The 223,881-nt window shown below is 68.4% G+C and carries 215 protein-coding genes and 2 tRNA genes (2 of these 217 running past the window's edge); 105 read left to right on the forward strand and 112 right to left on the reverse strand.

From position 1 onward, the window contains the following. The 3 genes from ACK8OR_RS01980 to ACK8OR_RS01990 form a co-directional block, all read left to right on the forward strand. Positions 1–994 carry the 3' portion of a bifunctional metallophosphatase/5'-nucleotidase gene (locus ACK8OR_RS01980; protein WP_410187795.1) on the forward strand. The gene continues 584 nt to the left of window position 1, outside the view, so 994 of the gene's 1,578 nt are visible here — the last part of the coding sequence; its start codon lies beyond the left edge, outside the window; the stop codon is at positions 992–994. A 162-nt stretch (positions 995–1,156) separates the two neighbouring features. Next, a complete protein-coding gene (locus tag ACK8OR_RS01985) occupies positions 1,157–2,260 on the forward strand; it encodes a sensor histidine kinase (RefSeq protein WP_410187796.1) in 1,104 nt (367 codons plus the stop codon). A gap of 4 nt (positions 2,261–2,264) precedes the next feature. Next, complete coding sequence (locus ACK8OR_RS01990) at positions 2,265–2,918, forward strand: SOS response-associated peptidase (RefSeq protein ID WP_410187797.1); 654 nt, start codon at positions 2,265–2,267, stop codon at positions 2,916–2,918. Here ACK8OR_RS01990 and ACK8OR_RS01995 read toward each other — a convergent pair. Both ACK8OR_RS01995 and thrS read right to left on the reverse strand, forming a co-directional pair. After that, the gene (locus ACK8OR_RS01995; protein ID WP_410187798.1) at positions 2,915–3,529 is read right to left on the reverse strand and encodes an SOUL family heme-binding protein; all 615 of its coding nucleotides are present in this window, start codon (positions 3,527–3,529) and stop codon (positions 2,915–2,917) included. The genes ACK8OR_RS01990 and ACK8OR_RS01995 overlap by 4 nt on opposite strands. Positions 3,530–3,836: 307 nt before the next feature. Next, positions 3,837–5,783 (reverse strand): threonine--tRNA ligase, encoded by a 1,947-nt coding sequence (thrS, locus tag ACK8OR_RS02000; protein ID WP_410187799.1) that lies wholly within the window; start codon positions 5,781–5,783, stop codon positions 3,837–3,839. A gap of 150 nt (positions 5,784–5,933) precedes the next feature. Here thrS and ACK8OR_RS02005 point away from each other — a divergent pair, with 150 nt between their 5' ends. From ACK8OR_RS02005 to ACK8OR_RS02020, 4 genes are all read left to right on the forward strand, one after another. Further along, positions 5,934–6,767: a universal stress protein gene (locus ACK8OR_RS02005; RefSeq protein ID WP_410187800.1), complete on the forward strand. Its 834-nt coding sequence runs from the start codon at positions 5,934–5,936 to the stop codon at positions 6,765–6,767. An 81-nt stretch (positions 6,768–6,848) separates the two neighbouring features. Next, the gene (gene guaB, locus ACK8OR_RS02010; protein ID WP_410187801.1) at positions 6,849–8,297 is read left to right on the forward strand and encodes an IMP dehydrogenase; all 1,449 of its coding nucleotides are present in this window, start codon (positions 6,849–6,851) and stop codon (positions 8,295–8,297) included. A 3-nt stretch (positions 8,298–8,300) separates the two neighbouring features. Beyond that, a complete protein-coding gene (locus ACK8OR_RS02015) occupies positions 8,301–9,470 on the forward strand; it encodes an RsmB/NOP family class I SAM-dependent RNA methyltransferase (RefSeq protein ID WP_410187802.1) in 1,170 nt (389 codons plus the stop codon). Positions 9,471–9,647: 177 nt separating this feature from the next. Beyond that, on the forward strand, positions 9,648–12,392 hold the full coding sequence (locus ACK8OR_RS02020) for an ATP-binding protein (protein WP_410187803.1): 2,745 nt from the start codon (positions 9,648–9,650) through the stop codon (positions 12,390–12,392). Between the two features lie 80 nt (positions 12,393–12,472). On the opposite strand, the gene ACK8OR_RS02025 is transcribed toward ACK8OR_RS02020, so the two are convergent. Beyond that, the gene (locus ACK8OR_RS02025; protein WP_410187804.1) at positions 12,473–13,054 is read right to left on the reverse strand and encodes a gamma-glutamyl kinase; all 582 of its coding nucleotides are present in this window, start codon (positions 13,052–13,054) and stop codon (positions 12,473–12,475) included. On the opposite strand from ACK8OR_RS02025, the gene ACK8OR_RS02030 reads away from it, so the two are divergent. The 3 genes from ACK8OR_RS02030 (at position 13,053) to alaS (ending at position 17,116) form a co-directional block, all read left to right on the forward strand. Further along, positions 13,053–13,265: a hypothetical protein gene (locus ACK8OR_RS02030; RefSeq protein ID WP_410189908.1), complete on the forward strand. Its 213-nt coding sequence runs from the start codon at positions 13,053–13,055 to the stop codon at positions 13,263–13,265. The genes ACK8OR_RS02025 and ACK8OR_RS02030 overlap by 2 nt on opposite strands. Further along, positions 13,238–14,311 (forward strand): recombinase RecA, encoded by a 1,074-nt coding sequence (gene recA, locus ACK8OR_RS02035; RefSeq protein WP_410187805.1) that lies wholly within the window; start codon positions 13,238–13,240, stop codon positions 14,309–14,311. Before ACK8OR_RS02030 ends, recA begins: the two co-directional genes overlap by 28 nt. A gap of 159 nt (positions 14,312–14,470) precedes the next feature. Continuing rightward, on the forward strand, positions 14,471–17,116 hold the full coding sequence (alaS, locus tag ACK8OR_RS02040) for an alanine--tRNA ligase (protein ID WP_410187806.1): 2,646 nt from the start codon (positions 14,471–14,473) through the stop codon (positions 17,114–17,116). On the opposite strand, the gene ACK8OR_RS02045 is transcribed toward alaS, so the two are convergent. From ACK8OR_RS02045 to ACK8OR_RS02055, 3 genes are all read right to left on the reverse strand, one after another. After that, positions 17,113–17,442 (reverse strand): DMT family transporter, encoded by a 330-nt coding sequence (locus ACK8OR_RS02045; protein WP_298431476.1) that lies wholly within the window; start codon positions 17,440–17,442, stop codon positions 17,113–17,115. The two genes, alaS and ACK8OR_RS02045, sit on opposite strands and share 4 nt — an antisense overlap. A gap of 4 nt (positions 17,443–17,446) precedes the next feature. Further along, positions 17,447–18,088: a YitT family protein gene (locus ACK8OR_RS02050; protein ID WP_410187807.1), complete on the reverse strand. Its 642-nt coding sequence runs from the start codon at positions 18,086–18,088 to the stop codon at positions 17,447–17,449. A 160-nt stretch (positions 18,089–18,248) separates the two neighbouring features. Then, positions 18,249–19,457 (reverse strand): NADP-dependent isocitrate dehydrogenase, encoded by a 1,209-nt coding sequence (locus ACK8OR_RS02055; RefSeq protein ID WP_410187808.1) that lies wholly within the window; start codon positions 19,455–19,457, stop codon positions 18,249–18,251. 164 nt (positions 19,458–19,621) lie between these two features. Between ACK8OR_RS02055 and ACK8OR_RS02060 the strand changes: the two genes are divergently transcribed. Further along, a complete protein-coding gene (locus ACK8OR_RS02060) occupies positions 19,622–20,104 on the forward strand; it encodes a VOC family protein (protein WP_410187809.1) in 483 nt (160 codons plus the stop codon). A 6-nt stretch (positions 20,105–20,110) separates the two neighbouring features. On the opposite strand, the gene ACK8OR_RS02065 is transcribed toward ACK8OR_RS02060, so the two are convergent. Genes ACK8OR_RS02065 through ACK8OR_RS02075 form a run of 3 tightly spaced genes read right to left on the reverse strand, consistent with a single transcriptional unit; the run spans position 20,111 to position 21,597 of the window. Further along, positions 20,111–20,692, reverse strand: a complete 582-nt coding sequence (locus tag ACK8OR_RS02065; protein WP_410187810.1) for an HD domain-containing protein — start codon at positions 20,690–20,692, stop codon at positions 20,111–20,113. Then, positions 20,685–20,921, reverse strand: a complete 237-nt coding sequence (locus ACK8OR_RS02070) for a hypothetical protein (RefSeq protein WP_410187811.1) — start codon at positions 20,919–20,921, stop codon at positions 20,685–20,687. Before ACK8OR_RS02070 ends, ACK8OR_RS02065 begins: the two co-directional genes overlap by 8 nt. Before the next feature lie 22 nt (positions 20,922–20,943). Continuing rightward, positions 20,944–21,597 (reverse strand): alpha/beta hydrolase, encoded by a 654-nt coding sequence (locus ACK8OR_RS02075; RefSeq protein WP_298431490.1) that lies wholly within the window; start codon positions 21,595–21,597, stop codon positions 20,944–20,946. A gap of 121 nt (positions 21,598–21,718) precedes the next feature. On the opposite strand from ACK8OR_RS02075, the gene iscR reads away from it, so the two are divergent. The 9 genes from iscR (at position 21,719) to ACK8OR_RS02120 (ending at position 30,069) form a co-directional block, all read left to right on the forward strand. After that, complete coding sequence (gene iscR / locus ACK8OR_RS02080) at positions 21,719–22,177, forward strand: Fe-S cluster assembly transcriptional regulator IscR (RefSeq protein ID WP_410187812.1); 459 nt, start codon at positions 21,719–21,721, stop codon at positions 22,175–22,177. 97 nt (positions 22,178–22,274) lie between these two features. Next, a complete protein-coding gene (locus tag ACK8OR_RS02085; protein WP_410187813.1) occupies positions 22,275–23,312 on the forward strand; it encodes a cysteine desulfurase family protein in 1,038 nt (345 codons plus the stop codon). Continuing rightward, a complete protein-coding gene (sufB, locus tag ACK8OR_RS02090; RefSeq protein WP_410187814.1) occupies positions 23,309–24,820 on the forward strand; it encodes a Fe-S cluster assembly protein SufB in 1,512 nt (503 codons plus the stop codon). The genes ACK8OR_RS02085 and sufB overlap by 4 nt, the downstream gene beginning before the upstream one ends. After that, complete coding sequence (locus ACK8OR_RS02095; protein ID WP_410187815.1) at positions 24,817–25,734, forward strand: FkbM family methyltransferase; 918 nt, start codon at positions 24,817–24,819, stop codon at positions 25,732–25,734. Before sufB ends, ACK8OR_RS02095 begins: the two co-directional genes overlap by 4 nt. Before the next feature lie 37 nt (positions 25,735–25,771). Then, positions 25,772–26,527: a Fe-S cluster assembly ATPase SufC gene (sufC, locus tag ACK8OR_RS02100; protein WP_410187816.1), complete on the forward strand. Its 756-nt coding sequence runs from the start codon at positions 25,772–25,774 to the stop codon at positions 26,525–26,527. Further along, positions 26,527–27,771, forward strand: coding sequence for a SufB/SufD family protein (locus ACK8OR_RS02105; protein ID WP_410187817.1), 1,245 nt, complete (start codon positions 26,527–26,529; stop codon positions 27,769–27,771). Before sufC ends, ACK8OR_RS02105 begins: the two co-directional genes overlap by 1 nt. Next, positions 27,753–28,253, forward strand: a complete 501-nt coding sequence (locus ACK8OR_RS02110) for a YIP1 family protein (protein ID WP_410187818.1) — start codon at positions 27,753–27,755, stop codon at positions 28,251–28,253. The genes ACK8OR_RS02105 and ACK8OR_RS02110 overlap by 19 nt, the downstream gene beginning before the upstream one ends. Beyond that, positions 28,250–28,852, forward strand: coding sequence for a hypothetical protein (locus tag ACK8OR_RS02115; protein ID WP_410187819.1), 603 nt, complete (start codon positions 28,250–28,252; stop codon positions 28,850–28,852). Before ACK8OR_RS02110 ends, ACK8OR_RS02115 begins: the two co-directional genes overlap by 4 nt. After that, complete coding sequence (locus tag ACK8OR_RS02120; RefSeq protein ID WP_410187820.1) at positions 28,849–30,069, forward strand: cysteine desulfurase; 1,221 nt, start codon at positions 28,849–28,851, stop codon at positions 30,067–30,069. Before ACK8OR_RS02115 ends, ACK8OR_RS02120 begins: the two co-directional genes overlap by 4 nt. On the opposite strand, the gene ACK8OR_RS02125 is transcribed toward ACK8OR_RS02120, so the two are convergent. Then, the gene (locus tag ACK8OR_RS02125; RefSeq protein ID WP_410187821.1) at positions 30,058–30,531 is read right to left on the reverse strand and encodes a YbaK/EbsC family protein; all 474 of its coding nucleotides are present in this window, start codon (positions 30,529–30,531) and stop codon (positions 30,058–30,060) included. The two genes, ACK8OR_RS02120 and ACK8OR_RS02125, sit on opposite strands and share 12 nt — an antisense overlap. 53 nt (positions 30,532–30,584) lie before the next feature. On the opposite strand from ACK8OR_RS02125, the gene ACK8OR_RS02130 reads away from it, so the two are divergent. Beyond that, positions 30,585–33,311, forward strand: coding sequence for a [protein-PII] uridylyltransferase family protein (locus ACK8OR_RS02130; protein WP_410187822.1), 2,727 nt, complete (start codon positions 30,585–30,587; stop codon positions 33,309–33,311). A gap of 29 nt (positions 33,312–33,340) precedes the next feature. After that, complete coding sequence (locus ACK8OR_RS02135) at positions 33,341–33,601, forward strand: hypothetical protein (protein WP_410187823.1); 261 nt, start codon at positions 33,341–33,343, stop codon at positions 33,599–33,601. Here the strand turns inward: ACK8OR_RS02135 and ACK8OR_RS02140 are convergent. Continuing rightward, complete coding sequence (locus ACK8OR_RS02140; RefSeq protein ID WP_410187824.1) at positions 33,598–34,629, reverse strand: GlxA family transcriptional regulator; 1,032 nt, start codon at positions 34,627–34,629, stop codon at positions 33,598–33,600. The two genes, ACK8OR_RS02135 and ACK8OR_RS02140, sit on opposite strands and share 4 nt — an antisense overlap. 163 nt (positions 34,630–34,792) lie before the next feature. Between ACK8OR_RS02140 and ACK8OR_RS02145 the strand changes: the two genes are divergently transcribed. Beyond that, positions 34,793–36,154 (forward strand): class II 3-deoxy-7-phosphoheptulonate synthase, encoded by a 1,362-nt coding sequence (locus ACK8OR_RS02145; RefSeq protein ID WP_410187825.1) that lies wholly within the window; start codon positions 34,793–34,795, stop codon positions 36,152–36,154. A gap of 19 nt (positions 36,155–36,173) precedes the next feature. Here the strand turns inward: ACK8OR_RS02145 and ACK8OR_RS02150 are convergent, their stop codons facing one another. Further along, a complete protein-coding gene (locus ACK8OR_RS02150) occupies positions 36,174–36,560 on the reverse strand; it encodes a SpoIIAA family protein (protein WP_410187826.1) in 387 nt (128 codons plus the stop codon). 56 nt (positions 36,561–36,616) lie between these two features. Next, positions 36,617–37,309 (reverse strand): PAS domain-containing protein, encoded by a 693-nt coding sequence (locus ACK8OR_RS02155; RefSeq protein WP_410187827.1) that lies wholly within the window; start codon positions 37,307–37,309, stop codon positions 36,617–36,619. A gap of 180 nt (positions 37,310–37,489) precedes the next feature. On the opposite strand from ACK8OR_RS02155, the gene ACK8OR_RS02160 reads away from it, so the two are divergent. The 3 genes from ACK8OR_RS02160 to ACK8OR_RS02170 are packed head-to-tail and all read left to right on the forward strand — an operon-like array spanning position 37,490 to position 39,532. Then, complete coding sequence (locus ACK8OR_RS02160; RefSeq protein WP_410187828.1) at positions 37,490–38,335, forward strand: YicC/YloC family endoribonuclease; 846 nt, start codon at positions 37,490–37,492, stop codon at positions 38,333–38,335. Positions 38,336–38,339: 4 nt separating this feature from the next. Beyond that, the gene (gene gmk / locus ACK8OR_RS02165; RefSeq protein WP_410187829.1) at positions 38,340–39,014 is read left to right on the forward strand and encodes a guanylate kinase; all 675 of its coding nucleotides are present in this window, start codon (positions 38,340–38,342) and stop codon (positions 39,012–39,014) included. Next, positions 39,011–39,532, forward strand: coding sequence for a gamma carbonic anhydrase family protein (locus ACK8OR_RS02170; protein WP_410187830.1), 522 nt, complete (start codon positions 39,011–39,013; stop codon positions 39,530–39,532). Before gmk ends, ACK8OR_RS02170 begins: the two co-directional genes overlap by 4 nt. Positions 39,533–39,535: 3 nt before the next feature. On the opposite strand, the gene ACK8OR_RS02175 is transcribed toward ACK8OR_RS02170, so the two are convergent. Continuing rightward, a complete protein-coding gene (locus tag ACK8OR_RS02175; RefSeq protein WP_410187831.1) occupies positions 39,536–40,168 on the reverse strand; it encodes a histidine phosphotransferase family protein in 633 nt (210 codons plus the stop codon). 48 nt (positions 40,169–40,216) lie between these two features. Between ACK8OR_RS02175 and ACK8OR_RS02180 the strand changes: the two genes are divergently transcribed. Genes ACK8OR_RS02180 through olsA form a run of 3 tightly spaced genes read left to right on the forward strand, consistent with a single transcriptional unit; the run spans position 40,217 to position 41,982 of the window. Beyond that, positions 40,217–40,363, forward strand: coding sequence for a DUF3553 domain-containing protein (locus tag ACK8OR_RS02180; RefSeq protein WP_410189853.1), 147 nt, complete (start codon positions 40,217–40,219; stop codon positions 40,361–40,363). A 39-nt stretch (positions 40,364–40,402) separates the two neighbouring features. Further along, positions 40,403–41,161, forward strand: coding sequence for a GNAT family N-acetyltransferase (locus ACK8OR_RS02185; RefSeq protein WP_410187832.1), 759 nt, complete (start codon positions 40,403–40,405; stop codon positions 41,159–41,161). Next, positions 41,158–41,982 carry a lyso-ornithine lipid O-acyltransferase gene (gene olsA, locus ACK8OR_RS02190; RefSeq protein ID WP_410187833.1) on the forward strand — a complete coding sequence of 275 codons (825 nt, stop codon included), beginning with the start codon at positions 41,158–41,160 and terminating at the stop codon, positions 41,980–41,982. Before ACK8OR_RS02185 ends, olsA begins: the two co-directional genes overlap by 4 nt. 3 nt (positions 41,983–41,985) lie before the next feature. Here olsA and ACK8OR_RS02195 read toward each other — a convergent pair whose 3' ends face one another. Together ACK8OR_RS02195 and ACK8OR_RS02200 are read right to left on the reverse strand one after the other, a co-directional pair. Beyond that, positions 41,986–42,594 carry a thiamine phosphate synthase gene (locus tag ACK8OR_RS02195; protein ID WP_410187834.1) on the reverse strand — a complete coding sequence of 203 codons (609 nt, stop codon included), beginning with the start codon at positions 42,592–42,594 and terminating at the stop codon, positions 41,986–41,988. A gap of 45 nt (positions 42,595–42,639) precedes the next feature. Further along, positions 42,640–43,023 carry a DUF1761 domain-containing protein gene (locus tag ACK8OR_RS02200; protein ID WP_410187835.1) on the reverse strand — a complete coding sequence of 128 codons (384 nt, stop codon included), beginning with the start codon at positions 43,021–43,023 and terminating at the stop codon, positions 42,640–42,642. A gap of 103 nt (positions 43,024–43,126) precedes the next feature. Between ACK8OR_RS02200 and ACK8OR_RS02205 the strand changes: the two genes are divergently transcribed. The 3 genes from ACK8OR_RS02205 to ACK8OR_RS02215 all read left to right on the forward strand — a co-directional run bounded on the left by ACK8OR_RS02205 (position 43,127) and on the right by ACK8OR_RS02215 (position 46,544). After that, positions 43,127–43,864 (forward strand): RNA methyltransferase, encoded by a 738-nt coding sequence (locus ACK8OR_RS02205; RefSeq protein ID WP_410187836.1) that lies wholly within the window; start codon positions 43,127–43,129, stop codon positions 43,862–43,864. An 81-nt stretch (positions 43,865–43,945) separates the two neighbouring features. Beyond that, the gene (gene ctaA / locus ACK8OR_RS02210) at positions 43,946–45,076 is read left to right on the forward strand and encodes a heme A synthase (protein WP_410187837.1); all 1,131 of its coding nucleotides are present in this window, start codon (positions 43,946–43,948) and stop codon (positions 45,074–45,076) included. Between the two features lies 1 nt (position 45,077). Further along, positions 45,078–46,544 (forward strand): carboxypeptidase M32, encoded by a 1,467-nt coding sequence (locus tag ACK8OR_RS02215; RefSeq protein WP_410187838.1) that lies wholly within the window; start codon positions 45,078–45,080, stop codon positions 46,542–46,544. Here the strand turns inward: ACK8OR_RS02215 and ACK8OR_RS02220 are convergent. The 8 genes from ACK8OR_RS02220 to ACK8OR_RS02255 all read right to left on the reverse strand — a co-directional run bounded on the left by ACK8OR_RS02220 (position 46,541) and on the right by ACK8OR_RS02255 (position 58,044). Then, a complete protein-coding gene (locus ACK8OR_RS02220; RefSeq protein WP_410187839.1) occupies positions 46,541–47,437 on the reverse strand; it encodes a dimethyl sulfoxide reductase anchor subunit family protein in 897 nt (298 codons plus the stop codon). The genes ACK8OR_RS02215 and ACK8OR_RS02220 overlap by 4 nt on opposite strands. After that, entirely contained in the window at positions 47,437–48,222 is a 786-nt protein-coding gene (locus ACK8OR_RS02225) for a 4Fe-4S dicluster domain-containing protein (RefSeq protein WP_410187840.1), read from the reverse strand. Before ACK8OR_RS02225 ends, ACK8OR_RS02220 begins: the two co-directional genes overlap by 1 nt. Before the next feature lie 97 nt (positions 48,223–48,319). Further along, positions 48,320–51,142: a molybdopterin oxidoreductase family protein gene (locus ACK8OR_RS02230; protein WP_410187841.1), complete on the reverse strand. Its 2,823-nt coding sequence runs from the start codon at positions 51,140–51,142 to the stop codon at positions 48,320–48,322. Further along, positions 51,139–52,212, reverse strand: coding sequence for an acetate/propionate family kinase (locus ACK8OR_RS02235; protein ID WP_410187842.1), 1,074 nt, complete (start codon positions 52,210–52,212; stop codon positions 51,139–51,141). Before ACK8OR_RS02235 ends, ACK8OR_RS02230 begins: the two co-directional genes overlap by 4 nt. Then, positions 52,209–53,141, reverse strand: a complete 933-nt coding sequence (locus ACK8OR_RS02240; protein ID WP_410187843.1) for a phosphate acyltransferase — start codon at positions 53,139–53,141, stop codon at positions 52,209–52,211. Before ACK8OR_RS02240 ends, ACK8OR_RS02235 begins: the two co-directional genes overlap by 4 nt. A gap of 79 nt (positions 53,142–53,220) precedes the next feature. Continuing rightward, complete coding sequence (gene xsc, locus ACK8OR_RS02245; protein ID WP_410187844.1) at positions 53,221–54,993, reverse strand: sulfoacetaldehyde acetyltransferase; 1,773 nt, start codon at positions 54,991–54,993, stop codon at positions 53,221–53,223. 109 nt (positions 54,994–55,102) lie between these two features. Further along, a complete protein-coding gene (pdxR, locus tag ACK8OR_RS02250) occupies positions 55,103–56,569 on the reverse strand; it encodes a MocR-like pyridoxine biosynthesis transcription factor PdxR (RefSeq protein WP_410187845.1) in 1,467 nt (488 codons plus the stop codon). Between the two features lie 80 nt (positions 56,570–56,649). Continuing rightward, on the reverse strand, positions 56,650–58,044 hold the full coding sequence (locus tag ACK8OR_RS02255) for an aminotransferase family protein (protein WP_410187846.1): 1,395 nt from the start codon (positions 58,042–58,044) through the stop codon (positions 56,650–56,652). A gap of 260 nt (positions 58,045–58,304) precedes the next feature. Between ACK8OR_RS02255 and ACK8OR_RS02260 the strand changes: the two genes are divergently transcribed. The 3 genes from ACK8OR_RS02260 (at position 58,305) to ACK8OR_RS02270 (ending at position 61,490) form a co-directional block, all read left to right on the forward strand. Beyond that, entirely contained in the window at positions 58,305–59,318 is a 1,014-nt protein-coding gene (locus tag ACK8OR_RS02260) for a taurine ABC transporter substrate-binding protein (RefSeq protein ID WP_410187847.1), read from the forward strand. A gap of 107 nt (positions 59,319–59,425) precedes the next feature. Continuing rightward, positions 59,426–60,229, forward strand: coding sequence for a taurine ABC transporter ATP-binding protein (locus tag ACK8OR_RS02265; protein ID WP_410187848.1), 804 nt, complete (start codon positions 59,426–59,428; stop codon positions 60,227–60,229). A gap of 1 nt (position 60,230) precedes the next feature. Then, the gene (locus ACK8OR_RS02270) at positions 60,231–61,490 is read left to right on the forward strand and encodes an ABC transporter permease (protein WP_410187849.1); all 1,260 of its coding nucleotides are present in this window, start codon (positions 60,231–60,233) and stop codon (positions 61,488–61,490) included. A 7-nt stretch (positions 61,491–61,497) separates the two neighbouring features. Here ACK8OR_RS02270 and ACK8OR_RS02275 read toward each other — a convergent pair whose 3' ends face one another. Genes ACK8OR_RS02275 through cobA form a run of 4 tightly spaced genes read right to left on the reverse strand, consistent with a single transcriptional unit; the run spans position 61,498 to position 65,592 of the window. Continuing rightward, positions 61,498–62,193 carry a hypothetical protein gene (locus tag ACK8OR_RS02275; protein ID WP_410187850.1) on the reverse strand — a complete coding sequence of 232 codons (696 nt, stop codon included), beginning with the start codon at positions 62,191–62,193 and terminating at the stop codon, positions 61,498–61,500. Positions 62,194–62,228: 35 nt separating this feature from the next. Continuing rightward, on the reverse strand, positions 62,229–63,443 hold the full coding sequence (locus ACK8OR_RS02280) for an MFS transporter (RefSeq protein WP_410187851.1): 1,215 nt from the start codon (positions 63,441–63,443) through the stop codon (positions 62,229–62,231). 51 nt (positions 63,444–63,494) lie between these two features. Further along, a complete protein-coding gene (locus ACK8OR_RS02285; RefSeq protein ID WP_410187852.1) occupies positions 63,495–64,739 on the reverse strand; it encodes a cobyrinate a,c-diamide synthase in 1,245 nt (414 codons plus the stop codon). A 7-nt stretch (positions 64,740–64,746) separates the two neighbouring features. Further along, the gene (gene cobA, locus ACK8OR_RS02290) at positions 64,747–65,592 is read right to left on the reverse strand and encodes a uroporphyrinogen-III C-methyltransferase (protein ID WP_410187853.1); all 846 of its coding nucleotides are present in this window, start codon (positions 65,590–65,592) and stop codon (positions 64,747–64,749) included. Positions 65,593–65,678: 86 nt separating this feature from the next. On the opposite strand from cobA, the gene ACK8OR_RS02295 reads away from it, so the two are divergent. From ACK8OR_RS02295 to ACK8OR_RS02315, 5 genes are all read left to right on the forward strand, one after another. Continuing rightward, positions 65,679–66,704, forward strand: a complete 1,026-nt coding sequence (locus ACK8OR_RS02295; protein ID WP_410187854.1) for a cobalt-precorrin-5B (C(1))-methyltransferase — start codon at positions 65,679–65,681, stop codon at positions 66,702–66,704. Further along, positions 66,694–67,413, forward strand: a complete 720-nt coding sequence (locus ACK8OR_RS02300; RefSeq protein WP_410187855.1) for a precorrin-6A/cobalt-precorrin-6A reductase — start codon at positions 66,694–66,696, stop codon at positions 67,411–67,413. The genes ACK8OR_RS02295 and ACK8OR_RS02300 overlap by 11 nt, the downstream gene beginning before the upstream one ends. Beyond that, complete coding sequence (locus ACK8OR_RS02305) at positions 67,388–68,011, forward strand: DNA-3-methyladenine glycosylase family protein (protein ID WP_410187856.1); 624 nt, start codon at positions 67,388–67,390, stop codon at positions 68,009–68,011. The genes ACK8OR_RS02300 and ACK8OR_RS02305 overlap by 26 nt, the downstream gene beginning before the upstream one ends. Then, complete coding sequence (locus ACK8OR_RS02310) at positions 68,008–68,670, forward strand: alpha/beta hydrolase (RefSeq protein WP_410187857.1); 663 nt, start codon at positions 68,008–68,010, stop codon at positions 68,668–68,670. Before ACK8OR_RS02305 ends, ACK8OR_RS02310 begins: the two co-directional genes overlap by 4 nt. A gap of 162 nt (positions 68,671–68,832) precedes the next feature. After that, positions 68,833–69,417 carry an HNH endonuclease gene (locus ACK8OR_RS02315; protein ID WP_410189854.1) on the forward strand — a complete coding sequence of 195 codons (585 nt, stop codon included), beginning with the start codon at positions 68,833–68,835 and terminating at the stop codon, positions 69,415–69,417. Between the two features lie 18 nt (positions 69,418–69,435). Here ACK8OR_RS02315 and ACK8OR_RS02320 read toward each other — a convergent pair whose 3' ends face one another. The 11 genes from ACK8OR_RS02320 to mazG all read right to left on the reverse strand — a co-directional run bounded on the left by ACK8OR_RS02320 (position 69,436) and on the right by mazG (position 79,661). Next, positions 69,436–69,846 carry a VOC family protein gene (locus ACK8OR_RS02320; protein WP_410189855.1) on the reverse strand — a complete coding sequence of 137 codons (411 nt, stop codon included), beginning with the start codon at positions 69,844–69,846 and terminating at the stop codon, positions 69,436–69,438. A gap of 107 nt (positions 69,847–69,953) precedes the next feature. After that, complete coding sequence (locus tag ACK8OR_RS02325) at positions 69,954–71,204, reverse strand: cation:proton antiporter (protein ID WP_410187858.1); 1,251 nt, start codon at positions 71,202–71,204, stop codon at positions 69,954–69,956. Positions 71,205–71,207: 3 nt separating this feature from the next. Further along, entirely contained in the window at positions 71,208–71,642 is a 435-nt protein-coding gene (locus ACK8OR_RS02330) for a cupin domain-containing protein (protein ID WP_410187859.1), read from the reverse strand. Further along, the gene (locus tag ACK8OR_RS02335; RefSeq protein WP_410187860.1) at positions 71,639–72,532 is read right to left on the reverse strand and encodes a DMT family transporter; all 894 of its coding nucleotides are present in this window, start codon (positions 72,530–72,532) and stop codon (positions 71,639–71,641) included. Before ACK8OR_RS02335 ends, ACK8OR_RS02330 begins: the two co-directional genes overlap by 4 nt. Positions 72,533–72,585: 53 nt before the next feature. Beyond that, on the reverse strand, positions 72,586–73,863 hold the full coding sequence (gene eno / locus ACK8OR_RS02340; protein WP_410187861.1) for a phosphopyruvate hydratase: 1,278 nt from the start codon (positions 73,861–73,863) through the stop codon (positions 72,586–72,588). Positions 73,864–73,909: 46 nt separating this feature from the next. Next, a complete protein-coding gene (locus ACK8OR_RS02345) occupies positions 73,910–74,791 on the reverse strand; it encodes a DMT family transporter (RefSeq protein ID WP_410187862.1) in 882 nt (293 codons plus the stop codon). A gap of 99 nt (positions 74,792–74,890) precedes the next feature. Continuing rightward, on the reverse strand, positions 74,891–75,301 hold the full coding sequence (locus ACK8OR_RS02350) for a Fur family transcriptional regulator (RefSeq protein ID WP_410187863.1): 411 nt from the start codon (positions 75,299–75,301) through the stop codon (positions 74,891–74,893). 33 nt (positions 75,302–75,334) lie between these two features. Beyond that, on the reverse strand, positions 75,335–76,723 hold the full coding sequence (locus ACK8OR_RS02355; RefSeq protein ID WP_410187864.1) for a protein adenylyltransferase SelO: 1,389 nt from the start codon (positions 76,721–76,723) through the stop codon (positions 75,335–75,337). Between the two features lie 58 nt (positions 76,724–76,781). After that, the gene (locus ACK8OR_RS02360) at positions 76,782–77,717 is read right to left on the reverse strand and encodes a nucleoside hydrolase (RefSeq protein ID WP_410187865.1); all 936 of its coding nucleotides are present in this window, start codon (positions 77,715–77,717) and stop codon (positions 76,782–76,784) included. 59 nt (positions 77,718–77,776) lie between these two features. Beyond that, positions 77,777–78,784: an extracellular solute-binding protein gene (locus ACK8OR_RS02365; RefSeq protein ID WP_410187866.1), complete on the reverse strand. Its 1,008-nt coding sequence runs from the start codon at positions 78,782–78,784 to the stop codon at positions 77,777–77,779. 52 nt (positions 78,785–78,836) lie between these two features. Beyond that, complete coding sequence (mazG, locus tag ACK8OR_RS02370) at positions 78,837–79,661, reverse strand: nucleoside triphosphate pyrophosphohydrolase (RefSeq protein ID WP_410187867.1); 825 nt, start codon at positions 79,659–79,661, stop codon at positions 78,837–78,839. A gap of 57 nt (positions 79,662–79,718) precedes the next feature. On the opposite strand from mazG, the gene ACK8OR_RS02375 reads away from it, so the two are divergent. After that, positions 79,719–80,882, forward strand: coding sequence for a M20 aminoacylase family protein (locus tag ACK8OR_RS02375; RefSeq protein ID WP_410187868.1), 1,164 nt, complete (start codon positions 79,719–79,721; stop codon positions 80,880–80,882). A 62-nt stretch (positions 80,883–80,944) separates the two neighbouring features. Beyond that, the gene (locus ACK8OR_RS02380; RefSeq protein WP_410187869.1) at positions 80,945–81,277 is read left to right on the forward strand and encodes an SH3 domain-containing protein; all 333 of its coding nucleotides are present in this window, start codon (positions 80,945–80,947) and stop codon (positions 81,275–81,277) included. Positions 81,278–81,281: 4 nt separating this feature from the next. On the opposite strand, the gene gluQRS is transcribed toward ACK8OR_RS02380, so the two are convergent. The 5 genes from gluQRS to gyrA form a co-directional block, all read right to left on the reverse strand. Further along, complete coding sequence (gene gluQRS, locus ACK8OR_RS02385; protein WP_410187870.1) at positions 81,282–82,106, reverse strand: tRNA glutamyl-Q(34) synthetase GluQRS; 825 nt, start codon at positions 82,104–82,106, stop codon at positions 81,282–81,284. Further along, a complete protein-coding gene (locus ACK8OR_RS02390) occupies positions 82,103–82,723 on the reverse strand; it encodes a class I SAM-dependent DNA methyltransferase (RefSeq protein WP_410187871.1) in 621 nt (206 codons plus the stop codon). The genes gluQRS and ACK8OR_RS02390 overlap by 4 nt, the downstream gene beginning before the upstream one ends. 49 nt (positions 82,724–82,772) lie before the next feature. Further along, positions 82,773–84,122, reverse strand: coding sequence for a methylenetetrahydrofolate--tRNA-(uracil(54)-C(5))-methyltransferase (FADH(2)-oxidizing) TrmFO (gene trmFO, locus ACK8OR_RS02395; RefSeq protein ID WP_410187872.1), 1,350 nt, complete (start codon positions 84,120–84,122; stop codon positions 82,773–82,775). A 40-nt stretch (positions 84,123–84,162) separates the two neighbouring features. Beyond that, positions 84,163–84,984, reverse strand: coding sequence for a LysR family transcriptional regulator (locus ACK8OR_RS02400; protein ID WP_410187873.1), 822 nt, complete (start codon positions 84,982–84,984; stop codon positions 84,163–84,165). 84 nt (positions 84,985–85,068) lie between these two features. Then, entirely contained in the window at positions 85,069–87,855 is a 2,787-nt protein-coding gene (gyrA, locus tag ACK8OR_RS02405; RefSeq protein ID WP_410187874.1) for a DNA gyrase subunit A, read from the reverse strand. A gap of 184 nt (positions 87,856–88,039) precedes the next feature. On the opposite strand from gyrA, the gene ACK8OR_RS02410 reads away from it, so the two are divergent. After that, positions 88,040–88,330: an usg protein gene (locus ACK8OR_RS02410; protein WP_410187875.1), complete on the forward strand. Its 291-nt coding sequence runs from the start codon at positions 88,040–88,042 to the stop codon at positions 88,328–88,330. A gap of 21 nt (positions 88,331–88,351) precedes the next feature. On the opposite strand, the gene ACK8OR_RS02415 is transcribed toward ACK8OR_RS02410, so the two are convergent. Together ACK8OR_RS02415 and ACK8OR_RS02420 are read right to left on the reverse strand one after the other, a co-directional pair. Next, complete coding sequence (locus ACK8OR_RS02415; protein ID WP_410187876.1) at positions 88,352–88,816, reverse strand: disulfide bond formation protein B; 465 nt, start codon at positions 88,814–88,816, stop codon at positions 88,352–88,354. Next, entirely contained in the window at positions 88,813–89,391 is a 579-nt protein-coding gene (locus ACK8OR_RS02420) for a YqaA family protein (protein WP_410187877.1), read from the reverse strand. The genes ACK8OR_RS02415 and ACK8OR_RS02420 overlap by 4 nt, the downstream gene beginning before the upstream one ends. 76 nt (positions 89,392–89,467) lie before the next feature. On the opposite strand from ACK8OR_RS02420, the gene ypfJ reads away from it, so the two are divergent. The 5 genes from ypfJ to ACK8OR_RS02445 all read left to right on the forward strand — a co-directional run bounded on the left by ypfJ (position 89,468) and on the right by ACK8OR_RS02445 (position 96,964). Then, a complete protein-coding gene (gene ypfJ / locus ACK8OR_RS02425) occupies positions 89,468–90,337 on the forward strand; it encodes a KPN_02809 family neutral zinc metallopeptidase (protein ID WP_410187878.1) in 870 nt (289 codons plus the stop codon). Between the two features lie 39 nt (positions 90,338–90,376). After that, a tRNA-Leu gene (locus ACK8OR_RS02430) sits at positions 90,377–90,461 on the forward strand. Between the two features lie 798 nt (positions 90,462–91,259). After that, a complete protein-coding gene (locus tag ACK8OR_RS02435) occupies positions 91,260–95,261 on the forward strand; it encodes a Hint domain-containing protein (protein ID WP_410187879.1) in 4,002 nt (1,333 codons plus the stop codon). Positions 95,262–95,393: 132 nt separating this feature from the next. Further along, the gene (locus ACK8OR_RS02440; protein WP_410187880.1) at positions 95,394–95,825 is read left to right on the forward strand and encodes a hypothetical protein; all 432 of its coding nucleotides are present in this window, start codon (positions 95,394–95,396) and stop codon (positions 95,823–95,825) included. A 62-nt stretch (positions 95,826–95,887) separates the two neighbouring features. Beyond that, positions 95,888–96,964, forward strand: a complete 1,077-nt coding sequence (locus ACK8OR_RS02445) for an ABC transporter ATP-binding protein (RefSeq protein WP_410187881.1) — start codon at positions 95,888–95,890, stop codon at positions 96,962–96,964. Positions 96,965–97,036: 72 nt separating this feature from the next. Here ACK8OR_RS02445 and ACK8OR_RS02450 read toward each other — a convergent pair whose 3' ends face one another. After that, entirely contained in the window at positions 97,037–97,612 is a 576-nt protein-coding gene (locus ACK8OR_RS02450) for a YcbK family protein (RefSeq protein WP_410187882.1), read from the reverse strand. A gap of 272 nt (positions 97,613–97,884) precedes the next feature. On the opposite strand from ACK8OR_RS02450, the gene ACK8OR_RS02455 reads away from it, so the two are divergent. The 4 genes from ACK8OR_RS02455 to ACK8OR_RS02470 are packed head-to-tail and all read left to right on the forward strand — an operon-like array spanning position 97,885 to position 102,044. After that, a complete protein-coding gene (locus ACK8OR_RS02455; protein ID WP_410187883.1) occupies positions 97,885–99,456 on the forward strand; it encodes a L,D-transpeptidase family protein in 1,572 nt (523 codons plus the stop codon). A 35-nt stretch (positions 99,457–99,491) separates the two neighbouring features. Further along, positions 99,492–100,589 carry a UDP-3-O-(3-hydroxymyristoyl)glucosamine N-acyltransferase gene (gene lpxD / locus ACK8OR_RS02460; protein WP_410187884.1) on the forward strand — a complete coding sequence of 366 codons (1,098 nt, stop codon included), beginning with the start codon at positions 99,492–99,494 and terminating at the stop codon, positions 100,587–100,589. Then, positions 100,582–100,845 (forward strand): acyl carrier protein, encoded by a 264-nt coding sequence (locus ACK8OR_RS02465; RefSeq protein ID WP_410187885.1) that lies wholly within the window; start codon positions 100,582–100,584, stop codon positions 100,843–100,845. Before lpxD ends, ACK8OR_RS02465 begins: the two co-directional genes overlap by 8 nt. Beyond that, on the forward strand, positions 100,842–102,044 hold the full coding sequence (locus ACK8OR_RS02470; RefSeq protein WP_410187886.1) for a beta-ketoacyl-[acyl-carrier-protein] synthase family protein: 1,203 nt from the start codon (positions 100,842–100,844) through the stop codon (positions 102,042–102,044). The genes ACK8OR_RS02465 and ACK8OR_RS02470 overlap by 4 nt, the downstream gene beginning before the upstream one ends. Before the next feature lie 56 nt (positions 102,045–102,100). Here the strand turns inward: ACK8OR_RS02470 and ACK8OR_RS02475 are convergent, their stop codons facing one another. Next, positions 102,101–102,799, reverse strand: a complete 699-nt coding sequence (locus ACK8OR_RS02475; protein WP_410187887.1) for an invasion associated locus B family protein — start codon at positions 102,797–102,799, stop codon at positions 102,101–102,103. A gap of 396 nt (positions 102,800–103,195) precedes the next feature. Here ACK8OR_RS02475 and ACK8OR_RS02480 point away from each other — a divergent pair, with 396 nt between their 5' ends. After that, complete coding sequence (locus tag ACK8OR_RS02480) at positions 103,196–104,740, forward strand: helicase HerA-like domain-containing protein (RefSeq protein ID WP_410187888.1); 1,545 nt, start codon at positions 103,196–103,198, stop codon at positions 104,738–104,740. A 1-nt stretch (position 104,741) separates the two neighbouring features. Further along, positions 104,742–105,239, forward strand: coding sequence for a GNAT family N-acetyltransferase (locus ACK8OR_RS02485; protein WP_410187889.1), 498 nt, complete (start codon positions 104,742–104,744; stop codon positions 105,237–105,239). Between the two features lie 106 nt (positions 105,240–105,345). Here the strand turns inward: ACK8OR_RS02485 and guaA are convergent, their stop codons facing one another. Beyond that, on the reverse strand, positions 105,346–106,920 hold the full coding sequence (gene guaA, locus ACK8OR_RS02490) for a glutamine-hydrolyzing GMP synthase (protein WP_410187890.1): 1,575 nt from the start codon (positions 106,918–106,920) through the stop codon (positions 105,346–105,348). A gap of 144 nt (positions 106,921–107,064) precedes the next feature. Here guaA and ACK8OR_RS02495 point away from each other — a divergent pair, with 144 nt between their 5' ends. Then, positions 107,065–108,609 carry a trimethylamine methyltransferase family protein gene (locus ACK8OR_RS02495; RefSeq protein ID WP_410187891.1) on the forward strand — a complete coding sequence of 515 codons (1,545 nt, stop codon included), beginning with the start codon at positions 107,065–107,067 and terminating at the stop codon, positions 108,607–108,609. 4 nt (positions 108,610–108,613) lie between these two features. Here the strand turns inward: ACK8OR_RS02495 and ACK8OR_RS02500 are convergent, their stop codons facing one another. After that, entirely contained in the window at positions 108,614–108,901 is a 288-nt protein-coding gene (locus tag ACK8OR_RS02500) for a DUF6477 family protein (protein ID WP_410187892.1), read from the reverse strand. A gap of 207 nt (positions 108,902–109,108) precedes the next feature. Between ACK8OR_RS02500 and ACK8OR_RS02505 the strand changes: the two genes are divergently transcribed. Continuing rightward, a complete protein-coding gene (locus ACK8OR_RS02505; protein ID WP_410187893.1) occupies positions 109,109–110,218 on the forward strand; it encodes a DUF6456 domain-containing protein in 1,110 nt (369 codons plus the stop codon). Between the two features lie 73 nt (positions 110,219–110,291). Here ACK8OR_RS02505 and gltA read toward each other — a convergent pair whose 3' ends face one another. Both gltA and gltX read right to left on the reverse strand, forming a co-directional pair. Beyond that, positions 110,292–111,587, reverse strand: coding sequence for a citrate synthase (gene gltA, locus ACK8OR_RS02510; protein WP_410187894.1), 1,296 nt, complete (start codon positions 111,585–111,587; stop codon positions 110,292–110,294). An 84-nt stretch (positions 111,588–111,671) separates the two neighbouring features. Beyond that, positions 111,672–113,075 (reverse strand): glutamate--tRNA ligase, encoded by a 1,404-nt coding sequence (gene gltX / locus ACK8OR_RS02515; protein ID WP_410187895.1) that lies wholly within the window; start codon positions 113,073–113,075, stop codon positions 111,672–111,674. A gap of 110 nt (positions 113,076–113,185) precedes the next feature. Between gltX and ACK8OR_RS02520 the strand changes: the two genes are divergently transcribed. Next, on the forward strand, positions 113,186–115,249 hold the full coding sequence (locus ACK8OR_RS02520; RefSeq protein ID WP_410187896.1) for a ComEC/Rec2 family competence protein: 2,064 nt from the start codon (positions 113,186–113,188) through the stop codon (positions 115,247–115,249). Between the two features lie 37 nt (positions 115,250–115,286). Here the strand turns inward: ACK8OR_RS02520 and lexA are convergent, their stop codons facing one another. The 6 genes from lexA to ACK8OR_RS02550 all read right to left on the reverse strand — a co-directional run bounded on the left by lexA (position 115,287) and on the right by ACK8OR_RS02550 (position 120,133). After that, positions 115,287–115,976 (reverse strand): transcriptional repressor LexA, encoded by a 690-nt coding sequence (lexA, locus tag ACK8OR_RS02525; protein WP_410187897.1) that lies wholly within the window; start codon positions 115,974–115,976, stop codon positions 115,287–115,289. A 99-nt stretch (positions 115,977–116,075) separates the two neighbouring features. Next, a complete protein-coding gene (locus ACK8OR_RS02530; protein ID WP_410187898.1) occupies positions 116,076–117,251 on the reverse strand; it encodes a molybdopterin molybdotransferase MoeA in 1,176 nt (391 codons plus the stop codon). Beyond that, positions 117,248–117,730: a cyclic pyranopterin monophosphate synthase MoaC gene (gene moaC / locus ACK8OR_RS02535; protein WP_410187899.1), complete on the reverse strand. Its 483-nt coding sequence runs from the start codon at positions 117,728–117,730 to the stop codon at positions 117,248–117,250. Before moaC ends, ACK8OR_RS02530 begins: the two co-directional genes overlap by 4 nt. Next, positions 117,727–118,539, reverse strand: a complete 813-nt coding sequence (gene trpC / locus ACK8OR_RS02540) for an indole-3-glycerol phosphate synthase TrpC (RefSeq protein WP_410187900.1) — start codon at positions 118,537–118,539, stop codon at positions 117,727–117,729. The genes moaC and trpC overlap by 4 nt, the downstream gene beginning before the upstream one ends. Next, the gene (gene trpD / locus ACK8OR_RS02545) at positions 118,536–119,555 is read right to left on the reverse strand and encodes an anthranilate phosphoribosyltransferase (RefSeq protein WP_410187901.1); all 1,020 of its coding nucleotides are present in this window, start codon (positions 119,553–119,555) and stop codon (positions 118,536–118,538) included. The genes trpC and trpD overlap by 4 nt, the downstream gene beginning before the upstream one ends. Further along, positions 119,552–120,133: an anthranilate synthase component II gene (locus tag ACK8OR_RS02550; RefSeq protein WP_410187902.1), complete on the reverse strand. Its 582-nt coding sequence runs from the start codon at positions 120,131–120,133 to the stop codon at positions 119,552–119,554. The genes trpD and ACK8OR_RS02550 overlap by 4 nt, the downstream gene beginning before the upstream one ends. 60 nt (positions 120,134–120,193) lie before the next feature. Between ACK8OR_RS02550 and ACK8OR_RS02555 the strand changes: the two genes are divergently transcribed. After that, positions 120,194–121,750 carry a divergent polysaccharide deacetylase family protein gene (locus tag ACK8OR_RS02555; RefSeq protein ID WP_410187903.1) on the forward strand — a complete coding sequence of 519 codons (1,557 nt, stop codon included), beginning with the start codon at positions 120,194–120,196 and terminating at the stop codon, positions 121,748–121,750. 3 nt (positions 121,751–121,753) lie between these two features. On the opposite strand, the gene ACK8OR_RS02560 is transcribed toward ACK8OR_RS02555, so the two are convergent. The 4 genes from ACK8OR_RS02560 to mnmA form a co-directional block, all read right to left on the reverse strand. Beyond that, positions 121,754–122,584, reverse strand: coding sequence for an arginyltransferase (locus ACK8OR_RS02560; protein ID WP_410187904.1), 831 nt, complete (start codon positions 122,582–122,584; stop codon positions 121,754–121,756). Between the two features lie 118 nt (positions 122,585–122,702). Next, entirely contained in the window at positions 122,703–123,152 is a 450-nt protein-coding gene (locus ACK8OR_RS02565) for an RDD family protein (RefSeq protein WP_298431740.1), read from the reverse strand. A gap of 73 nt (positions 123,153–123,225) precedes the next feature. Next, positions 123,226–123,654, reverse strand: coding sequence for a DUF2852 domain-containing protein (locus tag ACK8OR_RS02570; RefSeq protein ID WP_410187905.1), 429 nt, complete (start codon positions 123,652–123,654; stop codon positions 123,226–123,228). 203 nt (positions 123,655–123,857) lie between these two features. Further along, complete coding sequence (gene mnmA, locus ACK8OR_RS02575) at positions 123,858–124,997, reverse strand: tRNA 2-thiouridine(34) synthase MnmA (protein WP_410187906.1); 1,140 nt, start codon at positions 124,995–124,997, stop codon at positions 123,858–123,860. A gap of 126 nt (positions 124,998–125,123) precedes the next feature. Here mnmA and sciP point away from each other — a divergent pair, with 126 nt between their 5' ends. The 5 genes from sciP (at position 125,124) to ACK8OR_RS02600 (ending at position 131,040) form a co-directional block, all read left to right on the forward strand. Further along, positions 125,124–125,402 carry a CtrA inhibitor SciP gene (sciP, locus tag ACK8OR_RS02580; RefSeq protein ID WP_410187907.1) on the forward strand — a complete coding sequence of 93 codons (279 nt, stop codon included), beginning with the start codon at positions 125,124–125,126 and terminating at the stop codon, positions 125,400–125,402. A 93-nt stretch (positions 125,403–125,495) separates the two neighbouring features. Continuing rightward, positions 125,496–126,203 (forward strand): response regulator transcription factor CtrA, encoded by a 708-nt coding sequence (gene ctrA, locus ACK8OR_RS02585; RefSeq protein ID WP_298431750.1) that lies wholly within the window; start codon positions 125,496–125,498, stop codon positions 126,201–126,203. 301 nt (positions 126,204–126,504) lie between these two features. After that, a complete protein-coding gene (ligA, locus tag ACK8OR_RS02590) occupies positions 126,505–128,718 on the forward strand; it encodes an NAD-dependent DNA ligase LigA (RefSeq protein WP_410189856.1) in 2,214 nt (737 codons plus the stop codon). Next, positions 128,715–130,799 (forward strand): ATP-dependent DNA helicase RecG, encoded by a 2,085-nt coding sequence (gene recG, locus ACK8OR_RS02595; protein ID WP_410187908.1) that lies wholly within the window; start codon positions 128,715–128,717, stop codon positions 130,797–130,799. Before ligA ends, recG begins: the two co-directional genes overlap by 4 nt. 115 nt (positions 130,800–130,914) lie before the next feature. Beyond that, positions 130,915–131,040, forward strand: a complete 126-nt coding sequence (locus ACK8OR_RS02600; RefSeq protein ID WP_410187909.1) for a hypothetical protein — start codon at positions 130,915–130,917, stop codon at positions 131,038–131,040. Positions 131,041–131,253: 213 nt separating this feature from the next. Here ACK8OR_RS02600 and ACK8OR_RS02605 read toward each other — a convergent pair whose 3' ends face one another. Next, on the reverse strand, positions 131,254–131,709 hold the full coding sequence (locus tag ACK8OR_RS02605; RefSeq protein WP_410187910.1) for an iron-sulfur cluster assembly scaffold protein: 456 nt from the start codon (positions 131,707–131,709) through the stop codon (positions 131,254–131,256). 65 nt (positions 131,710–131,774) lie between these two features. Between ACK8OR_RS02605 and hisI the strand changes: the two genes are divergently transcribed. From hisI to eda, 3 genes are read left to right on the forward strand one after another with little or no spacing between them, the layout of a single operon-like run. Further along, on the forward strand, positions 131,775–132,143 hold the full coding sequence (hisI, locus tag ACK8OR_RS02610) for a phosphoribosyl-AMP cyclohydrolase (protein WP_410187911.1): 369 nt from the start codon (positions 131,775–131,777) through the stop codon (positions 132,141–132,143). 47 nt (positions 132,144–132,190) lie between these two features. Continuing rightward, positions 132,191–133,996 carry a phosphogluconate dehydratase gene (gene edd / locus ACK8OR_RS02615; RefSeq protein WP_410187912.1) on the forward strand — a complete coding sequence of 602 codons (1,806 nt, stop codon included), beginning with the start codon at positions 132,191–132,193 and terminating at the stop codon, positions 133,994–133,996. Between the two features lie 19 nt (positions 133,997–134,015). Next, entirely contained in the window at positions 134,016–134,648 is a 633-nt protein-coding gene (eda, locus tag ACK8OR_RS02620) for a bifunctional 4-hydroxy-2-oxoglutarate aldolase/2-dehydro-3-deoxy-phosphogluconate aldolase (RefSeq protein WP_410187913.1), read from the forward strand. On the opposite strand, the gene ACK8OR_RS02625 is transcribed toward eda, so the two are convergent. Next, positions 134,645–135,466 carry an isocitrate lyase/PEP mutase family protein gene (locus ACK8OR_RS02625; protein ID WP_410187914.1) on the reverse strand — a complete coding sequence of 274 codons (822 nt, stop codon included), beginning with the start codon at positions 135,464–135,466 and terminating at the stop codon, positions 134,645–134,647. The two genes, eda and ACK8OR_RS02625, sit on opposite strands and share 4 nt — an antisense overlap. Before the next feature lie 208 nt (positions 135,467–135,674). Here ACK8OR_RS02625 and cysS point away from each other — a divergent pair, with 208 nt between their 5' ends. The 3 genes from cysS to ACK8OR_RS02640 are packed head-to-tail and all read left to right on the forward strand — an operon-like array spanning position 135,675 to position 139,374. Then, positions 135,675–137,036 (forward strand): cysteine--tRNA ligase, encoded by a 1,362-nt coding sequence (gene cysS / locus ACK8OR_RS02630; protein WP_410187915.1) that lies wholly within the window; start codon positions 135,675–135,677, stop codon positions 137,034–137,036. Next, the gene (cimA, locus tag ACK8OR_RS02635) at positions 137,033–138,628 is read left to right on the forward strand and encodes a citramalate synthase (RefSeq protein ID WP_410187916.1); all 1,596 of its coding nucleotides are present in this window, start codon (positions 137,033–137,035) and stop codon (positions 138,626–138,628) included. The genes cysS and cimA overlap by 4 nt, the downstream gene beginning before the upstream one ends. Continuing rightward, positions 138,625–139,374: a squalene/phytoene synthase family protein gene (locus ACK8OR_RS02640; RefSeq protein WP_410187917.1), complete on the forward strand. Its 750-nt coding sequence runs from the start codon at positions 138,625–138,627 to the stop codon at positions 139,372–139,374. The genes cimA and ACK8OR_RS02640 overlap by 4 nt, the downstream gene beginning before the upstream one ends. 6 nt (positions 139,375–139,380) lie before the next feature. Here the strand turns inward: ACK8OR_RS02640 and ACK8OR_RS02645 are convergent, their stop codons facing one another. Continuing rightward, on the reverse strand, positions 139,381–139,881 hold the full coding sequence (locus ACK8OR_RS02645; RefSeq protein ID WP_410187918.1) for a flavin reductase family protein: 501 nt from the start codon (positions 139,879–139,881) through the stop codon (positions 139,381–139,383). A gap of 88 nt (positions 139,882–139,969) precedes the next feature. Between ACK8OR_RS02645 and speB the strand changes: the two genes are divergently transcribed. Further along, positions 139,970–140,929, forward strand: a complete 960-nt coding sequence (speB, locus tag ACK8OR_RS02650; protein ID WP_410187919.1) for an agmatinase — start codon at positions 139,970–139,972, stop codon at positions 140,927–140,929. A gap of 7 nt (positions 140,930–140,936) precedes the next feature. Here speB and ACK8OR_RS02655 read toward each other — a convergent pair whose 3' ends face one another. After that, entirely contained in the window at positions 140,937–141,668 is a 732-nt protein-coding gene (locus tag ACK8OR_RS02655; protein ID WP_410187920.1) for a VIT1/CCC1 transporter family protein, read from the reverse strand. A gap of 99 nt (positions 141,669–141,767) precedes the next feature. On the opposite strand from ACK8OR_RS02655, the gene lipA reads away from it, so the two are divergent. Beyond that, positions 141,768–142,724, forward strand: coding sequence for a lipoyl synthase (gene lipA, locus ACK8OR_RS02660; protein ID WP_410187921.1), 957 nt, complete (start codon positions 141,768–141,770; stop codon positions 142,722–142,724). A gap of 46 nt (positions 142,725–142,770) precedes the next feature. Next, the gene (locus ACK8OR_RS02665; protein WP_410187922.1) at positions 142,771–143,004 is read left to right on the forward strand and encodes a hypothetical protein; all 234 of its coding nucleotides are present in this window, start codon (positions 142,771–142,773) and stop codon (positions 143,002–143,004) included. A gap of 7 nt (positions 143,005–143,011) precedes the next feature. On the opposite strand, the gene ACK8OR_RS02670 is transcribed toward ACK8OR_RS02665, so the two are convergent. From ACK8OR_RS02670 to ACK8OR_RS02705, 8 genes are all read right to left on the reverse strand, one after another. After that, entirely contained in the window at positions 143,012–143,899 is an 888-nt protein-coding gene (locus ACK8OR_RS02670) for a c-type cytochrome (RefSeq protein WP_410187923.1), read from the reverse strand. Between the two features lie 6 nt (positions 143,900–143,905). After that, positions 143,906–144,361 carry a c-type cytochrome gene (locus ACK8OR_RS02675; RefSeq protein WP_410187924.1) on the reverse strand — a complete coding sequence of 152 codons (456 nt, stop codon included), beginning with the start codon at positions 144,359–144,361 and terminating at the stop codon, positions 143,906–143,908. Positions 144,362–144,446: 85 nt separating this feature from the next. Beyond that, positions 144,447–145,622, reverse strand: coding sequence for an ammonium transporter (locus ACK8OR_RS02680; protein WP_410187925.1), 1,176 nt, complete (start codon positions 145,620–145,622; stop codon positions 144,447–144,449). A 161-nt stretch (positions 145,623–145,783) separates the two neighbouring features. After that, complete coding sequence (locus tag ACK8OR_RS02685; RefSeq protein WP_410187926.1) at positions 145,784–146,362, reverse strand: nucleotidyltransferase family protein; 579 nt, start codon at positions 146,360–146,362, stop codon at positions 145,784–145,786. Between the two features lie 97 nt (positions 146,363–146,459). Next, positions 146,460–148,880, reverse strand: a complete 2,421-nt coding sequence (locus ACK8OR_RS02690) for a GcvT family protein (protein ID WP_410187927.1) — start codon at positions 148,878–148,880, stop codon at positions 146,460–146,462. 362 nt (positions 148,881–149,242) lie between these two features. Further along, positions 149,243–150,238, reverse strand: a complete 996-nt coding sequence (locus tag ACK8OR_RS02695; protein WP_410187928.1) for an Ldh family oxidoreductase — start codon at positions 150,236–150,238, stop codon at positions 149,243–149,245. 100 nt (positions 150,239–150,338) lie between these two features. Next, the gene (locus ACK8OR_RS02700; RefSeq protein WP_410187929.1) at positions 150,339–151,520 is read right to left on the reverse strand and encodes a UxaA family hydrolase; all 1,182 of its coding nucleotides are present in this window, start codon (positions 151,518–151,520) and stop codon (positions 150,339–150,341) included. 1 nt (position 151,521) lies between these two features. Continuing rightward, positions 151,522–151,809: a UxaA family hydrolase gene (locus ACK8OR_RS02705; RefSeq protein WP_410187930.1), complete on the reverse strand. Its 288-nt coding sequence runs from the start codon at positions 151,807–151,809 to the stop codon at positions 151,522–151,524. Positions 151,810–151,924: 115 nt separating this feature from the next. On the opposite strand from ACK8OR_RS02705, the gene ACK8OR_RS02710 reads away from it, so the two are divergent. Further along, a complete protein-coding gene (locus ACK8OR_RS02710; protein ID WP_410187931.1) occupies positions 151,925–152,617 on the forward strand; it encodes a GntR family transcriptional regulator in 693 nt (230 codons plus the stop codon). Between the two features lie 7 nt (positions 152,618–152,624). Here the strand turns inward: ACK8OR_RS02710 and ACK8OR_RS02715 are convergent, their stop codons facing one another. From ACK8OR_RS02715 to ACK8OR_RS02755, 9 genes are read right to left on the reverse strand one after another with little or no spacing between them, the layout of a single operon-like run. Next, positions 152,625–153,227, reverse strand: a complete 603-nt coding sequence (locus ACK8OR_RS02715; protein WP_410187932.1) for a hypothetical protein — start codon at positions 153,225–153,227, stop codon at positions 152,625–152,627. Beyond that, entirely contained in the window at positions 153,224–153,589 is a 366-nt protein-coding gene (locus ACK8OR_RS02720) for a hypothetical protein (RefSeq protein WP_410187933.1), read from the reverse strand. The genes ACK8OR_RS02715 and ACK8OR_RS02720 overlap by 4 nt, the downstream gene beginning before the upstream one ends. Continuing rightward, positions 153,586–154,056 carry a prepilin-type N-terminal cleavage/methylation domain-containing protein gene (locus ACK8OR_RS02725; protein ID WP_410187934.1) on the reverse strand — a complete coding sequence of 157 codons (471 nt, stop codon included), beginning with the start codon at positions 154,054–154,056 and terminating at the stop codon, positions 153,586–153,588. The genes ACK8OR_RS02720 and ACK8OR_RS02725 overlap by 4 nt, the downstream gene beginning before the upstream one ends. Beyond that, positions 154,053–155,264 carry a type II secretion system F family protein gene (locus ACK8OR_RS02730; RefSeq protein WP_410187935.1) on the reverse strand — a complete coding sequence of 404 codons (1,212 nt, stop codon included), beginning with the start codon at positions 155,262–155,264 and terminating at the stop codon, positions 154,053–154,055. The genes ACK8OR_RS02725 and ACK8OR_RS02730 overlap by 4 nt, the downstream gene beginning before the upstream one ends. Before the next feature lie 4 nt (positions 155,265–155,268). Continuing rightward, a complete protein-coding gene (locus ACK8OR_RS02735) occupies positions 155,269–156,921 on the reverse strand; it encodes a GspE/PulE family protein (RefSeq protein WP_410187936.1) in 1,653 nt (550 codons plus the stop codon). Beyond that, positions 156,918–157,814, reverse strand: coding sequence for a hypothetical protein (locus ACK8OR_RS02740; RefSeq protein WP_410187937.1), 897 nt, complete (start codon positions 157,812–157,814; stop codon positions 156,918–156,920). Before ACK8OR_RS02740 ends, ACK8OR_RS02735 begins: the two co-directional genes overlap by 4 nt. After that, the gene (locus ACK8OR_RS02745; protein ID WP_410187938.1) at positions 157,815–158,339 is read right to left on the reverse strand and encodes a hypothetical protein; all 525 of its coding nucleotides are present in this window, start codon (positions 158,337–158,339) and stop codon (positions 157,815–157,817) included. Further along, on the reverse strand, positions 158,336–158,917 hold the full coding sequence (gene gspM / locus ACK8OR_RS02750; RefSeq protein ID WP_410187939.1) for a type II secretion system protein GspM: 582 nt from the start codon (positions 158,915–158,917) through the stop codon (positions 158,336–158,338). Before gspM ends, ACK8OR_RS02745 begins: the two co-directional genes overlap by 4 nt. Beyond that, the gene (locus ACK8OR_RS02755; protein WP_410187940.1) at positions 158,910–159,950 is read right to left on the reverse strand and encodes a PilN domain-containing protein; all 1,041 of its coding nucleotides are present in this window, start codon (positions 159,948–159,950) and stop codon (positions 158,910–158,912) included. The genes gspM and ACK8OR_RS02755 overlap by 8 nt, the downstream gene beginning before the upstream one ends. A gap of 384 nt (positions 159,951–160,334) precedes the next feature. Between ACK8OR_RS02755 and ACK8OR_RS02760 the strand changes: the two genes are divergently transcribed. The 6 genes from ACK8OR_RS02760 to ACK8OR_RS02785 all read left to right on the forward strand — a co-directional run bounded on the left by ACK8OR_RS02760 (position 160,335) and on the right by ACK8OR_RS02785 (position 167,925). Then, entirely contained in the window at positions 160,335–162,410 is a 2,076-nt protein-coding gene (locus ACK8OR_RS02760; RefSeq protein ID WP_410187941.1) for a secretin N-terminal domain-containing protein, read from the forward strand. Between the two features lie 15 nt (positions 162,411–162,425). Beyond that, a complete protein-coding gene (locus ACK8OR_RS02765; RefSeq protein WP_410187942.1) occupies positions 162,426–162,920 on the forward strand; it encodes a prepilin peptidase in 495 nt (164 codons plus the stop codon). A 1-nt stretch (position 162,921) separates the two neighbouring features. Beyond that, a complete protein-coding gene (gspG, locus tag ACK8OR_RS02770) occupies positions 162,922–163,377 on the forward strand; it encodes a type II secretion system major pseudopilin GspG (RefSeq protein WP_410187943.1) in 456 nt (151 codons plus the stop codon). A gap of 301 nt (positions 163,378–163,678) precedes the next feature. Next, entirely contained in the window at positions 163,679–165,913 is a 2,235-nt protein-coding gene (locus ACK8OR_RS02775) for a multicopper oxidase family protein (RefSeq protein WP_410187944.1), read from the forward strand. Then, positions 165,910–167,073, forward strand: a complete 1,164-nt coding sequence (locus ACK8OR_RS02780) for an SCO family protein (RefSeq protein WP_410187945.1) — start codon at positions 165,910–165,912, stop codon at positions 167,071–167,073. Before ACK8OR_RS02775 ends, ACK8OR_RS02780 begins: the two co-directional genes overlap by 4 nt. A gap of 282 nt (positions 167,074–167,355) precedes the next feature. Next, positions 167,356–167,925, forward strand: a complete 570-nt coding sequence (locus ACK8OR_RS02785) for a response regulator transcription factor (RefSeq protein WP_410187946.1) — start codon at positions 167,356–167,358, stop codon at positions 167,923–167,925. Between the two features lie 281 nt (positions 167,926–168,206). Here the strand turns inward: ACK8OR_RS02785 and ACK8OR_RS02790 are convergent. After that, a tRNA-Ser gene (locus ACK8OR_RS02790) sits at positions 168,207–168,296 on the reverse strand. Positions 168,297–168,450: 154 nt separating this feature from the next. Between ACK8OR_RS02790 and ACK8OR_RS02795 the strand changes: the two genes are divergently transcribed. The 15 genes from ACK8OR_RS02795 to phoB all read left to right on the forward strand — a co-directional run bounded on the left by ACK8OR_RS02795 (position 168,451) and on the right by phoB (position 182,656). Then, entirely contained in the window at positions 168,451–169,320 is an 870-nt protein-coding gene (locus ACK8OR_RS02795) for a hypothetical protein (RefSeq protein WP_410187947.1), read from the forward strand. A 186-nt stretch (positions 169,321–169,506) separates the two neighbouring features. Continuing rightward, positions 169,507–170,280, forward strand: coding sequence for a 50S ribosomal protein L21 (locus tag ACK8OR_RS02800; protein WP_410187948.1), 774 nt, complete (start codon positions 169,507–169,509; stop codon positions 170,278–170,280). Positions 170,281–170,286: 6 nt separating this feature from the next. Next, the gene (rpmA, locus tag ACK8OR_RS02805) at positions 170,287–170,556 is read left to right on the forward strand and encodes a 50S ribosomal protein L27 (protein ID WP_410187949.1); all 270 of its coding nucleotides are present in this window, start codon (positions 170,287–170,289) and stop codon (positions 170,554–170,556) included. A gap of 200 nt (positions 170,557–170,756) precedes the next feature. Beyond that, positions 170,757–171,359 carry a LysE family translocator gene (locus ACK8OR_RS02810; RefSeq protein WP_410187950.1) on the forward strand — a complete coding sequence of 201 codons (603 nt, stop codon included), beginning with the start codon at positions 170,757–170,759 and terminating at the stop codon, positions 171,357–171,359. Beyond that, positions 171,356–171,922 carry a GNAT family N-acetyltransferase gene (locus ACK8OR_RS02815; protein WP_410187951.1) on the forward strand — a complete coding sequence of 189 codons (567 nt, stop codon included), beginning with the start codon at positions 171,356–171,358 and terminating at the stop codon, positions 171,920–171,922. Before ACK8OR_RS02810 ends, ACK8OR_RS02815 begins: the two co-directional genes overlap by 4 nt. A gap of 32 nt (positions 171,923–171,954) precedes the next feature. Next, positions 171,955–172,995, forward strand: a complete 1,041-nt coding sequence (gene obgE / locus ACK8OR_RS02820) for a GTPase ObgE (RefSeq protein WP_410187952.1) — start codon at positions 171,955–171,957, stop codon at positions 172,993–172,995. 11 nt (positions 172,996–173,006) lie between these two features. After that, positions 173,007–174,101: a glutamate 5-kinase gene (gene proB / locus ACK8OR_RS02825; RefSeq protein ID WP_410189857.1), complete on the forward strand. Its 1,095-nt coding sequence runs from the start codon at positions 173,007–173,009 to the stop codon at positions 174,099–174,101. Between the two features lie 11 nt (positions 174,102–174,112). Further along, positions 174,113–175,369, forward strand: a complete 1,257-nt coding sequence (locus tag ACK8OR_RS02830) for a glutamate-5-semialdehyde dehydrogenase (protein WP_410187953.1) — start codon at positions 174,113–174,115, stop codon at positions 175,367–175,369. Positions 175,370–175,379: 10 nt separating this feature from the next. Beyond that, positions 175,380–176,438, forward strand: a complete 1,059-nt coding sequence (locus ACK8OR_RS02835; RefSeq protein ID WP_410187954.1) for an ATP-binding protein — start codon at positions 175,380–175,382, stop codon at positions 176,436–176,438. A 103-nt stretch (positions 176,439–176,541) separates the two neighbouring features. Continuing rightward, positions 176,542–177,576, forward strand: coding sequence for a substrate-binding domain-containing protein (locus ACK8OR_RS02840; protein WP_410187955.1), 1,035 nt, complete (start codon positions 176,542–176,544; stop codon positions 177,574–177,576). 60 nt (positions 177,577–177,636) lie between these two features. Then, complete coding sequence (gene pstC, locus ACK8OR_RS02845) at positions 177,637–179,085, forward strand: phosphate ABC transporter permease subunit PstC (protein ID WP_410187956.1); 1,449 nt, start codon at positions 177,637–177,639, stop codon at positions 179,083–179,085. Continuing rightward, the gene (gene pstA, locus ACK8OR_RS02850) at positions 179,082–180,425 is read left to right on the forward strand and encodes a phosphate ABC transporter permease PstA (RefSeq protein ID WP_410187957.1); all 1,344 of its coding nucleotides are present in this window, start codon (positions 179,082–179,084) and stop codon (positions 180,423–180,425) included. Before pstC ends, pstA begins: the two co-directional genes overlap by 4 nt. A gap of 14 nt (positions 180,426–180,439) precedes the next feature. After that, positions 180,440–181,237: a phosphate ABC transporter ATP-binding protein PstB gene (gene pstB / locus ACK8OR_RS02855; RefSeq protein ID WP_410187958.1), complete on the forward strand. Its 798-nt coding sequence runs from the start codon at positions 180,440–180,442 to the stop codon at positions 181,235–181,237. Positions 181,238–181,247: 10 nt separating this feature from the next. Next, entirely contained in the window at positions 181,248–181,967 is a 720-nt protein-coding gene (phoU, locus tag ACK8OR_RS02860) for a phosphate signaling complex protein PhoU (RefSeq protein ID WP_410187959.1), read from the forward strand. Beyond that, positions 181,967–182,656: a phosphate regulon transcriptional regulator PhoB gene (phoB, locus tag ACK8OR_RS02865; protein ID WP_410187960.1), complete on the forward strand. Its 690-nt coding sequence runs from the start codon at positions 181,967–181,969 to the stop codon at positions 182,654–182,656. The genes phoU and phoB overlap by 1 nt, the downstream gene beginning before the upstream one ends. Here phoB and choV read toward each other — a convergent pair. Genes choV through ACK8OR_RS02880 form a run of 3 tightly spaced genes read right to left on the reverse strand, consistent with a single transcriptional unit; the run spans position 182,641 to position 185,434 of the window. Beyond that, positions 182,641–183,675, reverse strand: coding sequence for a choline ABC transporter ATP-binding protein (gene choV, locus ACK8OR_RS02870; RefSeq protein ID WP_410187961.1), 1,035 nt, complete (start codon positions 183,673–183,675; stop codon positions 182,641–182,643). The two genes, phoB and choV, sit on opposite strands and share 16 nt — an antisense overlap. Further along, a complete protein-coding gene (gene choW, locus ACK8OR_RS02875) occupies positions 183,672–184,508 on the reverse strand; it encodes a choline ABC transporter permease subunit (protein ID WP_410187962.1) in 837 nt (278 codons plus the stop codon). Before choW ends, choV begins: the two co-directional genes overlap by 4 nt. A 5-nt stretch (positions 184,509–184,513) precedes the next feature. Next, the gene (locus ACK8OR_RS02880; RefSeq protein ID WP_410187963.1) at positions 184,514–185,434 is read right to left on the reverse strand and encodes a choline ABC transporter substrate-binding protein; all 921 of its coding nucleotides are present in this window, start codon (positions 185,432–185,434) and stop codon (positions 184,514–184,516) included. A gap of 167 nt (positions 185,435–185,601) precedes the next feature. Between ACK8OR_RS02880 and ACK8OR_RS02885 the strand changes: the two genes are divergently transcribed. After that, entirely contained in the window at positions 185,602–186,465 is an 864-nt protein-coding gene (locus ACK8OR_RS02885; protein WP_410187964.1) for an MBL fold metallo-hydrolase, read from the forward strand. A 78-nt stretch (positions 186,466–186,543) separates the two neighbouring features. Then, positions 186,544–187,311: a LuxR family transcriptional regulator gene (locus tag ACK8OR_RS02890; RefSeq protein ID WP_410187965.1), complete on the forward strand. Its 768-nt coding sequence runs from the start codon at positions 186,544–186,546 to the stop codon at positions 187,309–187,311. Between the two features lie 260 nt (positions 187,312–187,571). On the opposite strand, the gene tsf is transcribed toward ACK8OR_RS02890, so the two are convergent. The 7 genes from tsf to trkA form a co-directional block, all read right to left on the reverse strand. Continuing rightward, the gene (gene tsf / locus ACK8OR_RS02895) at positions 187,572–188,447 is read right to left on the reverse strand and encodes a translation elongation factor Ts (RefSeq protein WP_410187966.1); all 876 of its coding nucleotides are present in this window, start codon (positions 188,445–188,447) and stop codon (positions 187,572–187,574) included. Positions 188,448–188,525: 78 nt separating this feature from the next. After that, positions 188,526–189,362 (reverse strand): 30S ribosomal protein S2, encoded by an 837-nt coding sequence (gene rpsB, locus ACK8OR_RS02900; protein ID WP_410187967.1) that lies wholly within the window; start codon positions 189,360–189,362, stop codon positions 188,526–188,528. Between the two features lie 224 nt (positions 189,363–189,586). Continuing rightward, positions 189,587–190,144 carry a lipid-binding SYLF domain-containing protein gene (locus ACK8OR_RS02905; protein WP_410187968.1) on the reverse strand — a complete coding sequence of 186 codons (558 nt, stop codon included), beginning with the start codon at positions 190,142–190,144 and terminating at the stop codon, positions 189,587–189,589. Positions 190,145–190,245: 101 nt separating this feature from the next. Further along, a complete protein-coding gene (hflX, locus tag ACK8OR_RS02910) occupies positions 190,246–191,550 on the reverse strand; it encodes a GTPase HflX (RefSeq protein ID WP_410187969.1) in 1,305 nt (434 codons plus the stop codon). Positions 191,551–191,614: 64 nt separating this feature from the next. After that, entirely contained in the window at positions 191,615–191,863 is a 249-nt protein-coding gene (hfq, locus tag ACK8OR_RS02915) for an RNA chaperone Hfq (RefSeq protein WP_298431944.1), read from the reverse strand. Positions 191,864–191,990: 127 nt separating this feature from the next. Next, a complete protein-coding gene (locus ACK8OR_RS02920; RefSeq protein ID WP_410187970.1) occupies positions 191,991–193,502 on the reverse strand; it encodes a TrkH family potassium uptake protein in 1,512 nt (503 codons plus the stop codon). Further along, a complete protein-coding gene (trkA, locus tag ACK8OR_RS02925) occupies positions 193,502–194,887 on the reverse strand; it encodes a Trk system potassium transporter TrkA (protein ID WP_410187971.1) in 1,386 nt (461 codons plus the stop codon). Before trkA ends, ACK8OR_RS02920 begins: the two co-directional genes overlap by 1 nt. A gap of 110 nt (positions 194,888–194,997) precedes the next feature. Here trkA and ACK8OR_RS02930 point away from each other — a divergent pair, with 110 nt between their 5' ends. After that, on the forward strand, positions 194,998–195,414 hold the full coding sequence (locus ACK8OR_RS02930) for a hypothetical protein (protein WP_410187972.1): 417 nt from the start codon (positions 194,998–195,000) through the stop codon (positions 195,412–195,414). Here the strand turns inward: ACK8OR_RS02930 and ntrX are convergent. The 5 genes from ntrX to dusB form a co-directional block, all read right to left on the reverse strand. After that, complete coding sequence (ntrX, locus tag ACK8OR_RS02935) at positions 195,411–196,805, reverse strand: nitrogen assimilation response regulator NtrX (protein WP_298431956.1); 1,395 nt, start codon at positions 196,803–196,805, stop codon at positions 195,411–195,413. The genes ACK8OR_RS02930 and ntrX overlap by 4 nt on opposite strands. Before the next feature lie 2 nt (positions 196,806–196,807). Continuing rightward, entirely contained in the window at positions 196,808–199,006 is a 2,199-nt protein-coding gene (locus ACK8OR_RS02940; RefSeq protein ID WP_410187973.1) for a sensor histidine kinase NtrY-like, read from the reverse strand. Between the two features lie 102 nt (positions 199,007–199,108). Further along, positions 199,109–200,470 (reverse strand): response regulator, encoded by a 1,362-nt coding sequence (locus tag ACK8OR_RS02945; RefSeq protein ID WP_410187974.1) that lies wholly within the window; start codon positions 200,468–200,470, stop codon positions 199,109–199,111. Between the two features lie 3 nt (positions 200,471–200,473). Then, on the reverse strand, positions 200,474–201,547 hold the full coding sequence (locus tag ACK8OR_RS02950) for a two-component system sensor histidine kinase NtrB (protein WP_410187975.1): 1,074 nt from the start codon (positions 201,545–201,547) through the stop codon (positions 200,474–200,476). Beyond that, a complete protein-coding gene (dusB, locus tag ACK8OR_RS02955; RefSeq protein ID WP_410187976.1) occupies positions 201,544–202,539 on the reverse strand; it encodes a tRNA dihydrouridine synthase DusB in 996 nt (331 codons plus the stop codon). Before dusB ends, ACK8OR_RS02950 begins: the two co-directional genes overlap by 4 nt. A 191-nt stretch (positions 202,540–202,730) precedes the next feature. Here dusB and ACK8OR_RS02960 point away from each other — a divergent pair, with 191 nt between their 5' ends. The 3 genes from ACK8OR_RS02960 to ACK8OR_RS02970 are packed head-to-tail and all read left to right on the forward strand — an operon-like array spanning position 202,731 to position 204,789. Next, positions 202,731–203,849 carry a bifunctional 2-C-methyl-D-erythritol 4-phosphate cytidylyltransferase/2-C-methyl-D-erythritol 2,4-cyclodiphosphate synthase gene (locus ACK8OR_RS02960; RefSeq protein WP_410187977.1) on the forward strand — a complete coding sequence of 373 codons (1,119 nt, stop codon included), beginning with the start codon at positions 202,731–202,733 and terminating at the stop codon, positions 203,847–203,849. Next, complete coding sequence (locus tag ACK8OR_RS02965) at positions 203,846–204,328, forward strand: phosphatidylglycerophosphatase A family protein (RefSeq protein ID WP_410187978.1); 483 nt, start codon at positions 203,846–203,848, stop codon at positions 204,326–204,328. Before ACK8OR_RS02960 ends, ACK8OR_RS02965 begins: the two co-directional genes overlap by 4 nt. Beyond that, positions 204,325–204,789 carry a CinA family protein gene (locus ACK8OR_RS02970; protein WP_410187979.1) on the forward strand — a complete coding sequence of 155 codons (465 nt, stop codon included), beginning with the start codon at positions 204,325–204,327 and terminating at the stop codon, positions 204,787–204,789. Before ACK8OR_RS02965 ends, ACK8OR_RS02970 begins: the two co-directional genes overlap by 4 nt. A gap of 28 nt (positions 204,790–204,817) precedes the next feature. Here ACK8OR_RS02970 and ACK8OR_RS02975 read toward each other — a convergent pair whose 3' ends face one another. Then, positions 204,818–205,273: a type II toxin-antitoxin system RatA family toxin gene (locus tag ACK8OR_RS02975; protein WP_410187980.1), complete on the reverse strand. Its 456-nt coding sequence runs from the start codon at positions 205,271–205,273 to the stop codon at positions 204,818–204,820. 82 nt (positions 205,274–205,355) lie between these two features. Here ACK8OR_RS02975 and hpt point away from each other — a divergent pair, with 82 nt between their 5' ends. Continuing rightward, on the forward strand, positions 205,356–205,892 hold the full coding sequence (hpt, locus tag ACK8OR_RS02980; protein ID WP_298431983.1) for a hypoxanthine phosphoribosyltransferase: 537 nt from the start codon (positions 205,356–205,358) through the stop codon (positions 205,890–205,892). Here hpt and ACK8OR_RS02985 read toward each other — a convergent pair. The 6 genes from ACK8OR_RS02985 to ACK8OR_RS03010 form a co-directional block, all read right to left on the reverse strand. Next, on the reverse strand, positions 205,889–207,523 hold the full coding sequence (locus ACK8OR_RS02985) for a hypothetical protein (RefSeq protein WP_410187981.1): 1,635 nt from the start codon (positions 207,521–207,523) through the stop codon (positions 205,889–205,891). The genes hpt and ACK8OR_RS02985 overlap by 4 nt on opposite strands. Before the next feature lie 64 nt (positions 207,524–207,587). Continuing rightward, positions 207,588–208,706, reverse strand: a complete 1,119-nt coding sequence (locus ACK8OR_RS02990; RefSeq protein WP_410187982.1) for an ABC transporter ATP-binding protein — start codon at positions 208,704–208,706, stop codon at positions 207,588–207,590. Positions 208,707–208,791: 85 nt separating this feature from the next. After that, complete coding sequence (locus tag ACK8OR_RS02995; protein WP_410187983.1) at positions 208,792–210,438, reverse strand: alpha-amylase family glycosyl hydrolase; 1,647 nt, start codon at positions 210,436–210,438, stop codon at positions 208,792–208,794. A gap of 10 nt (positions 210,439–210,448) precedes the next feature. Next, positions 210,449–211,594, reverse strand: a complete 1,146-nt coding sequence (locus ACK8OR_RS03000; protein WP_410187984.1) for a carbohydrate ABC transporter permease — start codon at positions 211,592–211,594, stop codon at positions 210,449–210,451. 1 nt (position 211,595) lies between these two features. Then, positions 211,596–212,573, reverse strand: coding sequence for a carbohydrate ABC transporter permease (locus ACK8OR_RS03005; RefSeq protein ID WP_410187985.1), 978 nt, complete (start codon positions 212,571–212,573; stop codon positions 211,596–211,598). Positions 212,574–212,683: 110 nt separating this feature from the next. Next, positions 212,684–214,039, reverse strand: coding sequence for an ABC transporter substrate-binding protein (locus ACK8OR_RS03010; RefSeq protein WP_410187986.1), 1,356 nt, complete (start codon positions 214,037–214,039; stop codon positions 212,684–212,686). Between the two features lie 215 nt (positions 214,040–214,254). On the opposite strand from ACK8OR_RS03010, the gene ACK8OR_RS03015 reads away from it, so the two are divergent. The 3 genes from ACK8OR_RS03015 (at position 214,255) to ACK8OR_RS03025 (ending at position 217,648) form a co-directional block, all read left to right on the forward strand. Next, entirely contained in the window at positions 214,255–215,277 is a 1,023-nt protein-coding gene (locus ACK8OR_RS03015) for a substrate-binding domain-containing protein (RefSeq protein WP_410187987.1), read from the forward strand. Between the two features lie 64 nt (positions 215,278–215,341). After that, positions 215,342–216,682 (forward strand): GH1 family beta-glucosidase, encoded by a 1,341-nt coding sequence (locus tag ACK8OR_RS03020; RefSeq protein WP_410187988.1) that lies wholly within the window; start codon positions 215,342–215,344, stop codon positions 216,680–216,682. Positions 216,683–216,694: 12 nt separating this feature from the next. Beyond that, complete coding sequence (locus ACK8OR_RS03025) at positions 216,695–217,648, forward strand: glucokinase (RefSeq protein WP_410187989.1); 954 nt, start codon at positions 216,695–216,697, stop codon at positions 217,646–217,648. Between the two features lie 16 nt (positions 217,649–217,664). Here the strand turns inward: ACK8OR_RS03025 and ACK8OR_RS03030 are convergent, their stop codons facing one another. Together ACK8OR_RS03030 and ACK8OR_RS03035 are read right to left on the reverse strand one after the other, a co-directional pair. Next, complete coding sequence (locus tag ACK8OR_RS03030; protein ID WP_410187990.1) at positions 217,665–219,482, reverse strand: ABCB family ABC transporter ATP-binding protein/permease; 1,818 nt, start codon at positions 219,480–219,482, stop codon at positions 217,665–217,667. A gap of 64 nt (positions 219,483–219,546) precedes the next feature. Continuing rightward, positions 219,547–221,463 carry a LysM peptidoglycan-binding domain-containing protein gene (locus ACK8OR_RS03035; RefSeq protein WP_410187991.1) on the reverse strand — a complete coding sequence of 639 codons (1,917 nt, stop codon included), beginning with the start codon at positions 221,461–221,463 and terminating at the stop codon, positions 219,547–219,549. Positions 221,464–221,530: 67 nt separating this feature from the next. Here ACK8OR_RS03035 and ACK8OR_RS03040 point away from each other — a divergent pair, with 67 nt between their 5' ends. Beyond that, on the forward strand, positions 221,531–222,067 hold the full coding sequence (locus tag ACK8OR_RS03040; RefSeq protein ID WP_410187992.1) for an LOG family protein: 537 nt from the start codon (positions 221,531–221,533) through the stop codon (positions 222,065–222,067). 4 nt (positions 222,068–222,071) lie between these two features. Here ACK8OR_RS03040 and ACK8OR_RS03045 read toward each other — a convergent pair whose 3' ends face one another. The 4 genes from ACK8OR_RS03045 to ACK8OR_RS03060 all read right to left on the reverse strand — a co-directional run. Continuing rightward, positions 222,072–222,539, reverse strand: coding sequence for a host attachment family protein (locus ACK8OR_RS03045; RefSeq protein WP_410187993.1), 468 nt, complete (start codon positions 222,537–222,539; stop codon positions 222,072–222,074). Next, positions 222,536–222,772 carry a hypothetical protein gene (locus ACK8OR_RS03050; protein ID WP_410187994.1) on the reverse strand — a complete coding sequence of 79 codons (237 nt, stop codon included), beginning with the start codon at positions 222,770–222,772 and terminating at the stop codon, positions 222,536–222,538. The genes ACK8OR_RS03045 and ACK8OR_RS03050 overlap by 4 nt, the downstream gene beginning before the upstream one ends. 114 nt (positions 222,773–222,886) lie before the next feature. Beyond that, complete coding sequence (locus ACK8OR_RS03055) at positions 222,887–223,486, reverse strand: superoxide dismutase (protein ID WP_410187995.1); 600 nt, start codon at positions 223,484–223,486, stop codon at positions 222,887–222,889. Between the two features lie 57 nt (positions 223,487–223,543). Beyond that, on the reverse strand, positions 223,544–223,881 hold the 3' portion of the coding sequence (locus tag ACK8OR_RS03060; RefSeq protein ID WP_410187996.1) for a sarcosine oxidase subunit gamma. It continues 160 nt past the right edge of the window; only the last 338 of its 498 coding nucleotides appear in the window; its start codon lies beyond the right edge, outside the window; it ends in the stop codon at positions 223,544–223,546.

Consider the following 223,881-nt stretch of genomic DNA (forward strand, 5'->3'; position numbering starts at 1 on the left):
CTTCCAGGACGAGATCGAGGCGCTGCAGGCCGATGTCGACGCGCTGACCGCCGACGGCGTCACCAAGATCATCGCGCTGACCCATGTCGGCCTGCCGATGGATCGCAGGATCGCCGAGAACGTCACCGGCCTCGACGCGATCGTCGGCGGCCACAGCCACACGCTCTTCTCGAACACCGAGGAGGGGGCCGAGGCCTATCCCACGATGGTGAACGACGTGCCCATCGTGCAGGCCTATGCCTATTCCAAGTATGTCGGGCACCTCGTGCTGGCCTTCGATGCCGAGGGCAACGTGGTCTCGGCGGAGGGCGACACCAACCTGATCGACGCGTCGGTCGAGGCGGACGAGGCCATCGCGGTCCGGATCGCCGAACTCGCCGGTCCCATCGAGGAGTTGAAGTCGCGCGTCATCGGCGAGGCGACCGACGTGATCGAAGGCTCGCGCGAGGTCTGCCGGGCGATGGAATGCGCGATGGGCAACCTCGTGGCCGACGCCATGCTCGACCGCGTGGCCGATCAGGGCATCGTCGTGGCGATCGCCAATGGCGGTGGTCTGCGTGCGTCCATCGACGCGGGCGAGATCACCATGGGCGAGGTCCTGACGGTGCTGCCGTTCCAGAACACGTTGGCCACCTTTACGGCGACCGGCGAGACGATCCTCGCCGCGCTCGAGAACGGGGTCAGCGAAATCGCGGACGGAGCGGGTCGGTTCCCGCAGGTCGCCGGCATGTCCTATGCCTTCGACGCGGCCGCCGAGCCGGGCAGCCGGATCAGCGACGTCATGATCGGCGGCGAGCCCCTCGATCCGGCGGCGACCTACGGCGTGGCGACGAACAACTACGTCCGCAACGGCGGCGACGGCTACGGCATGTTCGCGGATGCCGAGGATGCCTACGATTTCGGGCCGGGCCTGGAGGTCGTGGTGGCCGACTACATCGCGGCGCAGGGCGGGAGCTACACGCCGGCCACCGATGGGCGCATTATGGCCAAGTGACCGCAATGCCCTGATTTGAGGGGTATTTGAAGGACGGCATGCCGGGCCATCGGTCCGGCATGCGGCTTTCCAGCTTGCCGATTGGTGCCTGTCCTGTTACGCCTGCAAAGACGGCGTTGCGTTACTGGCAAGGTCGCGGCGCATTACGATCAGGATCGTGTCATGCTGGCTGCCACGCCCTTCAACCAGATCGAGAGACTTGCCGCCATTCGGCGCTATGATCTGGGGACCCAGCATCATTCCGGCGTCTTCGACGGGATGGTCGAGCTGGCCGCGCAGATCTGCGATTGCCCCATAGCGTTGGTCTCAATCGTGCACGAGGCCGATCAGCGGTTCGAGGCGCGCTGCGGCGTCGATCTCGACAGCACGGGGCTCGACAGTTCGATCTGCAGCCACGCGATCCTCCAGGAAGACCTTCTGGAGATTTCCGACACGCAACTCGACCCGCGCACGCGCGACAACCCGCTGGTGACCAACGCCGACGATCCGCTTCGCTTCTATGCGGGTGCGCAGATCGTGACGAATACCGGCATCGTGCTGGGCACGCTCTGCGTTCTCGACCGCGTGCCCCGCACCCTGTCCAAGCGGCAACGGCGCGGGCTCGAGGTGCTGGCCGGCCAGATCATGCGGACGCTCGAACTGCACGAGGCGATGCGCCAGCAGGACGTCCTCCGGCGCGAGGTCGACCACCGCGTCAAGAACAGCCTCGCCAACGTGACCGTTCTGACCCGCATGGCCGCCCGACAGGCCGTCAGCGAGGAGACGCGGACCGCGCTGGCTTCGGTCGAGCGGCGCATACAGGTTATGGTCGAGCTGCATGCCGATCTCTACCAGACCGACGAGCCCGAGAAGCCGATCGCGCTGGACGGCTATCTCGGTCGCATCACGCGGCACCTCCAGGCCGCCGCGCCCTCGCAGGTCGAGCTGATCGCCGAATTCGAGCCGCTGTCGCTGGTCTCCCGCCAAGCCTCCGCTCTGGGCGTGCTGGTCAACGAGCTGGCGAGCAATTCATGCAAGCACGCCTTTCCCGACGGGCGCGCGGGGCAGGTCCATCTGCGCGGCGCGATCGAGGACGGCAACCGCTACATCATCGTCTGTGAAGACGACGGCATCGGACACGCCGCCCAGCCGCCCCTGGGCGAGCGGTCGGGCCTCGGGCTCAGGATCATGCAGGCGTCGGCCACCCAGCTCGGGGGCGAGTTGCACCTGAGCGCCGGGCCGACCGGCTATCGCGGCGTGTTGGAGTTTCCGCTCTCCGGGCTGTAAAGCGATGTGCGGCCGCTACGCCCTAACCTTGCCCCATGACGCGATGGCGCAGGCCTTTGCGGCAAAGCCCGCAAACGATCTGCCGGACATCCCCAATTACAACGTCTGCCCAACTGTGCAGGTGCCGGTCGTCGTCGCGGGCCGCCGCCTCGTCTCGATGCGCTGGGGCTTCCTGCCGCACTGGTACGACACCCCGACCGACGGGCCGCTGATCATCAACGCGCGGGCCGAGACGATCGCCGAGAAGCCGGCATTCCGCGCGGCGGTGCGCGAACGGCGATGTCTCGTGCCCGCGACGGGGTTCTACGAGTGGACCAAGGGGTCGGACGGGGCACGGCTGCCTTGGTACTTCCACCCGGTCGAGGTCGAGATGCTCGTCTTCGCGGGCATCTGGCAGGACTGGGGTGCGGATCGCGTGCCGACCTGCGCCATCGTCAGCTGCGCCGCCGGGCCGACCATGGCCGAGATCCATCACCGCGAGCCGGTCACCTTGGACCCGGCCGACTGGGGCCTTTGGCTGGGCGAGGAGGGGACGGGCGCCGCGCCCCTGATGCGGGCCGCGCCCGAGGGCCGGATCGCGCGCTACCGCGTGGCGCCGACCGTCAACTCGAACCGCGCGACCGGCCCCGAACTCATCGACCCGCTGATCGAGGACTAGTCCGCCACGGCGACCCGCACCTCGTGCAGCTTGAAGGGGGCAGGCGTCACCGGCGGATCGTAGGAGGCGAACTCCACCGCGCCTTCAGCGGTCCAGCCCTGTTCGGCCACATGTGCGCGCAGCGCCGCGGCCTTGCTGCGCAATACCTCGTCGGTCGCGGCCCCCTTGAACGACAGGACCGCGACGCGGCGGGCGGGCACCTCGCGGATCGAGACACGGGGGTCCCGCGGGCGGGGCAGGGTGTCGATCGTCCACTTGGCGGGCATGACGAAGCGCATCGTATAGACCCCCGCGCCCGTCGGGTCGTCGGCGACCGAGATGCCCTCCGGTGCAAGCTGGACCGGCGTCGTCATGTCGATCTCGGGGCCATCTCGTTCGGAGGCGAAGATGAACCCGGCCAGGCGCGGAAAGAGATCGTCCTCGACCTCCGATTTGGGGCCGGTGGCGGTGGTTTCGGCGACAATCTGGCCCGCGTAACGCCGAAGCTCGAATTGGCCTTCGGTGGACAGCACCTCGTAGGCGGGGCTTTCGGTCCGGGCCCGCGCGGTGGCGGGCGCCACGATATGGAGGCCGAGATCGAGCATCTGCTCGAACGCCGTGGAAATCTTCATGCCGGGTCCTCGCGTAGGTCACTGGTCGCGTACACAAGCCGCGAGCCCCCGGCGTGGTTCCCGAGCGAAGGGAGCGCCCGGAAATGGAGCGACCCGCGCGTGACGCGCGGGCCGACCAGTCTTCAGGGAGAGAGGTTTCGGTTCAGCCGGGGGACCGTCAAAAGGGGGGAGGATGTTGGTCAACCCCGGCCCGAACCGTTGCCTTGCTTAACAAACTGCTACTGCAATGTGGCGCGATTGCGGCGCATGTGGGGTCAGTTCAGGACAATGCGCCGCTTCACGCGCATTGTTCTAAAGGACGAAACAGTCAGGCGAGGTCCGGCGGCGTCGCCTCGCGGCCCAGCATAGCCACTACTTCGTCCAGCCCCAGAACCTCGGTCTGCTTCTCTCCGAGACGCCGCAGGGTGACGGTTCGATCCTCGACCTCCTGCCGACCGATGGCGAGGATCGCGGGGACCTTGCCCAGCGAGTGCTCGCGCACCTTGTAGTTGATCTTCTCGTTGCGGATGTCCGCCTCGGCGCGCACGCCCGCCTTGGTGAGCGCGGCGACGACCTCGGCCACGTAATCATCCGCCTCCGACACGATGGATGCGACCACGACCTGCCTCGGGGCGAGCCAGAAGGGCAGGCGGCCCGAGGAATTCTCGATCAGGATACCGATGAACCGCTCGAACGACCCGAGGCAGGCGCGGTGCAGCATGTAGGGTCGATGCTTGTCGCCATCCTCGCCCACATAGCTGGCCCCCAGCCGCTCGGGCAGGTTTGGATCGACCTGGAACGTGCCGCATTGCCAGACCCGGCCGATCGCGTCGGTCAGGTAGAAGTCGAGCTTCGGGCCATAGAATGCGCCGTCGCCCTCCTCGACGCGGTAAGGCGCGCCGACGGATTTGATCGCCGCCTCGAGCGCGCCCTCGACATGGTCCCATGCCTCGTCCGTGCCGACGCGCTTTTCTGGCCGGGTCGCGAAGGCGATGTCGAATTTCTCGAAGCCGAGATCCTTGTAGACCGACGCGAGGAACGTGATGAACTTGGCGCATTCCGCCTCGATCTGGTCCTCGGTACAGAAGATATGCGCGTCATCCTGCGTGAAGCCGCGGACGCGCATGATGCCGTGCAGCGCGCCCGACGGCTCGTAGCGCGAGCAGGAGCCGAATTCGGCCATCCTGAGCGGCAGGTCACGGTAGGATTTCAGGCCCTGATTGTAGACCTGCACGTGGCACGGGCAGTTCATGGGCTTGAGCGCGTTAATCGCCTTCTCGCGCGCGTGCTCCTCGTCCACCTCGACGATGAACATATGGTCCTGGTACTTGTCCCAGTGGCCCGACGCCTCCCAGAGCTTGCGATCCACGACCTGCGGCGTGTTCACCTCGACATAGCCGTCGGCGCGCTGCTTGCGGCGCATGTAGTCCTGCAGCGTCGTATAGATCGTCCAGCCGTTCGGGTGCCAGAAGACCTGGCCCGGCGCCTCCTCCTGCATGTGGTAGAGGTCCATCTCGCGGCCCAGCCGGCGGTGATCGCGCGCCTCGGCCTCCTCGAGGAACTTCTGATGCGCCTTGAGGTCGTCGCGATTGCGAAACGCGATGCCGTAGATGCGCTGAAGCTGCGGCCGGTCGCTGTCGCCCAGCCAATAGGCCGAGGACACGCGGGTCAGCTTGAAGGCGTCCGCCGGGATCTGGCCGGTGTGCTGCAGATGCGGGCCGCGGCAGAGATCCTGCCAGTCGCCGTGCCAGTACATCCGGATCGGTTCGTCGCCCGGAATGCGGTCCAGAAGCTCGACCTTGAAGGGCTCGTTCGCCGCCTCGTAATGGGCGCGGGCGCGGTCGCGCGGCCAGACCTCGGTGCGGACCGGGTCGCGGGCGGCGATGATGCGCTTCATCTCGGCTTCGATCTGGCCGAGGTCCTCAGGCGTGAAGGGCTCGGCGCGGTCGAAATCGTAGAACCAGCCGAAGTCGCGGACCGGGCCGATCGTGACCTTCACGTCGGGCCAGATCGCCTGCACGGCGCGCGCCATGACGTGTGCCAGGTCGTGGCGGATCAGCTCCAGCGCCGGGGCCTCGTCCTGCATCGTGTTGATGGCGATCTTCGCATCCGTCTCGATAGGCCACGCCAGGTCCCAATGCGCGCCGTTTACCTGCGCCGAGATCGCCTTCTTCGACAGGGATTTCGAGATATCGGCAGCCACTTCACCGGGCGTGATGCCGGCGGGCACGTCGCGCGAATTGCCATCGGGAAAGGTGAGGGTGATCTGGGACATGTGTGTCCTCCTCGTCGGTTCGGCGCCCACGGAACGCCCGGTTGCGGGTATGTCGTGGGCGCGTTCTGGCCGCGAGGTTGATCCGCGTCAAGGCAGGGGGGTGCGGGCACGTGGCAGATGTGGCGCCCCGACCCGAGAAGGAGCCCTGCCATGGGACCGATCATCGCCGCCACGGACCTCAGCGCCCGGTCCGATCTCGCGCTTCGGCGCGCCGCCGTCCTCGCCGAACGGATGGGCGCCGCGCTCCATATCGTGCACGTGATCGACGACGACTTGCCCGCCGCGATCCTGCAGCGCCGCTCCGAGGAGGCCGAGGTCGAGCTGCGCGCGCGGGTGCAGGGCGATGCGATCCTGAAGGCCGAGGCGCCGCGGATCGACGTCGAGGCGGGCCAGGTCGCCAAGCTTCTGGGCCGGATCGCCGCCGATCGTGGCGCGTCGCTGGTGGTCGTCGGCTCCCATCGCGACCGGGGCCTGGCCGAGCTGGTCGGCTCGCCCGCGCTGTCGCGGCTGATGCGCGCGGTCGCGGTCCCGATCCTCGTGGCGGTCGAGCCGGCGACGCGGCTCTATACCCGCGCCGTGGCGGGCTGGGATTTCTCACCCGCGAGCACCAGCGCCATGAAGCTGGCCAAGGCGCTGGCCCCGCTCGAACATGTCACGCTGCTCCATGCCTGGGCCGACATGGTGACGGGCGCGCCCTATGCGGTCGACCTTGCCAGCCCCGGCCAGCAACAGCGGCTGGAGGAGGCGTTGGACCAGGCGGTGGCCGGGCTCAAGGCCGACGCGCCGGATCTCGAGGTCGCGCGCGAGGCGCTGATCGCGGCCCCCGCGCAAGCGCTGATCGAGGCGTCGGCATCGAGCGGTGCCGACCTCATCGTCGTCGGCCGCCATGCGCGCGCGGGGCTGGCGCGCTTCCTTCTGGGCGAGACGGCCGAACGGGTGGCGCTCCATGCGCCCTGCGACGTGCTGATCGCGCCACCGGACTGACGTCGCACGCGCGGGGTTTCCATCGCGGGCGGGGGGTGAAATAGGAAGGTGCCAACCGATCCCCTCCCACGGAGTTCTGCCATGGAGATTCGCGAGGCCCTCACCTTCGACGACGTGCTGCTCGTGCCCGGCCCGAGCCAGGTTCTGCCCGGCACCGCCGACACCCGCACGCGGGTCACGAAATCGATCGCGCTCAACATCCCGGTCCTGTCCTCGGCGATGGACACCGTGACCGAGGCGCGGATGGCGATCGCCATGGCCCAGGCCGGCGGGATGGGGGTGATCCATCGCAATCTCGACCTCGACGCGCAGCAAAAGGAAGTGCGCCGTGTCAAACGCTTCGAGAGCGGGATTGTCTACAACCCCGTGACGCTGCGCCCCGATCAGACGCTGGCCGACGCCAAGGCTCTGCAGGAGCGGTATCGCGTTACGGGCTTTCCCGTGACCGACGAGGCGGGGCGTGTCTTGGGGATCGTCACCAACCGTGACATGCGCTTCGCCAGCGACGACGCGACGCCCGTGGCCACCATGATGACCAGCGACAACCTCGCCATCCTGCACGAGCCCGTGGACCTCGCCGAGGCGAAGTCGGTGATGCATGCCCGCCGAATCGAAAAGCTGCTGGTCGTCAACGCCAAAGGCCACCTGACTGGGCTCCTGACGATCAAGGATATCGAGCAGGCGGTGCTCAACCCCCATGCCTGCAAGGACGAGTTGGGCCGCCTGCGCGTCGCCGCCGCCACCACCGTCGGCGATGCGGGCTTCGAGCGCTCCGAGGCGCTGATCGACGCGGGTTGCGACCTGATCGTGGTGGACACGGCCCATGGCCATTCCGAGGGCGTGGGCCAGGCGGTCGACCGCATCAAGCGGCTGTCGAACACGGTGCAGGTCGTCGCGGGCAACGTCGCCACCGCCGAGGGCACGCGCGCCCTGATCGACGCGGGCGCGGATGCGGTGAAGGTCGGCATTGGCCCCGGATCCATCTGCACCACGCGCATCGTCGCGGGCGTCGGCGTGCCGCAGCTCACCGCGATCATGGACGCGGCGGGTGCGGCGGGCGACGTGCCGGTCATCGCCGATGGCGGCATCAAGTTCTCGGGCGATTTCGCCAAGGCCATCGCCGCGGGCGCGTCCTGCGCAATGGTCGGCAGCATGATCGCGGGCACCGACGAAAGCCCGGGCGAGGTCATCCTCTACCAGGGCCGGTCGTTCAAATCCTATCGCGGCATGGGCTCGCTCGGCGCCATGGCGCGGGGTTCGGCGGACCGGTATTTCCAGAAGGACGCCGCCTCCGACAAGCTCGTCCCCGAGGGGATCGAGGGGCAGGTGCCCTACAAGGGCTCGGCGGGCGCGGTCGTCCACCAGCTCGTCGGCGGCTTGCGGGCCGCGATGGGCTATACCGGCTGTGCCACGGTCGACGAGATGCGGACAGGGTGCCGCTTCGTGAAGATCACGGGCGCGGGGCTGACCGAAAGCCATGTCCACGACGTCCAGATCACGCGTGAGAGCCCGAACTACCGGGGCGCCTGACCGATGCGTCCGGGGGCCCGCGTGCAGGCGGCGATCGAGGTGCTGGATGCCGTCTTCGCCGGTACGGCCGCCGAACGCGCGCTGACCGGCTGGGCCCGGGGCGCGCGTTATGCCGGGTCGAAGGACCGGGCGGCGGTGCGCGACCACGTCTTCGACGCGCTGCGACGCCTGCGGTCGTCGGCCTGGGCCGGGGGGCTCGGCGATGTCGCGCCCGAGGCGATGAACGGGCGGCAGGTCATGGCAGGCCTTCTCGCGGGGCAGGGGGCCGATCTCGCGCCGCTATTCGACGGCAGCACCCACGCGCCCGCGCCGCTGGACCGGATGCCCGATCCTGGCCCGTTACCCGAGGCGGTGGCGCTCGACCTGCCCGAGTGGCTGCTCGAGCGGCTGCGGGCCGCGCAGGGCGCCGATGCGGGTGCTATCGCGGCCGCCCTGCGCGACCGCGCGCCCGTGATCCTCCGCGTCAACACGGCGAAAACGACGCGTCCGGTGCTGATCGATCGGTTGGTCGCGGCCGGCCACGCCGCCGATGCGCACCCTCTCTCGCCGATCGCGGTCACGGTCGAGGGCGCGCCCCGTGGCCTGACCGCGCTGCCGGAATTCGAGATGGGCCATTTCGAGTTGCAGGATGCCGGCAGCCAAGCCGTGATCGACCGTCTGCCGGAGGCCGCTCGGGTCCTCGACCTCTGCGCAGGGGGCGGCGGCAAGGCGCTGGCCTACGCGGCCCGCACTGGCGCCGAGATCGTCGCGCACGACGCCGACCCCGCCCGGATGCGCGATCTGCCGGTCCGCGCCGCCCGCGCCGGGGCCGCGATCGAGACCACGACCACGCCCGAGGCGCTGGCGCCCTTCGATGGCATCATCGCCGACGTGCCCTGCAGCGGTTCCGGCAGCTGGCGTCGCGCGCCCGAGGCAAAGTGGCGCCTGACGCCGGAGCGGCTTGCCGAGCTGACATCCCTGCAGGACACGATCATTGACCGCGCGGTCGCGATGCTTGCGCCGGGTGGCTGGCTCGCCTACGTGACGTGCTCGCTCCTGCGCGAGGAGAATGAAGCCCGCGTCGAGGCCGCGCTGGACCGCCATCCGAGCCTCGTACGCGGGTTGCGGTGGGACACGACGCCGCTCGACGGCGCCGACGGCTTCCATTTGAGCCTTCTCGGGCGCCCCGCCTGACCTCCGCGGCCGGATCGCGCCGCCGCCGGATTCACGGACGTTAATGCGACTTTAACGATTTCCGGCCCTATATTATGGAGCGATTCTTTCTTGGAGGGGTGGGCCGACGGCCATCCTGCGGGCACGCCATTGGGCGAGACGGCCATCTTGTTGCGACGGTTGCAGGCCGGATCCGCAGTGTTTCTCGTGGTTGCGCTGGGGGCGCTCGGCGTGTCGTTGGCGACGGCCTCGGACGCCTCACGCGACCTGTTGATCGCCGCTGCCGCCGCGCTCGGCGCGATCTTCGTCGCGCTCCACCTGATTTCCTGGGGCATGGCGCGCGCATCGCATCGGCGCCTCGACATCGTGATGGAGTTTCTCGAACACGACGCGGCGCCCGGTTTCTGCACCGACGAACAGGGCGCGATCTTCGCCCAGAACCGCGCGGCGCTCGACCGGTTCGGGGGCCATGACGGCTCGACCATGACCCGCGCGCTCGAGCCGCTCTTCGCCAATCCGGACGCCGTGATCCATCGCCTGCGCCTCGCCGCCGCCGACACCACCTCGGCGCGCGAGGATGTGGTGACCCGGCGCGGCCAGGTCAGGGTCGCCGTTCACCGCATACCCGGCGGCTATCTCTGGCGGCTCGAGGACCTCGTGGACCGACCCGTGCGCGCCGCCGATGGCATCGGCCTTCCGATCCTGACCTTCGGGCCGTCCGGCACGATCCTCTACATGAACGAGATCCTGCGCTCCGTGGTCGGCCGCCGCGCCAAGCGCGTGCGCGATCTCTTTGACGACGTGCCGCTCCAGAATGGCGGTCTGAACACCCTGCGCACCAAGGACGGACCCGAACAGGTGCGCGTTGTGCTCTCGGACCCGGTAAACGGACGGCAGGAAGTGTTCGTCCTGCCGGGCGGCGAGGATGCGGACGGTCGTGTCCCGCTCGACGCATTGCCGGTCGCGCTCCTGAAGCTCGACGCCGGGGGCTCTGTGACCTCCGCCAACCGTGCCGCGCGTGACTTGCTGCCCCCCTCGGGCGAAGGGGCCGAACGGCGACTGGCCGCGATGGTCGAAGGGCTCGGGCGCTCGGTGCGCGAATGGGTCAGCGAGGCGGCGGCGGGCCGCGGCCTCAACCATGCCGAGATCGTGCGCGTCACCGGCGCGTCCCCCGAGCGGTTCCTCCAGATCACGCTCGGGCGGCCCGTCGGCGGCGGCGGCGAGGGGCTGATCGCGGTGCTGAACGACGCGACGGCGCTTAAGACCATGGAAGCGCAGTTCGTGCAGAGCCAGAAGATGCAGGCGATCGGACAGCTCGCGGGCGGGATCGCCCATGATTTCAACAACCTGCTGACCGCGATTTCGGGACATTGCGACCTCCTGATGCTGCGCCACGGCGAAGGGGACGAGGATTACGCCGACCTCGCGCAGATCACGCAGAACGCCAACCGTGCGGCGGCGCTCGTGGGGCAGCTCCTGGCGTTCTCGCGCAAGCAGACGCTCGAGATGGCGGATATCGATTTGCGCGACACGCTGGGCGACCTGACGCATCTGCTCAACCGCCTGGTGGGCGAGCGCGTCGCGTTGACGCTGTCGCATGATCCCGCACTCGTCCCGATCCGCGGCGACCGGCGCCAGTTGGAACAGGTGCTGATGAACCTCGTCGTGAATGCGCGCGACGCGATGCCCGACGGCGGCGAGATCGTGCTGGAAACGCAATGCCGCTATCTCGACCGTCCGATGGCTCGCGACCAGGTCACCGTGCCGGCGGGCCAATACGTCGTCATCACGGTCAGCGACCAGGGCTCGGGCATCCCGCCCGATGCGGTCGGCCGCATCTTCGAGCCCTTCTTCACAACCAAGCGTCCGGGCGAGGGGACCGGGCTTGGGCTCTCGATGGCCTATGGCATCGTCAAGCAGTGCGGCGGCTACATCTTCGTCGACAGCACGCCGGATGTCGGCACGCAGTTCAGCCTCTACTTCCCGGGCGAGCGGTCACGCGCGGAGGACGCGCCCGCATCCCTGGCCGCGCCGGTCTTGCAGCCCATTCAAACCGAAGACGAACGGTCATCGGACGCGCCGATCGCCGCTCGGCAAACGGAAGAACAGAAAGCGCCGGATAGGTCCGCGGAAGGTGCCGAACCCGACGCCGTTGCGATGGATGATGCCCCCGATGACACCCAGGTTGCCGCCCGGGAGATGTCAGACGATGCAGATTTCGATACCTCGGTATCGGACAGTGCGCGACAGTCCGAGGCGTTATCGCGCGAAGCGGGGGGGATCGAGGTCGACGCGGACCTCGCGCCCGAGAAGGACGACGAACCCGGTGCCGCAGCCCATGACAACCTCTCTTGCGACGCCGAGGACGATGTGTCCGACGCCGTGATGCAGGCCGTCGAGGCCGCTTGCGGCGATGGTGAGGGGGGTGTCGGTCGATCAGCTCGAACCGAGCGTCCGGAGAGCGACCCATCCGAGCTAGAGGCGACGTCCGTCGCGGACGCGGACTCCCCCGAGGTCGCGGTCGCGCAGGATATCGAGGCCGCTCTCACCGATATGTCGCAAGGCGCTCCCGAAGATCGTCAGCCGATCGTTCTTCTCGTCGAGGACGAGGCCCCGGTTCGCGCCTTCGCATCGCGAGCCCTGCGCCTGCGTGGTTATCACGTGCTCGAGGCGGCCTGCGCCGAGGATGCGCTGCAGACGTTGGAGGATCGGTCGATCGAAGTGGACCTCTTCGTCACCGACGTCATGATGCCCGGCCTCGACGGACCGACCTGGGTGCGCGAGGCGCTGCTTCGCCGCCCCGATGTGCGAACGATCTTCATCTCCGGCTACACCCAGGACGCCATGACCGAGACGAGCGCGCCCGTTCCGAACGCGGTCTTCCTGCCCAAGCCGTTCTCGCTCAACGATTTGACGCGGACCGTCGAGCGGGCATTGGTCTAGCGCGCCGCTGATCCGCGGCGGTAGGGCGCTCCGGACGCGGCGCGACGACCGTCGGCTCCCCGCGTCGATACCTCTCGGGATTATCCGCGCCCCGCCTCGTTCCAGACCCGGAACTCCTCGGGCCGTTCGCGGCGAAGTCGGGCTTCTGTCTCGGCCGATAGATCGAGCGCGCCCGCGGGCGAGACGTTCATCCGGGGCAGATCGATTTCCAGTCCAAGCCGCTCGGCCAGGAACGGCACCAGCGCGCCGTCACCATAGCGGAAGAGGTGATCGACACCCCCCGCAAGGAACTGGGCCTGCGCGCCGACGCGGGCGAAATCGGGCTGCGGATCGGCGAGATAGGCCGTGACGAAGGCGTCGAACCTCACATCGGCCGTCGAATTCGGCTGCCCGTCCAGCGCGGCCCGCTGTCGATATCGATACCAACTGCCCAGCCAATCGATGGGTTCGCGCACCGTCGCCACCAGCTCCATCGGACGACGACCCTTCTGCTCGAAGAAGGCCGCCAGCTCCCGGCGGTATTTGCGGACGGTGCAATGCTTGAGGCCCGGCGGATTGACGATCGCGGCATCGGCATGGGGGGCCAGCGTCGCCTCGAGCGCGGTCGTGCCGGTCTTCGGCACCGCAAGCAGCACGAGCCGCGCCTTCCAGAATACCAGCATGGAACGCCTCCGCGCCGCACTCGCGGCCATTAAGCGCATCTTAAGCAAAGACGCGGATTATCGAACAACCACGGCGGGGCTTGATTATGTTCCGCATCTGTTCCATATCGAATGCAAGGAACAGGACGTGAACGGAAACCGAGATTGCCGCCTTTGCGGCAGCGTGCAACAAGGGCCGATACCATGGCAACGGCGAACCTACTCGACATGACCGACAAACGCGGCGGCGACAAGCAGAAGGCGCTGGATTCGGCGCTGGCCCAGATCGAACGGCAGTTCGGCAAGGGCTCCATCATGAAGCTGGGCGGCGAGAACGTCCTTCCCGATATCGAGGCGACGTCGACCGGGTCGCTGGGCCTCGACATCGCGCTTGGTATCGGTGGTCTGCCGAAGGGCCGCGTGATCGAGATCTACGGTCCCGAAAGCTCGGGCAAGACGACCCTGACGCTCCATGCGATCGCCGAGGAGCAGAAGAAGGGCGGCGTCTGCGCATTCGTCGATGCCGAGCACGCGCTCGACCCGCAATACGCGCGCAAGCTGGGCGTGGATCTGGACGAGCTCCTGATCTCCCAGCCCGACACGGGCGAGCAGGCACTGGAGATCGTCGACACGCTGGTGCGGTCGGGCGCGGTGAACATGGTGGTCGTCGACTCGGTCGCGGCCCTGACCCCGAAATCCGAGCTCGAGGGCGACATGGGCGACAGCTCGGTCGGCGTGCATGCCCGCCTGATGAGCCAGGCGATGCGCAAGCTGACCGGTTCGATCAACCGGTCGGGATGCATGGTGATCTTCATCAACCAGATCCGGATGAAGATCGGCGTCATGTTCGGCTCGCCCGAGACGACGACTGGCGGCAACGCGCTGAAGTTCTACTCCTCGGTGCGGCTCGATATCCGTCGCATCGGCGCCATCAAGGATCGCGACGAGGTGGTCGGCAACCAGACCAAGGTGAAGATCGTCAAGAACAAGGTCGCGCCGCCCTTCAAGGTCGTCGAGTTCGACATCATGTTCGGCGAGGGCATCTCGAAGACGGGCGAGCTCCTAGACCTGGGCGTCAAGGCCGGGGTCGTCGACAAGTCCGGCGCTTGGTTCAGCTACGGTGACGAGCGGATCGGTCAGGGGCGCGAGAATTCCAAGCAGTTCCTCAAGGACAATCCGTCCGTGGCCGAGGAGATCGAGGACAAGATCCGTGCGGCGCACGGGTTGGACTTCCAGATGTCCAAGTCGGACCATGACGAGGTACTCGACGACGAATGATCGCGGGCCGGGCGCGCCACGCGCCGGGTCTGCTGCATCGCGCCGGAGATGGGAACGGGGTCGCCGAAGGGCGGCCCCGGTTCGCCTTTGCGTTCCCTTACACTGGACGGGATCGGAGGCCCCGGCTAGGACGGGCGCGCACCGCTTACGGGGACCGATATGGCCAGCCTGAACGACATCCGCTCGACCTTCCTCGACTATTTCGCGCGTCAGGATCATGCCGTCGTCGAAAGCTCGCCGCTGGTGCCGCGCAACGACCCGACGCTGATGTTCGTCAATTCGGGCATGGTGCAATTCAAGAATGTCTTCACCGGGGTCGAACACCGCGATTACAGCCGCGCGACCACCGCCCAGAAATGCGTCCGCGCGGGGGGCAAGCACAACGACCTCGACAATGTCGGCTACACGGCGCGCCACCATACCTTCTTCGAGATGCTGGGAAATTTCAGCTTCGGGGATTACTTCAAATCCGACGCGATCCCCTTCGCATGGGAGTTGATCACCAAGGATTTCGGGATCGATGCCTCGCGCCTCCTAACGACCGTGTACCATACCGACGACGAGGCGTTCGAGATCTGGCGCAAGGTCGGCGTGCCCGAGGATCGGATCATCCGGATCGCCACGGACGACAACTTCTGGCGCATGGGACCGACCGGGCCCTGCGGGCCCTGCACCGAAATCTTCTACGACCACGGCGACCATATCCCCGGCGGCCCCCCCGGAAGCCCGGATGAGGATGGCGACCGGTTCATCGAGATCTGGAACGTCGTCTTCATGCAGAACGAGCAGTTCGAGGACGGCACGATGCGACCGCTTGAGATGCAGTCGATCGACACGGGGATGGGGTTGGAGCGGATCGGCGCCCTGCTGCAGGGCCATCACGACAATTACGACACCGACCTGATGCGAGCGCTGATCGAGGCGTCCGCGCACGCGACCTCGACCGACGCGGACGGGCCGCAGAACATCCACCATCGCGTCATCGCCGACCACCTGCGCTCGACCTCGTTCCTGATTGCCGACGGCGTGATGCCCTCGAATGAGGGGCGCGGCTACGTGCTCCGCCGGATCATGCGGCGCGCGATGCGGCATGCGCATCAAGCGGGTGCGAAGGACCCGGTGATGCACCGGCTGGTGCCGGAACTCGTGCGCCAGATGGGCGACCACTACCCCGAGCTGGTTCGAGGCAAATCCGTCATCGAGGAGACGTTGCGCGGCGAGGAAGAGCGGTTCCGCTCGACGTTGGATCGCGGATTGCGGCTTCTGGAGGACGAGGTCGGCCGTTTGCCCGAGGGCGGTACGCTGGGCGGAGCGGCGGCCTTCAAGCTCTACGACACCTACGGGTTTCCGCTGGACCTGACGCAGGATGCGCTGCGCGAGAAGGGGATGGCGGTCGACGTCGCGGGCTTCGATGCCGAAATGGCCGAACAGAAGGCGCGGGCCCGCGCGGCCTGGTCCGGATCGGGCGAGCAGGCGGATGCGGCGATCTGGTTCGATCTGGCCGAGGAGCATGGATCGACCGAATTCCTCGGCTACGACACCGAGACCGCCGAGGGACAGGTGCTGGCTCTCGTACGCGATGGCGATGCGATCGACGCCGCCGAGGCGGGCGAGACCGCCGCGATGGTCGTCAACCAGACGCCCTTCTACGGCGAGAGCGGCGGCCAAGTGGGCGACACGGGAACCGTGCGGACCGATGGCGGGCGCGGGTCGATCACCGACACCAAGCGGATCGGCGGGGTCTTTTTGCATATGGTCACGGTCGACGAGGGCCGGATCGCGCCGGGTCAGACGGCAGAGCTGGTTGTGGACCACGCGCGCCGCTCGGCGATCCGTGCGAACCATTCGGCGACACACCTTCTGCACGAGGCACTGCGCGCGGCCCTGGGCGACCACGTGGCGCAGCGTGGTTCGCTCAACGCACCCGATCGTCTGCGCTTCGACTTCAGCCATGGGCACGCGATGACGCGCGACCAACTGGCGGGCATCGAGGCCGAGGTGAACGCCTTCATCCGCCAAAACTCCGCCGTCTCGACCCGGATCATGGCGCCCGACGATGCGCGCGCTCTCGGGGCCCAGGCGCTGTTCGGCGAAAAATACGGGGACGAGGTTCGCGTCGTGTCGATGGGGCGGAGCGACGGGTCCGGCAAGGGCAGCGACGGGGCGACTTATTCGATCGAGTTGTGTGGCGGCACCCATGTCGGCCGCACCGGCGAGATCGGGGCCTTCGTGACGCTGGGCGACCAGGCGAGCAGCGCGGGCGTACGTCGGATCGAGGCACTGACCGGGCAGGCGGCGATGGACCATCTCAGGGCGCAGGACGCGCGGGTGTCCGAACTGGCCAACCTCTTCAAGGTGCAGGCTGACGAAGTTTCCGACCGGGTGCGTGCGCTGATGGATGAGCGGAAGGCCCTGCAATCCGAAATCGCGCAGCTTCGTCGCGACGCGGCCATAGGCGCAGGCGCGGAAGCGATCGAGATCAATGGGATGCAGGCCGTTCTTCAGGTTGTTTCCGGTGTTTCGGGCAAGGACCTCGGCGCCATGATCGACGCCCAGAAGCAGACGCTCGGCTCCGGGATCGCGGTGCTGATCGCCGATACCGGCGCCAAGCCTGCCGTGGCGGCGGGTGTGACGAAGGACCTGGTCGATCGGGTTTCGGCAGTCGATCTCGTCAGGGCCGCGGTCGAGGCGCTCGGCGGGCGCGGCGGCGGCGGTCGGCCCGAGATGGCGCAGGGCGGTGGCGCGGATATCGCGCAGGCCGACGCGGCGCTGGCGGCGGTCCGCGGGGTGATCGAAGGGGCCTAGTGCCCCGTCGTGTTCGAGAAGAGCTGCATCACGACGATCCCGGCCACGATCAGCGCCATGCCGATCAGGGCGGGCGCGTCGAGACGCTGGCCGAAGGCAACCCAGCCGATCGCGGCGATCAGGACGATGCCCAGACCCGACCAGATCGCATAGGCGATCCCGACCGGGATGGTCTTGAGGACGATCGCGAGGAACCAAAAGGATAACGCGTAGGCCGCCACCGTCAGCAGCGATGGCCAGAGCCGGCTGAACCCGTCCGACGCCTTCAGGGCCGTGGTGCCGATGGTTTCCGTCGCGATGGCGAGAACGAGGTAGAGCCAGGGCATGGGGTCACCGTCCGATATAGCGGTCGCGGCGGTGGTTCACCGCGACGATGAGGTTCACGATGACCGCGCCGAGGAGCGACGCGGTGACGAGCCAGGGGTCGAGAATGGCGAAGGCTGCCGCGAAGAGCAGCGCGTCGAACCCGAGCTGGACGAGGCCCGCGCGCAGGCCGAACCGCTCCTGCAGCCAGAGCGCGAGGATGCCGATGCCGCCGAGCGACGCGCCGTGCCGGAAGATCACCATGAGACCCATCCCGATGACCGCGCCCGACAGGGCCGACGCCGTCCACGGATCGAGGCGGTCAAAGCTGAGTACCTCGGGGAGCCCGCGGCTGAAGAGCGAGACGAGGGTGACGGCGATCACCGTCTTCGCCACGAAGCGCGGCCCGAGACGGATCCAGCCCAGCACGTAGAACGGTAGGTTCAGAAGAAAGAACCAAAGCCCGAAGGACCAGCCGGTGACGTAGGACAGAAGGACGCCGAGACCCGCCGTCTGGCCGGTGACGAGTCCCGCCGCGGTCAGGAACTGGACGCCGAGGGCGCAGAGCGCCGTCCCGAGGAGAAGTGCCTGCGCGTCCTCCAGAAGGCTGTGCGACAGGGCGGGCCGATGCGGCTCCTGCGCATCGTCTGGGGTCTGGGTGCGGGCCATGCTCCCGGCCTATCGCGGCTTTCCGGCCGGGGGAAGCGGCCGTGGGAGCCTTGGTGGCGCGCGCCATGTTGCGCGGGTCCAAAGGGCAAGCGATGCGCAGCAAAAAGGCACCCCGCCGGGGGTGCCTTCGTTGTTTCGTTCCTGCGGCGCGGCGTGTGACCTAGAGTGCGGCCTGCAGATTCTCGTCGATCTTCTCGAGGAAACCCATCGTGGTCAGCCACTTCTGGTCCGGTCCGACAAGCAGAGCCAGGTCCTTCGTCATGTGGCCGGACTCGACCGTATCGACGATGACCTTCTCCAGCGTCTCGGCGAAGGTCATGAGCTGGTCGTTGCCGTCGAGCTTGGCGCGGTGCTTGAGACCGCCGGTCCAAGCGAAGATCGACGCGATCGAGTTGGTCGACGTCTCCTTGCCGGCCTGGTGCTGACGGTAGTGGCGCGTGACGGTGCCGTGGGCGGCCTCTGCCTCGACGATCTTGCCGTCGGGGGTCATGAGCTGCGAGGTCATCAGGCCCAGCGAGCCGAAGCCCTGCGCCACCGTGTCCGACTGAACGTCGCCGTCGTAGTTCTTGCAGGCCCAGACATAACCGCCGGACCACTTCATCGCCGAGGCCACCATGTCGTCGATCAGGCGGTGCTCGTAGGTGATGCCCGCTTCCTTGAACTTGTCGGCATATTCGGCGTCGAAGATGCGCTGGAAGATCAGCATGAACTGGCCGTCATACTGCTTCATGATCGTGTTCTTGGTCGACAGGTAGACCGGGTAGTTGCGCTTGAGGCCGTATTCGAAGGACGCGCGGGCGAAGTCCTCGATCGACTTGTCGAGGTTGTACATCGACATGAACACGCCCGACGACGGCGCGTCGAACACCTCGTGCTCCTCGACGGTGCCGTCTTCGCCGACGAATTTCATCGTCAGCTTGCCCGGGCCGGGGAACTTCATGTCGGTGGCGCGGTACTGGTCGCCGAAGGCGTGACGGCCGATGACGATGGGCTGCGTCCAACCGGGCACGAGGCGCGGCACGTTCTGGCAGATGATCGGCTCGCGGAAGACGACGCCGCCCAGGATGTTGCGGATCGTGCCGTTGGGCGAGCGCCACATCTTCTTGAGGCCGAACTCCTCGACCCGCGCCTCGTCCGGCGTGATCGTGGCGCATTTCACGCCGACGCCGACCTCCTTGATCTTCTCGGCGGCGTCGATGGTGATCTGGTCGTCGGTCTCGTCGCGGCTCTCCATCCCGAGGTCGTAGTAGAGCAGGTCGATGTCCAGGTACGGCAGGATCAGCTTGTCCTTGATGAACTGCCAGATGATGCGGGTCATCTCGTCGCCGTCGAGCTCGACGACGGGGTTCTCTACCTTGATCTTGGACATGGGGGCCTCGTGGTGATTGGTGTTCGCCCGTCCGATAGCGCATCTCGCGGGCGCTGGCCAGATGGTATGCCATCGCATACCGCCGGGCGCACGTTGGCCGTGCGGCCGTGCGGAATGGATCGCCGCCGCGGCACGGCGCAGGGTCGCACGCAAAGGAGAACGCCATGGCTGAGCGCACGGGCCCCCGCGTCGGGCATATTCATCTTAGGGTCGCGGATCTCGACCGGGCGGTCGCGTTCTACACGCTGCTCGGATTTGAGGTACAGGCCCGGATCGGGCGGACGGCAGCGTTTCTCGGGGCTGACGGCTACCATCACCATATCGGGTTGAACATCTGGGGCTCGCGCGGCGGGACGCCGCCGCCGCCGGGGCATACAGGCCTGTTCCACGGCGCCTATCTCTACCCGGATCGCGCAGCGCTCGGGCGGGTCGTGCGGCGCGTGACGGAGGCCGGCTTTGCGCTGACCGGCGCTTCCGATCACGGCGTGTCCGAGGCGGTCTATCTGGACGATCCCGATGGCAACGGGGTCGAGCTCTACCGCGACCGGGCCGCGGAAGACTGGCCTCGGGGTGCGGACGGTGCGCTGGTGATGACGAACGGGCCACTGGATGTTGCGGGGCTGATCGCGGCGGGCGACGCCGCCTGACGGGCGTCAGGACCGCGCGAAGAAGCGCGCGATCAGCGGTGACAGCCACGCCCACAGGATCGGCGCACCCCGTTCGACCTGGGTGCCGACGCGGGACCGAACCTGGTCTTCGGTCACGTCGTATTCGGCCCAGGAGCCGCCGCCGTTCTCGATGTTGAGAAGCGGCGTCTGCATCCGGTCGAGCGCCTTGGCGAAGCGGGCATCCACCGTCTCGACCGCCTCGAATTCGTCCCAGAGAGCGCGGAAGTCGCGGCCCTGATCGGGCGGCAGCAGGCCGAAGATCCGATCCGCGGCGACGGCCTCCTCGGCGGCTTGCGCGACCGCGTCGACGGTGCCGAAGATCGGATTGTCGCCCGCGTCGATCTCGACGAGGTCATGCAGGATCAGCATCCGGATCACCCGGTCGATCGACACGCCTTCGGGCGCGTGCGGCGCCATCACGAGCGCGAAGAGCGTCAGATGCCAGGAGTGCTCGGCCGAGTTCTCGTAGCGGCTGCCATCGGCGAGGCGGGTCGCGCGGATCACGGATTTGAGGCGATCCGCCTCCATCAGGAAGGCCGCGCGGGCGTCGAGATCGCCGTCAGTCATCGACCTTGGCGGCCGCGTGCTCGGCGATGCGACGGCGGAGCAGTTCCTGCGCCCGGAGCGCAGCACGCTGGACCCGGACGGAGGTGATGAACGCTTCCTGCAGGGTCTGGGACGAGTCGCCCAGCGCGGTACCCATGATCTTGATCATGTCCTCGTCGCCCGTCGCTTCGACATGGGCGATCACGTCGGCCGCCAGCTTGTCGGCCAGCTTTTCGGCGAGCGCGCTCACCGGGTCGCTCCGCCGGCGGGTCTCACCGCGTGGTCTCGGTCAGGCGGCGCGAGACGTAGGATTTCACGCTGTCGATCATCGGGTCCATATGCGGATCCTCGAAGAAGTGCCCGGCGCCCTCCATCTCCTCGTGGGTGATGGTTATGCCCTTTTGCTCGTGCAGCTTGTTGACCAGCGTCACCGTATCGGTCGGCGGGGCCACGCGGTCGGCGCCGCCGTTGATGATCAGGCCGGAGGAGGGGCAGGGCGCAAGGAAGCTAAAATCGTAGCGATCGGCGGGCGGCGAAACGGAGATGAAGCCTGTGATCTCGGGGCGGCGCATCAGAAGCTGCATCCCGATCCACGCGCCGAACGAGAAGCCCGCAACCCAGCAATGCTTGGAATTGGGGTTCATCGACTGGAGGTAGTCGAGCGCGGAGGCGGCATCCGACAGCTCGCCGATGCCCTGGTCGTATTCGCCCTGGCTCCGCCCGACACCACGGAAATTGAACCGCAACACCGTGAAGCCCAGCGAATGGAACGCGTAATGCAGGTTGTAGACGACCTTGTTGTTCATCGTACCACCGAATTGCGGATGCGGATGCAGGACGATCGCGATGGGCGCGTCCTTAACCTTCTGGGGATGGTAGCGGCCCTCGAGGCGGCCCTCGGGGCCGGGGAAGATCACTTCGGGCATGAAAGCTCCTGCATTGACGGCGCGGCTGGCGGGTCGATATGTCGCTCGCTCACCGGTGGGCACAGGTAAGCCGCGTCCGCGCCGGGGTCAACGCACAGGGTCTTCGCCACGGGAGGGCGCCATGAAGCTGAGCACCAAGGGCCGTTACGCGATGGTCGCCCTCACGGATCTGGCGATGCAGCCCGAAGAGGCGCTGACCTCGCTGGGCGACATCTCGCGGCGGCAGGACATCTCGCTGCCCTATCTCGAACAGCTCTTCGTGAAGCTGCGACGCGCGGGGCTCGTGTCGTCGGTGCGCGGGCCCGGCGGCGGCTATCGGCTGGCGCGCGCGCCGGACGCGATCCGGGTGTCGGACATCCTCGGGGCCGTGGACGAGACCGTATCCGCGATGGAGACGGGGGCCGGCGCCAAGGGCGGCTCGTCCGGCAGCCGGGCGCAGTCGATGACGAACCGTCTTTGGGAATCGCTTTCGGCCCATGTCTACGTGTTCCTGCATCAGACGCGGCTGTCGGATGTCGTGCAGAACGAATTGACCCCCTGTCCCGCGGTGCCCTCGCTCTTCGAAGTGGTGGACGAGTGATCGCGCCGGGGGGCCAGCCCCCCGGACCGAGCCCCAAGCCGGGGGGCCAGCCCCCCGGACCCCCCGAGGTATTTGAAGCCAGAGGAAGGAGCCCCCGGTGACCGAGCGGGTCTATCTCGACTGGAACGCGACGGCGCCCCTGCGGCCCGAGGCGCGCGCGGCGATGGTCGCGGCGATGGATGTCGCGGGCAACCCGTCGAGCGTGCATGGCGAAGGACGGGCGGCCAAGGCCGTGGTCGAGCGGGCGCGCGCCGAGCTGGCCGAGGCGTTCGGCGCGCAGGCGGCGGACATCGTCTTCGTGTCGGGCGCGACGGAGGCGGCAGCGCTGGCGATGGTCGACCGCGAGCTGGCCACCGCGCCCATCGAGCACGAGGCGGTCGCGGCCTGGGGCGACGGCGCGCTGGCCGTCGACGCGCGGGGGCAGGTCGCGGTTGCGGACCCGGCCAGGAGCGCCGTGCAACTGGCCAACAGCGAGACGGGCGTGATGCAGGATCTGCCCGCCGGGCTGGCCGTCAGCGACATGACGCAGGCCTTCGGCAAAGTCCCGGTCGCCTTCGACTGGTCGGGTGTCGAGATGGCACTGATCTCGGCCCACAAGCTGGGCGGGCCGAAGGGAATCGGCGCGCTGGTCCTGCGTCGCGGGCTCGACGTGGCCGCGCAGATCCGGGGTGGCGGCCAGGAGATGGGGCGTCGGTCGGGCACCGAGAACATCGTCGGGATCGCGGGGTTCGGGGCCGCGGCCACGGCGGCGGCCCGCGATCTGGCGGACGGGGTCTGGGACCGGGTTGCGGAACTTAGAACTTTTCTAGAAACAAGTCTTGAGAGCGACGCCAATCCGACTATTTTAGTCGGAAAGGAGTCGCGGCGCCTGCCGAATACTTCTAGTCTCATCACGCCGGGCTGGCGCGGCGAGACGCAGGTGATGGCGCTCGATCTCGCGGGGTTCGCCGTATCGGCGGGCTCGGCCTGCTCGTCGGGGAAGGTGCGCTCCAGCGCGGTCCTCGGGGCGATGGGCTACGGACCGGGCGAAGCCGATTGCGCGATCCGCGTGTCGCTCGGGCCCGACGTGACGATGGAACAGGTGGAGCGCTTCGTCGCGACCTTCCGCCGCTTGAGAGACAGGAGACGGATATGACGGCTCTCGACGATGTGCAGGTCAAGGACGGCGTCGACGCCGAAACCGTCGAGGCGGTGAAGTCGCTTTCGGGCACCTACAAGCATGGCTGGAACACCGAGATCGAGATGGAGTATGCGCCCAAGGGCCTCTCCGAGGACATCGTGCGCCTGATCTCCGAGAAGAACGAAGAGCCCGAGTGGATGCTGGAATGGCGCCTTCAGGCCTATCGCCGCTGGGTGCAGATGACCGAGCCGAAATGGGCGATGGTCCAGTACCCGGAGATCGATTTCCAGGACCAGTACTACTATGCGCGCCCGGCGAGCATGACCGAGAAGCCCAAGTCGCTGGATGACGTCGATCCGAAGCTGCTGGAGACCTACAAGAAGCTCGGCATCCCCCTGAAGGAACAGGCGCTCCTGGCCGGGGTCGAGCCCGCGCCCGAGGACCGCAAGGTCGCCGTCGACGCCGTGTTCGACAGCGTCTCGGTCGGCACGACCTTCAAGGCGGAGCTGGCCAAGGCCGGCGTGATCTTCTGCTCCATCTCGGAGGCCATCAAGGACCACCCCGAACTGGTGAAGAAATATCTCGGCTCGGTCGTGCCGCAGTCGGACAACTACTACGCCACGCTGAACTCGGCGGTCTTCTCGGACGGGTCCTTCGTCTACATCCCCAAGGGCGTGCGCTGCCCGATGGAGCTGTCGACCTATTTCCGCATCAACGCCGAGAACACGGGCCAGTTCGAGCGCACGCTCATCATCGCCGACGAGGGGTCCTACGTGTCCTATCTCGAAGGCTGCACCGCGCCGCAGCGCGACGTGGCACAGCTTCATGCCGCCGTGGTCGAGCTGGTGCTGCTCGACGACGCGGAGATCAAGTATTCGACCGTCCAGAACTGGTTCCCCGGCGATGAGAACGGCAAGGGCGGCATCTACAACTTCGTCACCAAGCGGGCCGATTGCCGGGGCGCGCGTTCCAAGGTGATGTGGACCCAGGTCGAGACCGGCTCGGCGGTGACGTGGAAGTATCCGTCCTGCATCTTGCGGGGCGACGATACGCAGGGTGAGTTCTATTCCATCGCTATCGCCAACAACTTCCAACAGGCCGATACCGGCACCAAGATGGTGCATCTGGGAAAGAACACCAAAAGCCGGATCGTCTCGAAGGGGATCTCGGCGGGGAAGGCCCAGAACACCTATCGGGGCCTCGTCTCGATGCATCCGAAGGCGAAGAACTCGCGCAACTACACGCAATGCGACTCGCTTCTGATCGGGTCGGAATGCGGCGCGCACACGGTTCCGTATATCGAGGTGAAGAACAACTCGAGTCGGGTGGAGCACGAGGCGACGACCTCGAAGGTGGACGACGATCAGCTCTTCTATTGCCGTACGCGCGGCATGGACGAGGAGGAGGCCGTGGCTCTGGTGGTCAACGGGTTCTGCAAGGAGGTGCTGCAGGCCCTGCCGATGGAATTTGCCATGGAAGCGCAGCAGCTCGTCGCGATCTCGCTGGAAGGCTCGGTGGGGTGAACGACGCGGCCGAGGCGACCCCGCGCGTCCGACGGCGCGACCGCGTGCTGTTGCACGAGGTGGCCGGAGGCGTGGCCCTCGGGCGGCGCGTCCGCGTGACCGAGATCGGTGCGCGCCAGACCAAGGAGGCGCCGCCCTACGGCGCGCTTCGGGCCGCCGGCATGGCCCACGTGACCGCCTTCGAGCCCGAGCCCGACGCCTACGCGGCGCTCGTGGCCGACGCGCCCGAGCACACGACTGTCCACCCGCTGGCCATCGGCGCGCCGGGGCCCGCCACGCTCTATGCGCACAAGATCGCGTCGCTGACCTCGATCTTCCCGTTCAGCGCGCCCGCCGCGCGGTTCCTTGGGAAGGGGTTCTGGGTCAACCGGCCCGTGACCGAGATCCCCGTCGACCTGGTGGCTCTGGACGACGTGCCCGGGCTCGCCGATGGGATCGACATCCTGAAGATGGACATCCAAGGGGCCGAGCGCGACGCGATCGAGGGCGGGCGCCGCGCCCTGTCCGAATGCATGGTCGTGATCCCCGAAGTCCGGTTCTACCGGATGTATGACGGCGAGCCGATGCTGGCCGAGCTGGACCAGAGCCTGCGCGCGCAGGGCTTCGTGCTGCACAAGTTTCTGCATCAGAAGTCGGTGATCTCGCCCAGCCCTCAGGCCAAGCGGCTGGAGAAGGCGGGCGTGCGCAACCAGCTTCTGGACGGCGACGCGGTCTATATCCGGTCGATTGAGGACCCCGAGACCGTGACGACGGATCAGCTCAAGGTGCTGGCGCTTGCGGCGGCGTCGGTCTTCGACAGCCCGGATCTCTGCTGCCACTGCCTGCACCTGCTGACCCTGCGCGGGGCCGTCGCTCCCGACCTTGCCGAAACCTTTGCCCGCCGGGCCGTGCCCGCGATGGACGAACTGACCTGAAGACCGCCCCGACGGGCGGCGTTGAGAGGATGCCGAGATGCTGAAGATCGAGAACCTGCACGTGAAGCTGGAAGACGAGGACAAGCGGATCCTCAAGGGTGTCGACCTGGAGGTCGAGGCCGGCAAGGTGCACGCCATCATGGGCCCGAACGGGTCGGGCAAGTCGACGCTGTCCTACGTGCTGTCGGGGCGTGGCGGATACGAGGTGACCGAGGGCGCGGCGACGCTCGACGGCGCGGACATCCTGGAGATGGAGCCCGAGGAGCGGGCTGCGGCCGGCCTCTTCCTCGCGTTCCAGTACCCGGTCGAGATCCCCGGCGTCGGCAACATGACGTTCCTGCGGACCGCAGTGAACGCCCAGCGCAAGGCGCGCGGCGAAGACGAGCTGTCGGCAGGCGACTTCCTCAAGGTGATCCGCGCCAAGGCCAAGACCCTCAAGATCGACGCGGATATGCTGAAGCGGCCCGTAAATGTGGGCTTCTCGGGAGGCGAGAAGAAGCGCAACGAGATCCTTCAGATGGCGATGCTCGAGCCGAAGATGTGCATCCTCGACGAAACCGACAGCGGCCTCGACGTGGATGCGATGAAGCTGGTGGCCGATGGCGTGAACGCGCTCCGCGATGCCGGTCGCGGGTTCCTGGTCATCACGCATTATCAGCGGCTGCTCGATCACATCAAACCGGACGTGGTGCACATCATGGCCGAAGGTCGCATCGTGAAGACGGGCGGGCCCGAGCTGGCGCTTGAGGTCGAGACCAACGGCTATGGCGACATCCTGGGCGAGGTGGCCTGATGGCGGAGCGAGCGACCTCCGACATTCTGGACCGACGCCTGGCCCTGCCTGCGGGGGGCGGCTGGCTGGGCCGGGCGCGACGCGACGCGGCCGATCGGCTGCGCGCAGTTGGCCTGCCGGGTCGGCGCGACGAATACTGGCGCTACACCGATCCCGCGCCGCTGACCGACCCCGCCCCGCGGATCGAGGCCAGCGCCGATGACGGTGATCCGTTCGCCGGGTTCGACACCTGCACGATCACGGTGGATGCGGATGGCGTCTCGCTGCCGGACGACCTGCCCGACGGGGTCGAGATCGCGACGCTGGCCGAGGCCGGCGCGGCCGATATCCACTGGGCGCGCGACCTCTACGGCACGCTCGAGGCGGCGGGTTCGCGACCGGTATCGCGGCCGCTCGCCATGCTGAACACGGCGATGGCGACCTACGGGCTGGTAATCCGCGCCACCGGCAAGGTCGCCCGTCCGATCCACATCCGCACAACCGGCGACGGCGATGCGATGCATCACCATGTCGTCCGCGTCGAAAGCGGGGCGGAGCTGACCATCCTGAAATCCGGCACCGGGGGCGCACGCGCCAACACCGTGACCGAGGTGGACGTGGCCGATGGCGGCATCTGCCACCATCTGCGCATCCAGGGCCCCGATCACGGGCGCCACGTCAACACCCATATCTTCGCCCGGCTGGGCGCCGAGGCGGTGCTGAAGTCCTTCACCCTCTCGGCCAACGGCGCGCTGACGCGCAACGAGGGCGTGATCGACATCATCGGCGACGATGCGGTGGCACAGATCGCGGGCGCGGCCTTCGGGCGTGGTGACTTCCACCACGACGACACGGTCTGGGTCACCCACGGCGCGCTGAACGGCGAAAGCCGGCAGGTCTTCAAGAAGGTCCTGCGCGACGGGGCGGTGGGCGTGTTCCAGGGCAAGATCCTCGTCAAGGAAGGCGCGCAGAAGACCGATGGCTACCAGATCAGCCAGTCGCTGCTGCTTGACGACGACAGTCAGTTCCTCGCCAAGCCCGAGCTCGAGATCTATGCCGACGACGTCGCCTGTTCGCATGGGTCCACCACCGGCGCGATCGACGAGACGGCGCTCTTCTACCTGCGCTCGCGCGGGGTGCCCGAGCGGGTGGCGACCGATCTTCTGGTTCTGTCGTTCCTCGCCGAAGCAACCGACGAGATCGAGGATCCGGCCCTGCGCGAGCACGTGATGGACCGCATGGCGGATTGGCTCGCCCGCGACTGATGTCGGTCACGCGCGACATCCCCCGGGCCTGGATCCGGCCGCGTCAGGTCATGGCCGAGCACATGGCGCGCGGCACGGGCGACAGCGCGGCGTTCATCTTCCTGATGGCCGGGTGCTTCCTTCTGTTCGTCTCACGCCTGCCGGTCCTGTCGCGGCAATCCTTCCTGACGGGCGAGGACTTCATGGTCCAGATGGGCGGCACGCTGATGGCGCTCGTGTTCGTACTGCCGTTGATCATCATCGCGCTGGCCTTCGTGGCGCATTTTCTGGCCAAGCTCGCGGGCGCACCGGGCACCGCCGAGGGCGCGCGGGTCGCGACGGCCTGGTCGCTTCTGGCGGCGTCGCCCGCGATGCTGCTCAACGGGTTGACCGAAGGGTTCCTCGGGGCGGGTCCGGCCCTACAGCTCGTCGGCCTCGTGGCGTTGGGCGGGTTCATCTGGATCTGGGTCAACTCGCTCTACGCGGCGGAGTGGGCCCGGTGATCGCGATCCTCCGATCCGGCCTGCGGAGCTTCCTGCGCGACCCGATGGGCGCGCTCGAGGAGATGCGGGACATCGCGCCGGCCGCGTCGGTCGCGGTCATGGCGCTGGTCGCCGCGGGACTGATCCACGTCGTGCTGGACCACCTCGCCGGGGCCTGGGCCTTTCCGCACTCGTTCGAGCCGGGGGGCAAGCGCGCGGGCGGACCGGTCGTCGGGACGCTCGTGGTGCTGTCGCGCCTCTTCGGCACGGCGGCGGGCCTGTGGCTGGTCGCGCGGGTGCTCGGGCAGCCGGTGCGATGGGCGCTGGCCATGTGGATGGTCGTTCCCTTCGCACTGGCCGAGATCGGCCTCGACCTGCTGGAGCTGTCGACGGCGGCGATCCACGAATTGACGACGCTCAACCTGTATGGCGGTCTGTTCTTGATCGGGTTCACCGGCACGCTGCTGGTGCTGATCGCGTCGGTGAAGGCCGCGCTGCCGGGGCGCGACTGGCTGGGTGCACTCGGCGCCAGCGTGGTCATCTGGGGCGGCGGCACCTACATCCCCTTTCTGGTCCTGCCGATTGCGGGCATCCTCCATCTGACGGAACGCGCGAAATGATCGACGTCGAAGCCATCCGCGCGCAATTTCCGATCCTGTCCCGACAGGTGAACGGCAAGCCGCTGACCTATCTCGACAACGGCGCCTCGGCGCAGAAGCCGCAGGTCGTGCTCGACACCATCCAGCGCGCCTATGCCGAGGAATATTCCAACGTTCATCGCGGGTTGCACACGCTCTCGACCATTTCGACCGAGAATTACGAGGGCGTGCGCGGCACCGTCGCGCGCTTCATCGGCGCGCCGTCCGAGGATCACGTCGTCTTCACCTCCGGCACGACCGAGGGCATCAACCTCGTCGCCTATGGCTGGGCCATGCCGCGGATGGAGGCGGGCGACGAGATCGTTCTGTCGATCATGGAGCATCACGCCAACATCGTGCCGTGGCATTTCCTGCGCGAGCGGATGGGCGTGAAGATCGTGTGGGTCGACGTTGACGTGAACGGCGACCTCGACCCGCAGGCGGTGCTGGACGCGGTGACCGACCGCACGAAGCTTATCGCGGTCACGCATATGTCGAACGTGCTGGGAACCGTGGTGGACGTCGCTACGATCTGCGAGGGCGCGCGCCCCCGGGGCGTGCCGGTGCTGGTCGACGGCAGCCAAGCGGCGGTCCACATGCCGGTCGACGTCGCGGAACTCGGCTGCGATTTCTACGCGATCACGGGGCATAAGCTATACGGACCAAGCGGTTCGGGGGCGATCTTTATCCATCCCGACCGCATGGCCGAGATGCGCCCCTTCATGGGCGGTGGCGACATGATCCGCGACGTCCACCGCGACGAGGTCATCTATAACGACCCGCCAATGAAGTTCGAGGCGGGCACGCCGGGTATCGTCCAGACCATCGGCATGGGCGCCGCGCTGGAATGGATGATGGGCGTCGGTATGGCCGAGATCGCCGACCATGAACGGGGCTTGCGGGATTATGCGCGCGACCGGCTCGACGGGCTGAACTGGCTGAATGTGCAGGGCCGTTCGGCGGGCAAGGGCGCCATCTTCTCGTTCACGATCGATGGTGCGGCCCATGCGCATGACATCTCGACCGTGCTCGACAAGAAGGGTGTCGCCGTCCGCGCGGGCCAGCACTGTGCCCAGCCGCTGATGGAGCATATGGGCCTGACCGCGACCTGCCGGGCGAGCTTCGGGGTCTACAACACGCGCGCCGAGGTCGATGTCCTCATCGACGCGCTCGAGCTGTGTCACGACCTATTCGCCTGAGGTCGTAAACTCCGCGACTTTGGCGCCGGTGATGCGCTGCAGGTCTGCCGGGGCGACCGGGAAGATGTGGCGCGGCGTGCCCGCGGCGGCCCAGACCGTTCCGAATGCCAGAAGGCGCGCGTCCATCCAGATCGGCACCTCCGATATCAGCCCGACCGGCGACACGCCCCCGATCGCGAAGCCGGTGACCCGGCGCACCGTCGCCGCGTCCGCCCGCGTCAAAACTCCACCGGCAAGGGTCGCGGCGCGGTCCGGGTCGACCTGGTTGCCGCCTGCCGTCAGGAACAGCGCGCATCCGTCGCCCTGACCGAACAGGATCGATTTCGCGATCTGGTCTAGCTCGCAGCCGACGGCGGCCGCGGCTTCGGCGGCGGTGCGGGTCTGGTCGGACATCTCGACGGGGCGGGCATCGAGGCCCGCGGCATCGAGCGCGGCGGTCACGCGGCGAAGGCTCTTGCTCATGGGGCGATTTCTGCCCGTTGACGCCGGAGGCCGCAACGGGCCTGATCCCGTCCATGTTCCGCTCGCGCATCACGCAGGCCCCGATCCCCTTCGATCCCGCCGCGGGCGCCGATGCGGTCGCAGCCCTTGCACCGCCCCCGGAGGTGGCCCCGCTGATCGCAGGGGCCGCCGGGTGCAGCCCGTTCCTCGCCATGGGCATGGCGCGGGAGCGGGAGTGGCTCGCCGGCCTCTGGGATGCGGCGCCCGAGGACATCCTCGACGGTCTCTTGGCCGAAACGGCACGGATCGACGGCGATCCGAAGCCCTCCCTGCGCGTTCTAAAGCGCCGGATCGGCCTGCTGGTCTCGCTTTGCGACCTCGGCGGTGTCTGGCTTGTGATGGAGGCGACTGCGGCGCTCACGCGGTTCGCCGACGCCGCCACCGATGCCGCGTTGGCTGACGCGCTTGGGCGCCACGCCAAGGGGCCGGTCGAGGGCGATGGCAGCCTCGTGGCCATCGCGATGGGCAAGATGGGCGCGTTCGAACTCAACTATTCCAGCGATATCGACCTCGTCCTGCTGTTCGACGAAAGCCGCTACGATCCGTCCGACTACGGGACGGCGCGCGCGATCCTCCTGAAGGCCGCGCGGACGGCGATGGCCACGCTTTCGGACGTCACGGCGGAAGGCTACGTCTTCCGCACCGACCTGCGCCTGCGCCCCGATCCCGGCTCCACCCCGATCGTCCTCTCGATGGAGGCGGCGGAGCGCTACTACGAGGCCATGGGGCGCGCGTGGGAGCGGGCGGCCTGGATCAAGGCGCGGGCCTGCGCAGGGGCCGTCGAGGCGGGCGAGGGGTTCGTCGCGCGGCTCGCGCCCTTCGTCTGGCGGCGGCACCTCGATTTCGCCGCCGTGCAGGACGCGCATGACATGCGGCTGCGGATTCGCGACCACAAGGGCCTCGGCGGGCCGCTGGACCTCGCGGGGCACCACATCAAGCTGGGGCGCGGCGGCATCCGCGAGATCGAGTTCTACGCCCAGACCCAGCAGATCATCGCGGGCGGGCGGGACCGCTCGCTCCGGGTCCGCCCGACGCTCGAGGCGCTGGACCGACTGGTCGAGGCCGGGTGGCTCGGGGCCGAGACCCGCGACGTGCTGGCCCCGAACTATGTCCACCTGCGCCGGGTCGAGCACGCGCTCCAGATGGTGCAGGATGCGCAGACCCACGTGATGCCGCGCGACGCGGACGGGCTGCGCCGGATCGCGAACCTGTTGGGCGAGGGCGAGGCCGACGCGTTCCTCGCCGACCTGCGCGACCGGATCGGTGCGGTCGAGCGGATCGTGGACCCGAGCTTCAAGCCCGACGCGCCGGCGCCGGATGCGCCCGACGCGATCGAGGGCGCGGCGGCGGTGACCGACCGCTGGCCGACATATCCCGCGCTGCGCTCCGAGCGGGCGCGGACGATCTTCGCGCGGCTGCGACCCCGGCTCCTGCGCGAACTGGGGGGTGCAGCGCGCCCGGCCGAGGCGCTTTCGGCCTTCGACGACTTCCTGCGCGGGCTGCCCGCGGGGGTGCAGATCTTTTCGCTCTTCGAGGCCAAGGACGAACTCGTCTCGCTCATCGCCGATATCTGTGCGACCGCCCCCGATCTCGCGCGCTACCTGTCGCGCAACGCGGATGTGCTCGACGCCGTGATCGACGGGCGCTTCTTTGCGGACCTGCCCGAGCGGTGGGAGCCGCCCGCTCCCGACGACGATTACGAGGCGACGCTGATCGCGCTCCGGCGCTGGCACCGGGAGCGGCACTTCCGCATCGGCGTGCACTTGCTGCGCCGTCTTGCGCCGCCCGAGACCGCGTCCCGTCGTTATGCCGCTCTGGCCGACGCGACGCTGGCCGGGGCCTGGGCCGCCGCCGAAGCAGAGACCGCGCGGCGCTATGGGCGCGTGCCAGGCTTGGCGCTCGCAGGAATCGGGATGGGATCGCTCGGGGCCGGGCGGCTGAACGCGCGCTCGGACCTCGACCTCGTGGTGCTGCACGATGGCGGAGAGGGGGTGTCCGACGGCGCCCGCGCACTGCCGCCCGCCCAATGGGCCGCGCGGTTCACCCAGACGCTGATCACCGCGCTCTCGGCGCCGATGGGGGATGGGCGGCTCTACGAGGTGGATATGCGCCTGCGCCCCTCGGGGCGGCAGGGGCCGGTGGCGACGGCCCTGTCGGGTTTCCGCACCTATCAGGCCAACGAGGCCTGGGTCTGGGAGCACATGGCGCTCACGCAGGCGCGACCCTTGGCGGGCTCGCCCGAGGTCGGCGCGGCGGCGATGGCGGCGCGGGCCGAGGTGCTGGCCTCCTCGCGTTTCGCACCCGACGAGATCTTGCGCGGCCTCGCCGAGATGCGCGCGCGGGTCCGCGCGGCGGAACGGGTCGGCGGCGGACTTTCGGTCAAGGTCGGGGCGGGTCGGTTGCAGGACATCGCGCTGGTGGCGCAGGCCCACATGTTGATCGCGGCGGCGTCCGGCGGTGAGATCGCCCGCACGGTCGACGCGCAGCTCGCCACGGACGGATGGCTGCCGCCGGAAGCCTGCGCGACGCTGGCCGAAACCCACGCGCGCCTGTCGGATGTCCAGCAGATGCTGCGCCTGATCACCGCCGACGATCCGCCCGGCGATCTGGGGACGGGGGGGCTGTCCCTCCTCGCCGCGATTACGGGCAGCGACGATGTCGCGGCGTCCTGCGATGTCGCCGCCGGACGCGCCGAGGCCGCGATCGACGCTGCGCTGGACCGGGCCGGTCTGTCAGGATAGCGCGGGCGGCAGCATCGGGAGTGCGCGACATGGTGGCAAAGGACGGGCAGGGGCCGGACGACCCAAAGGGGTTGATCCACGAGGCGTATCGCATCGACGGCATCACGGCCTCGGAATGCCGGACGATCTTCCTCGACTGGGCACTGACAGTCGAGGATGCGGCGGCGGCGATCCCGCGCCTGCTGGACGGGCGACCCGACGGACATCCCATGACCCAGGTCCTGCGCGAGGGGCTGGGCGCGTCGCCCCGGGGACGGCGCGGCGGTCGCGCCGCACGGGTGCGCGATTAGCCCCGGACGGGTGTGCCGTGGGTGCCCCGCTCGCGGTAGGGCGTGGTGCCGTAATGCGCGCGGTAGCATTTCGAGAAATGCGAGGGCGAGGTGAAGCCGCAGGCCAGCGCGACGTTGATGATCGACATATCCGTCTGCATCAGCAGGTTGCGTGCCTTCCCCAGCCGCAGTTCCATGTAGTATTTCTTCGGGCTTCGGCTGAGATACCGGCGAAAGAGCCGCTCCAGTTGCCGCGTCGACATGCCGACATCTGCGGCGAGGATCGACGGGCTGATCGGCTCCTCGATGTTCTGCTCCATCTCGCGGATGACCTGGCTCAGGCGCGGGTGGCGGACGCCGATCCGGGTGGGGATCGACAGGCGCTGCGTGTCCTGATCAGTGCGGATGGACGAATAGATCAACTGGTCCGCGACAAGCGCCGCCAGCCCTTCGCCATGATCCTGCGCGATGATGTGCAGCATCAGGTCGACCGAGGCGGTGCCGCCGGCGGTCGTGATGCGCTTACCGTCGGCAGTGAAGATCGACTTGGTCAGCTCGATCTCGGGAAATTCCTCGGCGAAGCTGTCCTGGTTTTCCCAGTGGATCGTCGCGCGCTTGCCGTCGAGCAGACCCGCAACGGCCATCGTCCAGGACGCCGTGCAGAGCCCGCCGATCGTCACGCCGCGACGGGCCTCGCGGCGGAGCCAGCTGACGAGGCGCTTGGTCGTGGCCGAGGCCACGTCGATGCCGCCGACCAAAAGCAGCGCGTCGTCCCGCGAGATCTCCTCAAGGTCGCGGTCCAGCATGAAGCTCGTGCCCGCCGAGCAGGTGATCGTGCCGCCACCTTCGCCCACCAACTCCCACGAATAGAGTTCGGCCCCCGCCATGCGGTTGGCGATGCGGAGCGCGTCCACGGCGCTGGCGAAGCACATCAGCGTGAATCGGTCGAGCAGAACGAAGATGAATTTTCGAGGCTTCGCCGGAGCCGTGATCTCGATCGCGGCGGGGCGGGCCGGGGCCACTTCGACGGGGTAAGTACTGTCACCCATGGCGGGCGTCCTCGTTCGCGGAAACAGACGCGTCGCACGCGATCCTGTGACCGGGAAAGCCCAAACCGGCGTCGGGATCAAGCGAATTGGCGCATCGGGTTCTGGTGGCCGACGGTGGTTTGCGGTAGGGCCGGGCTCCAGACAGACAGACGAGGTGCCGAGCATGGCCTGGACCAAGAGCGACTGGAGAGCGAAACCGCGGGTGCAGATGCCCGATTACCTCGATGCGGGCGCGCTGGGCGCCGTCGAGGCCCGGCTGGGACAGTACCCGCCGCTGGTCTTCGCGGGCGAGGCACGAACGCTGCGATCCGAGCTTGCGGCCGCCGGCCGGGGTGAGGCGTTCCTCCTGCAGGGCGGCGACTGTGCCGAGAGCTTCGCGGAGTTCTCCGCCGACACGATCCGCGACACGTTCAAGGTCATGTTGCAGATGGCGATGGTCCTGACCTTCGGGGCCAAGGTGCCGGTGGTGAAGGTCGGTCGGATGGCCGGTCAGTTCGCCAAGCCCCGCTCCGCCCCGACCGAGGTGAAGGACGGCGTCGAGCTGCCCAGCTACCGCGGCGACATCATCAACGAGCTGGACTTCACGGAGGCCGCGCGCATCCCGAACCCGGCCAAGATGCTCGAGGCCTACACGCAGGCGGCGGCGACGCTGAACCTGCTGCGCGCCTTCTCGAAGGGCGGGTTCGCCGATGCGCACAAGGTGCACCAGTGGACGCTTGGCTTCGTCGAGGGCGAGCGCGCCGCGCAGTACCGCGACATGGCGGGCCGCATCCAGGACACGCTGGATTTCATGACCGCCGCCGGTGTGACGGGCAACAACGATGAGCTGACGACGGTCGACTTTTACACTTCGCACGAAGCGCTTCTGCTCGAATACGAAGAGGCGCTCTGCCGCCAGGACAGCCTGACGGGCAACTGGCTTGCCGGGTCGGGGCACATGATCTGGATCGGCGACCGCACGCGCCAGCCCGATGGGGCCCATGTCGAGTTTTGCCGCGGCGTGCTGAACCCGATCGGCCTGAAATGCGGCCCTACGACCACCGAGGAGGACCTCAAGGTCCTGATCGACACGCTGAACCCCGAGAACGAGATGGGGCGCCTGACCCTGATCGCGCGCTTCGGGGCCGGCAAGGTCGGCGACCACCTGCCGCGTCTCATCAAGACGGTGCAGGAGATGGGCGCGAACGTCGTCTGGACCTGCGACGCGATGCACGGGAACACGATCAAGTCGTCCACCGGCTACAAGACGCGCCCCTTCGACAGCGTGCTGCGCGAGGTTCAGGAGTTCTTCGCGATCCACCGCGCCGAGGGCACGGTGCCGGGCGGCGTGCATTTCGAGATGACGGGCCAGGACGTGACCGAATGCACCGGCGGCGTGCGCGCCGTCACCGACGAAGACCTGTCGGACCGCTACCACACCGCCTGCGATCCTCGCCTCAACGCGTCGCAATCGCTTGAGCTGGCCTTCCTCGTGGCCGACGAGCTTTCGGGTCTGCGGGCCGAGCGGCAGCGCGCCGCGTCCTGATCCCGCCCCGGTCCGCGCCTCAGGGCGCGGGCTGGGCTTTCAGCCACGTCAGCGCCGCGTCTTCGGTTTCGAAGGCGCGCGCTTCGACCGGCATGACTTTGCCCATCGCCTCGACCAGACCGCCCGCCACGCCGGGGGCGTTCGAGACGACGTAGTTCCGGACCTTGGCCAAGGACGCGACCCGTGCCTTGAGACTGTCGAGCGACAGGCCCGCGCCGGCCTCCGCGGTCGCGTCCGTGTCGAACTGCAAAAGCATGTCGACCTTCGTCGGAGCGGCATCAAACACCTCCAGCATATGTTCGGACATCGCGGTCATATCGTCTCGCGTGACCTCGGCGACGATCCGGAACGCATGGAGGTGAGGCAGGTCGGTCGGGATTTCCCGAATGGTTGGCGTGACGAACATCTGGGCCTCCGGGACCGTTGAATGCCATCTGAACGCACCCCCACGGTCGCCGTTCCCTACTTCACGACGCGAAGCCACGGTACGGCGGATGGGCCCGGCGCATAGGGCGTCGCAGCCTCGGCCAACTCCATCGGCAACGGCGCCGCGCGATCCGTCGCGCGCCGCATCGGATGGTGTTCGGACCGGGCGGTCGCGCGCAGGCGGTGGCCGGTCACCGAGAAGCGGCGGGGGGCGTCCCCGGCGATCACGCGGTCGGTCACGACGACGACCTGCGCCTTGGTGACCGCGAAGGCCGCGTCCAGCAGGGGCAGGATCAGCATCTTCGCCCCCACGACGCCCTCGGAGCCTTCGCAGGCTAGGTCCAGCTCGGTGGCGAGCCCCGTTTCGAACACCTCCTCGACCAGCGCGGTGGCGCGGTCGCGGTCGGGCAGCGCGAAGAACGCCTTGATCGGCAACCCGCGCACGTCCATGCCCATCAGATCGCGCATCACGCGCCCGCCCAGCCGAACCCGCACCGTGCCCGCGCGCACGCGGTCGATGATCATCGAATGCCCGACAGTGACGCGCATCGCGTTCGGATCCAGCGCGTCGCGACGCGGCAGCGCGGTGCCCCTGCGCAGTGACAACCAGTAGCGCCACGCCTCTTCGAGGATCGGCGACGACCGCATCGTGGCGAACCCCCGCGCCGCGTCGCCCGTCGAAATACGCGTGATCACCACGTCCCGCGTCGTGTCGTCATAGCCCGCCATGTGTCGTCCCTCGTGTGCCGCGCCCCGGTTCCGCCCTCCAAGTGACGCAAACGGGGCGCAAGCCCGCCACCCGGCGGCATAATTATGGCAAGCCGTCACGAAATGCTCGCATTTCCTTCACCAACGGTTAACGGCTCGGGCCGCTGGACGGGCGCGCGGGCAGCCGCTAGGCCGGGGCCCATGAAGTCGATGACGGGATATGCGGCGCTGGATCGCGACGGGCGCCGCTGGGAGATCCGATCCGTCAACGCGCGCGGGCTGGACCTGCGGCTGCGCCTGCCCGACGTGGCAGGGCTTGAGCCGCCGATCCGCGCGGCGGTGGCGGGCGTTGCGGCGCGCGGAAACGTCACGCTGGCATTGCGTCTCTCGGATAGCGGCGCGGGGGCGGCCCGGCTGGATGCGGCGGGGCTGGATCGCGCGCTGGCCGCGCTTGCCGATGTCGAGGCGCGGGCCGACCTGCCGCTGGCCCCCGTGACGGCGGCCGACATCCTGTCGCTTCGCGGGGTCTGGGAAGCGGGCGAGGCCGCGCCGCCCGCGCTGTCGGTGCTGACCGCCGACCTCGCCGAACTGGTCGCGGCCTTCGCCGCCGACCGTGCCCGCGAAGGGGCGGCGCTCCACGCGCTGCTGGCGGCCCGCGTGGACGAGATCGCGGCCCTGACGGATGCCGCCGCGGACCTCGCGCCCGCCCGTGCCGCCCATCAGGCCGAAGCTCTGCACGCGGCGCTGGGGCGCCTGACCGGGGCGGCGATGGACGATGCGCGCATCGCCTCCGAGATCGCGGCGCTGGCGATCAAGTCCGACATCACCGAGGAGATCGAGCGCCTGCGCACCCATGTCGCCGCGGCCCGAACGCTTTTGGCCGAGGACGCGCCCGTGGGGCGTCGGCTGGACTTCCTGACGCAGGAATTCAACCGCGAGGCCAACACGCTCTGCTCGAAGTCCGGCATGCCGGAACTGACGACGATCGGCCTCGACCTCAAGGCCGCCATCGACCGCCTGCGCGAGCAGGTCCAGAACGTGGAATGACGAAATGAGCCTGCGCCGCGCCGATATGATCCAGGGCATTCGCCGCGGCCTCGCGGTCATCCTGTCCAGCCCGTCGGGGGCGGGGAAGTCGACGCTCGCGCGGCGGCTGATGGTCTGGGACGAGAGCCTGAGCTTCTCGGTCTCGGCCACGACGCGCCCGCCCCGCGAGGGCGAAGCCGAAGGGGTCGACTACTATTTCCGGTCGCGCGACGAATTCGGAAAGATGATCCTCGACGGCGAGATGCTGGAACATGCCGAGGTCTTCGGGAACCACTACGGCAGCCCGCGCGCGCCGGTCGAGGCGGCGCTGTCGGCGGGGCGCGACGTGATCTTCGACATCGACTGGCAGGGCGGGCAGCAGATCCGCAACTCCTCACTCGGCCGGGACGTGGTGTCGATCTTCATCCTGCCGCCCTCCATCGCCGAGCTGGAGCGCCGGCTGCGCGAGCGGGGCCAGGACAGCGACGACGTGATCGCGGGCCGTATGGCCAAATCCGAGGCGGAAATCAGTCATTGGGCCGAGTATGACTACGTGCTGGTCAACGACGACGTGGATGCCTGCGAGGCGCGGCTGCGCACGATCCTGACGGCCGAGCGTCTGCGCCGCGACCGCCAGCCCTGGCTCACCGATTTCACCCGCGCGCTTGGCGCGGAATTCCGCGAAAGGGAACGGCGATGATCTATGCGCTGGACGACATCCGCCCCGAGATCGGCGCGGAGGCCTGGGTCGCCCCCGATGCCAACGTCATCGGCCACGTCATCCTGCACGACCGCGCGAATATCTGGTTCGGCGCGACGCTCCGGGGCGATAACGAGCTCATAATCGTGGGCGAGGGGTCGAACGTGCAGGAGGCATGCGTCCTTCATACCGATCCCGGTTGCCCGCTGACGATCGGCGCCGATTGCACCATCGGCCACAAGGCGATCCTGCATGGCTGCACCATCGGGGACGGCTCGCTGGTGGGGATGGGGGCGACGGTGCTGAACGGGGCCGTCATCGGCAAGGGCTGCCTGATCGGCGCGGGCGCGCTGGTGACCGAGGGCAAGGTTATTCCCGACGGGTCGCTGGTCGTCGGCGCGCCGGGCAAACCCGTGCGGGAGCTGGACGAGGATGCGCGCGCGGGGCTGATCGCCTCGGCGCGGCACTACGTGGCAAACGCGGCGCGCTTCCGGGCCGGATTGCGCCCGCTGGGCTGAGGATCAGACGATCAGGCTCAGGTGGCGGGCGTCGGCGCTCACGGATACCGGGCGGCGGAGCGCACGCGAGAGCTTCGATAGGATGCCGAACTGCACCTCCGAGCCCTTGAGGTCCGACGGGACGCCGGCCTTTCCCAGCGACTGCCACAGCGGCTCGTCGATCTTGAGCCGTTCGGCATCGACATGCAGCACCCAGGCGGCCTCGTTGCGGATGACCTCGACCTTGCCGCCCCACGGGGTCGCCACCTCGATGCAGTTGAGCGCGAGACAGGCGAGGCGCATCTCGTCGCGCGACCGCTCGGCCTCGTCGCGCCAGAGGACGGTCGTACGCGTCTGGGCATACATCGCGCCCACGATCTCGCGCATTTCGCGGGCGGAGATGGGCTTGGCACTGGGGGCGGCAGCGCCGAAAGCCAGCCGGAAGAACCGGATGCGCGCGACCGCGGCATCGAGGGCGGACCGGATCAAGCCGATCTCGTCGCCGCCCGCCGCGCCCGACATCTCGAGCAATTCGAGCCCGTTGCCGATCGCGCCGATCGGGCTGACGAGGTCATGGCAGAGCCGCGACCCCAGCAGCGCCACGAGATCGGGTTCGTCGGCCGCGTCGCTCGCGCTAGGCTCCTTGGTATCCTTCATCGGAGAGCCTCCTTGAGCCACGACGCCCCTTCGATCTTCGAGCCAGGCATGCTCGTCCGCCATCCCGACCGGCCGGATTGGGGGCTGGGGCAGGTGCAGTCGGTCATCGACGGTCGCATCACCGTCAATTTCGAGCACGTCGGCAAGCAACTGATCGACGGTCGTCGCATCGGTCTCGTCCCCGTATTCGCATGACAGAGCCTTGCCATGGCGGTGGTTAACGGAACCTTAAGGATGGGGTGGACCGGCGCAATCCCGCAGGATGGCCCCTCGACATTGCGCCGCATCCCGCCGGGCGGTAACTCCGCCCGCGTGTCGTCCCAACTCTCCCTTGTCACGACGCGCGACCCGGACGCGGTCGCGGACGCGCTGGCGCTCCGGCGCGCGGTCTTCGTCGATGCCGGCGGCGCGGTTTCGGACGCGGATGCGTTCGACCACGGCGCCGAGCACCTGATCCTGCGCGACCCCGCCCGTCCCGAGATCGGCGTGGTCGGCACCCTGCGGATCGGGACCGGCTGGGCCTACACCGCGCGCGAGTTCGACCTGTCGCGCCTTGTCGCCTCCGGCCGCGCGATGATCGAGATCGGGCGCACCTGCCTGCATCCCGACTATCGCGGCGGGCTGGCCGGACTGAAATTGCTGCAGGGCGCGCTCGATGCCGCGACCGCGCGGGGTGCCGAATTGCTGGTCGGCACGGCCTCCTTCCCCGGCAGCGATCCGACCGCGCATCTCGATGCGTTGCGACGTCTCGCCAGCGACGCGCTGGCCCCCGAGGCCATCCGGCCCACCGCCCATGGCCCCGGTGCCATCGCCGTATCCGGCCCCGCGCCCCGCGCCGCGATGCGCACGGTCCCCCCGCTCATCAAGACGTATCTACGAGCGGGCGCGCGGGTCGGATCGGGGGCCTATTGCGACGCGGCCTTCGGGACGACCGATATCTGCATGGTGCTCGACCTCGCCGATCTGCGCCTGCCGCGCGGGCTGCGCGGATGATCTGGGACGACGCGCCGCAACCGGCGCCCGCGCGATTTTCCGCCAGCGACTGGCTGCGCGTCGCCATCCGGGGGCCGATCCTCGCGTCGGTCGTGTTCGGCCCACTCGTGGTGCTGCTGACCCTGCGTCTGGTCGAGCGTCCGATCCACGGGGTGCAGCGGCCCTGGACACCGTGGATCACTCAAGGCGTCTGCAAGACGGCGTTCCGCGTCCTCGGGATGGGGCGCGTGGTGCGCGGTGCGCCGATGCGGGGGACGGGCGCGGTCGTCGCGAACCATTCGTCCTGGCTCGATATCTTCGCGCTCAACGCCTCCAAGCGGGTCTATTTCGTCTCCAAGTCCGAGGTGGCGGGCTGGCCCGGCATCGGCTGGTTGGCGCGGGCCACGGGCACGGTCTTCATCCGCCGCGACCGCCGCGACGCCCGCGCCCAGCAGGCCCTGTTCGAAGACCGGCTGCGCGCGGGGCATCGGCTCCTGTTCTTTCCCGAGGGCACATCCACCGACGGACGCCGGGTGCTGGCTTTCAAGCCGACGCTCTTCGAAGCGTTCTTCTCGGCCGGGCTGCCGGGGATGCAGGTCCAGCCGGTCACGGTCGCCTATCACGCGCCGCCGGGTGCGGATGCGGCATTCTATGGCTGGTGGGGCGATATGGGGTTCGCCGAACACATGCTGCGCATGCTGGCCGCGCCCCGTCACGGCCGGGTCGAGATCGTCTATCATCCGCCCATCGAGGTGGCGGCCACCGGGGGTCGGAAGGCACTCGCGCGCATCACGGAGACCGTCATCCGGGCCGAGCTGGAGGCACAGGGCATCGCACCCTGAGGTTCAGCCCATCGCGTCGATGAGGCGGGCCAGCGCGGCGGCGGGATCGTCGGTGGCCCAGATCTCCTCGCCCAGCGCGATGAAATCCGCGACCGGGGCCAACGTCGCGATCGTCGCGTCGTCGAGCGCGCCCTCGGCCACGACCGGCAGTTCGATCATCTGCGACCACCAGGCGAAGAGTTCGGCATCGGCCCGCTCGCCATGGCCCAGCGCCGTGGCACCGGCCGGACCGAAGGCCACGTAATCCGCGCCAGCCTCGCCGGCGCCCATGCCGTCGTGACGCGAGGCGCCGCAGAAGGCACCGATGATCGGGTCGCCGCCCCAATCGGCGCGCAGTTTCCGCAGGCCGCGCGGGTCGGTCAGGTGGACGCCGTCGAGGCCCAGCCGTTCGACCAGACCCGCGTGATCGGTCACCACGAGGGGCACGTCGCGGGCATGGGCCACTTCGCGCAGCGCATCCGCGGCGCGGATCACCCGGTCCTCGTCGCGGGTGGCGAGGTCGAGGCGCAGGCAAGCGATGTCGTAGGTGTCGAGGATCGCGGCGAGGGTGTCGGCGAACCCCGCATCGATCTCGGGCGGGGTTACGAGGTAGATCTGCGGCTGGTCGGTCATGTGCGGTCCCCGTCTCTGCTGCCGGGGCCTAGCGGGCCGCTCGCGTCAGAACAAGCCCAGCACGAGTCCCATCAGCGCCATGCCGACCGTCGGATAGACACCGTCCATCCAGATCAGGCCGCGCGGGCGCTGCGAGAAGAGGACATTGGTGGCCACCCAGGGCGCGACCGCGAAGAGCCCCAGCCCCAGCCCGAGCATCAGGCCACCCCAGGGATCGGCGATCCCGGTTAGCCCGAGCACATAGGCCAGCATCGCGGCGACCACGACCGCGCAGAGGAAGCTGCCGACATATGGGACGGGATCCTTGCGGTTCACCGTCTCCTCGGTCAGGCCCGACGCGGCCATCCACCCTTTGCCGATGACGCCGTACCAGACGGCCCCGAAGACCCAAGCCGCGACGGCGGCGGCGGCGATGGAGAGAAAGACCATGGCATGTTCCCTTCGGTTCGCTTCGGGTTCGATCCTGCACCCTTCGTCCGTATCCGCCAAGCGTCGCGTTGCGCGGACGGCGCGCGCGGGGTAGGGCGCAGCCATGACTGACCATCAGCCCGCCTTCGTGCTCGTGCGCCCCCAGATGGGCGAGAATATCGGCGCCAGCGCGCGCTCCATGCTCAATTTCGGGCTTGAGCGGATGCGCGTCGTCGCCCCGCGCGACGGTTGGCCGAACGAGCGGGCGGTCGCGCTGGCCAGCGGCGCGGGACGGCTGCTGGATGCGGCGACGCTGCATGACGACACGGGCGCGGCGGTGGCCGATTGCAGCTTCGTCTTCGCGACGACCGCGCGCGACCGCGACCTGACCAAGCCCGTCTTCACGCCCGAGGCCGCCATGGCCGAGGCGCGCAGCCGCCTGGCCGAAGGGCAGCGCGTCGCGATCCTCTTCGGCCCCGAACGCACGGGGCTGGAGAACGACGACATCGCGCGGGCCAACGCGATCGTGTCGGTGCCCACGAACCCGGCCTTTCCGTCGCTCAACCTCGCACAATGCGTGCTCCTGATGGGCTACGAATGGGTGCGGGGCGCGCATGACGGCCCCGCGACCCGGACGGATATGGCGGGCACGGATTGGGCCAACCAAGCCGAACTGGACGCGCTGGCCGCGCATTACGAAGACCGCCTCGATGCCGCGGGATTCTTCTTTCCCGACGGCAAGGCGCCCGCGATGAAGCGCCACCTGCGCAACCTCTGGTCGCGGATGCCCCTGACGCGGGCGGACGTGCAGACCTTCCATGGCATGATGCGCCAGATGGTCCGCTGGAAGGAGCGCGGCTGACATCCGCGACGCGCGGTCCCATGGGGGTCGCGCTCGGTCGCCGGACGCCTTAGATCGGGGCCCAGACGGGACGGAGGCGACATGGCGAAGCGCGCGATTTTCGAGGATGTGGACACGGCCGCGCGGCCCGAGACGACGGGCGGCGTGATTGACGCGGCGCGCCGGGGCGACCGCGCGCTGGTGCGGGTCTGGCTCTGGGTGCTCCTCGCGCTGCTGGTGGTGATGATCGCGGTCGGCGGGCTGACGCGGCTGACCGATTCGGGTCTGTCGATCACCGAATGGGCGCCGCTCTCGGGGGCGATTCCGCCGCTGTCCGACGCGGATTGGCAGGCGGAGTTCGACGCCTATCGCGCGATCCCGGAATACGAGCTTCAGAACAAGGGCATGACCCTATCCGAGTTCCAGTTCATCTACTGGTGGGAATGGGGCCACCGTCAGCTCGGCCGCGTCATCGGCTTCGTCTGGGCCATCGGGTTCTTCGGTCTGCTTTTCACCCGCAGCATCCCGACCGGCTGGACCGGACGGCTGGCGGCGCTCGGTGTCCTTGGCGGGCTACAGGGCGCCATCGGCTGGTGGATGGTCTCGAGCGGGCTGACGGGCACGATGCTGGACGTCGCCTCCTATAGGCTCGCGACGCATCTGGGGCTGGCCTTCGTGATCCTGTCGCTGATCGCGTGGTACATCCTGTCGATGTCGCGCCCCGAGGCGGCCCTGCTTCAGGCGCGGCGCGCGGGCGATGCGCGGCTGGCGCGGTGGGGTACGATCCTCGTGGCCGGCATCTTTCTTCAGGTCGTCATCGGCGCGCTGGTCGCCGGGATCGACGCGGGGCGCGGCTACACCGACTGGCCGCTGATGGCGGGCGGGTTGACGCCGCCGGACATGTGGCGGCTCGAGCCATGGTGGCGCAACCTCTTCGAGAATGACGGCGCGGTGCAGTTCCTCCACCGCGTCACGGGCTATGTCCTTTTCGCCGTGATCGTCGCCGCTTGGCTGGCCGCGCGAAAGGGCGCGAACCGTGCGACGGGCGTGGCCTTCATGGGCGTGATGCATATGGCCGTCCTCCAGATGATCCTCGGGATCGTGACGGTGATGTACTCCGCGCCATGGCACCTCGCGATTCTGCATCAGTTCGGGGCCGTCCTCCTGATTTGCCTCGCGGTGCGCGCCCGGCACCGCGCCAAGTATCCGCTCCCCCAATCCGTGAGGACCTGAGATGCCCGCATATGACGATCTGATGGCCTTCCAGCGCGTGACCGAAGCCCTGGGCCAGGTCGCGGGTCGCACCGGCTGGGATCAGGAGACGCTGATGCCGCGCGGTGCGGCCCCCCAGCGGGCCGAGGAGATGGCCGCGCTGGAGGAGGTGCTTCACGCGCGTCGGACCGATCCGCGCTTGGGCGATTGGCTGGACGAAGCGCATGCCAGGGACGACGTGGCCGACGCCAACCTGCGCGAGATGCGCCGCGCCTACGACCGCAACCGCAAGGTGCCGGCCAAGCTCGCCGCAGAGATCGCGCGCGTCACCTCGCTGGCGCAGGGCCAATGGGCGGAGGCGCGGGCATCGGACGACGCCGCGGCCTTCGTGCCGGTGCTGTCCGAGGTCGTGCGCCTGCGCCGCGAGGAGGGCGCAGCACTGGCCGAGGGCGGCGACGTCTACGACGCGTTGATGCAGGATTACGAGCCGGATGCCGTGGCCGCCGACATGGCCGCGATGTTCGATTCGATGCGGCCCCGGCTGGTCGCGTTGCGCGAACGCGCGTTGGCGGGCGAGGCCGCGCCGACGCTCTCGGGGCACTTCCCCGAAGGCACGCAGCTTCTTCTGGCGCACGAGATCGCGACCGCCTTCGGCTACGACTTCGCCCATGGCCGCATCGACCGGGCGGTGCATCCGTTCTCGTCGGGCTCGGGGCTCGACGTGCGGATCACCACGCGCGTGGACGAGGACGATCCGTTCAACTGCCTCTACTCGACGATCCACGAGGTGGGGCATGCCTGCTACGAGCAGAATATCGATCGCGACCACCTGCTGACGCCACTGGGCCGGGGCGTGTCGATGGGCGTGCACGAGAGCCAGTCGCGCAGCTACGAAAACCAGATGGGCCGGTCGGAGGCCTACTGCAGCTGGCTCTATGGACGGATGCGCGATCTCTTTGGCGAGATCGGCGTGACCTCCGAGCGCGACTTCTACCGCGCGGTCAATTCCGTCGGAACGGGCTTCATCCGGACCGAGGCGGACGAGCTGAACTACAACCTCCACGTCATGCTGCGCTTCGATATCGAGCGCGCAATGCTGGACGGCGACCTCGCTCCCGCGGATGTCGAGGCGGCGTGGAACGACCGCTTCCAGGCGGATTTCGGGGTCGCGGTCGACAAGCCGTCGAACGGGTTCCTGCAAGACGTGCACTGGTCCGTCGGCCTGATGGGATATTTCCCGACCTACTCGCTGGGCAATCTCTACGCGGGGTGCCTGATGGCGAAGGCGCGCGCCGACCTCCCGAGGATCGACGCGGCGCTGGCTGCGGGCGACCCGTCCCCTGCGACCGGCTGGATGGCTGCGAACCTGCAAAGGTTCGGCGGCCTGCGCACCCCCGTCGAGACCGTGCGCCACGCGACGGGTGACGCGCCATCGGCCGAGCCGCTCCTGACCTATCTCGAGGCGAAGTTCGGCGACCTCTACCCCTAGGCGGTCGCGGGCGCCGTCCGGTCGGCATGGGCACCGTAATAGAGGCCCACGACATGCTCGGCCTCGGCGAAGAAGAGCCAGCGTGAGGTGAGAACGCCCCCGAGATGCAGCAGGACCGCGATCACCGCGTTCCAGTGATGCATCGCGAATATCAGGACCATCGCCGCGGGGATCAGCGACATCGCCAGAAGCGCGATGACCCGCAGCTTGAACGCGTGCTTGCGGGCCACCTGATAGACCATCTCGCGCGTCAGGTAATTGTCGCCGGTATGGGGCTTTTCCCAGAGCGTCACCTCGCCACCGAGCCGCGTCGCGGTCCGCGCCGTGCTGCCCGTCTCGGCGAAGCGGCGGTCGCCCTTCCACCAGTGCCAGACCTGTAATGCCCCGGCGATGAGGAGGAGAACGCCCGCCACCTCGGTGTTGGCCGAAAGGAGCGCGCCGCCCGCCAGCGACACGGTGAGGAACAGCGCGGGCGTGGCCCACTGGTTCCAGCGCGGCACGGTGCGAAGCTGGGTGTAGATCATCGAGGTCGTGAAGACCGTCGCCATCCCGAGAAGCGCGCCGATCCAGCCGAGCGGCGCCCAATGCGCATCGAGGAACACGAGGCCAGTCGCGTAGATCGCGAGGATCACGAGCGACGACACTGCCGCCCACGCCTCGCGCGAGAGCCAGGAGGAGCGCCATTCGCGGTAGCTGCGCCAGGCGTTCTTGCGGTTCTTGAGGTGGAAGGTCGCGGCCAGAAGCCCGCCCACGGCCAGCGCGTAGGCGATGGCGAAGAACACGAAGGCAACCCAGCCGGTGGGCGCCGGAAAGCCGAAGCCGAGGAAGAACAGAAGACCGAAGCCTGCGCCAGAGAGCGACGAGAAGATGATGACGGACGGTGCGGGATGCATCAGACCTTCTCCAGCGCGCGGTCGACCCAGGCGAGAAAGCCCTTCGGCTCCTCGGCTATGGGGGCGAGGAAGGGGGCGAGGATGTCCTCGTCGCCGCCCATGACCGGCGGCTGGATCGTGTCCTTGGGCCGGGGCGGCAGGTACTGGTTGACGGGTGCGGTGTTTTGCTCGGGCATGAGGTCCACACCGCCGCGCGCCGCGACCAGCTTTGACACCGCGCTCTCGGGATCCGACAGATCGCCGAAATGCCGCGCGCCCGCCGGGCAGGTGCGTACGCAGGCCGGCTGGCGATCCACCTCCGGTAGGGTCTCGTTATAGATGCGGTCGACGCAGAGCGTGCATTTCTTCATCACGCCCGCCGCCTCGTCCACCTCGCGCGCGCCGTAGGGACAGGCCCAGGCGCAGAGGCCGCAGCCCATGCAGGCATCCTCGTTCACCAGCACGATGCCGTCTTCGGACCGCTTGTAGCTGGCCCCTGTCGGGCAGACGGTCACGCAGGGCGCGTCGTCGCAATGCAGGCACGACTTGGGGAAGTGGACCGTCTGGGCCAGCCGCGGCGGCACGTGATCGGCCAGCGCCGGATCGGGCGTCACCTGGAACGCATGGACGCGATTGAGGAAGGTGCCCGAAGCGTCACCATAGGCATTCTGGTCGCTGAGCGGCGCGCCGTAGTTCTGTGTGTTCCAGCCCTTGCAGGCCGTGACGCAGGCGTGACAGCCGACGCAGGTGTCGAGGTCGATCACGAGACCGAGCTTCTTCTGGACCGTATCGGGAAGTGTGGTCATCGGATCGGTCCTCGGGTCGGGCGGGTGGACGCGGCGGGGCGAGGGGCCAGCCCCTCGCGCTCCCCGGCATATTTGCGGAACATCGACGGACGGGGCATCAGACCTTCCACCGCAGATCGTCCGGGCCCTTGCCCACCGGGCTGGCCTGGCGCCCGGTATCGGGTTTCGACCGCAGATCGGCGGGCGGCGCGACCTTCTCGATCGCGACCTTGAGGTCGAACCACGCGGCCTGTCCGGTGATCGGGTCGGAATTGCTCCACCGCATGCCGTCCTTCTTGGGCGGCAGCAGCTCGTGGATCAGGTGGTTCAAGAGGAACCCCTTGTTGGTCTCGGGCGCGTCGTCATGGAGCGCCCAGGCACCCTTGCGCTTGCCGATGGCGTTCCATGTCCAGACGGTATTCTCGTTGAGCGCCGGCATGTGCGCGACGGGCACGGTGATCTCGCCATGGGGCGAGGTGACGCGGGCCCAATCGTCCTCGGCAAAGCCATGCGCCTCCCAAAGCCTCGTCGGCAGGTAAAGCGGGTTCCGCCCGTGGATCTGGCGCAGCCACGCGTTCTGCGTGCCCCATGAGTGATACATCGCCATCGGACGCTGGGTCAGCGCGGTGATGGTAAACGTGCCGTTGCCGCCGTGGTCCGCACCCGGATCCCACCAGATCGGCAGCGGATCCATGGTCGCCTTGATGCGCGCGCGCAGGTGATCGGGAGGCTGGCGGTCGCCATGCCCCTCGGCGGCGAGCTGGAAGCGGCGCAGGGGCTCGCACCAGAGGGTGAAGAGATAGGGCGAGGCCTTGTCGTAGAGGCCGATCTCGACCGCCCAGTCCTGATAGGCGCGGTTCCACGGCTTGTAGAACTGCGCATCCTCGTGGATGTGCGCGACGCAGAAGCCGCCATTCTCGATATAGGCGTCTAGCTGGGCCGGGTTCGGCGCGCCGCGCCCGGTCTCGTCGCCGTTGCCGCGCCATCCCATCAGGGGGCCGACGCCGGGGCGGCGTTCGTGGCGGACGATGTAGTCGGCGTAATCGGCGAACTTCTGGCCGCCGTCATCGGTGACGAAGCCCGGCAGGCCCAGCTTGGCCCCGAGGTCGATCAGCGCCGACTGGAAGCCCTTCACGTCGCGGTCCGGCTCGACCACGGGCCAGCGGATCGCATCGGCCGCGGCCTCGGCCTCGCAGATGGGCCGGTCGAGCAGCGAGATGCAGTCGTGCCGTTCGAGATAGGTCGTGTCGGGCAGGATCAGGTCGGCATAGGCGACCATCTCCGACGAGTAGGCGTCGGAATAGATGATATGCGGGATGACGTAGGACCCGTCCTCGCGCGTGTCCGACAGCATCGCCATGGTGCCCGAGGTGTTCATGGACGAGTTCCACGCCATGTTCGCCATGTAGAGAAACAGCGTGTCGATCTCGTAGGGGTCGCCCGCGTGCGCGTTCGAGATGACCATGTGCATCATCCCGTGCGCCGACATGGGGTTCTCCCACGTGAACGCCTTGTCGATGCGCGCGGGCGAGCCGTCTTCCTTGAGCGCCAAGTCGGCGGGACCGTGGACGAAACCGAGATGCGGGCCGTCGAGCGGCGCGCCCGGCGTGACCTTGCAATGGGGCTTCGGGTGCGCGGTCGCGGGCTTGGGGTAGGGGGGTTTGAAGCGGAAGCCGCCCGGCGTCTCGACCGAGCCAATCAGGATCTGGAGGAGGTGCAGCGCGCGGCAGGTCTGGAAGCCGTTGGCATGGGCCGAGATGCCGCGCATGGCGTGGAAGCTGACCGGTCGGCCTGTCATGGTCTTGTGCGTCCGGCCCCGGAAGTCGGTCCATTCGCGGTCGAGCTCGATCGCCTCGTCGAAGGCCACGCGCGCGATCTCGGAGGCCAGCGCGCGGATGCGGGGCGCGGGGATGCCGGTGCGCTCGGCCACTGCCTCAGGCGCGTAGTCATCCGTCAGGTACTTGTGCGCGAGATGGTGGAATACGGTGTGATGGGTGACGCCTTCCACCTCCCACGCGCCGGTCAGGTCGGGCTCGACCCCGTCCGCATCGTAGCAGCGGGGGCGGTTCTCCTTTCGGCACCAGACCAGCGCGTGGCCGTCATCGTCCTTCAACGGCAGGCCCGCGCCCGGACCCTCGGTCGCGTCGATCAGGACCGGCGCGTCGGTGAATTGCGCGAGGTAATCGAGGTCGATCTTGCCCGCCTTCAGGAGACAGTGGACGAGGCTCAGGATCAGCAGGCCGTCGGTCCCAGGCGACACCCCGAACCAGTCGTCGGCCACGGCGTTATAGCCGGACCGGACGGGGTTCACGCCCACGACGCGCCCGCCATGGCCCTTCATGCGGCCGATGCCCATCTTGATCGGGTTCGAGTCGTGATCCTCGGCCACGCCGAACAGGATGAAGAGCTTCGTGCGCTCCCAGTCGGGTTGCCCGAACTCCCAGAAGGCGCCGCCCATCGTATAGATGCCGCCCGCCGCCATATTGACCGAGCAGAAGCCGCCATGGGCCGCGTAGTTTGGCGTCCCGAAGGCCTGTGCCCACCAGCTCGTGAAACTCTGGGATTGGTCGCGGCCGGTGAAGAAGGCGAGCTTCGACGGATCGGTCTCGCGGATGGGTTTCAGCCAGCCGGCGGCGATGTCGTAGGCCTCGTCCCAGGAGATCTCCTCGAACTCGCCCGAGCCGCGCGGCCCCGTCCGCTTCATCGGCGCGCGCAGGCGCGACGACGCGTTGTGCTGCATGATGCCCGCCGAACCCTTGGCACAGAGGACGCCGCGATTGACGGGATGGTCGCGGTTGCCCTCGATATAGGCGACCTTCTCGCCCTGATTGGTGTGTTTGATATGGACGTCGATGCCGCAGCGACAGGCGCACATGTAGCAGGTCGTCTTGCGGATTTCGTCGCCTACCTTCGGATGCAGGTCGATCTTCGGCGTGTTCATCTCGGCTCCCCATCCAGCAGCCGCCGCGCATCCCGCGCGAGCGTCCGCTCTTCCTCCGCGACCACGACGTGAACCGGCACCTCGCCCGCCCAGGCGAGTCGCGCCGCGATCTCGTCCCGGACCCCTACGTCATTCTGGCCGATCCCGCCGGTGAAGGCGAGGGCGTCGAGCCCGCCCATCGCCGCAATGGCCGAGCCCGCGTGGCGGACGGCCCAGTAGATGAAATGTGCGCGGGCGAAGCGCGCGGCCTCGGACCCATCGGCCAGCAGCGCGCGCATGTCGCTGTGACCGCCCAGCCCCAGGAGCCCCGACGCACGGTTGAGCCGATCAGCCGCCCCGTCGATGCCGTGCCGCCGTGCCATGTCGATCGCGGCCATCGGGTCAATATCGCCCGAGCGCGTGCCCATCGTCAGACCCGCCGTGGGCGAGTAGCCCATCGACGTCGCCACCGACCGACCGTCCTGGATCGCGCAAAGCGACGCGCCGTTCCCGAGATGCAGCGCCAGAAGACGCGGGGGCAGGTCGCCGCTTTCGCGCAAGGTCTCCGTCAGGCCCGCATAGCTGATCCCGTGGAAGCCATAGCGGCGGAGGCCCTGCGTGCGATCGTCTTCGGGCAGGGCATAGGTCCGCGCAACTTCGGGAACGGTCGCGTGGAAGGCGGTGTCGAACCCGGCCACCTGCACGAGGTCCGGCGCGCGGGCCGCTAGCGCGCGGATGGGTGCGAGGTTGTGCGGGTTGTGGAGCGGCGCGAGGGGCGTCTGCGCCTCGATGCCGGCGATGACTTCCGGCGTGATGCGCACGGTGCCGTCGAAGGCCGCGCCGCCATGGACGACCCGGTGGACCGCCGCATCGAGGCGCGCCACCGGATGGCCGCGGTCGCGAAGCGCGTCGAGCATCAGGTCCGTCGCGGCGTCGTGGTCCGCAACCACGCGCGTCTGCGCCACGCCACCAACCTCGACCTGCGCATCGCCGCCGATCTCGGACACGGCGCCGTCGAAGACCTCCGTCAGTGCCGCGTCGAGCAGCGCGAATTTCAGCGACGAGCTGCCCGCGTTGACGACGAGCATCATGGCCGCGCCGCCGCGACGATCATCCCGAGCGCGGCGCTGGCCAGCCGCGCTGGCGTCTTCTGCGCGCGCGAGGTCAAGAGGATCGGCACCCGCGCGCCCATCACCACGCCGCCCGCGCAGGCGCCGAGCGCGAAGACCAGTGTCTTGAAGAGCACGTTTCCGGTCGTGATCGCGGGTGCGACCATGATGTCGGCGGCTCCAGCCACGGGGTCGTCGTAGCCCTTGATCGCCGCCGCCTCGGAGGACAGCGCGAGGTCCATCGCGATGGGTCCCGCCACGTCCGCCTCGGGGATGGCATGGCGGGCCCATGCCGCGATCTGCTGTGATTCCAAGGTGTTGGGGATCGACGCGATGGGGTCCTCGGTCGCGGCCAACAGCGCGGCGCGGGGCCGCTCGATCCCGAGGATACGGGCCAGGGCCACGGCATGGCCGAGGCAGGCCTTCCGCGTTTGGACATCCGGCGCCACGTTGAGCGCCGCATCGGTCAGCAGCAGCGGTCGGTCGTCGCCGGGCCGCGTGATGTGAAACACATGCCCGCAGCGCGCGCTGTCATCGCGCAGGCCCGCCGCGCGGGGCAGCAGGCCGCGCAGAAAAGTCGAGGTGTGTACCTGACCCTTCATGATGGCATCGGCCTCGCCGGTCCGGGCCAGCGCCGCGGCGGCGGGCGAGGCCGCGGCGGCGGGCGCGTCGACGAGGCGCAGGCCCGCGATGTCCCACTCGATCCCGTCCGCGGCGGCGGCGATCTTGGCCGGATCGCCCACGAGGATCGGCTCCGCCAGCCCGTTCTCCGCCATCTCGCGCAACCCCGCCAACGCGGTCACGGAGCCCGCATTCACCAGCGCGACGCGAGGGACGGGCAGGCCGCGTGCGCGGGCCAGAAGACCTTCGGGTGCGACAGTTTCGATGGGCGACAGGAAGGGGTGCGTCATGCGGGCGGTCCTTGGGCTATGGTGCGGCGTCGCCGAACCATAGCCCACCCGGTGCGTCGGGGGCGTGACCGTGTGGCGATCACTCCGCCGCCATGTCCGATGCGTCGATCCCGGCCACGCGCACCGGCTTCTTCATCGCGTCGCGACGGAAGGGTTCGCCCAGTTCCTGGTTGAGCATGACCTCGATCAGCGTGGTCGTGTTGGCCGTCATCTGCTCGTCGATCGCTGTCCGCAGGGTGTCCGTCAGCTCGTCCATCGTGCGGACTGCAACGCCCTTGAGACCGCAGGCCTGCGCGATGCCGGCATAGCTGACCTGCGTGTCGAGTTCCGTGCCCACGAAGTTGTCGTCGAACCAGAGCGTCGAGTTCCGTTTCTCGGCGCCCCACTGGTAGTTGCGGAAGACGATCTGGGTGATCGCGGGCCACTCGCCGCGCCCGATGGCCGTCAGCTCGTTGACCGCGATGCCGAAGGCGCCGTCGCCCGCGAAGCCCACGACGGGCACGTCCGGCCGGCCGATTTTGGCGCCGACGATGGACGGCAGGCCGTAGCCGCAAGGCCCGAAGAGGCCGGGGGCGAGGTATTTCCGCCCCTCGTCGAAATCAGGATAGGCGTTACCGATGGCGCAGTTGTTGCCGATGTCGCTGCTGATGATCGCGTCGCGCGGCAGGGCGGATTGGATCGCACGCCATGCCATGCGGGGGCTCATCCAGTCGGGCTTGTCGGCGCGGGCACGCTCGTTCCAGGTCGTGCCGGGATCGTCCTCCTCGTGATCCATCGAGGAGAGCTGCTGCTTCCACGCCGATTTCGTCTGCGCGATCCGGTCGCGGCGGGCTTGGCGGTCGTGATCGCCCGCACTATCGGAGAGGTTCGCGAGGATACCGCGTGCGACCTTGGCCGCATCGCCGACGATCCCGACGCTGACCTTTTTCGTCAGGCCTATGCGATCGGGATTGATGTCGACCTGGATGATCCTGGCGTCCGCCGGCCAGTATTCCATCCCGTAGCCGGGCAGCGTCGAGAAGGGGTTGAGCCGCGTGCCCAGCGCCAGCACGACATCGGCGTCGCGGATCAACTCCATCGCCGCCTTCGAGCCGTTATACCCCAGCGGCCCGGCAAAGAGCGGGTGCGTGCCGGGAAAGGCGTCGTTGTGCTGGTAACCGACGCAGACCGGCGCATCGAGCCGCTCGGCCAACGCCATCGACGCCGCGATCCCCCCCTCGGACAGGACCACACCCGCGCCGTTCAGGATGACGGGGTTCTTCGCTTCATCAAGAAGTTGCGCGGCGTTCTTCACGCTATTCTCACCGCCGGGCGACACCTCGAACTCGACCGACTCGGGGATCTCGATATCGACGACTTGCGTCCAGAAATCGCGGGGGATGTTGATCTGCGCGGGCCCCGACAGACGCTTGGCCTTGGAGATGACGCGGGCCAGAACCTCGGCGATGCGGGACGGGTCGCGCACCTCCTCCTGGTAGGCGACCATGTCCTCGAAGAGCTTCATTTGCTCGACTTCCTGGAAGCCGCCCTGGCCGATCGTCTTGTTCGCAGCCTGCGGGGTGACCAGCAGCAGTGGTGTGTGGTTCCAGTAGGCGGTCTTCACGGCCGTCACGAAATTGGTGATGCCCGGGCCGTTCTGCGCGATCATCATCGACATTTCGCCGGTGGCACGGGTGTAGCCGTCGGCCATGAAGCCCGCCGAGCCTTCGTGCGCAGCGTCCCAGAATGTGATCCCGGCGCTCGGGAAGATGTCCGAAATCGGCATCATGGCCGAGCCGATGATCCCGAAGGCGTGGCGGATGCCATGGGCCTGCAGGGTTTTGACGAAAGCCTCTTCGGTGGTCATCTTCATGGCGTCTCTCCCCGTTCTGCCGTCCCGGCGGTTGTGGCAGGGCTACGGCGGCGGTCAAGGCCCGCGTAGGGCCAGTATGCGCCTCACCTTATGTCCAGATCGCCGTGCCTCAGCGGATCGCGGCCCCGACCGCGGCGAGACGGCGGATGCCTTCGGGAATATCCTCGGACGAGATCGACGAATAGGCGAGGCGGTAATGGGTGCCGGGGTCGCGTTCGGGGCCGAAGAACGCGCCTGCGGGCTCGATCAGGACCTGTTGCGCGCGGGCGGCATGGGCGAGGTCGTCCGAGCGTACGCCATCCGGGGCGCGCATCCAGAAGGACGACCCGCCAAAGGTGCTGGCCCCCGCCAGCAGCAGGCCGTGCTCGGCGATCGCGGCCTCGGCCACGCTGCGCCGATCACGATAGGCGCGCGCCATCTTCTGGACCTGCGCGTCGTAATGCCCTTGGGCGAGATAATAGGCCGCCGCCCGCTGGGTATGGCCCGGCACGTGACGCAGGATCAGCGACCGCAGCGTCCGCGCCTCGCGGATCAGCGGCTCGGGCGCGACCATGTAGCCGAGGCGCAGGCCGGGAAAGAGCGACTTGGCGAAGCTGCCGATATAGACGACGCGGCCCGACGCATCGAGCGACTTGAGGGCGGGCGCGGGGGCCGAGGCGAAGGCGAGCTCGAACTCGTAATCGTCCTCGACCACGACGAAATCGCAGGCTTCGGCCCGGTCCAGCAAGGCCCGGCGCCGGGGCAGGGGCATGGTCGCCGAGGTCGGGCAATGGTGCGAGGGCGTCACGAACAGCACGTCCGCCTCGGGCGGCACGTCTGCGGGCAGGAGGCCGTCTCCATCGACCGGCACCTCCACCGTGTTGCAGCGCGAGAGGTTCAGGATCTCGCGCAGCGCGGGATAGCAGGGATGCTCCATCACCGCCGTGCGCCGCTGGGTCAGCAGGATCTGCGCCACGATCCAGAGCGCGTTCTGCGCACCGAGCGTCACCAGAACCTCCTCGGGGCGGGCGGTGATGCCGCGCCGGGGCAGGATCTGGCGCACAATCTGTTCGATGAGTTGCGGATCGTCGCGGCCGTAGCTGTCGGCGGTCAGCACCTCGAAATCGCGCGCGCCGAGGGCCTGGAGCGCGCAGCGGCGCCAGGAGGCGTGGTCGAAGAGGCGCGGGTCGGTCTGGCCGTAGATGAACGGGTAGCGATAGCGGCGCCAGTCTTCGGGCCGGCTGAGGACGGGGGCCGCGGGAAAGCGTTGTCCGATGGCGCGGGACCAGTCGACGCGGCTGTCGCTCGGGGCCGGTGGCTCGGGGAAGCGCGGCGGCTGCGGCGCGGTGTCGGACACGAAATAGCCCGAGCGCCCCTTGGCCGTCAGGTAATCGCCCGCGACGAGTTCGGTATAGGCGAGCGTCACCGTGATGCGGCTGATCCCTAGATGCCGGGCCAGCCCGCGCGAGGACGGCATCCGGTCTCCGGGGCGAAAGCGGCCGGCGAGGATGCCGCCGGTCACCATCTCCTGCAACTGCCGCTGGAGGGTGCCGGGGTGGTCGCGGCGCAACTGGAAGATCTCGACGGGAACGGCCATGTCTGGACAGATAGCCGATCCGATCTGGACTTAGAAGCCGCGGGCCGGGACGGGGGCGGGCATGCCGCCCCCGGCGGGCGTCAGCCGAAGACACGCCCCATGGCCTCGTCCACGGATGCGGTGATGGTGTCGATATCGTCGGCCGTGGCGATCAGCGCGGGGCTGAACAGGAGGCAATTGTTGCGACCCGGCACGGACCGGTTCGATGCGCCGATGACGATGCCCTGCGCCATGCAGTCGGCGGCGACGGCCTTGACCTGCGCTTCCGGCACCGGCTCGCGGCTGTCGCGGTCGGTGACCAGCTCGACGCCGCAGAAGAGACCCTTGCCGCGCACTTCGCCAATCACGCCGTGCCGCTCGGCCAATTCGTGGAGGTTACCCATCAGGCGCTCGCCCATCTTCCGGGTGTTCTCGATCAGGCCCTCGCGCTCGATGATGGCCATGTTCTCGAGCGCGGCGACCGGACCCGCCGCACAGCCGCCGAAGGTCGACACCGCGCGGAACCAGTTCATCGGGTCGTCCGGCTTCGACTTGAACGTGTCGAACACGTCCTCGGTCGTCACGACGCAGGAGATGGCCGCGTAGCCCGAGGCGACGCCCTTGGCCATGGTCACGATGTCCGGGCGGATGCCGTAATGCTGGTAGCCGAACCACTCGCCGGTGCGCCCGACGCCGCAGACGACCTCGTCGATATGGAGGATGAGGTCGTATTTCTCGACGATCTCCTGCACCCGCTCCCAGTAGCCGGGCGGGGGCACGATGACGCCGCCGCCCGCGGTGATCGGCTCGAGGCAGATCGCGCCCACCGTGTCCGGGCCTTCGGCGATGATGACGTCCTCGATGGCGTTGGCGGCGACTCGGCCGTAATCCTCACCCGAAAGATCGCCCCAGCCCTGCTCGGCGGCGCGGTATTCGAGGCAGTGGGGCACGCGCACGAAGCCCGGCGCGAAGGGACCGTACTGCTCGTTGCGCTCGTCTTGGCCGCCCGCGGACATGCAGCCGATGGTGGTGCCGTGATAGTCGCGGTCGCGGTAGAGGATCTTCCACTTCTTGCCGCCGTGCCGGGTATGGGCGATTTGGCGGATCATCTTGAACGCCTGCTCGTTCGCCTCGGACCCCGAATTGGTGTAGAAGACGCGGGACATGCCGGGCATCTTTGCGATCAGCCGTTCGGCAAAGCGCGAGCCGGGGATCGAGCCCAGCGTCTGCGCGAAATAGTTCATCTTCACGAGTTGGTCGCGGACCGCGTCGGCGATCTCGGCACGGCCGTAGCCCACGTTCACCGTCCAGACGCCGCCGGAAACGGCGTCGAGATGCTCCTTGCCATGCTGGTCCCAGACGCGCATCCCCTTGCCTTCGACGATGATGCGCGGATCGGTCGTCTCGAGCGCCTTGTGGGGCATCAGGTGATGCCAGATATGGGCGCGGTCCGCCTCGACGACGGCGGAGAGATCGTTGGGGGTGATGTGGTCCATGACGAACTCCTGACAGGGGGGTGGGGCGGGGATCGCGCGCCGCCGACATGATAATCGATACGCGCGAGAAGCGCATCTAAATATCGCGTGCGATAGGGCCAGAGCCACCGTTATCCTAGGTCCAGATAGCCCCCGCCGTTGCCACATGGCCGGGGCCGTGCCTAGGCTTCGCCAAGCGTCAGGCCCCGTGCGGGTCCTGCGCCGAAACGAGGGGGCCGCGAAGATGCCCCCCACACGCACACCAACCGGGAGACCGAGACATGAGCCTGAAATCGAACCTGCTCGGCGCGACTGCCGCGCTGACTGCCCTGACCGGCGCGCAGGCCGCGCTGGCCGACGCGCATCTGAGCGAGATCACCGTCGCCTACTTCCTCGAATGGCCGATGCCGTTCCAGGCTGCCAAGGTCGCCGGGACCTACGAAGAGGCGCTCGGCCTCGACATCAACTGGGTGGCCTTCGACACCGGCACCGCGATGTCGGCCGCCATGGCTTCGGGCGACGTGCAGATTTCCGTCAGTCAGGGCGTGCCGCCCTTCGTCGTCGCCGCTTCGGCCGGCCAGGACATCAAGATCGTCGACGTGGCGGTCAGCTACTCGGACAACGACAACTGCGTCGTCTCCACCGCGCTCGAGATCGACGCCGACACGGCGGGCGACCTGAACGGCAAGCGCGTGGCCGTGCCGATCGGCACCGCGGCGCATTATGGCTTCCTCAGCCAGATGAGTCACTTCGGCGTCGACGTCGAAAGCATGGAAGTGGTCGACATGGCCCCGGCCGAAGGCGCGGCTGCGCTGGCGCAGGGCGATATCGACATGGCCTGCGGCTGGGGCGGTGCGCTGCGCCGCATGAAGGAGCACGGCAACGTGCTGCTGACCGGCGCCGAGAAGGAAGAGCTGGGCATCCTGGTCTTCGACGTGACCTCCGCGCCTGCGGCCTTCGTGGCCGAGGAGGGCGAGATCCTCGCCAAGTTCCTCAAGGTGACGGCCGATGCCAATGCCACCTGGAATGCCGGTGGCGCCGAAGCCGAGGCGATGATCCCCGTGATCGCGCAGGATGCCGGCATGGACGAGGACGCGACCCGCGAAACGATGGCGACCTTCGTGTTCCCGTCCGTGGACGACCAGCTGGGCGAGCGTTGGCTCGGCGGCGGCGCGCAGTCGTTCATGGATGGCGTCGCGGGCGTCTTCAAGGACGCGGGCTCCATCCCCGAGGCGCTCGACACCTATGCCGACGCCGTGGACACCGGTCCGCTGGCCGCCGCGCAGGGCATGTGAGCCCGAACCGATGACACCGACCGGGGGCGCCGTCATGCGCCCCCGGTCAGCCGAGGGACGACGGTCCCGCGAGGGACGACAGTCAACGACATAGAAGGGCCCGCGCCATGACGGGACTGACGATCGAGAACATTTCGATGCGCTTCGATCTGCCGAACGGCAGCTTCGTGCAGGCGTTGCAGGACGTGTCGCTGGACATCAAGGCCGGCGAGCTGATGAGCGTTCTGGGACCGTCGGGCTGCGGAAAGACGACGCTTCTGAATATCGTGGCGGGATTCCTCGCGCCGACCGAGGGGCGGATCGTCCTCAACGGTCACGAGGTGCACGGCCCCGATGCCGAGCGTGGCATGGTGTTCCAGCAAGGCGCGCTCTTCGAATGGATGAGCGTGCGTGACAACGTCGAGTTCGGACCGCGCATGAAGGGCATGGCCGCGGCCGAACGGCGCGAGAAGGCCGACCACCTGCTCGAGGTGACGGGCCTGCGCGACTTCAAGGACAAGGCGATCTACGAGCTTTCGGGTGGCATGCAGCAGCGCGTGGCGTTGGCCCGCTGTCTCGCCAACGACCCGGACGTGATCCTTATGGACGAGCCTCTGGGCGCGCTCGACGCGCTGACCCGCGAGAAGATGCAGGGCCTCGTGCTGCAACTCTGGAAGGAGACCGGCAAGACGGTCATCCTCATCACCCATTCGGTCGAGGAGGCGCTGCTCTTGGGCGAGCGGCTCCTGGTCATGGCGCCGCGACCCGGCCGCATCCACCGCGAATACCGGCTGCCCTTCGCGGAGGCCGGGGTGAACGCGGACCTGCGCGAGGTCAAGAAAGACCCCAAGTTCGGCGAGACCCGCGACGAGATCCTGTCGATGATCTGGGAAATGGAAGAAGAAATCATGGGTCGGACGGAGAACGCATGACATGACCGGCCTCGTCCTTCTCCTTCTCTACGTGGCGCTGTTCGTCGGCTCCATGGTCGCCGTCGCCTTCGTCACCCGCAATCGGACGCGGAAGGACTTCACCGCGCTCAAGACCGTGACCTTCGGCGACGAGAGCGCCGTGCGTCCGAACCGCGCGGCCAGCATCATCTCGGTCCTGGTGATCTTCCTGCTCTGGGGGGCGTTCACCGGCTCGAAATGGGCACCGTTTCACGTGCCGGGGCCGTTCGTCGGCGAAAGCGGCTTCACCTATACGGCACAGGATGCCGCCGGACAGACCGACGACGCGCAGGTCTCCTTCATCGTCCATCCCGTCGGCGAGGATGTCGCAGCCCCCGAGCCGGGCGCGGCGGACGGCTTCGCCGAAGACGACACCGGTACCATCGGCGCCTACCGGACCGAGCTGTTCCGCGTCACCAGCAACGATGGCGAGGGCGCCACCGTCATCGCCGTCGACGGGCAGGAGATCGCGCCGGGCCGGACGGTCGACATCGCCAACGGCACCGTCACGATGACGCCGCGCGGATCGCTGAACGTGCGGCCCGATACCGGCTTCCAGATGGAGTCGATCTGGCTGCCCGCCCCCGAGGAGGTCGTGGGCGCCTTCGTCGACATCTGGCAGAACGGCTACCAGAACTTCACCCTGATCGAACATCTGGGCTGGTCGCTGATCCGCGTCCTCGTGGGCTTCGTCCTCGGCGCGCTGGTCGGCATCCCGCTGGGCTACGCGATGGGTCTTTCGGGCTGGTTCCGCGGCTGGTTCGATCCGATCGTCGAGTTCATGCGGCCCGTCCCGCCGCTGGCGCTGATCCCGCTGGTCATCATCTGGTTCGGCATCTGGGAGACGGGGAAGATCGTGCTCCTGTTCCTCGCGGCACTCTGGATCATGGCGATTGCGGCACGCGCGGGCGTGTCTGGCGTCAACATCACCAAGGTCCACGCGGCCTATTCGCTGGGCGCCTCGAAATGGCAGATCCTGCGCCACGTCATCATCCCGAACTCCCTCCCCGAGATCTTCACGGGCGCGCGCGTCGCGATGGGGGTGTGCTGGGGCACGGTCGTTGCGGCCGAGCTTGTCGCCGCCCAGAAGGGTGCGGGCATGATGATCATCGCGGCGTCGAAGTTCCAGCAGACCTATATCGTGCTGATGGGGATCATCCTGATCGGCCTGATCGGCTACGGGATCGACATCCTGATGCGCAAGGCCGAGGACGTTCTCGTGCCGTGGAAGGGCCGCTCCTGACGCGGCGCTAGCCGTCCAGCCAGACGAGGGCCGCGAAGACCACGACGCCCGCGACCAGCGCGGCGAAGCGGCTTTCGCGTTCTTCGGGCAGTTCTTCCTTCAGGACGTTCAGTATGACACCGCCGCCAAGCACGGCGAGGACGTACATGATCCAGGTCTCGGGCACTTCGATGACCGTGCCCACGACCCAGCCGACGAGCAGGGCCGCCGAGAGGAGCAGGCGCGCGATACGCATGTAGCCCGCGCGGAACGCCTCGAGCAGGCCGAAATCCGTGACCAGCAGGTGCAGCGCCATCGCCGCGACGAATAGCCAGAGTTCCGCGCGATCGGCTAGGAGGTAGCCGGTCACGAGGTTGTAGACCACGAAGCTGGCCAGATGGACGCCGAAGGTCCCCGGCTCTTCCTCATGGCCGGCGGTGCGGCGGCGGAGGGCATCGCTCTGGACCATGCGCTCGATGCCGTAGAAGCCGACCAGCGCGGCCAGCGCGACCCCCCAGATGCCGAAGCCCAGCGCCGTGTCCTCGCCGACCAGTTCCGCGCCATGGGCCAGTTCGGGCAGCAGGTGCAGGAAAACGTAGCCGATCGACGCGCCGCCCGCGAAGGACAGCCAGCGCGAGCGGGGCCTGTTCGACAGGAAGGTCAGGCGCGGCGTCAGCCAATGAACGGCGACGAGGATGAGGGCGGCGGCGAGCGAGGCGATCATGCCCGGTCAACGGATCGCGCGCAGGGCGGTTCCCCTCAGGTGCTGCGCGGGCGCAGCCGCAGCCAGACCAGTGCGACGGCGGCCAGCGTCAGAAACGGCACCATGGCGTAGTTGACCTTAGCCCAGCCCGCGACGGCGTCCACCGCCGACCCCATCAGGCCGCCCGACGAGAGCGAGGCCAGCGTCACCATCCCGAAGACCAGAAGGTCGTTGAGGCCCTGCACCGTGCCCCGCTCGTGCGCGGCGTGGTTCGCGGTCAGCATCGCGGTCGCCCCGATGAAGCCGAAGTTCCAACCGATGCCCAGAAGGATCAGCGCCCCGAAGAAGTTGAAGAGGGTCACACCCGCCAGCGCCATGATCCCGGCGGCGGCCAGGCACGCAAGCCCGGCCGAGATGATCCGCGTCGTGCCGAACCGCGCGATCAGGTGGCCGGTGAAGAAGCTGGGCGCATACATCGCGATGACATGGGCCGAGACGATATCGGCCGCGTTCCCGGTCGAGAAACCGCAGCCCACGACCGCCAGTGGCGTCGAGGTCATGACGAGGTTCATCAGCGCGTAGGTCACCATCCCGCAGACCACGGCGACGACGATCGCGGGCTCGCGCAGAAGCTGGCCGCGGCTGCGCCCGCGCGGCGCGTCGGCAGCCGGCTTGGCGGGGGTGGGGATGTCGAGGAGGAAGAAGAGCCACAGCCCGACGAGGTTCAGGACGATGACCGCGCCGTAGGTATAAAGGAACGGGATCACCGTCGCGTCCGATGTCAGCTTGACCAGTTGCGGCCCGATCAGTGCCGAGATCAGACCCCCCGCCATGACGTAGCTGATGGCCTTGGGGCGGAAGGCCTCGGACGCGGTGTCGGTGGCGGCGAAGCGGTAGAAGCCCAGCGTCGACATGAAGATGCCGGTCAGATACGCGCCCGCGAGGAAGATCGCGAAACTGGACGTGATCAGTCCCGTGAGCGACAGCGCCGCCCCGCAGGCCCCGGCGACGGCCCCGAGGACGAACCCGAAGCGTCGGCCTTTCGCCTGCATCAGCGGGCTGATCCAGGGCGCGGTCGTCATCGAGCCGAAGACGATCAGGCTGATGGGCAGGGTCGCCAGCAGCGGCGTCGGCGCGAGGCTCATCCCCGCGAGGCCGCCGACCACGAAGTTCATCGGAAGCTGCGCCCCGAGGATCGCCTGCGCCGCCACGAGGACGAGGACGTTGCGCCGCGCGCGGGAATCGTCGGGGATGTCGGTGATCGCCGTCATGACCGAAGACTACGCCGCGCCACCAAGGGTCACCAGCGCGGCATTGTATCGCTACGCGCGGGGCGCGATCAGATGTGCGAAGGACCCGCAGGCCGCCCCGCTCCGCAGACCCATGGGGGCAAGTGTCGTGCCCTCGGCATCGGTGGCCGCGAAGACGGGCTCCCCCTCGGCGCGCAGGGTCGTGGCGTAGTGGAACTCGTGCCCCGCCCAGCGCCCGGCGAAGGGCCCGGCATTCGCTTCGAGGTTGCGGTAGCCGAGATGAAGCCGGCGCGTCTCAAAGCTCGTCTCCAGCCGCAGAAGGCCCGCCATCGCGTGGTGGGTGCCGTTCGCGTCCACCAGCCCGTCGCCCATCACCATGTAGCCGCCGCATTCGCCGAAGACCGGTCTGTCGGCCAGCGACCCGAGGAAGTGCCCGGCGGCGGCGAGTCGCCCGGCGTGGAGTTCGGGATAGCCACCCGGCAGGTAGACCAGATCCGCGGGCGGCGCGGCCTCGTCGGCCAGCGGCGAGAAGATTCGCAGCTCCGCGCCCGCCGCCCACCAGCCGTCGAGGAGATGCGGATAGGCGAAGGCGAAGGCCGCGTCCCGCGCGACCGCGATCCGCTGGGCCGGGGGCGCCAGGGCGCGGGGCGGCGCGTCGGGCAGCGGGGCAGCACATGCGACGAGCGCGTCGAGATCGACATGGGCCGCAACGACCTGCGCGGCATGGGCGAGGAAGGCGTCGAGATCGGGATGCTCCTCGGCCTGCACGAGACCCAGATGGCGGGCGGGCAGGGTGAGCTCCGCATCGCGCGGGATCGCGCCCAACACCGGCAACGGACAGGCGCGGCGCAGCATCGCGGCGTGGCGTTCCGATCCGACCCGGTTCAGGATCACGCCGGCAACCCGCACGTCCGGATCATGCGCGGCGAATCCCGAGACCAGCGGGGCCACCGACTGCGCCATGCGCGCCGCATCGACGACCAGCACGACGGGCAGCGCCATCTGCCGCGCGAGATCGGCCACGGCACCGCGCCCGTCCGGCGGAGCCCCGTCGAAAAGGCCCATCGCGCCCTCGATGAGAAGAAGGCCCGGTCCTGCGGCGAGGCCCGCGATCATCGCGGGGGCCATCGCCCAAGCATCGAGATTGGGACAGGGCGCGCCGGTCGCCGCGGCATGGAAGCGCGGGTCGATATAGTCGGGGCCGGATTTCGCCCCGCGGACGTCGTGACCCGCCTGCCGGAGCGCGCTGAGCAAACCCAGCGTCACGGTCGTCTTGCCCGCGCCCGAGGACGGCGCGGCGAGGATCAGGCCGGGCATGGGGGCGTCACGCGCTTTCGGCGGGCCGTCGCCGGTCGAGTGGGTCGAGATCGCGTGGAGGCTCGCCCGCCGCCTGCGCCTGCCAGTCGAGCGCTTGGCGCAGGGCCACGGCCATGCCGATGCAGATGATGGCGGGCGGCTCGAGCCCGGCGGCGGCGATGTCGGCCTCGCAGTCACAAAGCGTCGTCTCGATCGTGCGCTGGCCGTCCAGCGTGGCGGTGGTCGTGACGGCCACCGGCTCGGACGGGCTGCGCCCCGCGGCGATCAGCTGGGCCGCGATCTGGCCGATATGCTTCATCCCCATGTAGAGCACGATCACTTGGCTGCCGCGCGCGATCCCGGCCCAGTCTACCGCCGTGGGGGCGGCCCCGCTGGCGTCGTGTCCGGTGACGAAGGTGACCGATTGGTTCACGTCGCGATGCGTCACCGGGATGCCCGCGTAGGCCAGCCCCGCGATCCCGGCGGTGATGCCCGGCACGATGCGGATGGGCACGCCGTGCTGCACCAGCATCTGCGCCTCCTCGCCGCCGCGCCCGAAGACGAAGGGATCGCCACCCTTGAGGCGCAACACACGTTTGCCCGCGCGGGCCAGCTCGACCAGCCGCAGCGAAATGTCGCGCTGCTTGGCCGAGGGTTTGCCGCCGCGCTTGCCGGCATAGATGCGCTCGGCCTGCGGCGCCCAGTCGAGGATCGCCTCGCCCACCAGCGCGTCGTAGACGATCACGTCCGCTTGCCGCAGCGCGTTCAGCCCGTGCAGCGTCAGAAGGCCCGGATCGCCCGGACCGGCGCCACACAGCCAGACCCAGCCGCGTTGCAGCTCGGGCCAGTCGTTCGGAGGGAGTTCGGATGTCATGATTCCTTCCTGACGTGGCCTGCGCGATTTGGAAAGACGGCGCGCGACCATTGGCGGTCCGCGGGCGGCGTGGCATGGGTTGGCACATGAACGACGCGCCGAAGCTGCGCCGGGGCTGGACCACCGGCGCCTGTGCCACCGCCGCGGCCAAGGCCGCGCTTGCGGGGCTGTGGGGCGGGGCCGTGCCGCGCGAGGTCGAGATCGTACTGCCCCGCGGGGAACGGCCGGTCTTCGCCGTCGCGGGGGGGCGGGTCGGCGATGGCTGGGCCGAGGCCGCGGTGGTCAAGGACGCGGGCGACGACCCCGACGTCACCCATGGCGCGACTATCGTTGTACGTGTTGCCGCCTCGGACGGGGGCGTCGTGTTCCGCGCGGGCGACGGCGTCGGCACCGTGACGAAGCCCGGCCTGCCCATCGCGGTGGGCGAGCCCGCGATCAACCCGGTCCCCCGCGCGATGCTGGACGAGGTCGTGGCCGAGGCGGCGGCGGAGTATGGCCAGCGCCCGGATATCGAGATCATCGTCTCGGTGCCCGGCGGCGCGGCACTGGCAGCAAAGACGTGGAACCCGCGCCTTGGGATCGAGGGCGGACTTTCGATCCTCGGCACCACGGGCATCGTGAGGCCCTTCAGTTGCGCGGCCTGGATCGCGTCCATCCATCGCGGGATCGACGTGGCCGCCGCGTCCGGCCTGACCCATGTGGCGGGCTGCACCGGGGCCACGTCCGAGCGCGTGGTGCAGGCGCTCCATGGCCTGCCGGATCACGCGATGCTGGACATGGGCGATTTCGCGGGCGGGATGTTGAAATACCTGCGCCGCCACCCAATCGCGCGGGTCACGATCGGCGGCGGCGTGGGCAAGCTGGCGAAGCTGGGGCAGGGGGCGATGGACCTCCATTCCGGGCGCTCGCAGGCGGATTTCGCGGGGCTGAGCGACTGGTCAGGTACCGATCTGACGGGTTGCAACACGGTGCTCGAGGCGGTGACGCGGGTGCCGCGTTTGGCCGAGCGGATCGGGGCCGAGGCCCGGCGCGCGGTCCTTGGCGTGATCGACGCCGAGGTCGACGTGGTCGTGATCGACCGCGCGGGCGAAGTGCTGACCCATGCGCGGTGACGTGCTGGTGCTGGCGGGCACGGCCGAGGCGCGGGCGGTGCTCGCGCGCTGCCGCGGGTTGCGCGTGACGGCCTCGCTGGCCGGGGCGACGGACGCGCCCCGCGATCTCGGGGTGCCGACGAACCGGGGCGGCTTCGGCGGTGCCGACGGCTTTCGCGCGGCGCTCGCGCAGCATTCCGCTGTCCTCGACGCGACGCACCCCTTCGCCTCTTCGATCAGCAGCCGGACCGCGACGATCTGCGCCGAATGCGCCGTGCCCTATCTGCGCCTGACCCGCGCGCCTTGGCCGGTCGAGCCGGGCTGGATCTGCCACGCGGATGTCGCAACCTGTGCCGAGGCGCTGCCTGCAGGCGCGCGCGTCCTTCTGACCACCGGGCCGGGGGCGCTCGACGCATTCCTCGGGCGGGGTCTCGATCTGACCTGCCGGCGCGTCGATCCGGCCCCGCCCCGCGCGGGGGTCGATTGGGTCATCGGGACGCCGCCCTTTACCGAATGCGACGAAGCGGCCTTGATGCGGGATCGCGCGATCACCCATCTGGTGACGAAGAACAGCGGCGGGTCGCGGGCCAAGCTCGATGCGGCGCGCCGTTTGGGCGTGTCCGTCCACGTCATCGACCGACCGCCCCGACCTCCCGGAGACGAGACCCATGATATCGACCGCGCCCATGCCTTCATCCTCGCCCATGCGGATCATCGCGGGGCCCGATGACGTCGCCGAGGGTGCGGCCTGGCTGGCCGGGGCCTGTCCCCGCATGGCGGCGGCCCTCGACCGGGTCGGACCTTTGCCGCTGCGGCGGCGCGAGGACGGGTTCGGGGCCCTTCTCTCGGCGATCGTCGGCCAGCAGGTCAGCGTCGCCTCGGCATTGGCGATTAATGGGCGGCTCGCCGATGCCGGGCTGGTGACCGAGGTCGCCATCCGTGCATCCACCGAGGACGATCTGAAGGCCTGCGGTCTTTCGCGCCAGAAGATGCGCTACGCCCGCGCGCTGGCCGAGGCCGGCATCGACTGGACCGCCCTGCGTGTCATGCCCACCGACGAGGTCGTGGCCACCCTGACCGCCGTGCCGGGCATCGGGGCCTGGACGGCCGAAATCTACGCGATGTTCAGCCTCGGCCATGCCGACGTCTTCGCCCCGGGCGACCTGGCGCTGCAGGAGGGCGCGCGGATGGTCTACGGCCAAGCGGATCGCCCGACGGAGCGAGCCCTGCGCGCCTGGTCGGCGGATTGGTCGCCCTGGCGTTCGGTTGCGGCACGGCTCTTCTGGGCCTACTACGCGCGGGAGAAGCGTCGGGAGGGCATCGCGTGACACTCAGGTATGAGCGCCGGGGGCCTGAAGCGCCCGACCGGCTGGTGATCTTCCTGCACGGCTACGGGGCGAATGCCGCCGACCTGATCGGGCTGGCCGATCCGCTGGGCCCGCATCTGCCCGGCACTGCTTTCCTTGCCCCCGACGCGCCCGAGGAACTTCCCGGTATGCCCGGCGGATTCCAGTGGTTCCCGATCCCGTGGCTTGACGGGTCCAGCGAAGAGGCCGCGCAGGCCGGGATGGCGCGCGCCATCGAGGACCTGAACGCATGGCTCGACGAGGTGATCGCGGCCGAGGGCGTGCCGATCTCGAATGTCGCGCTCTTCGGGTTCAGCCAAGGCACCATGATGGCGCTGCATGTCGGCCCCCGTCGCGACCCCGGACTGGCCGGAATCGTGGGATTCTCGGGGCGGCTTTTGTCGCCCGAGACGCTGGCCGACGAGGTGGCGACCCGGCCCCCGGTCCTGCTGGTCCATGGCGATGCCGACGAGGTCGTGCCGGTCCAGTCGCTTCCGCAGGCCGCCGAGGCGTTGGAAGGGGCGGGGTTCGATCGCGTCTATGCCCATATTATGAAGGGCACCGGCCACGGGATCGCGCCCGACGGTCTGTCGGTCGCGCTGGCCTTCCTGCGGGACATCTGGAGCGTCGAGAGCGACTGAACGGACACGTCGAAAAACCGTCATCGAACCCCGCTATCTGGGCCCTTGTCAGTCCTCGGCACCCATATATAGTCCGAGCTGACGGGGGCCACGCGCCCGACGACCGGGCGCGCCGCCCCCACGCCAGGGGATGCGAGCGCAATGCTTCCTGCGACCGACACGATCGACCCGGATTTCCGAACCGCCTTCACCCGCGATCCCGCCGGCCTGCGTCACTTCCCGGCACTTGTGCTGAACGCCGATTACCGCCCGCTGAGCTATTATCCGCTCTCGCTCTGGCCGTGGCAGGATGCGGTCAAGGCCGCCTTCCTCGATCGCGTCACCATCGTCAGCGAATACGAGGAGGTGGTCCGCTCACCGACCACCGTGATCCGCATCCCGTCGGTCGTGGTCCTCAAGGATTACGTCAAGCCGCAGCGGCAGGTCGCCTTCACGCGCTTCAACCTGTTCCTGCGCGACGAATTCTGCTGCCAGTATTGCGGCGCGCGCGGTGATTTGACCTTCGATCACGTGGTGCCCCGCGCGCGGGGCGGCATCACCTCGTGGGAGAACGTGGTCGCGGCCTGCGGGCGGTGCAATCTGCGCAAGGGCTCTCGCTCGCTCAAGCAGGTCGGGTTCACGCTGCGCAAGCCGCCCCGGCAACCGGCCTCCGCCGAGCTGATGAATCTCGGGCGCAAGTTCCCACCGAACCACCTACACGACAGCTGGATGGACTTCCTCTACTGGGATGCCGAACTGGAGGCCTGAGGCCGCCGGCGACGCCGCCTAGCCGTCACGTCCCGGCTCAGCGGGATCGTTCGAGTAGAGGGCGATCTTGTTGCCTTGGGGATCGCGAAGATAGCCGACATAGAACGCCGCCCCGTATTCGGCGCGGAACCCCGGCGCGCCCTCGTCCCGGCCCCCGGCCGCGATCGCCGCGGCATGAAGGTCGCGGACGTCCCGCTGGCTCCGGGCCTCGAAGGCGATCATCGACCCGTTTCCGGTCGAGGCCGGGCCGCCGTCGAAGGGCGGTTTGACGTAGAACTCCGTCAGACCGGCCGGGTGATCCGGCCTCAAGGCGTAGCTCAGACCCTCGGGCCCTTCGGTCACACCGTAGCCAAGCGCGGGCAGGATCGCCGCGTAAAACCGCTTGGCGCGCGGAATGTCGTCGGCCCCGACGGTGACGTAGCCGATCATCGGGCAGGTCCGCATGGGCTGCGGCAGCGTTCGGGCGGGCAGGACGTCATCCGTCATCCATAGGCCGGAACGTGCCGCGCCTCCAGCGCCCGGCTGCCGTCCCGGTATCAGACCAGTCCCGGCGCGCCCCCGAGCCGCCTGGCCAAGGGCGCGACCGTCAGCCCCTGCACGATGATCGAGAAGAGCACCACGATATAGGTCGCCGTGAGCATCACGGGCGTCCATTCACCGTCGGGCAAGGACAGGACCAGTGCGACCGAGATGCCGCCCTTCAACCCGCCCCAGGTCATGATGCGCGTCAGCCCCGTCTCCATGTTCTCGGAAAAGGGGCGGAGCAGCGTGACGGGCACCACGACGGCGGCGAACCGCGCCACGAGGTGCAGGACGATCGCGGCCAGCCCGGCGAGGAGGTAGGACGCATCGAATGCGACCGCGAAGACCTCGACCCCGATCAGAAGGAAGAGGACCGCATTCAGGATTTCGTCGATCAGGGTCCAGAACGTGTCGACATGGGCGCGCGTCTTGTCCGACATCCCGTATTTGGAGCCGACATCGCCGATCAGAAGCCCCGCGACCACCGCCATGATCGGGGCCGAGACATGGAGGAGGAGGCTGAGCTGGTAGCCGCCAAACGCGAGGGCCAGCGTGATGAGGACCTCGAGCGGAGGATCGTCGATGCGGCGCATGACGCGGAATGCGAGGTACCCGAGGGCCGCGCCGAGCGCCGCGCCGCCGAACGCCTCCTGCACGAAGAGGATCGCCGCCGCCTCGAGGCCCGAACCGTGCGCGTCGCCCGCCGGATAGGCGAGGCCGACGAGGACGAGGAAGACGACGTAGCCGACGCCGTCGTTGAAGAGGCTCTCGCCCGCGATCTTGGTTTCCAGCGATTTCGGCAGGTTGGCCGCGCGCAACACGCCCAGCACCGCGACCGGATCGGTGGGCGAGATCAGCGCGCCGAAGACCAGCGCGATCAGGAGCGGCGCGCCGGTGATCCAACTGAACCCGATCCCCGCGATGGCAGTCGAAAGGCCGACACCGATGGTCGCCATCAGAAGGACGAGGACCCATTCGCGCTTGAGGTCAGCGACCTTGACGTGGAGCGCGCCGGCAAAGAGCAGAAGGCCGAGCATCCCTTCGAGCAGCGCGTCCGAGAATTCGATGTCGAGGACGACGGTCCGGATCTCGGCCGCCAGGCCCCAGGACGGCACGGCGAGGTCCACCAGCATCAGCATCAGCGATGCGGCCAGCGCCACGATCAGGATGCCGATCGCCGAAGGCAGCTTGAGGAACAGGTGGTTCACGGCCCCGAACGCCCCTGCCATGACGAGGAGGAGCGAGGCGATCTGGAGAAGGTCCATGGATCAGGATCCGATCGTGCGGGGGATGTCGAACGTGGGCGGCGCGAGGGTGAAACCCTCGAAGCGAAAGCCGGGCGAGACGGTACAGCTGACGAGTGTCCAGTCGCCGGTCGTGCGCGCGGCCTGCCAATGGTCCTTCGGCACGCAGCCCTGCATCGACTGGCGCAGGATGTCGGGGCCGAGCACCGTGTCGGTCGCGGGACCGGCATCATCCGGCGAAATGCTCAGCACGAGCGGCGCGCCCGCGTGCCAGAACCAGAGCTCGTCGGCATCGACGCAGTGCCAGTGACTTCCGCCGCCGTCGCGGAGGAGGAACAGGATCGCCGTACCCGCGGGCCGCATGCCCGGCGCGGCCTCGGACACGAAGGTCTGGCGGTAGAATCCGCCCTCCGGATGGGGTGCGAGGTCGAGCGCCGCGATGATCTCGTCGGCGGTCATGCGAGGCGCGTCCGCCAGAGCGTATAGAGCCCCGCCGCCACGATCACCGCGATCCCGGCCAGCGCCAGACCGTCGGGCCAGTCGCCGAAGATCGCCAACCCGATCACGGCCGCGACAGGGATTTCGAGGTATTGCATGGGTGCCAGCGTGGCCGAGGGCGCATGGCGCAGGGACCACGTCATCAGGAGGTGTCCGAAGGTTCCGAGCAGACCCATTGCCAGAAGGACCGGCAGGTGCCCCGCGATCGGCAGAAGTGCCACGGGTCCGACATTCGGGAGCGCGAGGTAGAGCGCGCCGAGGCCCGCCACAGCCATGGCCCCCGACGCCGCCTGCATCGGGATGGGGTCCGCCTCGGACGCGACGCGACGCGTGACCAGCATGAAGGCGGCGAAGACGAACGCGACCCCGAGGGGGTAGAGCACGGCCCAACCGACTTCGACGAAGCTCGGCTGCATCACCATGAGGGTGCCCGCAAAGCCTACCGCGCAGGCGGCGAGGCGGCGGGGCCCGACCTCCTCGCCGAGGATCATATGCCCCATGAGGAGGAGGATGAACGGCATGACGAAGGCGATGGCCAGTGCATCGGCCAGCGGCAGGTAGGTCAGTCCCTTGGTCATCAGCCAGATGCCCGTAACCTGCAGTACCGTGCGCAGGCCCGTCAGCCTCCAGCCTAGCGGCGACATGCGCCAGCTCTGCCCCGAAAGCCGGACGAGCGGGATCAGGATCACGGCCTGCACCACGAAGCGGATGAAGACGAGCTGCAGGACCGGGAAGGTGCCCGCCGCGATCTTGGCCATCGCGTCCGAAAGCGGGGCGGTGACGCAGAAGCCCAGCATCAGCGCCATGCCCAGTGCGGGGCGGTCGATCCGGGGGGCGGCGGCGGCATCCATGGCCGCGACGCTAGGCCCGGGCGGTCGGGGCGGCAAGCGCCCCGGCCTCTGGATCAGGCGCGCAGGATGCTGCGCCCGGCGTAGCGTGCCGTCTCGCCCAGCATCTCCTCGATGCGAATTAGCTGATTGTACTTGGCCAGCCGGTCCGACCGCGCGAGGCTGCCGGTCTTGATCTGACCGCAATTCGTGGCGACGGCGAGGTCGGCGATGGTCGCGTCCTCAGTCTCGCCAGAGCGGTGCGACATGACGCAGGTCATGCGGTTGCGATGTGCGATCTCGACCGCCTCCAGCGTCTCCGAGAGGGTGCCGATCTGGTTGACCTTCACGAGAAGCGAATTCGCGGCACCCTTCTCGATGCCATCGGCGAGACGCGCGGGATTGGTCACGAAGAGGTCGTCGCCCACGAGTTGGACCTTGTCGCCCAGCGCCTCGGTCAGGGCGACCCAGCCGTCCCAGTCGTCCTCGCCCATTCCGTCTTCGATGGACAGGATTGGGTAGTCGCGCACCAGCGCCGCGAGGTAGTCGACGTTTTCGTCGGACGAGAGGATTTTGTCTTCCCCGACAAGGTGATAGGCGCCGTCCTTGAAGTATTCGGTCGCCGCGCAATCGAGCGCCAGCCAGATGTCGTCGCCGGGCCGGTAGCCCGCCTTTTCGACCGCCTTCAGCACGAAGTCGAGCGCGTCGCGCGTCGAGCTGAGGTCCGGCGCGAAGCCGCCCTCGTCGCCGATCCCGGTCGAGAGGCCCGCCGCCGACAGCTCGCCCTTGAGCGTGTGGAAGATCTCCGAGCCCATCCGCACCGCGTCGGCGATGCTCTCGGCGGCGACTGGCATGATCATGAATTCCTGGATGTCGATCGGGTTGTCGGCATGCTCGCCGCCATTGACGATGTTCATCATCGGCACCGGCAGCATCCGCGCCGAGGTACCGCCGACATAGCGGTAGAGCGGCATCCCCGAGGCTTCGGCAGCGGCCTTGGCGACGGCCATCGACACGCCGAGGATGGCGTTGGCGCCTAGCCGCGACTTGTTCGGCGTCCCATCGAGCTCGATCATGATGGCGTCGATGGCTTCCTGCTCGGTGGCGTCGAAGCCCGTGATCGCGTCCATGATCTCACCGTTGACGGCCTCGACCGCGCCGAGCACCCCCTTGCCCTTGTAGCGACCCTTGTCGCCGTCGCGCTTCTCGACCGCTTCGTAGGCGCCCGTCGAGGCACCCGAGGGCACGGCGGCGCGGCCCAGCGTGCCGTCCTCGAGGATGACGTCGACCTCGACCGTGGGGTTGCCCCGGCTGTCCAGGATCTCGCGCGCGTGAATGTCGGTGATGGTGAACATGGGGGTGTGCCTCCGGCTTCGCTCGGCGTTCCCTTAGCGCGGGGGCTCAGGTTTGGGAAGCCAGCCGCGCGAGCCGAGCCTCGCGCAGAAGAGTGTAGAGCCCTGATACGATGATGATCCCGACCCCCAGAAGCGTCGCCGCGTCGGGTCGTTCCGAAAAGGCCACCATGCCGATGACCAATGCGAAGACCATCCGGCTGTAGCGCAGCGACGAGACGACGGCGATGTCGCCCAGCCGGGTCGCCGCCACGATCGCGATGTAGGCCGCGACGCCGATGATGACGCAGAGCCCCAGGATCGCTGACTGGCTCGGCTCCGGCCAGACGAGCGGCTGACCCTGCACCGCCTGGAGGAGCAGCCCCGCGGGGACCAGCGCCGCGAAGGCGTGGAGCGACAGGCGCGGGTCGCTGATCTCGGGCGGCATGGTGCGCGTCGCGAGGTCGCGCGCCGAGAGCGCGATGGTCGCGCCGACTGCCAGCAGGATGGCCGGATCGAAGCTGTCGGCGCCGGGGCGCAGTATGACGAGGACGCCCGCGAAGCCGACGCCGATCGCGGCCCAGCGCCGCCATCCGACATGGGCGCCTAGCACCAGGGCCGCCCCCATCGCCACGACGAGCGGTGTCGCCTGGATCACCGCCGACGCGGTGGCCAGCGGGATGGTCGTGATGGCCGAGACGAAGAATAGCGTGCCGATCACCTCGAAGCCGGAGCGGACGAGAACGCGCCGGTCGAGATAGAGCGGCGAGCGAAGGCCCCCGCCGCGCTGCCCGAGCCAGAGCGCGAAGACGAGGGCCCCGCCGAGGCCCAGCATCCAGATGATCTGGGCCGGCGGGATGCGGTTGGCCAAGGCCTTGATGAGCCCGTCCTCGAGCGCAAAACAGGCCATGGCTGCGACCATCAGCGCGCAGCCCTTCAGCGTATCGCTCACCGCCCGGCGGCCCGATGGCGCATCGCATTCGCGCGCATCGCGCGGGTCATGGATCCGGCTCCTGCCGCTGCTCCGGGCCTCATGCCAACGCCTGCACGCTCACCGGCGCCGCGTCCCGAACAGCTCAAGCCGGTGCCCCTTCAGGTCGTAACCCAGCCGGTCCGCGATCCGCTCCTGCAGGGCTTCGATCTCGGGGTCGACGAACTCGATCACCTCGCCGGTCTGCATGTCGATCAGGTGGTCGTGATGATCCCGCTTGGCATCCTCCCAGCGGGCGCGGCCGTCGCCGAACTCGCGCCGCTCGACGATGCCCGCCTCCTCGAAGAGTGCAACCGTCCGGTAGACTGTCGCGACCGAAATGCTCGGGTCGACGGCCGCGGCACGGGCGTGGATCGTCTCGACATCCGGGTGGTCGTCGGCGGCCTCGAGCACGCGGGCGATGACGCGGCGCGGTCCGGTCAGCCGCAGGTTGGCCGCCTCGCAGCGCTGGATGATCGTCGGCGTCGTCATGGGGGCCTCCCTAGTGCGCGGCCGGGCGGGGGTCTAGGTGCCGCAGAAGGTGCGGGTCACGCGTTCGTCCGCGGTGGCGGGGCGGCGGTAAGGGGCATTGGCCTCGGTCTCGACCCAAGGATCGGCGAGAACGGCATGGAGCGCGTGGAACGGCGCGTCGTCGCCGCCTTCGGCCGCGCGGATCGCCGCCTCGACCTGGTGGTTGCGCGGGATGATCGCGGGGTTGGCGCGCGCCATCGCGGCGGTATCGGGGTCCGTCGTCTGCCAGCGGGCGAACCAGTCGTCGAAGGCGCCCGGGTCGGTGAACTGGTCGCGCGCGGTCTCCGGTGCCACGGCCAGCGCGCGGAAGGTGTTCGTGAAATCGGCCTGACCCGCGGCCATGATCGCCAGCAATTCCATCGCGAGGCTCATGTCCGGCGTTCCGATCTTGGCCGTCATGACGCGCGTCCATGCGTTGGCATAAAGATCGTGGAACCCTTCCAGCGCCGAGGTCGCCTCGGCCACTGCCGCCTCGCGCTCGCCCATCATCGGCAGGAGGGCGGTCGCCAGCTGGGCGAGGTTCCACAGCGCGATGTCGGGCTGCTTCGACCAGGCATAGCGGCCGAACTGGTCGATGCTGCTGAAGACGGTGTTGGGGTGGTAGGCTTCCATGAAGGCGCAGGGGCCGTAGTCGATGGTCTCGCCCGAGATCGTCATGTTGTCCGTGTTCATCACGCCATGCACGAAGCCGAGGCCCATCCACTGCGCGATGAGCGTGGCCTGCACGTCCATCACGTGCTGCAGAAGACCCACCGGGCCGTCGGCGTCCGGGGCATGGCGCGCAATCGCATAGTCCAGCAGGCGCTTGAGGGCGTCGGTGTCCTCGCGCGCCGCGAACACCTGGAAGGTTCCGACGCGGATATGGCTCGCCGCGACGCGGGTCAGGACGGCGCCGGGCAGCGGGCCCTCCTGGCGAAGGACCGTCTCGCCGGTCCGGACGGCGGCCAACGCGCGGGTCGTCGGCACGCCCAACGCATGCATCGCCTCGGACAGGAGGTATTCGCGGATGACCGGGCCAATCGCCGCGCGGCCATCCCCCTTGCGGCTATAGGGCGTGGGCCCGCTGCCCTTGAGCTGGATGTCGACCCGCCGCCCGTCCGCGACATGCTCGCCCAGAAGGATCGCGCGCCCGTCACCCAGCTGCGGCGACCAGCCGCCGAACTGGTGCCCGGCATAGAGCTGGGCCAGCGGATCGGCCCCCTCGGGGACGCGGTTGCCGGCAAAGATCTCGGGGGCCGCACGCAGGGCCGAGACGTCGAGCCCCAGCTCGCCCGCCAATCCCTCGTTCAGCGCAATCCAGGACGGGGCCGCGACCGGCGTCGGCGCCATCCGGGTATGAAACCGGTCGGGGAGGCGGGCATAGCTGTTGTCGAAGGCGAACATCTCTCATCCTCTGGCCGGAAATACCTCGGGGGGGTGCGGGGGGCTGGCCTCCCGCTGCTCAGAGCCGGGCGAGCCGGGTGGTCAACAGATCGTAGAACCCGTCCGCGTCGATGCCACCGATGAAGGTCGCGTTCGGGGCGCGCTCCGTGACCCGCCACCAGTCGGCCACCGTCATCCCGCGGGTCAGCGGGCTGTCGACCTCGATCTCGACATTGATCTCGCGCCCGGTGAAAAGGTCGGGCCGCAGAAGCCACGCGATCACGCAAGGATCGTGGAGCGGCGCGCCTTCGGAGCCGTATTTCTCCTTGTCGAACCGCTCGAAGAAATCGGTCCAGGCGGCGACCATATCACCCACCTTGGTGCCCAGGTCGCGGAACGCCTGGACCCGCGCCGCCGTCGTCAGCGCCTTGTGCGTCACGTCGAGCGGCAGGACCGTGATCGGGATGCCCGATGCGAACACGTCGCGGGCGGCCTCGGGGTCGACATAGATGTTGAACTCGGCGGCGGGTGTGATGTTGCCCACCTCGAAATAGGCCCCGCCCATCAGGACGATCCGCGCGATCCGGTCGGCGATATCGGGCGCGCGGGCGAGGGCGGTCGCGATATTCGTCAGCGGCCCGAGAGGGCAGAGCGTGACGGTGCCGGCGTCATGGGCGCGGAGCGTTTCGATGATGAAGCCCACCCCGTCTTCTGAGGTCAGCGGCATCTCGGGCTCGGGCAGTTGCGGGCCGTCGAGGCCGGTCTTGCCGTGGACATGCTCGGCGGTCACGAGGTCGCGGGCCAGCGGTCGGTCGCATCCGGCATGGACGGGGATGTCGCGGCGCCCGGCCAACTCGCAGACGATCCGCGCATTCTTCGCGGTCAGCGCCAGCGGCACGTTGCCCGCGACGGCGGTGATCCCCAGCACGTCGAATTCGGGCGAGGCGAGGGCCAGCAGGATGGCGACGGCGTCGTCCTGTCCGGGGTCGGTGTCGATGATGATCTTCTGGGTCATGGCCTCAGGTAGAGGACGGCGCGCGCCGGTTGTCCAGCGTGCGCCGCCTGCATGTCCGGTCAGCCGTCGAAATCGACCTCCTCGACCAGGCGCAGGGCCTCGGCGCGATGGCTGGCGATGGCGGTCAGATCGGTCGTGTCGGCCTCGAGTGCGCCCCAGCCCGCCACGAGGTCCGAGGGGGACGCGTCGGGCGATGCGGGGTATTCGTGGACCACGTCGGCATAGATCTCCTGCGCCTCGGGCGACGAGAGATATTCCATGAAGGCCAGCGCCTCGGCCTCGTTGGCGGCCCCGTTGACCATGGCCACGCCCGAGATGTTCACATGCGATCCCTGGCCGTCGGCGAAGGACGGAAAGTCGATGCGAACGGCATTCGCCCATTCAGACTGTTCCTCGTCCGCCAGCATCGCACCCATGTAGTAGGTGTTGCCCAGCGAGATGTCGCATTCGCCGGCCCAGATCGACTTGACCTGCGCGCGGTCATTGCCCTCGGGTGACTTCGCGAGGTTCGCCTTCAGCCCTTCCAGCCAGGTCTTCGTGGCCTCGGCGCCGTTATGCTCGATCATCGCCGAGACGAGGCCGATCGTGTAGACATGCGTCCCCGAGCGGGTGCAGATGCGGCCCGACCAGATCGGATCGGCGAGTTGTTCGTAGGTCGTGATCTCGCCCGGTGCGACACGGTCGTTCGAGGCATAGACGATCCGTGCCCGCGTGGTCAGGCCGAACCAATGGCCCTCGTCGTCGCGCAGCGCGTCGGGGATGTTGGCCTCGAGCACCTCCGACGACACGGCCTGCGTGACGCCCGCCTCCTTGGCCTCGGCCAGTCGCGAGATGTCGACCGTGAAGAGAAGGTCCGCCGGCGAGCGCGGCCCCTCGGCCACCAGCCGCTCGGTGATGCCCTTGTCGATGAAGACTACGTTGGCGGTATGCCCGGTCGCCGCCTCGAAGCCGTCGACCAGCGGCTGGATCAGCTCGGGCTGACGATAGGAATAGACGTTGACCTCCCCCGCGAAGACCGGCGCGGCGACGGTCAGGGCGGTGGTGGCGAGAATGGCGTGGCGCAGCATCGCGGCCTCCTTGGTTGCATGGCCGCGACTATTCCCGACTAAATCTGTCAGGTCAATCCCGACTCTTCTTGTCGGATACTTTTTCCCGCGCCTTCGCCGCGTCCCAGAGCGCGTCCATCTCGGTCAGATCGGACTGTGCCGGGCTGCGCCCGTCGGCGGCCAGCGCATCCTCGATCGCCTCGAAGCGCCGGATGAACTTGGCGTTCGCGGCGCGGAGCGCGGATTCGGGGTCGACCTTGAGGTGGCGCGCGAGGTTCGCGACCACGAAGAGGAGGTCGCCCATCTCCTCCTCGATCTCGGCCGCCGTCGCCGTCTCGCGGGCCTCGACCAGTTCCGCCGCCTCCTCGCGCAGCTTGTCTAGGACCGCGACCGTCTCGGGCCAGTCGAACCCGACCCGCGCCGCGCGATTCTGCAGCTTCACCGCCCGCATCAGCGCGGGCAGGCCCATCGCCACGCCGTCCAGGGTGCGCCCCGACCGCTCGGCAGCCTTCGACGCTTCCCAATCCGAGACCTGCTGGGCGGCGGACTTGTCACGGTCGCCGTCGCCCCAGATATGCGGGTGCCGGTCGACCATCTTCTGCGCGACCCGCTCGGCGATGGAGTGGAAGTCGAACCGTCCCGCCTCGGCCCCCATCTCGGCGTGGTAGACGACCTGCAACAGAAGGTCGCCAAGCTCTCCCTCCAATTCGTCCCATGCGTCCCGATCGATGGCGTCGGCGACCTCGTAGGCCTCCTCGATGGTGTAGGGTGCGATGGACGCGAAATCCTGCTCGATGTCCCATGGGCATCCGGTTTCGGGATCGCGCAGCCGGGCCATGATCGCCAGAAGACGCGGCAGGCCCCCGCCGGGCGTCGTGCAAAGGGTGTCGTCGGCCATTGGCATTCTCCGCTGTCGGGTGTTTCCTGCCCCGAGCCCCAGCCGGAGGACAAGCCCATGCCCGTCATCAACTCCATCGCCGCCCTGCAACCCGAGATGCAGGAATGGCGCCGCTGGCTGCACCGCAATCCCGAGTTGCAGTTCGACCTCGAGAAGACGAGCGGCTTCGTGGCCGAGAAGCTGCGCGCGTTCGGCATTACCGAGATCCACGAGGGCATCGCGAAGACCGGCATCGTCGCGATCATCGAGGGGCAGGGACCAGGGCCGACCATCGGGCTGCGCGCCGACATGGACGCGCTGCCGATCCCCGAGGCGACGGGCGTCGAACATGCCTCCGAAACGCCGGGCAAGATGCATGCCTGCGGCCATGACGGCCATACGACCATGCTGCTGGGGGCCGCGAAATACCTGGCAGAGACGCGCAATTTCGCGGGGCGGGTCGCGCTGATCTTCCAGCCCGCCGAAGAAGGCGGCGGCGGCGGCGAGGTGATGGTGCAGGAGGGGATCATGGACCGGTTCGAGATCGAGCAGGTCTACGGCATCCACAACGCGCCGAACTTCGCAGAAGGCCAGTTCTTCACCACGCCGGGGCCGATCATGGCCGCCGTGGACACGTTCCATGTCGACATAACCGGCAAGGGGGGGCATGGCGCTATGCCGCACGAGACGAAGGATCCGATCGTCGCGGCCCTCGGGATCGGCAACGCCATCCAGACCATCGTGTCGCGCAACCATTACGCGCTGGACGAGCTGGTCGTCTCGATCACGCAGATCCACACCGGCACGGCCGACAATATCGTGCCGGGCACCGCGTTCCTGGGCGGGACGGTCCGGACCTTCGATCCGGTCGTGCAGGACATGGTCGAGCGGCGGCTGGGCCAGATCGTGGCCGGTCAGGCGGCGGCTTACGACGTCGAAGCCACGCTCCGCTACGAGCGCGGCTATCCGGCGACCGTCAATGATGCCGAGCGCGCGGGCTTCGCCGCCACGGTCGCCGCCGACGTGGTGGGCGAGGACGCCGTCACCGCGGACAATCCGCGCGAGATGGGGGCCGAGGATTTCAGCTACATGCTGGCGGCGCGGCCCGGCGCCTACCTGTTCCTCGGGGCCGGGGACGGGCCCGTGCTTCACCACCCCGCATACGATTTCAACGACGAGATCGCCCCCATCGGCGCGAGCTTCTTCGCCCGCATGGTCGAGATCGCCCAGCCGGTGCGCTGACCCGCGCGTCGATATCCGGCAACATCCGGGGACGCGTCATCGACCCCCGGAGGAGCTTCCGTATGCGCCCGATCCTGATGTTCGCCCTGTCGCTGGCCGCTGCCACGACGGCGTCGGCCCAGCGGCTCGACGTCCCGATCGTCCCCTATTGCAACCAGGCGACCACGGAAGCAGCGTGTTCGAGCGTCGGGACCGTGATGGGGCTCCATCCGAATGGCGACGGATTCCTGTCGGTCCGGACCGGACCCGGCACCAACTATCGCAAGATCGACGAGCTGCAAAACGGGGACCGGGTCACGATCATCAACGGTCAGGGCGGCTGGCTCGGGGTCGAGTGCGGCGCGGGTCGGTCCGGCTGGGCAGATGGCAACTGGATCGGCAACCGCATGTCCTGATCGGCTAGTACGGCGCGATCCGGCTGTCGCGCAAGCGGGTCTTGAGGCGCTCGGCACTCCATCCCGCGGCCCGGTAACTGGCGATGCTGCGCGCATCATCGCGCTTGGCGAGGCGTTTGCCGTCGCGGTCTCGGACCAGATCTTGATGCAGGTAGTCGGGCGTCGCCAACCCGAGCAGGCCCTGGAGTGCCACATGTATCGGCGTCGCCTCTTCGAGATCGGCGCCGCGCGTCACGAGGTCGATGCCTTGCGCCGCGTCGTCCACGACCACGGCGAGGTGGTAGCTGGTCCCGAAGTCGCGCCGCGCGAGGACGACGTCACCGATGCCTTCGCGAAACGCGCCTGCTTCCATGGTGCGAGGCGCGCCACGCTCGGTCCAGCGGAGGTCGTCCACGGCCGCCGCATCGAGGCGCAGTGCGACGCCGTTCGGGCGCGGTCCCGTCCGCGACGCACTACGGCAGGTGCCCGGATAGACGATGCCGTCGGGTCCAAGGAGGGGTGCGCCCTCTTGCGGGGCGCTGGCTGCGGCCAGAATGTCGCGCCGGTTGCAGGTACAAGGATAGAGAAGGCCCTGCGCCCAGAGCGCGTCGAGCGCCGCGCCATACGCCGCCATTCGCTCCGACTGCCGCATCACGGGCTCGGGCCAGTCGAGGCCCAGCCAGCGCAGGTCATCGTAGATTGCCGCCTCCCATTCGTGGCGCGACCGCTGACGGTCGATATCCTCGATCCGAAGCAGCATGTCGCCCGCTTCGTCCGCCACCATCGCGGCCCAGGCATGGCCCAGATGCAGCGGTCCGGTGGGCGAGGGGGCGAAGCGGGTGCGCGTCACCCCAACCTGCACAGCAGATGTACGGTCGAGCCCTCGACGCCCGCCTGTCCGGGCAGGTGCGGCCCGTGTTCGGCCGCGATCAGGCGGGCGCGCCCCTCGGCCTGTACATCGGCCAAGGCGTCGAGATAGGGCCGGGCTTGAAGTGTGGCGTCGTTATACGAAAACGCGAGGAGGGTGCCGGGGGTCATCGCCGCGACCAGTGCGCCCAGCGTCTCGGGCGGCGCGGCCCCGAGCGAGATGACGCCGGCCGCCCCGATCGCCGCGTAATCCGACAGGTCCGGGATCTCGCCCGGCGTGGCGAGGAAGAGACGGCGATACACGCCTTTGGCCTCGGCCCGCGCGCGCATTTCGGGCGTGATGTCGGTGCCGTCGATCGCCGCGAAACCCTCGGCAGCCAGCGCCTCGCCCGAAAGGCCCGTGCCGCAGCCGAAATCGAGGATCGGGGCGTCCCGCGCGGGCAGATGCGCCGCCAGCATCGCCGCCAGTCGGCGGGGCGTGGCATAGCCTGCTTCGGTCAGATCCGCGTCGTAGCTGTCGGCCCATTCCGCATAGAGCGCGCGCGCCTCTTCGGGCGGGCGCGCGGTCCAGAGGCCGTGTTTGAGCGTGGGCTTGGTCATCCGCCCGAGCTTAGGGGCAGGACCATGCGCTGTCACCGCCGCCGTCGGTTCATTCCGCCGCTTCGCGCAGCCCCAGCCAGGCTGTCCAATCCGCCTTGGCGCGGTCGGTATAGAGCTTGTAGCGCGTGGCCCGGTTGCGCCGACCGCCCCGTGCGTCGACCGGCGGGAAGAGCCCGAAATTGACGTTCATCGGCTGGAACGTCTTGGCGTCCGCCCCGCCCGTAATGTGCCGGACCAGCGCGCCCATGGCGGTCGTGCCGGGCGCGGGGGGCAGCGACTCGCCGCGCATCTCGGCCGCCGCCATCCGACCGGCGAGAAGGCCCATCGCGGCGCTCTCGACATAGCCCTCGACGCCGGTGATCTGGCCTGCGAAGCGAATATGCGGCTTCGAGCGGAGGCGCATCTCGGCGTCGAGCAGGGTCGGCGAGTTGATGAAGGTGTTGCGGTGGATGCCGCCCAACCGCGCGAAGCTCGCGTCCTGCAGTCCGGGAATCATAGCGAAAACAGACTTCTGCGCGCCGTACTTCATCTTGGTCTGGAAGCCGACGATGTTGTAGAGCGTGCCCAACGCGTTGTCGCGACGCAGCTGGACGACGGCGTAGGCCTTGGTCTGCGGATCGTGCGGGTTGGTCAGGCCGACGGGTTTCATCGGGCCGAAGCGCAGCGTCTCGCGTCCGCGCTCGGCCATGACTTCGATGGGCAGGCATCCGTCGAAATATCCGGCCGTCTCGCCCGGCTTGAACTCGGTCTTCTCGGCGGCGAGCAGCGCGTCGATGAACGCCTCGTAGGTCTCGCGGTCCATCGGGCAGTTGATATAGGCCGTCCGCTCGTCCTCGGTGTCGCCCTTGTCGTAGCGCGACTGGCGCCAGGCTTGTCCCATGTCGATCGTGTCGGCATGGACGATGGGCGCGATGGCATCGAAGAAGGCGAGGCTCTCCTGTCCGGCCTCGTCGGCGATGGACTGCGCCAGCGCGCTGCCGGTCAGGGGCCCGGTGGCGATGATCCAGTGACCTGACGCGGGCAGGGCTGTCACCTCCTCGTCCACGATCTCGATCAGCGGGTGGGCTCGCAGCCGCGCGGTCACGGCCTCGGCGAACGGGTCGCGGTCGACGGCCAGCGCGCCGCCGGCGGGCAGGCGATGCGCGTCCGCCATTTCCATGATGAGGCCGCCCGCCGCCCGCATCTCCCAATGGAGAAGGCCCACGGCGTTCTGCTCGTCGTCGTCCGAACGGAACGAGTTGGAACACACCATCTCGGCCAGTGACCCGGTGCGATGCGCGAAGGTGCCGACCGTGGGCCGCATCTCGTGGATGGTGACGGGCACGCCTGCGTTCGCCGCCTGCCACGCGGCCTCGGATCCGGCCATGCCGCCGCCGACGATGTGCAATCTGTCTGTCATGGCGCCCCGGATAGACCCTTCGGCCCGCGGGTGGAAGGCGTCAGGCGCCGCAGAACCATTCGACCACGGACCGCAGCGTGGCGTCCCCGTGCCGCGTCTCGTGATAGGCGATCCAGAGTTCGCCCGAGATGGCGTTGTCCGGCAGGTCGGCCAGCACGATCTCGTCGGTTTCCTCGGCCATGAAACCGGGCAACACGCCCGGCAGGCCCGTCGCCTGGATCATGTCCAGCATCATCGGCATCTCGTCGACCCGGTAGGTCGGCGAGGCGTTCGCGTCCTTGTAGATCTCGCGCACCAGATCGGCGTCCGGATACCGCTGCGACAGGCCGATCCACTGACCGTCGAGCACGTGGTCGCGCCCGTGATAGACGGATAGGTTGTAGTCGCGGAACTTGCGCGCTTTCAGCCGTCCGCCCTCGGGGCGTCCGATGCGAACCTGGATGTCGGCCTCGCCCAGCCCTTGGGAGTAGACCTTGTCGGTCAGTGTCAGGCGGACGTTCGGCAGATCGTGGGCCATCGTCCTCGTGCGGGGCAGGACATAGTGGTGATGCACGGCGGGCGGTGCGGCGATCTCGATCCCGACCGGCGTATTGCGGTCGCCCGCCTTCATCGTCGCCATCGCGCCGCGCAGCTTCTGCTCGATTTCCTCGCCGATCTCGGCCAGCCGCTTGGCGGATTCGGTCGCGACGAAGGCTTGGCCCCGCTTCTCGAAAAGCGGCACGCCCAACTCCTGGCTGACCCGTTCGATCCGGCGCGACACGGTGGCGACATTGGTGTCGAGAAAGCGAGCCGCGGCGGACATGGTCCCGTGCCGCATCATGGATAGAACGAATTTGAGATCGTCCCAGTTGTCCAAGCTCATGCCGACCTCCCGCTAGTACCAAATGCTAGCGGGTCAAGGATAATCGTGCCATTGCAATCGCGGCGTTGCGCACCAGATGCGGCGTCAGGCCGCACCGCCGTCGCCATCCTCCACCACCGGGCCGTCGACCACGTCGACTTCGGGCGCGTCCTCGTCGCCCTGGTCGGCGATCCGCGCGACCGAGACGACCTTCTCGCCCTTGCGGGTGTCGAAGACCTTCACGCCGCCCGCGCTGCGGGAGCGGAAGCTGATGCCGTCGATCGGTGTGCGGATGGATTGCCCGGTCGAGGTGGCGAGCATCAGTTGGTCGTCCATCTCGACGGGGAAGGCCGCGACGATGGGGCCACCGCGCGCGGCTTTGTCCTGCGCGCTGACGCCCATGCCGCCGCGCCCGCGCACGGGGTAATCGTGGCTGGACGACAGCTTGCCCGCGCCGCCTTCGGTGATCGTCACGATCAGGTCCTCGGCCGCCGACATCTCGGCGTAGCGCTCGGTCGAGAAGTTCGGATCGGCCGGGGCCTCCTCCTCCTCGGCATCGGCATCGTCGCCGAGGCCCGCCATCGCGCGGCGCATCTTGAGATAGGCCGTCCGTTCTTCCGAGGTCGCGTCGAAATGCCGGATGACGGCCATCGAGACGACCGCGTCATCCTCGCCCAGCCGGATGCCGCGCACGCCGGTCGAGGCGCGCGAGTTGAAGACGCGCACATCGGTCGAGGAGAAGCGGATCGCGCGACCCGAGCGGGTCACGAGCATCACGTCGTCATCGGCGGACGCGATGCGCGCGTTGATCATGCGCCAGCCCTCTGTCTCGCCTTCGAACTTCATGGCGATCTTGCCGTTGCGCATGACGTTGGCGAAATCCGACAGGCGGTTGCGCCGCACGGTGCCCCGGTCGGTCGCGAATACGACCTGCAGCTCGTCCCAGTGGTCCTCGTCCCGGTCGATGGGCAGGATCGCGGCGATGCCGGTCCCCGTCTCGATGGGCAGCAGGTTCACGAGCGCCTTGCCCTTTGCGGTCCGGCCCCCCTGCGGCAGGCGCCAGGTCTTGAGCTTGTAGACCATCCCGTCGGTCGTGAAGAACAGAAGAGGCGTGTGCGTGTTGGCCACGAAGAGCGTCGTGACGACGTCGTCTTCCTTGGTGGCCATCCCACCGAGGCCCTTGCCGCCACGGCGCTGCGCCCGGAAATCGGCCAGCGGGGTGCGCTTGGCGTAGCCGCTCGCGGTGATGGTGACGACCATGTCCTCGCGCTCGATGAGATCCTCGTCCTCCATGTCGCCGGACCAGTCGGTGATCTCGGTGCGGCGGTCGACGGCGAACTGCGTACGAACCTCGCGCAATTCGTCCGAGATGATTGTCAGGATGCGGGCCCGGCTGCCGAGGATGTCGAGGTAGTCCTTGATCTTCTCGGCCAGCGCCTCGAGCTCGTCGGTGACCTCCTTGACCCCGAGCTGTGTCAGGCGTTGCAGCCGCAATTCGAGGATGGCGCGGGCCTGACGCTCGGACAGGTTGTAGGTGCCGTCGTCATTCGCCGTGTGGGTCGGATCGTCGATCAGCTCGATATAGGGCAGGATGTCGCCTGCAGGCCACCGCCGCTCCATCAGCTTCTGGCGCGCATCGGCGGCGTCGGCCGAGGCGCGGATGGTCGCGACCACCTCGTCGACATTGCTGACGGCCACGGCCAGACCGCAAAGCACGTGGGACCGGTCCCGCGCTTCGTTCAGGAGGTATGCCGTGCGCCGCGCGATCACCTCCTCGCGGAAGTCGAGGAAGGAGGTCAGGAACCGGCGCAGGGTCAATTGCTCGGGCCGGCCGCCGTTCAGGGCCAGCATGTTGCAGGCAAACGACGTCTGCATCGGCGTGAAGCGGAAGAGCTGGTTCAGCACCACCTCGGCCGTCGCGTCGCGCTTCAGCTCGACCACGACGCGGACACCGACCCGGTCGCTCTCGTCCTGGACGTGGGCAATGCCCTCGATCCGCTTGTCCTTCGCGGCCTCGGCGATCTTCTCGATCATCGTGGCCTTGTTCACCTGGTACGGGATTTCGTCGAGGACGATGGCGTAGCGGTCCTTGCGGATTTCCTCGACCCGCGTCTTGGCGCGGACGATGACGCTGCCGCGCCCTTCGAGATAGGCCTTCCGGATGCCCGTGCGCCCGAGGATGATGCCGCCCGTGGGAAAGTCCGGGCCCGGCACGATCTCCATCAGCGCCTCGTCCGAAGCGTCCGGCGTTTCGATCAGGTGCAGACAGGCATCGATGACCTCGCCCAGATTGTGGGGCGGGATGTTGGTCGCCATGCCGACCGCGATGCCGCCCGCGCCGTTGACGAGCATGTTCGGGAAGCGTGCGGGCAGGACCGACGGCTCCATGTCCTTGCCGTCGTAGTTCGGGACGAAATCGACCGTGTCCTTGTCGATATCGGCCAGCAGCGCGGCGGCCGGCTTGTCCATCCGGACCTCGGTATAGCGCATGGCGGCCGCGTTATCGCCGTCCATCGAGCCGAAATTGCCCTGTCCGTCGAGCAGCGGCAGCGACATCGAGAAGTCCTGCGCCATCCGCACCAGCGCCTCGTAGATCGCGCTGTCGCCATGCGGGTGGTACTTGCCCATGACGTCGCCCACCGGGCGCGCGGACTTGCGGTAGGACTTGTCGTGCGTGTTCCCGGTCTCGTGCATCGCGTAGAGGATGCGGCGGTGGACGGGCTTCAGGCCGTCGCGCAGATCGGGGATCGCGCGGCTGACGATGACCGACATCGCGTAGTCGAGGAACGAGGTCCGCATCTCGTCGATGATCGACACCTGCGGTCCGTCGTGATGCATCGGCACGCGGGGGGTCTCGTCGTCGCCCTCGGGCGGGGTCGTCTCGTCGCTCATGCAGGTCTCCGACGGGGCGCGCCCCGGTCAATATCTAGTCTGCGATCTCTGTATCACCCCCTCGATATGGGCTCAACGACCTGTTGCGCCAAGTCCTTGCAGCCGGAGCATTCGAGTGCCAACGCCCCGTTTTCATTGATCGTAAGGGAATGGGTGTCACGCTGCGACGAAGGAGGTGCCGCCCATGGCCGCAACACCCGCCCCCGATCCCCGCTCAGAGACCGAGCTGATGCTCGCCGGATACGGTTTGACGACGGCCGAGATGTACTACCACATGCCCGACCATCCGCATGTGCTGAACACCTTCATCTGGCAGGATTACGACCTCGCGCCGGATCATCCCCGCCTCTTCCGGTTCATCGAATTCTGGGGGCAGGAGATCGAGGGCCCGCTTCATTCGATCCGCTTCGCGCATCGCAAGATGATCGCGCCGGGCGAATGGCGGAACGTGACCGGGGAGTTCACGCTACATTGACCCTGGCGGGGCGTTTCACGCTCAGCGCAGGGACCGCGACCGCGCGGCCATCAGCCAGACCACCACGAGGCCCGCCGACAGGACGGCGTTCCAACCCGCCATCGTCAGCCCGAGTTGCCAGACGATATCGTCGCACATCACAAGCGTCTCGGGGATGTCGGTGCTCAGAAGGTCGCCGCCGCTGAGCCCGCCCAGCGCGTCGCCGCCGCCGGTGCAGGAGGACGGCCCCTCCCACCAGCCCTGTTCGACGCCCGCGTGATAGGCCCCGATCCCAGACGTAACCGCCGCTGCCGCCGCCCCAACGAGGGCCATCGCGCGCGGCATCACCCCCGCGAGTGCCACGAGGCCGATCAGGATCGCCGCCGCGTGAGGCCAGCGCTGCCAGAGGCACATCGCGCAGGGCGCGTAACCCAGCGCCTGGAACACGAAGGCCCCGCCCAGAAGGCCGACATGACCCAGTGTGGCATAGGCGATGAGACGTCTCACAAAACCCTCAGCAGCAGGAAGCCCCCGAGGAGGAGGGCCATGGCGAGGGTAAACATAAGGCCGAGGCGGCGCTCGATGAAGTCCCGCACGGGCGGCCCGAACTTCCACAGAAGCCCCGCGACGATGAAGAACCGCAGGCCCCGCGCCACGATGGACGAGACGATGAAGACCGGAATCGAGAGGCCCGTCGCCCCCGAGAGGATCGTGATGACCTTGAACGGGAACGGCGTGATGCCCGCGATCAGGACGGCCCACGCGCCCCAGTCGTTGTAGCGCGCGGTGAAGCCGTCGAAGCTGTCGGCCTTGCCCAGCGCGGTCAGCACCGGCTCGCCGATCGTCTCGAAGGCCAATGCCCCGATGGCATAGCCCAGAAGCGCGCCGAGGACGCTGGCGATCGTGCAGACGGCGGCGATGCGGAAGGCGCGATGGGGCGCCGCGATCACCATCGGAATCAGCAGGACGTCGGGCGGGATCGGGAAGACGGAGCTTTCGATGAAGCTGACGGCCGCGAGCACCCAGAGCGCGTGGCGATGGGCGGCCCAATGCAGGGTCCAGTCATAGAGTGCGCGCAGCATGTCGGGGGCGGTCCCATGGAACCCCGGCCGGGTCAAGTTAGATTGTCTTCTGCACAACCGACACGGGAGTCCGATCATGCGGTGGAGAGGCCGGCGCGGGAGCGCCAATATCGAGGACCGTCGTGGACGGCGTGGGGGCGGCAAGGCCGCGGTCGGTGGCATCGGCGGATTCGGACTGATCGCCGTCCTTCTGATCGGCTGGTTCTTCGGCATCGATGTCACCCCGTTCCTGTCGGGCGGGGGCGGCGGCTTCCAGACCTCGGCCCCTGCGGGCGAGAGCCGACCCCTGTCCGAGGCCGAGCGGCAGGAGGGGCAGTTCGTGTCCGTCGTGCTGGCTGATACCGAGGAGGTCTGGGCCGAGATCTTCCGCGAGCAGGTGGGGCAACCTTACGACCCGGCGACGCTGGTGCTCTTCAGCCAAGTGACCCAGTCGCCCTGCGGCGGCGCGTCGGGCGCAACGGGCCCGTTTTACTGCCCGGCGGACGAGAAGGCGTATCTCGACACGGCCTTCTTTACGACGCTGGAGCGGCAGCTCGGCGCGCGGGGAGACTTCGCCGCAGCATACGTCGTGGCCCACGAGATCGCGCATCACGTCCAAAACGAGCTGGGCATCCTGAGCCAGGCCAACGCGATCCGGGCGCAGTCATCGACCGAGCAATCGAATGCCATCTCGGTGCGGATCGAGCTTCAGGCCGATTGCTACAGCGGGATCTGGGCGCGCTACGCACAGGCCCGCTTCGGCGCGATCGAACCCGGCGACCTCGAGGAGGCGGTGAACGCCGCGCGCGAGATCGGCGACGACACGCTTCAGCGCGAAGCGGGCCGCGTGCCGCGGCCCCATACCTTTACCCACGGCACGTCCGAGCAGCGCGCGCGCTGGTTCATGACCGGCTACCAGACCGGCGACATGACGGCCTGCGACACGTTCTCGGCTGACAGGCTGTGATTGACGGCGCCGGGCCGCACGCGTAAGCGCGGCCCCGCTGCCCGTGTGGCGGAATTGGTAGACGCAGGGGATTCAAAATCCCCCGCCGCGAGGCTTGTCGGTTCGAGTCCGACCACGGGTACCAAAGGCAGCAACGCGCTCCGCGCGGTAAACGATTCGCTCGAATGGCGTTAACCATTTCCAATCCGGCGACGTCGGAGATGACGTTGCGTCGCGTAATCCGAAACAGAGCAGTTCCGGGCCGCCACATTTCTGACACATTCCGTCACAATTTCGGAAACGACCGGCTTACCGACGGGCCGATACACTGCGGATGTCCCGTGGCGATCCGGCCAGTGGGCGAAGCCGATCGCGCCTTGCGGAGCAGGGATAGGCGAGACTCCGCCGCGCGGGTTAACGTTTCCGTTCGGGCAACCCGTTAACGGCACAATCAGGGCCGCTCCGACATTTTCGTTTCGTGAGAATGGTTAACGCGGACGGGGCTGCCCGGATTGTGCCGCAATGGGTTGGATCAGGGTCAACCATCCGTTAAGACCGAGGGACGCCCGACTGGGGGGCGATGTCTGCTGGCCGTTGGGGCGGTCGCACGAGCTTAGGGTCCGGGGTACGGATTCGGCACAGGTACGCGGATGTGCGCCGATACGCGCACATCGCTGGTCCGTCGGGGCCCGCGTTCCCTGCCGTCGTGTCGCCCTCTCTGACCCGTTCGCGCGCCGCCGCCTTCGTTTTCGACAGCACATCGTTCCCCCGAGGGCCGGTAACGTAACCGACCACGGAGATGCCGTCGTGACATTCGATCTGCCCGTCGCCCGCCATCGCGGCGCCTGTCGCCCGCGCTCCGTGGTGATCCGCCATTCGTTCATTGTTTGCCGAAATGCCGCGCGGCGTCCGCGCCACGGCGCGGCATAGGGGAGTCACTGCCATGACCACGACAATCGATTTCAATTCCTTCTCGGCCGGCACGATCATCAACGATCAGCTCGATGGCGTCACCGTCACCTCGGGCAACGGGCACAACCCGCCGATGATCTTCGACACAGCCCACCCGACCGGCGGCGACTACGACCTGGCGACCAGCAACCTGGGCAAGGTTCTGATCCTGTCCGAGGACGGCGACAGCCACGATCCCGACGACGAGGCCCATGGCGGGATGCTGACCTTCGACTTCGACGGCGAGGTCGACATGCACTCGATCACGGTGCTCGACGCCGACGAGCCGATCTGGATCAAGCTCTACGACGAACACGGCAACTTCATCCGCCAATATGACGTGACCACCGCAAATGGCGGCCAGAAGGTCGTGCATCTCGACACCGAGGGCGTCGGCAAGATGGTCGTCAAGTTCGACGGCTCGGGCGCGGTGGACAACATCGTCTATGACGCCGGGCAGGGCGATGGCGTTGTCAACGGCACCGCGGCGGGCGAACTGATCGACACGACATACGTGGATGCGCAGGGCGATCGCGTCGACGCCAATGACGCGATCGGCGTGGCTGGCACGACCGGAAACGAGGACCTGATCCTGGCCGGCGGCGGACACGACACCGTCTACGCGGGCGAGGCGGACGACATCGTCTTCGGCGGCACCGGCAACGACAAGATCTTCGGCGAGTCCGGGGACGATACGCTGAACGGCGAAGACGGCTGCGACACCATCGACGGCGGCAAGGGCGACGACCTGATCGACGGCGGCGCGCATGGCGATGCGCTCTATGGGGGCGAGGGGGCGGATACGATCCTCGGCGGGTCGGGCAACGACCAGCTGAGCGGCGGCGCGGGCCATAACGTCCTCGACGGCGGGTCCGGTCGCGACACGATCTTTGGCGGCGATGATGCCGACACCATCGATGGCGGTTCCGGCGACGACAAGATCGAAGGCCGCGGCGGTGCCGACAGCATCGACGGCGGCGCGGGCGGCGACCTGATCACGGGCTACGACGCCACGTCGATCAAGAACGGCGACACCTCGGTTGCCAGCGACGACGGCGCGGCCGACACGATCGACGGCGGTGACGGAAATGACACCATTCTCGGCGGCAAGGGCGACGATGTCCTGTCGGGTGGCGCGGGCGATGACGTCATCGACGGCGGCAAGGATGACGACCTGATCTTCGGCGATACCGGCGGCACGAAGGGCGCGCCGATCTGCGGTGCGCGCGAAAGCTTCAACTGGTCGCACGCGCATGGCTACGGTGACGAGGTCGCGCGCGACAGCCTCACCCAGGACACGGGCGAGGTCACCGTCTCGTTCACGACCACCAAGGAGGTCGGCACCGTCCGCAACCAGTTCGAGACCGACGACCAGAACGTCGACGGAATCGACAGTGGCAGCGAGACGATCAACGACAATTCGTCCTTCGGGTCGATCATCCGGGACGACGAGTTCGCGGCCGAATACGCGTTCGACTATTCCGGCCCCGTCTGCGATGTTTCGTTCAACATCAATGACATCGACGGCGACGGCAAGGTCACGGTCGTGGCCTACGATGCCGACGGCAAGCCCGTCCCGGTCACCCTGACCGGCGGCTCGAACCTGACCGTCGCGGGCGGCATGGCCAGCTCGAATGGCGGCTATCAGCCCGACAGCTCGGACGACTACTCGGTCACCGTCGACATCGCGGGCCCGGTCAGCCGGATCGAGATCCTGCACGAGATGACCGGCGACGCCGATTCCGGCATCAACATCACCGATGTGTTCCACGCACCCGTCATCGGCTTCGAGGATCCGACCGGCATCGCGGGCGACGACCTGCTGACGGGCGGCGACGGTGCCGACACGATCTTCGGCGAGGCCGGGGACGACACGATCATCGGCGGCGCAGGGCAGGATGAGCTCTTCGGCGGCGACGACCGTGACACGTTCATCTCGGTGACCCCGGGCGACGTCATCGACGGCAACGAAGGCGGCGACGATTTCGACACGCTGGACCTGACCGGCGTGGACGCGATCGTCGAGTTCGACCCCGACAATGCCGAGAACGGCACGATCTTCTTCACCGGCCCCGATGGCAAGCCGACCGGCGAGACCGCCAGCTTCGTCAACATCGAGAACGTCATTGGCGGCGTCGTCCGGGACGGCATCGTCGAGGGCACCGAAGATGGCGAGCTGATCGACATCGACTACACCGGCGACCCCGATGGCGACTTCGTCGACAACGATGATGCGCTGCTTCCGGGCGAGGTCGGCGACGACGACATCATCCTGGCCGGCGGCGGTGACGACACCATCCTCGCCGGTGACGGTGATGACGAAATCGACGCGGGCGACGGCGACGACAGCGTCGAGGCCGGGATCGGCGACGACCTGATCGAAGGCGGTGCGGGCAACGACACCATCTTCGGCGAAGAGGGCGACGACACCCTGCTCGGCGGTCTCGGCGACGACAGCCTTTCGGGTGGCGACGGCAACGACTCGATCCGCGGCCTGAGCGGCGAGGACACGCTGGACGGCGGCGACGGCGACGACACGCTGCGCTCCGGTGCGGACGGCGACTCGGTCATCGGCGGGCTCGGCAACGACCTCATCACCGGCAATGGCGGCGCGGACACCATCGTCGCGGGCGTCGTGGGCTCGCCCGACCTGGGCTATCCCGGCCTCTTCCCGTCGGATGACGATCCGAACGACGATCGCGACAACGTCGAAGGGCGTGGCGGCGACGACTGGATCTCGACCGGCGACGACGACGACACGATCAATGGCGGCTCGGGCCGCGACACGATCGACGGCGGCTTCGACCGCGACCTGATCGACGGCGACGACGGCAACGACTTCATCGTCGGCGGCGAGGGGTCGGACACGATCCTCGGCGGCTCGGGCAACGACACGATTTACGCGGGCTTCGGACCCGGCGCGCCCGACGCGCTGAACATCCCCGATGATCGGGATCTGGTTCAGGACAACGGTCGCGACGTGGTCGATGGCGGCATCGGGGACGACCTGATCTTCGGCGCCGACGACGATGACAGCCTGTCGGGCGGCGAGGGCAACGATACGCTCTTCGGCGAGATCGATGAGGACACGCTCGATGGCGGCGCCGGCGACGACAGCCTCGATGGCGGCGACGGGGACGATTCGATCACCGGAGGGACCGGCAACGACACGATCGTCGGCGGCGACGGGCTCGACACGCTCTCGGGCGGGGACGATCGCGACGTGTTCCTCGGCGGCAATGGCGGCGACACGGTCGACGGCGGTGCCGGTGGTGACGACTTCGACACGCTGGACCTGACCGGCGCGGGTGTGGACCGGGTGGAATACACCTCGGCCGACCGCGAGGATGGCACCGTCTTCTTCGACGACGGAACCACGCTCGGCTTCACCGAGATCGAGAACGTCGTGCCCTGCTTCACGCCCGGCACCCTGATCGCGACGCCGAAGGGCGAAGTTCCGGTCGAATCGCTGAGTGTCGGCGACCGGATCATCACCCGCGACAACGGCATCCAGGTCGTGCGCTGGATCGGGTCGCGCAGCATGGAGGCCGCCGAGCTGGCGGCCGATGGCGCGCTGCGCCCGGTCCTGATCCGTGCGGGCGCTCTGGGTCACGGCCTGCCCGAGCGGGACATGAAGGTCTCGCCGCAGCACCGGATGCTGATCGCGAACGATGAGACCATGCTCTATTTCGACGAGCGGGAGGTCCTGATCGCGGCCAAGCATCTGGTCGGTCGGCCCGGCATCGAGCGCGTCGACCCCGAGGACACGACCTACATCCACGTGATGTTCGACAATCACGAGGTCATCCTGTCCGACGGCGCCTGGACCGAGAGCTTCCAGCCCGGCGACCAGACGCTCAAGGGTCTGGGCGCGCCGCAGCGCGAGGAGATTTTCGCGATCTTCCCGGAATTGCGCGGCCACGAGGGCCGGGTCGCCTATGTCGCGGCCCGCCGGATGCTCAAGCGCAAGGAAGCCGAGCTTCTGGCCCGCTGATCCACGATCGCATCGCCCGGGGCCATCGCCCGCGGGTCGAGCCCAGGGGGCGCGGGTGACCGCGCCCCTTCGCGTTTGTATCGCCCGGCATCCGTGATATTCGCTGCGGGATCACAATGATGGGGGCCCGGGATGCGGCGCTGGCATTTCTACGTCATGGGGGCGATCGCCCTCGTCTACGGTCTCCTCGCGATGGCGGAATACGTCTTCGTGGCCTACGGGATGCGCACCGGCTGGATGGCGCTCTACTCGGACGCGCAGATCGCATGGCTCGGCTCGATTCCCGGCTGGGTCCACGGGGTGTGGGGCGCGCATGTCACGCTGGCGCTCGTGGGCGCGCTCTGCCTGCTGGCGCATTTGCGCCCGGCGGTCTGGATGCTGGCTTTCTCCTTCCTCACGCTGGTCGTGCTCTATGTCTGGATGCTGGTCGTGGCCGAACCGTCGGTCATCGCGATGGCGGGCGGCGGCACGTCCGCCTGGCTGGCGCTTGGCGGCGTCCTGCTCCTGTCCTTCCTGATCTACCTCTACGCGCGGCAGGAAAAGCAGGTCGGCGAAGTCCTCTGATCGGGTGGACCGCCACCGGCGCGGCTGCTAGTCCAACCCGACTGTAACGCTCGGGTATTTGGGTGACGACGCAACTCCGCCTCGAGGCCAAGGGCCTGACGCGCACCCTTGGGGGGCGGAACGTCGTCGACGGGATTGACCTGTCGGTCGCAGCCGGGCGCGTCACCTGCCTTCTGGGGCCGTCTGGCTGTGGCAAGTCGACGACGCTGCGGATCATCGCCGGCGTCGATCGTCAAGATGCGGGCACCGTCACGCTGAACGGACGTCTGGTGGCCGACGACCACGTCCATGTCCCGCCCGAGCGGCGGGGCGTCGGCCTCATGTTCCAGGATTTCGCGCTCTTCCCGCATCTCAACGTCACCGATAATATCGCCTTCGGCCTGCCGCGGGGCGCCGCGACCGGCCAGCGCGTGGCCGAACTCCTGCGGCGCATCGACCTTGCAGGCTATGGCGATCTTCATCCCCACCAGCTTTCGGGCGGCGAACAGCAGCGCGTCGCGCTGGCCCGTGCGCTGGCGCCCCGGCCCGACATCATGCTGATGGACGAGCCGTTCTCGGGCCTCGACAACCGGCTACGCGACGAGATCCGCGATGCCACCCTTGCCATGCTCAAGGAGGAGGGGACCGCCGTCCTCTTGGTCACGCACGAGCCCGACGAGGCCATGCGCATGGCCGATGAGATCGCGCTGATGCGCCACGGGCGCATCGTGCAGCGGGCCGCGCCCTACAACCTCTACAACACGCCCGCCGACCGAGATGCTGCGGCGTTCTTCAGCGATATCAATATCCTGCATGGCGACGTGCATGGGGCGCTGACGCAAACGCCCTTCGGCCAGTTCCTGGCCCCGGGGCTGCCGGACGGCACGGCGGTCGAGATCGTCTTCCGCCCCCAGCATGTCCGGCTGGATTTCGACCGGGGCGGACGCGGACCGGCGCCGACACCGACCGAGGGCGTGCCCGCGCGCGGCCTCGTGCAGCGGGCGCGGTTCATGGGGAAGGAAAGCCTGATCGAATTCCTGATGGATGATGGCAGCACCGTCGTGACCGCGACGGTTCCGGCGGTGTTCCTGCCGAAGCCGGGAACCGTTCTCTGGCTGTCCATCCGCCGGGATCGGTGTTTCGTCTTCCCTGAGACCTGAAGTCCGGACGCGCGAAAGCCGCCCCCGGGGCGGGGGGCGGCGCGTATCGCGAGAGGCAAGTGGGAGTGGCGGTCAGCCGCCCCAGGTGCGGACAACGCCGCAATCGACATGGGTGAAGTTCGAACCGGAATACTTGCCGACACCGCCGGCACCGCAGCTGGCCGCCGCGCGGGCGACCTGGCGCACGGAGCGCGAGGACAGGCGAAGATCGGCGGCCTGGCCCTGAAGGTGCAGCGAGTTCCGCGCCACGCCGCGCGACCGCGCGCGCAGGGCCCGGTTCGTCGCCGGCGAGCGGTATCCCGACAGCAGCAGGAACGGCTCGGACGCGTCCACGAGGTTGTGGGTCGCCGCGATGATGTCGAGGGTGCGGTTGTCGATCTGCTTCACCTCGTTCCGACGCCAGTCGCGGAAGAAGAAGTTGATCTCGTTCATGGCGTCGCGGACGTATTTGCCCTCGATCCAGTAGATCGTGTCCATGCTCTCGCCCGTCCGGGCGTTGTGCATCTTGATGCGGCGGATATCGCCGCCGCCACGCAGGAATCCTGCGGCATTCGAATAGGTGGGTGCCGCGGTGATCGCCGTTGCGGCGAAAGCCCCGAGCAGCCCACGACGAGAAATCGTGGAAGTCCGGCCCGATAGATCGGTCATGTGTGTCTTGCCCCGTTCACTGTTCGCGATCGACGTTGCGATCACTTCTGCCTCATCCCCATGTGACGAGACGGATGTGGCATAAGTTTGGCGATTCCCCGAATCGCGCACCGCGGCCGGAGACAATTGCGCGGAAATCCGCCAATTCGCGAACGGGATGGAACTCGTCCGCATCTGTTGCTCCCGAGCCTACGCGCCAGAAATTGGCAAATCGTGAATGGACTCGCATTTCCTTGACGTTAGGGTCGTCTGGACTGCCGAAGGACCGCATCATGATACCGAAAATCTCCGCCCTGGCCGCGGCGCTGATCCTCGCGGCGTCGCCCGTCGTCGCGAAGCCGCTGGTGACGCCGCTGCAGCAGGCGGTGGCGCAAGCCGCGTCCGAGGACGACGCCATCGCGGCATTCTACCGGTCGCGGAACTTCACGCCGATCTGGATGGGCGAAGGGGCCGAGACGCGCCGCGCGGCCTTCCTCTGGGCGCTGGATGCCGCGGCCGATCACGGTTTGCCGACCGGTCGTTACGACGCGGCCACGATCCGCAGCGATTTCGCCGCCGCCCGCACCGGCGCCGATCGCGGCGCGCTCGAGGTCGAGATGACGCGGCGCTTCTTGCGCTATGCCCAGGACGTCAGCTCGGGCATCCTCGATCCCCGCCAGGTCGACCGCTCGATCGTGGTCGAGGTGCCCAAGCGCGACTGGCTCGAACAGATCACCGCGTTCACCGAGGGCGATCCCTTCGCCTTCGTCCAGAGCCTCTGGCCGACCTCGCCCGCCTACACGCGTCTTCTCCGCGAGAAGCTGCGGCTGGAGGAAGCGCGTCGTGCCGGCGGCTGGGGCGCCACGGTGCCCGGCGGCACGCTGGCGCTCGGCGCGCAGGGACCCGCCGTCGTGGCGCTTCGCAACCGCCTGATCCGCATGGGGTACCTCCGGCGCTCGGCCGTGTCAGGTTTCGACGAGGCCATGGCCTCGGCCATCCGTGCCTTCCAGGTCGACCACGGACTGACCCCGGACGGCGAGGCCGGGGGCGCGACGCTGGCCGCGATCAACGTGCCGCTCGAAGACCGGATGGCGCAGATCGTCGTCGGACTTGAGCGACAGCGCTGGATGAACAAGCCGCTGGAGCAGCGGCATGTCCTCGTGAACCTCGCCGAACAGCACGCCTACGTGGTCGATGACGGCAAGGTCACCTTCGACACGGTCGTCGTCGTGGGCGCCGACACGCCCGACCGTCGCACCCCCGAATTCAGCCATACGATGACGCATATGGTCATCAATCCGTACTGGCACGTCCCCCGTTCGATCACGGTCAACGAGTATCTGCCGGCCCTGCGCCGGGGCGGAGCCCGTCACCTGGAGGTCTATTCGCGCAATGGCCGGGTCAACCGGAACGCCATCAACTTCAGCCGCTACACCGCGCGGAACTTCCCCTACAGCCTCAAGCAGCCGCCGGGGCCGCGCAATGCGCTCGGGCGGGTGAAGTTCATGTTCCCCAACAAGTACAACATCTACCTGCACGACACCCCGTCGCGCAGCCTCTTCGCCCGCGACGTGCGGACCTTTAGCCATGGCTGTGTCCGCGTCGGCCGCCCGCTCGAGCTGGCCTATCACCTGCTCACCCCGCAGGAGGCGGACCCCCGCGGTCATTTCAACGGCATCCTCGCCAGCGGGCGCGAACGGCGCGTCAACCTCGAGGAGCCGATCGGCGTCCACCTCGTCTACTGGTCCGCCTGGGTCACGCCGACGGGGCGCGCCAACTATCGCGGCGATCCCTACGGGCGTGACGTAAGGGTGCTGCGCGCGCTGCGCGAGGCCGGGGTGGAACTGAGCGCCGGGCGGAGTTAAGTCCCCGCCGGGGCACGCCGCTCCGAGGGCCGAAGATGTTCACCCTGCAAGAGATCGCGGACACGTTGGGCCGCCCCGTCCTCGGTGACGGGACGCTCCGGCTGCGGCGTGCGTCCGAGCCTTCTGCGGCCGGGCCGGACGATCTCGCGCTGGCGATGTCGCCCGCCTATGCCGACGCGCTGACCTCGGGGGCCGCCCGCGCCGCCATCCTTTGGGAAGGGGCGGACTGGGCCGCGATGGGCCTCGACGGCGCGGTGACCGTCCCGCGCGCGCGACTGGCGATGGCCGGCATCACCGCCGCGCTCGACCCCGGACCGCGAATGGCCGATGGTATCCACCCGTCTGTCGTCATCGACCCCACCGCCGCGATCGGCGTCGGTGCGGCCATCGGACCCTTCGTACAAGTCGCCGCCGGTGTGCGGATCGGCCGACGGGTCCGTATCGGGGCCGGCACCGTCATCGGCGCGGAGGCTACGATCGGCGACGATGCCCAAATAAGTCCGCGCGTTGTCATCGGGTCGCGCGTCACCTTGGGCGACCGCATCGTGATCCAGCCCGGCGCGGTGATCGGCGGCGACGGCTTCAGCTTCGTGACCGAGCACGAGAACGGCGTCGAGCGCGCCCGCCGCAGCCTCGGCGACCAGGGCGAGATCGTGCCCCAGCCGTGGATCCGCATCCATTCGCTGGGCGCCGTGACCATCGGTGACGACGTCGAGATCGGGTCGAACGCCACCATCGACAAGGGGACCGTGGCCGACACGACCATCGGGTCCGGCACCAAGATCGATAATCTTGTCCATATCGGCCACAACAACCGCATCGGGCGGGACTGCCTGATCTGCGGGCAGGTCGGCATGGCCGGAGGCAGCACCGTGGGCGACCGCGTCGTGCTCGCCGGGCAGGTCGGCGTCAACGACAACATCGAGATCGGCGACGACGTGGTCGCCGGCGGGGCCACCAAGATCTTCACGCGGGTCAAGGCTGGCGACGTGATCCTCGGCTATCCGGGCACCGCGATGGAGACGAACATGGCGATGTACAAGGCGCTCCGCCGTCTGCCGCGGCTGGGCGAACAGGTGGCCGAGCTTCGCAAGACCGTCACGGCGCTTGTCCAGAAGGGTCGCGATGACTGACCTGCGCGCCCGCATCCACGCCATCCTCGCCGAGCAGGCGATGATCGATGTCGCCGACGTCTCCGACGAACAGTCGCTGGCGGATCTCGGCATAGATTCCATGGGTGTGGTCGAAGCGATCTTCGCCATCGAGGAGGCGTTCGACATCCAGGTGCCGTTCAACGCCAACGCCCCCGAAGCGAGCGCGTTCGACATCTCGTCCGTCGGAGCCGTCGTCGCGGCGGTCACCCGTCTGGTGGAGACCCAGCACGCATGAGGCGCGTCGTCATCACCGGCGCGGGCACGGTCAACGCGCTCGGCTCGGATGTGGATGCGACGCTGGCGGCGATGCGGGACGGGCGCTCGGCCATCGGCCCGCTCGACATCCGCGACGTCGAACGGCTGTCGGTGACCGTCGGCGCGCAGGTCCGCGACCACGACGAAACGGCACTCTTCGACCGCAGCGAATTGGCGCTCTATGACCGCTACACCCAGTTCGCGCTCCGCGCCGGAGCCGAGGCCGTCGCGCAGGCCGGGCTTGCGCTGACCGAGGTCGAGAGTCTGCGCGCGGGGGTCGTGCTCGGGACCTCGGGCGGCGGGCTGAACACGCAGGACGACAATTACCGCGCGGTCTACGAAGGCGGCAAGAACCGCGTCCATCCCTTCGTCGTGCCGCGCCTGATGAACAACGCCGCCGCCGCGCATCTCTCGATGCGGCACGGGTTGCGTGGACCGTCCTTCACGGTTTCGACCGCCTGCGCGTCGTCGAACCATGCCATCGGGCAGGCCGCCCAGATGATCCGGGGTGGCGGCGCGGATGTCATGCTGGCCGGTGGCGCCGAGGCGATGCTCTGCTTTGGCGGCATCAAGGCGTGGGAAGGCCTGCGGGTCCTCGCGCGCGATACCTGCCGGCCCTTTTGTGCGACCCGGACCGGCATGGTGCAGGGCGAAGGGGCGGGGGTCTTCGTCCTTGAAGAACGCGACAGGGCCATGGCGCGGGGCGCACGGATCCTGGCCGAGATCGCCGGTTTCGCGATGACTTCTGACGCGGCAGACATCGTGCAACCGTCGCAGGACGGCGCCGAGCGCGCGATGCGCGGCGCATTGGCGGATGCACGGCTCGACCCCGATGCCGTCGGCTATGTCAACGCGCATGGCACCGGGACGGTAGCCAACGACCGCATCGAGAGTGCCGCGATCGGCGCGGTCTTCGCCGGCGCGCCGCCTCCGATCTCGTCGACCAAGGCGATGCACGGCCACTGCATTGGCGCGACGGGGGCGATCGAATTGCTGGCCTGCATCATGGCGCTGCGTGATGGCGTTCTGGCGCCGACGGCCAACTGGTCGGCGCGCGACCCGGATTGCCCCTGGGACTACATCCCCGGCGAGGCCCGGGACGCACGCGTGACGGCGTGCCTGTCGAATGCGTTCGCCTTCGGCGGCATGAACGCGACACTGGCGCTGACGGCCCCCTGAACGAAACCGGGCGGCCCCCTGGGACCGCCCGGATCGTCATCGTGGTCGCGCGTGCGTCACTCGGGGTTCGGCACCTCGACGGCGGCATAGCCCGCGGTGAAGCCCGTCAGCGACATGGTCAGCTGCGCCGCCTGGTCGGGGGCCAGCGCCGGGACCACGACCAACGTGGCGGCGTTGCCGGCCCGGAACGACGCGATGTCGGCGGCGCTGAACCCCATCCGGGCATAGCAGCCGGACGCATCGCAGAAGCTGAACGGGTAGCGGCGCGGCTGGCCGCCATCGACCGTCAGCGTGACCTGCGCGGTCAGAAGCGTCTGGAGCGGCGTCAGGACGGTCGCGCCCGCGACGATCTCGCCCCCGTCGGGGACGTCGAAGAAGTTCACGTCGGCCGTCGGATTGCCGTTCTGATCGCTCATTCGCTGGTAGAGCTGGCAGGGATCGTCCTGCCCCTCGGGCGCGCGAAGGCACCGAACCTCCCAGTCGCCATGCTCCTCGCGGACATAAATCTCGGGACCGCCACCGGCCGCGGCGCCGACCGCGGTGCCCGTCGAGAGCGCGCCACCCGGGGGCGGGGCCGCGGTCTCGCCATCGGCGTTCGCATCGGTCGCGGCGTCGGCCGGAGCCTCCGCCGGGGCGTCGGTCTCGGTCGTCGTCGCGGGGGCCTCGGCCTCCTGCGCGTGAAGCGGCGCGGCGAGGATCAGGCCCAGCGCGATCAGCGCGGCGGCCCGGCGCGAAGCGGTTCGGATGGGGGTCATGTACGGGTCTCCTGCAGGGTCGGTTTGGCCCGCCTTAGCATGGCCGTTCGGCGGGGTGCAGGGGGATTGTGGCGCGGCCCGATCCCCACGGGCGTGGACCCCGATCCCCAGACGCAGAAAAGGGCCCGTGAGCAGGACCCTTTTCCGTCTTTTTTTCTCTCCCTGCCGGACTGGCCGACTAGATATGGAGCGGACCCTAGGCCGCGATTCCCCAGCCGTCAACGCGGTTTTTCGTGACGTGCAGGTCACGGGAAACGCACGAAAAAAGGGCCGCACGACGAAGAAGCCGCGCGGCCAGTCGACAGGGAGGGTGGGCACGGCGCATGGTGACGCCCCGCCCGCATCTGGTATGGCAGGGCGGGATTAACATGCCGTGAACGGCACCGGGGGAACGAAATGAACGCAACGAACGGGATCTTCGTGGGTGGTGGCGGCGCGGACTACGCGACGCCCCAGCATCTGCGGCTGGACTACGCCAATCGGCACGGCCTGATCGCGGGGGCGACCGGCACGGGCAAGACCGTCACGCTCCAGATCCTCGCGCAGGGATTCTCGGACGCAGGCGTCCCGGTGATCCTGTCGGACGTGAAGGGCGACCTCTCGGGCCTCGCCATGGCGGGCAGCGCCGACCACAAGCTGCACGGGCCGTTCATGGAGCGGGCCGCGAAGATCGGCCTCGACCTCGGCTACGAGGCCACGCCGGTGACGTTCTGGGACCTCTACGGCGAACAGGGCCATCCCGTGCGCACGACCGTCTCCGAGATGGGGCCGCTTCTGCTGGCGCGGCTGATGGAGTTGACGGATGCGCAGGAAGGCGTGCTCAACATCGCGTTCCGGGTCGCCGACGAGGAGGGGCTTGCGCTCCTCGATCTCAAGGACCTGCAGGCGCTGCTGGTCTGGGTGGGCGAGCATCGCAAGGACCTGTCGCTGCGCTACGGCAACGTCTCGACGGCCAGCGTCGGTGCGATCCAGCGGCGGCTCCTGCAACTCGAAGGGCAGGGCGGCGCGAACCTCTTCGGCGAGCCCGCGCTGGAGTTGGACGACCTCATCCGCCTGGCGTCGGACGGGCGCGGAATGGTGAACATCCTGGCCGCCGACAAACTGATGGCCGCGCCGCGCCTCTACGCGACCTTCCTACTCTGGCTCCTCTCCGAGCTCTTCGAGCAACTCCCCGAGGTGGGCGATCCCGAGAAGCCGAAGCTCGTCTTCTTCTTCGATGAGGCGCATCTCCTGTTCGACGGGGCGCCCAAGGCTCTGGTCGACAAGGTCGAGCAGGTCGCGCGCCTCATCCGATCGAAGGGCGTGGGTGTGTTCTTCGTGACCCAGAACCCCGAGGACGTGCCCGAGGACATTCTGGGTCAGCTCGGCAACCGCGTGCAGCACGCGCTTCGCGCTTTCACCGCCAAGGACCGGCAGGCCCTGCGGCAGGCCGCGCAGAACTACCGCGAGAACCCGCGCTTCGACATCGAGGACGCCATCCGCGAGGTCGGGGTGGGCGAGGCCGTGACCTCGCTTCTTGAGCGAAAGGGCATCCCCGGAGTCGCCGAGCGGACGCTGATCCGCCCGCCCGCCTCGCAACTCGGCCCGATCACTTCGGCGGAACGGCGGCAGGTGATCTCGGGCACGGGCCTGATGGGCAAATACGAGGCGGAGGTCGACCGCGAGAGCGCATTTGAAATTCTCGGGGCGCGAGCCGAAAAGGCCGCCGCCGACGCAGCCCGCGCCGAAGCCGAGGAGGAGGCCGCCGAGGCGCGCGAGCGCGAGTACAAGGCCGGCCGCCGCTATTCCGGCGAGCGCGTCAGCCCTTCGACCTCGCGTCCGCGCAGCCGCGGCGATTCCGTCGGCACGACCTTCGCGAAGTCGGTCGCGCGCCAGCTCGGGACGCGCGCGGGCAAGGCACTGGTGCGCGGCGTCCTCGGCGGGCTCTTCCGCGGACGCTGAGGTGATCCTGCGCCCGCCGCGCCCCGCCGACGCCGCCGAGATCACGGCGATCCATGCCGAAGGGCTGGCCACCGGCCACGCGTCGTTCCGCGACGATCCGACCGACTGGCCGGCGTTCCACGACGCGCATGCGCTCGCCCTTGTCGCCGAGCGGGACGGGATCGTCCTTGGCTGGACGGGACTTTCGGCAATGTCGTCGCGCTGCACCTATTCGGGGGTGGGCGAGGTCAGCACCTATATCGGCGCGGCCGCGGCGGGGCAGGGGATCGGACGCGCACTCCTAGGCCGCCTCATCACCGAGAGCGAGGCCGCGGGCTGGTGGACGCTCGTCGCGCAGATTTTCCCCGAGAACCGTGCCAGCATCGCGCTCCACACGGCCTGCGGCTTCGCGGTGCTCGGCACGCGGACGCGGCTCGGGCGCATGACCTACGGGCCGATGGCGGGCACGTGGCGCGACGTGGTGATGATGGAGCGGCGGAGCGACGTCGCGGGTCGTTAAATGCCCGGGGAGCAAATTGGACCGGGCGCCTGATTCCGGACTGTGCGGCTGTGACAGTCTGCGACTGTCACCTTGCCGCCGACTGCGTTCACCTTCGTGAACGCAGTCACTCCCATTCGATCGTGCCAGGGGGCTTCGACGTGATGTCGTAGGTCACACGGTTGATGCCTGGCACCTCGTTGATGATACGGGTCGCGGTCTCGCCCAGGAACTCGTGGCTGAATGGATAGTAATCCGCCGTCATGCCGTCGACGCTGGTGACCGCGCGGAGCGCGCAGGCGAAATCGTAGGTCCGTCCGTCGCCCATGACGCCGACCGTGCGGACCGGCAGGATCGCGACGAAGGCTTGCCAGATGTCATCATAGAGCCCGTGGCGCCGGATCTGGTCGATATAGACCGCGTCCGCCTTCCGCAGGATCTCCAGCTTCTCGCGGGTGATCTCACCGGGGCAGCGGATGGCGAGGCCGGGGCCGGGGAATGGATGGCGACCGATGAAGCTGGGGGGCAGGCCCAGCTCGCGACCCAGCGCGCGGACCTCGTCCTTGAAGAGCTCGCGCAGCGGCTCGACCAGCTTCAGGCCCATCTTCTCGGGCAGGCCGCCGACATTGTGATGGCTCTTGATTGTGACCGACGGGCCGCCCGAGAAGCTGACGCTTTCGATCACGTCCGGGTAGAGCGTCCCCTGCGCGAGGAAGGCCGCGCCCTCGATCTCGTCGGCATACTTCTGGAACACGTCGATGAAGAGCCCGCCGATGATCTTGCGCTTCGTCTCGGGGTCGCTGACGCCCTCGAGCTTGCCGAGGAACAGCTCCTGCTCGTCGGCGTGGATCAGCGGCATGTTGTAGTGGTCGCGGAACATGATCACGACCTCCTCGGCCTCGCCCTGCCGCAGCAGGCCGTGGTCGACGAAGACGCAGGTGAGCTGGTCGCCGATCGCCTCGTGGATCAGGACCGCGGCGACCGAACTGTCGACCCCGCCTGACAGTCCGCAGATCACCTTGGCATCGCCCACCCGCGCGCGGATCGCGGCGATCGCCTGCTCGCGGTAGCCGGCCATGGTCCAGTCGCCGTCGAACCCGGCGAGCCGCACGAAATTCTCGTAGAGCTGGGCGCCTTTGGGGGTGTGATGCACCTCGGGGTGAAACTGCACGGCGTAGAAGTGCCGCGCGGGATCGGCGGTGATCGCGTAGGGCGCATTGGGCGATGTGCCGAACACCTCGAAGCCCGGCGCCAACCGGCTGACATGGTCGCCATGGGACATCCAGACCTGCTCGCGGCCCGTGGCCTCCAGCCCGTCGAACCAGCCGTCCAGAAGGTCGAGCTTGCCCTCGGGCGACACGTAGGCGCGCCCGAACTCGGCCGTGCCCTCACCGCGCTTCACCTCGCCGCCGAGCATCTGCTGCATCACCTGCTGGCCGTAGCAAATCCCGAGGATCGGCACGCCCAGCTCGAAGATCTCGGACGGCGGGCGGGGCGAGCCTTCATCGGGCACCGAGGCCGGGCCGCCCGACAGGATCACCGCACGCGGCGCGAAGTCGGCCAGGAACGCAGGGGTCACCGATTGGAACGGATGGATCTCGCAATAGACGTTCAACTCGCGCAGGCGGCGGGCGATGAGCTGCGTCACCTGGCTGCCGAAATCGACGATGAGGAGGCGCTGGTGATCGGGCTGTTTGTCCATGGCCGGGGGCTTACGCCGCGGCCTCCGGGCTGGCAAGCCGCCACGCCGCGTGTCGCCTTTCGCCCTTGCGGGCCGCAAATGCGCGGCGGGCGCGGTGGGACGCGCTGTATCTCCGGATCAGAGCCGCAGCGAAGGGGTCCGGTGATGGTCGAAATGACACGCAGAAAGCGCGGCGGCGGCGGGGCGGCTCGGCGGGCCGAGCGGACCAGCGGCAAGGTCGTGACCGCGCCGACGATCACCCGGAACATCCCTGACTACGAGCCGCTCACGGTCGAGGCGCTGGAGATCATCGAGCGCAACGCCGAGACCGTCCTCGAAGAGATCGGCGTCGCCTTCGTCGAGAACCCGGCCGCACTCGAACGCTGGCGTGCCGCCGGGGCCGAGATCGACGGCGAGATCGTCCGTATCCCGCGCGGCCTGGCGCGAAAGCTCTGTGGCACGGCGCCCTCGAGTTTCACCCAGATCGCGCGCAACCCCGAGAAGAACGTCGAGATCGGCGGCCGGAACCTCGTCCTCGCCCCCGTCTACGGACCGCCCTTCGTGCGCGACGAATCCGGGCGGCGCTACGCGACAATGGCCGATTTCGAGAAATTCGTGAAGCTGGGGCACATGTCGCAATGGCTCCAGCATTCGGGCGGCACCGTCTGCGAGCCGACGGATGTCGATGTCGACCGGCGGCATTTCGACATGCTGATGGCGCATATGACGCTGACCGACAAACCCTTCATGGGGTCGGTTACCGAACCGAGCCGGGCACGCGATTCCGTCGAGATGTGCGACATTCTCTTCGACGAGGGCGACGGCAAGGGCCTGAACGGGCGCACGGCGCTGGTCAGCCTGATCAACATCAACTCGCCCCTGACCTTCGACGGGATTATGATGGGCGCGCTCGAGGAATACGCCGCCGCCAACCAGGCCTGTATCATTTCGCCCTTCATCGTCGGCGGCGCCATGGCGCCCGTTTCGGTCGTCGGCACGTTGACGCAGGTGCTGGCCGAAGTGATGGCCGGCGTCGCCTACAGTCAGCTGGTTCGGTCGGGCGCGCCTGCGATCTTCGGGGCCTTCGTGACCTCGATCGACATGAACTCCGGCGCGCCGACCTTCGGCACCCCCGAGGCGGCGCAGATCACCTATGGCGCGGGCCAGCTCGCGCGGCGGATGGGACTTCCGTTCCGATCGGCCGGATCCTTCTGCACCTCCAAGCTGCCCGACGCGCAGGCCGCCTACGAGACGGCGAATTCGCTCAACGCGGGGCTGCTCTCGGGCGTGAACTTCATGCTCCACGCCTGCGGCTGGCTGGAAGGCGGTCTCGTTGCCGATTTCGAGAAGTTCGTCATGGATGCGGACCTTTTGGGTACGCTCCACAAGATGGCGCAGGGCATCGCCCATGACGAGGACGCGCAGGCGATGGATGCGATCCGCGAGGTCGGACCCGGCGGGCACTACCTTGGATGCGCGCACACGCAGGCGCATTTCAAGACGGCGTTCTGGCGGTCGAACCTCTTCGACTACAAGCCGTTCGAGACCTGGGCCGAGGAAGGTGGGCGCGACACCCGCGCGCTGGCGACCGCTCGCATCGAAAAGCTGCTCGCGGATTACGAGACGCCCGCGCTCGACCCGGAGAAGCGCGACGCGCTTCGGGCCTATGTCGCGAAGCGTCACGCGGAGCTCGACGCCGAGCGGGGCTGAGCCTTCAGGCGGACACGCGGCGGAAAACGCGCGCCTCGGCCAGCAGCGCCGACAGGATGTCGACATGCCGTGCGACGCTGTAATTCTTGTCTCGCGTCCGTCTGCGACCTTCGAGCGCGGCTTCCAGCGGCAGCAGTTTTTCGAGCGCCGCCCGGGCATCGACCGGGATCGCCGCGCGCAGCATCCGCCGAAGGTCGCGCCGCCGCCGATACCGCTGCGTGCCGTGCGCGGCCGCTTGAACCAGCAGTTCGGGGCGCCGGAGGTTGTTGAGATCGTTGGTAATCTTGCACATAGGGTCGCTCTGTTCACCTGAGGTTCGGTTGCGATCACCATGACCCGGCGGCGGGTGCTGTTGCGTGGCCGCCGGGGGGTGCGAACGGTGCGTTCGCGCTGTTTACAGTTTGGAAACATTCGCGACGGGCGGGGTCGCGATTAACGCCTTGGTAACCAATCGGGGCCAGTCCTGACGCCGTTCTCCACAGACCTTCCGGACCCCGAAATGACCGCGCCCACCGCCCCGATGACTGCTTCGTCGCATCTGCCCGAATGGGTGCCCCCGGCCGTGCATGCCTATGTCGAGCATGCCTGCCAGGGGCGCCCGTTGCGCGATGTGGCGGCCGAGCGGGGCTGCGCGGCATCGACCATCCTCAGACAGGTGCGTCGAATCGAGATCCGCCGGGATGACCCTCTCGTGGATGACATCATGGACCGTCTCGCCGACCTGCGGCGGTCCTGTTCCGAGCAGACCAAGGACCCAACGAAGGACGCCCCCAACATGTCAGCCATGCCCGATCCCGCGACCCTGATCGACGATGCGACCCTTCAGCGCGAGGCGAAGCGCGTCTTGCGCCGTCTGACCGAGGCGGACGCGTTTCTCGTGGTTGGCCAGGGCATGCCGCAGGCCGTCGTCCTGCGCGAGACGGGCGACGTGCCAACCCGGACGGCGACGGTGCCACGCGGCGTGGCCCAGGCCTTCGTCCTCAAGGACTGGATCGCCTGTTTCAAGGCGGGGCGCGTGACGCGCTATCGCATCACCGAGACCGGGCGCGCGGCGCTCAAGCGGATGCTGTCGGACGGGCTGGCGGCGCGGCAGGCCGCGCGCGGCATGGCCGACGCCCCGAGCCCGTTCCTGACCCAGCACATGGAGATGGGCGAACGTATCATCTCCGACGGGGACGGCACGCAGCCGGTTCGCGTGAACCTTGCGGAATCACCGCTGGGCTCGCTCGCCCGCAAGCGCGACCGCGACGGCAAGCCGTTCCTCGACCTCGATCTCGTCATCGCGGGTGAGCGACTGCGTACCGATTTCGAGCGCGCGCAGATGGGCCCGCGCGTGGGCCAGAACTGGGAGCGGTTCCTGACCGCCGGCGGGCGGGGCCAGATGGGGGCGGGCGATCCCGCCTCGGGTCCCGAGGATGCGCGCGCGCGGGTCTCGGAGGCGCTCCGCGCTCTCGGGCCGGGGCTGGCCGATGTCGTCCTGCGGGTGTGCTGCTTCCTCGAGGGCATGGAGGCCGCCGAGAAGCGCATGGGCTGGGCCGCGCGCTCGGGCAAGATCGTCCTGCGCATCGCGCTCCAGCGGCTGAAGTCGCATTACGACGGCCTGCGCTGAATTCGCTTACCACCCACCGCAGACGAAAGGCGCTCCGGTCGGACCGGGGCGCCTGGCATCGCAATTTCAGAGATCAGCGCTGTTCGACGTCCACGTAGTCGCGCTGCATCGGCCCGGTATAGAGCTGGCGTGGGCGCCCGATCTTCAGGGCGGGATCGCTCAGCTGTTCCTTCCACTGCGAGATCCAGCCGACCGTGCGCGACAGCGCGAAAATCGGCGTGAACATCGAGGTGGGGAACCCCATCGCCTCGAGGATGATCCCCGAGTAGAAATCCACGTTCGGGAAGAGCTTCTTTTCCGCGAAATACGGATCGGCCAACGCCTGCTTCTCCAGCTCCTTGGCGACCTGGAGTGTCGGATTGTTCTCGATCCCCAGAAGCTCCAGCACCTCGTCGGCGCTCTCCTTCATCACGGTCGCCCGCGGGTCGAAGTTCTTGTAGACCCGGTGCCCGAAGCCCATCAGGCGGAACGGGTCGTCCCGATCCTTGGCGCGCGCGATGTATTCTGGAATGCGGTCGACCGTTCCGATCTCGCGCAGCATCTCGAGACATGCCTGGTTGGCCCCGCCATGGGCCGGACCCCAGAGACACGCGATGCCCGCGGCGATGCACGCGAACGGGTTCGCGCCGGACGACGAAGCGAGGCGCACGGTCGAGGTCGAGGCATTCTGCTCGTGATCGGCATGCAGGGTGAAGATCCGGTCCATCGCGCGCGACAGGATCGGATCGACCTGGAAATCTTCTGCCGGCACCGAGAAGCACATGTTGAGGAAGTTCGACGCGTAATCGAGGTTGTTGCGCGGGTACACGAACGGCTGGCCGATCGAGTACTTGTAGGCCATCGCCGCGATCGTCGGCATCTTGGCGATCAGCCGGATCGACGCGACCTCGCGCTGCCAGCTGTCGGTGATATCGGTGCTGTCGTGATAGAACGCCGACATCGCGCCGACGACGCCGACCATCGTGGCCATCGGATGCGCGTCGCGGCGGAAACCACGGAAGAAGTTGTGCATCTGCTCGTGGATCATCGTGTGTTGCGTTACACGCGTCTCGAAATCCTCGAGCTGGGCCGCCGAAGGCAGATCGCCGTAGAGCAGAAGGTAGCAGACCTCGAGATAATGCGACTTCTCGGCCAGCTGGCCGATCGGATAGCCGCGGTGCAGCAAGACACCTTCGTCGCCGTCGATGAAGGTGATCGCGCTCTCGCAGGCGGCGGTCGACGTGAAGCCCGGATCGTATGTGAACAGCCCCGACTGACCGTAGAGCTTGCCGATATCGACCACGTCGGGGCCGGTCGTCCCGCTGTGGATGGGCAGGTCGTAGCTCGTGCCATCGATGTCGAGCGTCGCGGTCTTGGAGGTGTCTGCCATGTCTGTCCTTCCGGGTCGGCCACATGAGCGATGCCATGCAACCTGTTGATCAAGCGGCGCTTTCGGTGTCGCCGTGGCCTCGGTTCAGGATGGGTCGCTTTCGACCACGTCCGCCAGCCGTGCCAGCGTCTCGTCCCGTCCGAGGACGAGCATCATGTCGAAGACGCTGGGGGTGGCGGTGCGCCCGGCAAGGGCGGCGCGCAGCGGCGCGGCGATCTTCCCGAGACCGAGCCCGTGGGCCTGGGCCACGTCGCCCACGACACCCTCCAGCGCGTCGCGGGTCCAGCTAGCAGTTTGCAGGTGCGGCGTCAATTCCGACAGTATGCCACGGGATACCGTATCGAGCGCCTTGGCAGCCTTTTCCTCGATCCGGATCGGGCGAGCCACGAGGGCGAAATGAGCCTTCTCCAGAAGCTGGGGCAGGGTGCGCGCGCCTGCCTGGGCCACGGGCACCGCGCGCCGCAGCGCGTCGCCATCGATCGGCACGCCCCCGGTCCGCGCGAGCCAATCCTCGGTCGCGACCGCCACCGCTTCGGGTTCCATCGCAGCGATATGCTGGCCGGACAGATTCTCGAGCTTCTTCAGGTCCAACCGCGCGGGGGCCTTGCCGATCCCGCCGAGGTCGAACCAGTCCCGCGCCTCGGCATCGGTGAAGAACTCGTCATCCCCATGGCTCCAACCCAGGCGCGCGAGGTAGTTGCGCATGGCCGCGGCCGGAAAGCCCATCTCGGCGAACTCGGTCACGCCCGTCGCGCCGTGCCGCTTCGACAGCTTCTTGCCATCTGCGCCGTGGATCAGGGGGATATGCGCCCAGACCGGCTCGTCCCAGCCCATCGCATCGTAGATCTGGATCTGGCGCGCGGCGTTATTCAGGTGGTCGTCGCCCCGAATGACGTGGGTGATGTCCATGTCGTGGTCGTCCACGACGACGGCGAGCATGTAGGTCGGCGTTCCGTCCGAGCGCAGCAGAACCATGTCGTCGAGATGATCGTTGCGGATCGTGACGTCACCCTGGACGGCGTCTGCGATGACCGTCGCCCCGTCGCGCGGCGCCTTCAGGCGGATCACCGATGGCGCATCCGGGTGGTCGTCGGTGGGCACGTCGCGCCACGGGCTCTGGAAGAGGGTCGACCGACCCTCTGCGCGCGCCGCCTCGCGGAAGGCCTCGATCTCGTCTTGCGTCGAGAAGCAGCGATAGGCGCGCCCGGCGTTCAGCATCGCCTGCGCCACCTCGGCATGCCGCGCCGCCTGGCCCGCTTGGCTGACCGCCTCGCCGTCCCAGTCGAGCCCCAGCCAGGTCAGCCCGTCGAGGATCGCCTGCGTCGCCTCCGGCGTGGACCGCGCGACGTCGGTGTCTTCGATCCGCAAGAGGAACCGCCCGTCGCGCCCTCGGGCATAGAGCCAGTTGAAGAGCGCCGTCCGCGCCGTCCCGATATGCATCATGCCGGTGGGCGAGGGCGCGATGCGCGTGACGACGGGTCGATCCATTGGCGTGCCTCTGTTCGGAAAGGGTCGCGGGGCGCGGCGGTTAACGAATTGTAAACCCGGCGCGGGCGAGGGTTGGCACGTTCTAGGCAGCCCGTCGGAGGAGGGCAAGGATGCAGCCCTCGGGCACCGTCGGCGCCGTCACGCAACCGGGTCCGGTCGATCGCGCCGCGCTGGCCCTGCACGACCTTCGGGGTCGCAGGCTGCCCTGGCTCGCGCTCGCCTTCGGGACGGGCGTCGGCACCTATTTCGCCTTGCCGGTCGAACCTGGGGCCGCGGCGGCCCTTATCTCAGGCGCGACGATGGCGATGCTCCTCGTCTTCGCGTGCCTCACCCGCCACGGGATCGGGTTCCTCGCGCTCTGGCTTGCCGTGGCGCTTGGCGGCGTGCTGGCGGGGCAGGCGCGCACGGCCGTCGTCGCAGCACCGGTGCTGGACTTCCGATATTACGGCGCGGTCGAGGGGCGCATCCGCGTCGTTGACCGCTCCGCCTCGGGAGCCGTTCGCCTGACGCTCGACCGCGTGCGGCTCGACGACGTGCCCCGGCGCGAGACGCCCGCGCGGGTCCGCGTGTCCCTCCATGGCGAGGGCGGCGCTGTCCCCGCACTCGGCACATGGGTGATGACGACGGCACATCTGTCGCCCCCGGCCGGGCCGACCGAACCCGGCGGCTTCGATTTCCAGCGCCATGCCTTCTTCCAGCGGCTCGGCGCGCTCGGCTATACACGCCTCCCGCTTCTGCGGATCGCCCCGCCCGAGGGTGGCGCGGCCCTGATCGTCTCGCGCGCGCGGATGGCCATCGGGACTGCCCTGCGCGAGCGTTTGCCGGGTCAGCAGGGGGCAGTCGCGGCGGCGATCACGACAGGCGACCGCTCGCAACTATCGGACGAGGTGGTCGCGGACCTGCGCGCGTCGAACCTCGCGCATCTCCTCGCCATTTCGGGGCTGCATATGGGCCTCCTGGTCGGTTTCGTGTTCTGGGCCATGCGCGGCGGGCTGGCGTTGATCCCCCGGATCGCGCTGACCCGGCCGACCAAGCAATGGGCCGCGGCCGCCGCCTTGCCCTTCGCGCTGGCCTACCTCTTCCTGTCGGGCGGCACGGTCGCGACGCAGCGCGCCTTCGTCATGGCCGCCGTCATGCTGGGCGCGGTCCTCGTGGGCCAGCGCGTCCTTTCGATCCGAAGCGTCGCCATCGCCGCGCTCCTGATCCTTGCCTGGCATCCCGAAAGCCTGATCGGCCCCGGCTTCCAGATGTCCTTCGCCGCGACCGGCGCGCTGGTCCTCGCCTTCCGCGCGCTGTCGGGACCCGAGCGGTCGAAATGGATGACCGGCTGGCGCGGCGTCTTCGTCTCGCTCCTCCTGTCCTCCATCGTGGCGGGGGCCGCGACCGCGCCCTTCGCCGCATATCACTTCAACCGCATCGGACAATTCGGCGTGCTGGCCAATCTGCTTGCCGTGCCCGCGATGGGCTTTGCGGTGATGCCGATGCTCCTTCTGTCGCTCCTCCTCTGGCCGATCGGGCTCGAGGGGCCGCCGCTGGCCATCGCGGGGGCAGGCATCGCCTGGATCCTCGAGGTGGCGGCCCGGGTGGCGGACATGCCTGGCGCGGTGCGCACCATCGCGGCGCCAGACCCGTGGGTGCTGCCGCTTCTCGGGGTGGGCATGACGGTGATCGGCTGCGCGATCGGCCGGACGCGTCTCTTGGGCGTCGCGGTCCTGATGCTCGCGGGCGCGCTCTGGCTGCAAGGGGGGCGGGCGGAGGTGCTGATCGCCGAAACCGGTCGACTGGTGGGCATCGCGGGACCCGAGGGACGCTGGCTTGACCGCGAGAAGGGGGCTGGGTTCACCGCCGAGGCATGGCTCGAGAACGATGGTGATCCGACAGGGCAGGTCGTCGCAGCGGCGCGCAATCGGCCCGATCTCGAACCGCTCCCAGCCATCCATATCGCGCGGGGCAAACGGGACCTTCCGGCTGCGCTCGAAGCCTGTCGGCGGAGCGATGGCTGGCTGGTGACGCCGCTCCCGTTCGAGGGGAAGGCCGAGACCTGCCGCGTGATCGACGCCCGCCTGTTGCGTCGAACTGGGTCGATCGCACTGACCGTCGAGGACGGGGACGTCGTTGAAATCCATGCACGGGCGGTCCAGGGGCGCCGCCCGTGGGTGCCCGCGACGCGATAGCGCCGCCGGGGCGATCCCGACGGCGCCTCGTCAAGCTTCAGTAGCTGCGGATCAGGCCGACCAGCCGCCCTTGGATGCGCACCTGATCTTCGCGCAGAACGCGCGTCTCATAGGCCGGGTTCGCTGCTTCGAGGGCAATCATGCCCTTCTGTCGGCGGTAGCGTTTGAGAGTCGCCTCGTGGCCATCGACCAGCGCGACCACGATCTCGCCGTTGTCGGCCGAGGACTGCTCGCGGATCACGACGACATCGCCGTCGTTGATGCCCGCGTCGATCATCGAGTCGCCCTTGACCTCCAGCGCGTAGTGGTCGCCGCCCCGGTCGAGCATCTGGCCCGGCACGGCGACGTGGTGAGACACCTCGCTGATCGCCTCGATCGGGACACCGGCCGCGATCCGGCCCATCACCGGCACATCAGAGGCATCGACCTGCACGGGGCGGGCGGTGGGGGGCGTGGACTGCGGACGGTCGCCTTCGATCACACGGGGCACGAAGCCCGATGCCGCGGCCAGATCGTCCGGCAGGCGCGTGATCTCGATCGCACGGGCGCGGTGGGCGAGGCGGCGGATGAAGCCCCGCTCCTCGAGTGCGGTGATGAGGCGGTGAATCCCCGACTTCGATCGCAGGTCCAGCGCATCCTTCATCTCGTCGAAGGAGGGCGGTACGCCGTCGCGCTGCACGCGCTTGTGGATAAAGGCCAGGAGGTCGCGCTGTTTCCGCGTGAGCATGGTTCGATCCTGTGTTGTGAACTCGGTCAATCCCTATTCGTTCTAGAAAGGTTCCGGTTTTGTGTCAACGCCGCGTTCCCGTTCCGTCCACATGCGCGATCAGTGGGGGAAGGGGATCGCCGTCACGACATCGCCCGCAGCCCGGGCCGGGTCGCCGGGCGGGCGCAGCACGAGGATGTCGCTCCGGGCAAGGACGCCGAGCAGGGCGCTGTCTTGGCGTGCATCGACGGCACATGTGCCGTCGCCAAGATCGCGCGCGCGCATGTAGTGCTGACGCGGCCCGTTCTCCGAAAGCGGGTCCCCGAGACGCCGCTCGACCGTCGGCACACTCGGATCGAGGCCCAGCATCAGGCGGATCGTCGGGAGGATGAAGACCACGCCGCAAACCATTGCCGATACGGGATTTCCCGGCAAACCGATGAGGGTCGAATTGTCCAGGCGCCCAGCCAGGAGCGGCTTTCCCGGCCGCATCGCTACCTTGTGGAACGCGAGGTCCAGACCCGCCGTCCCGGCCGTCTGCGCGATCAGGTCGTGATCGCCCACGGACGCACCGCCGATGGTCACGATGAGGTCCGCCCCACGCGCAAGATCGAAGGCCGTTGCGAGACTTTCGGGCGTGTCGCGCGCGAAGGGCAGGATGCGCGGGATTGCGCCGTGCGCGCCGAGCATCGCGGCCAACCCGTAGCCGTTGCTTGCGACGATCTCGCCCGGCGCGAGGTCCTGTCCCGGCGCGCGAAGCTCGTCGCCGGTCATCAGGATCGCGACATCGGGCCGCTTGGCGCATGGCAGGACGCTGTGGCCCATCGATGCCGCGAGAGCGATGTCCCGGCTTCCGAGGCGGCGGGGTCCGAGCCGGAAGCCAGCGTCGAAATCGCCGCCCGCCGGGCGGATATACGTGCTGGGGTCGAGTGCGTCGCCGAGCGTGATCCGGTCTCCGTCGCGGCTCACATCTTCCTGGATGATGACGCGGGTCGCGCCCTCGGGCACGACCGCACCCGTGAAGATGCGCACCGCTTCGCCGATCGCGACGGTCCCCGCGAAGGGCCGTCCGGCCGCGGCCTCGCCGATGACGCGGAAACGGTCGCCGGGCGCAGGGTCAAGGTCGGTCACTGCATAGCCGTCCATCGCGGAGGCGGCGAAGGGCGGCTGCGCGTGATTGGCGGCGATCGGACGGGCCAGCACTCGGCCCATCGCATCGGCGAGGCCGACTTCCTCGACCGGCATTGGGTCAACAAGAGAGAACAGGCGCGCGGTTGCGTCCTCGACGCTAATCACGGGTGGGGGGCCGTCCAAGGCCCGGACTTGCCGCCGGTCTTGGACAGCAGTCGGATGCCGCCGATCTCCATGTCCTTCTGGACCGCCTTGGCCATGTCGTAGATCGTGAGACACGCCGTCGAGACCGCCGTAAGCGCCTCCATCTCGACGCCGGTCGGGCCGCGCGTCGCGACCGTGGCGGTCACCACGAGGCCGGGCAGCGCCTCGTCCGGCGCGATCTCGATCGCCACGCGCGCGATGGGCAGGGGATGGCAGAGCGGGATCAGATCCGACGTCCGCTTGGCCCCCATGATCCCGGCCAGCCGTGCGGTCCCGATCACGTCGCCCTTATCGGCGGTGCCGGACAGGATCGTGGCCAGCGTCGCGTCGGACATCGTGACCCGGCCCTCGGCCACGGCGACGCGATCGGTGTCGGCCTTGCCCGAGACGTCGACCATATGTGCGGCCCCCGACTCATCGAAATGGGTCAGCCCGGTCATCGCTGTGCCGTCAGCGGATTGGCCAGCAGTGTCGCCGTGGCCTGCGCGACATCCTCGCGCCGCATCAGGCTTTCGCCGATCAGGAAGCACCGCGCCCCGTGACGGGCCATGTCCTCGAGGTCCGATGGGCTGGAAAGCCCGGACTCCGAGACGAGGAGGCAGTCCTCCGGTGCCCGCCGCGCAAGGTCGCGGGTCGTGGCAAGATCGGTCTCGAAGGTATTGAGATTGCGGTTGTTGACGCCCAGCAATCGCGAGGTCAGACGGTCCGCGCGCTCCAGCTCGGCGCGGTCATGCACCTCGATCAGCGCGTCCATGCCCCATTCGGTCGCGGCGGCCTCCAGCTCGGTCGCCTGCGCGTCCGAGACCGAGGCCATGATGATCAGGATGCAGTCAGCCCCGAGCGCGCGGCTCTCGGCGACCTGCCACGGGTCGTAGAGGAAATCCTTGCGCAGCACGGGCAGATCCACCGCCTCGCGCGCGGCCACGAGATAGGCCTCGTCGCCCTGAAAGGATGGCGCGTCTGTCAGCACCGAAAGGCAGGTCGCGCCACCTTCGGCATAGGCCTCGGCCAGAGCGGGCGGATCGAAATCGGCGCGGATCAGGCCCTTGGACGGGCTGGCCTTCTTGATCTCGGCGATGAGACCGTAGCCCTGGATCGACGCCTGCTGGAGCGCGCCGGCGAAGGGCCGGACCGCGGGTGCAGCGCGGGCCGCATCCTCGATGGCGGACTGATCGCGCTCGGCCTTCCGGGCGGCGATCTCCTCGAGCTTGTAGGCCTTGATGCGGTCGAGGATGGTCGGCGTGCTCATCGGGCGGCCTCCGTGGTGAAGGCGGCGAGCGCATCGACCTTGGCCCGAGCGGCACCGCCATCGATTGATTTGGCAGCCAGGGCGGCACCGTTGGCCAGATCGGCGGCCCGGCCCGCCACCACAAGGGCCGCCGCGGCATTCAGGAGGACGGCGTCGCGATAGGCCGAGGCGTCGCCGTCCATCAGGCCGCGGAAGGCACGCGCGTTCTCTGCCGGGTCGCCCCCCTCGATGGCCGAAAAAGGGTGTGTCGGCAGGCCCGCGTCGTCGGGCGTGATCTCGTTTTCGGTCACGGTCCCGTCCTTCAGCGCGGCGACGGCGGTCGGCCCCGCGATGGAAATCTCGTCCGTTCCGTCCGAGCCGTGGACGAGCCACGCCGCCTCGGAGCCGAGCGCGCACAAGACCTCGGCCATCGGGCGGATCAGGTGAGGGGCGTAGGCCCCGGTCAGCTGGCGGCGGACGCCTGCGGGGTTCGTGAGCGGCCCGAGGATGTTGAACACGGTGCGGGTTCCCAGCTCGCCGCGCACGGGCATGACGTGGCGCGTCGCGGGATGGTGCATCGGCGCCATCATGAAGCAGATGCCGCAGGTTTCCAGTGCCTTTTCAGCGACCTGCGCGCCGATGTTCACCTCGACGCCCATCTGCGTCAAGACATCCGCCGCCCCAGATTTCGAGCTGAGGTTGCGGTTGCCGTGCTTGGCCACGGGCACGCCCGCGCCGGCGACGACGAAGGCCGTCGCGGTCGAGATGTTGAGCGTGCCCTTGCCGTCGCCGCCTGTGCCGACGATGTCCATCGCGCCGTCTGGTGCCGCGACGCGGTTCATCCGGGCGCGCATGGCGGCGGCGGCGGCGGCGATCTCGTCCACCGTCTCGCCCCGGGTGCGCAGCGCCATGAGGAAGCCGCCGATCTGCGCCGGCGTGGCTGCGCCGTCGAAGAACGTGGCGAAGGCGCGCTCAGCCTCCTCGCGGGTCAGGGCGCGGTCGGGCGCCGCGTCGAGCAGGGGCTTGAGATCGCTCATGCCGCGACCGGCATCGTGTCAAGGAAGTTGCGCAGAAGGGCGTGGCCGTGCTCCGAGGCGATGCTCTCGGGATGGAACTGCACCCCGTGGATCGGAAGGTCGCGGTGGCGCAGGCCCATGATCGTGCCCGAGGTCAGCTCGGCATTTACGACGAGCGTATCGGGCAGCGTGTCGCGATCGACCACCAGCGAATGGTAGCGCGTGGCGTCGAACGCGTCCGGCAGGCCCGCGAAGACGCCCGTGCCGTCGTTGTGCATCCGGCCCGTCTTGCCATGCACGATCTCGGGGGCGCGGACGACGCGGCCGCCGAAGGCCTGCCCGATGGCCTGATGTCCGAGGCAGACGCCCATCAGCGGGGTGCGCGTCTCGGCGCAGGCGGCGACCATGGCGAGACAGATGCCCGCCTGGTCGGGATCGCAGGGTCCGGGCGACAGGAGCACGCCCGCCGGCTTCAGCGCCATCGCGGCCTGGACGTCCATCGCGTCGTTGCGCACGACACGCACTTCGGTGCCCATCTCCGCGACGTAATGCACGAGGTTCCAGGTGAAACTGTCGTAATTGTCGATGAGCAGAAGCAAGCCGTTCCCCTATTCCCGGTCGCCCTTGGGGGGTGTAACGCCCGTGGCCCGGCGCTATACATGCCCAAGGCCCGGGGGCAGGGTCAAGGCGCGTTCCAGCGCCGATCGGGCAAAGGACAGGCGATGTTGAAGGGTGTGCTGCTGGGATCGGTATCGGCTCTCGTCCTCTGGGGCGTGGTGCTGGCCGGGGTCTCGCTTCTGGTGACGGGATCGCCGACGGGACTGGCGGGCACGCCGCCGCAGGCGCCGGTGCTGCGCGACCAGGCCGAGACGGTCCCCGTGACGCCCGAGCCGCTGCCCGAGCGCGCGCCGTCCGCATCCGCCGTCGAGACGGCCGGCGCGGTCACCGACCAGACCTCCACCGCCCGCGAGAGCGTGGCCGAGGACGTCGATCTGCCCGCCGGAAGCCAGTTCAACCGCCCGCGCGAGGATGGCGTCGTGGTGACGCCCGACGCAGCCCGGCCCGCGCGCCCGGATCCGGTGGCGGTCCAGCTCGGGCGGGGCGATACCGCGACGGTCGCCCAGCCACAGCTGGACACGGGCACCGCGGCCCAGCCCGAAACGTCGGGCATCGCGGCCATGACCGCGCCGCCCGTCGCGGGCGAGGCGCCGGTGCTGCCCGGCTCGCCCACCGAGACCCCGCCCCGGACCTTCCGCGAGGTGCGGATCGAGACCTCCGAGGGTGACCCGCCCGCGACCAATGATAGCGTCCTGATCGAGATCGAGCCGGCTGCGGCCGAACCCGCCCCCGCCGTGGTGGAAACCGCCCCCGCGAACCCCATCACCGTCGTTCCCGAGGACGAGGTGGTCGACGCGCCCCGCGCCGAGACGCCGGAGCCCGAGCCGGCCGCCGAGCCGATCGAGCCGCGCCGGATCGTCCTCGACAGCGAGCGCGCGGCGACCGAGCCGGTGGTCGAGCCCGATGCGGCGGGCGCGCTCCCGCGTCCCAACCTCGTCGCCCATGCCGCCGAGTTCGACAATTCCGAGGGCCTGCCGCTCTTCGGGGTGGTGATCGCGGTCGGGCCGGACGACCCGGTGGCGCAGGCCGACCTGATGGGGTTCGACTTCCCGGTGACCTTCGCGGTCGACCCGGTGCGCCCCGACGCGGCCGATGTGGTCCGACGGTTCCGGGCGCAGGGCTTCGAGGTCGTGATGCTGGCCGACGCGCTTCGGCCCGGCGAGGCGGCGCAGGACATCGCGGTCGCTGTCGAGGGCGCGCTCGCCGTGATGCCCGAGGCGGTCGCGATCCTCGATCCGGCGAGCGACGGGTTCGTGCGCGACCAGGCCGCGCTTTCGGCGATCCTGCCGGTTCTGGCCGAGGAGGGGATGGGGCTTCTGACCTATCCCGGCGGCCTGAACTCCGGCGTGGCCACGGCCGAGCGGGCCGGTGTGCCCGCCGCGATGTTCTACCGCGCGCTCGATGCCGAGGGTGAGCGGGCGACGGTCATCACCCGCTATCTCGACCGCGCGACCTTCGAAGCGGCACGCGACGGGGCGGCGATCGTCATCGGACGCGCGCAGCCGGAGACCATCACGGCGCTCTATTCCTGGCGGTTGGGCAACCGATCCGACCAGGTTGCCATCGCGCCGGTCAGCGCGATCCTCAGCGCCGACTAGCGCTCAGAGGTCGGTCTCGGGCAGGTCGATCCGCGCGACCTGCTGGGCGATGGGCTCGACCGACAGGGGATGCGTCTCGTGGATGTGGTCCGAGGGGACGCCCAGCGCCTCCCAGCGGCGGTTCTTGAAGATTTCGACCGCCGAGAACCCGGCCTTGTAGCCCATCTTCGGCGATCCCGGCACCCAATAGCCGAGATAGACGTAGGGCAGGCCCGCCTCGCGGGCGACGTCGATATGGTCGAGGATGATCTGGGTGCCCAGACTGTCGGCGGCGCAGGTCGGGTCGTAGAACGAATAGACCATCGACAGCCCATCATCGAGCACGTCGGTCAGGCAGACGGCGCGGAGCTCGGGCGAACCGCCCGTCTCGACGGCGCGGTCGTCCCAGTATTCGATGACGCGCGTGCGGATCGGCGTCTCCTCAATCATCGCGGCGAATTCGAAGATATCCATGTCCGCCATGCCGCCATCGGCGTGGCGCGCCTCGAGATAGGTGCGGAAGAGGGCGTATTGCGCCTCGGTCGCCCAGGGCGAGGTGATCTCGCGGCGGAGATGGGCGTTGCGGCTCAGGGTCTTGCGCTGCGACCGGGACGGCTTGAACCGTTCGATCGCGATCCGCGCGGACAGGCAGGCGGTGCAATCGGCGCAGCTCGGACGGTAGAGCACGTTCTGCGACCGGCGGAAGCCCTGCTTCGAGAGCTTGTCGTTCAGATCGGCCGCGTTCGAGCCCTGCAGGGCCGTGAACAGCTTCCGCTCGCGCCGCCCGTCGAGATAGGGGCACGCCTGAGGCGCCGTCACGTAGAACTGCGGCGTCAGCGGAAGGCTGTGGCGCATGGGTCGAAGCTTAGCCGTCTGGTGAATGGGTCCGTCGCGAGCCTAGACGCACATGGGTGCAGGTCAACGGAAAAAAGGCCCCGCGGGCGGGGCCTTGCCGGTCAAACCATGCGCCGGATCAGGACGGGCGATTGATCGCGGCGCTTCCGAGGACGAGATCGGTCAGGCCCTGGCGGCGTCCCGTCACGAACATCGCCGCGATGCTTGCGAGGGCCGGAAGCACGAAGCTCATCGATGCGTAGTAGCCCAGAACGTGCAGCATCGACTGCATCCCGTCGAACCGGTCGCCCGAGGGGCCGCGCAGCTCGATCCCCATGAGGCGCATGCCCCAGGTCGCCGATCCCGAGGCGAGCGTTCCGATCCGGTAGAGCGCGCCGATGGCGATGAAGGCGACGGGCCAGAGAAAGAACGCCAGCGTCAACGTCAGGATGCCCGCCACGATCGTGAAGCCCGTGATGAGGGCGACGTCCACGATCCATGCGAGCGCCCGCTTCGCGAGCACGCCGTTATAGAACTCGGGCTGGTCGACGGGGTCGGGAAGGGCCGTTGTTGCGGTCAGATAGGTCATCGGTCGTCTCGGTCTCCGGGTTCGGGCTTGAAGGCGGGATGCGCCGCCCCCGGCTGGGGGCGACGCGGATGGTTCAGGCTTCGGCCGGCGTCGGGTCCGAGCTGTCGCGCTTGGAGCGCTCGTCCATGAACTGGTCGAACTCGGCCTTGTCCTTGGCCTCGCGCAGCCGCTGCAGGAACTCCTCGAAGGCGCTCTGCTCGTCTTCGAGACGGCGGAGCATGTCGGCCTTGTAGGTGTCGAAGGCGGCGTTGCCGGTCGACCGGGTCGCCATCATGCCGCGGGCGGCACGGCGGGCGTTGCAGGACATCGAATTGCGGCCGGAAAACATGCGCTTGCTCCAGATCATGTAGGCGAGAAAGGCGAGACCCACGGGCCAGAAGAAGATGAAGCCGAGGATCATGGCGGCGATCCAGGCCCCCTTTCCACGGGCGTCGAGCCAACCTTCGGTGCGGGACAGCCAGGAACCGGAAGCGGGGCCGGCATAGGCGGGGGCGGGGGTCATCAGCATCTCCTGTTCAAGTCATGTGAATGTGTTTCACATTACAGGATGTGGGGTGGGGGTCCCGGGGCCGCAAGGGTTCGGACGCAAAAAAGTTAAGGTGGTTTACATGGTTTCCGGAAAGATCAGCGATATGAGGGGGTTGCCACTCCAAATTTCCCCCGGAAAACGGACGAAGAGGCACAAATCCTGTCGGCAGACCGGCCTCAGTAGCCGCGCCAGATCCACCCGCCACCGAAAATGCGGGGTCCATCGAGGTCGTAGAAGACACAGGCCTGGCCCGGCGACACGCCCTGTTCCGGCGAGAAGAGCTCGACCTCGGCCCGGTCCGGCCCCAAGGGCCGCAGGATCGCCTCGACGGGGGGCTTGGTCGAGCGCACCTTCACGCCGACATGCCATTCCGCCCGGCTCTCGAACGACGCATCGCCCAGCCAGTTGATTTCGCGCAGCGGCACGAGACGAGTGGCCAGCGCGGATTTCGGACCGACCACGACCTGCCGCGTTTCTGGATCGAGGCGCACCACATAGAGCGGCTCGGCCAGCCCGCCGAGGCCCAGACCCTTCCGCTGACCGATGGTGTAGCGGATGACCCCGTCATGCCGCCCGAGCTCGGAGCCCGCCATGTCGACGATGGCGCCCGGCTCGGCACTGCCCGGGCGCAGCTTCTCGATCACGGCGGCGTAGTCGCCATCGGGCACGAAACAGATATCCTGGCTGTCAGGCTTGTCGGCGACGGACAGGCCGTAGCGCTGCGCCAGCGCGCGGGTCGCCGCCTTGTCGGGCAGGTGGCCGAGCGGGAAGCGCAGGTAGTCGAGCTGCTCCTGCGTCGTCGAAAAGAGAAAATACGACTGATCGCGCACCGGATCGGCGGCGCGGTGCAATTCCGCGCCGTTGGGGCCTGCGTGGCGTTGAATATAGTGCCCCGTGGCCATGCAATCGGCATCGAGATCCTTGGCTGTCTCGAGGAGGTCGCGGAATTTCACCCGCTCATTGCAACGGATGCAGGGCACGGGGGTCGCGCCGCCAAGATAAGCATCGGCGAACTCGTCGATCACGGCTTCGCGGAACGTGTTCTCGTAGTCGAGCACATAGTGTGGAAACCCCATGGTTTCCGCGACCCTGCGCGCGTCATGGATGTCGCGCCCCGCACAGCAGGCCCCCTGCTTGGCCAGCGCCGCGCCATGGTCGTAGAGCTGCAGCGTCACGCCCACGACGTCGTAGCCTTCCTCGGCCAGCTGCGCGGCCACGACCGAACTGTCGACGCCGCCGGACATGGCAACGACCACGCGGGTGTCGGCTGGCGCCTTGGCGATTCCGAGGGAGTTGAGTGCGGCGTCGAGGGGCATGTCGAACCTCGGTGGGGCGGAGATACGCCGCCGATATAGGAAAATGCGAGATATTCACAACCCGGCGGTTCACATCCGCTTAAGGCCCGACCGGGCACTAACGAGGCGTTCACGATGGAGGACGCCATGTATCTGAGGAAAGGGCAGGGGCCGCATGTGGTCACGCTGCCGAATGGGACGCAGATGTCGCGCGCCGACCTGCCGCCCGCGGGCACGACCCGATGGGTGGCCCGCCGGAAGGAGGCCGTGGTGCGCGGCGTGCAGGCGGGCCTGCTCACCCTGGAGGAGGCGATCGGCCGCTACGAGCTGTCCGAGGAGGAGTTCGCAGGCTGGGAGGCGGCGATGTCGAACCACGGCACCGACGGGCTCAAGACCACTCTGACGCAACGGTATCGCCAGGGGTGATCGGAGCGTCTGTGGATTCTTGACGCGGGTAACGATAAGTTAACCCTTTGGACGCAGGCTTAAGGCATACACTGCATCCTCCCGGAGAGAGCCATGCGAATCCTGCTCGTCGAAGACGACCCTACCACCTCGAAAAGCATCGAGATGATGCTCGGGTCCGCGAACCTGAACGTCTACTGCACGGATATGGGCGAGGAGGGAATCGATCTCGCCAAGCTCTACGACTACGACCTGATCCTGCTCGATCTGAACCTGCCCGACATCAACGGGCACGAGGTCCTCAAGCAGTTGCGCCTCAGCCGGATCGAGACGCCGATCCTGATCCTCTCCGGCTCCGACGACACCGAGAACAAGATCAAGGGCTTCGGCTTCGGCGCCGACGATTACATGACGAAGCCGTTCCACCGGGACGAGCTGGTCGCGCGTATCCACGCCATCGTCCGCCGCTCCAAGGGCCATTCGCAATCGGTCATCCGCACGGGCACCGTGGCGGTGAACCTCGATGCGAAATCGGTCGAGGTCGATGGCCGCTCCGTGCATCTCACCGGCAAGGAATACCAGATGCTCGAGCTTCTGAGCCTTCGGAAGGGTACGACCCTGACGAAGGAGATGTTCCTCAACCATCTCTACGGCGGCATGGACGAGCCCGAGCTGAAGATCATCGACGTGTTCATCTGCAAGCTGCGCAAGAAGCTGACCGAGGCGACCGGCGGCGAGAATCACATCGAGACGGTCTGGGGCCGGGGCTACGTGCTGCGCGACCCCGAGACCTCGGCCGAGAGCCAGCTCATCAGCGCCTGACCCGGCGCGCGGCGCGCCTCGGCGCCGATCCGCCGTTCTTCGACCTTGGGTCAGCGCGGCCTGTCGGATGTGGCCGGAGCCTTCGGGCCGGTCCTCCGTTGCAACTCACCACACTCCCGACGGACGGGTCGCTGCCACCGCGCGCGGCCCGACTCCATCGTGCGGCTAGCATACGGGCGAGCACCGCCCGGCCGGACCATATGCGCGAATCGCTGGCGAGCGGGCGGTTGGGGTTCTAGGTCTCGTAGCGTCGCAACGGGGGCTTCGGGTGGCGGAAGGTCTGGATATCGAGATCGCGGAGATGACGGTGGCGGAGGCCGAGGCCGAACTCGCCCGCCTGGCCGAGATGCTCGGCCGGGCCAACGCGGCGTATCACGCCGAGGACGCGCCCGAGATCGACGACGCGACCTATGACGAACTCAAGCGGCGCAATGCGGCGATCGAAGCACGCTTCCCCGATCTCAAGCGCGCCGACAGCCCGACAGACCTGGTCGGGGCTGCCCCGGCGGACGGGTTCGGCAAGATCAGACACAGCATCCGGATGCTGTCGCTCTCGAACGCATTCACCCGCGAGGATGTCGCCGAGTTCGACGCCCGGATCCGCCGCTTTCTCGGGCTCGGCGCGGAGGACCGGCTGGCATATACGGCCGAGCCGAAGATCGACGGCCTTAGCCTCTCGATCCGATACGAGGATGGCGCCCTGATCCACGCCGCGACCCGTGGCGACGGGCAGACCGGCGAAGACGTGACCGCGAATGTGCGGACCATTGCGGATGTTCCCGCAAGGCTCGATGGTGCGCCCGCCCTGCTGGAGGTGCGGGGCGAAGTCTATATGAGCCACGCCGATTTCGCCGCCCTCAATGCGCGGCAGGCCGAAGCCGCGGCCAAGACCTTCGCCAACCCGAGGAATGCCGCGGCCGGCAGCCTGCGCCAGCTCGACGCCGAGATCACGCGCGCCCGGCCGCTGCGGTTCTTCGCCTATGCCTGGGGCGAGGTGTCGGATCCGTTGGCCGACACGCAGACCGGCGCGCTGGACCGGCTGGCGCGCCTCGGCTTCTCGGTGAACCCCGAAACCGCGACCTGCGACGGACCCGCCGCGTTGATAGAGGTTTATGACGGCATCGCCGCGCGCCGGGCCGAGCTCGGCTACGATATCGACGGCGTGGTCTACAAGGTCGACGACCTGGCGCTTCAGGCGCGGCTGGGGTTCCGTTCGACCACGCCTCGCTGGGCCACGGCGCACAAGTTCCCCGCCGAGACGGCGTGGACCCGGCTGGAAGGCATCGACATACAGGTCGGGCGAACCGGCGCGATCTCGCCCGTGGCGCGGCTGACGCCTGTGACGGTCGGCGGCGTGGTGGTGTCGAACGCCACGCTCCACAACGAGGACTACATCGCGGGCCGCGACAGTTCAGGCGACCCGATCCGAGACGGCGTCGACCTGAGGGTCGGGGACCGCGTCGAGATCTATCGGGCCGGCGACGTGATCCCGAAGGTGCGCGGCGTGGACCTGTCCGCGCGTCCGGCGGACGCTCTGCCGTACGCCTTCCCCGAGACCTGTCCCGAATGCGGCAGCCCGGCGACGCGCGAGCCGGGCGAGAGCGTGCGCCGTTGCACCGGTGGGCTGATCTGTCCCGCGCAGGTGATCGCACGGCTCAAGCACATGGTCGGGCGCGCGGCGCTGGATATCGACGGGCTGGGCGACAAGGAGGTCGAGCGGTTCCACGACCTCGAATGGGTTCTGCGTCCCGCGGATATCTTCACGCTCCAGCGCCGCTACGGGTCTGGGGTGAGGAGCGTGGCGGCGCTCGACGGCTGGGGCGAGACCTCGGCGGCCAAGCTTTTCGCGGCGATCGAGGTGGCGCGGGTGCAACCGCTGGCGCGCGTCCTCTTCGGGCTGGGCATCCGCCATCTGGGCGAAGTCGCGGGGCGCGACCTGGCCCGGCATTACGGATCGTGGGACGCGTTCGCGGCGGGTGTTGATGCGGCCGGGCCCGCGGCCGAGGCGCATCGGCGGGCCGAGGTCGCCGTCGCGGCCGAGCGGGCCGAGGCCGCCGCCGAAGGACGGCGCGCCAAACCGACCGACATCCGCGCGACCGTATGGGCCGACGTCGAACCCGAGGCCCGCGCCGCCTGGGAGGAGATGGTCGGCATCGACGGCATCGGTGCGACGCTGGCGCTGGCGATCTGCGACGCGCTCCACGCCCCGGAGGAACGGGCGGCGATCGACGCGCTCCTTGCGGAACTCGAGATCGAGGCGCCCGAGGCCGTGGCCGAGGCGAGCCCGGTCGCGGGGCTCACCGTCGTCTTCACGGGCACGTTGGAGAAGATGACGCGGGCCGAGGCCAAGGCGCGGGCTGAGGCGCTGGGCGCGAAGGTGTCGGGCTCGGTTTCGGCCAAGACGGACCTGCTGGTCGCGGGGCCGGGTGCGGGGTCGAAGGCCGAAAAGGCGGCAACCCTCGGGGTGCGAATGCTGGACGAGGACGGCTGGCTCGACCTGATCGGCGAGGCATGAGCGGGCGGCCGGAGCGTCTGTTCCCGCTCTTTGCCGGGCTGGAGACCCTGCCGGGGATCGGCCCGAAATCCGCCAAGGCGCTGGCCAACCTGCACGTCGCAACGCCGAAGGACCTCGTCCTGACGCTGCCGACGGGGGGCGTCGACCGCAGCCCGGTCGAGAGCATTCGCGACGCGGTGCTGCCCGGCGTGGTGACGGTTCAGGTTACCGTCGGGCGCCACATCCCGCCGGCCACGCGGGGACGCCCCTACCGGATCGAGGTCGAGGACGCGAAGACCAGCTTTCAGGTCGTCTTCTTCCGGGGTGCCGCGGAACTGCACGAGCGGCTTTTGCCGACGGGACAGGCGCGCGTGATCTCGGGCAAGGCGGAGCTTTATGACGGGGTCGCGCAGATGCCGCATCCCGATCACGTGCTGATGCCGGGCGAGGCGCTGCCCGCCTATGAGCCGGTCTATCCCCTGACCGCAGGCGTCACGGCGAAGGCGATGGCGAAGGCCGTCGCCGGGGCGCTGACCCGTGTTCCGGACCTGCCCGAATGGATCGATCCGGGGCAGGTCGCGCAAGCCGGGTGGCCCGGCTTCGCCGAAGCGTTGCGTGCGGTCCACGCGCCCGAGGGAGCCGCCGACCTGTCGCCCGGAACGATGGCGCGGCAGCGGCTGGCCTATGACGAACTCTTCGCGCATCAGCTGACGCTGGCACTCGCGCGGGCGACCGAGCGGGCCCGCAAGGGGCGCGCGACCGAGGGGGACGGGCGGTTGCGGCGCAAGGTGCTGGCCTCGCTGCCGTTCCAGCCGACGGGCGCGCAGATGCGCGCCATCGACGAAATCGCGGGCGATCTGGCCGGGACGCGACGGATGAACCGGCTGCTCCAAGGCGATGTCGGTGCGGGCAAGACGCTGGTTGCGCTCATGGCGCTGCTCGCCGCCGTCGAGGCGGACGGGCAGGGGGTGCTGATGGCCCCGACCGAAATCCTGGCGCGGCAGCATTACAAGGGGCTGCAACCGTTGGCAGAGGCGGCGGGCGTCGTGCTCGAGGTGCTGACGGGCCGCGACAAGGGTCGGGAGCGGCAAGTCAAGCTCGACGCGCTGGCGCGCGGCGATATCCACATCCTCGTGGGCACGCATGCCGTGTTCCAGCGTGACGTGGCCTTCGCTGACCTGCGCCTCGCCGTGATTGACGAGCAGCACCGCTTCGGCGTCCGCCAGCGGATGCTTCTGGGCGAGAAGAACGTGGGCGTCGACGTGCTGGTGATGACCGCGACGCCGATCCCCCGCTCGCTGGCACTGACGCAATACGGCGACATGGACCTGAGTGTGCTGGACGAGAAGCCGCCGGGCCGCACCCCGGTCGCCACGGCGACGGTGCCCGTCAGCCGGATGGACGACGTGGTGGCCAAGCTGCGCGCGGCGGTGGCCGAGGGGCGGCAGGCCTATTGGGTCTGTCCGCTGGTCGACGAGTCCGAAACGGTCGACACCACCTCGGCGGAGGAGCGGTTCCGCTCGCTCCGCGCGGCCTTTGGCGATGGCGTGGTGGGCATGGTCCACGGCCAGATGCCGCCGGCCGAAAAGGACGCGGCGATGGCGCGTTTCGTAGCGGGCGACACCAAGGTGCTGGTGGCGACGACCGTGATCGAGGTCGGCGTCGACGTGCCCAACGCCTCGATCATGGTGATCGAGCGGGCCGAGACCTTCGGGCTGTCGCAGCTGCATCAGTTGCGCGGACGGGTGGGGCGCGGGGCGGCGGCCTCGACCTGTCTGCTGATGTACAAGGCGCCGCTCGGCGAGACGGCCGAAGCGCGGCTGCGCATCCTGCGCGAGAGCGAGGACGGCTTCCGCATCTCGGAGGAAGACCTTCGGCTGCGCGGGGCGGGCGACGTGATCGGGACGGCCCAATCGGGCCTGCCGCGGTTCCGCATCGCCGACCTCGAACGGCAAGCTGGGTTGATGGAGATCGCGCAGTCCGATGCGCGCATGCTCCTGACCACCGACCCCAAGCTCGAAGGCGAGCGGGGACGTGCCGCGCGCCTTCTCTTGTGGCTCATGGAGCAGGACAGGGCGCTGAAGCTTCTGTCCGTCGGCTAGGTCATAGCGCGGAACAAACGCGGTTTGTTCACCGATGTTCTAAAAAAGTTCTTTACAGAACGTGAACGGATGTGAGAACAAAGGGTCAACAAGAGCAGCCGAGGAGGTCCAGCAAATGGCCCGAAAGATCATCCGCACCGTCAGCCGTATCGAACGCGAGCCGGTGACCGACATCCTCGGCGGCATCTGGCTCGTGACCCTCGTAATGGGTCTGCTTCACCTGCCCAGCCTGCTCGCCTGACACCCGGTTTCTGCCCGCGTTCCGTTCATTTCCGGTTCGTTCGATCCCCGTCGTCCGACCCCGGCCCGTCCGCCTGTCCCCGCGTGACGCCGCCACCGATCCTCCGCGTGTTCCCTGCGGAATTTGATCACTGCCCGTGAACGGGATGCCACTTCACCCGCCGCCTCCGCCCCACGGAGTGCGGCGGTTTTTTTGGACAAAGCCCAAGGGGGATCAGGAGGCGGTGTGCCGCGCGTCCGATAGCTGATCGAGAGCGGCCAGCGTGGAGTCGAGCGCCAGGAGGATCGACGCGTGCCGGTTGCGGTAGTCGCGCGCAGGCTCCAGCACCTCGTAGCCTTCGAACGGCGCATCGGGGACGGGGCCGCCGGCGGTCAGCATGGCGTGCAGCCCGTCGCGCGCGGCCTGCACCTCGTCGCGCGTGCGCCCGATCATCACGGCCCCCGAGATCGCGGCAGAGGCCTGGCCCAATGCGCAGGCCTTCACGTCCTGCGCGTAGCGGGTGATGCGCCCATCCTCGGCATCCAGCGACACCGTCACCGTCGAGCCGCAGAGCGGCGAGCGCGACCGGGCGGTCGCCATCGCGCCGTCGAGCGTCCCCGCGTGGGGCATGTCGGCGGCAAGTGCGAGGATGCGGCCCGAGTAGAGCTTGATCAGATCGGCGTCGGACATGCGGGTTCCTTTCGCGCAGCCTGCGCCTTAGGTAGCGTCGCGACCCGGCGATGCAAAGGTGCCCCATGAGCTTCGACCCTGCGACATTGCGCTACGACGACCGCGGCCTGATCCCGGCCATCGCGCAGGACCATGCCACGGGCGAGGTGCTGATGATGGCATGGATGAACGCCGAGGCCGTGGCGCAGACCATCGCGACCGGTCGCGTCACCTATTGGAGCCGGTCGCGTCAGGCCTTCTGGATTAAGGGCGAGGCGTCAGGCCATGTTCAGACGCTCGTCGACCTGCGCGTCGATTGCGACCGCGATGCGCTGCTGCTTCGGGTCGAGCAGCTCGGCCCGGCCTGCCACACGAACCGCCGGTCATGCTTCTATACGGCCATCCGTGACGGGGAGGAGGTCGAACTCATGGCGCCGGAGACCATCGGGGGTTGAACCGTTAGCGGTAACAGTGCATTTCCCAGACAATAGGAGGGACGCTCATGCCGCTCGATTCCCGCATCGACGAGATCACCGACAATATCCGCGAACGCTCCCGCGACCGTCGCGAGGCGTACCTCAAACGTATGCGGACGCAGGCCGAGCAGGGGCCGCGGCGCGGTCACCTGGATTGCGGCAACCAGGCCCATGCCTATGCCGCGATGGGCGAGATGAAAGACGACCTCGTCGCGGACCGCGTTCCGAATATCGGGATCGTGACCGCCTATAACGACATGCTGAGCGCGCATCAGCCGTTCAAGGACTATCCCGACCGCATCAAGGCCGCCGCGCGCGCCGCGGGTGCCACGGCGCAGGTCGCGGGCGGTGTGCCCGCCATGTGCGATGGCGTCACCCAAGGCCAGGCGGGGATGGAGCTGTCGCTCTTCAGCCGGGACGTCATCGCGCTCGCGACGGGCGTCGCCCTCAGCCACAACACGTTCGACAGTGCGCTCTACCTCGGGATCTGCGACAAGATCGTGCCGGGCCTTGTGATCGCGGCCGCGACCTATGGGTATCTGCCGGGGATCTTCGTGCCCGCCGGACCGATGCCCAGCGGCTTGCCGAACGAGGAGAAGGCCGCGACCCGTCGCGCCTTCGCCGAAGGGAAGGTGGGACGCGCCGAACTGATGGCAGCCGAAATGGCGTCCTACCACGGTCCCGGCACCTGCACCTTTTACGGCACGGCCAATTCCAACCAGATGTTGATGGAGTTCATGGGCCTGCACCTGCCGGGTGCGAGCTTCGTAAACCCCGGCACGCCGCTCCGCGACGCGCTGACGGATGCCGCCGCGACCCGCGCGGCCGCGATCACGGGCCTCGGGAACGCCTACACCCCGGTCTGCGACGTCCTCGATGAAAGGGCCTGGGTCAACGGCTTGGTCGGACTGATGGCGACGGGCGGGTCGACCAACCTGGTGCTGCACCTCATCGCCATGGCGCGCGCGGCCGGGGTCGAGCTGACCTGTGCCGATTTCGACGCGATCTCGGGCGTCACACCCCTGATGGCGCGGGTCTATCCCAACGGCCTTGCGGACGTGAACCATTTCCACGCGGCGGGCGGGCTGCCCTACATGATCGGTCAGCTTCTCGACGCGGGCCTCCTGCACGAGGACGTGCAGACCGCGGCGGGGCAGGGCCTCTCGGCCTATGCGAGCGAGCCGAAGCTCGGACCCGACGGCCTTCACTGGGCGCCCGGCCCGCGCGAAAGCCAGAATGACAAGATCCTGAAGCCCCCGCACGACGCCTTCGCCACAACCGGGGGCCTGCGCCAGATGCGCGGCAATCTCGGGCTCGGCGTCACCAAGATCAGCGCCGTGGCCGAGGATCACCACGTCGTCGAGGCGCCCTGCGCCGTCTTCCACGACCAGGACGCGGTCAAGGCTGCGTTCAAGGCGGGCACGCTCGACCGCGACGTGATCGTGGTGCTGCGCTACCAGGGTCCGAAGGCCAACGGCATGCCGGAACTGCACGCGCTGACCCCGTCGCTCTCGGTGCTACTGCAACGCGGGTTCAAGGTCGCGCTGGTCACCGACGGGCGCATGTCGGGCGCGTCGGGCAAGGTGCCATCGGCCATCCATGTCGCGCCCGAGGCGCTGGATGGCGGGCTGATCGCCAAGCTGCGCGATGGCGACGTCATCCGCTACGATGCCGAAGAGGGACGGCTCGAATGCCTGACCGAGGGCGTCGAGGCGCGCGAGATCGAGGTCCCCGACCTCAGCGCCAACGAGGAGGGGCTCGGCCGCGAGCTCTTCGCGCTCTTCCGTGCCAATGCCGGTCCCGCCGACCAGGGCGCCGGCATCGTCATCTGAACCACCCGGAGCCTTGCCCATGACCCCCGCCGACCAGTCCCGCGCAGCCCACGATATCGCCGCTGCGGCCCCCGTGATCCCCGTGCTCGTGCTCGACGACGCGCCCCAGGCGCGCCCCTTGGCCGAGGCGCTGGTGGCCGGCGGCCTGCCCGCGCTGGAGGTCACGCTGCGCACGCCCGCGGCCCTCGACTGCATCCGCGCCATGGCCGAGGTGCCGGGCGGGATGGTGGGCGCGGGCACGCTCCTGACGCCCGAGGACGTGCGGGCGGCCAAGGCGGCGGGCGCAACCTTCGGGGTGTCGCCCGGCGCGACCGACACGCTTCTCCAAGCTTGTGTGGACGAGGACTTGCCGCTTCTGGCGGGGGCCGCAACCGCGACCGAGGCGATGGCCCTTCTGGAAAAGGGCTACGACATGCTGAAATTCTTCCCGGCCGAGGCCTCCGGCGGAGCGCCCGCGCTCAAGGCTATCGGCGCGCCGATCCCGCAGATCGCCTGGTGTCCAACGGGCGGCGTCAGCCCGTCCAACAAGGGCGACTACCTGTCGCTGTCGAACGTGGTCTGCGTCGGCGGCTCCTGGGTCGCGCCGAAGGACGCGATGGCGGCGGGAGACTGGGCCACGATCGAAGAGCTGGCCCGCGAGGCGCGGACCTAGGACAGCCCGGCCGTCGAGCCCGCGCCGGTCTCGAGATAGCCATCGACCTCGCCCGAGCCGATGCCGCCGAGCTTGGTGAAATCGCCGCCGATGAACATCGCCTGGCCCGCGTCGCGGATCACCTGATGCGTGGCCCGCGCCAACGCCGAGCCGAGCGAGATGCGCGCGGCCCCGGCCTCGGCGAAGTCCGTCCGCGAGGATTGCGTCCATGGCCCGGCGGCCAGTGCGTTGACCGGCTTCGAGACGCTGGCGGTGATCCGTCTGAGGTCGTCCATCTCGCCCGGCATTGGGCAGTAGAGGACGTCCGCCCCCGCCGCCTCGAACGCCTTGAGCCGCCGGATCGCCTCGTTCAGATCGTAGGCGCCGGTCATCACGCCATCCGCCCGCGCGCAGAAGACAAAGTCGCGGGTCGCCTGCCGCGCGGCCAGCGCCGCTGTCTCGATCCGCGCGACCGACGCGGCGAAGTCGTAGGCCGTGCCGTCGGGCGCGATATCCTCAATGCAGCACCCGGCCAGCCCCGCCAGTGCCGATTGCTGCACCGTCTCGGCGCAGTCGATGGGATCGGGCCCGTAGCCGTCCTCCAGATCGGCCGAAACGGGCACGTCCACGTGTTTCGCGAGGTCGGCGGCATGGGCGATCGCCTCGTCCCGGCCGACGCGTCCGCCATCGGGCAGGCCGCGCGTGAAGGCGAACCCGGCCGAGGAGGTCGCGATCGCCTGCGCGCCAAGGGCCACGAGCATTCGCGCCGAGCCGACATCCCATGCATTCGCAAGGATGAAGGGGTCACTGGGGACGTGCATCGCGCGGAAATCGGTCATTTCGGGCCTCCTGTTCGCGGCGAAGGGGACACGCCGCGCGCGCGGGTGTCAAACGGTTGCGGCGCGGCGCGCGGCCATGTTACGCCACCGGCCATGGACCGCGCGCGCTGCATCATCTGCATCTGACGCGTCCGTCGAAGCAATCGGCGGGCGACGGGTGTCCGCGACCGCGCTCCGGCCCCATCCCCGCGAACACGGAAAGGCCGGCATGGACCGACCCGACATCCGCCTGCGCGACAGCCTCCGCCGCGAGGTCGTCCCCTTCGTCCCGCTCGATCCGGATAACGTCCGGATGTATCTCTGCGGGCCGACCGTCTATGACCGCGCGCATCTCGGCAACGCGCGGAACGTGATCCTGTTCGATGTGCTGGCGCGGCTGATGCGGCACGACTACCCGCGCGTGACCTACGTGCGGAACGTCACGGACGTGGACGACAAGATCAACGCCCGCGCGGCCGAGACGGGGCGCGACATCCGCGACATCACCGAGGAAACGCTCGGGTGGTTCCATGACGACATGGCCGCGCTCGGGAACCTGGCCCCCGATATCGAGCCGCGGGCGACCGAGTACATTCCGCAGATGATCGAGATGATCGAAGGGCTGATCGCGTCGGGGAACGCCTACGCGGCCGACGGCCATGTCCTCTTTGCGGTGGGGTCGTATGACGGATACGGCAAGCTTTCGGGCCGCTCGCTCGACGACATGATTGCCGGCGCGCGGGTCGAGGTCGCACCCTACAAGCGCGACCCGATGGATTTCGTGCTGTGGAAGCCGTCGGAGGATGGCACGCCCGGTTGGGACAGCCCGTGGGGTCGGGGGCGACCCGGCTGGCATATCGAGTGCTCGGCCATGTCGAAGGCGCTGCTGGGCTCGTCCTTCGACATCCATGGCGGCGGCAACGACCTGATGTTCCCCCATCACGAGAACGAGCGCGCGCAGAGCTGCTGCGCCGATCCCAACGCGGGCTTCGCGCAGATCTGGCTGCACAACGAGATGCTGCTGGTCGAGGGCCGGAAGATGTCCAAGTCGCTGGGCAATTTCTTCACCGTCCGCGACTTGCTGGATCAGGGCGTGCCGGGCGAGGTGATCCGCTTCGTGTTCCTGTCCACGCACTACTCCAAGCCGATGGACTGGACCGAGGCGAAGGCGCGCGAGGCCGAGGGCATCCTGCGGAAATGGCGGGCACTTGCCGCGGAGGGTGGCACGCCCGATCCAAGCGTTCTCAATTTGTTGCGTGACGACGTTAACACACCGGGTGCGATCGCGGAACTGCACCGCATCGCCAAGACGGGCGACGGCGCGACGCTCGCGGCGTCGGCGGCGCTGCTGGGGCTGTTGATTCCCGAGATGGGCGACTGGCTCGAAACATCTGCACAATACGGTGAGGTAATCATGATAGCAGCCATGGCATGGCGTGACGCGCGCCAACGCGGTGATTACGCGCGCGCAGACAGTATTCGCGATGCGCTCAACAGTGCAGGCGTTCGATTAAAATCTGAGGTTTTTCCGAATGTCGCGTGGGAGGTTACCGGCGCATTCGATCCCGCGCGGCTCGAGGGCGCGGTGTGACCGAACGCCTCTACCTCTACGACACCACGCTGCGGGACGGGCAACAGACGCAGGGCGTCCAGTTCGCGGCCACCGAGAAGCGCGAGATCGCGGGGATGCTCGATGCGCTCGGGGTCGACCATATCGAGGGCGGATGGCCCGGCGCGAACCCGACCGACAGCGAGTTCTTCGACGATGCGCCGAAGACGCGCGCGACGCTGACGGCCTTCGGGATGACCAAGCGGGTCGGGCGCTCGGCGGCGAATGACGACGTGCTGGCCGCGGTGTTGAACGCGCGCACGCCCGCCGTCTGCCTCGTCGGCAAGACGCACCCGTTCCATGTGCGCACGGCGCTCCGCTGCACGCTGGAGGACAATCTCGACGCGATCCGCGATTCCGTGGCCCATCTTGTGGCCGAGGGGCGCGAAGCCCTGTTCGACGCCGAGCATTTCTTCGATGGCCACGCCGAAGACCCGGACTATGCCGTCGCCTGCCTTCAGACCGCGCTGGATGCCGGGGCGCGGTGGGTCATCCTATGCGACACGAACGGGGGCACCATGCCCGCGCGGATCGGCGCGGTCGTGGCCGAGGTCATCGCGGCGGGTATTCCCGGTGACCGGCTGGGCATCCACACCCATAACGACACCGAACAGGCCGTGGCCGGCACGCTGGCCGCGGTCGATGCGGGCGCGCGGCAGATCCAGGGCACGCTGAACGGTCTGGGCGAGCGCTGCGGGAACGCCAACCTGACCTCGCTCATCCCGACGCTGGTCCTGAAATCCGAATACGCCGACCGGTTCGAGACCGGCGTGACTGCCGAGGCGCTGCCCCGGCTGATGCGGGCCTCGCGGCGGCTGGACGACATCCTCAACCGCGTGCCCCGGCGCGAGGCGCCCTATGTCGGCGCCTCGGCCTTCGCGCATAAGGCGGGCCTCCACGCGAGCGCGATCCTCAAGGATCCGACAACCTACGAGCACGTGCCGCCTGAATCCGTGGGCAACCACCGGATCGTACCGATGTCGAACCAGGCGGGCCTGTCGAACCTGCGCCGCCGCCTGGCCGAGGCGGGGCTCGAGGGGGACGAGGACCAACTGCGCCGCATCCTGACCCGCGTGAAGGAGGCCGAGGATCGCGGCTATGCCTACGACGTGGCGCAGGCGTCGTTCGAGATCATGGCGCGCGAGGAGCTGGGGCTGATGCCCGAACTGTTCGAGGTGAAGCGCTACCGCGTCACGGTCGAGCGGCGAAAGAACAAGTACGACCGGATGGTGACGCTGTCCGAGGCCGTGGTCGTGGTGAAGGTCGATGGCGAGAAGAAGCTGAGCGTGTCCGAAAGCCTCGACGAGAGCGGCAGCGACCGCGGCCCTGTCAACGCGCTCTCGAAGGCGCTGGCCAAGGATCTGGGGCGCTATCAGGACGGCATCGCGGATATGCGGCTGACAGATTTCCGCGTGCGCATCATGCAGGGCGGGACCGAGGCCGTCACCCGCGTCATCATCGACCACGAGGACGATGCCGGGCGCCGCTGGTCGACCGTGGGGGTCAGCCCGAACATCGTGGATGCGTCCTTCGAGGCACTGCTCGACGCGGTGCGCTGGAAGCTGGTGCAGTGACCGTCGCTGCCTGCGCGGGTCTCGTGCAGCGGGGCGACCCGGCGCGGTTCCGGGCGGTCATGGCCGCGCCCGTCGGCCTGCGCACGATGCTGTTCCCGCTCTATGCCTTCAACCTCGAGGTGGCGCGCGCGCCCTGGGTCACGCAGGAGCCGCTGATCGCGCAGATGCGCCTTCAGTGGTGGCGCGACGCGCTGGACGAGATCGCAGGCTGCGGCCCAGTCCGGCGGCACGAGGTGGTCACGCCGCTGGCCGAGGTGCTGGACGGCGAAGGCGCGCGGGCGCTGGACGACGCGGTCGCGGCACGCATGTGGGATGTCGAGGGGACGCGCCCCGAGGATGCGGCCGCGCTGCTGCGCCATCTCGACCGGACATCGGGCACCCTCCTCTGGACGGCGGCGCGGCTTGTGGGGGCGCACGATGCGCCGGCGGCGCGGGATGCGGGGCTGGCGCACGGGATCGCGTCCTGGCTGACGGCGATGCCGAACCTCGAGGCGCGGGGCCGCGCGCCCTTGCCGCCCGGCGACCGGGAGGCGGAGGTGCGGGGCTTGGCCGAGGCCGGGCTCGCCGCGCTCGGACGGTTTCGCGACGCGAAGGTTCTCAAAGCGGCGCGGCCCGTCTTCTTCGTGCTGTCCGACGTCGCGGCGGTCCTGACGGCGTTCCGCGATGCGCCGGACGTCCAGCCTGAGCTGTCGGACGCGGGCAGCCGGTGGCGCCTCGTCCGTGCGTCGATCACGGGGCGGGTCTAGGGGGGCTCAGGCCCGCTCGGTCCGCAGGTAGCTGCGCATCCCGTAGATCAGCGGCGCGCCGTCCTCGTCCACGCGCACGGCCCGGACGCGCCCGATGATGACGTGATGCGTTCCGATCTTCTCTGCCGACTGGACGTCGCAGTCGAAGCCCGCCAGCGCGTCGAGCATCGGCGCGCCGGTCGCCTCGGTGTCCCAGTCGATCGCCGCGAACTTGTCTCCGCCCGGCGCGGGCGCGCGGCTGGCGAAGGTGTCGGCCACCTCCGCCTGATCGTCATGCATCACGTTAATTGCGAAGCAGCCGTTCGTCAGAATCGGTTCGGCCGCCGAAGACCCGCCGTTGATGCAGACCAGCATCGACGGCGCCTCGCCATCGGCGGACACGCTGGTCCAGGCCGAGACGGTGACCCCGGCGCGCCCGCCCGGCCCGTCGGTCGTGACGATGCTGACCGTGGCGGCCGCACGGCTCATGGCATGGACGAAATCGGCGCGGAGCTGGCTGTCGGGCATGTCCCCGCACCTAACGCATGGGGGGATGGTGTCGAGAGGGTTTCCCTCGGGCGCGCGGCGTGGTTGCGTCGGCGCCGGAGGTGACGCCATGGCATTGCAGGACGCGCGGGATCAGGTCGACGGGGCATTCACGCGCGACGACCCAAGGGGGCTGAACTTCGAGAACGCGTTTGGCGGCGCGACCTCGATCTTCCGGCGGCGCTACACCAAGGACCTCGCGGGGTTCGACCTCGCCGTCACGGGCGTGCCCTTCGATCAGGCCGTCACACATCGCCCCGGCACGCGCTTCGGCCCGCGCGCCATCCGCGAGGCGAGCACGCTGCAGCCCTTCGATCCGCCGTACTACTGGGGCTATTCGCCGCTCGACGCCTTCGCGATCGCCGACTACGGCGATGTCGGGTTCGATTACGCCAAGGTGGCCGACTTCCCGCAGGCGTTGCGCGATCACGTCGCGGGCATACTCGGGCAGGGCGCGGGCTGCATCGCGATGGGGGGCGACCACTATGTCAGCTTCCCGATCCTGCAGGCCCATGCCGAGATGCACGGACCCCTGAGCCTGATCCAGTTCGACGCCCATTCCGACACCTGGCCCGATGATGACCTGAGCCGGATCGATCACGGAACGATGTTCTACAAGGCGGTCAAGACCGGCGTGATCGACCCCGAGACGAGCGTGCAGGTCGGCATCCGCACGGTGAACCCGGATACGTTGGGTGTGACGACGATCGACGCCCGCGCGGTCCACGAGGCGGCGCCAGGCGAGGTGGCGGAGCGGATCAAGGCCGTCGTCGGCGACCGCCCCTGCTACGTGACCTTCGATATCGACTGCCTCGATCCAGCCTTCGCGCCGGGCACGGGAACGCCGGTCTGGGGTGGGCTGTCGAGCGCGCAGGCAGCGGCGATCCTGCGCGATCTTGCGGGCATCAACATGGTCGGCGGCGACGTGGTCGAGGTCTCGCCGCCCTATGACACGACGGGGGCCACGGCCATCGCGGGGGCGCATGTGGTGATGGAGCTGATATGTCTCTGGGGCTGGACGCGCCGCTGAGGCAGGGTCAGCGGAACGCCAGCCCCACACCGAAGGCCACGACGGCGCAGGCGCCGCCAACCAGCAGCGTCTCGCCGACCGAGCGCCAGATCGATTCCGTCGAGACCCGCCAGCGCAAGTAGCCCAGCACCATCAGCGCCAGCACCGAGCCCACGCAGCTGAGCGTGAAGCTCGTCGTGCCCGACCCTCCGGCGATGTAGGGGAGGAGGGGGACGGCTCCGAAGACGACGAAGCTGCCGAAGGTCACCAGCCCGTTCAGCCAGGGCACATCGTCGGTCGGGTCGGCCAGCCCGATCTCGTATTGCATCATGAAATCGGCCATCATCTCTGGGTTTCTCGCCAGGATCGCGGCCATGTCGCGCGCGTCGGCGGGCGCCACGCCCCGCTCTTCCAGAAGCTCGACCGTCTCGGCGATTTCGGCCTCGGGGTTCACGTCGATCTCGCGGCGTTCCTTTGCGCGGATCGCGCGGTAGACGTCCTGTTCCGAGCGCGACGACAGGAACTCGCCCAGACCCATCGAGGTCGCATCCGCAAAGAGATTGGCCAACCCGAAGAGCAGAACCGCCACGACGCCCACCTCGGCCGTGCCGTCGGTCGCAAGCCCCGCGAAGCCCGCGACCACGGCGAAGGTCGTGACGATGCCGTCATTGCCGCCATAGACGATCTGCCGGATGAAATCCTGCAGCGGCGTGATGCGGTGTTCGTCGGCCTTGTGGCGGGCAAGCGCGCTGTCGGTCATCCGCCGAGCATCGAGACCTGCCCGGGCGCGGTCAAGCCGGTCTGGCAATGGGCCCGCGTCCGGCTTAGATGAAACGGGAGACGGCCCTGAGGAGGCACCATGCCCCGCGACCTGAAGATCCCCGCCGAGCGGCATCCCGAAAAGCAGCGCGGCCCCGACAACCCGCAGCCGAAGAAGCCTGCGTGGATCCGGGTGAAGGCGCCCGTGGGCGAGGGCTATAAGCAGACCGCCAAGATCATGCGCGAGCACAAGCTGGTGACGGTCTGCGAGGAGGCGGGCTGTCCCAACGTGGGCGAGTGCTGGTCGCAGGGCCACGCGACCATGATGATCATGGGCGAGGTCTGCACGCGGGCCTGCACCTTCTGCAACATCGCGACCGGCAAGCCCCCCGAGGCGCTCGACGTGTTCGAGCCGGGGCGCGTGGCCGACGCGGTGCAGAAGCTGGGCCTCAACCACGTGGTCGTCACCTCGGTCGATCGCGACGACGTCGAGGATGGCGGGGCCGAGCATTTCGCCCAGACGATCCGCGCGATCCGCAAGCGCGCGCCCGACACCACGATCGAGATCCTGACGCCCGACTTCATCAAATGCGCCCCCGAGGCGCTGGAGGTCGTGGTCGCGGCCCGGCCGGACGTGTTCAACCACAACCTCGAAACCGTGCCCGGCCTCTATCCCGAGGTGCGGCCCGGTGCGCGCTACTTCCATTCGCTGCGTCTGCTGCAGCGCGTGAAGGAGCTGGACCCGTCAATGTTCACCAAGTCCGGTATCATGGTGGGTCTGGGCGAGGACCGGCAGGCGGTCTTGCAGGTCATGGACGACATGCGCGCCGCCGATATCGATTTCCTGACCATCGGCCAGTACCTCCAGCCGACGCCGAAGCATCACGCGGTCGACCGTTTCGTCACGCCCGAGGAGTTCGCGGGCTACGAGAAGGCCGCATGGGGCAAGGGGTTCGGGATGGTGTCGGCCACCCCGCTGACGCGATCGAGCTATCACGCGGGCGACGACTTCGCGCTCCTTCGGGCGGAGCGCGAGAAGCGCCTCGGCCGGGGCTGATCCGCGCGGACGCGATGTCGTCGCAATCTTCCGCTAGGCGGACGGCATGATGATGCGACGACGCTTTCTCAACCCGCATGTTGCCCGCGCGCTGATCTTCTTTCTGGGCACGGCGCTCGGGGGGCTGCTCCTCTTCAACACCGACGGTTGGGCCTGGTGGATCGCGGCCTTCGCGATCTGGATCGTCTTCGGCATCCTGGGCGAACGGGTGTTCCGTCGCCTCGCCACGCCCGAGGAAATCCGCGAAGACCTCGCGAACCGCGCCGACAGCATAGACTGAGACGGGGCTATTCGCGGGGCGGGAGCGCCTTGAGATAGGCTGCGATGGCCGCCCGGTCGCCATCCGGCAGGCGGGCGAGGTTCTCGACCACATGCCTCATATGTCCGGCGGCCACGTCGAATTCCGGCGTGAACCCGTCGGTCAGATAGGCCGTGATCTCGTCTTCGGACCAGGACAGCTCGGCGGGCGTGACGTTCGGAATACGCCCCGGACCCGACGGGTTCGGCGCCCCGGCCATCCATCGCGACCGGTCGAGCCCGCCCAACGCGGTGCGCGGCGTGTGGCATTCGGCGCAGTGGGACAATGCCTCGGCGAGATAGCGGCCCCGCTCGACATCCGCCTCTGGGCCGGGCCCGGTGAAGCCTTCGGACCCGTAGAGGTGTTTCCAGACACCGACGCCGCGTCGGATAGAGAAGGGGAAGGCGATGTCATGCGCGGGCCCCACGCCCGCGACCGCCGGAAGGGTCTGCCAGAACGCCCAGAGGTCGACGATGTCCTGCGGATTGGCCAGCCTGTACGCCGAATAGGGAAAGACCGGGAAGTAATGCGCGCCCTCGGGCGAGACGCCCCGCTGCACGGCGCTGGCGAAGTCGTCCGCCGTCCACGCGCCGATGCCATCCTCGGGATGCATCGAGACGTTGGGCGCGTAGAAGGTGCCGAAATCCGACGGAAAGGCCTGACCGCCGGTCAGGACGAGCTGCGCGTCACCCTCGGCCTCGGGGGCCATGTGGCAGGACGCGCAGCCCCCGGCCCAAAAGACCGCCTCGCCGCGTGTCGTATCCCCGGCGAGGTCGTCATAGATGCCCGCGGGCAGCGGGTCGGCGCGCGTGATCCAGAGCCCCAGCGAGAGGCAGGCCGCGCCCAGAAGCGCGACCCCGACGATCAGGCGCCGCATCCCGGCTCAGTTCTTGAGGCGGAAATCGTCGTGGCAGCCGCCGCAGGACTTTCCGACATCGCCCATCGCGGCCTGCACGCCCTCGAGCCCGTCGCCCGCGACAGCCTGAAGTGCCGCCACGGCGGTGCCATAGGTCTCCCAATCCTCTTGGAAGCCATCCCAGTTCTCGGCGATGGCCGGCAGCGAGCGGGTGCCCTCGATCCCCAGCGTGTCCGCCGGGAACAGCGGCTCGAGATGCAGCATCGACATCGCGACGAGGTTGTCGGCGGCGACCTGTGCCGTGGCTGCGTCATACTCGGCATCGCCGCGCGCCATGCCGCCCACGAGACCCAGATTATAGCCCACGACCTGCATGGCGCCCTGGCGCGCCTTGATCTGCGGCGGCGCCTCGTGCGAGGCGGCGAGGGCGATGGTTCCGACGGTGCACAGCCCGGCGACGAACGCGATGGTCGAACGATTCATGACGTAACTCCCATAAGACAACGGGCCAAGCTTGCGCCCGGCCCGATGCCAAATCAACCAATGATTTACCTAAGGTAAGTCCGGCTCAACCCGGATGGTACGCCTGCTCGCCATGGATCGCGAGGTCGAGGCCCTCTTGTTCGATGTCCTTCGAAACGCGGATCGGGAAGATCAGCTTGACCGCGAACACGATCAGCAGGGTCACGACGATCGTGTAGATCCCGACCACCGCGATGCCGCCCAGTTGGGCCGCCCACGTGCCCGCGCCGAAGACCGCGATCATGATCGTGCCGAACACGCCGCCGACCCCGTGGACGGCGAAGACGTCGAGCGTGTCGTCGATCTTGAGAAGGTTGCGGATGACGTTCACCGCCTCCTGGCAGAGGACGCCCGCGACCGCGCCGATCACCAGCGCCTCGACCGGGCCGACGAAGCCCGAGGCGGGTGTGATCGAGGCGAGGCCCGCGATGGTTCCCGTCACGATCCCCACGAGAGAGGCCTTGCCGTACTTGATCCGCTCCCACATGGCCCAGCTGAGCGATGCGGTCGCCGCCGAGATATGCGTCACGGTCAGCGCCATGGCGGCGCCGCCGTCGGCGGCCAGCTGCGAGCCGCCGTTGAAGCCGAACCAGCCGACCCAGAGCATCGACGCGCCGATCATCACGTAGCCGGGATTGTGCGGCGGCTTGGTCTTGTCGCCGCGCGGGCCCAGGAAGACCGAAACCACGATCGCCGCGAGGCCCGCCGTCTCGTGCACCACCAGGCCGCCGGCGAAGTCGCGCACGCCGATCGCGCCGAAGATGCCGCCATCCGACAGCATCCCGCCGCCCCAGATCCAATGGACCACCGGCGCATAGCACAGCAGCATCCACGCCCCCGAGAACGCGAGGACGAAGCCGAAGCCGACCCGCTCGACATAGGCGCCGACGATCAGGGCGGGCGTGATGATCGCGAAGGTCATCTGGAAGGCGAAGAACAGCACCTCCGGCAGGGTGCCCGCCAGGTCGTCGGCGGTCACCCCGAGGAGGAAGGCCTTCTCCAGCCCGCCCCAGAGCGCATTGCCCTCGCCGAAGGCGATCGAATAGCCCACGGCAAGCCACAGGACGCTCATCAGACAGGCGATGGCGTAGCAATGCATGAAGACGCTCAGCACGTTCCGCGACCGGACGAGCCCGCCGTAGAACAGGGCAAGGCCAGGCAGTGTCATGAACAGGACCAGCGCGGTTGCGACGATGATCCAGGCGGTGTCGGCTCCGACCATTTCGGTATTCTCCCCCTCGGTGTCCGGGTCGTGTGGCGAGGGGCCGGTGCCGGGGAAAGAGGCACGGGGCATGCGACATGCTGAAATTTGTCGCGATGCGCGAGTTGCGCAGGGTTTGGGCGGCTAGGACGCGAATTGCCTGCAAATTGGGCGGCGGTGAATCAGCGGCTCGCGCGCCAGTCGGCCCAATCCTCGGGCGTGTCGAGATCGGTCAGCGCCGCGCGCCCGGGCAAGGCTACGGTCGCGATCCCGGCCTCGGTCAGCAGGGCGCGTGCGCCGCGATCGCCGGTCAGGCGGGCCAGGGCGGCGAAGTGATCGCGTCCGAAGACGACCGGCTGACCCGGTGTCCCGTCCGCGGCGGTCGCCCGGAGGATCGACGCGTCGCATCCACGCCATGCGTCCACGACCGCCTGCAAGGCGACCGGATCGATCTCGGGCATGTCGGCAAGGTGGATCAGGAGCGCGCCGGCCGTCACCTCGGCCACGCCCGCCCGGATCGACGCGGACATCGCTCGGTCCACCACATCCACCAGCCGCGCCGGCGTATCGCCCAGCCAGGCCCGCCGCTGGGTATCGCCGGCGGGCAGCGCGACGATCACCTCGGGCGAGACGGCGCAGGCGGCCCGCACGGCGCGCAGGACAAGCGGGGTGCCATCCACCTCCTCCAGAAGCTTGTCCGCGCCCCGCATCCGCGACGACGCGCCCGCGGCGAGGACGAGGATGGCGGGGATGGGGCGCATGGTGGTTTCCGAGGCTGCGGTCACGTCCCGTTAACTTTCCTCGCGTCCTCTGGCCAGAAATACCTCGGGGGTCCGGGGGCGGCGCCCCCGGCCTCGCTCATCCGCGCTGACGCGCGCCATTGGCGTCGAAGATCGGCGCGTGCTGCAACCGCGCGGGCAGCCGCTTGCCCAGAACCTCGATCGACCAAGGCCCGTCGGCATCTGCGTCCTTGCGAGGCACATAGCCCAGCGCCATCGACGCCGCCGCATGATGCGCGAACCCGCCAGACGTGACCCAGCCGACGCAATCGTCGCCCAGATAGATCGGCTCGTCCCCGATCACGTCCGAGTCTTCGGCCTCGACCACGAAGCTGCGCAGCCGCAACGCGCCGCCCGTGTCCCGCTCGGCGAGCGCGCCCGCCTTGCCGATGAACGCCGCGTCCTTGCCGTATGCCACGAACCGGTCCAGCCCTGCCTCGAGCGGGCCGTAGAGCGGGCGATACTCGCTGCCCCAACCGCCATAATTCTTCTCCAGCCGCATGGCGTTGAGCGCGCGCAGACCGAAGGGCCTGATCCCCAGCGGCTCGCCCGCCTGCATCAGAAGCTCGAACACGCTGCGCTGGTATTCCGGCTTCATCCATATCTCGTAGCCGAGATCGCCGGTGAAGCTGACGCGGCCCACGATGCAGGGCGCCATGCCGACATCCATGCGTCGGACCCGCATGAAACGCATGCCGTCGTTCGAGACATCCTCGCCCGTAACCGCCTGCATCAGCTCGCGCGACTTCGGTCCCGCGATCGAGAGGCCGAGCAGTCCGAGACCGTGATTGACGATCTCGATCTCCTCCTCCCCGCGATGGGTCTCGAACCAGCGCATGTAGAACACCTCGGCCATGCCCGACCCGGCAAGGAAGAATTCATCCTCGGCCAGGCACGAGATGGTCAGGTCGCCCTGCAACTTGCCGTCTTCCTTGAGAAGCGGCGCGAGGGCCATGCGGCCCGGCGCGGGGATCTTGCAGGCGAAGAGCCGGTCGAGCCATGCGCGCGCACCCGGGCCACGTACGGCGAACTTCGAGAAGCCAGAGATCTCCATGATCCCGACGCCCTCGCGGCAGGCGCGCACCTCGGCGGCGACATGGTCGAAATCGGTCGAGCGGCGCCACGAGAACACGTCCCGCGTTTCGTCGGGGGAGAACCAGAGCGGCGCCTCGAGGCCCCAGCTGTCGCCCATCTGCGCACCGAGCCCCAGAAGGCGGTCGTAGATCGGCGTCGTCTTGTGGGGACGCGCGGCGGGCAGCTCCTCGTTGGGGAACTTGATCGAGAAGCGGCGGGCGTAATTCTCCTGCACCTTGGGGTTGGTGTAGCTGAGCGTGGCCCAGTCGCCGTAGCGGGCGACATCCATCGCCCAGACGTCGAAGCCCGGATCGCCGTCGGTCATCCAGTTGGCCAGCGCCAGTCCCACGCCGCCGCCCTGGCTGAACCCCGCCATCACGCCGCAGGCCGACCAGAAGCCGGGCAGGCCGCGCACGGGGCCGACCAGCGGGTTGCCGTCGGGCGCGAAGGTGAAGGGTCCGTTGATGATCTGCTTGATGCCCGCATCCTGGAAGGCCGGGAAGTGGTCGAAGCCAACCTCCAGCGATGGCGCGATGCGGTCGATATCGGGCTGGAGCAGCTCGTGCCCGAACTCCCAAGGCGTATCGCGGGGCGACCAGGGCACGCAGGCCTTCTCGTAGGTGCCCATCAGCATCCCCCCGCGCTCTTGCCGCAGGTAGAGCTCGCCGTCGAAATCGACTGCGTGGATGACTTCCTTGCCCGTCGTGGCGTTGATCTCGGCGACTTCCGGCATGTCCTCGGTCAAAAGGTACATGTGCTCCATCGCCAGCACCGGCAGCTCCAGCCCGACCATGCGCCCGACTTCGCGCGCCCAGAGACCGCCGGCATTCACCACATGCTCGGCGCGGACGTCACCCTTGTCGGTATGCACGAGCCAGCCGTCATGGGTTCGCGTCAGCCCGGTGACGCGGGTGTGGGTCTCGATGGTGGCGCCGAGTTTGCGGGCGGATTTCGCGTAGGCATAGGTCGTGCCCGACGGGTCGAGATGGCCATCGACCTGCGTGCGGGCCGCCCCGATGAACTTCGACGGATCCATCAGCGGGAAGGCGGCATGGGCCTCCTCGGGGCTGATGATCTCGATCTCGATGCCTTGATAGGCGGCGCGCGAGGCGGTGGATTTCAACCAGTCCATCCGGTCGGGGGTCGAGGCCAGCAGCACGCCGCCGGTCTGATGCACGCCGGTCGCCTGGCCGGACAGCTCCTCGATCTCCTTGTAGAGCTCGATGGTGTATTGCTGGAGCTTGGCGACGTTCGGGTCGCCGTTGATGGTGTGGAAGCCGCCCGCGGCGTGCCACGTGCTGCCCGACGTCAGCTCCGAGCGCTCGAGGAGCAGCGCGTCCGTCCAGCCCGCGCGGGCCAGGTGGTAGAGGACCGACGCGCCGACGACGCCGCCCCCGATGATGACTACGCGCGCGCTGTCCTGCATGTCCCGCTCCCCTCGATCGCCGTTTGCCCGAGGCTAGGGCAGGGGACGGGCAAGCGGATAGGGGTTATGCGACCTGCGAGGTCGGATTCGAGCGGAGCGGCGGGATCGGATACGGTGGCGCAACGGCGCGGGTCCGGTCCGGAGGGTGATGCGGTCGGGATCGGGACCCTGCCGGGGCGCCGGGGTCGATCTGTCCGGGCGCATTGGTGCAGTCGAGAATATTCGTACGAGTATCCTCGTCCGTTCCGCGTTGAAGAGACGTGAACGCTTGCATTTGCCGGAATGCGAGAGCCGGGTCGCGTTCCGCGCGCGTCTTCTGGCCGGGTCCTCTTTGAGCGCGGAGGGTGGATGGCTCGGGCGCGCTACTCGCCCGCAAGGTCCCGCAGGTCGGCCAGCGCCGTGTCGCCGACCTCGATCTCGGTCCGCGCGCGGCGGGCCATCCGGGTAGAGCCGGGCAGGCGGGCGTCGCCATCCGCTTCGATCGCCGTCGCCAGCCGCTCCAGCGTCGTCGCGAACGCCCCGCCCGAGGCGGCGCCGGGGTCGATGGCGATGATCGTCTGCCCGAGGCCCGGCGGGTCGCCCTTGTCATCGAAGAGGCTCGACGCCTCGCCCGCGAGGTTCGCCCCCGAGAGCGCTGCGGCCATCACCTCGACCATCAGGGCCAGCGCCGCGCCCTTGGCGCCGCCCGCGGGGACCATCGTCCCGGCCAGCGCGGCCTCGGCATCGGTCGTCGGGTTGCCGTCGCGGTCGAGCGCGATGCCTTCGGGGATCGCGGCACCCGTGCGGCGGGCGGCCAGCACCTTGCCGCGCGCCACCGCCGAGAGGCTGAGGTCGATCACCAGCGGGATCGCATCCGCGCGCGGTGCACCGAACGCGATGGGGTTCGTCCCCAGAAGCCCGGTCTTGCCGCCCCATGGCGCCATGGCCGAGGGCGTGTTGACCATCATCAGCGCCACGAGGCCCGAATCCGCCAGCCGTTCGACATGCGGCCCGAGCTGGCCCGCGTGATGCGAGCGGTGGATCGTGGCGCAGGCGATGCCCTGGGCGGGGGCCATCTCGATCAGCGCGGCGAGTGCCGCATCGACCGCCGGAAAGGCAAAGCCGTTCCGCGCGTCGACGCGGATCAGGCCGGGGGCCGGACGAGCCACGTCGGGCGTCGCCAAGCCGTTGACCTTGCCTGCGCGCACCTGTCCCACGTAGCTCGGCATCCGGCTGAGCCCGTGGCCCGTCTGTCCGTCTCGCTCGGCGAAGACCAGCGCGGCGCCGACGCGGGCGGCGGTGTCGGGCGCGGTGCCTGCGCGGACAAAGGCCGCAGTGGCGAGCCGTTCGAGTTCGGTGACGGCGACGGTCTCGGGCATGGCGGCGCTCCGGGTAATCTGCATTCGTGGATCGGGCCGCCCCGGTGGGGACGGCCCGTGTCGTGTATCGCGCCGCCCCGTTCGGGGCGACCCGGCGGGATCAGGCCGAGCGGTAGAGCTTGGTCATCGAGAACTCGACATGGCCCAGCGCCTCGGCCGCGGTCATGCGACCGTTGGCGGTCCGTTCGATCATGTCGATCAGGGCGTCTCCCGCCTGGTCGATGGTCTGTTCGCGCGTCAGCACGCCGGTCACGTCCACGTCGATATGCTCGGACATGGTGCGCAGGGTGCGCGGATTGCCGGAGATCTTGATGACGGGGACGATCGGGTTGCCGACCACGTTGCCCTGGCCCGTCGGGAAGGTGTGGATCACGTAACCCGCGGCGGCCATCAGGGTCACGCATTCGGCCGCGGCCGAGGACGTGTCCATGAAGTAGAGGCCGGGGCCCTTGGTCGGCGCCACGGCGGGACCCATCGCGTCGAGATAGGTGCACTCGCGACCGATCTTCTCGAGGTTGCCCAGCGCCTTTTCCTCGATGGTCGTGAGACCGCCCAGGATGTTGCCCTTGGTGGGCTGGCTGTCCGACAGGTCGTCGGTCTGGTGCGCGAAGATCACGTCGTCCGCATAGGCCTTGAAGATCCGTATGAAGTTCTCGGCGGCCTCGGGCGAGGCGGCGCGCTTTTCGCAGATATGCTCGGCGCCGGTAATCTCGGAGGTTTCGCCGAAGCAGCCGTAGAGGCCGTGCGGGATCAGCTTGTCGTACATGTTGCCGACGGTCGGGCAGGACGACAAGCCGGTGGTCGTGTCGCTCTCGCCGCACTTGGTCGAGACCCACAGATCCGTCAGCGGGCAGGGCTCCTTCTGAAGCTCCGAGGCCCAGTGGACGAACTCCTTGGCTTTCCACGATGCCGCACGGATCGTCTCGAAATCGCCGTTCTGCTCGATCGAGAACTCGGCGACGGGCTTGCCGGTCTCGCGGATGCCGTCGGCGATGATCTTGGTCCAGCCGGGCTCGATCCCGATGACGACGACGGCGGCGACGTTCGGGTTGGACCCGGTGCCGATCATCGTACGGAAATGCAGCTCGAGGTCTTCGCCGAACTGGAGGCGGCCATAGGCGTGCGGGATCGCCATGGTGCCCTTGACGTTGTTGGCCACCGCCTCGCAGGCGGCGTTCGAGATGTCGTCGACGGGCAGGATGACGACGTTGTTGCGGACGCCGACGCGGCCGTTTTCACGGCGCCAGGCGTTGACCATGCGGTTTGTTGCGTCGAACGGCATCTTACCACCTCTTCGTTTTGCAGTTGTGGGTATGGACGTGGCCGCCCGTCTCGGCGGCTCCGACCATCTTGCCGATGTCCTCGCCGTATTTGATGACCGTGTCGCCCTCGGACAGGTCCTTCAGCGCGACCTTGTGACCGATGGGGATGTCGGCTTTGGCCGTCAGGCGGAAGTCGGAATTGTCATGGGTGACGACGCAGAGCATGTCGGTGCCCGCGGTCAGACCCTCGACCACGACGACGCCGACATTGTCGGCCTGATCGTGGACCAGAAGCTGGGGTTTGCTCATCTCATCCTCCCTGGGTGCTGTGAGTCGTGGCTCGACCTACGCCCATCCGGAGTCTTATACAAGACCAATGATACAGGACTTGAGTGAGCCGCGGAGTCGGGATAGGGCAGGGGTCATGCAAGCCGAGCCGTTATATCAACGAATTCTGAGCGATCTGACGGGACGGATCGCGCGCGGCGAACTTTCGCCGGGGCAGATGCTGCCGTCCGAAACGGTAATCGGCGCGGAATACGGTGCCAGCCAGGGCACGGCGCGCAAGGCGCTGTCGCTTCTTGAGGCGCGGGGAATCCTGGAGCGCCGGCAGGGGCGGGGGACCTTCGTCGCGGTTTCGACCGACGAGAGCGCGCTCTTTCACTTTTTCCGGCTGCGGGATGCGCAGGGCGATCTCGTCACCCCGATCCTCGAGCGGCAATCGGTGACACGCCGCGCGGCCACGACCGCCGAGGCGGCGCTCGATGCGGGCGAGGTTTACGAGATCGACCGGCTCCGTCGGATCGGCGGCCGCCTCGCGGCGCGCGAGATCGTCACGGTGGCCGCACCGCGCTTTCCGGGCTTGGGCGAGCGCGAGACGCCCGCAAACGCGCTCTATCCGTTCTACCAGCGGGCCTACGGCGTCGCGATCCTGACGGCCTCGGAGACGCTGGCGCCAGCCGTGTCGACGGCGGGGCAGGCGGGGCTCGACGTCGCGGCGGGCGCGCCCCTCCTCGTGATCCGGCGCACGGCGGCGGACGTGGCGGGCGTGGTGACCGAACTGCGCAACTGCACCTACGCGATGGACGGGCTGAGCTACGCGGTCGATCTGCGCTGAGCCGGGCTCAGTCGAATCCGGCGAACCCCCTGACCTCGACCGGGCGCGCCGGTGTCCCGCCGGTGAGCGCGATGCGCACGCCCAGCGGAAGATCGCTGCCGGACCACGTCGCGACGGGCGCGCCATCCTCTTCGAGATAGACGAAGCTCCCGGCCGTCAGCCCCTCGATCACCGTCACGTCGGCCACCTGCGACCCGGTCATCGCGCGCAGCGTCTGGACGAGGGCCAGCCCGTCCCCGCCACGGCGCAGTGCGAGGGTCACTTCGCTCAGCCCCAGTGTCCCGAAGCCGCGCCGGGTCACCGCCACGAAGCGGAGGGTGTCCTCGGTGCCCTGGAAGACAGGCGCGTTGGACGCCGCCGCGGCCTCGCCCGCGACGCGCAGGGGGATAGGGCGCGCGCCCGCGACGGTCCGCGTCACGTGATCGACCGCGGCCGCCATCTGGCCCCGTGTCGCCACCGCGTCGCCCATGCCCGCGACCGTCCGCATCTGCCCGAGGATGCCGGCCATCATCGCCGACATGATCGCCACGATCGATAGCGCGGCGAGCAGCTCGACCAACACGATCCCGCTGTCGCTCGGGGCCGCGCCCGACATGTCCGTCGGCCTCACGGGGCGGCTCCGAGCGCAAAACTCTCGAACCGGTAGGCGCGGGTGGCGCCCGCGGGCCGGACCTCGATCGTCACGGCCAGAAGCGGGATCGCGCCGCCATCTGGCAATTCGCGCGACACCAGGCGCCACGCGCCCCCGTTGTCGAATTCGCCCATCGTCGCATCCGACCCGGTCAGCGCGCGCATCTCGACCGTCGCCACCTCGCGGGCGAGATCGGCGGCGCGGCTTGCCTCGCCCGCGCCCCGGACGGCGAGCGTGGCCTGCGACACCGCGCCGATCGCCGCCGTCAACCCGACGGCCAGCACGAGGAACGCCACCAGCGTCTCGAGGAGGACGAAGCCGTCGTCGCGCCCGCCCGTCATGGCGCGTCGCCGTCCAGAAGGCGCGGCAGGCCGGTCAGCCAATCGACCTCGAGCCGCGCCACCGCATCGTCCGCCACGAAGGCCAGCTCGGCCCCCGACGAGCTGCCGTCCGGGCGAAAGACCAGTGCTGCGGTGCCGCCCTCGACGAAGGGCCGTGCGAGCAGGCCGTCGAGCCGCATCCCCGGCGGCAGGTCGATGGGGTCTGCATCGGGCGGATAGGCGAAGCGACGTTCCGACAGGTCGATCGCGACCAGCGTGTCCCGTCCGGTCCGCATCGCGTCGCCGCGTGCATCGATGATCACGGCTTGCAGACGTTCGGCCATCTGCACGGGCGAGGGGGCCGGGTCGCGCCGTGCAAGTGCCCCCGCGCCCAGGCCTGCGAGGATGCCGAGGATAACCAGCGCCACGAGCATCTCGACCAGCGTGAACCCCGCGTCGCGGTCGGGACGGGGCGCGGGGGCGGTCATCGGATCGCGATCTCGTTGATGCTCAGGAGGGCGGACATCACCGACACGACCAGTCCGCCGACCAGCGCGCCCAGCGCCAGCGTGATCGCCGGGGTGAGGAAGGTCAGGAGGCGCGTCATCCGGCGTTGCAGAAGCCCGTCGATGGTCGCACCCGCGCGGCCCATCATCGCGGCCAGCATGTTGGATTCCTCGCCCAGCCGCAGAAGGGCCGTGACGGGGCCGGGGAACTGGCCCGTGGCGTCGACCGCTCGCCAGAAGGGCGCGCCTTCGGACACCTCGGTGCGGGCGGCCAGAAGGCCCGCGCGCTGCGCCGTCGTGACCGCCGTGGCCGCGGCCAGCCGCATCGCTTCGAGCATCGGCACACCGTTCCCGAGAAGGAGCGACATCGTCGTCAGGTAACGCGCGTTGACGCCCGCGCGGATCGTCGCTGCAATGCCGGGAACGCGGGTGAGCGCGGCCATCGCGGCATCGCGCCCGCGCGGCGTCCGCATCCAGAGCAGGAGCGGCACCGTCAGGGCGAGCGCGCTGACGACGATCAGCAGCCCCGGCCCGGCGACGAAGGCGCCGAAGCCTAGAAGGATGCGGATCACGAGGGGTGATGCGATCCCCGCATTCTCGAAGACCGGCTGGAGGGCGGGCGCGAGGTAGAGGGACAGAAGAAGGAACGCGAAGACCATCACGAGCAGCAGGAAGGCCGGGTAGAGCAGCGCCTCGGTCACCTCGCGGCGGCGCGCGGCGCGGCGCGTATAGCTGTCGGCCAACGTCCGCGTCACGACGTCGAGGCGGCCGCTCGTCTCGCCGCTGGCCAGAAGGGCGACGACATCGTCGGTGATCTCGGGGACCGCGGAGAACGCTTCGGCGACCGACTGGCCTTCGGTCAGCCGGGCATGGACCCCGGCGGCGCGGGCGCGGGGCAGGCGTTCGGTCTCGGCATCGGCGATGGCGCGAATCGCGACGTCGATCGTGAAGCCCGCGTCGAGCATGACCGAGAGTTCCGCGAAGAACCGCGCGAGGTCGAGCCGCCCGCCAAACCCGCCACCCGCGCGCTCGGGTCGGGCCGGCGCGGTGGCGGCGGCGCCCGTCACCCGGCGCAATTCGAACGGGGTGCGGCCCGTCAGGCGAAGTTGGCGCGTCGCATCGGCCTCGTCGACGGCGTCGAGCGTGCCCGTCTCGACCTCACCATCCGGGCGGTAGGCCTTGAAATGCATGCGCTCAATCGCCGACATCGCCACCGCTCCGCGCATGATCGAGGACGCGGCGCACCTCCTCCAGCGTGGTCACGCCGCGCCGCGCGAGGCCTTCGGCGTGGTCCGCCATCGGCATGACACCTCGTGCGGCGGCCAATGCTTCGAGATCCGCCTCGGTGGCACCGGTCCCGATCCGGGCGGCGATCTCGCGCGTGACCTCCATCACCTCGTAGGTGACGGTCCGCCCGGCAAAACCCGTCTCGTGGCAGTGCGCGCAGCCGTCGCCGCCACACGCGTCGCAGGTCTTGCGAAGCAGGCGCTGCGCCACGACCGCCCGGATCGTTGCGCCGATCAGGTAGTCATCGATGCCCATATCGACCAGCCGTGTCAGCGCACCCGCCGCGCTGTTGGTGTGCAGCGTGGAAAACACCAAGTGCCCCGTCAGCGCCGCCTGGATGGCGATCTGCGCGGTGTCACGGTCGCGGATTTCGCCAACGAGGATGATGTTAGGGTCGTGGCGCAATACCGAGCGGAGCGCGCGCGCGAAGGTCAGGTCGATCGCGGGCTCGACCTGAAGCTGGGTGATGCCGTCGAGGCGGTATTCGACGGGATCCTCGACGGTGAAGATCTTGACGTCGTCCGACTGCCGCTCGCGCAGGACGGAATAGAGCGTCGTCGTCTTGCCGCTGCCGGTCGGGCCGGTCACGAGGATGATCCCGTTTGGCACGCGCGCAAGCTGGCGCAGGTGCGCGGCGGCCTCGGGCGCGTAGCCCAGCGCATCGAGCGTCAGCGCCACGCCGGACCGGTCGAGGATGCGGAGGACGAAGGATTCCCCGTGCACCGACGGCAGGATCGAAACGCGTAGGTCGATCTCCTGACCGCGCACGGTCGCGCGCATCCGGCCGTCTTGGGGCATCCGGCGCTCGGCGATGTTCAAGCGCGCAAGGATCTTGATGCGGGTGGCGATGCCCGGAAGCATTGCGCGAGGCACGGTCTCGACCACGTCGAGCATCCCGTCGCAGCGCATCCGGATGCAGACGTGATCGGCGCGCGGTTCGATGTGGAGGTCGGTCGCGCCCCGGTCGACGGCCGTCTGGATGACCTGCGTGACGAAGCGGATCACAGGCGCCTCGCGGGCGATGTCCTGCAGGCGTTCGAGATCCTCGCCGTCGCCATCCTCGGGGGCCGCAGGGCGTGGGGTCGGCGGGGGTGCGGTGTCTTGTCCCGAGAGCGTGCGCAGAACCTCGAGAATGCGGCTTCGGGGGCAGACGCGCAGCTCGACCGGCCGGTCGAAGCTGTAGCCGAGGATCGCGGCGCCGTCGGTCGCGAACGGGTCCGCCACGGCGACCACGAGCGCGTCGTCGGTCATCTCCAGCGGAAGGACCTGATGGGTTTCGAGGAAGGACTGCCCCGCGCGGTCGATCAGTGCGGGGTCAAGTGCGTGGGCGTCGATCCGCGCCTCGGGAAGCCCGAGAAATGCCGCCATGTGTCGCGCCAGATCGTCTTCGCGCGCCAGCCCAAGCTCGATCAGCACCGTGTCGGCCGGATGGTCGGTCGAGGCGCGGCCGCTTCGGGCGCGCTGGGTCGCCTCGGGCCGCAGGACGCCTTGGCCTTCCAGATGGGTGAGAAAACCTTCGAACCCGTCGCGCCGGTCGTCGGTGCCGGGTCGGATGTTCATGCCGTCGCCTCCCTGAGATGGACCGTGACGCCCGGACCGAACAGCGCCGCACATCCGGGGACGACGGTATCCGGCGGGGCTGCGATCGCGCGTCCGGGGGCGATGCTTCGCTCCAGCGTGACCGCTTCGCCCCGACGCTCCTCGACGATGCGGCCCGAATAGCCCAGCGTGTCGTCGCCCGCCCGCACGAAGATGTCGATGCGGACCGGGCTGCCGGAGGACGCTTCGTCCTCCAAGAGGTTGCTGCGGCCCAGCACGGCGGCCAACGGGGCGGGCAGGCGTGCGGCGGTCGCGCGCGGCTGGTCGGAATGGACGGTAAAGGTGCCCGTCAGGCGGTCGATGGGAAGCTCGGCCAGGACGGGGAAGGCGTGCAGCTCCTCGACCGCCGCGAAGGGGGCCTGCTTGAGGCCGTCGCGCAGTTGAAGATCGGCGAGGGGCGGCGCGTCGTCCTCCGGCGGCGTGCGGTAGGCGAGGATCGCGTCCGCCTGCTCGGCCGCCGCCGCCGCCGGAAGCCCGAGCGACCGGAGCGCCAACACGAGAAGCTCGCGCCCGGCGGCGTTGAGATCGACGAGTCCCTGCTGGTCCTGCACCTGAAGCTGGATCGTGAGGTCGCCTTCGCGGCATGCGGCAGGGGACGCGTTGAGCGCAAAGGGCGGGGCGGTCTCGGTGGCCTCGGCGATGAAGACCGCCCGCGCCGCCACGCGCCCCAGCCCTTCCGCCAGAAGGTCGAGCCGGGCTTCGGCGACCCCGTCCCGCGCCTGGTCGAGGCCCGCGCGCGCGGCGAGCACGAAGCCTGTCATCATGGTGGTCACCACGAGAAGGAACACGACGACCGCCAAAAGGGCGAAGCCGTCCTCGGCGGGCCGGGACGCAGAAGGGGCGACCGGCGGCATCTAGGGCCGCGCCCCGTCGCCATGGAGGCCCAGCGGCACGACATGATCGTCCTGCCGGACCGTGACGGAGCCCGCGTCGATCTCGCTGACCGTCCAGTTCCACGCGACCTCGCCTTCGCGGAGCCAGATCGTCTCGAACCCCTCGGGCGCGCCCAACAGGGCGCGGGACTGCCCGTCCGACCGGGCCACCCCGATGAGGCGCGGGGCGATCGGGTCGGGTTCGGGCGGCGGGGGTGGGGCGGGCGCCGGGGCCGCGACCACCGGCGGCGGGGGCGGGGGCGGCGCGGGTGGCGGCTGCCACGGACGGCGCGTTTCGGTGAAGAGCGGGCGGGACAGGACTTGGTTGCGGTCGAGGGCCGCCACGTCCAACGGACCCGCATCCTGCGGTGCGGTCTCGGGGCCCGTGTCGGGACGGGCGGGCGCGTAGGGCGTAACATCGAGGGGGGTCGTCGCGACCTCGTGGACCTTCGCCCCGATAGCCAGCGCGGCGGCCAGCCCCAGGAGGATGAGGACCATCATCCTCATTGCGCGACCTCGAGGTCGGGCGGCAGCGCGCCCTCGATCAGAAGCTCCATCGACAGGATCGTCGGATCAGCCGCGTCCGGGTCGCCCGGAGCGGTCGCAGCGTCGATGCGGGCGGTGCGGATCGTCTGGTAGGGCACCGCGCTCTCGATGGCGAAGACGGTCTCGACGATCTCGGCATTGGTGCCGCTCATGCGGGCCCGGAGGCCCGCGAACCGCGTCCCGTCGCGTTCGGTGACCGGCGCGTTGCCCACGGCCAGGAGGTCGACGCCGCTGGCGGCCGCGATCTCGCCCAGCCGCCCCTGGAACGCCGCCTGGATCAGCGCGGGGCTGGCGCCGGGCAGGAATTCGGGCGCGTCCGCGGGGCGCGGCGCCGTCGCGCCGGGCGTTGCGGCGATGAGGCGCTGGAGGTTGCCGAGATTGGCCCGTTCCGCCGCGATGCGCGCGGCGGTCGCGTCGAGCCGGTCGCGCGCCAGCATCACGGCTCCGGCGACCAGCGCAACCGTGAGCACTGGGGTCGCGGCGGCTACGGCCAGTCGCAGCGCGCGTGGCGCGTTGAGAAGGGCGGTGCGGCTATCCATCGGCGCTCGCCGTCTCGAGGGTGATGGTAAAGCGCTCGTCGAGGCTGCCCGCATCGCGGAGCACGGGCTGGGTGAAGGTCGGCGCGCGGAAAAGGTCCGAATCTTCGAGCAGGGGGATCAGCCGTGCGGCGCCCGAGGTCTGACCCGTCAGCGTGACGGTGCCGTAATCGACGTCGATCCGGGTCAGCCATGTGCCGTCGGGCAGGGCGAGGGCCAGCTCCTCGAGGATGCGGACGAGGGGGACGGCCTGGCTCTTGGCCTCCCGCACCGACGCAATGCGGCCGATCTCTTCGGTGCGGGCGCGCATATCGGCCCGAACATCTGCGGCCTCGGCCTCGGCCGTTGAGATCTCGACACCGAGCGCATCCAGCGCCCTTTGCTGCTGCCACGCGGTGACGCCGCCGAGCGCGATCAGCCCGACAACCGAGGCGGCGACGGCCCCCCAGAACAGGCGATGGGCCGCGCGGCGCATCCGCGCGGGACGGCGCAGCGCTGCAAGGCTGGGACCGTCGGCCACAAACGCGCCGTCGGGCGTCGCCATGGCGAGCTGTCCGATCTTGATACGCGCGGCGGCGAGACTTGCGCGGATCGGCTCGAACTGGTCGCGCCGCAACAGGAAATAGACGCTGGCCGCGTGGTCCCGGCGGTATTTCGGTAGCACAAGAATGCAGTCTTCCTCGCGCAGCGGCGTCGCGCCTTCGCAATCGAGCCGCGCCATCGCGCGCATCCGGCTGCGGGGCAGGCGCAGGGGCGAGAGCTTGCGTTGCAGGTGGCGATCCGGCTCGACCACGACATCGACGACCGGCGAGCGCAGCCGCCGCGGCAGCCGCCGGAGCGCCGCCCCGACCTCGGCCGGCTTAACCACCTCGGGCAGGCGGCGCTGTGTCTCGACGGACACACCGGCGCGTGAGACGCGGAGCAGGGGGCGCGACCCCGCCTTGGCCACCGATCGACGGCGCGACACGAGGGAGGACACCTCCCACGACCACCAGCGGCCGACATCCGCCACATAGTCGATCACACCTGTAACCATTACCCTTTTCGCCCTTTCGGCAGCAGTTCCACCCCCACGGTGGAGGCCGAGTATAGCCGATTTTCCCGCGACGGGCAGGCCGTCCGTTCGGCGGGGTGCTGACCGCCCGCATTCGGGCCGGGATGCATCACTTCGGCGCCCGTTCCACGCCAAATGTGCAAAAAAGGTGACAGACCGGACGCATCTGTTAACCTCGCCTGCAAAACAACCGGCGAAAACGTCGGAGAGGCGAGGGCGACGTACGGCCAGAGAATCGGCGCGCCCAAGAGGTTGGCAGCACGTTCAGGCGAGTACAGGCATGTATCACGATGCACCGTTCGGAGGTGGCGACCCGCGGGTTGCCGATATGACCGCTATGGAACCGGCCCGATACGGGCCGCGGCTATGAGCGCCCGGACCTGGAAACGCACCTTCATTGTTGCCGCTCTGGCGACGGTTCTGGCCAGTTGCGCCGGCGACGAGGCCGGGGTCAGCCGCCTCGACACGCTGCTGGGCGGCTTGGGCGCGGGCGACGGCGCCACGCGCACCGCCAACGCCGCGGGCGGCTGGAGCGGCGTGCCGGGGGCGACGTCCGGCACGGGACGCACCGGCTCGGGCGTCTTTCTGGGCGCGGGCAATCCGCCCATCCGGCGCGAGCCGACCTTCGGCGGCGACGAGGGGTTCCAGCTGAACCTCGTCGACGCGCCGATCCCGGCGGCGGCGCAGTTCATCCTCGGGGACACGCTCGACCTTAACTACGTCGTCGATCCCGACCTTCCGGGCACGATCACGCTCCAGACCAGTTCGCCCGTCAGTCGCGAGGCGCTGATCGACATCTTCGAGATCACGCTCGCCGCGAACGGCTACGCCATTGTCGAGAATGCCGACATCTACCGGATCGTGCAGTCCAACGCCGCCATCGCGAACACCCCGCCGGTCAGCGTGCCAGCGCTTCAGGCCAGTGCTCCGGGCATGCGCGTCCTCGCCGTGCCGCTGGCCTATATCGCGGCCGAGGAGATGCGCGACATCCTCACGCCGATCAGCCAACCGGGCTCGATTCTGCGCTTCGACAGCGTGCGCAACTATCTCCTGCTCGCCGGATCGCAGGCGGAGCTGTCGTCGATGCTCGATGCCATCTCGGTCTTCGATGTCGATTGGATGCGCGGCAAGTCCGTGGCGCTCCATCCGCTGAAGGACGCAGCGCCCCAAGCGGTCGCCTCGCAGCTCGAGGAGATCTTCCGCAGCTCCGACGGAGCCACGGCCGACGTCATCCGCTTCGTGCCCAACGAACAGCTGGGTTCGATCCTCGTGGTCACCTCGCAGCCGCATTACCTGCCGCGCGCGAGCGAATGGATCCGCAAGCTCGACACGATCGGCGGGGCGGGGGCCGACCGGCTCTTCGTCTACCCGGTCCAGAACCGCCCGGCCGAAGAACTGGCCCGCGTCCTGCAATCGGTGCTGGGCGGCGGGTCGGACGGCGCGGTCTCGCCCGGTCTGGGCGAGGTCGAAGTGGCCAGCGCCGACGGCGTGGACCCCACCTTCGTGGGCCTGACCGCCGATCCCGACCTGGGTGCAAGCGTGTCCTCCAGCGTGGTCGCCGATACCGAGAACAATTCCCTTCTCATCAGCGCCACCGCCGAGGAGTACCGGCGGCTGGAGCCCGTTCTGCGGCGGCTCGACACGGTGGCCACGCAGGTCATGCTCGAGGCGGTCATCGTCGAGGTCTCGCTCAACGACACGCTGCGCTTCGGCGTCCGCTGGTTTCTCGAGAACGGGTCCGCCACGCGCGGCTTCGACAGCGCGCTCGAGCCGAACTTCCCCGGCTTCTCATGGAACAGCGCGCTGGGCGATTTCCGCTCCACCATCAATGCGTTGTCGAGCGTAACGGACGTGAACGTGATCTCGACGCCGACGCTGATGGCGCTGAACAATCAAGAGGCGATCCTCCAGATCGGCGATCAGGTGCCCGTCGTCACTCGCACCGCCGAGAGTGCCGACGATCCCGACGCGCGCATCGTCAGCGCCGTCGAGCTGCGCGACACGGGCATCATCCTGAACGTCGTGCCGCGCGTGAACGCCCATGGCGGCGTGCTCCTGGATATCGACCAGGAGGCCAGCCGCGTCGTCGCGACGACCACCTCCGGCATCGACTCGCCCACGATCCAGCAACGTCGGCTACGGACGCGGGTGTCCGTCATGGACGGGGAATCGGTCGTCCTCGGCGGGCTGATCCAGGAGGGGACGCAGCGCACCAAGAACGGCGTGCCCGTCCTCAGTGACGTGCCGGTGGTCGGCAACCTTTTCCGCGACCGCCGCGACCGGCGCGAGCGGACGGAGCTTCTGATCTTCGTGCGGCCCCAGATCATCCGCGACGCCCATGCGGCGCGTCGGGTCAGCGACGAGTTCCGCCAGCGGCTCGACTTCGGCCGCAGCGAGACGCCGCAGCAGCGCCGTCAGCGCGATCTCCGCCGCCTGCGCTGACGGTCGCGCGGGCGGATGACGGTCGGGGTTGTCGTCGCCGGGGGCACGCTTCTCGCGATCCTCTTGGCCATCGCCGTGATCGACCTGCGGACCCGGCGCATTCCGGACCCGCTGAACGTGGCGCTCGCGCTTGCGGGGCTTGCGGCGGCACTGGCGCTCGACGGTCGTTTGCCGTGGCCATCGGCGCTGGCGGCGACGGCGGTCGGCCTGGCCCTCTGGGTCGTTGCCGAGGTCTTCAGCCGCCGCCGGGGGCTGACGGGTCTGGGTCTGGGCGACATCAAGATGATCGCCGCCGCCGCGCTCTGGGTCAGCCCGTGGAACCTGCCGCTCGTTCTCGTGGTCGCGACCGTCGGCGCCCTCGCCGCAGTCGGGGTCGCCGCAGTGGCGGGGCGCCGGACGGACCGGTTGACGCGCATCCCGTTTGGGCCGTTCATCGGGCTGGGCCTGATGCTGACGTGGATCCTCGAACGGTCGGGGCTGCCGACGCTGGCGCCCGCGGGGGTATGGTAAGATGGATCGCAACCTTTCGAAGACGCGACGTGGCCGTGGGGCAGACGCGGAACGCGATGCGGGATTCACCCTGATCGAGCTGCTTGTCGTCCTGTCGATCATCGTCCTTCTGGGCGGCATCGTCGCGCCGCAGGTGCTGCGCTATCTCGGCTCGGCGCGCACTGAGGCCGCGCAGACCCAGATCCGCAATATCGAGAGCGCGCTGGAATTGTTCCTGATCGACAACTTCCGCTACCCGACCACCGAAGAGGGTCTCGACGCCCTCGCCGAACCGACGCCCGCGCTGGCCGCGCGGTGGAAGGGTCCGTATCTGCAGAACGCCGATGCGCTGGTCGATCCGTGGGGCGCCGCGTATATCTACGAGAGCGACGATGGCGCAGTCCGAATCACCTCGTTCGGTCGCGACGGCAGCCCCGGCGGAGAGGGCGAAGATCGCGACATTTCGAACATCAGATAGGCATTCGGGACCTTAGTCCCGCCCATCTCTTGGACCTTCGTCGCGTGGCGTTCGAGACCTTCGACCTCCCCGCAAGTGATTAATCCACCTGTAGGATTGAGACACCCCTGCTGTCAGGTAGGATTGACGCAGCGTTCGGGGGAACGCCGCGATCCGGCCCTGCCAACCGCCTCGAGACGGTTCGTTCCCTGCGTCCGCGAGTAGTGGGGTATTGGGTATGTATCTTCCGAAAGACGCGTCACGCACGCAGATCCGCGAAGCTGAAAACGCACGTCGCAATCGCGCAGAAATCGTTCAGGCCTTGTCCATCGGCGACGTGACCCGGCGCGAGCTTTTCAAATGGGGCACGTTCACGGGGCTGGGCCTTCTGGCGGAGGTCAACGGCCTGAGCCCCTTCGCCCGCAGCGCCAGCGCGCAGAACATCCCGACCGGAACACCGCTCAGCCCGCTCTTCGGGGCGCAGCCCTATACGCAGGAGATGCCGCGGCTGAACCTCCAGACGCCGCACGACATGACGCCGATCCAGCGCGAGAACGAGGTCGATGTCTACGCGCGGGGCCGATGGTGGCCGCCCGCACGGCGCCTGTCCTATCACACCGAGTTCACCGACTCCGGGGGCACCGAGAACGTGAACCCCTATTACAACTACGGTCCGTTCGAGGGACGCCCGCCGGGCGAGTACTTCGCGCATCAGCGGTGGGAGGAATACCTGCCGCAGAAGGGCTTCATGCTCACGCTGGGGCGGGCAGCCTCGGGGGTTAAGTTCCATCCCAACATGCCGGATCAAGAGCCGGATAAGGTCTGGACCTTCGGCAGCAACCGCGCCACCCGGTCCCAATTGCCGCCGCCGCTCATGAAGCTGCGCTACGGCGAGCCCGTGGTGCTGCGGAACTACAACCGCCTTCTGCCGAACCCGACCCGCAACGGCGGCTTCGGCAGCAACAGCCAGTCGACTCACAATCACAATGCCCACAATGCCTCGGGGAGCGATGGCGCATCGAACGCGCATTTCTACCCGGGCCAGTTCTACGACTACCACTGGTCGACCACGCTTGCGCGGGCCGACATGATCAACACCGACGCGTCCGATCGCCGGGCCTCCGGGCCCGATGGCGCCGGCGGGCTGACCCTCGTGCCGGGCGACTACCGCGAGCTCCAGGGCTCGCTGTGGTTCCACGATCACCGGTTCTTTTACACGGCCGAGAACGTCTACAAGGGCCATCTCGGGATGTTGAACTACTACAGCGGTCCCGATCGCGGCCACGAGGGCATGGATGACGGCGTCAACCTGCGCCTGCCTTCGGGCACGACGCTGGACTGGGGCAATATCGACTTCGACGTGAACCTGATCGTGTCGGACGCCGCCACCGACCAGGAAGGCCAGTACTTCTTCGACATCTTCAACACCGATGGCTTCTGCGGTGACATGATGATGGTGAATTTCGCCTACAAGCCCTATTTCGAGGTGCTGCCGCGGAAGTATCGTTTCCGCATCCTGTCGGCGGGCATGTCGCGCTTCGTCGAGCTGGGCCTGGTCAACGAACAGGGCAACCCGGTCCCGATGAAGGTGATCTCGACTGACGGGAACTTCCTTGTGAACCCCGTCACGGTCAACCGTCTCGACCCGCAAGGGCCGGGGGAGCGGTTCGACGTCGTGGTCGACTTCTCGGTCTTCCAGCCGGGCAATCGCCTCTACATGCTCAACTCGATGGAGCATGATGACGGGCGTGGACCGAAGGAGTCGCTGCGCCTGCGCGATGTGCTGCGGATGAAGACGGACGATCCGGCCATCGGCGGGATCATGGAGTTCCGCGTCGTCGATGAGGTCGAGAGCGCCGACGCCCCCGGGACCGTCATCCGGGCGGCCAACCATACCGATTACAGCCATGTGCCGAGTCGGTTGACCGATCCGATCCCGATCGTGGCGCCCGTGCGGGTCCGCCACATCGAATGGAAGGGCGCCGACGGTCGCGACGACGAGTTGGAAGGACCGTGCTTTCCCGATTGCGGGGACAAGGAATCCTTCGGCTGGACGATCAAGATCAACGGCGAGGCGAACCATTTCTTCAACGCTAACCGCTCCTCTCTCGTCATCCCCGAGCCGGGCGAGGTCGAGCACTGGATCCTCGAGAATGGCGGCGGCGGCTGGGACCATCCCGCGCATCTTCACCTCGAGGAGGGCGTCACGCTGGATCGCGGTGGCCGCAGGCTCAGTCCGATCGAGCGGCAGAACCCGCGCAAGGACGTCTGGCGTCTGGGCGAGAACGGGACCGTCAACATCCAGGTGCGGTTCGGTGAGTTCGGGGGTGCCTATGTCACCCATTGCCACAACACGGTTCACGAGGATTGGGCGATGCTCTTCCGCTACGACGTGATGACGGACCCGGACAATCCGGACAACTCGCAGACCCATGTCAACATGATCCCGACGCCGAAGCCGTCGCCCTACGGCGTCACCTATGTCACGCCGGAGGTGCTGCCCGAGGGCAATCCCTTCGACGAGGACTTCGATCCGTTCCCGGAGGGCGACGCATGACCGCGCTGCGGCGCGTGGCGCTCTGGCTGGGGGTCGGGGCGCTCTGCGCCCTGGCGAGCGCGATCCCGGGCGGTTCGGCCGGTGCCGAACTCTGGGATCGCGACTACTTCACCAATGTTCCGCTGGTCACGCAGGACGGCGAGACGGTGCGGTTCTACGACGATCTGATCGACGGGAAGATCGTCGTCGTCAGCTTCATCTATACCGACTGCCCCGATATCTGCGGGCTTTCGACGGCGCGGCTGGCGCAGATCGTCGACTGGCTGGGCGCCCGGATCGGGCAGGACATCTTCGTCTACTCGATCAGCATCGACCCCGAGACCGACACGCCCGAACGCATGAAGTCCTACGCGGCCGCCTTCGGCGCGGACCGGGATGGCTGGACATTCCTGACCGGAACGCGTGCCGATATCGACGTCGTGCGCCACAAGCTGGGCGAGCGCAGCCGATTTCTCGGCGAGCATCGCAGCGACATGGTGATCGGCAACGGGGCGACCGGCCAATGGCGACGGACGTCCCTGATGGGCAGCCTCGTGGTCGCCACGACCGAGATCCTCGAACTCGACCCGACCTACATCCCGCCGAAGCCAGTGCTCGCGTCGCTGTCCGATGCCGCGGACGAGCCGTTGGTCATTCGCGACACGCGGGGGGAGGGGATGTTCATCACCGCCTGCGCCGCCTGCCACACGATCGGCGACGGCGTGCGCGTTGGACCCGATCTCGCAGGGGTAACGCTCCGGCGCGATCGCGACTGGCTGGAGCGCTACCTCCAGGATCCCGACCTGATGCTGGCGACCCACGATCCCGTTGCGGTGGCTCTCGACGCCGAATTCCCGGACGTGATCATGCCGGATCTCGGCCTCGAAGCGGCGGACGCGTCCGACCTGATCCACTATCTCGAATCGAGGACCGTGGCCCTCGGCGCGCCGATGACTGAAATGCCGTCCCATGACGACCACGACCATGACCACGGCGCGGCCCATGGCGATCATGGGGATCACGCCGATCACGGCGACCATGCGGGGCACTCGGGGCATGATGATCATGCGGATCACGAGGACCACGCCGGTCACGTGGCCCAGGAAGATCATACCGGGCACGACGATCACGCGGCGCATGCCGGCCATGCCGATCACGGGGCGCACGCCGACCATCACTGAGATCGGGCCGACCGATCTCCACACCGGTTCCGAGGCCATAGCGCGCTTCGGGGCCGGTCTTTGCTGCGTTCGGAGCGACGCCGACCAGGCCGCGCCGTGGAGAGGCCACGCGAGTCCCGACGCTGATCAGCGGGGCGATTGACCCGGATCAAGGACCGGTCTGCGACGCGACGGACTATGATGCGAGCGAAGGGCGGATGTGGCGGTTCCGTGTGGCTGCCCGATACCTGCCTCGGAGGCGGCTCGGCCCCGTAACCGACCGGTCGGCGGCGATATCTGGAAATGGGGGACGATGACGTGACGCGAGCGGATCGCACCAAGGCGACCCAAGAGGTCTCGCGCATCCTCGAGACGCTGCTCCACCGCGAGCGGTCGACGCCCCTGCCGGACGCCGCGGGGCCGCGGCCCACCTCGGACCTCGTGCGCCTCGTGATCGCCGACCTGCCCGATCCGCGAACTTCGCCCGAGGACGTCATCGCCGAGCTCCGGGCGCAGTTTCCCGGTGCGCAGGTCCTCTTCGTGGCGCCGCAGGACGGCGCGCCCGTCGCCGCCGCCGACGCTATCCCGGTCGCGCCGATGCCCGCCGACGACGCGCTGCGCCCGCGCCTTGTCCGCGCGAGCCCCAAGGCCGATGCCGGGCCGCGCCAGTTCTCGGCCCGCCAGACGCAGGTGCTGCGGGGGCTGGTGCGCGGTCTTTCGAACAAGGCGATCGCGCGCGATCTCGACCTAGCCGAGTCGACCGTGAAGGTCCATGTCACGACCATCTACCGCGCCCTCGGGGTCAACAGCCGCGCCGCGGCGATCGCGCTGGTGATGACGTCCGACGCGCTTCGGGACGAGCTCGGCATCTGACCGCTGTGTCATTTCACCAAGCCGCGCCCCTTATCCCGTTCTGCGACTGCACATTTTTCGACCGCCTCGCCTCGTGCGCGGAAGGGGGCCGTGGCATCGAAGCCACAGGGGAGACGGGATGTCGCAGGCTGTCCGACGCCTGTCGTGCGCCCGTCACGAACCTGCCGCAGCGCAGCGCGAAGGCGTCCGAGGCCGCAACGATCGGGCGCGGACGGCGACCACGTCGGGCTGAGCGGCAAGCGACCCGTTCAGCGGCGATTCATTCAGCGAAGTGAGGGGGTTGGCGGAGAGACAGGGATTCGAACCCTGGGTAGACGTTAATCCACAACGGTTTTCGAAACCGTCCCGTTCGACCACTCCGGCACCTCTCCGCGACCTGGTGGTGGCGCGTCCTTAGTCGGGCCGCGCGGGCCGCGCAAGGGGGTCGATTCCCCGGGACGGGCCGCAAAAAACGACCCGCGCCCCGCTTCCCTCGCGCGGTTGCCGCGTGTTCACTCGATGGCAGGGGACTGAGGGAGCAGAGCGATGAAAACATCGACCCGTATTCTTGCGACACTTGCCTGCGGCGTGGGCCTCATGGTGGCCGCCGCGCGTGCCGACACACCACCGACGCAACCACAGCTCGAGGCCTTCGAGGCGGACGCATTCGCACAGCTGATGGTTGCCGCGCAGGCAGAACCGCTGATGCAGATCGTGGCCACCGAAGGCGCACGGCACGGCCTCGGCCTCGAAGCCTCGCTCTTTCCGGGGCGCGGTGGCGCGGCGTGGCGCCAGGTCGTCTCGACCATCCAGGCACCGGACCGCCTCGTGCCGCTTCTGGCCAAGGCGCTCCGCACCGAATTGGCACCCGAGGACGCCGCCGCCGCCGCCCGCTTCCTCAACGACGGGCCGGGCGCCCGCGTGGTCGAGCGCGAGATCGTCGCGCGTCGCCAGATGCTCGACAGCGATGTCGAGGCCGAAGCACGACAGGCCTCCGCCGCCGCCTTCGAGAGCGGAACGGCCCGCGCGGAGCTGATCGGCGAGATGATGCAGGCGCTGGACCTCGTCACGGTCAACGTCTCGGGCGGGCTCAACGCCAACTACGCCTTCTACCGGGGGCTGGGCGATGGCGGAGCGCTGAAGTCGCGCCTGACCGAGAGCGAGATGATCGCGATGGTCTGGGCCCAGGAGACGCAGGTCCGTCGCTCGATCCGCGGCTGGTTGCAGGGCTATCTCTCGCTGGCCTATGCGCCGCTGAGCGATGACGAGCTGCGCGACTACCTCGCGTTCACCAAGACCGCGCCCGGTCGCCGCTACATGTCGGCGATGTTCCAGGGCTTCGGCTCGGTCTTCGAGACGACGTCCTACGAGCTGGGTCTCGCGGCGGCGAAGTTCATCGCGCAACAGGACGCCTGACCGTCGGTTGACAGGCCCGCGGGGCCATGGAATAGGCACGACCGGGGCTGTGGATCGATTCCGCAGCCCCGTTTCATTCGACTTGTCCCTGACGGGGCACGCTGTCCGAGGTGGACCCGCCGCAGGTGGGGCCGCAAAGACCCGCAAGGGCACCACAGGGCGCGAGAGACAGATAGGAGAGAGCGGATGTTTGCCGTTCTGAAGACCGGTGGCAAGCAGTACCGGGTCGCCTCGGGCGACGTGCTGCGTGTCGAACGCCTGGCCGCCGAGGCGGGCGAGACCATCCAGTTCAACGATGTCCTGATGCTCGGGGGCGACACCGTGACCGTCGGTGCGCCAACGATCGAGGGTGCGGCCGTGCAGGCCGACGTGATCGACCAGATCAAGGGCGAGAAGCTGATCCACTTCGTCAAGCGTCGCCGCAAGCACTCGTCCAAGCGCACCAAGGGCCACCGTCAGAAGCTGACGCTGATCCGCGTGACGGACATCCTGTCGTCGGGTGGCGACAAGACCGGCGTGAAGGCCGCGATCGGAACCGGTTCGGTGTCCGCCGCCGCACTCGCCGCGATGGCGCCCGCGTCCAACAAGCCCGCCAGGGCCGAGGCGGCCAAGCCCGCCGCCAAGCCGAAGGCCAAGGCGAAGGCGGCCGCCAAGCCCAAGTCGACAGAGACCGCAACGGATGCCGAGAAGATCGTCGAAGCCGCGGCGTCGGGCACCAAGCCCTCGAACCTCCTCGAGGAGGCACGTGGCGGCAAGGCGGACGATCTCAAGAAGATCTCCGGCGTCGGCCCCAAGCTGGAAGGCCTGCTGCACGAGAACGGCGTCTTCCATTTCGACCAGATCGCCGCTTGGGGATCGGACGAGATTGCCTATATGGACGACCGACTGTCGTTCAAGGGTCGCATCGAGCGCGACAACTGGATCGACCAGGCGACGACGTTCGCCGCAGAACAGGAGTAAGGACAGATGGCACACAAGAAAGCCGGTGGCTCCTCCCGCAACGGCCGCGATTCCGCGGGCCGTCGCCTTGGCGTCAAGCTCTTCGGGGGCCAGGCCGCCATTCCGGGCAACATCATCGTGCGCCAGCGCGGCACCAAGTGGTGGCCGGGCGAGGGCGTCGGCATGGGTCGTGACCACACGATCTTCGCCACCGAGGAAGGCGCCGTGACGTTCCGCAAGGGCTTCAAGGGTCGCACCTATATTTCGGTTCTCCCCGTGGCGGAGGCCGCCGAGTAAGCCGAACCTCACATACGTGATGACAGGGGGATCGGCGCCAGCCGGTCCCCTTTTTCTTTCCTGGGGGTCTCCATGACCCAGATTTGCTCCGACCTGACCGCCCCCACGGTCGCGATCCGCCCGCTCCGGCCGGCGGGCACGGCCGCGTGTCGCGATAGGCGGGCCCGGGGCGCCCGGCAATCAATATCTGGGGGCCGGGCATGAGCGTCGCGGTCGCAAGCTTCGCCGTCTTCGCCGCCAGCCAGGTCGGTACGCCCGGTCCGGCCAACATGGCGCTGATGGCCACCGGCGCGCGCTACGGCCTGCGCCGGGCGATGCCGTTCGTGGCGGGCGTCGTTCTCGGCAAGCAGCTTATCATCTGGCCCATCGGATTCGGCCTGATGCAGCTGGCCGAAACCGCGCCCTGGGCGTTCGAGGCGCTCAAATGGGCGTCGGCCGCCTATATCGTGTGGCTCGCCTGGAAGGTCGCGAACCTGCGGCTGGGCGAGGGGGGCGATGCCGCGGCACCCGGCTTCGCGGCCGGCCTGATCGTGCATCCGCTGAACCCGAAGGCCTGGGCGATGATCACCGGCGGGTTCACCGCCTTCGTCGCCCCCGGCACGCCCGCGCTCGAGGCGACGGCCTGGATCGCGCTCGTCCTGCTCGGCTGCCAACTTGCGCTTCACCCGCTCTGGACGCTCGGGGGCAGCCTGATCGCGGCGCGCCTGCGGGGCCGTCCCGCAGAGCGGTACCTGATGTGGACCCTCGCGGCGCTGACCGTCGCCAGCGTCCTCTTCGTCCTGTTCTCCGGAGGACCGGCATGACCCCCCAAAGCTCCCCCGTCCGCATCGACCGGATCGCCACCCAGGATCAGCCCGTGATCTCGACCGCGCGGCTGTCGCTGCGCCCGCTGCGTCGCGCCGACATGGGGCTGATCGAGCTCTATGCTGGTGACGAGCGTGTCGCGCGCAACACCTCCTCCATCCCGCATCCACTGCCGCCCGGCGCGGTCGATGCCTTCGTGACGCGCGTCATGGCGGGCGAGGGGGACGACACCGTCTGGGCGATGGATGCGACCGAGGCCGGCATGGACGAGTTGGTCGGCGTCGTCAGCCTCAAGGCGATGGACCGCGACCAGGCCGAGATCGGCTATTGGGTCGCGCCGGGCGTCTGGAACACCGGCCTCGCCTCCGAGGCGGTCGGCGCGCTTATGGCGGCGAACCCCCATCGCAGCGCGCAGGTCTTCGGGACCATCATGCAGGACAACCCCGCCTCGGCCCGCGTGCTGACCAATGCGGGCTTCGACTACATTGGCGACGCCGAGACGTTCTGCGTGGCGCGCGAAGCCGTGGTCCAGACCTGGACCTACATCCGCCAGATGGCTTGAGGCCGCCCGGTGGCGCGCATAAGGACTGGAACATGAAGTTTCTCGACCTCGCCCGCGTCTATATCCGATCCGGCGGCGGCGGCAGCGGTGCCGTGTCGTTCCGACGCGAGAAGTATATCGAATACGGCGGCCCCGACGGCGGCAATGGCGGGCGCGGTGGCGATGTCATCGTCGAGACGGTGGACGGTCTGAACACGCTGATCGATTTTCGCTACCAGCAACATTTTTTCGCCAAGTCCGGTCAGGGCGGCATGGGCCGTCAGCGCACGGGCAAGGATGGCGACGACATCGTCCTGCGTGTGCCCGTCGGCACCGAGATCCTCGACGAGGACCAGGAAACGGTGATCGCGGACCTGACCGAGCTGGGCCAGCGCATCGTGTTGGCCAAGGGCGGCAATGGCGGCTTCGGCAACCAGCACTTCAAGTCCGCGACCAACCAGGCGCCGCGCCGCGCCAATCCCGGCCAGCCGGGGGTCGAGCGGACGATCTGGCTGCGCCTGAAGCTGATCGCGGATGTGGGCCTTCTGGGTCTGCCCAATGCGGGCAAGTCGACCTTCCTGTCGGTGACGTCGAACGCGCGGCCCAAGATCGCGGACTACCCCTTCACCACGCTGGTGCCCAATCTTGGCGTCGTCGGCGTGGACGGTGTGGAATTCGTCGTGGCCGACATCCCCGGCCTGATCGAGGGTGCGCATGAGGGGCGGGGCATCGGCGACCGGTTCCTGGGACATGTCGAACGCTCGGGCGCGCTGCTGCATCTCGTGGATGGGACCAGCGCGGATGTGGCCGAGGATTACCGCATCATCATCGGTGAGCTCGAGGAATATGGCGGCGGTCTGGTCGAGAAGCCGCGCCTGACCGTGCTCAACAAGGTCGATGCGCTGGACGAGGGCGAGCTGGCCGACCGGCGCGCCGCGCTCGAAGCCGCGTCCGGCGGGGAGGTCATGACGATGTCCGGCGTGGCGGGCAACGGCGTAACGGAGGTGCTGCGCGCGCTCCGCGTCCTCATCAACCGCGAGGCGGCGGCGTCCGATCCCGATGCCGCCGATGACGAGCCGTGGACTCCGGTCTGAGCGCGCGGCGTCTGGCGGACGCCAGGCGGATCGTCGTCAAGGTCGGCTCGGCCCTTCTGGTCGATCGCGACACAGGACGGCTGCGCGCCGACTGGCTGGCCGGTCTTGCCACAGACGTCGCCGCGCTCCGGGCACATGGTCGGGACGTCATTCTCGTCTCTTCGGGGTCGATCGCCCTCGGGCGTCGCGTGCTCGGGCTTGCCGCTCCGCTCAGCCTCGAACAGTCGCAGGCCGCAGCCGCCGTGGGCCAGATCCGTCTGGCCGGGGCCTATGCCGATGCGCTCGGCCCGCTGGGCGTCACTTCGGCGCAAATCCTCCTGACGCTCGACGACAGCGAGGACCGGCGGCGATACCTGAACATGCGCTCGACCTTCGAGACGCTTCTGGCGCTCGGCGTGGTGCCCATCGTCAACGAGAACGACACCGTCGCTACCGACGAGATCCGCTTCGGCGACAACGACCGGCTGGCCGCACAGGTCGCCGCGATGGCGGGCGCGGATGTCTGCATCCTGCTCTCGGACGTGGACGGGCTCTATACCGCGAACCCCAATCTCGACCCGGACGCGACCCACTTGGCTGAGGTGCCCGAGATCACGCCCGAGATCGTCGCGATGGCGGGCGAGGGGGTGTCGGGCGTGTCGAAGGGCGGGATGATCACCAAGGTCATGGCGGCACGGACGGCCACCGATGCGGGCTGCGCGCTGGTGATCGCCGCCGGGGGCGACCCGCATCCGCTGCGGGCGCTGTCGGACGGCGCGCGCGCGACGTGGTTCGCCGCCCGCGACGATCCCCGCACGGCGCGCAAGCGCTGGATCGCGTCGATGAAGCCGCGCGGCACGGTCGCGGTAGATGCGGGCGCGGCCCGTGCCTTGGCCGAAGGGCGCAGCCTGCTGCCTGCGGGTGTGACCTTCGTCGGCGGGCCGTTCGGACGGGGCGATCCGGTCACGATCGAAGGGCCGGATGGTCGCGCGATGGGGCAGGGGCTCGTGCGCTATACGGGCGACGAGGCGCGGCGCATCAAGGGCCTGCGGTCGGGTGACATCGCGGATGTGCTGGGCTATCCCGGCCGCGCGGCACTGGTCCACCGCGACGACATGGCGATCTGAGGAGACGCGTGATGAAGGACATCGCCGACGACATTCCCGCCCTCCTCCACCAGATGGGCGAGGCCGCGCGGCAAGCGGCCGTGACCCTCGCGCAGGCCAGCGCCGGGCAGAAGACCGCCGCGCTCGAGGCCGCCGCCGATACGCTCTGGTCCCGCCGCGCCGAAATCGTCGAGGCCAACGCCCGCGACATGGAATTCGGGCGCGAGAAGGGGCTGACCGACGCGATGCTTGACCGCCTTGCGCTGGACGAGGACCGGATCGCCGGCATCGTCGCCAGCCTGCGCGCCATCGCGGCGCAGGATGATCCCGTCGGCCGCGTCCTAGCCGAATGGGACCGGCCGAATGGCCTCAACATCCGCCGCGTCGCCACGCCGCTGGGAGTCGTCGGCGTCATCTATGAAAGCCGCCCGAACGTCACGGCCGATGCGGGTGCGCTCTGCCTCAAGGCCGGGAACGCGGTGATCCTGCGCGGGGGATCCGAGAGCTTCCATTCCTCCGGCGCGATACACGCCGCCATGGTCGAAGGCCTGCGCGCGGCGGGCCTGCCCGAGGACGCGATCCAGCTCGTGCCGACCCGCGCCCGCGCCGCCGTGCAGGCGATGCTGACCGCGGTGGAGCATATCGACGTGATCGTCCCGCGGGGCGGCAAGGGCCTCGTCGGCCTCGTCCAGCGCGAGGCGCGGGTGCCGGTCTTCGCCCATCTCGAGGGCATCGTGCATATCTATGTCGATGCGTCGGCCGACCCCAAGATGGCGAAGACGGTCGTCCTGAACGCCAAGACCCGCCGTACCGGTATCTGCGGATCGGCCGAGTGCCTTCTGGTGCATCGCGACATCGCGGAGACGCTGGGGCAGGACCTCTGCGACATGCTCATGGACGGCGGGGTAGAGGTCCGCGCCCAGGGGATGCGGGGCACCGTCGCCGCCACCGAGGACGATTGGGGCACCGAGTTCCTCGACATGAAGATCGCCGCGAAACCTGTTGATAACGTTGAAGATGCCATCGCGCATATCCGGCGCTACGGGTCGAACCACACCGATTGTATCCTCGCCGACGATCCCGCGCCGGTGCAGGCCTTCTTCGACGGACTCGACAGCGCGATCCTGATGCACAACGCCTCGACCCAGTTCGCCGATGGCGGCGAGTTCGGGATGGGGGCCGAGATCGGGATCGCCACGGGCAAGATGCATGCACGCGGCCCCGTCGGGGCCGAACAGCTCTGCAGCTTCAAGTATCTCGTGACGGCCGACGGCGCGACGCGGGCCTGAGGCGGCGGTCATGGCCGGGCCACCCGACATGACCTTGCTCCGCCGGATGCTCGAAGCCCTGCCGGAGCCTGCGATCCTGCTGGACGGCAACGGGCGCATCGCCATCGCCAACGACGCCGCCTGCGACCGTCTCGGCGTCTGGGTCCTGGGCAAATCCTATGTCAGCGCGCTGCGCCAGCCGGACCTGCTGGGGCCGGTCGAGGACGCGCTCTCGACCGGGCAGGCGGGGCGGGCGCGCTTCACCCATTCGTCGGGCGCGGTCGAGTCGCTCTTCGACGTCCACGTGACGCCCCTTGAGGACAGGCCGCGCGGCATGGTGATGCTGGTCTTCCGCGACCTGTCCGAGGCCCGCGCGGGCGAATCCATGCGCCGTGATTTCGTCGCCAATGTGAGCCACGAACTGAAGACGCCGCTGACCGCCGTGATGGGCTTCATCGAGACGCTTCAGGGTTCCGCACGCGACGATCCGGGCGCGCAGCAGCGCTTCCTTGCCCTGATGGAGCAGGAGACCGCCAGGATGAACCGGCTGGTGTCCGACCTTCTGTCGCTCAGCCGTCTGGAGGGGCAGGCGCGGCGGCGTCCCACGGACGAGATCGACCTGTCACGCCTCGTGGCCGAGGTGATCGAGATGCTGCGGCCCGGCGCGGACGAGGTGACCTTCGCCTTCGACGGACCGGACGCAGCACCCGCACCGGGGGATCGCGATCAGTTGATACAGGTGATGTCGAACCTGATCGAGAACGCGGTCAAGTACGGCGCCGATGCGGGCACGGTCCGCGTCGCGATCGCGCCCGTCGCACGCGAGCCGGTTCTCAAGGGCCCGGCCTGGCGGATCACCGTCGCCGATGACGGCCCCGGCATTCCGCCGGAACATATCCCACGTCTGACCGAGCGGTTCTACCGCGTCGACACTGGCCGCAGCCGCCAACAGGGGGGCACCGGCCTTGGTTTGGCCATCGTCAAGCATATCGTGAACCGCCATCGCGGACGGCTCAGGATCGACAGCCGTGAGGGGCGCGGCACCACGGTCGAGGTGGTTCTTCCGGCCCTTCCGCCGGGGCCGTCATAAAACTGTTACCCAACGTTCACAAAAGCCCCAAATGGGAAGCCTAGGTCGCGCCCAACGGATGCCAGGGGGGTGTCCGTCAGACAGATCCACACAGGAGAAATCCATGTCCGTCACCAAGACCGCGATCTCGGCCCTGGCCGTCGCCGCCGTGTCCGCCACCGCCGCCGCCGCACGCGACCAGGTGCAGGTCGCAGGCTCGTCCACCGTGTTGCCCTACGCGTCCATCGTGGCCGAAGCCTTCGGCGAGAATTTCGACTTCCCCACGCCGGTCGTCGAATCGGGTGGCTCCTCGGCTGGTCTGAAGCGCTTCTGCGAAGGCGTCGGTGAGAACACGATCGACATCGCCAACGCTTCCCGCGCAATCCGCGACGGCGAGCGCGAAGCCTGCGCCGCCGCCGGCGTGACGGACATCATCGAGGTCCGTATCGGCTACGACGGCATCGTCTTCGCCAGCCAGCAGTCGGGCCCCGAATTCACCGCCTTCACGCCGTCGCAATGGTATCTCGCGATGGCCAAGGAGATCCCGGGTGAGGACGGCACAATGGCCGCCAATCCCAACATGTCCTGGTCCGATATCGACGGCGACCTGCCCGCCGCCGAGATCCTCGCCTTCATCCCCGGCACCAAGCACGGCACCCGCGAAGTCTTCGAGGAGAAGGTCGTCCTGCAGGGCTGCGAAGACACCGGCGCGATGCAGCGCATGATGGATGCCGGCATGGACGAAGACGGTGCCGAGGATGCCTGCATGTCGATCCGCGACGATGGCCGCGCCATCGATATCGACGGCGACTATACCGAGACCTTGGCCCGGATCGAGAGTGATCCCAACGGCGTCGGCGTGTTCGGCCTGTCGTTCTACGAGAACAACACCGACAAGTTGAAGGTCGCGACGATGGGCGGGGTCACGCCCTCGACCGAGACCATCTCGACCGGTGAGTACCCCGTGTCGCGCCCGCTCTACTTCTACATCAAGAAGGCGCATATCGGCGCGATCCCCGGCTTGAAGGAGTTCGCCGAGTTCTTCGTCTCGAACGACATCGCCGGGCCCTACGGTCCGCTGGCCGAATACGGCCTCGTCTCCGACCCGGAGCTGGGCGCGGTGCAGGCGACGGTGACCGACGAAACGGTCATGAACTGATGCGATCGGACCGGGGCGGTGACGCCCCGGTCCACCACGATTGGCCTGGGGGCACCTGACATGTCGCTGACGACGATCCTGCTGATCCTCGCCGTCCTCGGGGTCGCGTCCTTCATCCTGGCCCGCAGTCGCGCGCTCGGATCGGTCGATGGCGATGCCCGTCGCCTCCATTCGCTTCCCACCTATTACGGCCTCAACGGCCTGCTGACCGCGGTGCTGCCCGCGCTCGGGCTTCTCGTGCTCTGGCTCGTGCTGCAGCCTCTCCTGCTCGAGCGTTCGATCGCGGCCGACTTCCCCGCCTCCGCCGTCCCCGAGGGCAGCACCATCGGCCTCGTGATGTCCGACGTGCGCCGCGTGGCCGATGGGCTGGACGCGGTGGCCGATCAGGACGGGCTCTCCGTTCTGGACCTCGACGCGCTCGCGGCGACGATCCAGGACGGCGGCACGGCACTCGGCGCCGACCTGACGCCCGAGATCGTGGCCGCAGCACAGGATTATCGCGGCGCGCGCGCCTGGCTCGGCGGCATCATGGTGGTCGCGGTTCTCGCCGTTGCGCTGATCGGGGCGGCCATCGCGTGGCGCGCCTCGGACGGGGCCTTCCGGGCGCGGAACGTCGTCGAACGCGGCGTGCTCGTCCTGCTGATTGCCGCCGCGTCCATCGCGGTCCTGACGACCGTGGCGATCGTGCTTTCCATGCTCTTCGAGACGATGAATTTCTTCCGCCAGTATCCGGCGTCCGAGTTCTTCTTCTCGACCAACTGGGCGCCCAGCTTCTCAGGCCGGGGCGGCGCATCCGAGCTGGGCATCCTGCCGCTTCTCTGGGGCACGCTCTATATCAGCTTCATCGCGCTTCTGGTCGCGGTGCCCATCGGGCTCTTCGCCGCGATCTACCTGTCGGAATATGCGGGCAAACGCTTCCGCGGCATCGCCAAGCCCATGATCGAAATCCTCGCGGGCATCCCGACCATCGTCTACGGCCTCTTCGCGCTCGTCACCGTCGGCCCGCTGTTGCGCGACGCGATCGCGTCGCCGCTGGGCCTCGGAAACTCCGCCTCATCGGTGATGACGGCGGGCCTCGTGATGGGGATCATGCTCATCCCCTTCGTCTCCTCGCTCTCGGACGACATCATCAACGCCGTGCCGCAGGCGATGCGCGACGGCTCGCTGGGCCTCGGGGCGACGCAATCCGAAACGATCCGGCAGGTCATCGTCCCCGCCGCCTTGCCCGGCATTGTCGGCGCCGTCCTGCTCGCCGCATCGCGCGCCATCGGCGAGACGATGATCGTGGTCCTCGGGGCAGGGGCCGCGGCCCGCCTCGACCTCAACCCGTTCGAGGCGATGACGACCGTCACCGTCAAGATCGTCAGCCAGCTGACCGGTGACACCGATTTCGCCTCGCCCGAGACGCTGGTGGCCTTCGCGCTCGGGTTGACGCTCTTCGTGATCACGTTGGGGCTCAACGTCCTCGCGCTCTTCATCGTGCGCCGCTACCGGGAGCAATACGAATGACCGATGCGACAGCCCCCGCGAGCGGGGCCGGGCAGGGCAGCCTGCTGGGCCAGGACCGCCGCAGGACCAAGCGCAACGCCGCCGAGAAGCGGTTCCGGGCCTACGGGCTGACGGCGGTCTGTATCGGCGTGCTCATGCTGATCATGCTGCTGACCTCGATCCTGTCGAACGGGCTTTCGGCCTTTCGCCAGACCACCATCGAGATCATGGTCCCGCTGGTGCCCGAGCGGCTCGACCCGACCGGCAATCGCGACCCCGAGGAGATGGCCAAGGTCACGACCTTCGGCTACGCGCCGCTTTTGCGCGACGGCTTCGAGTCGACGCTCGCCGCTGCGGGGATCGAGACGGAGCTTGACGCCGGGGACGCCGCCGACCTCATCTCGGACGAAAGCGTGGCGCAGCTGCGCAACTTCGTCCTCGCCAACCCCGATCTCCTAGGTGAGACGATCCCGGTTGAGGTGCTGGCGAACGGGCGGATCGACGGCTTCTTCAAGGGCCGCGTAACCTATGCGACGGCCGAGCTGGACCAGAACGTGAGCCCCGCGCAGTTGCAGCTGGCCGAGGACCTCGTGGCCGCGGACATGATGGAGACGGGCTTCAACTGGCGCTTCCTGACCGCGCCCGACGCCTCGGTCACGCGTCCCGAGGCGGCGGGCCTTGGCGTCGCGATCATCGGCTCGCTCTACATGATGCTGATCGTGCTGGTGCTGGCGCTGCCCATCGGCGTCGCGGCGTCGATCTATCTCGAGGAATTCGCACCGCAGAATCGCTTCACCGACCTGATCGAAGTGAACATCTCGAACCTCGCCGCCGTGCCGTCCATCGTCTTCGGCATCCTCGGCCTCGCGATCTTCATCAACTTCGCGGGCCTGCCGCAATCGGCACCCATCGTCGGCGGGCTCGTCCTGACGCTGATGACGCTGCCGACGATCATCATCGCCACGCGCGCCTCGCTGAAATCGGTGCCGCCCTCGATCCGCGACGCGGCCCTCGGGATCGGCGCGTCGAAGATGCAGTCGGTGTTCCACCACGTCCTGCCGCTGGCGATGCCCGGCATCCTGACCGGTACGATCATCGGGCTGGCGCAAGCATTGGGCGAGACGGCGCCGCTCCTCCTGATCGGGATGGTGGCCTTCGTGCGCGAGTATCCGGCTGGCCCGCCCGAGGGCCTGTTCGATCCGGCGACCGCGCTGCCGGTCCAGATCTTCAACTTCACGCAGCGGTCCGACCCCGCCTTCGTCGAGCGTGCGAGCGGGGCGATCATCGTGCTTTTGGCGTTCCTTCTGGTGATGAACCTCACGGCGATCTTCCTGCGCCGCAAGTTCGAGCGGCGGTGGTAGACGGGAGCGGTATGATGAACGACATGCGACTGACGGAGAGAGCCGTGGACCAGCAAGACAACAAGATCACGGCGCGCGGCGTGCAGGTCTTCTACGGCGACACGCACGCGATCAAGGATGTCGATGTCGACATCGCCGACAAGACGGTGACGGCGTTCATCGGCCCTTCGGGCTGCGGCAAGTCGACCTTCCTGCGCTGTATCAACCGGATGAACGACACGATCCCGGTTGCACGGGTCCAGGGCGACATCCGCATCGATGGCGAGGATATCTACGACAAGCGCGTCGATCCGGTGCAATTGCGCGCAAAGGTGGGCATGGTCTTCCAGAAGCCGAACCCGTTCCCGAAATCGATCTACGACAACGTGGCCTACGGGCCGCGCATCCACGGTCTGTCGTCGGGCAAGTCAGACCTCGACGACATCGTCGAGCGTTCGCTCCGCCGCGCGGCCCTCTGGGACGAGGCGAAGGATCGCCTGCAACAGCCGGGCACGGGACTTTCGGGCGGGCAGCAGCAGCGTCTCTGCATCGCGCGCGCCGTCGCCACCAATCCAGAGATCCTGCTGATGGACGAGCCCTGTTCCGCCCTCGATCCCATCGCAACCGCACAGGTCGAGGAGTTGATCGACGAGCTGCGCCAGAACTACTCGGTCGTCATCGTCACCCACTCGATGCAACAGGCCGCGCGGGTCAGCCAGAAGACGGCCTTCTTCCACTTGGGCAGCCTCGTGGAATACGGCGAGACGGGCCAGATCTTCACCTCGCCCGAAGATCCCCGCACCGAGAGCTACATTTCCGGCCGGATCGGCTGAGGAGCATCCCATGATCCAATCGAACCACATCGCCACGGCCTTCGACCGCGACCTCGAAGCCATCCAGGCGCTCATCATGAAGATGGGCGGCCAGGTAGAGGACGCCATCGCCAAGGCGACCGAGGCGCTGGCCGACGGGGACGCCGAACTGGCCGACCGCGTGCGACGCGGCGACAAGGCCATCGACGCGATGGAGCAGCACGTGAACGAGGAGGCCGCCCGCGTCATTGCGCTGCGCCAGCCCATCGCAACCGACCTGCGCACCGTACTGACCGTGTTCCGCATCTCGGCCGCGCTGGAGCGGATCGGCGACTACGCCAAGAACATGGCCAAGCGCACCGAGATCATCATGGAACTGCACACCGTCGACGGCAGCGAGGCATCGCTCAAGCGGATGTCCAAGGCCGTGCAGATGATGCTGAAGGACGTGCTGGATGCCTATATCCAGCGCGACGCCGACCTCGCCGCCGACGTGCGCGCCCGCGATGAAGAGGTGGACCAGATGTATAACGGCCTCTTCCGCGAATACCTGACGCACATGATGGAAGACCCGCGCAACATCACCGCCTGCATGCACCTCCATTTCATGGCCAAAAACATCGAGCGGATGGGCGACCTCGTGACCGGCATCGCGGAACAGGTCATCTACCTCGTAACCGGGGACATGCCCGACGAGGACCGCACCAAGGCCGACATCACGAGCCGTCCTGCGGGCGGCACCGCGGGCTGATGTCGGCGCGTCCCGCCGTCCTGGTGGTCGAGGACGAGGCCCCGCAGCGCGAGGTCCTCGTCTACAACCTCGAGGCCGAGGGTTACGATGTCCGGCAGGCGACATCGGGTGACGCGGCCATGGACCTCGCCCGCGAGGAGACGCCGGACCTGATCCTGCTCGACTGGATGCTGCCCGAAGTGTCGGGGATCGAGGTCTGCCGCCGCCTGAAATCCGCCGCCGACACGCGGTCCATCCCGGTCATCATGATCTCCGCGCGCTCCGAAGAAGTGGACCGGGTGCGCGGGCTGGAGACCGGGGCCGATGACTACGTCGTGAAGCCCTATTCAGTAGTCGAGCTGATGGCCCGCATCCGCACCCAGCTTCGCCGCGTCCGCCCCGCAAGCGTGGGCGAGCGGCTGGAGCATGGCGACGTCGCCATCGACACGGTCGAGCATCGCGTCTTCCGGGGCGGCGAGGAGCTGCATCTGGGCCCGACCGAGTTCAGGCTTCTGACGACCTTCCTCGAACGGCCCGGCCGCGTCTGGTCGCGCGATCAGCTTCTCGACCGGGTCTGGGGCCGCGACGTCTATGTCGACAGCCGCACCGTCGATGTCCACGTTGGGCGGCTGCGCAAGGCGCTGCGCGTCTCCGAGGGGCAGGGCGATCCGATCCGCACGGTCCGGGGCGCGGGCTACGCGCTCGGCTGAGCCCTCTCGGTCAGGGCGCGCAGCACGTCGTCCGGCGTGACGCGGCCCACCGGCGCGCCGGCCCGCGTCACCGTCACGGGACCCGCGCGCACCGCCGACATGACAGCACCCAGCGGCGTGTCGTGGGGCAGGGCGGACGCATCGCCGCCGCGAAGGTCCGCGCTCATCACATCCTCGGCGGTCAGAACGCCCAACGGGTTCATATGCGCCACGAAATCCGCGACATAGGCGTTGGCGGGGGCAGCGATGATCTCCTGCGGGGTGCCGCACTGGATGATGCGCCCGCCTTCCATGATCGCGATGCGGTTGCCCAGCTTGAACGCCTCGTCGAGGTCGTGGCTGACGAAGAGGATCGTGCGTTGCAGGCGGCTCTGCAGTTCGAGCAGTTCGTCCTGCAGCCGCGACCGGATCAGGGGGTCGAGCGCGCTGAACGGCTCGTCCATCAGAAGGATCGGCGCGTCGGTCACGAAGGCGCGGGCGAGCCCGACCCGCTGCTGCATGCCGCCCGACAGCTCGCCCACCTTGCGGTCGCCCCAGTCGCCCAGGCCTACCAGCTCGAGCTGCCGCTCCACCCGCTCGGCGATCCGGGCCTTGGACATGCCCGCAAGCTCCAGCCCGAGGCCGACATTGTCGCGCACCGTGCGCCACGGCAGAAGGCCGAATTGCTGGAACACCATCGATACGCATTCGCGCCGCACCTGGCGCAGGTCGGCGGCATCGGCCTCAGGCAGGGTGCAGGACCAGTCGCCGTCGCGCACCACGACCCGGCCGCGCACCACCGGGTTCAACCCGTTCACCGCACGCAGCAGCGTCGATTTCCCCGACCCAGACAGGCCCATCAGGACCACGATCTCGCCCGGCGCGATGTCGAGGCTGCAATCGTGCACCCCGAGGATCTGGCCGGTGCGCGTCTGGATCTCGCTGCGATCCAGACCCTCGTCCATCAGGGGGAGGGCGTCGTCGGGCGTGTCGCCGAAGACGATCGAGACCTTGTCAAGCCGGACGGCGGGGTCGGTCATTTCGCGGCCCCCCGGTTCAGCATCCGGTCGAGCATGATCGCGACGACGACGATGACGATGCCGCTTTCGAACCCGAGCGACGTGTTCACCTGGTTGAGCGCGCGGACCACCGGCACCCCGAGGCCATCCGCGCCGACCAGCGCCGCGATCACCACCATCGACAGCGACAGCATGATCGTCTGGGTCAGCCCGGCCATGATCTGCGGCGCGGCGTAGGGCAGCTCGACCTTCCAGAGGACCTGCTGCGCCGTCGCCCCGAAGGCGCGCGCGGCTTCAAGCAAGGGCAGGGGGGTTGAGCTTACGCCGAGATAGGTCAGGCGGATCGGCGCGGGCAGGACGAAGATTACTGTCGCGATCAGGCCGGGCACCATGCCGATGCCAAAGAAGACGATGGCCGGGATGAGGTAGACGAAGGTCGGCAGCGTCTGCATCAGGTCGAGCACGGGCCGCATCGCCGCATAGAGGCGCGGGCGATGGGCGGCCGCGATGCCGATGGGCACGCCCACGGCCATGCAGACGACGCAGGCCGAGAGCACGAGGGTCAGGCTTTCGGTCGTTTCCTCCCAATAGCCTTGGTTGAGGATGAAGAGGAACCCGAGCCCGACCAGCAGGCACGGCTTCCACGACCGGCGCAGGCCCCAGGTGATCGCTACGAAGACCGCCACCACCAGAAGCGGCGGCGGCGCCTGGAGCACCCAGAGGATCGCGTCGATCATCGCCTCCATGGCGATGGCGAGGCCGTCGAAGAACCACGCGCCGTTTTCCTGCAGCCAGTCGAAGATCGCCGCGGCGGTCCGGCCGACCGGGATCTTGGTCTCGGTCAGCCAGTCCATGCCGATCAGTTCAGCGCGGCGGTCACGGCTTCGGTCGCATCGCCGCCATCAAGCGTCGTGACACCGTCGAGCCAGCCTCCGAGCACGTCCATGTTTGCCGAGATCCACGCGGACGCGGCCTCCTCGGGATCGGCGCCATCATCGAGGATCGCGCCCATGATCTCGTTCTCCATCGCCAGCGTGAACTCCATGTTCTGCAGGAGCGCGCCGACATTCGGGCATTCCTCGACATAGCCCGCGCGGGTGTTGGTGTATACGGTCGCGCCGCCGAGATCGGGGCCGAAGAAGTCGTCGCCGCCTTCCAGATAGGTGAGGTCGAAATTCGCATTCATGGGATGCGGCTCCCACCCGAGGAAGACGATCGGTTCGTCGCGCTTGGTCAGGCGGTCGACCTGCGCCAGCATGCCCTGCTCGGAGCTTTCGACCACCTCGAACTCCGACAGGCCGAAGGCGTCGCCGTCGATCATCGACTGGATCAGGCGGTTGCCGTCATTGCCGGGCTCGATCCCGTAGATCTTGCCGTCGAGCGCATCGGCCTGCGCGGCGATATCGGCGAATGTATTGATTCCAAGACCTTGCGCGGCGGCGTTCACAGCCAGCGTGTATTTCGCGCCCTGAAGGTTCGCGCGCACCGTGTCGACCGTTCCGGCCTCGCGGTAGGGGGCGATATCGCCCTCCATCGTGGGCATCCAGTTGCCTAGGAACACGTCGATATCGCCTTCGGCCATCGAGGTGTAGGTGACCGGCACCGACAGGACCTTGACATCGGTCTCGTAGCCCAGCGCGTCGAGCACGACCGTCGCGGCGGCGGTCGTGGCAGTGATGTCCGTCCAGCCGACATCGGAGAAGCGAACCGTGGAGCATTCGGCCGCCGCGCTTGCAGCGGTCAGGGCCAGCGCAGAAGCGCCGAGGGTCAGACGAAGCATGTGAGTTCTCCCGTTGATGCGTTTTGCGTCGACTAGACGCCATCGGGGGACGGGACGCAACACGGGGGCCGCCGTGGGTGCATGAGTCCGTTAACCGGAATTATGTAAAGTGCGAGTATGCCCCCGGAACCGCTTGCCGGGCCGTTGCACCCTGCTATCCATACGCGATGAACGACGCCAGCGCAGCAGACCGTCTCGTGATCCTCGGCTCCAAGGGCGGCCCGGCGATCCGGCGTGGCGGTCCGAACCCGACCGCGTCGCTCCTCCAGATCGACGGGCGCGCCTGCGTGGTCGATTGCGGGCTCGGCGTGACGCGTGGCCTGGTCGAGGCCGGCCTCGACCTCAAGCATCTCGATTTGATCTTCATCACCCATCTCCACAGCGACCACGTGCTCGAACTCGGCCCGCTGCTCCACACCGCCTGGACCAGTGGCTGGTCGACGCCCGTGGCGATCTTCGGTCCGCCCGGCCTCGACGCGCTCTGGCACGGGTTCCTCGCGTCGCTGGCCTACGATATCGACCTGCGCATCGCTGACGAAGGCCGCCCCGACATGCGCGATCTCGTCACGATCCACGAGATCGCCGAAGGCCCGCTGGAGGTGCCGGGCCTCGACGTCGCGGCGCTTCGTGTTCACCATCCACCCGTCACCGACTGCTTCGCGCTCCGCTTCGACGGCGTGTCGAAGCATGTCGTCTTCAGCGCGGATACCGCGCCGTTCCCGCCGCTGGAGGATTTCGCTCGCGATGCCGACATCCTGATCCACGAGGCGATGCTGGAGCACGGCGTCGACCGCTTGGTGGCCAAGACCGGCAACGGCGCGCGCCTGAAGGCCCATATCATGGCCAGCCATTCCGAGGCCGCCGACGTCGCACGGCTCGCGACCCGTGCGGGCGCGCGCCATCTCGTCCTGCATCACCTGGTGCCGGCGGACGACCCGGAGATCGGCCCGGATGATTTCGCAGCCGCCGTCACACCGCATTACGAGGGGCGTCTGACGGTCACCTATGACGGTCTGTCGATCCCGCTCTGACCGCCCTCCCCCGGTTGCGCCTCGACTCCGATACGACGTGTTCGTAACTTGGCCTGGCCTGAACCGTGCGGAGCTCGAATGGACGATCTCGATCGTTATCTTCTGTCGTTGACCCGGCTGACGGAGCTGGAAGAGGTCTGGAACGCCCACGCCGCGCGCATGGCGACCTACGGGTTCGATCGCTGTCTCTATGCCGCGACGCGGTTCCGCACCGACAACGGCATGGGCGATCTGCGCGACGCGCTGATCCTGACCAACCATCCGCGCGAATTCACCCAAGGGTATCTCGAATCCGATCTCTTCCGCGATGCGCCGCTCGTCCGCTGGGCGATGCAGAATGTCGGCACCATGAGCTGGTCCGAGATCCTGACGGATGCGAAGGCGGGCAAGCTCTCGCCCGCCGAGCTTCGCGTGATGGAGTTCAATCGCCGCCACGGGGTCAACGCGGGCTACGGGATCAGCTTCCCACGGGTGTCGCCGCGCACCGGGCACGGGATCGGATTGGCCTCGACGACCATGACGCAAGAGGCGATCGATGCGCTCTGGCAAGACAAGGGCGACGAGATCGAGCTTCTCAACAATGTCGCGCACCTCGTGATCCTGTCCCTGCCCTATGGAGAGCATGGTCACGCGCTGACCCTGCGCCAGCGCGAGGTGCTGGAGCTCGTGGCCGACGGCAAGACGGCGCAGGACGTGGCACAGGTGCTGGGCCTGACGGCAGCGACGGTCGAGAAACACATGCGCCTCGCGCGCGAAGCCCTCGACGTCGAGACCACGGCGCAAGCCATCCGCAAGGCCACGATCCAGAACCAGGTCTTCCGCTACGAGAATGCCGACGCAGGGTAAGGAATCCCTGACTTGGGCCACCGCTTCCCTAGCGTCATGCTGAACCCGTCCGGTGAGATCGGGGCCGTTCGCCCCGAAGGACACCCCGGCGGGTCGGCGCGCATCGTTACGCGAGGCCACCGTCCGGTCTGACGCGGCGGCGGGCATGGTTTCGTCCGTCGTCGACTGCGGCCCCGCCTCTCCCTCCCCAGGGGCCAGACGTACGGGCGGCGCCGAGAGCTTCCTCCGGCGCCGCCAAATCATCCAACGATGTCAGTGGGTCAGGCTTGGCCGACCTTGGCGACCTCGGCGGCGAAGTCCTCCTTCACGACCTCGATGCCCTCGCCCACTTCCAGCCGGACGAAGCCGGTGATCGAGACGCCGGCCTCGGCCGCGGCCTGTGCGACCGTCAGGTCGGGGTTCACGACGAATTGCTGGTTCAGCAGCGTGACCTCGGACATGTACTTCTTCATCCGGCCCTCGATCATCTTCTCGATAACCTGCTCGGGCTTGCCGCTCTCGCGGGCGATGTCGATCTGGACCTGACGCTCCTTCTCGACGATCGCGGCGTCGAGGTCGTCCTCCGAGAGCGAGGCCGGGTTCACGGCGGCGACATGCATCGCGACCTGCTTGCCGAAGGCATCGTTCGCGCCCGACAGCGCGACCAGTACACCGATCTTGCCCATTCCGGGGGCGGCGGCGTTGTGCACGTAGGAGGTCACGGCGTCGCCCGAGAGCTTGGACATGCGGCGTACGGCCATGTTCTCGCCGATGGTCGCGATCTTGTCGGTCACGATGGCTTCGATCGACTTGCCGCCGATCTCGAACGACGTCAGCGCGCCCAGATCCGGAACGGCCAACGCGGTCTGCGTGATCTCGGCGACCATCTTCTGGAAGTCGGCGTTCTTGGCGACGAAGTCGGTTTCGGAATTGACCTCGACCGCGACGCCCGTGCCGTCCTTGACGGCGACGGCCACGAGGCCCTCGGCGGCGGTGCGACCCGACTTCTTCGCGGCCTTGGCCAGGCCCTTGGTCCGCAGCCAGTCGATGGCCGCTTCCATGTCGCCATCGGTTTCGGTCAGCGCCTTCTTGGCGTCCATCATGCCTGCGCCGGTCGTGTCGCGCAGCTCTTTCACCATGCTCGCGGTGATCGCCATGATCTCGTCTCCTGTGAATGTGATCATCGGGACGCGGTTACGTGAAACGCGCCCCGTAAATGTTTGACGGCGAAGCGATCAGGCCTCGGCGGCAGCCTCTTCGGCCGGGGCCGGGGCCGCGTCCGCATCCGCGGGGGCCTCGGCGGCCTCCTCGGCGGGGGCGGCCTCGACGGCCTCCTCGGTGGCGCCCTCTTCCATGGCACCGATATCGACACCGGCGGCGCCGAGCTGCGCGCTCATGCCGTCGAGCGCCGCGCGGGCCACAAGATCGCAATAGAGCGCGATGGCGCGCGCCGCGTCATCATTGCCGGGGATGATGTAGTCCACGCCATCGGGCGAGCAGTTGGTGTCGACGACCGCGACGACCGGGATGCCCAGCTTCTTGGCTTCGGCGATGGCGAGGTCTTCCTTGTTGACGTCGACCACGAAGATCAGGTCGGGCAGACCGCCCATCTCGCGGATGCCGCCGAGAGAGGCCTGCAGCTTACCCTGGTCGCGCTCCATGCCGAGGCGCTCTTTCTTGGTCAGCCCTTCGAAGCCCTGCTCCATCGCTTCGTCGATGTTCTTCAGGCGGTTGATCGAGTTGGACACCGTCTTCCAATTGGTGAGCGTGCCGCCCAGCCAACGGTGGTTCATGTAGTACTGCGCGCAGCGCTCGGCGGCATCGGCGATCGGCTTCTGTGCCTGGCGCTTGGTGCCGACGAAGAGGATGCGGCCGCCGCGGGCCACGGTGTCACGAACGACCGTAAGCGCTTGATCCAGGAGCGGAACCGTCTGGGTCAGGTCCAGGATGTGGATGCCGTTCTTGGCGCCGTAGATATACGGGCCCATCCGGGGATTCCAACGCTGGGTCTGGTGGCCGAAGTGAACGCCGGCCTCGAGGAGCTGACGCAGGGAAAATTCAGGCAAAGCCATGTTTCTCGTAACCTTTCCGGTTTGTGCCTCGGCGGGGGTTTCGACCAAATGGCCAACCGGTGGACCTGTCGGGGATGTCTCCCCCGGAGGCCCGCCCCCGCCTGTGAAGTGCCGCTCGCTTACGGGATGATTCCGCCCGCCGCAAGGGGATCGGGCGCAAAGGATGCGCCCGGGTTCCGTCCGGACCGGATTGCGGCGGGCCGGGGACGGCCCGCGCGCAAGCGTCAGGGGATGATGCGGTTGTACTTGGCGCCTTCGAGCGACGCGCCCGCCAGCAGGCCCGCCTGCCCGAACACGACAGCGACGACCGGCGTCAGCAGCGCCGTGGTGTCCGTCGTCAGCGCGCCCGCGCTGTTGGGCGTGACGTATTCGAGGTCGCCGCCCGCGGTCCAGCCGGTCGAAGTGCGGAAGTTCGACAGCGCCGGCTGCGTCATGAAGAAGAGCGCGTGGCTGTATTGCTGGCCGCCGATCTGCAGGCCGACCGACGCCGCCGTGGTCGAGTAGTAGTCGACCGTGACGCCATCGATACGCAGCGCGCCGCGCCCGTAGGCCCCGCCGACGAAGAACCCGCCCTCGGTGACGACGGGCATCATCAGGATGCCCGCGGCCTTTCCGGCGAGGACCTGGGTGTCCGGCAGCGTGTCGTACATGAAGTTGAAGGCGGCATCGACGCGCTGGTCGATGCGGGTGGCGCCGTTCGAGCCGACGCCGTTGCCGCACGCGGCGAGGGCCACGGGTGCGGAGGCGGCCGCGAGAAAGCGGCGACGCGTGAGTGCGGTCATGGGATCTGTCCTGTCCAAAGTCTGCTCTGCCGGAGTCTTGCTGCCCCGATCGTGCGCGAAGGATAGCAAAGCCTCACCCTTCTGTCACCACCGATGCGCCCTCAGGGCGTCCAACCGCCGGGGGTCGCTTCCGGGGCGTCCGTCTCGGTCTCCGGCGCGGTGTCCGACAGGGCGGGAAAGCCCGCGCTGAATCGCGCCGCCTGACGGGCCGTCCAGCGCACGGAGATCTCGGCGCTGGTCTCGTCGCAAGCCGCTTCGGACTGAACGACGCCTTCCTCGTGGAGCCAGGCCCGCGCGCGCCCGTCGGCATAGGGCACGGACAGCACGGCCTCGGTCAGCGTTTCGGTCAGGTCCGTCTCGACCCGGTCGAGGATCGCGTCCAGCCCCTGCCCCGTCAGCGCCGACGCGAGATAGACGTCGTCCCGTCGCGCCGCGAGGTTCGTAGCCGCTTGCAGGTCGGCGGGATCGAGCTGATCGGCCTTGTTCCAGATCTCGATGCGCGGGATCTCGGCGTCGGTCCCAAGCGCCTCGAGGATCGCCTCGACATCGCGGGCCTGCGCTTCGGTTTCAGGGTGCGAGATGTCGCGGACATGGACGATCAGGTCGGCGTCCAGCACCTCTTCGAGCGTGGCGCGGAAGGCGGCGACGAGCTGTGTCGGCAGGTCCGAGATGAAGCCCACCGTGTCCGAGAGGATCACGTCGAGGCCGTTCTCCAGCTCGACCGCGCGCATCGTCGGGTCGAGCGTCGCGAAGAGCATGTCCTTGGCCAGCACCTCCGCCCCGGTCAGGCGGTTGAAGAGCGTGGACTTGCCCGCGTTCGTGTAGCCCACTAGGGCCACCACCGGATACGGCACCTTGGCGCGCGCGGCGCGGTGCAGCTCGCGCGTTCTGACGACCTTTTCGAGCTGGCGGCGCAGCTTGACCATCTGCTCGTCGATGGCGCGGCGGTCCGCCTCGATCTGGGTTTCGCCGGGGCCGCCGACGAAGCCCAGCCCGCCGCGCTGCCGTTCGAGGTGGGTCCAGGCCCGGACGAGGCGCGTGCGTTGATAGCTAAGCGCGGCGAGTTCGACCTGAAGCACGCCCTCGCGCGTGGCGGCCCGGTCGGCGAAGATCTCGAGGATGAGCGACGTGCGGTCCAGCAATTTGACTCGCCACGCCTTTTCCAGATTGCGCTGCTGAACGGGACTGACCGTGCCGTCGATGAGCACGAGCTCGATCTCGTCGGCTTCGATCCGGGCGCGCAATTCCTCGACCTTGCCGGTCCCGAACAGAAGCCCCGGATGCGGCTTCGGCAGGCGCACGGTCATCGCGTCCACGACGTCGAGCCCCGGCAGCGCATGCGCCAGCGAGACCGCCTCCTCGAGGGCGAGGGCGGGCGCGCGGCCGGATCGGTCGCCGCCGCGCATGTCGGGATGCAGGATCAGCGCGCGGGTCGGGACCGCCTCGGTCGAGAAGCCCGCGCCGCCTTGCTCAGGAGGATTCGCCAGAATCGTCCTCGCCGGAATAAAGGTTGATGGGCTGGGCCGGCATCACGGTCGAGATCGCGTGCTTGTAGACCAGCTGCGACTGTCCGTCGCGGCGCAGAAGCACGCAGAAATTGTCGAACCACGTGATGACGCCCTGCAGCTTGACGCCATTGATCAGGAAGATCGTGACCGGCACCTTCGTCTTGCGGACGTGATTGAGAAACGCGTCCTGGAGATTCTGCTTGTCGGCCATGGATTTCTGTCCTCCGTGCCCTTCTCGGGCAACTCTTGATTGGGTCTGGAGGGAGTTATGGGACGGGTTCGGGTAATATTCTACCCCTTCCGGTGGTATTTTGACGTGGACCCCCACCCGTCGGCGGTCAACCGCGCCAGAAATCCGGATTGAAGAGCGCGATGAGCGCCAATGTCTCAAGACGTCCCACCACCATCGCCGCGGCCCAGACGGCCTTGGTCGCGTCCGGCAGCGCGTTCAGCCCCTGCGGGTCGATCCCGGCGACCTGCGCCAACGGCCCGGTCGTGGCCAGCCCGGCGGTCGCCATGATGACGGCCGTCCCGAAGTCGAGACCGGTGAAGGCCAGCGCCAGCGTGACGGCCGCCAGCGTCAGCGCGAAGAGCATGAAGAAGATCCACGCGGCTTCGATCCCGGCGAATGGCAGGTGCCGCTGTGCCCCGCGCCCGCCCGCGATCGAATGGGGATGCACGAGCAGGTTCATCTCGCGGCGGCCATGGGCATAGAGCGCGTAGATCCGCAGAAGCTTCACCCCGCCCGCCGTGGTCGCGACCCCGCCGCCGAACATCGCGAGGCCTGCCAGGAGGACCGCCGGCGTCTCGAGGCCCGACCACGACTTGGCCGAGGTCCAGTCCGCGCTTTCGAACCCCGTGGTGGTCAGGAACGACAGCACCGTGAAGGCCGACCCCCAGAGCGCGCGGAGCGCGGCACCCGTATCCGAAACGGCATCGACCTCGAATGCGCCGATCCAGTGGCGCAGAAACAGAAGCGTCGTGATGGTCGCGACGACGGCGAGCGCGATGCGCACCTCGCGGTCCTGCGTCAGGCGGACGACCTGGTCGCGGTGAAGGTCGGCGGTGAATGTCTGGCGCGTGACAGCGAAGGCGAAGAAGGCGAAGACCGCCAGTTCGCCCCAGCGGCCCGCCGCGCTTTCGGCGACGCCGCCGCCCGCCGTGATCCCCGAGGTCGAAAGCGTCGACATCGCGTGGATGACGGCGCGGGTCGGCGCCTCGCCCGCCAGCACGAGCACGGTCCAGAGGACCAGCGTCAGCCCGCCATAGATCGGGCCCAGCACCGCCAGCGAGCGCGACAGGCGGCGCGACGGCTCGACCGAGGCGACGCGGATGTCGGCGGCACGCCCGCTTGCGGTCTGGGCGCGCGTGACCTCGAACCCGCCGAGACCCAGCGGCGCGAGGATCGCGGCCGCCGACACCCAGATCAGCAGGCCGCCCTGCCACGCCACCATCGCCCGCCAGAGATGCACGCTCTCGGACAGGCGGTCGGGTGCGAAGAGGGTGCCGCCGGTCGTCGTCACCGCGGCGACCATTTCGACATAGACGTTCACGAAGCGGGTATCGCCGACGATCTCGGAGACGGGGAACGCCGCCAGCACCGGCAGCACCGTATAGGCCGACAGGAGCGCCACGAGCTGGCTGCGCGTCACGTTACGCGACTGCTCGCGGGCGGTGGCGACGGCGAGGCCGATTAGAAGCGCCAGAAGCAGCGTGGCCCAGTAGAAGAAGGCGCGCGACTCCGCATGGGCGTCGCGGATGACGGCGTGGATCGCCGGCAGGTACATCGACGCCGCGAGGATCATCGCAAGCACCACCAGCGGCGGGACGCGCGCCAGCAGGCGACCCATCAGAAGAAGTCCACCTGCACCTGCAACAGCCGCTCGACCTCGGGGACGTCTGCCGAGAGTGCGAAGATCACGACCACGTCGCCCTCGTCGATCCGGCTGCCGCCCTCGGGGCGGACGACGCGGCCGTCGGCCTTGCGGATCGCGCCGACCAGCGCGCCTTCGGGAAAGGCGATGTCGCGGATCTGGCGGCCCGCCATGGGCGAGGTGGACATGACCTGCGCCTCGATCACCTCGGCCTCGCTGTCTCCCACGGAATAGACGTTGCGCACGCGCCCATGGCGAACGTGGCGCAGGATCGAGGACACGGTCGTCTGGCGCGGATTGACATAGGCGTCGATGGCCAGCGGCCCCAGCAGCGGCACGAGCGTCGGATCGTTGACCAGCGCGATGGTCTTGGCGCAGCCCGCTGCGCGCGCCCGGACGGCGGCCAGCATGTTGGTCTTGTCGTCATCGGTGACGGTCAGGACGGCGTCGGCCCGGTCGATATTCGCCTCGCGCAGCAGCTCGATGTCGAGGCCGTCGCCGGACAGCACGATCGTCCGCTCCAGCGCCTCAGCCGCGCGCTCGGCGCATTTGCGGTTCTTCTCGATCATCTTGGCGCGGATGCGCTCCGGCGCGGCCTCGAGCGCCTCGGCGACGGCGAGGCCGACATTTCCGCCGCCGATGATGACGACCCGCTCCTGCTTGCGGACGGTCTTGCCGAAGATCTCCTGCGTACGGGTCAGGTCCTCGGTATGGCACTGGATGTAGACCTGGTCCCCGGCCTGGAGCTGGTCGCCCGGCTCGGGCGCGAAGAGGCGGCCGCGATTGGCCCGCCGGACGCCGACGACCACGGCCCGCAGGGTCGAGAACAGCTCGGAAAGCTGGCGCAGCGGCGTGTCGAGCACCGGGCAGTCGGCATCGAGATGGAGGCCGATGAACTGGCTCTGACCCTCCATGAACTCCTCGACGTCGAAGGCTTCGGGGGCCCGCAGGCGGCGCAGCGCGGCCTCGGCCACCTCGCGCTCGGGCGAGATGACGACATCGATGGGAAGGTGGTCGCGCCGGTAGAGATCGGCCCGCATCGCCGTCAGGTAGGATTGCGCCCTGAGCCGCGCGATCTTGCGCGGCACGGTGAAGATCGAATGGGCCACCTGGCAGGTGACCATGTTGACCTCGTCCGAATGGGTCGCCGCGATCAGCATGTCCGCGTCCTCGGCGCCGGCACGCTCGAGGATGTCGGGATAGGACGCGTGGCCCGCAATGCCCTGAACGTCCAGCGTATCGGTCGCGCGATGCACGAGATCGGCATTGTTGTCGACGACCGTGACGTCGTTGCGCTCACCCGAGAGGTGGCGCGCGATCTGCCAGCCGACCTGGCCCGCGCCGCAGATGATGACCTTCATGGATGCCCTCGGGCGCGGTTTCCTGAGGCTCCGGGTTACGCCTGCCCCGCGGTTCGGTCAATGCAGGCGGGCCTGTTGCCTAACCGGCAGGCACAGCTAGCTTATCGGGCATGATACGCGTTCTCGCTCCGCTCGCCCTCCTCGCCGCCTGTGCCGCCGCAGATCGACCCGTCTGGCTGAAGCCGGGCGTCGAGGCGGCGACGGCCGAACAGGAATTCCTGTCCTGCGCCGCCGCGGCGCAAGCCCAGTTCCCCGCGGCGACCGGCATCGCGACGGCGCCGCGCATCACGCTGGGCGGCCGTGTCTGCGAGGGCAGCGTCTGTATCGGCGCGGCCGGGCCGGACGTGTTCGACTACGACCGGAACGACAGCCTGCGCGACCGCGCGATCGCAGCCTGCATGGGGGCCAAGGGATACGACCTGGCCACCCTGCCCGCCTGCAGCGGCGCGGTGACGCCGCTGAGGAGCCATCCCTTCGACGCGCGGGGCGTCTGCGTCACCGGGGACGGGACGTTGGCCGCGCGCTAGTCGTCGACCCGCGCGACCCGAGCTCCGCCGCGCGCGCTGGTGACCACGCCCAGCGATTTCAGCTTCCGGTGCAACGCCGAGCGCTCCATCCCGACGAAATTCGCTGTCCGGCTGATATTGCCGCCGAAGCGGTTGATCTGGGTCATCAGGTATTGCCGCTCGAAGAGCTCGCGCGCCTCCCGTAGCGGCAGCGATGCGAGGCTGCCCGTCAGCGTCATTTCGCCGTCGTCACCCCCGCCCTCGCCCGGCGTCGGAAGCTCCGACGGCTCGATCGGACCGCTGCCGTCGCCGAGGATCAGCACGCGCTCGATCACGTTGCGCAACTGACGGACATTGCCCGGCCAGCGCATCGTCTGGAGCAGCGCCTTCGTCTCCTCGGAGATCTCGCGCAGCGGCAGGCCCTGCGACTTGTTGAGCGCCGAGATGAAGTGATCCGCCAGGACAGGGATGTCGTCGCGCCGGTCCTCCAGCGCAGGCACGGGCACGGGTACGACGTTCAGGCGGTGGTACAGCTCCTCGCGGAAGCGCCCGGCCCGGATCTCGGCCTCGAGGTCGCGGGTGGTGGACGACACGACCCGCAGATCGACGCGGACCTTCTCGGTGCCGCCGACGCGCTGGAACGCCTGCTCGACCATGACGCGCAGGATCTTCGACTGGGTGCCCAGCGGCATGTCGGCAATTTCGTCGAAATAGATGACGCCTTCGTGGGCCTGTTCCAGCAGCCCCGGTTCGATCCCCTTCTCTGGCGTCTCGCGACCGAAGAGGACGGTCTCCATCCGTTCGGGCTCGATCGAGGCCGAGGAGACGGTGACGAAGGGCGCGTTGGCGCGGTTGGAGTTGGCGTGGATATAGCGGGCCGCGACCTCCTTGCCCGACCCCGCGGGCCCCGAGAGCATGACGCGCCCGTTCGAGTTCATCACCTTCTTGAGCTGCGATTGCAGTGACTTGAACGCGGTCGACTGGCCGATCATCTCGGCCGAGGTGGAATCGCGACGGCGCAGTTCGGAATTTTCGTGGCGCAGCTTCGACGCCTCCATCGCGCGGCTGACGACGACCATCAGCTGGTCGATGTTGAAGGGCTTCTCGATGTAGTCGTAGGCCCCCTGCTTGATGGCCGCGACCGCGATCTCGATATTGCCGTGACCCGAGATGATGATGATCGGCACGTCCGGATGGCTGCGGCGCACGGATTTCAGGATGTCGATCCCGTCCATGTCCGAGTCCTTGAGCCAGATATCGAGGATCATCAGGCTCGGGGCATCCTCCTCGATGGCGGACATGCAGTCCTCCGCGGTGCCGGCCATCCGGCAGGCATAGCCCTCGTCCTCCAGGATGTCCTTGATAAGGCTCCGGATATCGGCCTCGTCGTCGGTGATCAGGATATCGCCCATGTTTACTGTCCCTCTTCGATACGGGGGAGCCTTATGACGGCCTCCGCCCCCTTATGTCCGGTGTCGTCCGGCGGCGCGTCGCGCAATTCCAGCGTGCCGCCATGCTCCTCGATGATCTTCTTGACGATGGGCAGCCCGAGTCCGGTGCCCTTGTCGCGCGTCGTCACATAGGGCTCGAACAGGCGCGTCCGGTCCTGCGGAAGCCCGATCCCCGTGTCGCCGATGACGATGTCGATGCCCGACTCGCTCTCGTGCAGGGCGACGCGGACCTGCGCGGCAAACGGCGCGCCGCCGCGCTCGATCCGGCTCTCGACCGCCTCGCCCGCGTTCTTGATGAGATTGGTGAAGGCCTGACCCATCATGGTGGGATCGAACTCGGCGCGGACGCGGCCCTCGGGAATGTCGGAGACGAGGTCCGTCGGCTCAAGCGCGGCCTTCTGCAACGTCACCGTCTCGCGCAGCAGCGCGGCGATGTCGCCCCGCTGGCGCTGGGGTTCGGGCATCCGCGCGAACTGGCTGAACTCGTCGACGATGCGGCGCAGATCGCCTGCCTGCCGCACGATCACGTCGGTCAGCTCGGCCAGCTTCTCGGCGCTTTCGGGGGGCAGCTCCTTGCCGAAGCGCCGCTTGACCCGCTCGGCCGAGAGCTGGATCGGCGTCAGGGGGTTCTTGATCTCGTGGGCGATGCGGCGCGCGACGTCGCCCCAGGCGGCCATACGCTGCGCCGACACTAGCTCGGTCACGTCGTCGAAAGCCACGACATAGCCCTCGGGCGCCCCGTCGGCGCCGGGCCGGAGTGCGATGCGGACGAGCAGGCTTTCGAGTTTGCCGCCCCGCGCGACACGCAGCTCCTCTTCGACGGTCTCGCCGCTCGCCGCTTTGGACCGCTCGAAGAGCTTGGCGAATTCCGGCACGACTTCGTCCAGCGCCTCGCCGTAGCGCGCGCCGTCCAACCCCAGAAGCCGCTGGCCCGACCGGTTCATGAAGTCGATCCGCCCGCTGTCGTCGAGGCCGACGACTCCCGCCGTGACCGAGCCCAGCACGCTGTCGAACAGGCGACGGCGGCGCTCGGTCTGCATGTTCGTCTCGACCAGCGCGTCGCGCTGGCCTTTCAACTGCCGCGTCATCTGGTTGAAGAGGCGTCCCAGCACCGCGATCTCGTCATCGCCCGCGTCTTCGCGGACCCGGACGTCCAGATCGCCCTGCCCCACCCGCTGCGCTGCGCCCGCCAGTCGCCCCACGGGGCGCGACAGGCGCTCGGCGAACCACAGGCCCGCCCAGGTCGCGGCCAGGATCAGGATCAGCGCAAAACCCACGTAGAGCAAGCCGAACTCGAACAGGAGCCGTCCGCGTTCCTGTTCAAGCTGCTGGTAGAGCTGAGCCGTCGCCTCGGTCTCGTCCAGAAGCTCGAGGATGTCGCCATCGACCTCGCGCGTGACATAGAGATAGCGGTCCGGGTACGCGGTCAGCCGCAGCAGCGCGCGGAACTCGTCGAATTCCTCGTCCTCGATCAGGACGACCGACCCGGCCTCGGCGAGCGCCAGCTGTTCGGCGCTGACCGGCTCGAAATCGAAGAGGTAGCTCGCCTCGCCGCGCGCCCGGATCTCGCCGGTGCCGTCGATGACGAACGCTTCCTCCAGGCCCCGCTGCACGAGGTCCTGCCCCTGCCCCAGAAGCTGGCGCAGGTCGCCGTCGGTCATGAAGAAGCTGGCCCGCTTGGCCACGTTGAGATAGCCCGCCAGCCCGCGTGCATCCTCGGTCAGGTCGTCACGATGCTCCTGCGCGTAGGCCTGCGCCGCCTCGACCGAATTGCCCAGTGCGCTACGCACCCGGTCCGAGAACCACCCCTCCAGCCCCATGTTGATGGTGATCGTCGCGAAAACCGCCGTCAGGATCGTCGGGACCAGCGCGATACCGGTAAAGACGCCCGTCAGCCGCAGGTGCAGCTGCGATCCGGCCGACCGCGCGCGCCGCGCTGCGACCATCCGCGTCACCCGCCGGATCACGAGGGCCGCGATCATGATGATATAGACCAGGTCGGCCAGCAGAACCGCCCGCAGCCAGGACTGATCGCCGGTCGGCCCCCGCAGCGTCAGGGTCATAAACGTGAGGAACACGAGGACCGGCCCCAGCACCACCAGGGCCAGGGTCATGATCGTCTGAACCTGCCGGCGCCCACTCCAGAGGAAGGTGCGCGACATGGCCTCGCCGGTGACAGGAACCCGCAAGATCGCCTCGAAACAATGTCTTACCGCGCGTCGCTCATGTCGGATTGTTCCCGATCTGCAACGCCTGTGGCCAATCTACATCAATTTGCGGCGCCGTGTCACCTGAATATCGAGGTCGGTGATCTTTTTGCGGAGCGTATTGCGGTTGATGCCGAGCAAATCGGCACAGCGGGCCTGGTTGCCTGCGGTCGCATCGAGCGCGATCTCGATCAGCGGAAGCTCCACCTCGCGCAACACGCGCTGATAGAGGCCGGGCGCGGGCAACTCGCCGCCCTGCAGGTCGAAATACCGCTGCAGATGGGCGCCCACGGCATCCGACAGGCGGTCCGTCGCGGCGACGGCGCGCGGGCCCGCGACCGCGGGGCCCAGAACGGCCTCGACCTCGGAGCGGACGATCTCCTCTGCGGGCGACGTGGCCACGAGGCGGCGGACGACGTTCTCGAGCTGACGCACGTTTCCGGGCCAGGCATGGGCACGGATCGCGGTGACCGCATCGTCCGAGAACCGCCGGACGGCCCCGCCCTCGCGCTCGGCCCGCGCGAGGAAATGTGCGGCCAGAAGCGGGATGTCGTCCACACGTTCGCGCAGCGCGGGCACGTCGAGCTGTGCCCCGGCCAGGCGGTAATAGAGGTCCGAGCGAAAGCCGTCCTCTTCGGCATCGAGGCGCGGCGTGAGGTCCCGCTGCGCGGTGGCGAGGATGCGCGGCCCGCCATCGCCCTGCCCGTCGAGCATCCGAACGACCCGCGACTGCGCGGCGGCATCGAGATCGCCCACTTCGTCGAACAGAAGCGTGCCGCCCTTTGCGCGCGCCATCAGGTCGCCGGGGCCGTCGAAGCCCTCCAGCTCGGCCGCCCCCGCGATCACGAACGGAGAGGAGCGGCGATCGGAGAAGTCGTGAATGGCCCGCGCGATCAGGGACTTGCCGGTCCCGCTTTCGCCCGCGATGAGCACCGGGAGATCGGTGTTCATAACGCGCGCCACGAGGCGATAGAGCTCCTGCATCCGCGGGGTGCGTCCGACCAGCGGCAGGTCGTCGGGCGGCGCGTCGGTCGGGGTCGCCGGGGTCGGCGCGGGCCGCCGGTCGAGCGCGCGCGCGGCCCGCTTCATCAGGTCCGGGAGGTCGAAGGGCTTCGGCAGGTAGTCGTAGGCCTCGGCCTCGGCGGCCTGGATCGCGGTCATGATCGTATTCTGCGCCGAGATCACGATGACCGGCAGGTCCGGACGCTCGGCGGTGATCTTCGGCAATGTCTCGAGCCCGTTGCCGTCCGGCATGACCACGTCCGAGATCACGAGATCGCCCTTTCCCTCCTCGACCCACCGCATCAGCGTCACGAGCGAGGCGGTGGCATGGACCTTGCACCCGGCGCGGGTCAGCGCCTGGGTCAGGACGGTGCGGATCGTACGGTCGTCGTCTGCGACGAGGATGGTGCCGTCCATGTCTTACCTTTCAATATCTTGCAGGTCGTTCTTCATGTCGTTCGGCGCGCGCGGGAGCGAGATGCGGAACACCGTGCGCCCCGGCGCGCTGTCGACGCTGATCCAGCCTTCGTGTTCATCGAGGATCTTGGCCACCAGCGGCAGGCCCAGCCCGGTGCCGTTCTCGCGTCCGGACACGAAGGGTTCGAAGAGGTTGGACGCGACGTGGGGCGGGATGCCCGGGCCGTCATCGACGATCTCGACCTGGAGCGGCAAGTCGCCATGGGTCCCGTCGGGACGGCGCACCCGGAGCGCCGCCTCGTAGAACGTTCGGATCGTGATCTTTCCATCTTGCTGGGCCACTTGCGCGGCGTTCTTCAAGAGGTTCAGGAACACCTGCTGAAGCTGATCGGGATCGCCCAGCGTCGGCGGCAGCGACGGGTCGTATTTCTCCTCGATGCTGGTATGGGCGGCGAAACCCACCAGCGCCGAACGCCGGGCCCGGTCGAGCACGTCGTGGATGTTGACGGCGCGCCGGCGGGGCGGCTGCAGGTTCCCGAATTGCTCGACCTGTTCGAGGAGTTTCACGATCCGCCGGGTCTCGGCCACGATCAGATCGGTCATCTCGAGGTCCTCCCCCGAGAGGTTCATCCCCAGAAGCTGTGCCGCGCCGGTGATCCCGGCCAGCGGGTTCTTGATCTCGTGGGCCAGCATTTCGGCCATCCCGATGGCCGACCGGGCCGCACTTCTCGACGTGCTGGCGCGGTCCAGCCGGGCGGCGATGTCCTGCGGCGAGATCAGGATCAGCGTCCCCTCGCCCAGCGGCGCGATATGCAATTCGCAGCGCAGCGCGGGGGCACGCCCGATTCGAAGCGCGGTATCGTGTAGCGTCAGCGGCGCACCATTGCGGCGCACGCGGGAGGTGGCGTTGGCCAGGCCGCCTTCGACATCGATCAGGTCCGGCAGGTTCCGCTCCGCAAGCACGCGGGCGGAGCGGTTCAGGAAGCCTTCACCCGGTCCGTTGATCGCAAGGATGCGATCGTCGGGATCGAGGGTCAGAGCCGGGATCGGCAGGGCGTGCCAGACTGCATCCGTCATGCGGCCTCGGCCCGGTCGCGTCCGAGCGCGTCCGGCAGCAGGTCCGGCACCGCCTCGGCCGGCGCGGTCAAGACGGCGCGGCGGAGCGGGGCGGGCGTGCCGGCGCGGTCCATATACCAGCCCAGATGCTTGCGGGCCACGCGTCCCCCCAAAGCGGGACCGTAGAAGTCGCAGATCGCCGCGAAATGGCCCCCGACCATGTCGATCAGCGCCGCGCCGGCCGGAATGTCGGGCCGCACGCCCTGGCCGAGATCGGCCGCGATTTCGGCCAGCCGCCAAGGGGCGCCCTGCGCGCCGCGCCCGACCATGATACCCGCCGCACCCGACGCGGCGAGGGCCGCCCGGGCGCTCGCGCTGTCGACGATATCGCCATTGGCGATTACGGGAATGACCACCGCCTCGACGATGGGTCGGATCGCGGCCCAGTCGGCGGCGCCCTTGTAGAACTGGCACCGGGTGCGCCCGTGGATGGTCAGCATCCGGATCCCCGCCGCCTCGGCCCGGATGGCGAGCGACGCGGTGTCGCGGCTTTCGTCGTCCCAGCCCAGCCGGGTCTTCAGCGTCACGGGGATCGGCACCGCCTCGACCACCGCTTCGATCAGGCGCAGCGCATGGTCGTGATCCTGCAGAAGCGCCGAGCCCGACAGGCCGCCCGTTACCTTCTTGGCCGGGCAACCCATGTTGATGTCGATGATGCGCGCGCCGCGCCAGTAGAGGAGCTTCGCCGCCTCGGCCATCCAGGTGGCATCGCGGCCGGCGATCTGGACCGAGGTGCCGTCGCGATCCATGCCCAGCTCTGCGCGATCGCGGACGGAGGGCTTGGCTTCGACCATCTCGCGCGAGGCGACCATTTCGGACACCACGAGCCCCGCACCGAAGGACGCGACGAGGTTCCGGAACGGCAGATCGGTGATGCCCGCCATGGGGGCCAGCATCACGGGCGACGTCACTCCGAGGGTCGACAGGCGGGGGTCGAGATGGGCTTGGGGCACGGGGCTGAGTCCTCGGGCGGGTTGCGGTGGATATAGGCGGCGGACGAACCGGGGGGCACCGGCACCGCCCCGGCGCCGCGTGCCGATACGCCATATGCACAAATTTTAGGCGCTGAACCAGCCCCATGCCCGTCCGGTTGTCACCCCCTGCCCCGGCGGCTAGGACCGAAGCGACCGTGCTCGAGGCTGCCATGAACCGTCCCACCGCCACCGCGCTGATCGTCGCCGCCGGACGGGGAACGCGCGCGGGGGGCGAGATTCCGAAACAGTGGCAGATGCTCGACGGCCGACCCGTCGCGGCGCGCGCCGTCGCCGCGTTCGACGGGCGGGTCGATGCGGTGATCGTTGTGATCCACCCGGACGATCGCGCGCGGGCGGAAGCGGCCCTGCCCGGCGTGACGCTGGTGGACGGCGGCGCGACGCGCGCGGCATCCGTGGCTGCCGGGCTGGCGCGGGTCGAGACCGAGCGTGTGCTGATCCACGATGCGGCCCGCCCCGGCGTGACCCGCGCGGTGATCGACGCGGTGCTGGCGGCGCTCGACACCCATGACGGCGCCGCCCCCGCGCTGGCCGTCACCGATGCGCTCTGGCGCGGCGGCGCGACGGTCGAGGGGCTGGCCGATCGCGCGGGGCTTCACCGGGCGCAGACGCCCCAGGGGTTCCGGACGGAGGCCATCCGTGCCGCCCATGCCGCGTCGGACGAGCTGGCCGCGGATGACGTGGAGGTGGCATTGCGGGCGGGCCTGACCGTCGCCATCGTACCGGGTGACGAGGCCAACATGAAGATCACGGGACCGGACGATCTGGCCCGCGCGACAAAGGGAACGGGCATGGATATAAGGGTCGGCAACGGGTTCGACGTCCACCGCTTCGGGCCGGGCGACCACGTCATGCTCTGCGGTGTGGCCGTGCCCCACGCTCGCGGCCTGCAAGGGCATTCGGATGCCGATGTGGGCCTTCATACGGTGACCGACGCGATCTACGGCGCGCTGGCCGAGGGCGATATCGGCCGCCATTTCCCGCCCAGCGATCCGCAGTGGAAGGGCGCCGAGAGCCATGTCTTCCTGCGGCACTCGGTCGAACTGGCGGGCGGGCGTGGCTACGCGGTCGGCAATGTCGACGCGACGCTGATCTGCGAGGCGCCGAAGATCGGCCCGCATGCCGATGCGATGCGGGCGCGGATGGCCGAGATCATGGGCGTCGAGATCGGCCGCGTCTCGGTCAAGGCGACGACGACCGAACGGCTGGGCTTCGCGGGGCGCGGCGAAGGCATCGCCTGCCTCGCGACCGTGACGCTGGTGCGGACATGATCGCCAAGCTCGTCGCCACGGTCCTCTATTCGGGCCTTCTGAAGCCCGCGCCGGGGACATGGGGCACGCTGGCCGCCCTGCCGCTTGCGTGGCTGGCCGCACAGGGCGGCCCGCTCGTCTTCACGGCGCTGACCGCGTTGATGGTACCGCTGGGCTACTGGGCGACCGTCGAGGTCACGAAAGGTGCCGCGGACCACGATCCGGGCGAAGTGGTGATCGACGAGCTTTTGGGCGTCTGGATCGCGCTTCTGCCAGTGGTCTGGGGCGCCGCCCGCGCCGGGGTCGAGGTCGAACGCCTCTGGCCCGGCTGGATCGCGGCCTTCGTGCTCTTCCGTCTGTTCGACATCTGGAAGCCGGGGCCCGTGGGCTGGATGGATCGGCGCTCGGACGCGTGGGGCGTGATGCTGGACGACGCCGTCGCGGGTGTCATGGCCGCGGTGGGGGTGGTCCTGCTGGCCGGTCTGGCGCACGCGCTGTGACCGGCGCGGAGGTCCTCGCAGCGTGTCGCGCGGCTGGCCTGACCGTGGCGACCGCCGAAAGCTGCACGGGCGGCATGGTCGCGGCCGCACTGACCGACCCGGCGGGCGCATCCGACGTGATGCTCTGGGGCGTTGTGACATACTCGAATACGGCGAAGGTCGATCTCCTGGGCGTGTCGAAATCGACGCTCGGCGCGGTGGGCGCCGTCTCGGAGGCGGTCGCCCGCGAAATGGCCGAGGGCGCGCGGGCGCGCTCGGGTGCGGATCTCGCCGTGTCGGTGACCGGCATCGCGGGACCGGGCGGCTCGGAGTTCAAACCCGAGGGGCGCGTCTGCTTCGGGCTGGTCACGGGCGACGAGACGCATGTCGAGACGGTTGAGTTCGGCGCGCTCGGGCGCGACCGGGTCCGGCAGGCGGCGCGGGATCATGCGCTGGCACTACTCGGGGCTGCCGCGTCGTGACGGGGCGGTCCGAGCGGACCACATGACCTCAGGCCGCCGCGGGACCGTAGAGCGCGCGGGCGCGGGTCTCGAAGGCCCGCACGACCCGCTGCATCGCCTCGTTGAAGACGACGCCGACGACCCGGCCGATCAGGGCGTTCTTGAACTCGAAATCGACCCAGAAATGGATGCGGCACCCGCCTTCGATCTCCTCGAAACGCCACTCGGACTGCAGGTGCTTGAACGGCCCGTCGAGATATTCCGTCTCGATGACGCGGGTCTCGGGATGCAGCACGACACGACTGCCGAACCGCTCGCGGAACACCTTGAAGCTGATGACGAGGTCCGCGAGCATCACCTCGCCGTCGGGCGCGTCCTCGCGCGAACGGATGCGTGCGGCAGCGGTCCAGGGCAGGAAGTCCGGGTATCGTTCGACATCCGCCACGAGGTCATACATCTGTTGCGCCGTATACGGCAGGTCGCGGGTCTCGGAATGGCGGGGCATGGGCGTCCTTCGGTCGGGCCTTGGGTCCGGTGCGGTCGGCGTGTTAACGCCCTTGATGCCGATTGGGTTCGCGGAGGGCAATATGGGCCAGGATTACAGCATCGACCAGATGATCTCGGCCAAGTCGATCGCCGCGCGGATCGAGGCCCTCGCCCGCGAGATCGAGGGCCGCTTCGGGGGCACCGACAAGCTGGTGGTGGTCGGCCTTCTACGTGGGTCTTTCGTGTTCATCGCCGATCTGGTGCGCGAGCTGGACCTGCCGGTGGAGGTCGATTTCCTCGAGGCGTCGAGCTACGGCGACGCGATGGAATCCTCGCGCGAGGTACGCATCCTCAAGGATTTGCGGGGCGAGATCGCTGGGCGCGACGTTCTGGTGGTCGAGGATATCGTCGACACGGGCCATACGCTGAGCGCCGTGGTCAAGCTCCTCTCCTCGCGCGAGCCGGCGCGGCTGGAGACGATTGCGCTTCTCGACAAGCCAAGCCGCCGGGAGGTCGATATCCGCGCCACATGGACAGGGTTCGAGATCCCGGACGCCTTCGTCGTGGGCTACGGCATCGACTACGCCCAGCGGAACCGGAATCTGCCCTATATCGGCGAGGTCCGCCTGCCCGACTAGGAGAGCTGGTGCGACTGATGCGCCATCCGCGCGATGCGCATGTCGCGCATCTCGGCGGGCGACATCTCGATCTTGGGATTGCCCATGCCGTCCATCTTGGGCAGGCCGCCGAGCTGGCGGAAGAACGAAATGAGCAGCGCCGAGGTCACCGCGATACCGGCCACCGCCTTGAAGACGTTGGGCACCGTGAGATGCAGCGTCGCGTGGTAGATGTCGGGCGTGAAGAGGTCGATCGCCAGATGCAGCGCGGGCAGCAGCAGGAAGGCCGAGACCACGAGCAGCACCGCCTTGGCGAGGCCGCCCGCGACGTGGTTCGGCCGTGACAGGAAACCGGGCATCAGGAAGGGCAGAGCCAGAAGCGTGCCGAGGCCGGCATAGGCATAGAGCGCGTGCATCGGATCTTGCCCGTAAGAGAGCTGCGCCGCGCGGGATGTGCGCTCGGCCTCGATCATCAGCCAGAGCATGTAGGCCGTCCCGAGCAGCCCCAGCCCCACGAGGCGCAGCACCAGCCAGTCGGCCACGAGGTAGAGCTTCATCGCGGCGCCGATGGCGGGAAGCTGGGCACGCTTGGCGACGCGCTTCGGGATCGGGGGAAGTTCCTTGGCGACAGCGGGCATGTCGGATGTGCGGGTGGTTGTGGCGGCAACGGGTCGGGCGGACGGCTTCTGGAACAGGAGGCCGATCATGGTGAACCAGGCGAGCGTCACGGGGATCGAGATCGCGAAGTAGGCCAGTACGCCGGGGCTGGCCATGAGCGAGGTCACGACAAGCTCGCCGATCTCGGCTTGGCTGCGCTCGATCCCGGCCGCCGCGTCCTCCGCGGCCTGGGCGATGATCGGGCCATAGGCGCCCGCGACGAAGGGCAGGAGAGCGAAGCAGAAGAGAAGCGACTCGAGCAGGTTCCATCCGAAGAAGTGGTACCAGCGCGACGGCCGCGCGAGGACGCGCGGCGTCCAGCGGGGCGACAGGTGCATGACCGCCGCCACGAGGCCGAGCGCGGCCGCGACGATCCCCCAGATCATCGGGTTCGGCTCGGTCGCGGCGCCATAGGCAACCGATCCGAACATCGGGAGGCCGGTCAGGCGCAGGAAAAAAAGGTGCGTGGATTCGAGCTTCGTGGACCGGACCGGCGCCTGTCGCAGGGCGGGCGCGAGATCATCGACCGGGATGCTCTGGACGCCGGAGCCGCCGAGGGGGCCGCGTCGCACGAGGCGGATCGACGTCACGATTGCGGCGATGACCGAGACGAGACCGGTAACGGTCAGGAACGCGGAATCATAGCGATTGATGACCTCCGTCGGAATGCCCGCTGCGAGGGCGCGAAGGTAGAGGGGATAGGCTCCGATCGCGCTCAGGACCAGAAGCGCGATGATCACCAATGGGACGTGATACCACCGCGACGGCTCGCTGATCGCCTTGGGGAGAAGGCGCGGGACCGCCAGCAGCAACGGCAGCGGCAGCGTCGCGGCCATGGCGAGAAGCGTCGTGAGATGCGCTGCTGGATCGGCCAGCAGACCGAGCGCCTGCGCGGCGGAATAGAAGGTGATCGCCGCCGCGAAGGCATAGCTCACGCCGACGGCGGTCAGGGCACCTTGGTGCCATTCGTTGAGGGAGTAGGTCTTCTTCGCCATGGGTCCGGTCCCGTCCAAAACTGTTGGACAAGGAACCGGACTCTTGCGGCCAAAACGTGACCGATCAGCGGTAAAGCAGCGACACTCCGTTCCGGAACACGTGTACCTTTGCCGGATCGGCGGCCAGTTTGATGGTCTGGCCCCGCAGGTTCGGGTGAATGCCCTGAAGCTTGGCGATGACCGGATCGGCCTCGGGGGTGGCGCGCTCGAAATAGAGGAGCGTAACCTCCCCAAGCCGTTCCTCGACCTCGACCTTGCCCGCGAAGGCGTGGTCCTCGGCGTCAGTGGCGACCGCGTCCTCGGGGCGGATGCCGAAGCGCACATGGGCGCCCATGTCCGACGGCTCGGTCGGCACGTTCGACGCGATGGTGCCACCGCCCTGCAGGGGCTCGATGGTGGTCACGGGGCCGGTGCCCACGATCTCGCCGTCCAGAAGGTTCATGGCGGGCGAGCCGATGAAGCGGGCCACGAACTCGCTGTTGGGCGTCTCGTAGAGCTCCAGCGGTGAGCCGACCTGCGCGATGGAGTACTTGTGCCCGTTGTCCTTGAGCGCATCGAGAACCACGATGCGGCTGGCCAGCGTCATCGCCTCGACCTGGTCGTGGGTGACGTAGATCATCGTCGAGTCGGGCATCTGCTCCTTGAGCTGCGCGATCTCGATCCGGGTGGCGACGCGCAGTGCGGCATCGAGGTTCGAGAGCGGCTCGTCGAAGAGATAGACCTTCGGGTCGCGCACGATCGAGCGGCCGATGGCGACGCGCTGGCGCTGACCGCCGGACAGGGCCTTGGGCAGGCGGTCGAGATACTCGGTCAGTTGCAGCTTGGTCGCGGCGGATTCGACGGCCTTGTCGATCTCGGCCTGGGGCATCTTGGCGATCTTGAGGGCGAACTGCATGTTCTCGCGCACGGTCATGTGCGGATAGAGCGCGTAGGACTGGAACACCATCGCGATGCCCCGCTCGGAGGGGGGCACGTCGTTGACCACCTGTCCGTCGATTTCGAGCGTGCCGCCCGAAATCTTCTCCAGCCCCGCGATCATCCGCAGGAGCGTGGACTTGCCGCAGCCGGACGGTCCCACGAAGACGATCAGTTCGCCGGTCGTGATGTCGAGATCGATATCCTTCAGGACCTCGACCTCGCCGCCATAGACCTTCGACACATCGGTCAGCTTCAGGTTTGCCATCGTCTTCTCCTCCCTCGTCGGACCCCCTCCCCCGGCGGTCCTTGTCGTTGTGCTGCGGCGTCCCGATCGGGGCGCCGCGTTGTCGTCAGGCCTCTTCGAGCAGCGTGTACTGCCACGGACCCAGATGAATGCCGCCGTTGCCGACCTGCGGGTCCTTGCCGCCGATCCCGTCGATGAAGCGCCACTCGCCGTCGGGCGTATGGGTCGTGCAGGGCTCGCCCCCGAGGTTGAACGCGCAGAAGATGCGCCGTCCCTCGTGGACGCGGCAGAAGGTCAGCATGTCGCCATGGGCCTCGGTGCTGCGCTGGATGCCCTTGCGCAGGATCTCCGAGCGGCCGCGCAGGCCGATGATCGCACGGTAATGGTGCAGGAGCGCGTCCGGTCGTCCCTCCTGGCTGCCGACCGAGTTGCCCAGATGCTCGTGCGCGACGGGCAGCCACGGCTTCGCGTCCGAGAAGCCGCCATTCTGGTTCGACGGCTCCCAGACCATGGGCGTGCGGCAGCCGTCGCGCCCGACGAATTCGGGCCAGAACTCGATCCCGTATGGGTCCTGCAGGTCTTCGTAGGCGACGCGCGCCTCGGTCAGGCCCAGCTCCTCGCCCTGATAGAGGCAGACCGAGCCGCGCAGCGCGTGGATCAGCGTCGCGTAGCAGCGCGCGCCCTGGTCATCGAGGTTCCATCGCGTCACGTGACGCGTCACGTCATGGTTCGAGAAGGCCCAGCAGGCCCAGCCGTCCGGCGCCTTCTCTTCGAGGTTATCGAACACTTCGACGATGCGTGCCGCGGTCAGCGGGTCCCAGGCGAGGAAATCGAAGGCGTAGCACATGTGCACGCCCTGCCCGTCCTTGGTGTATTGGCCGATCAGCTCCATCCCGAACTGCGCATCCCCGACCTCGCCCACGGCGGCGGTTCCGGGATACTCGTCCAGAAGCTCGCGGAAGCGCTTGAGGAAGGCGAGGTTCTCGGGGCGGTTCTTGGAATAGAGATGCTCTTGGTGATTGTAGGGATTCACGGAGGGCGCGATCTTGGCGTTCCGCCGCTCGGGTGGAAGTGCCGGATTGTCGCGCAGCTCCTTGTCGGCGAAGTAGAAGTTGATCGTATCGAGGCGGAAGCCGTCGACACCCCGGTCCAGCCAGAACCGCGTCACGTCCAGAAGCGCGTCCTGCACCTCGGGATTGTGGAAGTTGAGGTCCGGCTGGCTCTCGAGGAAGCAGTGGTAGAAATACTGCTGCCGCCGCACGTCCCACTGCCAGCCGCCACCGCCGAAGATCGACAGCCAGTTGTTGGGCGGCGTGCCGTCGGGCTTGGGGTCGGCCCAGACATACCAGTCGGATTTGGGGTTGTCGCGCGATGCCCGGCTTTCCTGGAACCACGGATGCTCGTCCGAGGAATGGCTCAGCACGAGGTCGATCATCACCCGCACGCCCAGGCGGTGCGCCGTGTCGACCAGCCGGTCGAAATCGGCCAGCGTGCCGAACATCGGGTCGACGTCGCGGTAGTCGCTGACGTCGTAGCCGAAATCCTTCATCGGCGAAGTGAAGAAGGGCGAGATCCAGATCGCGTCCACCCCGAGCGACGCCACGTAGGGCAGCCGCGCCGTGATGCCGTTCAGATCGCCCACGCCGTCGCCGGTCGTGTCCTGATAGGAGCGCGGATAGATCTGATAGATCACCCCGCCGCGCCACCAGTCGGTATCGGTGGCGGGCGAGATCTGTTCGGCGGTCGCGATCATGCGAAGACCCTTACTTGACGGAGCCGGCCAAGAGGCCGCGCACCAGGTAGCGTTGCATGGTGAAGAACACGATCAGCGGGACGGCGATAGACACGAACGCCGCCGCCGCGAGGATGCCCCAGTCCCCCCCGCGCGATCCCAGCAGATCGTCGGCGATCTTGACCGTCATTACCCAGCTTTCCGAGTTCGACGGCAGAAACACCTTCGCCACCAGCAGGTCGTTCCACGTCCACAGGAACTGGAAGATGGCGAAACTCGCGAGGGCCGGGAAACTGAGCGGCAGGACGATCTTGGTGAACACCTGGAAGTCGGTCGCGCCATCGACCTTCGCGCTCTCGATGATGTCGCGCGGCAGGCCGACCATGTAGTTTCGCAAGAGGTAGATCGCGAGTGGCAAGCCAAATCCGGTATGCGCGAACCATATCCCGTAGAAGCTCTGCCCGATGCCGATCTGGTTGTGGAAGGTCAGCATCGGCACGAGGGCGAGTTGGAGTGGCACGACCAAGAGGCCCACGATGATCGCGATGATCGTTCCCCGGAACGGGAAATCCATCCAGGCCAGCGCATAGGCCGCGAAGGCCGCGATGAGGATTGGGATGATCGTCGCCGGGATGGTGACCGTCAGCGTGTTGATGAAGGCCACGTCCATCCCGTTCGAGAAGAGGATCGTGTCGTAATTGTCCGTCGAGAAATTCGGCGGCACCTCGGACGCGAAATAGAGCGTCGGGTTTCGCCTTGGTGCCTCCTCGCCCGGGTCGAGATAGACGTAGTCGCCATTGGCCTCGACCGTCAGGGTGCGGCCGCGGACCAGCTCTCCGGTCTCGCCGGGGGCGAAGGCGTTCGGTTCGGCGCGGCGGCCGCCGAAGGCCGTGACCTCGCCCGAGCCGTCCTCGCCGAACACGTTGCCTTCCAGCATCCAGCCGTCGGGCGTCTGGGCGAATTCACCATCCGCCCCCACGGCGAAGTTCTGCGCCACCGGGAAGGGCGACTTCCACCACCCCGATCCGGTGATCGCGTCCCGGTCGCGGAAGGACGACACCAGGAGGCCGATCGTCGGGATCAGCCAGAGCACCACGAGGAAGATCACCGAGAGGTTGGTGACCAGCGAGAGACCGGACTTGGCGCCGGCGATTCCGTCGTCGTCTGCGGCGGCCATGTCAGCGCACCTCCTTGCGGGCTTGCATGATGTTCCAGACCATCACCGGCAGGACGATGATCATGATGACGAAGGCGACCGCGGTCGCGCGCCCGTCGTCGCGGAACATGTACTCCATCATGTAGCTGGGCAGAATCTGGGTGCCGAAATTGCCCCCGGTCATCGTGTAGACGATGTCGAAGACCTTCAGCACGAGGATCGTGATCGTCGTCCAGACGACGACGATGGTGCCCATGATCTGCGGGATCTTGATCTTGAAGAAGATCTGGGTCGGCGACGCGCCGTCGATGATGGCCGCCTCGATCGTTTCCTCGGGGATGCCGCGCAGCGCGGCCGAGAGGATCACCATCGCAAAGCCCGTCTGGATCCAGACGAGGATGACCATCAGGAAGAAGTTGTTCCAGAAACCCACCTGAAGCGGGTCGAGCGGAGCCATCCCGATCGTGTCGCGGATGGCGTTGATGATGCCGATCTCGGGGTCCACCGCGTAGACGAATTTCCAGATCAGCGACGCGCCCACGAAGGAGATCGCCATCGGCATGAAGATCAGGGATTTCGCGATGTTCCCCCAGGAGAGGCGGTCGGTCAGCTGGGCGACCAGCAGCCCGAGGAAGGTCGCCGCCGCGGGCACCACAAGAACCCAGAGGAAGTTGTTGAAGAGCGCGGTGCGGAACTCGCCGTCACCGAACATCAGGACATAGTTGCCCATGCCGATGAACTCGTCGCCCGAGCGGTTGAAGAGCGAGCGCCAGAAGCTGCCGAAGACCGGGTAGACGAGGTAGAGGCCGAGCGCCGCCAGCGCCGGCAGCAGGAAGAGCCAGGGGCGGACGGCGTTGGCGCGGTTGATGTTGCGCCCCGCATCGTCGCCCTTGGGCGGGAAGATGTAGCGATCGAGCACGAAGTTCGATGCCCAGAAATATCCGATGCAGCCGCCGACGCCGATGATGATCGTCAGGATGCCCTGAATGAGCGGTGACATGTGACCGGTTCCCCCCTGCCCTTGGAATGTCGGACCGCGCCTCCCCGCGCGCCCCGTCGTGGTGCCCGCCCCCGCTCAGGGGGACGGGCGGTCGTCGTGGAGGTCCGGCCTCAGTTCAGGTCGTCCCAGCGGGACTGGATGCCCGCGGCCACGTCTTCGGCGGATGCGCCGGTGACGTAGTCGACCATGCCCGTCCAGAAGGCACCCGCGCCGATCTCGCCCGGCATCAGGTCGGACGCGTCGAAGCGGAAGGTCGTCGCATCGCGCAGGATCTGGCCCTGGGCGCGCAGCGCATCACTCTCGTAGGCGTCGAGGTTGACGCCACCATGGGCCGTCAGGAAGCCGCCCTGCGCCATCCAGAGCTCATGCGCGATCGGCAGCTTCATGAACTCGACCAGCGCGTTGGCGCCGTCCGACGGATTGGTGATCGAGAAGAGCGTGCCTGCGCCCAGAACCGGCGATCCCAGATCCTTCTCCGCGTAGGCCGGGAAGTAGAAGAAATCCACGTCTTCGCCCTGCTCGGTGCCCTCGGGGAAGAAGGCCGGGATGAACGAGGCCTGGCGGTGCATGTAGCAGGACGGCGGGATCTCGAAGAGACCGGCGGGGCTGTCCCGGAAGTCGGTCGAGGCCACGGCCTGCGCGCCGCCGCTGACATAGTCGTCGTTCTTGGCGAAGGCCCCGAACTCCTCGATGGCGGCGATCACCTCGGGGGCGTCGAACGGCATCTCGTTGGAGACCCAGGCGTCGTAGACCTCAGGCGGCTGGGTACGGAGCATCATCTCCTCGACCCAGTCGGTCGCGGGCCAGCCGGTCGCCGCACCGGAACCCAGTCCGATGCACCAGGGCGTGCCGCCATCCTCGACGATCTGGTCGGTGAGCGCCTTGAGGTCTTCCATCGTCTCGGGAATGTCGTAGCCGGCCTCGTCGAAGGCGGCGGGCGAGTACCAGACGAGCGACTTCAGGTCGACGCGGTAGAACATCCCGAAGAGCTCGTCCTCGCCGTTCTCGTTGGCATAGGTGCCCAGATCGACCCAGGACTGGCCCGCGGCGAAGTTCTCGGCGACCCAGTCTGCCGTGCCCTCGGGCAGCGGCGTCAGCAGGCCCTGGCTTGCCATGTCGGCGGCGAGACCCGGCTGCGGGAAAACGGCGAGGTTCGGCGCCGAGCCCGCGCGGGCCGAGATGACGATGTCCTGCTCGAAGCTGTCGGAGCCGGAATAGTTGACCGACGCGCCCGTCGCGTCGGCGAAGAACGCCATGATGATGTCGAACTTGGCTTTCTCGTCGCCGGTCCAGGGACCGGTCACGGTGACGGTCTCGCCACTCAGGTCGTTGGCTTCGGCAAACGCGTTGTAGCCGTCCCAGTCGAACGGGCCCTCGCCCGGCGCGAAGGCGGCGGTGTGGCCGTCGGCCATGGCGGCCCCGGTGGTCAGCAGCGCGATGGCCGTGCCGGTCAGAAACTTGTTCATTTATCCTCCCTATGCGGGGCGTCCCCGCATGTCGTTGATGCACCCAGGTCCCGGTGCTGTCTGCGCGCGGCCTGTTGTCCAAACCGCTTTGACATGCAAACCTCGACACCACGTTCGGGACAAAGTCAACGCCGCAGCGCCGCAATTCGACGGCCGATGCGGGGCCGGACGGAGGCGTGCGGGGATGCGGGCCAAACCGGTTTGGGGGGAATGCCGTGAATCTCCGGCAGTTATCCGATCTGCTCGGGCTTTCGCCCACGACGGTCAGCCGTGCGCTCGGCGGCTACCCCGAGGTCAGCGAGGAGACGCGCCGCCGCGTCCGCGCCGCCGCCGACGCCCATGGCTACCGCCCGAACCGCCGCGCCGCGTCGCTCGCGACCGGTCGCGCGATGGCCGTCGGCCACGTCATCGCCACCTCGCATTCGCACGAGATGGTGAATCCCGTCTTCTCGGATTTCGTCGCCGGCGCGGGCGAGGTCTATGCCGCGCGGGGCTACGACATGGTGATGTCGGTCGTGGCCGACGGGCAGGAGGTCGCGGCCTATCGCAACATGGCCGAGACCGGCAGCGTGGACGGCATCATCGTCCACGGTCCGCGCCGGGGCGACGTCCGTATAGACGTGCTACGCGACCTCGGCCTGCCGTTCGTTGTGCATGGCCGCGCCCCCCTCGAGCATTCCGACTACAGCTTCGTCGATATCGAGAACGCGCGGGCCTTTCGCCGGGCCACCGATCTTCTGCTCGATCTCGGACACCGGCGGATCGCGCTCATCAACGGGCGGGCCGAGATGGATTTTGCCCGCCGCCGCCGCTCCGGCTGGGCCGAAGCCCTCGCGGCGCGCGGCTTCCCGGTCACGACCGACATGGAGGTCAATGCCGAGATGTCCGAACAGGCGGGACACGCCGCGGCCGTCGCCCTCCTGGCCCGCAACGACGCGCCGACCGCATTCCTCGTCTCATCGATCATCATGGCGATCGGCGTCCGGCGCGCCATCCACGAGGCGGGCCTCGCGATGCCCGGGGACGTCTCCGTTGTGATCCATGACGACATGCTGGGCTATCTCGGGAATGGTGGCGATCGTCCGGTCTTCACGGCGACCCGCTCGTCGGTGCGGGCGGCGGGTCGGCGCTGCGCCGAACTCCTGATCGAACGCATCGCCGATCCGGCGCTGGCCCCGGCACAGGAAGTGTGGGACTGCGAGCTGGTGACCGGCGGTTCGACCGCGCCGCCGCCATGACCGCCCTGCCCCGCAAGACGCGATCCGCGCGCGCCGGGTCGCCAGACATCCGGAGACGCCCGCGATGACCAAGTCCCGTCCGGACGCCGCCGCGTTCACGACTGCCCGCAGTGACTTTCCCGAGGGTTTCACCTTCTCGACCGCCACCAGCGCGTACCAGATCGAGGGTCATGCCTTCGGCGGCGCGGGCCGGACCCATTGGGAGGCCTTCGCCGAGATCCCCGGCAAGGTCGACCGGGGCGAGACAGGGGCCGTCGCCTGCGACCACTATCACCGCTGGCCCGAGGATCTGGACCTGATCGCGGAGGCCGGGCTCGATGCCTACCGCTTCTCGACCTCATGGGCGCGGGTCATGCCGGATGGCGTGAACGTCAATTCGGAAGGGATTGATTTTTATGACAAGCTGGTCGACGGAATGCTCGAGCGCGGCATCAAGCCGATGGCGACACTCTACCATTGGGAGCTGCCCGAGACGCTGTCGAAGGCAGGTGGCTGGACTGTCCGCGACACACCCGAGGCCTTCGCCCACTTCGCCGAAGTGATCGCGGACCGGATCGGCGACCGGCTACATTCCGTAGCACCCGTGAACGAGCCGTGGTGCGTCGCCTGGCTGTCGCATTTCGAGGGCTACCATGCCCCCGGCCTCGTCTCGCTCGATGCCGCCGCCAAGGCGATGCATCACGTCGCCCTCGCCCATGGCCTCGCGGTCGAGGTGCTGCGTGACCGGGACGTTCGCGGCGTCGGCGCGGCCTGCAACCTCGAATACGCCCTGCCCGCCAGCGAGACCAAGGCCGACCGGACCGCCGCCCGGCTCTATGACGGGATCTACAATCGCTGGTTCCTCGGCGGCATGATGCACGGCGCCTATCCCGAGGACATCCTCGACGGGTTCGCGCCCCACATGCCAGAGCGTTGGCAGGACGACATGGCCATGATCTCGCAGCCGCTCGACTGGTTCGGGATCAATTACTACACCTGCCGCCGCCTGACGCGGGGCGAGGGACCGTGGCCGTCCATCGCCACCGTCGAAGGCCCGCTGCCCAAGACCGACATGGGGTGGGAAATCTGCCCCGAGGGGCTCGAACACCTGCTCAAATGGGTGGCCGATACCTATACCGGCGATCTGCCGCTCTTCATCACCGAGAACGGGCTGGCGAACGCCGACACCCCCGACCGCCCCGACCATGAGCGCGTCGCCTATCTCGAGGCGCATTTCCAGGCCGCTCTGCGCGCCATCGCGGCCGGTGTGCCGCTCGAGGGCTTCACCGTCTGGTCGCTTCTCGACAATTACGAATGGACGCTCGGCTATGCCAAGCGCTTCGGTCTCGTCCATATCGACTTCGACACCCAGGCGCGCACGCCCAAGGCCAGCTATCACGCGCTTGCCCGGATGCTGTCGCGTTGATAGTCGCCCGGCATGTCTGATCCCCTGTTCCTCGTCGCCGATGTCGGCGGAACCAACACGCGCGTCGCGATGGCGCATGGTCGCACGGTCCTGCCCGAGACGATCCGCAAGTACCGCAACGCCGAGTTCGCGAACCTCGCCCCGGTCCTGCGCCGCTACCGCGAGGATCAGGGCGGTCCCGCCCCGGTTGGTGCCTGCGTTGCCGTGGCCGGCCCCGTGGCCGACGGCGTGGCCGAGCTGACCAATCTCGACTGGTCGATCGATACGACGCGCCTGATCCAGTGCACCGGCGCGCAGGGCGCGGCCATCCTGAACGACCTGCAAGCACAGGGCCACGCATTGGGCCACATGGCGCCCGACGCGCAGGAGGCGGTGATCGACCTTCCCGGCCATGACGGTGCCGTGCGGCTGGTGATCGGGGTCGGCACCGGGTTCAACGCGGCACCGGTCCACGTCACACCGACCGGACGGCTGGTGCCCCCCTGCGAGGCCGGTCACGCGAACCTGCCGATCCGCACGGAGGCCGAGCTGCGGCTCTGCACTTTCGTCTCGACGGCGCACGGGTTCCCGGCGGTCGAGGACGTGCTCTCGGGTCGCGGGCTGGAGCAGGTCTATCGCTGGCTCGCGACCGAAGCGGGGTCGGACGAGGAATACCTTGCCGCCGAGATCATGGCGCGGGTCGAGAGCGACCCGCGGGCCGAAGCCGCCGTGCGCCAGTTCATCCGAATCCTCGGGACGGTCGCGGGGAACCTGGCGCTCATCCACCTGCCGCTGGGCGGCGTGTACCTCGTCGGCGGGGTCAGCCGCGCCATGGGGCCGCACCTGGCGCGCATGGGTTTTGCCGAGGCGTTCCGCGATAAGGGTCGCTTCGCGGGTTTCATGGGCAACTTCCCGGTGACGCTGGTGACCGACGACTTCGCGGCGCTCACCGGCTGCGCCGCGCACCTGACCGAACGCGCCGCCTGAAGGTGACAGACGTGGCTCAGGCCGCGTCCGCCTCCTCGGCCTGCTGGCGGTGCCACATGCGCGCATAGCGCCCGTCGCGGGCCAGAAGCTCGTCGTGGGTGCCCTCTTCGGTGATGGTCCCGGCCTCCAGGACGACAATCCGGTCTGCATCCACCACCGTCGACAACCGATGCGCAATCATGATGACTGAGCGCCCCTCGGACATGGCGCGCAGTTCGTGCTGGATGTCGCGCTCGGTTTCCGTGTCGAGGGCACTCGTGGCCTCGTCGAGCAGCAGGATCGGCGGGTTCTTGAGAAGCGTCCGGGCGATGCCAACCCGCTGCTTCTCGCCGCCCGAAAGCTTCAGGCCCCGCTCGCCCACGGTCGTCTCGTACCCGTCGGGCAGGCCCGCGATGAACGTGTCGATCGACGCCGCGCGCGCGGCCTCCTCGATCTCGGAATGGGTCGCCTCGGGGCGCCCGTAGGCCACGTTGTACCGCAGGTCGTCGTTGAAGAGGACGGTGTCCTGCGGCACGACGCCGATCTGTGCGTGCAGGCTGTCCTGCGTGACGGACCGGACATCCTGGCCGTCGATGACGACCGCGCCATCGGTCACGTCGTAGAAGCGAAAGAGCAACCGCCCGATGGTCGACTTCCCCGATCCCGACGGGCCGACCACGGCGACGGTCTCGCCCGCGCCGACGGTCAGCGTCACGCCCTGCAGGATGGGCCGCTCGGAATCGTAGCCGAACCAGACATCGCGAAACTCGATGCGCCCGCCCTCGATCTTCAATGGCTGAGCATCGGGCGCATCGCGTACCTCGGGCGGCTGTTCCAGCAGGCCGAACATCTCGCCCATGTCGACCAGCGCCTGCCGAATCTCGCGGTAGACCGTCCCGAGGAAATTGAGGGGCATGGTGATCTGGATCATGTAGGCGTTCACCATCACGAAATCGCCCACCGTCAGGTCGCCCTGCTGGACGCCCATCGCGGCCAGCACCATGACGCCGACGAGGCCCCCCGTGATCAGGAGCGATTGCCCGAAATTCAGGAAGGCCAGCGAATAGGAGGTCTTGAGCGCGGCCTTTTCGTAAAGCTGCATCGCCCCGTCGTAGCGTTGCGCCTCGCGCATCTCGGCGCCGAAATACTTGACCGTCTCGAAGTTCAGAAGGCTGTCGATCGCCTTCTGGTTCGCGTCCGTGTCCTGGTCGTTCATCTCCTTGCGGATCTTCACGCGCCATTCGGTCACCGCGAAGGTGAACCAGATGTAGAGGCCGATCGTCACGACGACGATGGCCAGATACCAGACGTCGAAGACGAAGAAGAGGATCGCGGAGATCAGGAGGAGTTCGAGGACCAGCGGCCCGATGGAGAAGAGAAGGAACCGCAGCAGGAAATCGACGCCCTTCACGCCCCGTTCGATGATCCGGCTGAGGCCGCCGGTCTTGCGGGTGATGTGATACCGCATCGAGAGACGGTGCATGTGGGTGAAGGTCTCGGACGCGAGCTGCCGCAGCGCGCGTTGGCCCACCCGCGCGAAGATGGCGTCCCGCAACTGCTGGAAGCCCACGTTCATCAACCGCGCGAGGCCGTAGATCACCGTCAGCCCGACCGCCCCCGCCCCGAGCGCCCAGGCGGGCGTGACCGTTTCGGGGGCCAGCGCGTCGACGGCGGCCTTGTAGAAGAACGGCGTCGTGACCGCGACGACCTTGGCCACGACCAGCATCGCCAGGGCGATCACCACCCTCCGTTTCACCCAGCCCTGCCCGTCCGGCCAGAGATAGGGCGCGACCCGGCGAACGATGCCCATCGAATCCGCGGGGGCCTCGGTCGTCGTCAGGCTCGTGCGGCGCATGGGGGGATCCGGTCAAATCGCATTCGGATGAACCTAGGGGTGCGCCCCCCGGAAGGCCACCCGCCTACTGCGTGTCCGGCAGGGTAAAGATCTGGCCGGGATAGATCAGGTCGGGGTCGCGGATCAGGTCGCGGTTCGCCTCGAAGATCTGCACGTACTGGATGCCGTCGCCGAAATACCCTTCCGAGATCGCCCAGAGCGTGAAGCCCGGCTGCACGGTCACCGCGGTCGTGCCCTCGCCTCGGTTCGCGGCGGCGGCGGCGATGTCGGGGGCGATACGCTCGAACGGGGTCTCAATGCGGCTGGCGACCGCGCCCGCCGCATCGAGCGCATCGATCCGGAGCGTGTAGATCCCCTCGTCGACGTCCGGAAGCGGCGACGCCCAGCTTCCCGGATCGCCGATCGGCACGGTGCGGACGGGCCGGTTGTCGAGGTAGATGCGAAGCTCACCCGAGGGCGCGCCGGTGCCGGCCAGTTGCACGTCGCCCAGCGCGTCGTAGCGGATGACGTCGATCCCGAGCGACGTGGTCGCATCCGGCGCCTCGGCCGCAGGCAGTACCGCGACGCCCTCCGGGCCGACGCGGAAAAGGCGCGGTGAGGTCGGACTGGCAGTGTCGTCGGTTGCGACGTCGGCGGCGCCGATGTCTGACGTGGCCATGTCGGTCGGGGCAACGGCTTCCGTATCGGGGATGTCAGTGGCCGTGGCCGTTTGCGGCACATGGGCTTCGGGGGCCAGCGCGGCGGTCTCGATATCCGGGGCGTTGCCATCCGGCACGGCGGGTTCGGCCGCCGCGATCGACGGCTCCGAAGCATCGGATTCAGCCACCGCGACGCCGCCCGGTGCCACCACGTCGTCTGCGACCGGCTCTGCCGGATCGCTCGCCGCCTCGCTCACCTCAAGCCGCGCCGTGTCACGCGCGACAGGCACGCCATCGCGCATCATGCGGCCATCCGTGGCAACGACCGTGCCAGCCGGGAAGGACGGGACCCCGTCGATCTCGATGGCACCGTCCGGGCCGATGCGCGTGGTCGGCGGCAGGACGATCTCGCCCGCGATTTCGACGCCGTCCGACGTGATCCGTGTGCCGGCCGGGAAGGTCGGCACGCCTGCGACCGTGACCGCGCCGTCCGCGCTGAACACGGTTCCAGCCGGGAAACGCGGGACCCCGTCGATGCGGATCGTGCCGTCGGCCTCGACCGACGTTCCCTCGGGAAACAGCGGAACGCCATCGATTGTGATCCGCCCCGTGCCATCGATCTCGGTGCCCGGCGGGAAGCGCGTCGCACCGACCGAAACGGCGCCGTCGTCGGACCGGATGGCGGTGCGCGGCCAGGACGGCGCGCGGGTAACATCGGGCGTCGTCGCCACCTTAGGCGCGGAGGGAACCGTGGGGGCCACGATGATCGAGGTCTGACCATCGACGCGCTGGCCGGTGCCGACCTCGGTCTGGAGCGACAGGACGCGCGGAACCTCCGATGGCGGCAGTTCGAGGAAGGTAACGAAATTGCCTTCGGGATCCGTGCGCGCGGTCGCGACATCCGCCCCGTCGATATTCAGGACGACGTCGCTATCCGCCTCGCCCCGCCCGGCCACGAGCGCCGAGCCGTCGGGCTCGATCCGCACGACATCGACGCTGGCCCCACTGCCCGTCGAAGGCGCGTCCGGGGCGTCGGCATCCGCCACGATCTCCGCTACATCGCCAGTCGCGGCTTCGGCGGCGGGTTCAGGTACGATCGCGACATCCACGGCGGTGGTGGTCGTTCCATCTGCGTTCGGTTCTTCGATGGGCGCTGTCGGCTCGGGGGCGACGCCCGCCGTCTCCGTCCCGGCTTCCACCTCGGTCCCTGCCGTTGGCGCAGGCGTCTCGACCGGCGGCACGCGGCCTTGCCAGAGGACAAACCCGCCTATCAGACCGCCCACGATCGCGACCACGGCGATGCCGCCCTTGACCGAATTGCTCACCGCCATCGCGTCATCCATTCCCCCGGCTTTGCGGGACGGTATCAACGCGGATAGGCAGGGGCAAATCACGCGGGAGTGTCATGTCATGGCGAAATCCATCTGTGTCTATTGCGGTGCACGGGACGGCGATGCGCCCGCCTTCGCCGCCGCGGCCGACGCCCTGGGCGCGGGCATCGCCGCGCGGGGCTGGCGGCTGGTCTACGGGGCGGGCGACGTCGGGCTGATGGGCCGCGTCGCGCGCGCCGTGCAGGACGCGAATGGCGAGACTTTCGGTGTCATCCCGACGCACCTGATGGAGATGGAGGTCGGCAAGCGCGACCTGACGCGCTTCGTGGTCACCGAGACGATGCACGAGCGCAAGAAGGTGATGTTCATGAATGCGGACGCCGTGGTCGTCCTGCCGGGCGGCGCGGGCACGCTGGACGAATTCTTCGAGGTCCTGACCTGGGCGCAACTGGGTCTGCACGCGAAGCCCCTGATCCTCGTCAATGTCGACGGCTATTGGGACGGGCTTCTGGCGATGCTGAACGGGATCGTCGCACGGGGCTTTGCGGATGCCAGCCTGCTCGATCTAGTGCGCGCAGCCCCGGATGCCGGGACCGCGCTCGAATATCTCGACTGACGGATCAGGCCGCGTCCGACATGCCCGCAAGTTCGTCCGAGACGATCTTCTCGATCTCGTTCAGCGGGTGGTTGGTCAGCGTCTTGTCGATCTCGGCCACGATCTTCGAGGTCACCTCCTGGTGCATCTCGTCGCGCATCACGCCGAGGACCATGGGCGAAGCCACGAGGACCAGCCGCTCGAATTTCCCGGCATGGGCCATCTTGTAGAGCTTGTCGGCGAGGTCGGCGGCGAAGCGTTCCTTCTGAAGCTCGTGGAAATCCGTCTCGTCGTATGCGGATACACCCGATCCATGGCTCTCCTGCACGCGGCCGCGCCGGTTTGCCGTCTGCTCGCGGTCGGGCGGATTGTCCTCCTCCTCCTTGCGGACGATTTCGAGATTCGGGTTCTCGTCATCGGTGCGGTTGATCATGAACAGCGCCTTTTCGCTGTCCGTGACGACCACGAGGGTGCCGTTGGTCAGCTTCGTCATCGCTTCGGTCCCCCGGCGTCGTTGACGTCGCGGATGTCCTCGTCGTGCTTCTTGGTCACGCGGGTCGTGCCGCGCGCGCCTTGTGTGGTCGCGCGCAGAAGCGCGTCCTCGGTGCCGACGTCGCGGGCGATGTCGCCACCCGACCGGCCCTGGTGGCTCGGGGTCGCGGGCATGTCTTCGATGAACTGGTCCGTCTCGCGGGTGCCGTCGCTGGAGCGGTGTCGCTCGGCCATGTTGTCCTCCGTTGGCAGGTTCGCTCCCTCAACGCGAAGCGCAGGCACGGGTTCCTGAAACGCAACGGGGCGCCCCGGATGGGACGCCCCGATGAGGTTCGGACCGGACGCGGCTCACATGCGCGAGGCGACGTTCTCCCAGTCGACGAGGTTCTCCATGAAGTTCTGGAGATAGGCGGGCCGCTTGTTGCGGAAGTCGATGTAGTACGAGTGCTCCCATACGTCGCAGCCCAGAAGCGCCGTCTGCCCGAAGCAGAGCGGGTTCACGCCGTTCTCGGTCTTGGTGACCTTGAGCGAGCCGTCCTTGTCCTTGACCAGCCAGCACCAGCCCGAGCCGAACTGGCCCGCGCCAGCGGCCTTGAACTCGTCGGTGAACTTGGCGATCGAGCCGAAGCTCTCGTTCAGGGCATTCGACAGCTCGGATGGCATGTCGCGGCCCTTTGGGCCCATCATTTCCCAGAACTGGTTGTGGTTCCATAGCTGGCTGATGTTGTTGAAGATCCCCGACTGGGCAACGGCGTTCGCATCATAGGTGCCGGTGATGATCTCCTCAAGGGACTTGCCCTCCCATTCGGTGCCTTCGATCAGCTTGTTGCCGTTGTCGACATAGGCCTTGTGGTGGAGGTCGTGGTGATACTCCAGCGTCTCCTTGGACATGCCGCCATCGGCCAGCGCGTCATGGGCATAGGGCAGATCGGGAAGCTCGAAGGCCATGGGGTCTCTCCTCGGGGTTGATGCGTCACAGGACATGTCGCCCGGTATGGCGCCGGGTCAAGCCCCGATCGGCACCGCGTTCCGCAGAAGTCCTTCCGCGTAGACGGCGACCGAGCGGAAACATACGACCCGCCAGCCTTCGCCCTCGCGCCAGATGGCCGCTGGGATCTGGGCCATGCGGGTCCGGCGCACCTCGGTCGGTGCCAAGCGGTCAAAATCGACCGGCACCAGGCGCGACAACACCGCCTCGGCCCCCTGCCCCGTCACCGCGAAGACCGCGCGCGCGTCGCTGACTACGGCGACGGTGGCAAAGGCGTCTCCAAGGGCGTCAGTCAGGCGCACCGCCACGCCCGGCGCCGCGTCGTAGTCGCAGGTTACCAGAAGCTCGTCCGGCG

This window comes from Jannaschia halovivens (assembly GCF_046452375.1).
In the GTDB taxonomy this organism is placed as follows: domain Bacteria; phylum Pseudomonadota; class Alphaproteobacteria; order Rhodobacterales; family Rhodobacteraceae; genus Jannaschia; species Jannaschia halovivens.

Bases quoted from the DNA above. Each gene is read 5' to 3' on its own strand.
- ACK8OR_RS02240 (WP_410187843.1), bottom strand. From the start codon at position 53,141: ATGACGCACCCCTTCCTGTCGCCCATCGAAACTGTCGCACCCGAAGGT.
- ACK8OR_RS02055 (WP_410187808.1), bottom strand. From the start codon at position 19,457: ATGTCCAAGATCAAGGTAGAGAACCCCGTCGTCGAGCTCGACGGCGAC.
- ACK8OR_RS02375 (WP_410187868.1), top strand. From the start codon at position 79,719: ATGCCCGTCATCAACTCCATCGCCGCCCTGCAACCCGAGATGCAGGAA.
- xsc (WP_410187844.1), bottom strand. From the start codon at position 54,993: ATGAAGATGACCACCGAAGAGGCTTTCGTCAAAACCCTGCAGGCCCAT.
- ACK8OR_RS01990 (WP_410187797.1), top strand. From the start codon at position 2,265: ATGTGCGGCCGCTACGCCCTAACCTTGCCCCATGACGCGATGGCGCAG.
- gspG (WP_410187943.1), top strand. From the start codon at position 162,922: ATGGATCGCAACCTTTCGAAGACGCGACGTGGCCGTGGGGCAGACGCG.
- ACK8OR_RS02890 (WP_410187965.1), top strand. From the start codon at position 186,544: ATGGACGATCTCGATCGTTATCTTCTGTCGTTGACCCGGCTGACGGAG.
- trpC (WP_410187900.1), bottom strand. From the start codon at position 118,539: ATGAGCACGCCGACCATCCTCGACCGCATCAAGGCCTACAAGCTCGAG.
- ACK8OR_RS02185 (WP_410187832.1), top strand. From the start codon at position 40,403: ATGGGGTGGACCGGCGCAATCCCGCAGGATGGCCCCTCGACATTGCGC.
- ACK8OR_RS02335 (WP_410187860.1), bottom strand. From the start codon at position 72,532: ATGGATGCCGCCGCCGCCCCCCGGATCGACCGCCCCGCACTGGGCATG.
- hflX (WP_410187969.1), bottom strand. From the start codon at position 191,550: ATGCGCGGCGGCGACCGATCCGGCCGCGCGCCCGCCCTCGCCCTCGAG.
- trkA (WP_410187971.1), bottom strand. From the start codon at position 194,887: ATGAAGGTCATCATCTGCGGCGCGGGCCAGGTCGGCTGGCAGATCGCG.
- ACK8OR_RS02155 (WP_410187827.1), bottom strand. From the start codon at position 37,309: ATGGCGGGCTATGACGACACGACGCGGGACGTGGTGATCACGCGTATT.
- ACK8OR_RS02420 (WP_410187877.1), bottom strand. From the start codon at position 89,391: ATGCTGCGCGCACTCTATGACTGGACCCTGCATTGGGCCGCCCATCGC.
- ACK8OR_RS02360 (WP_410187865.1), bottom strand. From the start codon at position 77,717: ATGACCCAGAAGATCATCATCGACACCGACCCCGGACAGGACGACGCC.
- ACK8OR_RS02905 (WP_410187968.1), bottom strand. From the start codon at position 190,144: ATGACCGCACTCACGCGTCGCCGCTTTCTCGCGGCCGCCTCCGCACCC.
- ACK8OR_RS02690 (WP_410187927.1), bottom strand. From the start codon at position 148,880: ATGCAGGACAGCGCGCGCGTAGTCATCATCGGGGGCGGCGTCGTCGGC.
- iscR (WP_410187812.1), top strand. From the start codon at position 21,719: ATGAAGCTGAGCACCAAGGGCCGTTACGCGATGGTCGCCCTCACGGAT.
- ACK8OR_RS02440 (WP_410187880.1), top strand. From the start codon at position 95,394: ATGCGGCGCTGGCATTTCTACGTCATGGGGGCGATCGCCCTCGTCTAC.
- thrS (WP_410187799.1), bottom strand. From the start codon at position 5,783: ATGTCCCAGATCACCCTCACCTTTCCCGATGGCAATTCGCGCGACGTG.
- ACK8OR_RS02230 (WP_410187841.1), bottom strand. From the start codon at position 51,142: ATGAACACGCCGAAGATCGACCTGCATCCGAAGGTAGGCGACGAAATC.
- ACK8OR_RS02265 (WP_410187848.1), top strand. From the start codon at position 59,426: ATGACGGGACTGACGATCGAGAACATTTCGATGCGCTTCGATCTGCCG.
- ACK8OR_RS02995 (WP_410187983.1), bottom strand. From the start codon at position 210,438: ATGATCGCGACCGCCGAACAGATCTCGCCCGCCACCGATACCGACTGG.
- ACK8OR_RS02710 (WP_410187931.1), top strand. From the start codon at position 151,925: ATGCAAGCCGAGCCGTTATATCAACGAATTCTGAGCGATCTGACGGGA.
- ACK8OR_RS02785 (WP_410187946.1), top strand. From the start codon at position 167,356: ATGGGGGACGATGACGTGACGCGAGCGGATCGCACCAAGGCGACCCAA.
- ACK8OR_RS02830 (WP_410187953.1), top strand. From the start codon at position 174,113: ATGAAGGACATCGCCGACGACATTCCCGCCCTCCTCCACCAGATGGGC.
- ypfJ (WP_410187878.1), top strand. From the start codon at position 89,468: ATGCGGTGGAGAGGCCGGCGCGGGAGCGCCAATATCGAGGACCGTCGT.
- ACK8OR_RS02765 (WP_410187942.1), top strand. From the start codon at position 162,426: ATGACGGTCGGGGTTGTCGTCGCCGGGGGCACGCTTCTCGCGATCCTC.
- ACK8OR_RS02470 (WP_410187886.1), top strand. From the start codon at position 100,842: ATGAGGCGCGTCGTCATCACCGGCGCGGGCACGGTCAACGCGCTCGGC.
- cysS (WP_410187915.1), top strand. From the start codon at position 135,675: ATGGACCGACCCGACATCCGCCTGCGCGACAGCCTCCGCCGCGAGGTC.
- ACK8OR_RS02480 (WP_410187888.1), top strand. From the start codon at position 103,196: ATGAACGCAACGAACGGGATCTTCGTGGGTGGTGGCGGCGCGGACTAC.
- ACK8OR_RS02975 (WP_410187980.1), bottom strand. From the start codon at position 205,273: ATGCCCCGCCATTCCGAGACCCGCGACCTGCCGTATACGGCGCAACAG.
- ACK8OR_RS02220 (WP_410187839.1), bottom strand. From the start codon at position 47,437: ATGCATCCCGCACCGTCCGTCATCATCTTCTCGTCGCTCTCTGGCGCA.
- ACK8OR_RS02670 (WP_410187923.1), bottom strand. From the start codon at position 143,899: ATGCGGCGCCTGATCGTCGGGGTCGCGCTTCTGGGCGCGGCCTGCCTC.
- ACK8OR_RS02105 (WP_410187817.1), top strand. From the start codon at position 26,527: ATGGCGGAGCGAGCGACCTCCGACATTCTGGACCGACGCCTGGCCCTG.
- ACK8OR_RS02675 (WP_410187924.1), bottom strand. From the start codon at position 144,361: ATGAATCGTTCGACCATCGCGTTCGTCGCCGGGCTGTGCACCGTCGGA.
- ACK8OR_RS02170 (WP_410187830.1), top strand. From the start codon at position 39,011: ATGATCTATGCGCTGGACGACATCCGCCCCGAGATCGGCGCGGAGGCC.
- ACK8OR_RS02880 (WP_410187963.1), bottom strand. From the start codon at position 185,434: ATGCTTCGTCTGACCCTCGGCGCTTCTGCGCTGGCCCTGACCGCTGCA.
- ACK8OR_RS02410 (WP_410187875.1), top strand. From the start codon at position 88,040: ATGGCCGCAACACCCGCCCCCGATCCCCGCTCAGAGACCGAGCTGATG.
- ACK8OR_RS02325 (WP_410187858.1), bottom strand. From the start codon at position 71,204: ATGGACCTTCTCCAGATCGCCTCGCTCCTCCTCGTCATGGCAGGGGCG.
- edd (WP_410187912.1), top strand. From the start codon at position 132,191: ATGCCGCTCGATTCCCGCATCGACGAGATCACCGACAATATCCGCGAA.
- ACK8OR_RS02135 (WP_410187823.1), top strand. From the start codon at position 33,341: ATGGTGGCAAAGGACGGGCAGGGGCCGGACGACCCAAAGGGGTTGATC.
- pstA (WP_410187957.1), top strand. From the start codon at position 179,082: ATGACCGATGCGACAGCCCCCGCGAGCGGGGCCGGGCAGGGCAGCCTG.
- mazG (WP_410187867.1), bottom strand. From the start codon at position 79,661: ATGGCCGACGACACCCTTTGCACGACGCCCGGCGGGGGCCTGCCGCGT.
- gyrA (WP_410187874.1), bottom strand. From the start codon at position 87,855: ATGAGCGACGAGACGACCCCGCCCGAGGGCGACGACGAGACCCCCCGC.
- ACK8OR_RS02225 (WP_410187840.1), bottom strand. From the start codon at position 48,222: ATGACCACACTTCCCGATACGGTCCAGAAGAAGCTCGGTCTCGTGATC.
- ACK8OR_RS02150 (WP_410187826.1), bottom strand. From the start codon at position 36,560: ATGTTCGTCACGCCAACCATTCGGGAAATCCCGACCGACCTGCCTCAC.
- ACK8OR_RS02450 (WP_410187882.1), bottom strand. From the start codon at position 97,612: ATGACCGATCTATCGGGCCGGACTTCCACGATTTCTCGTCGTGGGCTG.
- ACK8OR_RS03050 (WP_410187994.1), bottom strand. From the start codon at position 222,772: ATGGCCGAGCGACACCGCTCCAGCGACGGCACCCGCGAGACGGACCAG.
- phoU (WP_410187959.1), top strand. From the start codon at position 181,248: ATGATCCAATCGAACCACATCGCCACGGCCTTCGACCGCGACCTCGAA.
- hpt (WP_298431983.1), top strand. From the start codon at position 205,356: ATGGGCCAGGATTACAGCATCGACCAGATGATCTCGGCCAAGTCGATC.
- sufC (WP_410187816.1), top strand. From the start codon at position 25,772: ATGCTGAAGATCGAGAACCTGCACGTGAAGCTGGAAGACGAGGACAAG.
- ACK8OR_RS02285 (WP_410187852.1), bottom strand. From the start codon at position 64,739: ATGCCCGGCCTGATCCTCGCCGCGCCGTCCTCGGGCGCGGGCAAGACG.
- ACK8OR_RS02025 (WP_410187804.1), bottom strand. From the start codon at position 13,054: ATGCTGGTATTCTGGAAGGCGCGGCTCGTGCTGCTTGCGGTGCCGAAG.
- ACK8OR_RS02705 (WP_410187930.1), bottom strand. From the start codon at position 151,809: ATGAGCAAACCCCAGCTTCTGGTCCACGATCAGGCCGACAATGTCGGC.
- ACK8OR_RS02180 (WP_410189853.1), top strand. From the start codon at position 40,217: ATGCTCGTCCGCCATCCCGACCGGCCGGATTGGGGGCTGGGGCAGGTG.
- ACK8OR_RS02600 (WP_410187909.1), top strand. From the start codon at position 130,915: ATGGCCCGAAAGATCATCCGCACCGTCAGCCGTATCGAACGCGAGCCG.
- ACK8OR_RS02275 (WP_410187850.1), bottom strand. From the start codon at position 62,193: ATGATCGCCTCGCTCGCCGCCGCCCTCATCCTCGTCGCCGTTCATTGG.
- eno (WP_410187861.1), bottom strand. From the start codon at position 73,863: ATGTTCACCATCACCGACATTCACGCGCGCGAGATCCTGGACAGCCGG.
- ACK8OR_RS02780 (WP_410187945.1), top strand. From the start codon at position 165,910: ATGACCGCGCTGCGGCGCGTGGCGCTCTGGCTGGGGGTCGGGGCGCTC.
- sufB (WP_410187814.1), top strand. From the start codon at position 23,309: ATGACGGCTCTCGACGATGTGCAGGTCAAGGACGGCGTCGACGCCGAA.
- ACK8OR_RS02120 (WP_410187820.1), top strand. From the start codon at position 28,849: ATGATCGACGTCGAAGCCATCCGCGCGCAATTTCCGATCCTGTCCCGA.
- ACK8OR_RS02145 (WP_410187825.1), top strand. From the start codon at position 34,793: ATGGCCTGGACCAAGAGCGACTGGAGAGCGAAACCGCGGGTGCAGATG.
- ACK8OR_RS02075 (WP_298431490.1), bottom strand. From the start codon at position 21,597: ATGCCCGAAGTGATCTTCCCCGGCCCCGAGGGCCGCCTCGAGGGCCGC.
- ACK8OR_RS01985 (WP_410187796.1), top strand. From the start codon at position 1,157: ATGCTGGCTGCCACGCCCTTCAACCAGATCGAGAGACTTGCCGCCATT.
- ACK8OR_RS02755 (WP_410187940.1), bottom strand. From the start codon at position 159,950: ATGGTTACAGGTGTGATCGACTATGTGGCGGATGTCGGCCGCTGGTGG.
- ACK8OR_RS02500 (WP_410187892.1), bottom strand. From the start codon at position 108,901: ATGTGCAAGATTACCAACGATCTCAACAACCTCCGGCGCCCCGAACTG.
- ACK8OR_RS02815 (WP_410187951.1), top strand. From the start codon at position 171,356: ATGACCCCCCAAAGCTCCCCCGTCCGCATCGACCGGATCGCCACCCAG.
- ACK8OR_RS03005 (WP_410187985.1), bottom strand. From the start codon at position 212,573: ATGTCACCGCTCATTCAGGGCATCCTGACGATCATCATCGGCGTCGGC.
- gltX (WP_410187895.1), bottom strand. From the start codon at position 113,075: ATGGATCGACCCGTCGTCACGCGCATCGCGCCCTCGCCCACCGGCATG.
- ACK8OR_RS02455 (WP_410187883.1), top strand. From the start codon at position 97,885: ATGATACCGAAAATCTCCGCCCTGGCCGCGGCGCTGATCCTCGCGGCG.
- ACK8OR_RS02885 (WP_410187964.1), top strand. From the start codon at position 185,602: ATGAACGACGCCAGCGCAGCAGACCGTCTCGTGATCCTCGGCTCCAAG.
- ACK8OR_RS02930 (WP_410187972.1), top strand. From the start codon at position 194,998: ATGATACGCGTTCTCGCTCCGCTCGCCCTCCTCGCCGCCTGTGCCGCC.
- ACK8OR_RS02720 (WP_410187933.1), bottom strand. From the start codon at position 153,589: ATGACGGGCGGGCGCGACGACGGCTTCGTCCTCCTCGAGACGCTGGTG.
- gmk (WP_410187829.1), top strand. From the start codon at position 38,340: ATGAGCCTGCGCCGCGCCGATATGATCCAGGGCATTCGCCGCGGCCTC.
- ACK8OR_RS02725 (WP_410187934.1), bottom strand. From the start codon at position 154,056: ATGACCGCCCCCGCGCCCCGTCCCGACCGCGACGCGGGGTTCACGCTG.
- ACK8OR_RS02300 (WP_410187855.1), top strand. From the start codon at position 66,694: ATGCGCGGTGACGTGCTGGTGCTGGCGGGCACGGCCGAGGCGCGGGCG.
- ACK8OR_RS02810 (WP_410187950.1), top strand. From the start codon at position 170,757: ATGAGCGTCGCGGTCGCAAGCTTCGCCGTCTTCGCCGCCAGCCAGGTC.
- ACK8OR_RS02465 (WP_410187885.1), top strand. From the start codon at position 100,582: ATGACTGACCTGCGCGCCCGCATCCACGCCATCCTCGCCGAGCAGGCG.
- ACK8OR_RS03030 (WP_410187990.1), bottom strand. From the start codon at position 219,482: ATGCGCCGCACGAGCCTGACGACGACCGAGGCCCCCGCGGATTCGATG.
- ACK8OR_RS02195 (WP_410187834.1), bottom strand. From the start codon at position 42,594: ATGACCGACCAGCCGCAGATCTACCTCGTAACCCCGCCCGAGATCGAT.
- ACK8OR_RS02685 (WP_410187926.1), bottom strand. From the start codon at position 146,362: ATGCGCCCCATCCCCGCCATCCTCGTCCTCGCCGCGGGCGCGTCGTCG.
- ACK8OR_RS02760 (WP_410187941.1), top strand. From the start codon at position 160,335: ATGAGCGCCCGGACCTGGAAACGCACCTTCATTGTTGCCGCTCTGGCG.
- ACK8OR_RS02380 (WP_410187869.1), top strand. From the start codon at position 80,945: ATGCGCCCGATCCTGATGTTCGCCCTGTCGCTGGCCGCTGCCACGACG.
- ACK8OR_RS02160 (WP_410187828.1), top strand. From the start codon at position 37,490: ATGAAGTCGATGACGGGATATGCGGCGCTGGATCGCGACGGGCGCCGC.
- ACK8OR_RS02655 (WP_410187920.1), bottom strand. From the start codon at position 141,668: ATGACCGACAGCGCGCTTGCCCGCCACAAGGCCGACGAACACCGCATC.
- gltA (WP_410187894.1), bottom strand. From the start codon at position 111,587: ATGGCAGACACCTCCAAGACCGCGACGCTCGACATCGATGGCACGAGC.
- ACK8OR_RS02745 (WP_410187938.1), bottom strand. From the start codon at position 158,339: ATGAGGATGATGGTCCTCATCCTCCTGGGGCTGGCCGCCGCGCTGGCT.
- moaC (WP_410187899.1), bottom strand. From the start codon at position 117,730: ATGACCGGGCTGACCCATTTCGATGAGTCGGGGGCCGCACATATGGTC.
- ACK8OR_RS02920 (WP_410187970.1), bottom strand. From the start codon at position 193,502: ATGGGTCGCCTGCTGGCGCGCGTCCCGCCGCTGGTGGTGCTTGCGATG.
- choV (WP_410187961.1), bottom strand. From the start codon at position 183,675: ATGACCGACCCCGCCGTCCGGCTTGACAAGGTCTCGATCGTCTTCGGC.
- ACK8OR_RS02665 (WP_410187922.1), top strand. From the start codon at position 142,771: ATGATGATGCGACGACGCTTTCTCAACCCGCATGTTGCCCGCGCGCTG.
- ACK8OR_RS02495 (WP_410187891.1), top strand. From the start codon at position 107,065: ATGGTCGAAATGACACGCAGAAAGCGCGGCGGCGGCGGGGCGGCTCGG.
- ACK8OR_RS02985 (WP_410187981.1), bottom strand. From the start codon at position 207,523: ATGGCGAAGAAGACCTACTCCCTCAACGAATGGCACCAAGGTGCCCTG.
- ACK8OR_RS02795 (WP_410187947.1), top strand. From the start codon at position 168,451: ATGAAAACATCGACCCGTATTCTTGCGACACTTGCCTGCGGCGTGGGC.
- ACK8OR_RS02205 (WP_410187836.1), top strand. From the start codon at position 43,127: ATGACTGACCATCAGCCCGCCTTCGTGCTCGTGCGCCCCCAGATGGGC.
- ACK8OR_RS02175 (WP_410187831.1), bottom strand. From the start codon at position 40,168: ATGAAGGATACCAAGGAGCCTAGCGCGAGCGACGCGGCCGACGAACCC.
- pdxR (WP_410187845.1), bottom strand. From the start codon at position 56,569: ATGGCCGTTCCCGTCGAGATCTTCCAGTTGCGCCGCGACCACCCCGGC.
- ACK8OR_RS02065 (WP_410187810.1), bottom strand. From the start codon at position 20,692: ATGACTGACGGCGATCTCGACGCCCGCGCGGCCTTCCTGATGGAGGCG.
- ACK8OR_RS02280 (WP_410187851.1), bottom strand. From the start codon at position 63,443: ATGACGGCGATCACCGACATCCCCGACGATTCCCGCGCGCGGCGCAAC.
- ACK8OR_RS03010 (WP_410187986.1), bottom strand. From the start codon at position 214,039: ATGAACAAGTTTCTGACCGGCACGGCCATCGCGCTGCTGACCACCGGG.
- eda (WP_410187913.1), top strand. From the start codon at position 134,016: ATGACCCCCGCCGACCAGTCCCGCGCAGCCCACGATATCGCCGCTGCG.
- ACK8OR_RS02700 (WP_410187929.1), bottom strand. From the start codon at position 151,520: ATGCCGTTCGACGCAACAAACCGCATGGTCAACGCCTGGCGCCGTGAA.
- ACK8OR_RS02125 (WP_410187821.1), bottom strand. From the start codon at position 30,531: ATGAGCAAGAGCCTTCGCCGCGTGACCGCCGCGCTCGATGCCGCGGGC.
- ACK8OR_RS03035 (WP_410187991.1), bottom strand. From the start codon at position 221,463: ATGGATGACGCGATGGCGGTGAGCAATTCGGTCAAGGGCGGCATCGCC.
- ACK8OR_RS02015 (WP_410187802.1), top strand. From the start codon at position 8,301: ATGCGTCCGGGGGCCCGCGTGCAGGCGGCGATCGAGGTGCTGGATGCC.
- ACK8OR_RS02735 (WP_410187936.1), bottom strand. From the start codon at position 156,921: ATGAACATCCGACCCGGCACCGACGACCGGCGCGACGGGTTCGAAGGT.
- trpD (WP_410187901.1), bottom strand. From the start codon at position 119,555: ATGAGCGATCTCAAGCCCCTGCTCGACGCGGCGCCCGACCGCGCCCTG.
- ACK8OR_RS02570 (WP_410187905.1), bottom strand. From the start codon at position 123,654: ATGACCCCCGCCCCCGCCTATGCCGGCCCCGCTTCCGGTTCCTGGCTG.
- ACK8OR_RS02215 (WP_410187838.1), top strand. From the start codon at position 45,078: ATGCCCGCATATGACGATCTGATGGCCTTCCAGCGCGTGACCGAAGCC.
- ACK8OR_RS02390 (WP_410187871.1), bottom strand. From the start codon at position 82,723: ATGACCAAGCCCACGCTCAAACACGGCCTCTGGACCGCGCGCCCGCCC.
- ACK8OR_RS02555 (WP_410187903.1), top strand. From the start codon at position 120,194: ATGCCCAAGGCCCGGGGGCAGGGTCAAGGCGCGTTCCAGCGCCGATCG.
- ctaA (WP_410187837.1), top strand. From the start codon at position 43,946: ATGGCGAAGCGCGCGATTTTCGAGGATGTGGACACGGCCGCGCGGCCC.
- ACK8OR_RS03045 (WP_410187993.1), bottom strand. From the start codon at position 222,539: ATGACGAAGCTGACCAACGGCACCCTCGTGGTCGTCACGGACAGCGAA.
- phoB (WP_410187960.1), top strand. From the start codon at position 181,967: ATGTCGGCGCGTCCCGCCGTCCTGGTGGTCGAGGACGAGGCCCCGCAG.
- ACK8OR_RS02050 (WP_410187807.1), bottom strand. From the start codon at position 18,088: ATGGCCCGCACCCAGACCCCAGACGATGCGCAGGAGCCGCATCGGCCC.
- ACK8OR_RS02200 (WP_410187835.1), bottom strand. From the start codon at position 43,023: ATGGTCTTTCTCTCCATCGCCGCCGCCGCCGTCGCGGCTTGGGTCTTC.
- ACK8OR_RS02130 (WP_410187822.1), top strand. From the start codon at position 30,585: ATGTTCCGCTCGCGCATCACGCAGGCCCCGATCCCCTTCGATCCCGCC.
- pstB (WP_410187958.1), top strand. From the start codon at position 180,440: ATGAACGACATGCGACTGACGGAGAGAGCCGTGGACCAGCAAGACAAC.
- ACK8OR_RS02680 (WP_410187925.1), bottom strand. From the start codon at position 145,622: ATGGTCGGAGCCGACACCGCCTGGATCATCGTCGCAACCGCGCTGGTC.
- ACK8OR_RS01995 (WP_410187798.1), bottom strand. From the start codon at position 3,529: ATGAAGATTTCCACGGCGTTCGAGCAGATGCTCGATCTCGGCCTCCAT.
- ACK8OR_RS02960 (WP_410187977.1), top strand. From the start codon at position 202,731: ATGAACCGTCCCACCGCCACCGCGCTGATCGTCGCCGCCGGACGGGGA.
- ACK8OR_RS02235 (WP_410187842.1), bottom strand. From the start codon at position 52,212: ATGATGCTCGTCGTCAACGCGGGCAGCTCGTCGCTGAAATTCGCGCTG.
- ACK8OR_RS02005 (WP_410187800.1), top strand. From the start codon at position 5,934: ATGGGACCGATCATCGCCGCCACGGACCTCAGCGCCCGGTCCGATCTC.
- ACK8OR_RS02800 (WP_410187948.1), top strand. From the start codon at position 169,507: ATGTTTGCCGTTCTGAAGACCGGTGGCAAGCAGTACCGGGTCGCCTCG.
- ACK8OR_RS02505 (WP_410187893.1), top strand. From the start codon at position 109,109: ATGACCGCGCCCACCGCCCCGATGACTGCTTCGTCGCATCTGCCCGAA.
- ACK8OR_RS02990 (WP_410187982.1), bottom strand. From the start codon at position 208,706: ATGGCAAACCTGAAGCTGACCGATGTGTCGAAGGTCTATGGCGGCGAG.
- ACK8OR_RS03040 (WP_410187992.1), top strand. From the start codon at position 221,531: ATGGCGAAATCCATCTGTGTCTATTGCGGTGCACGGGACGGCGATGCG.
- ACK8OR_RS02835 (WP_410187954.1), top strand. From the start codon at position 175,380: ATGGCCGGGCCACCCGACATGACCTTGCTCCGCCGGATGCTCGAAGCC.
- ACK8OR_RS03025 (WP_410187989.1), top strand. From the start codon at position 216,695: ATGTCTGATCCCCTGTTCCTCGTCGCCGATGTCGGCGGAACCAACACG.
- mnmA (WP_410187906.1), bottom strand. From the start codon at position 124,997: ATGCCCCTCGACGCCGCACTCAACTCCCTCGGAATCGCCAAGGCGCCA.
- ACK8OR_RS02330 (WP_410187859.1), bottom strand. From the start codon at position 71,642: ATGACCGCCGACGAGATCATCGCGGCGCTCGACCTCGCACCCCATCCG.
- ACK8OR_RS02950 (WP_410187975.1), bottom strand. From the start codon at position 201,547: ATGACGGATGCAGTCTGGCACGCCCTGCCGATCCCGGCTCTGACCCTC.
- hfq (WP_298431944.1), bottom strand. From the start codon at position 191,863: ATGGCCGACAAGCAGAATCTCCAGGACGCGTTTCTCAATCACGTCCGC.
- guaB (WP_410187801.1), top strand. From the start codon at position 6,849: ATGGAGATTCGCGAGGCCCTCACCTTCGACGACGTGCTGCTCGTGCCC.
- ACK8OR_RS02045 (WP_298431476.1), bottom strand. From the start codon at position 17,442: ATGCCCTGGCTCTACCTCGTTCTCGCCATCGCGACGGAAACCATCGGC.
- ACK8OR_RS02320 (WP_410189855.1), bottom strand. From the start codon at position 69,846: ATGATCGGCTACGTCACCGTCGGGGCCGACGACATTCCGCGCGCCAAG.
- ACK8OR_RS02355 (WP_410187864.1), bottom strand. From the start codon at position 76,723: ATGTTCGCCTTCGACAACAGCTATGCCCGCCTCCCCGACCGGTTTCAT.
- lexA (WP_410187897.1), bottom strand. From the start codon at position 115,976: ATGCTCACGCGGAAACAGCGCGACCTCCTGGCCTTTATCCACAAGCGC.
- ctrA (WP_298431750.1), top strand. From the start codon at position 125,496: ATGCGAATCCTGCTCGTCGAAGACGACCCTACCACCTCGAAAAGCATC.
- ACK8OR_RS02695 (WP_410187928.1), bottom strand. From the start codon at position 150,238: ATGCCCGAGACCGTCGCCGTCACCGAACTCGAACGGCTCGCCACTGCG.
- recG (WP_410187908.1), top strand. From the start codon at position 128,715: ATGAGCGGGCGGCCGGAGCGTCTGTTCCCGCTCTTTGCCGGGCTGGAG.
- ACK8OR_RS02255 (WP_410187846.1), bottom strand. From the start codon at position 58,044: ATGGACCACATCACCCCCAACGATCTCTCCGCCGTCGTCGAGGCGGAC.
- ACK8OR_RS02940 (WP_410187973.1), bottom strand. From the start codon at position 199,006: ATGTCGCGCACCTTCCTCTGGAGTGGGCGCCGGCAGGTTCAGACGATC.
- ACK8OR_RS02605 (WP_410187910.1), bottom strand. From the start codon at position 131,709: ATGTCCGACGCCGATCTGATCAAGCTCTACTCGGGCCGCATCCTCGCA.
- pstC (WP_410187956.1), top strand. From the start codon at position 177,637: ATGTCGCTGACGACGATCCTGCTGATCCTCGCCGTCCTCGGGGTCGCG.
- ACK8OR_RS02520 (WP_410187896.1), top strand. From the start codon at position 113,186: ATGCAGCCCTCGGGCACCGTCGGCGCCGTCACGCAACCGGGTCCGGTC.
- ACK8OR_RS02625 (WP_410187914.1), bottom strand. From the start codon at position 135,466: ATGACCGATTTCCGCGCGATGCACGTCCCCAGTGACCCCTTCATCCTT.
- obgE (WP_410187952.1), top strand. From the start codon at position 171,955: ATGAAGTTTCTCGACCTCGCCCGCGTCTATATCCGATCCGGCGGCGGC.
- ACK8OR_RS03055 (WP_410187995.1), bottom strand. From the start codon at position 223,486: ATGGCCTTCGAGCTTCCCGATCTGCCCTATGCCCATGACGCGCTGGCC.
- ACK8OR_RS02945 (WP_410187974.1), bottom strand. From the start codon at position 200,470: ATGGACGGCACCATCCTCGTCGCAGACGACGACCGTACGATCCGCACC.
- speB (WP_410187919.1), top strand. From the start codon at position 139,970: ATGGCATTGCAGGACGCGCGGGATCAGGTCGACGGGGCATTCACGCGC.
- trmFO (WP_410187872.1), bottom strand. From the start codon at position 84,122: ATGACAGACAGATTGCACATCGTCGGCGGCGGCATGGCCGGATCCGAG.
- ACK8OR_RS02435 (WP_410187879.1), top strand. From the start codon at position 91,260: ATGACCACGACAATCGATTTCAATTCCTTCTCGGCCGGCACGATCATC.
- recA (WP_410187805.1), top strand. From the start codon at position 13,238: ATGGCAACGGCGAACCTACTCGACATGACCGACAAACGCGGCGGCGAC.
- olsA (WP_410187833.1), top strand. From the start codon at position 41,158: ATGATCTGGGACGACGCGCCGCAACCGGCGCCCGCGCGATTTTCCGCC.
- ACK8OR_RS02030 (WP_410189908.1), top strand. From the start codon at position 13,053: ATGGAACGCCTCCGCGCCGCACTCGCGGCCATTAAGCGCATCTTAAGC.
- ACK8OR_RS02840 (WP_410187955.1), top strand. From the start codon at position 176,542: ATGTCCGTCACCAAGACCGCGATCTCGGCCCTGGCCGTCGCCGCCGTG.
- gspM (WP_410187939.1), bottom strand. From the start codon at position 158,917: ATGGATAGCCGCACCGCCCTTCTCAACGCGCCACGCGCGCTGCGACTG.
- rpsB (WP_410187967.1), bottom strand. From the start codon at position 189,362: ATGGCTTTGCCTGAATTTTCCCTGCGTCAGCTCCTCGAGGCCGGCGTT.
- ACK8OR_RS02060 (WP_410187809.1), top strand. From the start codon at position 19,622: ATGGCTGAGCGCACGGGCCCCCGCGTCGGGCATATTCATCTTAGGGTC.
- guaA (WP_410187890.1), bottom strand. From the start codon at position 106,920: ATGGACAAACAGCCCGATCACCAGCGCCTCCTCATCGTCGATTTCGGC.
- cobA (WP_410187853.1), bottom strand. From the start codon at position 65,592: ATGACATCCGAACTCCCTCCGAACGACTGGCCCGAGCTGCAACGCGGC.
- ACK8OR_RS02350 (WP_410187863.1), bottom strand. From the start codon at position 75,301: ATGACGACGCCGACGATCATCCAGCGCTGCGAGGCGGCCAACCTGCGG.
- ACK8OR_RS02365 (WP_410187866.1), bottom strand. From the start codon at position 78,784: ATGCTGCGCCACGCCATTCTCGCCACCACCGCCCTGACCGTCGCCGCG.
- ACK8OR_RS02140 (WP_410187824.1), bottom strand. From the start codon at position 34,629: ATGGGTGACAGTACTTACCCCGTCGAAGTGGCCCCGGCCCGCCCCGCC.
- hisI (WP_410187911.1), top strand. From the start codon at position 131,775: ATGAGCTTCGACCCTGCGACATTGCGCTACGACGACCGCGGCCTGATC.
- ACK8OR_RS03020 (WP_410187988.1), top strand. From the start codon at position 215,342: ATGACCAAGTCCCGTCCGGACGCCGCCGCGTTCACGACTGCCCGCAGT.
- ACK8OR_RS02400 (WP_410187873.1), bottom strand. From the start codon at position 84,984: ATGAGCTTGGACAACTGGGACGATCTCAAATTCGTTCTATCCATGATG.
- ACK8OR_RS02270 (WP_410187849.1), top strand. From the start codon at position 60,231: ATGACCGGCCTCGTCCTTCTCCTTCTCTACGTGGCGCTGTTCGTCGGC.
- alaS (WP_410187806.1), top strand. From the start codon at position 14,471: ATGGCCAGCCTGAACGACATCCGCTCGACCTTCCTCGACTATTTCGCG.
- ACK8OR_RS02645 (WP_410187918.1), bottom strand. From the start codon at position 139,881: ATGCCCGACAGCCAGCTCCGCGCCGATTTCGTCCATGCCATGAGCCGT.
- choW (WP_410187962.1), bottom strand. From the start codon at position 184,508: ATGGACTGGCTGACCGAGACCAAGATCCCGGTCGGCCGGACCGCCGCG.
- ACK8OR_RS02965 (WP_410187978.1), top strand. From the start codon at position 203,846: ATGATCGCCAAGCTCGTCGCCACGGTCCTCTATTCGGGCCTTCTGAAG.
- ACK8OR_RS02260 (WP_410187847.1), top strand. From the start codon at position 58,305: ATGAGCCTGAAATCGAACCTGCTCGGCGCGACTGCCGCGCTGACTGCC.
- ACK8OR_RS02305 (WP_410187856.1), top strand. From the start codon at position 67,388: ATGCGGATCATCGCGGGGCCCGATGACGTCGCCGAGGGTGCGGCCTGG.
- ligA (WP_410189856.1), top strand. From the start codon at position 126,505: ATGACGGTGGCGGAGGCCGAGGCCGAACTCGCCCGCCTGGCCGAGATG.
- ntrX (WP_298431956.1), bottom strand. From the start codon at position 196,805: ATGGGCGATATCCTGATCACCGACGACGAGGCCGATATCCGGAGCCTT.
- ACK8OR_RS02560 (WP_410187904.1), bottom strand. From the start codon at position 122,584: ATGCGCCACAGCCTTCCGCTGACGCCGCAGTTCTACGTGACGGCGCCT.
- ACK8OR_RS02730 (WP_410187935.1), bottom strand. From the start codon at position 155,264: ATGCATTTCAAGGCCTACCGCCCGGATGGTGAGGTCGAGACGGGCACG.
- ACK8OR_RS02475 (WP_410187887.1), bottom strand. From the start codon at position 102,799: ATGACCCCCATCCGAACCGCTTCGCGCCGGGCCGCCGCGCTGATCGCG.
- tsf (WP_410187966.1), bottom strand. From the start codon at position 188,447: ATGGCGATCACCGCGAGCATGGTGAAAGAGCTGCGCGACACGACCGGC.
- ACK8OR_RS02565 (WP_298431740.1), bottom strand. From the start codon at position 123,152: ATGACCTATCTGACCGCAACAACGGCCCTTCCCGACCCCGTCGACCAG.
- sciP (WP_410187907.1), top strand. From the start codon at position 125,124: ATGTATCTGAGGAAAGGGCAGGGGCCGCATGTGGTCACGCTGCCGAAT.
- ACK8OR_RS03000 (WP_410187984.1), bottom strand. From the start codon at position 211,594: ATGGCCGCCGCAGACGACGACGGAATCGCCGGCGCCAAGTCCGGTCTC.
- rpmA (WP_410187949.1), top strand. From the start codon at position 170,287: ATGGCACACAAGAAAGCCGGTGGCTCCTCCCGCAACGGCCGCGATTCC.
- ACK8OR_RS02295 (WP_410187854.1), top strand. From the start codon at position 65,679: ATGAACGACGCGCCGAAGCTGCGCCGGGGCTGGACCACCGGCGCCTGT.
- lipA (WP_410187921.1), top strand. From the start codon at position 141,768: ATGCCCCGCGACCTGAAGATCCCCGCCGAGCGGCATCCCGAAAAGCAG.
- ACK8OR_RS02740 (WP_410187937.1), bottom strand. From the start codon at position 157,814: ATGCCGCCGGTCGCCCCTTCTGCGTCCCGGCCCGCCGAGGACGGCTTC.
- lpxD (WP_410187884.1), top strand. From the start codon at position 99,492: ATGTTCACCCTGCAAGAGATCGCGGACACGTTGGGCCGCCCCGTCCTC.